The organism is Francisella sp. XLW-1 (genome assembly GCF_008711455.1).
Taxonomy (GTDB): Bacteria; Pseudomonadota; Gammaproteobacteria; order Francisellales; family Francisellaceae; genus Francisella; species Francisella salimarina.
In genome coordinates, this window is the sequence record NZ_VXKP01000004.1 from 1 (window position 1) to 230686 (window position 230686).

The following is a 230686-nucleotide window of genomic DNA, read 5'->3' on the forward strand; positions in this document are numbered from 1 at the left end:
AAACATACAGTTTCTGTAGACCAACCAAAAGTTTTTTATAATGAAATTGTAAATTTTATTTATGGTACTAAATAACTATCTAAATACATGCATGACCCTTTTTTGACAGAATCCCGGCCGGAGGTCATATTGGTCTTGTAGTTATATGTAATTCCCTGACTGATCTCACACTTTATTAAAGTATCAGTATTTACTTCTACTTGTGGTGGTTCCGTAAAGTCGTTTAATCTATAAAAATGTGGAACTTGAGAAATGGATAAACCTATCCTATTACACCCCCAATATACACTATCATTCACTACTATTGGTGTTAATATCAACATACTTTTGTCTTCTATATTGCTAGTATCAATTACTATATTATGTCGACTATTAATCTTTCCTGTTTTTTTAATCTCTTCTATTACTCTAATTTTTTCAGATCCTATACCGCTCAATAAACTTGATATCCTTGCTCTTGAAATATAGTCGTTATAAATCTTCGCTGGCATTGCTAATAATATTCCAATTATAGCTATTATCACGATCAATTTGAGAAGAGTATATCCTTTAATAATTTACTCCATATTCACGAGTATATCATTAATTGTAACAATACATATGTTTATTTTTGATAATTTTTGTATTAATTTTACTTAATGTTAAACCACAAAATATCTTTTGCTTCAGTTAAAACCTAGGCTTTAGAACTATCTATTCTACCTCTAATATCTTGAAATGCTTTTAAACCAAATAAGTGCATACTTGCATAAATATAATCAAAGATTCCAGCTTGTATAGCTTCATAATTAGCCCAAACTGTATCTGTTGTATACATATACAGTTGGATTGGTAAACCTTTCTCTGTAGGTTGTAATTCTCTTACAATAAATAACCAACCGGGCTCTGTATGAATTTTTGGATGATCTTTTAAATAGTGTTCTAAGTATTTTCTAAACAATGTTGTATTAATCAATTCATCCTTATTACAAGAGTTTATAATATCATCCATATAATTTAGTTTTCTTAAATTATCAATAGTTCCGACATCACAAAACTTAATACTATCAACATCAATATTGAAAGATCTTTTAATCTGTCTGCCACCCATTTCAAACATACCACGCCAGTTTTTAACGCTATTTGTGATTAATGAGTAAGTAGGAATGTTATAGATTGTTTTATCAAAACCTCTAATTTTTACAGTATTAATTGATATTTCTTGGACAGTTCCTTCTACACCTAATGACTGTATACTTATCCAATCACCAACTCTAACCATATCTAAAGCTGCTACTTGAATATTAGTAGCAAAGCCTAAAATTGTATCTTTAAAAACTAGCATCAACACTGCTGATAGTGCGCCTAAGCCAGTTAAGAATGCAATAGGTGATTTATTTAGTAACAAAGATATTACTAATATTACTCCAACTAAATATAATAAAATCTTTACTACTTGTGCATAGCTTTTTAGAGAGTAATATTTAAATTCATGCAGGGACTGAAAATAGCTAAAAATAGCATCAATCAAAGATATAAAAAAAGAAATTATTGATATTGTAATGTATACCTCAGCTATTAACTGGATAAAGGAAACTAATTGTGTAACCCACGGATACTCATTACTACTTATAAATCCAATTACAATATATATAAAAACAGCAGGAGCAATATGAGCCAACTTATCAAATATTTTGTTTCTTATAAGTGATTTGCCTAATGATGAGTTAGCCTTAAAAAAAATCTTTTCAGCAAGGGTTGATATATATTTGCTAATTATCTTATTTATAAGCCATGAGAAGAATAGAACAGCTAACAATATTACTATAAAACTCAATACTACCGTTAACGTAGAATCATTTGTCAATTCTATATAATATTCCTTTATAATATCCATTATGTCAAACTTCCTTAGTTTTCTATTTTGTCTCTTTACTAGGTAATAATTCTGCTATCTGAATGACTATTCTTGTCATAAGGTCTGATTGTAAATAACTCCAGATCCTCTCTAATTCATTATTCTGAGCTAATTGGGTACTTGCGTTTGATTGCCAGAACATTTGTGCATTAACGGTACTATCAGGAACAACTGGTGTTTTGACCTTAGGTTTAACAACATTATATGTTATCGTATATATCGCAAGGAAAGTATTATTTGATGCTCCACCGACAACACTGGTCATTTGGGTATTTTTGGTAGCACTTTGAATATTTATTATATAATCTGCATCTTTTTCTTGTTTTTTACTTTTTATAACAGTGGCTCCATAGCCAATAAGCCTACGTCTTAACTCAGTAATTAAACTTGGAGGTGCTCCACCTGCATTATAAATATAGAACTTAGTATCAATAAGGCTACTAAAATTCCCAGCATTACCATCAGCAAGGTCACCACGAAGGTGGAATCCACAACCTGATAATAATGTAGCAATTATTAATAAATATAAGGTCTTAGTATAGTTTTTTATCATTGTATATACCTATTTGACTACAATATTGATTAATTTCTGAGGCACATATATAACTTTTATTATTTGCTTATTTTCGATAAAAGTTTTGATATGCTCATCATCTAATACCTCTTGTTCAACTTGATCTTTTGTTAATGAGGCATCTAACTCAAGTTTTGCTTTAACCTTACCATTAATCTGTACAATTAAAAGAAACTCATCTTTTTCAAGAGCTTTCTCATCAACTATTGGGAATTTAGTGTGTAGAATATCATCTCCTAGACCGATCTCTTGCCATAAATAATGACAAATATGTGGTGTGAAGGGTGATAGTATTCTTAATAAAATACTAAAGCCTTCTGACTTAACACTATCTGATAAATTATCATAATTGTTAAGCGTATTTAAGATTTTCATACATGCTGAAACAACTGTGTTAAATTGACTCTTTTCAAAATCAAAAATAGCTTGTTTCAAATTAGCATAGATCTCATAACGAGCTTTTTTATCATTTTTTGATAATGCTCCAGTATCTATAGTGACATTTTTTGCTAATATCTCTTTATTTGTATAAGCATAATTATATACTTTACGTAGGAACTTATTAGCTCCATCAACACCAGTTTCTGACCATTCAAGTGATTGCTCAGGAGGCGCTGCAAACATACTAAACAACCTAACAGTATCAGCACCATATTTATTGATAAGCTCTTGAGGATCAACAGTATTGCCTTTAGATTTAGACATTTTAGCGCCATCTTTTAGCACCATACCTTGTGTTAGTAGGTTTTTAAATGGCTCATTAGAAGTTATTAAACCTTCATCACGCATTAATTTATGGAAAAATCTTGCATAAAGCAGGTGCATAATAGCATGTTCAATACCGCCAATATATTTATCAACTGGTAACCAATAATTAGCTTCTTCATTTAGCATTTCATTAGCAGTAGGGCATGTATATCGTGCATAATACCAAGATGATTCAAAGAACGTATCAAACGTATCAGTCTCTCTTTTAGCAGGTTTTCCACATTTTGGACAAGCAACATCTAGAAACTCAGGCATATCTTTTAGTGGAGACCCAGCTTCTGTAAGAGTTACATTGGTTGGTAATTTAACGGGTAAGTTTTCTTCTTTTTCAGGAACAACACCACAGTCATTACAATGTATCATAGGAATAGGACATCCCCAGAATCTTTGACGTGAGATACCCCAATCATGAATTCTAAAGTTAGTAGTTTCATAGCCCTTATTGTTATCAAAAAGGTATTTTTTCATTGCTTGATATGCTTTTTTGAAATTCAAACCATCAAACTCTCCAGAGTTAGTCAAAATACCTTTTTCTGTAAAGGCTTCTTTATCTAAGTCTAATTTTGACTTATTATCATTAGGCTTAATAACTTGTTTTAAAGCAATATTATATTTCTGTGCAAATTCCCAATCTCTTTGATCATGTGCTGGGACTGACATTACAGCTCCAGAACCGTATCCCATAAGAACAAAGTTTGCTACCCATACATCTACAGTTTCACCAGAAATAGGGTGGATTACTTTTATAGAAGTTTTGAAACCTTTCTTTTCTTGAGTAGCCAAATCAGCTTCCATAGTTGATAATTTCTTACATTCTTCTATAAAAGAGGCTAACTCAACATTAGTTTCTGCTTGTTCAAGAGCAAGAGGGTGCTCAGGTGCTATACCCAGATAGCTAACTCCCATAAGAGTATCTGGACGAGTTGTAAATACCTCAATTTCTTGATCAGAATTTTGAACTTTAAACTTAACAGTCAGACCTTTTGATTTGCCAATCCAGTTAGTCTGCATAGTCTTCACAGCTTCTGGCCAACCATCTAACTGGTCAATATCTTTTAGAAGTTCATCTGCATAATCTGTGATTTTCAAGAACCATTGCGGAATTTCTTTCTTCTCTACCAAAGCTCCAGATCTCCAACCTCTGCCATCAACCACTTGCTCATTTGCAAGTACTGTTTGATCAACAGGATCCCAATTAACTACTGAATTTTTACGGTATGCTAAGCCTTTTTTGTATAGTTGAATAAAGAACCATTGTTCCCATTTATAATAATCTTCATCACAAGTCGCTATTTCTCTAGACCAATCAAAGCTAAACCCAAGAGAATCTAGCTGTGATCTCATATATGCAATATTGCTTTTTGTCCACTCATAAGGAGATTTTTTGTGTTTTATTGCAGCATTTTCTGCAGGCAATCCAAAAGCATCCCAGCCCATAGGGTGAAGAACATTTTTACCTTGCATTTTTTGATATCTTGCAATTACATCTCCAATAGTATAATTACGTACATGTCCCATATGAAGAGTTCCACTTGGATATGGTAGCATTGACAAACAATAGAATTTTTCTTTATTCTTATCTTCTGTAGCTTTAAATGAATCATTTTTACGCCAATATTCTTGCGCTTGTTGCTCAATCTGAGTAAAGTTATATTCGTTCATTTAGATATTAATTCCAGTTAATAATTTATTGAAAATATAATTGCTTAATTTTATTTGAAAATGAGTAAAATATCTAGGAAGTTTATTATGATATAGTATTTACTTAGCCCAAAAGAAATATTTAACAGTATTTATCTAAAATAAGCTTAATTCTCTGCCATCCAAGTTTCTAAGATTACACAAGCTGCCAAGGCATCTACTTTTATATGTGATACTTTTTTACTTTTTACTTCTTCTAAACGCCATCTTGCTTCACGAGTTGAATATGCTTCATTGATAAGATGAATATTTCTTTTATAGCGTTCTTTAACTTCTTTAGCAAAATCTTTAGCTGCCTTTGTTATATCTGTTTCAAAATCTTGAGTATCTAATGGTAATCCTATAATAATATCAGAAGGATTCCAGCGTTTAACAATCTTATCAAGCTCAATCCAGTTAGGCACTCCATCATAGGCTTCAACTGTACCTATAGGAGTAGCTGTTTTGGTAATCATTTGCCCACTAGCTAATCCAATTCTAGCTTTACCATAATCTATTGCTATTAAAGATTGAAACATTAGCAATTCCCTATGTTTTTGAATAAACTATCTAGACTTTGTAAAGTATAGCCAGCATGTTCAATATGGTTTTGCCATTTTACTTTATTCTCATGATTAAATAATATTTTTTTGCTTAATTTACTTGTTACAATCCAATCATTGGATTTTATTTCATCCGTAAGTTGGTCAGCTGTCCAGCAACTATAGCCAACTACTGGCAAAAAATACTCAGGTAAAATATTATTTGCTAAATCTTCCAGAATATCCATAGAAGCAGTTATAGCAAGACCTTCATCTAGTTTAATTGTAGAGCTATAGTTTCTGCCATTTGTAGTATGCAAAATCATAATTTTATGGGGGCTAATAGGACCACCCATATAAAGAGGGTAGTCTAAAATCTCATTAAATGTATTGCTATGAGGAATCTCTAATTCTTCAAAGACATCTTTTAGTGTATCACTTAAAGGTTTATTGATAATCAAACCCATAGCACCATGACGATCATTTTGGCATAGATAAATTACAGATTTAGTAAATATAGCATCATCTTTGATAAGTGGAGTTGCTAATAAAATTTCACTTTTGTGGTTTTGGAACATATTATATTTCTTAAGTATAAAAATTTTTTGTAAAAAATGGCAAAAATAAATGCCGCAGTGGCGATAATTTTAGATGAACAAAGTGCTAAAGTCTATATAAGTCTAAGACAAAAGTTTCAAAGCTATAGTGACTACTGGGAATTTCCTGGTGGTAAGGTAGAAAAAAATGAAACTTTTGAACAATGTATAAGAAGAGAGGTTTATGAAGAAGTTGGCGTAATAGCCAAATCAGTAAGTTTTTATTTTCGCAAAAAACATATAAATAAATATAATGATGAAGTTAATCTAGAGTTTTTTATAATTAAGGATTATGAAGGTAAACCTTATGCTAAGGAAAACCAGCAATTAAAATGTATAAGCATCCTTGAGCTTAATAATTATAAGTTTCTGCCAGCAAGTTTAGAAGTAATAGCAATGTTACAACAAGATTACTCATACGATAGTTAGTATCAGTTAATAATTAAGCATTTTGTAAAAAGGTTAGAATATAAATTAATGATCTATAAGATAAGTATGTAATTTAACATAATATATATTATGCGAATTTATATATTTTATTATTCCGCAGTAATAATCTTAGTTGATTTAGTTATATTTGCCCAAATTATTATAAATATAGCAATTGTTGCTATGCCAACTATTATATTGATTACAGGAACTACATTTAATAAAGTCAAGCCCACATACCAATATACAAGTGAAGCTTTAAATTTTAATTTTTTTTCGTGCGTTTGATTATATAATTTAGTTTGCTCATCTAACTTTACAGCTGTTACCACTAATGCTATATATGACCATATTGGTATTAGTTGAGTCTATAACCATGCTGGGTGTATTTGCTGACCACTATTTATAGTAACTAAAGCTTTTGCTAATTTTTGTTGCGATAAAATAAATAAAACTGAAACAATCAAAGATGTAATTATTAAAGCTACTGCACATATTTGTATAATGAGCATCATTGTTTCTGGAGATATAGAGTTTATCATTTTGGACTAAATGTATAATTAAGCATGTTGATTATTTTATATAATAATTAAGTATCAGTAAATCATACAATTAGCTATAGATGATAAAATGTCATAATGATTCCAACAACCAAGAAAACGGTCATTTTTCTTGCTTAAATAATTTCAGTAGTATAGAATAATTTCAAATTCATATACACAAAGTTGTCAATTATCATGAACAAAATTTCTTAGGTCTGCCCAATTTGGGCAATTCGTAGACAAATAATAAATATATTTGTTATTTAGCAAGCCCTTAAAGATTTTAAGAAATATGATGATACACAAACCTATTTTCCTAAGAAACCTTAGTCTTAATTTTAAAAATAAAACCTGTTTTGAAGATTTTACAACAACTATATATCCTGGTGACAGGATAGCTATTATTGGTAGAAATGGTAGTGGCAAATCAAGCTTACTAAATATTCTACGTGGAAAAATATCGCCATCAAGTGGTGAATTAACTATTCCCGATGATATTTGCACTGGTTATGTTGAGCAAACGATTAATGATTTTACTCATTTAAGTGGTGGACAGAGATTCAATAAAAAATTATCTCAAGTATTAACTAAATATCCAAATTTACTTTTATTAGATGAGCCGACAAATCATTTGGATAAAGATAATCGTAAAAGCTTAAATAATATGCTTATTAGATACCCAGGATCTTTGATTATTGTTAGCCATGACATAGAATTACTACGTAGCTGTATTGATACTGTATGGCACATTGATAATAATAAAATTTATGAGTTCACAGGTTCATATGATGATTATATAAGGCAGATTAAACATAATAGAATGTCCGTAGAAAAAGAACTAATATCTCTTAAACGTGAGAAAAAAGATGCTCATAATAATTTGATGAAAGAACAAAAACGTGCAGCCAAAAGCAAATCTAAAGGACAAAAAAGTATAAGTCAAAGAAAATGGCCAACAGTTGTAAGTAATGCTAAAGCAAATAAGGCCGCTCAAACATCAGGCAAGAAAAAAAGTGCTATTGATAAAAAGAAACAACAACTAGTCAATCAACTATCCGAGATAACTTTACCAGATATTATTTTACCAAAATTCTCTTTAACAACTGAAAATATAAGTTCTAAAAATATATTATCAATAAATAATGCAGATGTTGGTTATGTACAAGGTAAGCCTCTTCTAAAAAATCTTAGTCTATCATTAGGTGGGAGAGAACGTATAGCAATTTATGGTAAAAACGGTTCTGGTAAGTCTACTTTATTAAAAGCAATTTTAGAGTATGATGAGGTTATAACAACTGGTAATTGGAGTTTACCTGAATGTAAATATATTGGTTATATAGATCAGCACTATTCTAATCTTAATCCAGAGATTTCAATCTTTGATCATGTCAGAAAGACAAGACCTGATTGGAATGAAAGTGAAACACGTAGTTATTTAAATGGTTTCTTATTTAGGAAAAATGAAGAAGTATTTAAATTAGTGCGATATTTATCTGGTGGTGAAAAAGCTAGGCTTTCTCTTTGTTTAATTTCTGCTAATCTACCAAAAATACTTGTATTAGATGAAATTACAAACAATATAGATATTGAAACTAAAGAACACTTAATTCAAATTTTAAAACATTATCCTGGTAGTGCTTTGAGAGGGATAGTTAAGAAAAATCAGTGCTATGTGCAATAAAGCGTCATATTTGTAGCTATACTATCTTGTCTTTGTTTGATTACAAAATTTGTTGGTGCTGAGAAAATATTTATACTCGTAGTTTCATCTTCAGGTATGGTTGGATGTATGATTTGGATAATTATTAGTTTATGTCATATCTACTTTAGAAAAATGAATAAATTCTGCTTTGAAAGTCCCCTACTTTCGTGAGATATCTTTTTGATTTTTCACATTTTGAAACATACAAAATATCATTAATTACATAATAGATCGCATCCTGCGAAAATTCCGCACCTAAATTACAAGCTTCATCAAGCGATTTAGCATCAAACATAAAACCATTTTCTTTGTGCTTAGGTGACTTATCGAAACCATTAATTTCATAGAGCCAACTATATGACTTTTCTAATTGATTTCTTAATATTTGATTTCTAGCTAAATTTTCTTGATCTTCAAGAAGCTGATTAAATGGATTGTATGCTGTAATAATCGCAAATTGGTTAGGATACCTGCTAGGCAATATAGGAACTTCAAATTTAGTTGTAAAATACCATTCACAAAGATCTAAATTAGAACTATTATTCATAAGCCTTTAGCTTTTGCTCTAATTGGCTACCTGTATGGACACCAGTAAGCGTTTCTACAGGCTGACCTGCTTTGAAAATTATCATAGTTGGTATACTTCTTATGCCAAATTTAGCTGCTAGACTTTGATTATCATCGACATTGACTTTGACAATCATAGCTCCTGTATAATCTTTTGATAACTGATCAAGTATCGGCGATAAAGTCTTACAAGGACCGCACCAATCTGCATAAAAGTCTACTAATATAGGTTTTGCAGAACTACTTATTAATTTATCAAAGTTAGCTTCATCAGTCTTTATTACTTTGCTTAATGCCATACTATCTCTCCATAAATGTTACATTTGCTCTTATATTAATATCCTGAGATACAGCTACTGGATTATAGCTATTTGCATCATTTTCATTATAAGCTGCTGTTTTCATTAACATAACTGTATTTCTAGGCTTATATCCGTCTGTATCAATATACTGTACTGATTGAATAATATAGTTACTATTAGTCTGTTTATTAAAATTAGTAAGATAATCCTTTGTATCCTTAAAAAGTTGTATCATAAGTTTTTGTTTTGCAGCCTCGACTTCTTTAGCAGGAGGATTATAATCTAATACTTTTACAGCTAATCTTTTTCCAGAAGATCTGTCTTGATTTTCAATTGCTTGTTGTAATTTATTCAAATCACTTTGAGAAATTCTAGATTGAAGTTGTATCGTAATATTAATAGCACCGCTATTGTTAGTATTTTGTTCAATGTTTTTAACTTTCCAGTCAGACTTTACAATGTTGTTGATACTATCTGTAATTTGATTTTCTATACTATTTTGTTTATCTAATGAAGTTGTTGCATAACAAGTCACTTCGACAAGTATGCTATCACTCTTTATCGTGGTTTCACCTTGAGTTGTATACTTAATGGTGTTGTACTCGGCACAGTTATCTGATGCTGCTACGGCAAGAGAGATAGAGCTAACAAACCCAATCAAACAAAATGGAACTAACTTTTTCATATATACGTCCTTTAAGAAAACACTTATATAAATTTAGTCTAGCAGATAATGAGATATTAATCAGGTTCAAATGTAGCAATTGTTACTAAGAATTATATTATATCGTGAAGAATATCATCTAATGCCTCTAAGATTTGCTCTTTCATTTCATTTTCAAATGGGAAATCATCTGATGTTAATTGAGATTTAACAAAGCTCTCTAAAAGTAAATGCTGAGCACTTTCTAAGGACAATCCTCTAGACTGTAAATAAAAAAGAGCATCTTTATCAAGCTCCCCTATTGTTGCACCATGTGTACACACTACATCATCAGAGAAAATCTCTAATTCTGGTTTTGTATTAATCTCAGCTTTATTACTTAATTGAATATTTTTATTGTTCTGAAAAGCTTGAATTTGCTCTATACCTTTATTTACGACTGCTTTTGCATTAAACCATGCTTTAGAGCTACCATTAGCTACACCTCGGAAGTTTACATTACTATATGTGTGAGATGCATTATGATTAACTAAAAAACATGCATTAGCAATAGCATTATCATTTACTAAATATAATCCTCTGATATCAAATCTAGAGTATGGCTTATTTAGATTTACTACAAAATCATTTCTAAGAAGTGCATCCTTATTCAATAAGTTAAATCCATTAAATTCAGCAGCGCGATCTAAATTGATTAGATAATTAGCTGTAGTAATTAACTGAGTATTATTTGGATTATCAGCATTGTTTGTGAAGTTTACTTTTGCTGATTCTGCAATATTTATGTCTAAAAACAGGTTTATGGCTGAATTTTCTGTAAGACTTACAAAGTCGATATCTAAATCTAGATTTGCAAACATATCAACGTCTAATTTTAGAGATATATTTGTTAGCTTATCTTTAGCCATATCAGTATTTATAAAGATTAGACTTAAAGAATCTTTAGTATCTTTAGGTATACTTATAGCCAAGTGTTTAGAATTTTCTATTGCTAACTTAGACATAGTTCTTTGATCTCTATGTAGCTCTAAAGCACTAATATGATTCAGTTTTTTGTTGTAATCAATAGCTAAAACACCATCTAGTATTATTACAACATTTTCTTCCGTATCAAATTTAAAGCCTTCTAAATAATCCTTAGACTTAGGAGAATCTTTAAGCATTTCAGATATGCCACTTTTGCTATATATAGTAGCTAAGTTAGTATATTTCCAGCTTTCTTGTCTAGTAGTTGGTAGAGATTTATTATCTATTAACATTATTATCAACCTTTAGCTATTTAACCAAGAATATCCTTTTTCTTCTAGCTCAAGAGCTAGCTCTTTACCACCTGTTTTGACAATTTTACCATCAGCTAAAACATGAACAAAATCAGGTTGTATATGATCTAAGAGTCTTTGATAGTGAGTAATTACTAAAAAGCTTCTATCATCAGATCTCATATTATTTGCACCTTGAGATACCACCTGAAGAGCATCAATATCTAGTCCTGAATCAGTTTCATCTAAGATAGCAAGCTTAGGTTCAAGCATCATTAGTTGTAGCATTTCATTACGTTTTTTCTCTCCGCCTGAGAAGCCTTCATTAACTCCACGCGACATGTATTTCTGATCTATTTTTAGAACTTGCATATTTGCTTTTAGCTTTTTCATAAAATCTATAGCATTGATTTCTTCTTCGCCATTTTGCTTTCTAATGCTATTTACAGCTGTCTTTAAAAATTGAACATTACTAACACCAGGAATCTCAATAGGATACTGTAAGCTTAAAAAGATACCTGCTGCGGCTCTTTCGGATATAGATAGATCATCTAAATCTTTACCGTTAAATGTTATCGACCCTTGAGTAATCTCATAGCCATCTTTACCAGCCAAAACATTACTTAGTGTACTTTTACCAGCCCCATTAGGTCCCATAATTGCATGGACTTCACCTTTGTTAACTTTTAGATTTAAGCCTTTTAGAATCTGTTTCTTTTGTTCGCCAACACTTACATGTAAATCTTTAATTTCTAATAACATTTTATTAACCTTTTAACTTATATAATTCTAAAGTTTAACCAACAGCACCTTCTAAACTAACTTCCATTAGTTTTTGAGCTTCAACTGCAAACTCAAGTGGTAACTTTTTAAATACTTCTTTACAAAAACCATTAACAATCATAGCAATTGCATCTTCTTCCGAAAGACCTCTTTGCTTACAGTAGAAAAGCTGATCATCAGAGATCTTTGAAGTTGTAGCTTCATGTTCAATTTGAGATGAGTTGCTCTTATTTTCTATATACGGGTATGTATGTGCACCACAATTATGCCCTATGAGTAATGAGTCGCATTGAGAAAAGTTTCTAGCATTAGAGGCATTAGGCGATATTCTCACGAGCCCTCTATAAGCTTGAGAAGCTTTACCTGCAGAAATACCTTTTGAGATAATCGTACTCTTAGTATTTTTGCCAAGATGAATCATTTTCGTACCAGTATCAGCTTGTTGAGCGTGACGAGTTAAGGCTACAGAATAGAATTCACCAATTGAGTTATCTCCACGTAATACTACTGAAGGGTATTTCCATGTAATAGCAGAGCCGGTTTCAACTTGTGTCCAAGAGATTTTTGCGTTCTTATGACAAACACCTCTCTTAGTAACAAAGTTGTATATACCACCTTTACCTTCTTTATCTCCTGGATACCAGTTTTGTACTGTAGAGTACTTAATCTCAGCTCCATCTAAGGCTACTAACTCCACCACTGCTGCATGAAGCTGATTTTCATCACGCATTGGTGCAGTACATCCTTCCAAATAGCTAACATAACTGCCTTCATCTGCAACAATTAATGTTCTTTCAAACTGTCCTGTATTCATTGCATTTATTCTGAAGTATGTTGACAGTTCCATAGGGCAAGTCACACCTTTAGGGATATATACAAATGAACCATCACTAAAAACCGCAGAATTTAGAGCTGCAAAAAAGTTATCACCTTGCGGTACTACAGAACCTAGGTATTTTTGCACCAATTCAGGGTGTTTTTGTACAGCTTCTGAAATAGGACAAAATATTACCCCTGCTTCAGCTAATTTTTCTTTGAATGTTGTTACAACTGAAACTGAATCAAATACAGCGTCAACAGCTATGTTTTTAACTCCAGCTAACATCTCTTGCTCATGCAAAGGAATACCAAGCTTGTTATACGTATCAATAATCTCTGGATCAACTTCATCTAAACTTTTAGGATGATCTTTTAATGATTTTGGCGATGAATAATAGCTTATGGCTTGAAAATCAATCGGAGGATAGCTTAAATCCGCCCATTTCGGTGATCTCATTTCTAACCATTTTTGATACGCTTTGAGGCGCCACTCTAGTAGAAATTCAGGTTCATTTTTTCGCGCAGATATCAGACGGATTACATCTTCATTAAGACCTGCATCGATAGTCTCAGCTTCTACTTCAGTTACAAAACCATGCTCATAATCTTGTTCAATGATTTTATCTAAATTTTCGCTCATATCTTAACTTTTGCCCTTCTTGTTGACAATATCATAGATTGATGTTTTTGAAAGTAAATCTAACAGTTGGTTATTCAACACTTTCCAATAACTACTTACAGTACAGTTTCCTATACTACACTTTTTTTGTAAATCACAACACTCTGTAAGATTTACATCCTTTTCTACAGATCTAACCACATCTAATACAGTAATATTTTGAGGATCATCAACAAGTGTGTATCCACCTTCTATACCGCGCTTTGAGACTACAATATTTGATATTGAAAGCTGATTTAACAACTTTCTTACTGTAGGAATATTCAGTCCCGTGGTTTCTGCAATTTTTGCAGCACTATAAGGATTTGAGTTATTTTCAGCAATTGTTACAACTACTAGCAAACCGTAGTCGAGTAATTTACTTATTTTTAGCATAATCAACTCTAATCTATACTAATTTAGTATCATATTGTGAATATAATAATATTTATAATGCTTAAAGTAAATTAAAAAATTGATTATTTTTAAACCTTAGACTAGTATTTGTAAATAGTTAAATACTACATTTGTTATTATAACAACTAATTATGAGAATAGCTATTTTAGGCGCAGGACAACTTGGAATATATTTAACACAGAGATTAAGTCTGGATCATCAGGTTTCTATAATTGATTTAGATGAAGAAAAACTTGGGTTTATATCTTCTGCTTTTGATGTCCAAACGATTATTGGAGATGTTACAAAACCTAACATAATGATGGAAGCTAATTTTAAAGATACAGATATGATCATAGCGGTAACATCTAATGATACAACCAATATAGCTGTGTGTGATATGGCTTATAAGCTATATAAAACACCATATAAAATAGCGCGAATCCGTGATACAGAATATAATAGATTCCCAAAACTGCTTAATAATATCGACTTAGTTATAAAATCATTTTTTGAAACGACTAAGAGACTAGAACAGCTAATTTTTTTATCAGGGGCGTATTTTATTTCATCATTTTTTGATAAGCGTATCCAACTGGTTGGAGTTGAGGTTTCACAAGACTCACCGCTAATAGGCTTGTCTGTTAAAGATATATACTTAGGTTTAGGTGATATTAAAGTTGACATAATTTCAGTACATAGAAATGGTAAAAAGTTAGATATAGACGACACTGATATTCTAGTTGAACCAGGTGATAGAGTTATGTATTTGTCAGAAAAAGCATACTCTTCTCAAATTCTATCAATTTTTCAGCCCAAAAAAGCAAATATTAGAAAGATTTTCATTGCTGGGATTAACTATGCAAGTATCACCCTTGCAAAATCATTGGAAAATAAAGGCTATATAATAAAAATGATTGATCCTAATGCTGAAAAGTGTGAATTTGCTCTGAATGAGTTATCAAAGTCTACAATTTTACATTACAACCCTGTAAATAATAATTTATTAGTTGCTGAGGGTATTGATGAAGCAGATATGTTTTTTGCCTTAACTAACTCCGATGAGATAAATATCATGTCGTCAATTTTGGCAAAAAAACTTGGTGCTCAAAAAACAGTTGCTACTGTAAATAGCTCTGAATACTATGATATAACTAGAGATTTGAAACTTATAGACATCTCAATTTCTCCTCATAATTTCTCATACACAACAATCAAAGCGTTTCTAACCCAGGTAGATATGCTTAAAATGTATGAAGTTGAAGATAGTGAGGAGATGTTTGTGGAGCTAAAAGTACATGGTCAAGAAAACATGTCTACAGTTATTGGCAAAAAAATAACAGATCTAAAACTGCCAAGTGGCTTAAAAATATTAGCAATTATGAAAGATGATAATACTCCTAAATTTTTTACTGATAATTCTCTCATTAATGATGGAGATAGACTAGTTATAAAAGTTGACAATAAAAGTGCATTGCAGACCCTTGAAAAACTTTTTCAAGTAATGCCTTTATACATCGCATAAAATATTGATAATATATATGTGGTTAGGTTAATATAAATCTATCGTATAATTTGTTCATATTTAACCCATGGTATCAAACTCAACTGGAAAAGAAAAAATTGGTTTAATTCTGCTTATATTATTAATGACAGGAGCAATTGATAATATAAGAAACCTTCCTTCTACTGCTACTTCAGGAACTTATATATTTTTCTTTTTTATTGTCGCAGTATTTTTGTTTCTAGCTCCTGTAGCTTTAGTATCAGCGGAAATGACAGCAACATATACTGCCAAGGGTGAGGAAGGTGTGTATGGTTGGGTAAAAAAAGCCTTTGGCCCGAATATAGCAATGTTAGCAATATGGTTCCAATGGATCAATACTTTAATATGGTTCCCAAGTATACTAACATTTATTGCAGGAACTATTGCATATATATTCAATCCCGATCTAGCACAGAATATTAAATTTACCATTATTTTTATTACAGTAGTTTTTTGGTCATTGACTATCCTAAATCTCAAAGGTTTACGTGTTTCTGCGATTTTTGCAAGCGCCTGTACATTTTTTGGTATGGTAGTACCTATGCTGCTTATGGTTATTTTCGCATTAATATGGTTATTAAATAGCTATACTATAAACATTCATTTTGAATTAGGTAATTTAATACCTAGCTTTACATCTACCGAGTCTTGGATGGGTTTGACAGCAATAATTGCTTCTTTTTTAGGACTTGAATTAGCAACAGTTCACATAAGAAATGTTGCAAACCCTAAAAAAACATTTCCACTAGCTCTATTAATTTCAGTGGTTTTCATTGTATTTACGATGGTATTAGGTGCTTTGGCTGTAGCAATGATATTCCCTCAATCTGAAATAGATGTTGTACATGGAACAATTAAGACTTTTAAAGTTTATCTAGAAAGCTTAGGCATACCTATGTTTTTCTATTATGTTCTAGGATTAATGATCTTCATAGGTTCTATAGGATCGATGATCAATTGGATGATTTCACCCGCTCGAGGTTTATTACAAGCTGCAGACGATCATTTTTTGCCTGATGCTTTAGACAGAACTAATAAGCATGATGTACCAAGTGGTATCCTTATATTACAAGCAATTATTATGACAATAATATGTCTTTTATTAGAGCTTGTACCATCAGTTCAGGCCTACTATTGGCTTCTTACTGCTTTAAGTACACAAATTTACTCTTTGATGTACCTGATGATGTTCTTTGCAGCACTGAAGCTAAAGTTATCGAGTAAAGAATCTATGAAGAATACAGAGGATTTTAATATCCCTGGCGGTAAATTTGGTATGACTTTTGTATGTGTTTTAGGTATTGTAGGAACAATCTCTTGTGTAATAGTTGGTTTTATTCCGCCTGATAATTTATATCAAAATCCTTTTGAATTTATTCAAATGTTATCAATATGTTTTGTACTATCAATTCTTCCTGTAGTATTATTCATGGTTTATAGAAAGATCAAACTTAAAAATATCTAATGCTTGAATCATTAATTCTCTTTATATTTCTAATTATTGGCTATTATATTTTTAATTTCTCACAATCATTAAAAGTTATAAGACTTATAAACTTATCATTAGACATTATTGTAATTTCTATAATTTTTTTACTAGGTTATAATTTTAGTATATTTACTAATACAAATACTATAGTTCTAGAAGTTATAGGTATAAGTTTGATATACATTACAATTATTACAGTTGCTAATATATTAGGGATTTTTGTTTTTTGTAAGAAAGATCCTAGTATAAAAGCTCACTTTGTATCTGATAACATAACTCAAGCTAAAGAAAATCTATTTATTACAATCCTCAAAGCAAGCAAATATCTAATATATTTAGTTATAGGTTATGTACTGGGTGAAATTATTAACATAAATATTACTTCACTTATAAACGACATTGTATTTGTAATGTTATTACTTCTTATGCTGATTATTGGTGGTTTATTAAGATTTGAAAATATATCACTTATAAGTCTCTTTAAAAATAAATTAGCTATGTCCGCGGTTGTTATAGTAATTGCAACATCGATAATTTCAGCTATTTTGATCAGTTATATGATTAATATACCAGTCAAACAAAGTATCATGATCAGCTCAGGCTTAGGCTGGTACTCTTTATCAGTTGTCTTAAATACTGACTTCATTGGTGAATATTATGGAATGATAACATTTATGGTTGATTTCTTACGAGAAATACTAGTAATCGCGATGGTACCATTACTCAAACGATATTTTTCTGTAGAGATGGTCGGATATGCCGCAAATACAGCTATGGATTTCTGCTTACCAATCCTTAGAAATAATTATGGTAATAAAATAGTTCCATTAGCTATAACTATTGGCCTAACGATGACTATCATAACCCCTATTCTCCTAGTATTAGAGAATATGGTCTTATAATTTCTATAAAGCTTATGAGTGACTAGATTAAATAAAGAGGATTATTTACTACGGAACTTAATACGACCTTTAGTTAAGTCATAAGGAGTTATTTCAACTACTACCTTATCTCCAGTTAATATACGAATATAGTTTTTTCTCATTTTACCCGAGATATGAGCTGTTACAACATGCCCATTCTCAAGTTCTACCCTAAACATTGTGTTTGGAAGAGCTTCTAAAACAACTCCTTCCATTTCTATACAATCTTCTTTTGCCATATTGGCCTCATCTCCGGTTAAATTAGTTTTTAATAATTACACAAAACAGCATCTATTTTAAAAGGAATTATTTAAAAACTCAAATCTTTTGAAAAAATAGTTATTAAAAGGTTATAATTTATTATCAAAATTCCAATATTTAAGCATTCCATAGTGGAAAAATTCTTTTTCTTTGAACTAGTAATATTTGTAGTAGCCGTCTTAGGAGGCGGCATAGGTGCTATCATCGGTATTGGAGGAGCTTTGGTAATAACTCCTCTACTATCTACTATATTAGATGTACCTCTTCATTACGCTATAGGAGCATCTTTAGTAGCTATAATCTGTACATCAACTGCAACATCCCTTGTTTCTTTAAAATCTCATGGATTAACTAAAGAAAAATTAGGATTATTCTTGGCATTAGCTACTGCTATAGGGGCTATATTTGGAGCTAAACTAGCTTTATCGCTAAAATCACAAGCATTATTTCTTATATTTGGTGGAATATTGTTTATAGTTGCAGTTTTAAGCTTTATAAAAAAGAAACAAAATAATAATATTCAAGAATCTAGCGAAGTATCAACTATAGCTGAAAAACTTCAACTTAATGATTCAATCATTGTAGATAAAGTAAAACAACAATATAGTATCAAACACCCTATTCTTGGTTTTATATTTATGTCTGGAGCTGGATTTATTGGGGGGTTGCTGGGCATTGGTGCTGGTATTTTTAAAGTAATTGCTATGGATAAAGTTATGAAAATACCTTTTAAAGTTAGTGCATCTACTAGTAATTTCATTATGGGTATTACAGCATTTGCAGCGACTTCAACGTATTATTTTGCAGGATATATTGATAGTTCTATAACGGCTCCTGTTGCTTTAGGGACTTTGTTAGGTGCTACCATAGGCTCTAAAATTATGCCGTATATTTCAACAAGAATTTTGAGGCTTACATTTTTTATAGTTTTATTTATTTCAGCATTACAAATGATAATTAAAGGATTGATATGATCAAAGATAATGTCATATATCGTGCTATAAAATTAAATCTTTCATTAGCTGTTTTTATAATCTGTCTAGGTGCTATAGATGCTATTTTTGGAAGTCGCGAAATTGCAAAAAATATCGTTAATTTTGGAATCTTTTTGATAATAGTAACGCCAGTTTTAAGGATTCTTTTAGAACTTATCTTTTTTATCAAAGCAAAAAATTACACTTACATACTTATATGTTTAATATTATTCCTAATAATAGCTGTTAGTATAGTCTGTTAGATAGTATATTTATTCTAAAAATGTTAATATTTTCTCTATTGTGATAATTGTGCTCATAAGAGCTGAAAACTTATTGAAATATGTTTACTAGTTTATCAGATAAATTACAGTCTTCATTTAAGAAGATAAAAGGACAAACGTCTTTAACAGAAGAAAATATACAGTCAGCCTTGCGTGACATCAGGGTTTCTCTTTTGGAGGCAGATGTTGCGTTACCAGTGGTCAAAAAATTTATAGAAAATATAAAAGAAAGAGCCATAGGTGAAGAAGTTAAAAAAAGCCTTACACCAGACCAAACATTCATTTCATTTGTAAAGAAAGAAATAGAGAAGGCATTAGGTGAAGAAGCTGTACCCATTAACTTAAAAACACAGCCTCCTGCTGTGATACTAATGGCTGGTTTACAAGGTGCTGGTAAAACAACATCTACAGCTAAGCTTGCTAAATATCTAAAAGAGCAACACAAGAAAAAAGTAATGGTAGTCAGTGCCGATATTTACCGCCCTGCTGCTATTGATCAATTAAGAACTCTTGCAAATAGTTTAAACATAGATTTTTTTGAATCTGATGTATCTCAGAAACCTGACTATATTGTTACAGAAGCTATTAAAACTGCTAAAACAAAATTGATAGATGTTCTGATAATAGATACTGCTGGTAGATTGCATATTGATAGTAATATGATGGATGAAATAAAACAAATCCATAAAATTGCAAATCCAATAGAGACATTCTTCACTGTAGATAGTATGACAGGTCAAGATGCTGCTGTTACTGCCAAAGCATTCAATGATGCTTTAGAGTTAACAGGTGTTATTCTTACAAAGACTGATGGTGATGCTAGAGGTGGTGCTGCTCTTTCGATTAGAGAAATTACAGGTAAGCCAATTAAGTTTTTAGGTACTGGAGAAAAAACAGACGCATTAGAACCATTCCACCCTGATAGAGTAGCTTCTAAAATACTAGGAATGGGTGATGTTCTTAGTTTGATTGAAAGTATTGAGCAAAAAACGGAAAAAAAATCTGCTGAAAAATTAACTAAGAAGCTTAAAAGTGGTAAAAACTTTGACTTAGAAGACTTTAAAGGCCAAATCCAACAGATGAAAAGTATGGGTGGTGTTGGCTCAATCATGTCTAAATTACCAAATATGCCAGCAAATATGCCAGGTAATGTTGGTGATGAAATGTTCAAAAAAATTGAAGCTATGATAGACTCAATGACTCCACTTGAGCGTAAGAAACCTGAATTAATTAAACACAGTAGAAAACAAAGAATCATTAAAGGATCTGGAACAACAATACAAGACCTTAACAAACTTCTACAACAACATACACAAATGAAAAAAATGATGAAAAGTGTAGTTGGTAAAAAAGGAGGTATGGCTAATATGATGAAACGTATGTCTGCTATGCAAGGTATGGGAAATATGCCAGGTCTTTTTGGTAAAAGAAAATAAGAATAAAAATTATAAGGAAATCTCTAAATGATAGGTGATAAAAACTTTGATAAAGTCTCAAATATAAATATTAAAAAGGAAAAAGTATTGATTCCAGCGGAAGTTCTAATCCAAGATATACCTCTTTTAAAGACTTCTTATGAAACTGTCAAAAAGTCTCGTAAAGAAATGGCAGAAATTATTCATGGTAAGGATGATAGAGTTGCTGTTATAGTCGGACCTTGCTCTATTCATGACACAGAAGCTGCCGTAGAATATGCTAAAAAGCTAAAAGAACAAGTCAAAAAATTTCAAAAAGAAATCCTTATCATTATGCGAGTATACTTTGAAAAACCTCGTACAACTATAGGTTGGAAAGGACTAGTTAATGATCCAGATCTTGATAACTCTTATAATATCAATAAAGGTCTTCGCATGGCACGTACTTTGCTGTCCGAAATTACAAATATGGGCTTACCTTGTGGAACGGAGTTCTTAGATGTAATTACTCCTCAATATTTTGCAGAACTTATCACTTGGGGAGCTATTGGGGCTAGAACTGTTGAGAGCCAAGTTCATAGAGAACTTGCTTCAGGTCTTTCTGCTTCTATTGGTTTCAAGAATGCTACAAACGGAGATATTCAGGTAGCTGTAGATGCAATTAAATCAGCTACTTACCCTCATCATTTCTTGAGTACCACAAAATCTGGCTCTACAGCTATCTTTGCTACTAAAGGCAATCAAAACGGTCATATAATTCTTCGTGGTGGAGCATCAGGACCTAACTTCAGCAAAGAGCATGTTGATGACTGTATCGAAAAGTTGAAAAAGTCTGAAGTTGATACTAAAGTTATGATTGACTGTAGTCATGGTAACAGTAAAAAAGATCATACTAAGCAAATCGCAGTATTAGAGGATATTTGCGAGCAAATTAAGACTAGTAATGATGTGTTTGGAATAATGATTGAAAGTAATCTTGTTGCAGGTAATCAGGATATTAATAATAAGCCTCTAACTTACGGACAAAGTATAACAGATAAGTGTGTTGATTTTGATGAAACAATCAAAATGCTTGAAATGTTAGCCGATGCAGTTAAAGCTAGACGTAACTCACAAGAGAAAAAAGAAACTAAGGAAGAGTCTCAATTTTCCTTATTATAAATACTTTTATTGATACAAATGAGACACTGCATTCTACAATATTTTCGGATATTTCTGATAGGATTCAGTATTTTATTACTTTCTAATTGTGCCGATCAGAGCGTTACTTTCAAAAATCTTCCTCCAGATAAGCAACCAATTATTGGTAAAGTTCCTAATATCTATATACTAGGTGGATTGGGACAAACATCAGAGGTAACTCCTACTGATATATGTGGTGGACATCAAGAGAAAGTTGCAAAAGTCACTTTTACAAAACCTTTTCTGTGGGATGGACTAATATCATTGATAACCTTAGGTATAATAACTCCTCGACATACTTATGTTTACTGTGGGTAGCCCTTATGAAGAAGATTATAACTTTTACCATATATATAATACTAGCTGGCTGTGCAACACAAACTGTAAATTTTGAAAAGCCTAAACAAGTATTAGAAAAGCCTACTTATTATAAAAAAGATACCTTCTTGTTAGGTATGGGACCATCAACTAATATAAATGCTAGTAAAATATGTAAAGGTAGCAACAATATTTATAAAGTTGATGCTGAACAGACAACCTCAGATTTGATCATAGCATGGGCCACTTTTGGTATATATACTCCTCGTAGCATAGCAATTTATTGCAAAAAATAAGATATAAGTAAAACTTATAACCACTATAAAATCTATATATTTAACATTAAAACAATTCTTTGTCATAATACTCTCAGAAAATAAATCAAAATATTAAAAGGTATAAAAATGAAAAAGTTAATTCTATCAGTAGTAGTTATGTTTAGTCTAGCAAGCTTAGGTTTTGGTGGTAGTTTACACCCAATAAGTGGTTTTTCTCATAATGTTTCATATGCTGCCCCTGTAATGATTCTTGCAGAGTAGTTAGATAAATAGGAAAATTATTAGTTATTAATTAATGTCTGTTTTATCTGTTTACCAAAATCTGTAGCTGATTGAGGATTTTGCGCAGTAATAATTTTACTATCAGTTTTTACACAAGGTTGCCACTCCAAAGCACTACTATATTTAGCACCAGCTTTGACTAAGCTATCCTCTAGAGAAAAAGGCATAACATCCGTTAAACCGACAATTTTTTCTTCATTATTACTAAAGCCGGTTACTTCTTTATCTCTAATAATATTTTGCCCGTCATCATCTTTAACATTTATCAGAGCTGCTACACCATGACATATTGCACCAATTACTCCATTTCTAGAATAAACATCTAAAATCTTATTCTGTACATTAGAATCATTTGGGAAATCCCACATTGTCCCATGTCCACCAGCAAATACTATTGCATCATATTCTTTGATATTTACATCTCTAAGACTAGTGCTATTTTTCATAATATTTTTCAAATTATCATCGGCTAAAAATCTATCATTTAGAAGATCTTTTTCAGCAACACTATTAGGATCAATAGGGATTTCTCCACCAGTAATTGACACAATATCAATTATGATATTTTCATCAAGAATACTGTAATATGGGTGAATAAGCTCTGATAGCCATAATCCAGTTTTTTCATTCAAATCACCCATTTTGCTATGACTAGTTGTAACCATTAATACTTTTTTCATGACGTTTTCCTATTTGTTAAAAACCTTATCTAAATGGTTTTTATAATTCTCAGTATACTCCTCAATTTTAGGATCTTTAATAACATCGTTTGAAATAAATGTTGGTAATCCTTTCATACCTATGAATTCATGAGCTTTATGAAAGTGTAGATATACCCCATCAACCCCAACACCTTCAAAAAGCTGATCTTTCTCCACAAAAGCCTCTAATGGAGCATTCCATGTTAATGAGAGCATATATGTTTTACCCTGAAGTAAACCACCAGAACCATATTTTTTGCTAGCATCATGTCTAGATCGACCATCACTAGCATACATAACACCATGACCTGTGGTGAATACTTCATCAATATATTTTTTGACAATCCAAGGTGGACCCATCCACCAACCTGGCATTTGATAAATCACTGTATCAGCCCAAAGCCACTTTTGGATTTCCTCATCTATATCATAACCATTATCAATATCTGTAACTTTGACATCATGACCAAAGCTTTTAAGATGCTTTTCAGCGATATCATTTAGATATTGATTCAAAGCACCTTTCGAGTGCCCAAATTCCTTTTTACCATTAATTAATAATATTTTTTTCATATATTTTGCCAGTAATAATTAGATAATAGCCAAGTTAATCAATTGGCTTCCTTGACAGACTGCACCAGTATTATGAATACTAATTACAACACCACCATAAGGTAGAATTAAGTCTTTCTTTTGCATGGTAGATGTCTGAATATATTGACCAATTACATCTCCAGCTTTGAAAATATCACCTGGCTTTATAAACCATTCATATAATCCACCTTCAATTGCTTTTAGGTGTTTGTAGTTAGGCCCATAGACATGATGTCTAATATCAGTATTCAATAAATCAGTATCAAACGGTGAATCAATAATATCTTTATGTTTCAGGTAATTAAGGATGCCTTGAGTTTGCATTTTAGCATTAGCAAAATTTATATATTCCTCAGAACCTAATTCAAGTGTATAGCCCTCTTTTAGTATTTTTTCATCTCTACCTTGTTTTCTGAACTCTTGAGATAAGTGCCACCATGGACAAAATATAGCTTCATCAAGAGCACCACCAGCTTTATCATTATCTATAATCAACATATCCTTATAGCCAAATTTTTCTGCTGTATATTTTGCAAAATCTGCAGTATATAAATAAGTAGTAGCATCTGTATCAGTATGTAAATCAAGGACATAATCTGCCTTTTGGGCTTCTCTTTGGACTAGAAGATTTAATCTTTTTGCTCTAGATAGCTCCCACTCATTTGCTAGTTCTTTATCTAATTCTTGCTGTAAAAGATTTTCAAAAGCTTGCTTATACTCCGCTGTAGTAGAGTTGATATGTTCTTTGACAAATCCAGAATAATCGATAGATGGGTAGAAATAGTATCTATTAAAGTTATCTCCTGTTGCTGAGTCAAATCTACCTTGGTGCCCTGCTCCTATAAATACATCTTTACCGATAGGATTACATTGAGGGATTAGATAGACATCACCTTTGGGCTGATGCTTTTTAAAATACTCAAGAAGCTCAACCATTACAGCATTTCCCTGTAATTCTGAAGCGTGCATACTTGCTTGCATATATACACTTGGTGCTAATGAATCAGAACCTTTGATAGTTATTTTCCCTACATGAATATCTTCACCTGTCGATGATTGACTTACTTTGATTTTTTGTTTGGAAATATAGTTAGACATAATGCTAATTCAATTTTTTATGATTACATAATTATAACAATATAAAACTTGTACTATAAGAATATTTACTATCAAAAACATTTATTGATTCAATAAGTATTTACTATTACACCACTAGTTCTAAAATGCTAAAATGTCTCAATAAATCTTAAAACTTAATAATAATCTGATGATAAAAGTAATGACATTCAATGCTAATGGTATACGCGCAGCTGCTCGTAAAGGATTTTGGGAGTGGTTTAAAACTCAAGATATTGATTTTTTGTGTATACAAGAAACAAAAGCCCAATTTCATCAGATAGAAAAAGATGAACAGCATTTCCCAGATGGTTATTACTATGATTTTAAAGATGCAGTTAAAAAAGGCTACAGTGGTACAGCTATTTACGCTAAGAAAAAGCCTCTAAAGGTAATCAAAGAGCTTGGATTAGATTGGGCTGATGATGAAGGAAGATATATTCAATTTGACTATGAAAAATTTAGTATTGCCAGTCTATATCTACCTAGTGGTTCTAGTGGAGATATTCGCCAAGAGTACAAAATGCAGTTTCTTGAAAAATATAAAGAAATATTAAAAGAACAAGCAGAATCTGGTAGAGATTTTATAGTTTGTGGTGATTTTAATATTGTGCATAAAGAGATAGATATCAAAAACTGGAAGTCAAATTATGGTAAGACATCTGGGGTATTACCAGAAGAGCAAGCTTGGTTAGATCATATTTTTGATGATTTGGGTTGGGTTGATACTTTCCGAGTGATTAATCATGAGCCGTTACAATATACTTGGTGGTCAAACCGTGGTCAGGCTAGAGCAAATAATGTCGGCTGGAGAATTGACTATCATATTTCAACGTCTGCTCTAAAAGATAAAGTTGTACCAGAGTCTGATTATGTTTATAAAGAAAATTGGTTCTCAGATCATGCGCCACTAACTATTAGTTATGATTATGAGGTTTAATTGATCAAGGAGCTCTCAAAATGCTTAATAGAACTGTTTTAATTACAGGTGCCACAAAAGGAATTGGATTAGCTACAAGCTTATATTTAAATAATCAAGGGTGGCAAGTTATTGGAATAGCGAGATCATATATTGATAATTTTCCCGGAGAGTTGTTTTTATGTGACTTGGCTAATGAAGAACAAACTGCCTCTACACTCATTCAAATAAATGAGATTCACGGATGTCCGGATGCAATTATTAATAATGTTGGAATAGCTATTCCAGAACCATTTGGAAAAATTTCTATTTCAGCACTTAATGACGTCTATAATTTAAATGTTAGAAGTGCTGTACAAGTATCGCAGTTTTTTATTGAAAAAATGAAATTAAAAGAACAATGCAAAATTGTTAATATTGCAAGTAGAGCTATCTTTGGAGTTAAAAATCGTACAAGTTATTCCGCTGCAAAATCTGCTTTAGTTGGATGTACTAAAACCTGGGCTCTAGAGCTTGCTAAGTATGGGATATGTGTAAATGCTATAGCTCCGGGTCCAGTAGATACTGAATTATTTAGAAAAACTAGACCTATTGGTAGTAGTGAAGAAAAAGAAGTTTTAGATTCTATTCCTATGATACGCATAGGGAAGCCTGAAGAAATAGCTGCAACAATAGCTTTCTTATTATCAAATGAAGCATCTTTTATCACAGGACAAGTTATCTGTGTTGACGGTGGTGGAAGTTTATAACAATGTACTATATTTATATATTCTCAGGTTTGCCAGGAGTAGGCAAAACAACTTTAGCTAAGCAACTAGCTCAGGCTCTGACTAATGTAGCCTACTTCAGAGTAGATACTGTTGAGTACTATCTCAAGAAAGCATATTCGCAAGAGCTAAATAAACAAGGCTATGAAATAGTTTATTATCAAGCTAAGGAAAATCTTGAGCTTGGTAAAAATATAATTATAGACTGTTGCAACCCAATTTTAGAATCTCGAGAATTATGGAACTCATTATCACAGATAAATAATACAAAAGCTATAAATATAGAAATTATCTGTAGCGATATACAAGCTCATCAAAATAGAATAGAAACTAGATATAAATCAAACCCAAACAAGTACCCTACTTGGCAAGATGTTGTAAGTAGAGCTTATCAATCATGGAAAGAAGACATTATTAGAATTGATACCGGAGAAACTGATATTATAGAATCGTTTAATATACTTATAAATCAACTCGAGGAATATTAATGAAAGATAAATTATTTTATAAGTTATTTATTTTATTTGCATTTCTGTTTATCACACTAGATAGCTTTGCAGAGAGTTTCAAACAGTATAATGTTTATCTAATCCCAGATACTACAGCTGATAAATATGTTAAAGAATTTGATGATTCTTTAGCTAAAACAAATGTACTAGAAAAATACAAGACTACTCCATTTATCAAAAATCATCCAGTACATTTGACATTGTATTTAACAAGTTTTCAAAGCAAATATCTTAATGATATTGAGATTCAATTAGCTGACCTTGCTAAGAACACAAAACCATTTTATATAAAAACTACTGGTTTTAGTGCTGGTAAAAGTGGCTTTGTAATGCTTGATATCAAAAATTCTCAATCATTACAACAATTATCCAACACTGTAATAAGTAACTTAGCAAAATATAGAGATAAGGACTATCCTGCTCCAAGTTGGGTTAAGTTTTATCCGATTAAATTAGCATCTTTTGAAAAATATGGTTCACCAAATGCTTTTGCGGAATTTAATCCTCATATAAGTATATTAGCTGCTAATTTACAAACAGATCAAGAAAGAGATAGCTTTGACAAAGATTTTAATGCGATTATCAAAGATACGAAACTAGAACCAATTAGCTTTAAGATTAAAGCAATTGGTTTTGGTGAAGTAGATGAAAATGGACAAGTAACTAAAACTCTACATATTTACAAACTAAATAAGTAAAATTGTATTCATAAAATAAATAGTAAGGAAATAGAATGAGTAATAATCATTTTGATGTAATAAGTTTAGGTGGTGGCTCTGGTGGTATAGCATCTGCTGTACAGGCTGCTAAGTTTGGTAAAAAAGTTGCAATTATCGAAAAACGTGAACTCGGGGGTACATGTGTAAATAGAGGTTGTGTACCTAAAAAAGCTATGTGGTATGGTGCTAATCTAGCAGAAGCTTTAAAACACGATGTTGCAGGATATGGTTTTGACGTTGAAGTTAAAGGATTTAACTGGGCTAAGCTTAAAGAAAAAAGAGCTACATATATTGGTAATATTCATGGTTTCTATGACAGACTATTAGACAAATGGAACATTACTCATTTTAATAATTGGGGTAAGTTTAAAGATAATAAAACTATTATTCTAGATGATGGTACAGAACTGACAGCAGATCATATCTTTATTTCTCCAGGTGCTTACCCTATTGTGCCAAAAAATATCGAAGGTTCTGAACTTGGTATCACATCTGATGAGTTTTTCGAATTAGAAGAAACTCCAAAAAAAGCTGTGATCGTTGGTGGTGGCTACATAGGTGTTGAGATTGCTGGAGTACTAAATGCTCACGGTACAGATACAACTGTTATGGTGCGTAGAGATAAACCATTGATGGAGTTTGATAATTGTATTAGTGATGCTCTGGTTGAATGTATGCAAATGACAAACCTAAATATCATGAATCATACAAATATCATTAAAGTTGAAAAAGCTGGTAGTACTTTAAAAATTACTACTGATACAGGTAAGGTTTTAGAAAATGTTAATATTCTAATATGGGCAACTGGTCGCGCGCCAAATACTCATAATTTAGGTATAGAAAACACTGATATAGAAATTACTGATAAAGGTATAATTCCTGCTAATGAATGGTCTGAAACAAATGTTAAAGGGGTGTACTCTTTAGGTGATGCTTCAGGCGTGCCACAACTTACACCTGTAGCTATCAAAACAGGTAGATATCTAGCTCGTAGACTATTTAATGGTGAAACTAATCTAAAAGCTAATCTAGAATATATCCCAACAGTAATCTTCTCGCACCCTGCTATTGGTACTGTAGGATTAACCGAAAAAGAAGCTAGAGATAAATATGGTGATGATAATGTGAAAGTATACAAATCTCGCTTTACAGCTCTATATTGTGCTATCTCTGGTCATAGAATACCAACTGTTATGAAGCTTGTTGTAACAGGTGATAATGAAAGAGTTGTTGGATGTCATATGATTGGTATAAATGTTGATGAGATGCTACAAGGATTTGCAGTAGCTATCAATATGGGCGCTACAAAGCGTGACTTTGATGATACTATAGCTATCCACCCTACTAGCTCAGAAGAGCTTGTAACTATGTAAGAAAATCTTATGATATTGACTACAGCTGATACTCTTGGTAAAAGAGAAATTATAGAACACAAAGGTCTAGTTACAGGCATAATTGTGCGAACTCCAACTATAACTCAGGGAATACTAGGTGGACTAAAAAATATAATAGGTGGCAAAAATACCTCTTATACTAATGTCTGTAAAGACGCTAGATTACATGCTGAGCAAGAGATGATAAATCAAGCTCAAGAGTTAGGTGCTAATGCTATAGTAGCTATAAGATATGATTCAAGCAGTTTAGGTGGAACTACTAGTGGTACAGAAGTTTTTTGTTATGGGACTGCTGTAATTGTTAGATAGTTGATATTAAACCTATATTAATACATATTGAATAAAAATATAATCCTCCCCGTTATTTATCATTGTTTTTACAGCTTAAATACTCTATGATGAATTTTTGGCCTTTTTTAAAAGGTTATTTTGTATTGTTCAAAATAGGAGAATAATTGTGACTATTAGTGATGTAAATCATTCAAAAAAAAGTAATCTTACCCCTTTTTGGGTATTGTGGACATTAGAATTATGGGAGAGATTTGGTTATTATGGTCTGCAAGCTATATTAGCCATATACTTTGCTAAAAAATTAGGCTTCAGTGAATCTGAGGCAATGTTGATTTTTGGTTCATTTTCGGCACTATTATATGGTGGTCCATTAATTGGTGGTTGGATTGGTGATAACTATTTAGGTGCTAAGCGTACGATATTTATCGGAGCAGGAATTTTATTTTTATCTTACCTATCTCTTAGTTTTAGTGCGGTTATAGCAGATTCATTCGGTAGTACAGAAAAAACTATCGTAATGTACTCATTAGCTGGTGTTGCTATTGGGGGCGGGTTATTTAAAACTAATCCTACTTCTTTAATTTCAAAATTATTTGAAAAAGGTGACCCAGCTCTAGATGGTGCTATGACTTTATACTATATGGCTGTTAATATTGGTTCATTTGTATCTATGCTTATAACTCCTATATTGGCTGCAAAGTATGGCTATTTACATGCTTTTTTATGCTCGGCATTTGGTATGTTTCTTGGTTTGATTAGTTATACTATTTTCTATCCAAAAATCCAGAGAATTGCTACAGAAGCTGGTAAGCAAAAGATGTCTTGGATGAAAGTCTTAGTAGTGATTATAGGAGCTTGTATAGCTATATTTATTACAGGTAATATTTTAGAAGATACTACTTTATGTACTAGTATAGTGGTAGTAATTGCACTATTAGCACTAATATACTTCTTTATGCAAATGTTCAAACAATCTGACCATGAAAGAAAAAGAATGTTAGTAGCTCTAATATTGATTGTTCAGGGAATTATCTTCTTTGTACTATATCAACAAATGCCTACTTCACTTAATTTCTTTGCAGTTAATAATGTTGATCCTCACTTCTTAGGTATGACTGTTCATGGTGAGCAATGGCAGGTACTTAATCCATTAGTAATTGTACTAATGTCACCTTTATTATCTGTAATATATAAGAAGATACCTGGTACGCATGTAACAAAATTCTGCTTTGGTATGACACTATGTGCTATGGCATTTTTAGTACTATACTTCCCACAGTTTACAGCTACTGATGGTATTGTATCTGGATGGTGGTTAGTTGCTAGCTATTTCTTCCAATCTACTGGCGAGCTTTTAATCTCAGCATTAGGCTTATCTATGGTTGCTGAGCTATTCCCACGCAAAATGAGTGGTTTTGCTCTAGGAATGTGGGCTCTAACAACAATGGTTGCTGGTCCAATTGGTGGTTATGTAGGTGCCTTGACTGCTCCAGAAGCAGGTACTGTATTTACAAAAGTAGAAGGTTTAGCCGTTTATGGACACGTATTCTTAACTATAGGAATATTTGTAGCAGTAATCGCTGCTATTATGTGGATTGCTCGCGGATGCTTAAATTCTATCATTGAAAGTACGAGAGTACATTTCGTATCTGAGAACACTCATGGAATGCATGAAGAGACTGCGGTATTACCTACAAAATAATTAATCTTGAGCCTTTGACTTTCTGACACTTTTATTCTGATGAATTTTTTGTTTTATCTTTTTTGCAAAATCTTTATTATGATTTGAGCTTTTCTTTTGATTAGTGTTTTTATTATTTTTATTAGCTCTTTTGGCTGCTATTATTTTGACTTCATCAATTTTTTTAGCCTTAGTTTTACGTGACATACTTGTAATAGGTACATTATGAGTAGCCTCAAAACCTTCTAACTCTTCTCGTGGTAACAGATGTCCAATTAAATGTTCTATATTTGATAGTGATTCAACTTCATCTGCGCTTACTAAAGAAATAGCTAGACCATCTTGCCCTGCTCTACCAGTTCTACCTATTCTATGTACATAATCTTCAGCTACATTTGGTAGATCAAGATTGATTACACATGGTAGTTGGGCAATATCAATTCCTCGTGCTGCAATATCGGTTGCAACTAAGACGTTTATATCTTTGGATTTAAAATCTGCTAATGCTTTTGTTCTAGCTGTTTGGCTTTTATTACCATGTATTGCACTACTTGTTATACCAGCTTTATTTAGTTTCTCTGATATCTTATTAGCGCCATGCTTTGTACGCGAAAAAACTAAAACCTGATGTAGATCTTGATCTTTTATTAGTGAAATCAAAGCATTAATCTTAGTTGATTTATCTAGTGTATAAATTTTCTGCGTAATCTTTTTGACTGTTGTATTTACAACATCAGCCGATACTGATTGAGGATTATCAAGAAACTCACTTGCAAGATTTTTTATCTCTGGTGAAAATGTAGCTGAGAACATTAATGTTTGTAATTTTTTTGGTAAAAGCTTATGAATTCTTTTTAAATCATTAATAAAACCCATATCTAACATTCTATCTGCTTCGTCTAAAACAAATGTATTTAAACTATCAAATTTGAGAGCATTTTGACTATATAAATCAAGCAACCTACCTGGAGTAGCTATCAAAATCTCAACTCCTTTGCGTAACTTCATCATTTGAGGATTGATACTAACACCACCAAAAACCACTGCTGAACGAATATGAGTATTCGCTGCATATATTTGAATTTGTTCTTGTATTTGTGCTGCCAACTCTCTTGTGGGAGTTAGGATTAGAGTTTTGATTCGATTTGCTTGAGCTTTTGGTTGATCAAGAAGTCTTTGGATAATCGGTAATGTGAAGCCTGCTGTCTTGCCTGTTCCTGTTTGGGCAGATGCCATGACATCATTACCTTTTAGAGCTAATGGAATCGCTTTGGCTTGAATTGGGGTTGGTTTTGTATAGCCTTTTTTTTCTAAAGCGCTACATATCAAAGGATTTAAACCTAAATCTGAGAATTGCATGAATTTTTTATTTCCGGTATTTTTTAGCATAGCTATATTAACACTAATAGCCTCTATTTACTCTATAAAGATGAGTTATTAAATAATATAATACCTAAAGCCCATTTAATTAAATTGAAAGCTAATAAAACATGAATGATAAATACTGTTCTAAGCTAGGTAGAGATGTGCAACAACATCTAATAAAATTAGGTCTAGAACAAGCCCGAGATTCTGAACTTGATAACGATGCTAAAATTGCTAAGATTTCAAAAGCATATCGTGAAATATTAGATGCTCTAGGCTTAAAGACACATGAATTTGAAAAAACACCTTTTAGAATAGCTAGGATGTTTACTCAAGAAATATTCAATGGCTTAGATTATGCTAATTTTCCAGCTTGTGCATTATATGAGAATGAATTCAAATATGAAGGAATACTTACACAAAAAAATATAACTATAATGTCATTTTGTGAGCATCATTTTGTGCCATTTGAAGGTATTGCTGAAGTTTCATTTATTCCTAAAAATAATAATATTATAGGTTTATGTCGTATCAATAGTATTTGCAACTTCTTTGCAAGACGTCCACAAATACAAGAAAGAATGACTGCTCAAATATTTGAAGCTCTAAAATTCATCCTATCAACAGATGATGTAAGTGTAAAGATAAAAGCAAAACATACCTGTGTATCATTTAGAGGTACAAATAATCAAAACTCTGAAACATATACCGAAATGCTTGGTGGTGTCTTTGCTAAAAAAGAATGATTCTAAAATGAGTAGTTTATTAGATATTGGATTTTTATTTTTTATTATCCTAATACTTATTTGTATATTTGCAACAGGCTATCTTAGATATTTTGTTATCATTGTAACAATTATCTACTATCTTGTGGGTAATGGTGTTATTGGTAATATCTTGGCTAAACCTATTAGATTAGAATCCACAGATATTGAACAATGTACGAATACCAAAGCAATTATTCTATTAGGAGCTGGTATCAATCAAGCATTTGATAAATTAGAACCTAGCATTAGTGCTTATGATCGTATCCTTAAGACTGCTGAAGTCTATAACGAATATCCTCAAGATATTATAATAAGTGGTGGCTCTCCATCTGGTTATAAGTTATCAGAAGCTGAAGTTTATGCTGATATTCTCTATAAGTTAGGAATTCCTAAATCAAAAATAAGATTAGAAAAACAATCTAAAAACACTTACGAGAATGCTCAATTTACCAAAAAGATTTTAAGCGATCACAATAATACATATTGCTTAATTACAGGAGGTATTCACTATCAAAGAGCTAAGTTAATCTTTGATAGCTTTAATATAAATACAATAAACATAGCTTCATCTAAAGTAACTCCTGAAATAGGTCTTCTACCTAGTGCGTATAATTTTTATATAACGCAGGCTATAGTCCATGAGTATTTAGGAATAGCTAAATTTTACTTAAAAAGATATTTTTAGTTTATTAAAAGATTGAGCCGAGATTGAAGAAAGATTTTAAAACTATATAATGGTATAAATGTTATAATTTTATATTGTGGAATAATATGTTCAAAGAAATGTTATTGAAAGTCGCAATTATATTCGGTCTCACGATTGGTATGCTTTTTTTGCTTTTAGATACATCTGATGCTCATGCAGTTAGCAATCCACCTATTTTAGAGATAGTCTCTTTTAAAACATCAGAAGATACATCTACTAAACAAGTACTCGATTTGTCTAGTAAAGTGACACAAGAGCTAAAAGGATATCAGGGTTTTATAAAAAGGACTCTAACGCAAAATACTGTTAATCCAAATCAATGGGTTGATATCATTGAGTGGAAATCAATAGATGATGCTCATGCTGCTATGAATCAAGCTCTTAAAAATAAAGATGTAGAAGCATTTCTTAAACTAATGAAGAATGGCTCTAAAGTTTATCAAACTAAATCAGAATATCTAAGTATACAGTCTCAGGCATCTTAAGATCTAGAAAGTAAATTACTTTCCTAGGTAGGAGAATAACTAGAATGGTTAAACACCTAAAATATTTAATAATTATCATCATATTTATTAGCAGTTATGGATATAGCCAAACAATTAATATTGCTGCTGCGCAGATGCTAATCAAACAACAGTCTTTTGATGAGTTTGCCAAAGATATGAATAGACTAACTAAGCAAGCTAAAGACCAAGGAGCTGAAATTGTAGTTTTTCCTGAAGATAACACGGTAAACTTAATTGATGGTTTACCATGGAATAAGCAAAGCATAATCAAACTTAGCGAGTATTATAGTCAAACTAGAAACTTAATAGCTAATCTAGCTAAAAAGTACCAGATGATTGTTATAGGTGGAACTATTGCCAAAAATAATGATGCTAAAATATCCAATACTGTTTTGGTAGGTTTGCCCAACGGGGAAGTAATAGAAAATGATAAAATTTATCTAACTCCAGAAGAAAGAAATGTTGGCTATAATAAGTTTGGTAAAAATATATTAGTACTAGATTATAAAGGCACTAAAATTGCTGTTGTAATATGTTATACAAGCGAATTTCCGAATGTCTCTGAGCAACTATCAAAAGTTAAGCCAGATATTATAATCGCACCTTCTTACACCAATGATTTGTATGGTTTAAATAGAGTTCATACTGCAATGAAAATGCTATCTATCCAAAATTTTGCATACGGTATGGTAGTTGGTATGGCTTCAGGCTTAGATAAACAAAATACCCAAGGAGTTGATGGTGTAAGTCAAATAATTTTTACATCTCCTCAGAATAAAGCTTTTAAACTCAATCATTTAAATATGGGTAATTTCAATAAAGAAGATGTAGTTGTCGAAAAACTAGATATTACAAAATTACACCAAGCTCGTAAAAATTATGATGCATTCCCTAATGCAGATATTAAATATAATCCAACAATATCGACTAAATTAGTATCTATAACCCAATAAAAATATTTAAATAGAATAACTTCAATTTTAAGCTATAATTTCTACACAGATTTGAATTTAAAAGTTAACTATGAAATATACTAAACTTGGTAAAACTGATATTGATGTTAGTAGAATATGTCTTGGTACTATGACTTGGGGACGTCAAAATACTCAAGATGAAGGCTTTGAGCAGATGGATTATGCTCTTGCACAAGGTATTAATTTTTGGGATACAGCAGAAATGTATGCAATCCCTCCTACTGCTAAGACTTATGGCAAAACTGAAGAAATAATCGGTAACTGGTTTAAAACAAGGCAGAAACGAAATGATGTAGTATTAGCGACTAAGTTTTCGCCTATGACATGGGCTAGAAATGAGCAAAATCCTATTACTGATAAGACAAACATCATTGATGCTGTAAATAATAGTCTAAAGCGCTTACAAACTGATTACATAGATTTATATCAATTCCATTGGCCGACAAGTAGACCTCACTATCATTTTGGTAATTGGTGGGATTTTGAACCTTTAGCAGGTCAACAAAATAAACAACGTATAGTTGATAATATCTATGAAATTCTAATTACTTGTGATGAGTTAGTTAAAGCTGGAAAAATTAGACATATAGGGCTGTCAAATGATTCAGCTTGGGGGATAAATCAATTTATTAACTTAGCAGAAAAACATAATCTACCACGTCTTGCAAGTATTCAGCATGAATATAATCTGAATCGCCGTAGAGATGAAACGGATATCATGGAGACATGTGCTCTTGAAGAGATATCATATCTTGCATGGTCACCACTTGAACAAGGAGTTTTAACCGGTAAATATCGCAATGGTGCTCGCCCTGCTGGTACTAGAATGTCTGCTGAAGTTCTAGACGGACAAGAAGACCGTTATGCTTTTAGATTTGCTACTAATGATGATGCTGTCACTGAATATATCAAAGTCGCTGAAAAACATAATCTTGATATATGTCAAATGGCTATAGCTTTTACAATTAGAAAAGCCTATATGAGTTGTAGCATAATTGGAGCTACATCTATGGAACAGCTAAAAACAAATATTGAAGCGATAAATCTAAACCTATCTGATGAAGTTTTAGCTGATATTGAAAAAGTTAGAAGAAAATATCCTGTCCCATTTTAGAAAAACTAAATACAAATCAAATTTTGGCTATTATTTGTTATAATTTTCACAGTTTTAAATAATTAAAGATAAATATGAAATATACAAAACTAGGTAAAACTAATATTGATATAAGTAGAATCTGCCTTGGAACTATGACTTGGGGGGCACAAAATACTCAGGATCAAGGTTTTGAACAAATGGATTATGCTCTCTCTCAAGGAGTTAATTTTTGGGATACTGCTGAGCTATATGCTGTTCCACCAACACCTGATACTTATGGTAAGACAGAAGAGATAATTGGTAACTGGTTTGCTTCTAGACAGAAAAGACAGGATGTTATATTAGCTACGAAATTCTCGCCTATTCCTTGGGCTAGAAATGAGAAAAATCCTCAGATAAATCGTGAAAATATTATTTCAGCTGTTGATAATAGTCTTAGAAGATTAAAGACAGACTATATCGATTTATATCAATTTCACTGGACTGTAAATCGACCGAACTATCATTTTGCAGATTGGTGGTCATTTGAACCAGCTCAGGGTGCTAATGCTAAACAACAAATACAAGATAATATTCTTGAAACACTTAAAGCATGTGATGAGTTAATCAAAGCTGGAAAGATTAGACATATTGGATTATCAAATGATTCAGCTTGGGGTCTAAATCAGTTTATTAACTTAGCAGAAGAACATAATCTACCAAGAATAGTTAGTTTACAAAATGAGTATAACTTACTTAGAAGAAGAGATGAAACTGATGTAATGGAGACTTGTGCTATTGAAGATATATCTTATCTAGCATGGTCACCACTACAAATGGGAATTTTAAGTGGTAAATACTTAGATGGTAATATCCCCGCTGGAAGTAGAATGTCTGATGAGGTTATGGGATCACCTGAGCAGAAAGCTCGATTTGCAACTAGACAAAATGCTACAGTTGACTTGTCTGTTGAAGAATATTTAGAAATCGCTAAGAAACATAATCTAGATGTTTGCCAAATGGCGATAGCTTTCACAATTAGAAAAGAATATATGAGCTCTAGTATAATTGGGGCAACTACTATGCAACAACTAAAGACTAATATTGATGCTATAAATCTTGATTTGTCAGCTGAAGTATTAGCAGATATCGAAAAAGTTAGAAGAAAATATCCAATACCGTTCTAATAAATAAATGAATAATAAATTAAGCAATAAAATACAAATATATTTTTTATTACTAATAATATTTTTTAGTGTTGTTGGTACGTCAATGCCTTATGCTATTTTTGCTCCTTTATTTATTAATGATGATAGTTTATTTTCTTTCTCTTCTAGAGATATTCTAAATATAGGTTTAGGATTTACCTTAGCTGCATACCCTCTTGGTCAGTTTATAGGTGCTCCGATAATTGGAAAATTCTCTGATAGATATGGTCGTAAAAAAGTATTAACAAATACGCTTATCTTTGCAGCTATAGGATATTTCCTATCTTTTATTGCTATACTCAAAGGTAGCATATTACTATTAGTAATAACGAGATTCTTAACTGGAATTTTTGAAGCTAATTATGCTGTGGCTCAAGCATATATTGTAGATATCACAACTAATAAACAAAAAGACTTAGGGATATTATCTGCTACAGTCTCCTTAGGGTATGTGCTTGGACCTATTTTAGGTGCTATATTTTGCAATTCAAATATAGTATCTTGGTTTGATTATGAGACTCCTTTTATCTTTGCATCTTTCATATCAGTTGCATTGGTAGTATTAGTTAAATATAAACTTACAGAAACGGTTTCTGAAATATCTCATGAAAAATTTAATTTATTAAGTGAATTTAGAATTTTCAAGAATTTATCAAAAGTAGCAAATAATCTCACAATAAGACACCTACTATTGAGTAGCACTTTTTTATCATTATCAATTATGACATACTACGAGTTTTATCCAATAATATTAGCTAGTAATTGGAATATGGATGCTCTTCCTATTGCGATATTAACAGCTGTTTATAGTATAAGTCTCTGTCTTGGAGTTATATATGTCCCTTCTTTTTTAAATAAAAGATTTGCAACTAAGAAAAGCCTATATGTTGTATTTTTTATTATGATTCTTGGCTATATGTTACTAATTTCAAGTAACTTATATTTGGTTATTCTACAATTTGTTATTTTAGGGGTTGCTTATGGTACTGCTAATAATCTACAACTTGTTATGCTTTCTGATGCTACTCCAAATAATAAACAAGGTGAAATATTAGGTTTTCGCACATCTCTTGCAATGCTTGGTAATGCTTTAATATGTATATTTGGAGGATTTATAATCATATTTTCTGTTAATCTTACGGCTGTAATAAGTATTATTTTTATATTATTAAGTATTCTAGGAATATTTTTTTTAAGAAAAAAAGTGTAAATAAATGTCCAAAAAAATCTTCCTAATCTTAATATGGTTAAGTGCAGTAGCATTTTATATGTATACTCGCATGATAAATACTTCACTTTCAGCATTTTCTATACCATTGATAAATCAATATGGATTTTCTAGTATTGACATTGCTTTTGCTATATCAATATACAGCATCGCAATGCTAATTATGAAAATACCTGTTGGAGTTATTGTTGATAGATATGGTATTGATATCCCTGTAATGATTGCGATGACAATAGTTCTAGTTGGAACTATAATTTTTGCGTTTCCTACTAACTCAACGACTCTACTGACTTCACGATTTATTATAGGTGTCGGAACAGCTTTTGCTATGATGAGTGCTTATAGACTAACAAGTATTATTCTTAGTAAGCGTCTATTTGCAATTGCGACAGGTTTTATTTATTTCTTTGGCTCGTTAGCAGTTTCTATTTCAGGAGCGCCACTAAATTATGCTGTTAAGCAATATAATTATACTTACATAGTTGTGACATTAGCAGGTATTATGCTTGTTATATTGATGCTCTACTCTATTAGCAGATTTAAATATGGTAGGATTCCTAGAAGCGATGATATCAAATCATTTAGTGATTATTTTGCTGGTATTAAAGATATTTTCAAAGATAGACAAATAATCTTTACGATACTTTATGCTAGTCTTTTTACTTGTGTCTTTTTCAACACTATTGGCTATTGGGGAAATACTATCTTATTAAATACTAAGCTAGCTAGCCAACAAGCTGGTTTAATAGGTAATAGTATTGCATCACTTGCTTCTGGTATTGCTTCAATCGTTGTTGGTCTAATTATTGCTACTCAATTTCTCAAAAGAAGTCATATTTTTATTTTTACATCACTAACTAGTATTTCAGTTATTATGATCTTTTATACCAACATCAGTAATATTTATATACTTAGTTTGGCTGCATTGTTTTTTGGTATTGGTTTTGGTTTTACAGGTATAGTTTTTGATACTGCAAATAAACGTAAGCAAAGTTATCTTGTCAGTATATTATATCACTATTATTTTTGGTTGAATATATCTTAAATAGCATTATTAATCCACTAGCTGCGTATATCCAAAAAGCTACCGTAGATTATGGTTTTGCTACTTTTTTGAGTTATAAAATAGCTTATGGTTTATTCTTGGGATTATTGATTATTGCTAATATTTTAAGCTTTTATATAAAACCTCAAAAAATATAATCAAAGAGCTAAAAAACTCTTTAAAGTTAATAAACCGTATTCGGTCAAATATGCTTCTGGATGATATTGAACACCAAAAATATTTGCATTTCGATGAGCAAAAGACATAATTTCATCATTCTCGGTTGAGGCTAAAGTAATCAAAGGCTCTTTAATATCATTAACAGTTAAAGAATGATAACGTGTTACAGCAAATTTCAGTGGATGATCTTTATATAATGCTGATGATTGAAGTTGTTTAATCTCAGAGAGTTTACCATGGTATATTTGTTTAGCTTTTATGATTTTTGCTCCATAATATTGAGCAATAAGCTGATGACCTAAACATATTCCTAACAAAGGCAAATTATTTTGCTGACAATACTCAATGATTGGATAGATATTTTTAAGCTCATCTGGATGACCTGGTCCTGGACCAATAATAATATGAGAATATTGCTCAATATTATCAATTTGCTCATCAGTTTTTACCATTGATACTTGATAGCCAAGATAAGTTATATAATCAACAATCGTACTACTAAATGAATCATAATGATCGATATATAAAACCATTTCAAATCTCCAGATACGCTGGTATTAAGCCTCTGACACTATTGATAAGATATACTTTATCAGCAGTTTTTAGATCATCAAAACTTAGGCTTTTGGATTGCAGTTTGCCTTGAGAAATTAAAGATTTTCTTGCAACACCAGCCAAGACACCATCTTCTAATTTTGGCGTGTAAAGTTTATCATTTTTCTCAATAACTATATTATGAAACCTAGTTTCAGTAATATTATCTTTTTCATTTAAATAGATAAGCTCACAATTATCTTCATGAATGTATTTGTGATGCATTTGAGTATAAAAGCCTCGTGTCGAACTATGTGTAGTTTTGTGCTGAAATAATTTATTCGCTGAATTTATTTTCTCAGGGCAGATTTTTAGTTTAATAGCTTGTTGATCTGTAGTATTAATTTCAGTATGCTCGATATTTATAGACTTATCATAATGATATTCTAGTCGGATTTTATATTCTTTATCATCAGTTAATTGCTCTACATAGTCATATAGTTGATCTCTAATCTTGCAAATATCGATATCAAAAAATAACTGTCTAGCAGAGTCCCCAAGCCTATCAAAATGTAACTCTAAATTTCTAAATTTATTATGGTAATAAATACTCTCAATTAAGCAAAAATCTGGTTGGTAAATTTGTCGTATAAAGTTTATCTTAGTATTCATTTCTTGCCATTCTGACAGTGCATCTGAATAAACAGTAATACCACCACCCACGCCAATTTGTAAGTTATCATGATATTGTTGAATCGTGCGAATAGCAACATTAAAGCACATATCATTATTTGGCATAATATATCCAATACTTCCAGTATAGACTCCCCTTTTACCTTTTTCTATTTGTTTGATTAGTTCCATAGTTCGTTTTTTAGGAGCTCCTGTAATCGAACCACAAGGAAATAAGCCATCTAAAAGCTTTCGAAAGGATATCTGCTCATCTACTTTTGCTGAGATTTGTGAAGTCATTTGTAATAGATTTTTGTATTTCTCTATTGAGAAAAGTTTATCTACATTAACTGTATGAGTTTTTGCAATAGCGGATAAATCATTACGCAAAAGATCAACAATTATTAAGTTCTCTGCCCTATTCTTATCACATGATGATAATTCTTGATATATCTTTTGACCTTCTAAGTCATTATCAGTCAGCTTTGCTGTACCTTTCATTGGTTTGACAAGTAAATTATCAGCTTCTTTTTTAAAGAAAAGCTCAGGTGAAATTGATATTATATCTGGGTTTAAAAATGGTAAATATGCAGCATATTTAACTGATTGTTGTTGTTTGAGCTTATTGTACAACTCATAGCTAGTAAGCTTTGTAGTAGCTAAGATATTTTTAGTTAAATTAATCTGATAGCTTTCACCATTAATAAGTGCTTGTTGAACTTCATCAAAGCTTCTTTGATAATCTGCAAAATGAAGACTATCTATCATTAGACCTATATTTTTATCTGAAACTATATTCTTGGGGATTTCATTTGAATAATTACTAAAAGCGACAAAATGAAGTAATTTACCATCATCAAAATCGCATAAATCATAAAGATTATTATTAAGATAATAACTAGCTTCATAACTTAAATACCCAACTAGATATGAGCCTTGTTGCTGCAGTTCTTCCAATTGCCCAAAAGCTAACTCAAGTGATTCTTTATCGTTAGCTATAACTTCTGCAACTGGATTGTAAAAATAGTAGCTTTGCTTATTCATTAAAGTATCTTCAAGAATTGCAAATTGTGGTAATTGGATATTACTCATGATTAATCATTTCTTTTAGTTTTTTTCTATCAGTTTTACCAGTTGTAGTAGTTGGAATTTCATCAATATAAATAATTCCATCTAATTTTTTGTATTCAGCTACATAATTACTCAACTGGTTATTTATAAACTCTAAAGAGTACTGCTCAGATGCCACCAAATATGCCCAAACAGTTTCCCCCCATATTTTATCTTTTTTAGATGTAACTATGCAATCATCAATATTTAGTATTTTCAAAACCGCTGCTTCTAACTCAATTGGAGATATATTTGAGCCGCATTTTATAATTATATCTTTATAGCGTCCATAAAAACTAAGCTCATGGCTTTGAGAATCGAAACTACCTATATCTCCTGTTTCTAACCACTCAGTTTTAATATTTAGAGGTAGCATATTATTTTTGATGAAGATTTTACCATAGTCACTATTTTCAAATTTAACTATTTTTACTTGAGTATCTGCAAAAACTTTAACTTTATTAACTGTATTGGCAGATATATTTTGACCATATCCAAAAACCTCTGTCATACCTAAACCATTTAGCAATGGTATACCAAGTTTATTTTCAACTTGATTTGCTAAACTTTCGCTAACTATATCACCAGCAACACTTAGATAGCATAAATTATTGTTACTATGAATATTTTGCTCTAACAAAAAATGATACATTGTTGGTAACAGTGCTAAAGCAGTTACATTATTTTGGTTAATAATCTCTGCTATTAATTTTGCATCAAATTCACGGATAATCGTTATATTTAAACCCATAGCTAATGCTGGTAAGATTTGATAAGAAAAAGCAAAAGCATGATTTATTGACAATGCTACTAATAAGTGGTCATTTTGTTTAAGACCTAAATCATTAATTCTATCATTAGCATAATTGATTATTTGATTAATATCATGAAAATGCTTTTGATAAAATCCTGTTGTCCCAGAACTTACATGCACTGTTAGAGATCTAGCATAAATCGAATAATCTTGCGTATATTCAAGACTTTCAAAAAATGATGTCGGATTTTCTATATATAATTTATTTACTTCAAGACTAGATATTTTATCTGTGATAAATAAACTATCACCTTCAATTATCGCTGCTAGCTCATTATCAACCAATCTTGGATTGATTGGCACAAAAATATCTATATCTGCTATCCAACTAGCTATATATAAGCTTACAGATAATGGCGAGTTTTTGAGATTTGAGTATATTTTTTTAGAACCGAATGACTCTAAAAACCTAGCTAAACTATATGATTTTTGCAAAATTTCATAATAGCTATATTTAGTATTATCAAAATATATATAAGTATCTTTACCATATTTTTCTATATTTGCTAAAAAATCTCTAAGTTGATACATATTTGCGGGCAATAAGTTATATAAGCATTTGCCAATATGATATATTAAATAACAAAATTTACTCTAATTTATCTAACAAAATGAAACAATCTCTGTTTTTATCTAATATGGAAATATATGTAAGTCTTGGCTGCTCTGAAGAGGAAAGATCTCACAAGCAAATGATAACTCTAGACTTAGAACTTGAGTTTAGCCAAAACTATAGCGCAAGTAATTCTGATAATCTTGAAGAAACTATTTGCTATTATACTCTTAGAAATAACATTCAACACTTTTGTGATAACATTAGCTGTAATCTTATAGAGTACTTAGCTAAGCAAATTTATCTGTTTATTGGAGAAAAACATAGAGATATAACAATCAAATACTTGAAACTTAACAAAAAGCCCCCAGTTTCACAGATAGGCTCTGCTTCTTTTATTATTAGGAATTAATGTGCAATATATTATAGGGATTGGAACAAATATTGGTTTCACTATCGAGAATGTTCATCTTGCGTTAGATGCTCTAGCATCACACCAAAACATAAGAATTATTAGAAAAGCTAGCTTATATAGTAGTAAAGCATTACTCAAAGAAAATGCCCCAAAAGAATGGGATATTACATTTTTAAATACCGCTGTAAAAATTAGCACCTCTCTCAAACCTCAAGATTTGTTGATAGTTTTAAAAGATATAGAAGAAAAAATTGGTAGAGATTTAGATGCTCCAATTTGGTCTCCTAGGCTTATTGATTTAGATATACTATCAGCTGAGGATTTAGTAGTAGATACAGCTAAACTTACAATCCCTCACAAAGAATTAATAAACCGTAGCTTTGCTCTAGCTCCATTACTAGAACTATCCAAAGGTTGGCACCATCCAAAATATGTTGAATGGAATCTAAGCCTAAGACTAAAAGAGCTAGAACCAATTGAAAAACTTAATCAAACACTATCAAATACAATGCGCATGGGTATAGTTAACTTATCAGATCAGTCTTTTTCAGACGGAGATTTTGATGATACTCAGCGTAAATCAAATTTTATTGAGCTAATAAATAATGGTGCTGAAATTATTGATATTGGTGCTGAATCAACCAAGCCTAATGCTACTACTACTAGTGTAGATGAAGAGTTTAATAAATTAGATGATTTCTTAGAATATCTTAAAGAACAACTTAATGATTTGAATTATAAACCTCTTGTAAGTATTGATACACGTAGATTTGAAGTCATGAGTAAAATCTTAGAAAAACATCATGATATCATCTGGATGATAAATGATGTTGAATGTAATGATATTGAGAAAAAAGTTCAACTTATAGCTAAATATAAAAAGAAATATGTAATAACTCATAATTTAGGCATCACAGATAGAAACCAGTATTTAGATAAAGAAAATGCTATAGCTAACGTATGTGAATTTATTGAAAACAAAAAACAAATTCTCCTAAACCATGGTGTAGAGCAACAAAATATATATTTTGATGTAGGCTTTGGTTTTGGTAAAAAAACAGATACTGCAAAATACTTATTAGAAAATATTGTTAATATAAAACAAAAACTAAATCTAAAAGCACTAGTTGGACATTCACGTAAACCATCTGTATTAGGTATTCCTAAAGATAGTAACATCAGTACTTTAGATAGTGCCACAAGAGAACTTTCAAGAAAATTAGAAAAACTCAATATTGATATTATAAGAGTACATAAAATTTAGTAAGGAAAAATTATGCCATACCATCCAGCATTAGAGTCGCTATTAGATACTCCGGAAATAAGAAGAATAAAAAAATTAGATTTAAGAGATCAGCGTAAGATATTTGCAGATCTTTCAATAGCACAAATCAAGCGCCTACCTCACCCTGATATTATCGAAGAAGATATTAAGTTAGAAAATGATACTATATTAAGGCACTATAAACCTAAAAAAGCATCTGATAAAGCTGTACTTTTTATTCATGGTGGTGGTTGGTGTTTGAGCTCTATAGATACTTATGATCACGTATGTAGATACTTATGTGATCAAGGTAATTTAAATATTTTCTCATTAGAGTATGGCTTAGGTCCTGAAGATAAGTATCCTGCTGCTGTTAATCATGCGCTATATGCTTATGACTGGCTTTATGAAAATATTACTAAGTTTAATTTATCTACTGAAAATATCTTTGTAATGGGCGATAGTGCTGGTGGAAATCTTGTAACTATAATATGCCATGAACGTCAAGAAAATATGCCAAAAGCACAAATTTTGGTTTATCCTGCTGTTGATATGTATACTAAATATGACAGCAATACTAAATTTGATGAGTATAAATATCACCTAACTACCGAATGGTGCGAGCTATTTCTAAAAGGATATATAGGTGAAGACATAATGTCAGAGCCTAAAAAACTTAGACAACCTACAATATCTCCATTATTTTATAAAGATACGAAACAACCTGATACACTAATTGTAGCGGCTACTCATGATATCCTTATAGATGGGATTTATGCTTATGAAGAGAAGCTAAAACAACAAGGTACTTATGTTGAAACTCACTATGATGATGAAATGTATCATGGTTTTATTGGAGGACTTGGTGTAGTTCCATTTGAAAATCCTAAGATAGCTTTAGATAAAGTAATTGAGTTTATAAATAAACGATAGATATTGGTTAGATATATGATTCCAATTTTTAAAACTGATAAAAAATCTGGTGAGAAATCAGAAGAACTTATTAGAAAATTTAATGACTTACCTGCTTTTGTTGCAACTGGTGGTGAGATAGTTTTTGTTTCAAATGACTTTTTGGAAGTACATCTAAGATTTAATTTAACAGATAATACCAAAAACTATCATGGTACTGGTTTTGGTGGAGCTATATACTCATCATTAGATCCAATTTATCCATTACAGTTATGTAATATTCTTGGTGATGATTATGTGGTTTGGGATTTATCAGCTAATATAGATTATCTTAGACCTATTACGCATCATGTTTATGCAAGATTTCTACTATCACAAGAGATTATCAATAAAATAAAGCAAGATGTTATAACTAAGAATAAATCTGTAATTAGCTTACCTGTCTGCTATGAAGATACTGATAATAATATTTATGCTGAAGCAACCAAAACTATATATATTGCCGATCGAGAGTATTTCAATAATCGTAAAAAGTAGTTTAACTAAATGTATTTAATATAGATTGTCTTGTTGCGTTCTTTAACAACTCAATTTCTTGTTGTGTACTATTTAGTGGTGGTAGCCAGTAGATAGTATTTCCTAGTGGTCTTAATAATGCTCCTAATTTTATAGCTTCTCGATAGACATCTAAGCCAGCTCTTTTTTTATCAATATTTAAATCTGCTGCAATAATTGCTCCAATACCTCTGATATTTTTTATAATCGGTAATTGCTCTTGTAGTTCTAAAAATGATTCACAAAATTGTTTTTCAAGATCTTTAACATTGTTAAGTATATATTCTTCTTCAAATATATCCAATACTGCATTTGCTACTACAGCTCCTAAAACATTACCACTATGAGTATGTGAATGTAAAAAGGCTTTAGTTAACTGATCATCATAAAACATCTCATAATATTGATTTTTTGTCAAAACAATACTAAAAGGTATAATCCCAGAGGTTAATCCTTTTGATACACACAAAAAATCAGGCTTAATATCAAGATATTCATAAGCAAAAAATTTACCCAGTCGCCCTACTCCGGTCATTATCTCATCAAAAATAATATAAACATCATTTTCCTTACACCACCTACAAAGTCTATTTAAGTAATCTTTGCTATAAATCAACATACCTCCTGCACCTTGACAGATCGGCTCTACTATTAACGCATTAATAAATTCTTTGTGTTGCTCAAGATATTCCTGCGATTTATTCCAATACCCTTCAGCATCTGACCAGAGTGGATCACTTTTGCCACTAACATACGGAATATTTTTCAGTTTAAAACTATCAAATAATAATGGCTTATACGGATCAGAATATAAACCACAATCACTAACACTCATAGTTGCCAATGTCTCACCATGATATGAGTTTTCAAGACAAACAAACTTAGTTTTTTTAGTCTGATTTTGAAAGCTTCTAAGGTGTGTCGTCATTTTTAGGGCTATTTCTATAGCACAAGACCCATCACTTGCGTATAAAGTTTTATCCATAGCTGTCAAATTACAAATTCTTTGACTAAACCTATCTATTTCATCATTTGTAGTATTTGCAAATATCGTATGCTCATATTTATCTAGTTGTTTTTTAAGCTTATCTATTATGTATGGATGTCTATGTCCAAGAGATTTACACCACCAACTTGATGTAACATCAAAAAGCTTTCTATTATCTTTTGTGTAGATATACCTACCGTCTGTTTTAGAAACATTCATAGGAGGTGATTTTTCAAAGTCTTTCATTTGCGTGCATGGATGCCATATGTTTGAGCTATACATATTGTAAACCTTTTGTGAAATATTAAGTTGACATAAATTGTACACAAGATATAAAATACTTTACAACTTTAAAACAATTTTTTATAAAAAATGACATTAGAACAAATCAAAGAAATTTACTCAAGACCATTAACAGAATTAATTTTACAAGCCTTAGAAATTCACAACAAAAACTTTGGTAATGATATTGAGTTATGCTCTCTAAAAAGTATCAAAACTGGTACTTGCCCAGAAGACTGTAAATATTGTCCTCAAAGTGGCCATTACAATACTAGTATCGAAAAGCATAAACTATTAGATAAAGATAGTATATTGGCAGAAGCAAAAAATGCGAAAGATGCTGGATCCAAAAGATTCTGTATGGGTGCTGCTTGGAAGCACATTCCCAAAAAAGACTTTGATCAAGTAGCTGAGATCATCACTGAAGTCAAAAATCTTGGCTTAGAAACATGTGTAACTCTAGGAAGTATTAATTCTGATGAAGCAACTAAGCTAAAGCAAGCAGGACTGGATTACTACAATCATAATCTTGATACTTCAAGAGAATTTTATCCTGAAATAATTACCACACGCAAATTTGAAGAAAGAATTGAAACTATTCGAAATGTTGCTAACGCCGATATAAATGTCTGTTGTGGTGGTATATTGGGTATGGGCGAATCTCTAGATGATAGATTTAATTTATTACTTGAGCTATTACAATTACCCACTGCTCCAAAAAGTATCCCTATCAATACATTAATACCTGTCAAAGGAACTCCTCTAGGAGATAAGTATACAGATGCTCAAATTGATAGTTTTGAATTAGTAAGATTTATAGCAACTACAAGAATACTATTTCCACAAGCACGCTTGAGATTATCAGCAGGTAGAGAGAATATGTCTTTAGAGACTCAGACTCTATGTTTTCTTGCTGGCATCAACTCAATATTTTATGGTAATAAGCTATTAACAGAGAATAATGCTACTGTTAATTCTGATAATTTTTTATTAGCTAAGCTTGGTTTGGAATCAAATGTCGAATTATGTTAAACCTACAAGACAAATATACTCAATATCAAAAGGATAATTTATTAAGAGAGTTAACTCCTTTTGCAAAGGATGATTCTACTATTGATTTTACAACTAGCGATTATTTAGATCTATCATCAGCACACAATCTCAAAGATGCCATAGTAACTGGTTTTGATAAGTATGGTTTTGGAAGTAAGGGATCTAATATAGTCTGTGGTTACACCGATGAGACACAACAATTTGAATATGAGTTTGCAAAATTTGTTAACTATCCTAGAGCTATATTTTTTAGTTCAGGATTTATGGCAAATTTAGCAATTTATTCAACGCTATTTAGTAAACATGATAGTATCTTTGCAGATAAGTATATACATGCGTCTATTATTGATGGAATCAAACTTTCACAAGCTAAACTAAAAAGATATAAACATCAACAATTAGGTCACCTTCAAGATATATATGATGGCAAGAGCTTCACTACAACAGAAGGAATCTTTAGTACTTCAGGATCAATTACTCAACTTGATAAGCTTGCTAAAATCACACCAGAAAAGCTTATAGTTGATGAGGCTCATAGTTTTGGGATTTTAGGTAAAAATGGTCGTGGTGCGATCAACAGCTTTCAAATAAGTTATAAAAATTGTCCTATCTGTATTTTTCCTCTTGGTAAAGCATTTGGTGGAGTCGGTGCTGTAGTTTGTACTACAGAAGCAATTGCAGAATACCTAATACAATTTGCACGTAACTATATCTATACAACAGCATTACCACCAATGATATTAAAAGCTGCTTTGATACAACTAAAAAACCTTGAAAAGGCTAATGATAATCGAACAAAACTTCAACAAAATATCATTTTTTTTAATGGACTATGTGATGATAAAGATCTTAAACTAGTATCTAAAGATTTATCACCTATTAGAAGTATCCAACTAAATGATGCTAATCTTGCACTTAGATTAAAAGATAAACTCTTTGAAAATAAAATAATAGTGTCTTGTTTTAGATATCCTACAGTACCTAAAGATCAAGCTATATTGAGATTTTCACTACATAGTAATAATACCTTTGACCAAATTCATCAGGCTTTAGAAATTATCTCAAAAGAGGTCAAATATGAACATATATGATCAAGTTAAAAGTAACTTTGCAAAAGCTACAGATTACTCTAAAAACTCAACTATCCAAAATCAAGTACGCCAATCACTTTTAGAGCAGACACTAAACTATTCAAGACTAGTCAGCTACAATCATACTAATAATATTCTAAATCTAGGAGTACGCGACTTATCAGAGCCATTAGAACTTAATAGGATATTTTCAGCAAAGCAAATAGATGCTTGCGATATTGCTTTAACAAAAAACTCAAAATATACAAATATAAACACACTAAAACTTAATTTTGATACAGATCTACGTCTGCTTAAAAATAGCTATGATTTAATATTTTCAAATATGTCATTTCAATGGAGTCAAGACATAGAAATATTAATCAAGAATCTGGCAAAAAAATTAAATAATCGTGCAATTTTAGCTTTTAGCACTGTTTTAGATAACAATTTTCATCAGATAAAAGACATACTAAGAATAAATAAAATGCACAGTAGTTCTAGCATTTTAGAATTTATCAGAAAATCTGACTTAAACTGTCTACATCATGAAGATTTATATTTAGATATTAAATTCAATAACTTTAAAGAACTAACAAATCACCTAAAATCTACAGGAGTTAATACTTATACAGGAAACAATAATAAACCTAGCTTTTCAAATATCAAAAAGTTTCTTACAAATACTGACTGTATAAACCTTAGTTATCATATTGGTTTATTTATATGTTTTAAGGAGTAGTTTATGAAAAAGTTTTTTATAATTGGTACGGATACCGAAGTAGGCAAAACATATATATCAACTAAACTTATCGAAGCTTGTGAGTATGAAAATATTAAATCACTTTGTTTGAAACCTGTAGCGTCTGGTAAAAACCAATTTTCAGGACTATGTGAAGATGTAGAGAGTATTCTAAATGCTTATAAGAACAAATTTACAGCAGATGAAATAAACCTAATTTCATTTAGTGAAGCTGTAGCTCCACACATAGTAGCAGCAAAATCAAAAGTAGATATTTCAATTGAAAATCTCAAACAATTTATTGAAGATAAGTATACTCGTCGAGATTTAGATATTCTCTTTATCGAAGGAGCTGGTGGATTATTAACTCCATACTCAAATCATGCTACCCAGTTTGATCTAATAAAGGCTCTGCAAATACCAGTACTACTAGTATCCGCTATAAAAGTTGGTTGCATAAACCATACCTTACTAACTATAAATGAGTTAAATCGTCATAATATTAAATTAACTGGTTGGATTGCTAATTGTAATGACTCAAATATCCAATACATTGATGAACAAATAAATACTATAGAAGAGCTATCAGGATATAAGTGTAGTGCAAAAATTTCTCAAAATGCTGATTATTTAGATTTTATAGATTTATCCAAGATACTAATATCGCCAGAAGAAAATGAATAATTCCCTTCACTATTCTTAATAAGAATTTCGCCATTATTTGCTAGGCCAACATAGTTACAGTTATTATAAGTTTTATCAACTAAAGCTAATGAAAACTCTTTATCTTTTAGATAGTTAAGTGATTCAAATTCATTTTTAAAATATGTAAAACCTTCATTAATGAAAACTGCTAAATCTTCCTTAATAGCTTTGATAATTTGTATAGTTAAGTTAGTTCGATTAGCATGGCGTTGAGATTGTAACTTTATTGATGTCCAATCTTTAGATATTTCTTCATTATATTGCATATTAACATTTATACCAAAACCTATAAATAGCTTCGCTCTACCATTAATTTCGGCACTAACATTTATAATAATACCAGCTATCTTTTTATCATCTACATAGATATCATTAGGCCATTTTAATTTAGCATCTAAGTTAATATTTTTTAGAACTCTTGCGATACTAATTCCAACAACTAGTGATAATCCATTAAGTTTCGATATGTCTAACTCAACTATTTCAAGCATAGTACAGTAGATATTTTTGCCAAATGGTGAAATCCATTTACGTTTAAATCGTCCAAATCCATCTGTTTGGAATTCTGAGATGAAAATTGCATTCTCACTATACTTAGCCTGATTTTCTATTGCATATTTTGATGTTGAGTCTATAGAATAAAAATAGTTTATATTGTTGAAAACTTTGATTAATTCATCAACTTTGATTAGATCTAATTTTTCTTGGAGTCGATATCCAACCCTGGAGTTAGAAGATACTATTATTTGATAGTTATCCTTAAGTGCTTTGATATTTTTTGAAATCGCTGCTCTTGATATACCTAACTTTTGGGCAATATCTTCACCACTTACATATTTTTTATCATTTAAAAAGGTTAATATTTGCTGTTGAGTTTTGTTCATTTAACCTTGCTCTTTTAACAAAATCATAAATTGCTACTTCTATCCAAATAAACAGCTGCAGCACCAAAAACTTGGAAGTCACCTTCCGTTTCTGACCATTCTATTTTAATTTTTTTAGCTGACTGAGTAAAGGCAAATGTTTTAATCTCATCCCACATTGCTTTTTCAAAATACTCTCTAGCTGACATTATTGATCCTGCAATTATTATCACCTCTGGATCTAAAGTATACATTATAGACTTTATTGCTACTCCAAGATGTTTACCAAATTGCTTATAGATGTCTATAGCATCGCTATCATTATTTCTTGCTCGTTTAAGGATCTCAACACCTTCAATACCTATCTTTTTTATAAAGAATTGGCCACTACAATAATCCTCCAAGATTCCATCTAAATATGGCAACATGCCAAACTCTCCTGCTCCGCAATTAGAGTCTTTTAGTAAAGAGCCTTTATTGATAATACCACCACCAATACCCGTGCCTATTGTAATACCAACAAAATTTTCATGCTCTTTGCCCTTGCCATATAGTCTTTGACCTATAGCAAAGCAATTAGCATCATTATCTATAAAAACTGGTACTTTAAACTTTGCCTCTAGTATTTCTTTTAGATGAATCTCTTGCCATGATTTAATATTTTGTACATCATATACAATTCCCTTCTCTCGATCTGCAACACTAGGAATACCAACGCCTATGCCCTCTACTTCAGAAGTGAAAACTTTTGCTATAGTATCTATGACAACATCAATAACAGATTGAGCATTATGTTCTGCATCTGGCGGAATTTTGCTCAAGTAAGAGTCTAATAAATTTTCTCCACATACCCTACCAGCATTGACTTTAGTGCCACCGATATCAACACCAACCACAGTTCTATTCTTAATTTGAATTTCTTTACTCATATCACTTCAACTTATTTTTTAAATAATTCTGTTAGCTTTATAGTTTTATTGTCAATTAATGACTTAGCTGTTATAGCTACATATAAAATATATATTATAGTTAGATATACAAAACACATTCCTATTCTTAAGCCTAAGATATCTCCAATATTACCAACCACTAATGGCACTATAGCACCACCAATTATCCCCGTACAGAATATTCCTGATACTGTTCCATGATGTGATTTTAGAGAATTCATTCCTAATGAAAAAACTCCTCCATACATTATCGATGTCAAAAAGCCACAAACAGGGAAAAATATCAAAGCCATAGTAGCCGGTCCAAACAATGCTAGAGACAATGATATTAGTTGTAAAATTAGAAATACTTTCAAAATATTTTTGACATTATATAACTTCAATAAAACTATACCTAAAATACCGCCAACACATTGCATGATCCAGAATAATGCTACAGTAGTATTGCCTACAGTTTCGGTATTAAAGCCATGATAGTCACTCAAGAATTTAGAAATCCAGACACTAATTCCTTGTTCTTGACCAACATAAGCAAAGATCGCTAAAAAATATATTATTACGACTTTATTTTTTAGAAGATGTAATACAGTAGCAAAACCTTCTAATTTCTCATCTTCCTTCAACTCAACTTTTGGAAATTTAATTAAAGCAATAAATATTACTAGCAAAAACATTACAATTGCATTAAACCAATAAATAGCAACCCAACTAAAGTTTGTCCCTGTTAGCTTATTAAAAAATAGTAAAAAATAATTACTATCTCCAGAATATGGAAGATTCATAACTAAATAAGAAAGTACAAATGGACTAACAAATGATGCCCCACCAAAAAATACTTGCTGTAATACAGAGAAAAATGAGTAATTCTCCTCTCCACCAGCAACTCTTAATAAAGGCCAAAATGCTACCTGTAAAATAGCAGCCGCTGTCCCAACAGTAAATAAACTTACGATATAAGTAAGATAGCTAACTTTTAGACAGAATAAAATTGAACCCAGAGAGCCCAATAAAAAAGCAAATAAGATCATCTTTTTAGATCCATATTTCTCTAGCGCATAACCTGCAGGAATAGAAATAATATATGCTATAAAAAATGCAAAAGGTAATACCCCAGCTTGCGAAAGTGTCAAATGCAGATCGTTAGTTGCATCTGGGATTATAGGTCCTAAAATATTAGTCACAAATGATACAGCAAAAAAGCCAATCATCACGACCGATACTATTAAATAGTTTTTTTTCATAAAATTTGCCTCAAAAAATTTCTAAGTATGAACCCGTTGCCTTAAATTACCACTTAATAAAATTATAAGATAATCAAAAGCTTACTTTTAACAAATATAATACATAATTCAAGTTTATACTATTAAATAGATATTTTTATAGAGTATTTTTAATTCAAAAAATGGTAAATATACTTTTTAATCAAACATCTTTGAGTTATTACTATTACTAAAAAAAATATTAAAGCTTATAATGTTAACTGGAACAAAAACAATTCTGGAGATCTAAATGAAAATAGAAGATGTTAAAAAAAATGTTTTTTCGATGCCGCTAGTATCACCTACAGCAAATAGAATAGCTTATAAATTCACTAATAGAGAATATTTCATAATCGACTATATGGCTGATATAGAAATCCTAAAAAAATATGTACCAGAGCCTCTTAAGCCAACTGGTCTTGTAAAATTTGAATTCATGAAAATGCATGATGCAAATGGTTTTGGTAGTTTTAATGAGGCTGGACAACTTATCGAAGTTGAATTTGAGGGTAAGAAAGGCTTATATTCTCACATCATGCTATTAGATAATCTACCATCAATTGCAGCTGGTCGTGAAATATGGGGCTTTCCAAAAAAATATGCTCACCCTACTCTTACAGTAGATTCTGATACATTATTAGGGACAGTAAAATATAATAGTGTTGATGTAGCTTTTGGAACAATGGGATATAAATATCAAGAGCTTGATAAAGATGCTATCAAAAAATCGCTAGAAGAAACCCCTAACTTCTTACTTAAAACCATACCTCATGTTAATGGTAGAGATGTAAGTATTTGTGAACTTGTTAAATACCATGTTAAAGATGTAACTGTAAAAGGTGCATGGACTGGGCCTGTAGATTTACAAGTATTTAACCATGTTCAAGCCGCTCTTCATCATTTACCAGTTTTAGAAATTGTCAAAGGCTCTCACTTTATCGCTGATGTCACATTAGGCTTTGGTGAAGTGGTCTTTGATTACCTTAAATAAAATATTTCAAGGAGATTTTAAATGTCAGTTAAAAATAAAGTGACTTTAATTACCGGAGCTGCATCGGGTCTTGGACTAGGTATGGCGACAGAATTTGCAAAACAAGGAGCTAAAGTTGTAATTGCAGATTTGGATTTAGAAAAGTCGCAAGAAGTAGCTATAAATTTATCATCAAAATATGATGTAGAAACTATGGCTGTACAAATGGATGTAACAAATGAAGACCAAGTAAAATCAGGTGTAGATCAAACTGTTAAAAAATTTGGTCGTATTGATACTGTGATTAATAACGCAGGTATTCAAATAATATCACCTATAGTAGATTTTAGTGTATCAGCTTGGAAAAAATTATTTGATATTCATATGACTGGTACATTACTTGTAACTCAAGCAGCTATGAGACATATGATTGAACTAAAAACTGGTGGTAGAATTATAGTTGTAGGTTCTGTTCACTCAGTTCTTGCATCAAAAAATAAAGCTGCGTATGTAGCAGCAAAGCATGCTCAAGTTGGCTTTGTCAGAGCTCTTGCTAAAGAAGGTGCTGAGCATAATATATCTTCAAACCTAATTGGCCCAGGGTTTGTGCTAACTCCATTAGTAGAAAAACAAATACCAGAACAGGCAAAAGAGCTAAACATCAGTGAAGAAGAAGTGGTCAAAAATGTTATGCTTGGTGGTACTGCTGATGGTGAATTTACAACTGTTCAAGATATTGCTGATACAGCTATATTCTTAGCTGGATTCAAAACGAATGCTCTAACAGGTCAGAAGATTTTGGTAAGTCATGGTTGGGGAATGTAAACAAAGCTAATACTTCTGTGATATATTTATTATCATATTAATTTTATTCTAAAACTGTAGATGCCTACAAATTCAAATATAAGACAAAAACTAGGTCAACTAATTATGTTGGATTTTCGCTATTGGGGTGAAGATTCAAATAATCAACGTATACCTTTTACAAAAACCAATGATATCGTCAATAAGATCTTCCAAGATTATAACTTAGGTGGTTTTATCCTTTTTAGAGAGAATATTCAAAATAATGAGCAAGTCATCTCTCTATTAAGAGATCTTCAAGCTAACACTAATACACCAATATTTTTCGCTACAGATCAAGAAGGTGGTAGAGTTAATCGCTTACAACAAGGTACTAGTGGCTGCGGTAATATGGCACTAGCTGCGACAGATAATACTAGTAATGCTTATACTATGGCTAAAATAATTGGTGATGAATTATATTCTTTAGGTATCAATATTAATTTTGCTCCAGCTGTAGATGTCAACTCTAACAAAAATAATCCTATTATTGGTGTAAGGTCTTACTCAGATAATCCCAATGTAGTTACTGACTATGCCAAAAATGCTATAAATGGTTATCATGATGCTAAAATCATAGACTGCATTAAGCACTTCCCTGGTCATGGTGATACTGCAACAGATAGTCATTTAGGTAATGTAATCTTAGATAAAACTTTGAAAGAATTACAGACAACAGAACTACTACCCTTTAGTAAACTTGCTAGAGATTGTAGTATGATAATGACAGCTCATATTAGTGTACCAGCCCTAGATGATACCCAGTACCAATCAGTTTCAACAAGTGAAAATATTTATGTGCCAACTACTCTTTCTTATAAGATAATAACTAAATTACTAAAACAACAAATGAAATTTGATGGTCTAGTAGTATCTGATGCTATGGATATGCACGCTATTGCTAAACACTTTGGAACTATTGAAGCTTCTAAATTAGCTATCTTAGCTGGTATAGATATTTTATTAATGCCTATTCGAGTATGGTCAGAAAATGATATTTATAAGTTAGAAGAGCTTTTTTGTGAACTAGAACAAGAATATAATCAAAATCCTAATTTTGCTAATGCAGTTGATAATGCATACACGAATATTACTGATTTCAAAGCAAAACATAAACTCGATGAAAGTTTAATATTCAAACTCTCATACGATGAGCAATTAAAATATGCTAATCAAATAGTTAATTGTAGTGAACATCAACAGATATCTTTAGATATAGCTAAGCAAAGTACAACTATAGTTAAAAATTCAGGTATTATTCCATGCAATCTCAATATGCTAAAAAATATCTTGGTTGTAGATAGTGATAGCCAACGTATGGCAGATTTTCATAATGAGTTACAAAAAATAGTATCAAAAAATAACTCTGCTACTATCATAAACATTGAAAATATTAATAATCAAGATATTGAAACTAGTATTGAAAATGCTGATATAATTTTGCTAATTTCGGCAAATCTTCGTGAATATAATAATGCTTATAGTTATGTAACTTCTATAAAGCCAGAGCAAACTATAAATATCGCAGCACTTACTCCTTATGATATTAACTATATCGATAATATTATTAATTATGTTTGTATTTATGGTGCGACTTCTATGGATCAAACAAATTATACAAAGACTTCTTTGAAAATTAATATTCAAGCAGCATTAGAAAATATTTTTAGTGATAATATCCCAACAGGAAAATTACCTGTTCAGATTTAATATCTTAAACTGTTTTTGAACCAAAGAATTCATAATGAATATTTTTTTCTCTAACGCCATTTTTTAATAACTTTTCATGTATAGAAAGCATAAATTCTTTAGGTCCACAAAAGAAGTATTGAGCATCATTCTTACCTTCACTAATGTGTTGTTGGACAGTATCTATACACACTAGTCCTTGCTTTGCATCAGATCCAGAATTATCTTCATAGAAAAAAATAGTTTTAAGTCTTGGGTTCTCACTTGATAGTTTTTCCAACAGCTTAGCAAAAGGATGTTCATTTTTGTTTTTCTTACCACAAACAAAAAGTACTTGTCTTCGATTTTGTGTTTTTAGCTCCGATAAAAGCATACTCATTAAAGGTGTAATACCGATTCCTGCTGAAATTAAAACTATCGGTTTATCAAGATTTTTATTTGCTTCCAAGAAAAATTCGCCGCAAGGAGGTGCTATTTCTATTTTATCACCAACTTTTATCTCATGCGATAGGTATTGAGATACATAACCTTGATCCTCTTGTTTAACTGTTATTCTTAGATAATCCTCACCAGTAGCTGAAGAAATACTATAATTTCTCATAGTAGTCATTCCATTATATGGAACTCTAACAGTAATATATTGTCCTGGTTTGAAATCATATCTTCTGAAAAGATCATTTTTAAAATAGAAAGAATATGTATTTATACTCTCATTTTCTTTTTTGATTACCTCAAACTCTTTAAAATTATTCCAACCATACTGCTCTAAATTCTCTTCGTATATACTCTTTTCACGATTAATCAAAATTTCAGCTAATAAATTGTAGGCTGCTGTCCAAGCTATAACTATGTCATCATTATCATTTAAGTTTAGAACCTCTTTGATTGATTCGATTAAGTTAGAACCTACTACTGGATAATGCTCCGCTTTGATTTGTAATGATGCATGTTTTTGGGCTATTAGCTCTACTGCATTGCCTAAAACTTCAAGATTCTCAATATTTTTTGCATAAGCCAAAATTGCTGCAGCTAAAGCTTCTGGTTGAGATGAGTTTTTTTGTCTTGAGGTATTAAAAAACTTTTTAACTTCGGGATTATGCTTAAACATTCTATCATAGAAATGTTTTGTTAAAGCAACTCCATTTTCTTCTAAAACAGGAATTGTTGCTTTTATAGTATCTATATTCTTTTGGCTTAACATAATATATCTCCATATACTCAAATTATAATATGCATTATATATGCATATTATAATTTATGCAAATTTATCCTATAATTTGGAAACATCTTTTCTAAAATATTTTGTATGAATTTAACTTCTTTTACTGATTACTCTCTTAGAATATTAATAATTTTAGGATCAAATCCCAAACAAAAATATAAAACTAAGGATCTTATAGAGTTATTAGATATTAAACTTAATCATGCTACTAAAATCATTAATAAACTATCCAATCTCAACTATATAGAATCATATAAAGGTAGATTTGGTGGTGTATCAATTTCTAATGCTACATACAATATCAAATTATCAACTATTGTCAAAGAATTAGAACCAATGAACATTGTAGAATGTTTTGATAAGGATAAAGCAACCTGTCCATTAATACCAAACTGTAAACTCAAATTTATACTAAATCAAGCAAGCAATGATTTTATAGCACGATTAAATGACTATAGATTTATTGATATATGCAATATCGTGCCTTCAAATCAAAATAATGATTAAATCTTTAGACTATATTTTTATATCTTCACTAGCAACTATCGTCGCATTATCTTGACTAGAGATTACATAAAATTTACTTGGATTAAGTTGTTTTTTATAGTCAACAAAAGCTAGAGGACTATGCTCTTTAGGTTTATTTTTTACAACAAGAATATTTAATTGGTTTGAGTTGTTCCAATATTTAATAAATTTATCAAATTTCATTAAATATTTATCTACATTCGATTTAGGGAACTGTCTAACATCATCTAACTCTCCCTCATCATTTATAATAATTACATTACGTTTAGTGTAGAAGATAATATCATAAAAGCGATCACTCTCAAAAACTTGAGCATTTGGATATTTCTGATATATTTTAGATATTTCTTGAGCTGTCTTATATTTAGAGCTTGTATCAAAATAATCTCCCAATAAATAACCTAAATTTGCAACAACCATCATCATAATACAAATATAAGCAACTAATTTATTTACTGAAAAAATATTTAATTCTTTGATTAATTTAATCGTGATTGTAATAGCTATTATTGCAATTGCTAATAAAATTAAGATATATCTAGAGCCAAAACTCCAATACTGAGGAAGGCATAAAAGAACTAAGGCCACAGCAGGTAGCAAAGCAAAAACAAGGATAATAAATTTAAAGCTTATACTATCCCACTTATCAAACTTTTGTAAGTCTATACTCTTAAAGTGCATAGCTACAAGTATTGATAATGGTAATATTAATGGTGCTAGATAACCAAATAAGAAAGATTTAGAAATCCCAAAAAATATAAATATAAATGTTGCCCAAATAAATAAAAACCACTTATCTGAATTTTGCTTACGATTTTTAAAAGCTTGTTTTGAGAAGAAACTCTTAAGAATTTTAGGTAAAAACAGAGTCCAAGGAAAAAAAGCTCCCATAATTGCTAACAAATAAATAATTTTAGAAACTTCTCTATTTTGCTCATCTGTTGAAAATCTGAGTATTTGTTGAACTACTATGTAGTAATAAGCAAAATTAGGATGATACTGTTCAACTGCAAATATCCATGGTAACGAAATGACTGCTACAATTACCAAACCTAAGTAAAGCCTAATATCAAGTAGCCTTTTATACTGTCCCATAATAAGAGAATATAGACCTACTATAGCCATAGGAAAAACTATTCCCATCAATCCCTTGGTCATAACCGCTAACCCAGCAAATACAAAGGCTAAAGTAAGCCAATATGTACTTTTCTTGTAATCATCATATTTAAGGCTTACCCAATAGCTAAGCATAGTCATATTTGAAAATACAGCTATAGCCAAGTCCATGTTCAGATATCTACCAACAAATAGAAATAAAACTGTACTTAAACTTACTCCTACTGATAATAGTGCTGTTTGACGGCAACCTAATACTTTGCGTACTGTTATATATGTAAAAATTAAACATATACCTAGTAATACAGGATTTACAAGTCTTGCTCCCCATGTATTCTCGCCAAAAATGCTCATAAATATACAAGTAATCCAATATACTAGTGGAGGCTTGTGAAAAAATATCATTCCATCAATATATGGAACTATAAAGTTATGGTTAGCGAGCATCTCTCTTGCTACTTCAGAATACCTAGTTTCATCAGGAGCATAAAAATTAGCTACACCATACATACAAAAAGCTACAATAATCGTAGCTAAAATTAGCAAAATATCTTTAAATTTATTATTCATTGGAATTGATTAACTTTGATTTTCCTGGAAGAATTTTTTAGTAAGACAAATAGTTTTTTCGATATCTTCATCACTATGAGCAATTGATATGAAGCCTGCTTCATAAGCAGATGGTGCTAGATATACGCCATTATCAAGCATATATGCAAAATATTGATTAAACATTTTAAGATTAGTTTTACCTAAATCTGTAAATGTATTAACAGCGACCTTTTCATTACAGAAAAATAGTCCAAACATTCCACCTAAATATTTCGCATGGAAATTAAAGCCATAGGCTCCAGCAGCTTCATTCAACCCATCAACTAACTGTTTAGCTTTGGCTTCCAATCTAACAAAGAAGCCCTCTTGTGAAACTTTTTCTAATGTTTTGATACCAGCTGCCATAGCAATTGGATTCCCTGATAAAGTACCTGCTTGATATACTGGTCCAGCGGGAGATACTTTTTGCATAATTTCTTTACGACCTCCAAAAGCGCCTACTGGCATACCACCGCCAATCACTTTACCTAATGTTGTTAAATCAGGCTTCACATTATAAATACTTTGAGCACCACCCAAAGCAACTCTAAAACCAGTCATCACTTCATCAAAGATAAGTAGACTATTATTTTCATCACATACTGCTCTAAGCTTAGCTAGGAAATCATCTTGTGGGAAAATCATATTCATATTGCCAGCTATTGGCTCAACTATGATACAAGCAATTTCATCTTTGTATTTTTCAAAGAGGGCTTGTATAGATTCGATATCATTGAAGCTAGCAACTAAAGTATCCTTAACTACATCTTCTGGTACACCTGGTGAATTTGGCTGACCTAATGATAGTGCTCCAGATCCAGCAGCTACAAGAAACTCATCAGCATGTCCATGATAGCAGCCTTCAAATTTTATAATTTTATTTCTACCTGTATATGCTCTTGCTAATCTAATAGCACTCATTGTCGCTTCAGTACCGGAATTTACGAATCTAACTTGTTCAATATTTGGCATAAGCTCTACTATTTTTTTAGCAAGCTCAATCTCTTGTTTACAAGGAGCACCATAACTTAGACCATTTTTTAGCTGACATTGTATAGCTTCAAGGACATCATCATCACCATGACCTAAAATCATTGGCCCCCACGATCCGATATAATCTATATATTTGTTCCAATCAACATCATATAAATAAGCACCTTTCGCTGATTTTATGAATCTTGGGAATTCTTGTCCAACACTTTTAAATGCTCTAACTGGAGAGTTGACTCCGCCAGGAATATATTGCTGTGCTTCTTGGAATAAACTTTGAGAGTTAATTTTATTCTCCATGTTCTTGTTCCTGCCTCATTTTATTTATTTTTTTCTCAACTGCTTGCATTAATAAGCTTGCAGCATTAACTTTGGTAGCTTTATAAATTTCTTGAATACCTGTTGGGCTAGTAATATTTACTTCTGTTAGTTTATCTCCTATCACATCTAAACCAGCAAAGATTACACCCTCTTTCTTTAATTTCTTGGCAACTTTTTTAGCTATTTTATAGTCTTGTTCCTGAAGTTCTCTTACTTCAGCTCTAGCTCCAACTGCTAAGTTACCGCGATTATCACTATCACTAGGAACTCTAGCCAAGAGATATTTAATAGGTTCTCCATTGACTATCAAAATTCTCTTATCACCATCTTTGATTGCTTCTTGATAATCTTGTACCATTATATATCTAGTTTCATGATGCGTTAGCGTTTCAAGTATGACGTTTTTATTCTTATCTCCATCTTTGATCCTAAAGATAGAGCTGCCACCCATTCCATCAAGAGGTTTAACAATAATATCTTTATGCTCTGCGTAAAATTGATTAATCTGCTTATAGTTTCTAGTTATAAGAGTATTCGGTGCAAATTTAGGATAATTTGAAATAGCTACTTTCTCATTAAAATCTCTAAGTGCTTGTGGATTATTTACGATTAACACCCCATGTTTTTTTGCCAAATCAAGCATATATGTCACATATATATACTCCATATTAAATGGTGGATCTTTACGCATAAAAATACAGTCAAGATCTAACAGTGATAAATCATGATGCTGAGATAATACTTCATACCAAGATTCTTTTGCTTTATGGATTTTTATCTTAAGCGCATAGCCTTTTGGTTTACCATTGATTATAGATAAATCATTTAAATAAAAAGTATAAATTTCCCAGCCTTTATCTTGAGCTGCTTGTAGCATCATATACGTGCTATCTTTTGAAATATTAAAAGAGTTTAAGTTATCTATTATAAATCCTACTTTCATTATTTATCCTATTTTATACCCAATATATTTATCTAAATCTTTACCATTTAAAATATCTGCAATATTTAACATTTTCTTGTTGGGAAATTGTAATTGCTTAAATCTAATTATCCTGTCATTTGTAGCGATATCAAAACCATTTTTAGTTATATCTATAATTGCTGTAACTTCATCATCTGCTGATTTTTCAAGTATCTCAAAATCACCTACTTTGACTTGCTCACCTTCTAGCATAAAAAATGCTGATGGCCATGGGGTAAATGCTCTAATATGACAACTAATTTCTTTGGCAGATTTTGTGAAATCTATAAGACCTTCTTGCTTAGTAATCTTATGTGCATAAGTAGGCTCACCTTGCTGAGGTTGCGACTTAATCGTATCAATATTTTCTAGAGTTTCTAATAATGGTTTTATTGATAGTTTAGCAAATTTATCATATAGTGATTGTGATGTATCTGTATCTTGTATCTTAATCTCTAGAGTATTCAATATATCTCCAGTATCAAGTCCAGCATCCATTTGCATTATACAGATCCCAGTTTTAGAGTCTCCTGCTTGAATTGCTCTCTGGATAGGTGCTGCACCACGCCATTTAGGAAGTAATGAAACATGAATATTTAAACAACCATATTTAGGAATATCCAAAAACTCCTGAGGCACTATAATTCCGTAGGCTATCACAACTATAACATCTGGTTTTAGTTCTCTAATTTGCTCAAGTACTTGAGGATCTTTCTTAAAAGACAATGGTTGAAGCACTGGTGTGTTGTTGGCTATAGCGACTTCTTTAACAGGTGAGAATTGTATTTTCTTACCACGCCCTTTTGCTCTATCAGGCTGAGTAAGCACCGCTTGAATATTATGCTGTGATTGGTATAGGTCTTTTAAAACTTGTGCTGAAATATCAGGAGTTCCAGCAAAAACTATATTTAACTTTTTCACACTTATCCTCTAAATCCGAAGGCTCTTAGCTGAACATTATTATGCTTGTCGATTGATGAGCATACATATTTTAATTTAAATATACCATTGTCAGCAGCAATCGCCACAGCAACTTTTAAATCTTCAGCGCAAAGCATTTCTTTTGTTTGAGCTAGTGACTTAATATGTCCTACGACATTTATAACACCAACACTATTATTCAAATTATCTTCACGTCCTAACTTCGTAGTAATCACTTCACTCTGATCTATTTTCTGTAACTTAGCAAAATTATGACCAGGCAAAAATATACCTTTTGGCTCATTTTGGAAATCACCACCAAAAGCTTTTATACAAATAAATAATAAAATTACACTAGTAAAAGTGTATAAGATATTTTGATACATTTTTGTCATATCTAATCTCTAAAAGCGTATGCTCTCAGCTGAACACTACTTAATTCAGTAATTTGCCCCTCTGGGAACAGACAAACATATCTTATCTCATGTGCTCCATTTTGAGCAGCTAATTTTGCAGCTTCTCTTATATTTTCATTGCATAGTTTTTGGAAATCTCTCTCTTTATCCACACCTATTACTACTCTTATTTCACCTATGCTATCTTGTGTATCTGTCTGATAGCGTAAATTGAAAATCTTGACTTGGCTTGGGTCTGTCGCAGGTAGCTTTGCACTATATTTTGATAAATAGATACCTTTTGGTTCAGGGGTATTCTTAGAAACAAAAAAATATATACAAGATATAAAAACTATAACCAATATACCAACATACATCAAATTTTGACTGAATCGACTCATTAAAATTAAATATTACTCTAAACTAGCTAGATTTTAACACATCTAGTCTATATTGGCTAAATATTAAGTTATTCAGATAAGTATTAGAAACAAATTGAAAATCATAACTAAAACAATTATTATATTTATAAATTTAAATATATATTTATTTCAATATGTCATCCATCACAAGTTTTTTAAAAGTAATTTCTGATAAAAATAGATTAATTATTTTATATGTATTAAACAAAAATACTCTTTGCGTATGTGATATCCAAAGACTTATCTCATTAACTCAAGGAGCGCTATCAATACAGCTAAAAAATCTTATAACTGCTGGATTGCTAGAGTCTTTTAAACAAGGCAAATGGGTATTTTATAAACTAGATAAAAATATTCCAGGATATCAGTTAAATATTTTAAATGAGCTTTTCAAACAAATAGATAAAGACGAAGAAGTTCAACAAATAATATCTAAACTAGAAATTTCTGAAATTTGTAAAATTTAAGGAGTAATAAATGAAATTAAAGTTTCTCGATAGGTTTCTGACCTTATGGATTTTTTTAGCTATGATTGCGGGTATCACCATTGGATATACTCTGCCAGAAGCTAAAAACTTTATATCAAAATTTGATATTGGATCAGGTAATTGGTTGATTGGACTGGGTCTGATTGTGATGATGTATCCACCACTAGCAAAAGTTAAATACTCAACAATGCCTAAAATATTTAAAGATACTAAAATTTTGCTTTTATCCTTAATTCAAAACTGGTTGATTGGTCCTATCCTGATGTTTATTTTAGCAGTTGTTTTTTTCCATGATCAACCTAGCTTTATGATAGGACTAATTTTAATAGGGCTAGCAAGATGTATTGCCATGGTAATTGTGTGGAATGATCTGGCTAAAGGATCTAGAGAATATTGTGCTGGACTAGTTGCATTTAATTCTATTTTTCAAATAATATTTTATGCTGCTTACGCATATATATTTATTACAGTTATTCCAAAACTACTGGGATTTGATACGAACATCAATATAAACATATCAATGTTAGATATAGCAAAAAGTGTCGGAATATATCTAGGAATACCTTTTGTAGCTGGAATATTAACTAGAGCTATCTTAATCTCTAAAAAAGGTGAACAATGGTATATAGATAAATTCACTCCAGCGATATCACCTCTGACATTGATCGCTCTACTATTTACTATAGTGCTGATGTTTACTACAAAAGGAAATGAAATAATTAGCCTACCATTTCAAGTAATCAAGGTTGCTATTCCGCTTTTGATATATTTTTTGATAATGTTTAGCATATCATTTTTTATGTCATATAAAGCTAAAGCAACTTATGAGCAAGCCGTATCTTTGAGTTTTACAGCAGCTTCAAATAATTTTGAGTTAGCTATAGCAGTTGCAATCTCAGTATTTGGCATAAACTCTACTGAAGCTTTTGTCGGTGTAATTGGTCCTCTGGTTGAGGTGCCAGTTTTGATTGGTTTAGTAAACGTGGCTTTGTGGTTGAATAAAAGATATTTTAATTAAGCCAATTCTACAATATTATTAATAACATAATACCTAAATTATACATCTTCTATGCCATACGTATATCTAGTTATAGCTATAATCACTGAAGTCCTTGGGACAGTTTCGTTACCATTATGCAATGGTTTTACAAGGATTGTTCCTTCACTATTTGTTTTGATATTTTATGGACTTTCATTTTACTTTTTATCATTAACATTAAAATATATGAATATTGCTTTTGCGTATTCTGTATGGTCAGCATTTGGAATTATTCTAATAGGAATTATAGGATATCTATTTTTTAGGCAAAAGTTGGATTTACCATTTATCTTAGGAACACTATTTATACTTATTGGAACTATTATTATTTGTGCATACTCAAAGACTATTATGCATTAAGTTTATAATTTTTATTTCTTGTATTTAATTTCCCAACAATTATGGATATTTTTGTTAGATAAAAAATCTCTTGATAAACATTTTTTATCAATATTTTCACAGTCAAATTTAGCAATTATCTCTGATGACATTTTGAAGCGACGATAATTATTAGAGAAATATAAGACTCCATCTTTTTTGAGAGAGTCCATAGCTAAATTTATAAGTAACTCATGATCTCTTTGAATATCAAGAATATCATCCATACGTTTAGAGTTTGAAAATGTTGGCGGATCTAAAAATATCACATCAAACTTCTCGCTGTTTGATTTTAACCAGCTAATACAATCTGCCTGAATAAAATTATGCTTTTTAATATCTAAATTATTTAATTCAAAATTATTCTTACCCCACTCAAGATAAGTATTAGACATATCTACACTTGTAGTTTTTACTCCCTTTAAAGCAGCATGAACACTAGCTGTACATGTATAACTAAATAAATTCAATAAAGTCTTATTTTTTGAAGCTTTTGCTACAAGTTGTCTGATCTTACGATGGTCTAAGAAAACACCAGTATCTAAATAATCATCAAAATTCACATAAAATTTAGCATCAAATTCATTAATAACATGAAAGTTATTTTTGTCATTATTTTTTTGATACTGCTCTTTGCCTTTTTGACGTTGACGAACTCTTGTATGTATATTCTCGTATTGAATATCTAGAGTTTTATGTATCTGATATATAGCTTGATAGAATCTTTGTTTAGCCATATTTTGATCAATAGTAGCATCGGCACGATACTCTTGTAAAAACACATGCTCGCCATATATATCAACAGCTACAGCAAAAGTTGGAATATCAGCATCATACAAACGATAACATTCTACTCCTGACTGCTTTAACCATGGTTTTAGGTTTTTAAGATTCTTCTTTAACTTGTTAGAAAAATCTACATGCTCATCTGACTTTTGTGCACATGCTTCAGCTATACGAATATTTTTCTCAAGCTGGCTTTCATGTTTAAATCTTGCATGCTCATTTATATCAAACTGATACAATACTGTTTCAATAGCGCCATTATAGAATTTATTCTTCTTAGTAGTACGTAGCTGCATTTCTTTAATTGACTCACCGAAACTTGTCAAAATCGCAACTTTCCAACCATAAAAGTCTTGAGATAATCTATCACCGAAACCATTAAATATGTCTAAAAGTTCTTCAAGCTGATCACCATATAAACGCTCACCGTAAGGAGGATTTGTAACTATCAAGCCCTCACTATCAAACTCATTTTCAAGATCACGGATATCTTGTCGCTTAATATTAACAACATCTTCAACACCAGCTTGATAAATGTTTCTATCAGCCTTATCTAAAACATTGTTATCAATATCATAGCCTTGAATAATTGCATTTGTTGGCCTTTGAGCTTTTTTTGCTATTTCTAATAAGTTACTCCATAAGTCTTGATCATGAAGCTTTGAATTGAATAGTTTAAATTCTTTATTTAACAACACAGGAGCTATATTTTTTGCCATAAGAGCAGCTTCAATAAGAATAGTCCCAGAGCCGCACATTGGATCAATCAATATAGGCTGTTCTTTTTTAAGCTCATCTAACCACCCTGCTTTGATAAGTATCGCTGCTGCTAAAGACTCTTTTAGAGGTGCTTGACCCTGAAACTGTCTATAACTACGCTTATGTAAACTCTCTATATTTAAGCATAAAAACACATTCACATACTGCTTATGTAAGTGAAGTTTAATGATATTATCTGGATTATCAGTATCAATATTTGGTCGTTCATTAGTTTCTCTACGAAACTGATCGACTATAGCATCTTTTGTTTTTTGCGAAACAAACATAGTATTATTGAAATCATAATGCTTACCTGAGATTATGATTTTAAAAGCTGTGTTAACATCAAAGTAATCTAACCAATTTATTGATGATATAAAATCATATAAAGCTTGCTGATCTGTAACTTTTTGAGTAGCTATTTTTAGCATAACTTGGCTTGCTAGATGAGAGTAAATACAAACTTTGTAGGCATCTTCAAAAGATCCCTCAAACTCAACTCCAGCAAGTTTTTCAGATGATGATATGCCTAACGCATCTAGCTCATCTTTTAATAAAAGCTCGATACCCTTTGCACAGCTAGCGAAAAATGTAAAATTTTGCATAAGAAATTATAAAATATAAAATATGTGTTAAATGATATATTAATTCCAATAAATAACAATTAATAAGCGAAAATCTATTGATTTTATAAGATATAAAATTATAATATCTATTCTAAATACTCGCATAGCTCAGTTGGTTAGAGTACTACCTTGACATGGTAGGGGTCACTGGTTCGAATCCAGTTGCGAGTACCAGTAGTTTATCTCAACTATCGAATACACATAATCGATATCAAATTTGAAAAATCAAAACCTAATAAATTTTTAACTTCATCACTTTTTAGCAATGCTACTAAGCCTGCTTTGGTATTATCATGTTTGAATATTTTTTCTATCGTAGCGTCATTTTCAGTCAGCTGAATTTTCAAAAAATCTTTTTCTAGAAAAATTTTGCACCCTTCTTTTAAACTTGGGTGATGTGCTAGACCATATTCGTATGCTTTTAATTGATTATCATTTAATGTCATACTTACAAACTCTCACCTTCTTTGATCCAACTTTGCATAGCTGTAATAAGCTCAGCAAAAATATCTGCCATTAGTAATAAATCAACTTCATGACCAACATTATCTTCTTTATTTAGATCTTTTATACCATCTAAGAATTTAATACTTTTAAACTGTAACTTAGTATTTGCTGTCATAGCAAGCTGCTCTTTCCATGTTATAGCTAGTTCCGTTATGTACCCTCCACTATCAATAAATGATTTGATATTATCATTTAACATCGAGCTACCTTGACATGAGATATTTGCAATACTATCTCCTATAGCGCTTGTGAGCTTACATTTTTCTGCTATTTCAATATCTACTGGATAAGTATCTTCGACAAGCCATTCTGTTAGAATATCTGTTTCTTCTTTGATGACAGGCTCAAACCTTGCTTCACATCTATGCAATAGATCTAAAACTTCTGTAATCTGCTTTTCTGAAACACTATCAATTATTAGATAGTTATTAGTCAGATCCAAATAGCCATGAATCTTTCTAAACTTACTAAATGCTAGAGGTAGTAGCTTTTGCTCCATATCCTCTTTTATTTGTGTTTTTTCTTTTTTACTCACATATCTAGTGAGCTCTAACTCTTGAATATATTCTTGTGCTTGTTGGTTGATAACTTGAGCAGGAAGGATTTTTTCTTCAGTAAGCAAACAAAATGCAGCTAAATGATTAAACTTAAAAAGGCATTGTTCATCTTTTATAAATGGGTTTGCAAAACCTCTCGAAGATTTCTGAGAATTACTACAAGGAATAAATGCGAGTTTATTCATCGAATCTTCAAAAATATCTATATTAATATCAATAATTTTGAATGCTGTAAGGTTTTTAAAAAACATAAAACACGATTAAGTATAATAAAACTGTCTCAAAATAATAAAACATCTAATCATAAAGTAAAACTATTAAACTACAAATTTAATAGTTTATATGATTTAACTATCTCAAAACTCATGACTGTTGTTGCTGTATCTGCTGGGAAATATTTGATTATAGCTATTTTGTCAAAGATGATTTTTTTAGAAAATTGATATTTCAAAAGCTTGTCATGATTAGTCGCACCATACACTAAGCTAACATGAGGATCTAAATTATATTCACTTTCTATATCTAATTTTCTTGCACTAGCAAAAAGATTATCTAGCTGTACAGTTTTTGATAACTTGAGATAATAGTTCATAAAATAAGAGTTTCTATCTATAGCTATACTATCAATATCTAATGAGAAATTCTGATAATCAAGCTGACACGCCCAACACCCAAAATCTTCAACAATATTTTTAGCAGAGCTAAATAATGTCAAATGAGGTATAAATGATGGCTGTCTAGCAATATAAGAATTATAGTTGATACATCTAGCTAGAGCTAAGAGATATTTCTGTGCTGGTATTAGCCAAACACTATATTTATGAGATGACACAATTATTAACTCATTCTAACAAAAATTGTAATATTTGTTATAATAGCAAATCTTTAATTATATTAATTATAAATTTCTAGGAATAAATATGTCACAAATAGTTGTTTGCGCAATGTACAAATTTGTAACGCTTGAAGATTATGAAGCTATGCGCCAGCCTCTGCTTGATACCATGATAAAAAATAATGTCAAAGGTACACTACTTCTTGCTAATGAAGGTATTAATGGGACAGTAGCAGGAGCTCGTGAAGGTGTAAATGCGTTATTAGCATATCTAAAATCTGATTCTAGATTAGCTGATATTGACTACAAAGAGTCTTATCATCAAGAAATGCCTTTCTATCGTTCAAAAGTAAAACTTAAAAAAGAGATTGTAACTCTTGGTATCGAAGAAATTGATCCAAATAAAGTCTGCGGAAAGTATGTAGAGCCTAAAGATTGGAATGCTCTTATATCTGATCCAGAGACTATACTTGTAGATACTCGTAATGATTATGAGATTGAAATAGGTACATTCAAAAATGCTATCAATCCAAATACAGAGACTTTTAGAGAGTTTCCGGAATATGTCGATAAAAATCTAGACCCTAAAAAGCACAAAAAAGTAGCTATGTTTTGTACTGGCGGTATTAGATGTGAGAAATCTACAGCTTTAATGAAAGCTAAAGGTTTTGATGAGGTTTATCACTTACAAGGTGGCATCTTAAAATATCTAGAGGAAGTACCTAAAGAAGAATCCATGTGGGAAGGTGAATGTTTTGTATTTGACTCAAGAGTGGCTGTAAATCATGATCTTGAGAAAGGTAACTATGATCAATGTTTTGCTTGTCGTATGCCTATAACCGAAGAAGACAAAAAACGCCCAGAATATGTTAAGGGTATAAGTTGTCATCACTGCTACGATAAAGTTACAGAAGAGCAAAAAGCACGCTTTACAGAACGTGAAAAACAATCTCAACTAGCTGCTGAAAGAGGATTTTCACATGTTGGTGATGATGCCAAAAAATTAGCAAAATTGAACAAACAACAAAAACAACAAGCAAAAGAAATGGCTCGTAAAAAAGCAAAAAGTAAAATTTAACTTCTACTTATAGACAATCAAAATTCAAATCATTTTTTTACAAGCAATTTTATATTCCTACTGTTAAAATATAATATATTTAAATATTTCTTTTAAGATATAATTCTCAACATAAAAGGCTATAACTCTTATGCAAGAAAAAATCACACAATTTGAGAACTTTTTAACTCAACTACAACAAAAAATCACATTTACTCTTGAGCAATCTGAAACTAGCTCAGCTAAATTCATTAGTGATAAATGGCAAAAGCCAAACACTCCTGAACAAAAACTCAAAGGCTATGGTAACTCTATGATTATAGAAGGGGGCGAAATTTTTGAAAAAGGCGTCGTTGCATTCTCTAGAGTACACGGAGATGCTTTACCACCATCTGCTACCGCAAAAAGACAAGAACTTGCTGGTAAATCATTTATTGCCACAGGTGTTTCGTTAGTTATTCATCCTCGTAATCCTTTTGTGCCAACATCTCATGCTAACTTTAGAATCTTCGTTGCTGGTGCTAATACAGATAATCCTATATGGTGGTTTGGTGGTGGTTTTGATCTAACCCCTTACTACCCTTTTGAAGAAGATGCTATTCATTGGCACCAAACTGCAAAAAATGTTTGCGATAAACATGACGCTAGCTATTATTCTAGTTTTAAAAAATGGTGTGATGAATACTTTTATCTCAAACATCGTGATGAATGTAGAGGCGTTGGAGGTTTGTTTTTTGATGATTTAAATGACAAATCTTTTGATGAATGTTTTAAATTTGTGACTGATTGTGCAAATTCATACTTAGATGCTTATATACCAATAGTAGAAAAAAGAAAAAATATCGAATATTCACAAAAACATAAAGATTTTCAACTTTACCGTCGTGGTAGATATGTCGAATTTAATCTAGTCTTCGATAGAGGTACAATATTTGGTCTTCAAAGTGGTGGACGCACAGAATCAATACTATCATCAATGCCACCTATGGCTACTTGGAAGTATAACTGGCAACCTGAGCCTGGTTCTGAAGAAGAAAAAGTATATGAATATATAAAGCCAAGAGATTGGATTAAATAGTGTTTACAAGTAAAAAACATATCATTTATGTAAAAATAATTATGTTACAATAAGCTCAAATTATTAGAGGTTTCTTTAGATTATGAAAATTAATTTTTGTGCAGGTCCAGCTGTTGTGCCTACATCTATAATAGAACAGTTACAACAAATGATGGTTGATTATAAAAATACAGGTGTATCTTTATTGTCTATTTCACATCGTGATAAAGTTTTTGATGAAGTACATGCCTCTATTCAAAAAAATCTCAGAAGTTTACTTAATATTCCGGATAACTACTCTGTGCTTCTGATGCAAGCTGGAGCTACAGCACAATTTGCTGCTATACCTATGAATTTATCAGATAAGTATAATAGAGCATTATATGTATGTAGTGGGCAATGGTCAGAAAAAGCTGCCAAGGAAGCTACTAAATTCACCTCAGTAGATGCTGCGAAGTATGATAATAATATTGCTCAAAGTTTCCAAGCAGATACATACGATTATATATATTATACAGACAATGAGACTGTAGATGGTTTTCAGATTAACAAACTTGCCAAGTCTTGCAATACAGAAATAGTTTGTGATATGTCATCAAGCTTTCTATCAAAGCCTATCAATATTAGTGATTACGGTTTGATATATGCTGGTGCGCAGAAAAATGCTGGTATACCAGGCTTAACTATAGTTATCGTCAAAGATTCTTTAATCAAAGCAAAAGATAATATTCCAGTAGTATTTGACTATCAAGTTACCAAGAAATCAAATTCAGTTTACAATACTCCTTCTGTTATCTCATGGGTTACTTTTGAGTTGACACTAGAATATTTAATTAACAAATTTGATAATTTGAAGAATGTAGAGTCTTTCAATAACCAAAAAGCAAATCTACTCTACTCAGCTATTGATAATTCAAAGATTTTCAAAAATGAAATTAAGCCAGAATATCGCTCTAACATGAATATTATATTTCATCTATCAAATGAAGAACTAACTGATAAATTTCTAAATGAGGCTAGTAAAGCTGGCTTTTATGGCTTAAAAGGACATCGAAGTGTCGGTGGCTGTAGAGCTAGTCTTTATAATGCTGTTAGTCTAGAAGATGTTGAAAAATTAGTACAATTTATGCAAGGTTTTGAAAATGAACAATTCTAAAATAATAACTGTAGATGGACCAAGTGGTGTCGGAAAAGGAACATTATCAAAAAAATTAGCCAAGTACTTTGACTATAAGCTTTTGGATAGTGGTGCAATATATAGAATAGCAGCATTACACTGCTACAATGCTGGTGCTAATTTAGATAATCAAGATGATGTTTGTAGTAAGCTTGAATCACTAAACATATCGTTTAAAGTTCAAAATGATTCTATAATAGTCCTTCTAAATAATGCTGATGTGACTAAAGCTATCCGTACTGAACAAACTGGGATGCTAGCATCAAAAACTTCTGCATATCCAAAAGTACGCCAAATGTTACATGATAAAATGCTCTCTTTTGCAACTGCTGCTGGACTTGTAGCAGATGGTAGAGATATGGGTACAGTTGTTTTCCCTGATGCTAAATACAAATTCTTCTTAGATGCTAGCTCAGAAGTTAGAGCTCAAAGAAGATATGATGAGCTACAGACAAAAGGTGAAAATCCTGATTTTGATAAAATTAAAAATGATATTGAACAAAGAGATTTTCAAGACAGAAATAGAAAAGTAGCTCCTTTGAAGCCTGCTGATGATGCTATTTTAGTTGATACTAGCAACCTATCTATCGAAGAAGTTTTCCAAAAAGTTTTAAATCATATTAACAATCTTTAATTTCTCCACACCAACAACATAAAATATCACAACCATTAGCTCCTGAAACAACAGAATGTTGTGAGTTAATAGGATTGATAAAAAAATCACCCTTGCTAAACTCTCCTCTTTCATCACTCATAGAACCATCTATAACATATACCCATTCAACATCTGGATGACTATGTTGGCTTAATTTTGCATTTGGCTCTAATCTAATAAAATCTATTTGAAAGTTTCTTGAGTCATCTCTAGCTAATAACTTTTTAGAAATTCCTGGTTTAAATGCTTCAAGGCTGATATCTTTTAAATTTATTTTCATTGGGCTAACTCCACTTAAACTAAACACTGCTAATAATTCTACTTTATCATAGATAAAAATAACTTTATAATTACACGATTAAAAAAGTTTTTAACCAATTAATCAATGTCTGAAATTAATTCTCTAAATAAAAAGTTAAATAAAATAATTATTGAAACAAATGGTTTATCAATATTTAACACTCTTGAACTACTAAGTTATGAGAATCTAGATGAACATGAATCGCAATGCCTTCAAGATTTCATAAAAAAACTCAAATTATTTAATAATGATGAGCTAGATATAGAAGACTTACTAAATCACCCTATTGGTATAGTATTTTATGACTTTTTAAAGAGCTTCCCTCTTAAATATCATGAAGAGCATACTCACCTAACAGGCTCTCTCTCAGCAGAGTTTATTTACCCACGCCTCAAGAAACTTTTAGATGGTAAAAATGGTAATATCTATAGCCAAAAAATAGTAAATATCTATGGCGAAAATGCACTACCAATAAATTCTGTAGAAGATGTTGAAAAACTTATAGTTTTAAAAGACGGTGAAAAATTCTCTAGATATTTAGATCTTTTATATCTTGCAAAAATTATTCTCAATACAAAACAAGATCATATAGATGCCGCTTATCACATGGCTAGTGAACTATATCATAAACATAATGTAGGAAGTATTAGGCTCAAATTCACACTATCACGCTCTACAAGTGATGAAAAAGAAGCAATTTTAAATGAGGACTTAGCAACAGAAGAGGATGTAGTTCTTGGACTTTATGAAGGTTTTGAAAAATTCAAAGAAGAATATCCAGATTTTGGCTATGTACTTTCTCCATCATTTAGAAAAGAAGCTAATTTTTTTGATGCTACAAAGTTTAAAACAAAAAAAGAAAGTTTTGAATACCAAGTAAACTGTCTAATCGATATATTAGAAAAATATCCATTTCTACAGAATGTAATGAAAGATATAGATACTGTCGGTGATGAAAAAAATATCTATAAAAAAGCCCATTTTGAAACATTAAAACAAGGAATTAGAAAACTGCAATATTATGGTTTTAAAATTCGTTCGCACCACGGAGAAACTTTCCACACACTAAAGAAAGGTGTTCAAGCAGTTGATAATGCTTTAAATATTTGGAATATTGATACACTAGAGCATGGACTATCAATAGGTATCAATCCAAACTACTACTTTCAAAGATTGCTACAAAAGGTTCTAAAACTTAATCAGAACTCTCAGCCTCTTGATGACAAATCTATGGAATATCGTGAAATACAAGAAATTCATTGGAATGAAAATAACTCTTCAATTAGAGATAAAATCACAAATGGAATAAAACTAAATTCTGATGAAATTTTAGAATTTACAAAAATAAAATTCCATACAGCTATAGAGATAGAAAGATATCAACATGATGTTCTAAATAGAATTATCAGTAAAAATATTGGTGTTGTTGGTCTTCCTTCTTCTAATCTCAAATTAACTACAGCCATTCCAGACTACAAAGACCACCCTTTCAGCTGGTGGGAGAAAAAAGGTATCAAACTAGGTATTGGTACGGATAATTACATTACTTTAGATACTAACTATATTAGAGAAATGCTGATTATTTTATTTTCTGATGCGCATAATCTAAAAATTACTAAATTGCTAATGGTCGCTTGTAAAGAAAATAGACGAGCTTACATTAGTAGCCTACTCTGGAAAATGAATAAGAAATAAATATTATTTAGATATTTTGAAGAGCTTCTTCAACCTTTTTTCTGTAGTTTTTGTCAGCTTGAGCAAACTGGTCAAGCATTATTTCTTGGATATCTTGACTAGCATGTATCAATCCTTCTGCAATATTATTAGCTAACTGTTGCTGTTGAGATTCGCTCATTAATCTAAAAAGATCTCCAGCTTGTGAATAGTTATCTTCACCTTGTGCATCATAATAATCAATATAACCCTCTATTTCTATAGGTGGCTCTATATATTGTTTGGCATCTGAAGGAGAATCAGAATGCGCATTTGGATAAAAATTAGGCATTTCATTCTGTGATACATTAAGAGCTGTACCAGCCATTGCTCCATCACGCTGATAATTATGCATTGGACATTTTGAAGCATTTACAGGTATATGACTTGCATTTACACCGACTCGATATCTATGAGCATCTTGATAAGCTAGTAGTCTAGCTTGTAACATCTTATCTGGAGATACTCCAACACCAGGCACCAAGTTATTAGGAGCGAAAGTAGCTTGTTCTACTTCAGCAAAATAATTATTAACATTACGGTTTAACTCTAAAACACCTATTTTTTGAAGTGGGAAATCTTTATGTGACCAAACCTTGGTTAAATCGAAAGGATTTATACTAAATTGTTTCGCTTGCTCTTCAGTCATAATTTGCAACTTAACATCCCATTTTGGATAGTTTCCACTTGCTATAGCATCAAACAAATCTTTTTGAGCTCCATAGCTTGGCTGCCTAGATGCTTCTTCATTTGTGAGATTTTTAATTCCTTGTTGTGTTTTAAAATGCCACTTAACCCAAAAACGGCTACCTTCTTGATTATAAAAGCTAAGTGTATGAGAGCTAAATAAATGCATATGCCTATAGTTCTTTGGGATACCTCTATCAGACATCAATATTGTCATTTGATGCAAAGATTGTGGGTTTCTTGACCAAAATTCAAACTGGGCCGCAGGATCTGGTAGGTTAGTTTGAGGATTCTTTTTTTGTGAGTGTACAAAATCTGGGAATTTATTAGGATCTCTTATGAAAAATACTGGTGTGTTATTTCCTACAATATCAAAATTACCTTGCTTGGTATAAAATTTGATAGCTGCACCACGCACATCTCTAACATAATCACTAGAATCTTGACCTCCACCAACAGTAGAAAATCGTACAAAAATATCAGTCTGTTTATTCTGATCTCTCAAGAAATCAGCTACTGTCAAATCTGATAAGTCTTTTTCAAGAGTGAATGTACCATACGCTCCTGTTCCACGTGCATGTACTACACGTTCAGGGATTCTCTCACGATTAAAATGAGCTAGTTTTTCAAATAATCTAAAATTATCAAATGTTAGCGAACCATTTTTACCTGCACTAATACTTGTATTATCATTAGGTACTGGAGCACCATTTGCTGTAGTTAGTATCTTATTCATGTTCTCTCCTCATTGAAATAAATATCAATCATTATTAAGCGCAGCAATACATATCGAACGCATTATTAAAATAGGCACTTAATGAAATAGTATATATATGAATAGAATTGGTCAATATTGTTAAGAACTTTAAGTCTAGAATAGTTTTTTGATAAAAAAATTAATAACCAGCTTTTATAACACTGCCATTAGCAATACCTGCTACTGACTTAAGATATGCGTTAGCTACTTTTTCTGCTTCTACAGGTTCATAACCCACAAAGAATGGTCCATATTTTGCTAATGCTTCTTTGACTACAGTTGGACTAACAGTATTTATACGGAAGTCCTTATACTCAAGAGTTGCTGCTTTTACAAACCCTTCTACTGCAGCATTTACTGTAGCTGCCACAGCACCTAAAGCAATTGGTTCAACATTCAATATCCCAGTAGTCAATGTAAATGAACCACCCTTATTGATATAGTTTGCACCAATTTGCACTAGGTTGATTTGTCCAAGTAGCTTATTTTTAAAACTGAAGTTCCAGTCTTCTTGAGTTAAATCATCAACAGCTTTAAAAGCTACTTTACCAGTAGTAGATACTAAAGCATCAAAAGAACCTACTTTTTCAAAGAAATTTTTGATAGATTCTATATCTTCTATATCAATACGGTGTGAACCATTACTTCCACTGAATGTTGCAGGAATAACTTCATAACCAGTGCTAATGAACTTATCATAAGTCGCTGATCCTATTACTCCGCTTGCACCTATTAGAACTATTTTTTTGCTCATTTGAGACTCCACTTATTACTATTTAGCTTCTAAGTATTTTAGAAGATTTTCAGGAGAAGACTCACCATAAGGGTCATCTTCAGCGTTATCACGCTTACCAGGCTCTACAAACATCTTTTCGATTTCGTGATTATTAACAATCATCGCATATCTCCAAGATCTCTTACCAAAGCCAAGATTTGATTTATCTACAAGCATATCCAAACCTTCCGTAAATTCACCATTACCATCAGGAATTGGTTTAATATTTTTAACATCTAGTGCTTGTATCCACTTATTCATTACAAAGCTATCATTTACAGATAAAACATAAATTTCATCTATTCCCAGCTCTTTAAATCTAGCCGCATTATTCTCAAATCCAGGTAGTTGATATGTAGAACAAGTCGGAGTAAACGCTCCAGGTAATGAAAAAACAATTACTCTTTTGTTATCAAAAATATCAGCAGATGTTACATCTTGCCATCTAAATGGGTTTGATCCACCGATACTTTCATCTCTTACTCTAGTCTTAAAAGTTACATTAGGAACTCTTTTAGTCATGTCTAACTCCTTGTGTTTTGTTAAGTTACACTGTTATTGTATTGCTTTAATAAATAATTTAAAATATATTATATTTATACTAGCTATAAGATTTACTTATATGAATACTCGTACTCTTGAATATATCATTTCTGTATATGAAACTAAAAGCTTTATTACAGCATCAGAAAAGTGCTATGTTAGTCAACCAGCCCTAAGTATGCAGATAAAAAAATTTGAAGAGCTTATAGGTATACAAATCTTTGAAAGAGGTACAAAACAAGTACTTATAACAAAAGCTGGTATGAAAATAGTTAACCAAGCCTATAAGATTCTAGACGAAGTAAAAAACTTAAAAAAATATCAGAACTGCACTTAAATAATGGGAAAATAAGTATCTCGATAGGAGCATTTCCAACATTATGTCCGTATTTAATGCCAAAAATACTACCTGCTATCAAGAAAGATTTCCCTAATCTGAGTATATCCATAATCGAAGAAAAAACTGATACTCTTGTAAGTATGCTTGATCAAGGTAAGATTGACTTTGCTCTTTTGGCGACTCCTACCGATAACTATCAGTTTAAAAGAAAAAAAGTCTTTAATGATAAATTCTACGTAGCTGTAGCAAAGACTAATCCCATAGCAAAAAGCAAAAAAATTTGCATAACTGAAATAGTTAAGCAAAATCTTATGCTATTAGATGAAGGACATTGTCTGAGAGATCAAACTTTAAAACTCTGCTCATTAAAAGATTTTAATAATAATGATTTCAAAGGTAGTAGCTTAGAAACATTAAGACAAATGGTATCCATTGATGAGGGCATTACACTAATTCCCGAAACAGCACGCATAAAAACTGAAAATGTTAAATATATTGATATTGATAATAGAGATTTTTACAGAGAGATTGATTTAGTTATGCGTAAAAGCTCTATCTATGAGGACTTATTTACCAAGATTAGTGAGATAATTTCAAAAAACTATAAATAGATTATTTAGCATTAGTACTTTCAAATATCTTATCTGCTGATTTGGCTACAAAACCTTGATATAACTTACCACTTTGATCAGGATAGCGTTTTGCAAACTCATAGTAACAACAAGGAATTTCTTTCCACCCCTCTATAAATTTAACTTCAGAGTTGCCTGAGATTGTACTTGATTGTTCTAAATAATCTGCTGGTGTTCCCTTAATTTCTCCACCTGAGCTATTCAATACAAAGCCATTCAATTTTAGAAAATCATTAACTTCAGAAACTTCGCTAAATTTTTTCAAATCGTTGATAAAGACAGTAAAATGATTCGCTCTAAAACCAAAAGCATAAAACCAAGCGGCATATTCAGACTCTTCGAGAAGCTTTTGATAAGTCTTGTAACTTATAAAGCTCCAACTTGCACCTGATGTTAACAAAGCCTCAGGATTCTTCAGTAAACTATTAGGTATACCTTCTACACAAGCTTCCATCGTTTTTTGTAAGAATGGGCTAAATTCACTAACTAGAAGCTTACTAATAAACACTTTAGGCTGATTATGATCACTATGTTCAAGATGAATAGCCTTTAATCGCTTGACGTCAAAGTCATAATGTCCACATACCTTATAGCCAATATCTATAAAGGGCTTTGATAGCACATTTATATCTATTTTTGGATTATCTAACGTTCTTAATGCTATATGATCATTGACAGGCTTTTCACCCTCAGCCACAAAAGAATCATAAACTTGCTTAACATGTGAATTAGTTTCAATATACTGATCCCAAAGTTTATCTAAAATCTTAAAACTCATAAACTAATCCTCCAGATTAAATTTGATTCCTTGAGCTAATGGTAAATCTTTACCATAATTGATTGTGCTAGTCTGACGTCGCATATATGCTTTCCACGCATCTGAACCAGCTTCACGACCGCCACCAGTATGCTTTTCACCTCCAAACGCGCCACCAATTTCAGCACCTGATGTACCAATATTCACATTCGCAATACCACAATCACTGCCTGAACTAGATAAAAACTTCTCTGCATTTTGGATATTATCAGTAAATATAGAGCTTGATAAACCATATCTAACACTATTGTTGAATTTGATTGCTTCATCAATATCTTTGAATGACATTATGTATAAAATAGGACAGAAATTCTCTTCTGCCACTATTGGCATATTAGCATTTGCTTCAATTATTGTTGGCTCAACAAAGAAGCCAGCTTTTGCAATTTTTTTACCACCAGTTAAAATTTTACCGCCTTCTATTATAGCTTGATCTACAGTTTTTAAGAAATTATCAACTGATGCTTGATCTATAAGAGGTCCCATAAGATTTTTTTGATCTAACGGATCTCCAACTGTAACTTGTTTGTAAGCATTGACCATTTTATCTTTGACCAAATCATAGATTGATTCATGTACAAATAGTCTTCTTAGAGAAGTACATCTCTGCCCTGCTGTACCAACTGCTCCAAAAACAGCTGCTGGTATTGCTAATTTTAGATTAGCTGATTCATCAATAATTGTAGCATTATTACCACCTAACTCTAGAATTGACTTACCAAATCTTTTTGCTACTTGTTGTCCTACATCTTGACCAACTTTTGTAGAACCTGTGAAAGATACTAAATTTACCCTTTCATCATTAACTAATGCCTTTGAAACCTCAATCTCTTTAGAAATTATTGTATAAAAAATTTCAGGATAACCATGCTCTTGAATTACTTTTTGACATATATTGTGTACAGCAATTGAGCATAGAGGTGTCTTTTCGGACGGTTTCCACACTACAGTATTACCACAAATGACAGCTATAAAAGCATTCCAAGACCACACAGCTACTGGAAAGTTAAATGCAGAAATAACTCCAACTACTCCTAATGGATGCCATTGCTCATACATTCTATGATCCTGACGCTCAGAATTCATCATCACACCATATAACATACGGGATTGTCCTACAGCAAAATCTGCCATATCAATCATCTCTTGAACTTCACCATCACCCTCTTGCTTCGACTTACCCATCTCAAGAGATACCAAGCTTCCTAGATGATCTTTATTTTTACGGAGCTCTTCGCCAATCAGTCTAACTAACTCACCTCTTTTAGGTGCTGGAACTTGACGCCATTGTTTAGCAACCTCCGCAGCCTTTGTAATAGCATATTGCATATCATCTAGACTTTGATTTTTGACTGTAGCCAAAAGCTCACCATTTGCTGGACTTAAAGTTTCTATAACATTTTTGTTATCATCAATTATATATGCTTCTAAACCTAAATTTAATTCTTGTAAAATACTCATTACTACCCCCAAATTAATCTGCTTGTATCAAAAGTCCTGAATTTCTATAGTACTTACCGAATCTATTATCATAAAACTCTTGTAAACATATAGACTCTTGGTTTATAAATCCTGTAGGATTATCTTTAGAGTTCAGCAGTAGATCTATACTTACACACAAGCTTGTAGCAGTAGTTAATTGTAATGCTGAGAAATATTTACCAAACATACGTTTTGAAGGATATTTTTGCGCAAAATGACGCTCTGCTTTTAGACCTTTTCGGATACCATCTACTGATACATAAATAAGAACTACATCTTGATTTATTCTTGGAATCGCTCTCTCCATGATTTTAACCATAGTATCCAAATCTTCGCCTAGCTTCATATCTTGCATTAAGAATTTCATCTTATCACAATGCCCTGGATGACGGATACTTTTGTAGTTTATATTTTTAACCTTGCCTGCATAAGTCTCGATCATCGAGCCAATACCACCAGAGGTATTAAAAGCCTCATAGGTAAGCCCATCTATCTTTATCTCTTCAACATCAGCTAGTGGAGCTAGAGTTCTTTTTTCACCATCAACAACTCCTTCACAAGGCTTAGCATATTCATTTATAAGACCTTCTGTAGACCAAGTCAAACCATATTGAAGTGTATTTGAAACATTTAAAGGTAGAGCTCCTACTCTCATACGTACTGTATCGATTGAGTCGAACTCTTGCATAAGATTATTAGATACAATACTAATAAATCCTGGAGCTAAACCACATTGCGGTGCAAAGAAACTATTTTCTGCTTTATCCGCTATACTTTTGATATAGTTAGTAGCCTCTACATCTTCTGTCAAGTCAAAGTAGTTAAGCTCTAACTCGCCTGCTATCTTAGCTATATCTTTATTAAGAAAAAACGGTAAACATGAAACTATAGTTTTTATATCATTCTGCTGCACATAGCTTTTTAAGTCTGAAGAGTTAGTAGCATCAAGTTCCACATATATCAAATTATCTACATTTTTTTCCAAAACTGGTTTGTCATGAGGAATGTATCTATCAATTAAATGAACAGTATAGTCACCACTTTCAACCAGTAAGCAGCTAACCAAAGACCCGACTCTGCCGGCACCAAGTATTACGATATTTTTCATAAATACCTCAAAATTGCGCTTCTTGTACTTTAATTTATATCACTTGGACTGCTATGAGTAAATATAATTCGTGCTGGATTAATTAGATTACTTTGAAATTGTTTAATAGAAAATAATAAAAATACAAATGATTAGTTAATTTAAAATATAATAAGAGCAACTTTATACTACTAAAAAATAAAATAATATACTTTTTTGAATTTGCCAATATCTACAATCCACAATAAAGTAGTCTTGCCTTGTTTTACATCTATTTTTTGACGAATATTATTAACCTGAATTGTATAATTGCCACTATCAATCTGTTGTTCGAATAGGTCAATGCTATTGGGTAATAATAACCATGATCTCATATCTGCTCTTTTAGGATCTGTATTTGACAAATCAAACTTAAGATGACTTCCTAAAATACCTCCTAGAGGAAAATTTTTATCATAATCATATTTAAATGCCTCAATAACAACACTTTGTGTAACAACTCTAGAGTAACTCTCTATGAGCGATTTCATAGCATATAATGTCGTGTCAAGTAATGTCTCTGTATAAGTATCTACTAATGTACTACCTCCCGATGAAATTACTACTCTTTTCGGCTCAAAAAAACTATATTTTGTTTTGTATACAGGAAACTCCAGTTTCTTGATTCCTATATTGCCTAAATCAAGATTAACTTGTGCAGATTTACGTATATTGACAAGGCCTTGTTCATAAAAAACCACAACTCTACCCATTCCCATAGAAAAAGGAGATATTTCACCAGCTACTGCAGATCTATACTCATTAGCTGTTTGATCAAGATATTTGTTACCAATTGTATATTTTTGAGCATTTTCAAGGTCGTTCAAAGATTCCTGATAATTTTTTGAAATAGCTGAGTCCAATAAACTTTTTAGATAGTAAGCCATTGGATTACCATAAGCATTAGGAATTATTGATGAAAATTCAAGCATGGCTTTTAATGACTTAAAGTTATCTAAGCCTAATTCATCACTAGTGATATCATTTCTATCAAGATCCTCTTTAGCAAGCTCCTTCATACCACCTGCTATTATATTTTGTTCATTTCTCCATATTTTGGCAGTCTCTAAACTATCCAGTGATTTAAGTGCTTGATTAACATCATTCGTTTTTAAATAATTTAGTGCTTGATATGTATACAAAAAGCTTATTGCATAGTCTGGAATATTATATGATGTTTTGATGTCATAATAGTTGTATGTATTTTTATTTAATAAGAACTTTTTTGCTTGCTCTAATGACTGACCTTTATCTTTAGGGATAGATTTAATCGCTAGATTATAAAATTTTATAGAATCTAAGTAATTATCGTTAAGCTGCAGTAATCTTCCAGACTCCAAATTATTAAGGTTTTTTAACTGCTTTATATTAGCGATACTATTATTTTCATTTATTGCTTCAGATATATTATCTTCTACGAGATTTTTTCGCACTGGAGCAAATATCCATGGATAATTATAAGATGCAAATTTTATTTTTGTAACATCTTTTTTTGTGGTTGTACACGAGCTCAAAAGAACTACTGACAACGCTAATATTAATAGCTTATTGGATTTTTTCTTTTTCATCTTTGATAACACCAATGCCAAGGCTCATAAATATACCCATAATCATTATCACGCGGAAAACTCATCTTAAAACCAAACCTGTGAGCATTTTTACTTAACCACTCAAAAGCTAATGTATTTTCAAAAGATTCTGTTAAAACTTCTTTTTCATCTCCAGTAGTCAAATCTATAGCTCTACCTGTATGATGCTCACTCTCTCCAGGCAGAGCATTTACTCGCATAATTTGTTCAAGTGTTTGACCACTAGCTAGTTTTCTATCTATAATTTTTTGCTGATAATCATAACTTCTAAAACCAGAAACTATATACAAAAGAATACCCTCTTTTTCTGCTGCTTCTTTTAGTTCTAACCAAACTTGATGAGTATTTTTTTCTAAGAACAAATCTCGAGCAAAAAAATCCTTGCCAGCATAGATTAAGTCTTCCTTTTTAGCTTCGGGAAATATTATTTTTCTTACCATTTAGCCGACTCTTCCAACCTTAATAACTCACAAAGATATTTATCATGTTCAGAGGTATTAATAACTGTTTCATTAGCTGAGCGTAAATTTAATTTACCAAAATCAATATCTATATTATCTTTACTAGCATTTTTTGCAGTGTGTAAAGTAAGATTAGTTTGTCCTCCTGTCATTGCAAGATATACATCAGCCAATAACTCACTATCTAATAATGCTCCATGGAAAGTACGATGATCATTTCTAATGTAGTACCTTTTACAAAGAGCATCTAGATTATTTTTCTGAAGAGGATGTTTCTTCCTAGCAAGCTCCAAGCTGTCAACGATTTTCGCAACATGTTGTTCTAGAGTGCCATACTTATTATTTTTCAGAAGCCCAAGCTCCCAGTTTATAAATGGCACATCAAATGCAGCATTATGGATAATAACTTCCGCACCTTTAAGAAAATCAATCATCTTTTCAACATTTTCTTCAAAGAGTGGCTTATCTGCCAAAAACTCATTAGTTAGACCATGAACAGCTAAAGCTCCAGCCTCAACTTCATAATTTGGATTACAATAAAAATGTAGATTATTACCTGTAACTTTCCTATCAATGACTTCAACAGCCCCGAATTCAATAATCCTGTTACCAATTTTATAATCAAAACCTGTCGTCTCAGTATCTATAAAAACTTGCCTAGACATCAAAATTTCTCTATTTTATTACTGAACTTTATTATAGCAACAGATTACTATAAATATAACGTATAGTTGAGAGAAATATAATTCTGCCTATCTTTAAAGTGCTCACTCCTAGAAAGAATATTAGTATAATCTAACCCTAACCAAGATCCATAGAACGCATTATATCTAAAGCCTGCTCCGAATTGATAAGCATAGTTTTTTGAGTTTTGCATAACTTGTGAGTAATCAACATAAGGAATAAATCTTTTATCATAGATCGTTGCTGTATAGCTTGATTGCAAAGACCATGACCCTACTGCATTCCCTGAGCCCAAGAAACCATCATAAATAAGCTTAGCACTTGGACCAACCGAGCCAAAAAAGGGCACTCCAGCAATATTATTTGGACTTACTGAAGATGAGTCATTAACTCCAGTAACTCCTTTGTCTGTTATTAGTCCTTCTATTTCAAAGTTTATGTCTGATATAGCTAGACCATAGTTAAGGTTAAATGCTCCTACACTACCGCCATGATCTGATGTAAAACCAGATACATTTGAATATGCTGCTCCAAAATATTGATAATCACCTACAGTATCCATCTCGTAGACATATTTACTATTTAAAGAAAACCCCACACCACTTTTACTAGCAGCATTAGTTACACCAAAGTAGCTATTGGGATTAGCATCTAAGATCACTGCATTAAGGTGGACATCATGAGTATGATACGAGAAGTTAATATTACCACCAGATTGCATAAAGTATGTTCTAGTCAACGTCGAGACATAGTTTGAAACAATATCAAAATTACCGTACATCACAGTAGAGTTTGCCACATAACCAAAAAATGGACTTTCTGAAAGGTTACCTACGATTAGATATATTGTATTTGGACGTACATTAAAACCCTCATCACTATGATCTTGATATAACGTAAATCCAACTAGTGACGTAAACCATTTAGAAATAGTTGATGCCGCATAAAAATCTACTGCATAAGAAAAAAGTCTATTTTCACCTCCTTGGGGAACTCTATTGAGTCTTTGCCAATCAATCAATGCTACTTTTGTTCCAAAGTAGATATAATTATCATCTAAGATACCTTGCTGTCTTGCTTGGAGCATAAATAAAGGGTCACCAGTATCTGACTGTACGTTAAGCATGGCATGAGTTAGTGTCTCACTGACCCTAAAGCCATTAAACCATGAGGTTTTTATAGCATCAATATTCAATGCTTGGTTAACTTTAGTATCAAAGGTTTTCTTAGCTAGTGCTCGTTTTTCACTATCTGTAAGAGCCTCACCCTCTTTAACTGATAAGTCTTGAATAGCTTGCTGTGCAACTTTCGCTTGCTGCGCTGTACTTAGTGGAGCTTTATTAAAAATATAATCTTGGTTAGGAAAGACTCTTCTATAAGCATTAGATTCAAGCCGACGAATATTATCAGGATCATAGCCACTTTCTACAGAACTAGCATCAGCTGAATCAGAACTTGTATCAGCACTGACAGCTACACTAAATGGAAATAATACTAAAATACTTGCTAAAGCTACTATCTTTCTAAACATGAAACTACAATTCTTTGCTATCTAAGTCCTTGTCATTTTCTTCTATTATGTCAACTATTTGTTGTTGGCTTAGTGCTTCACCTTCTTTTATTTCTATATCATCTATAGTATCAGCCACTCTTTTACTCACAGGAATTTTTTTGCCATTCTCTTCTATGTAATATGCATAACAAAAACTACATACAAATCCAAAGATAAGAAAAAAAGATAACCTTATATACTTCATTTTATATTTTTTTAACAAATTGAGATTTTAATTTCATAGCCCCAAAACCATCAACCTTACAATCTATATCATGGTCTCCAGTAACTAAACGGATATTTTTAACCTTAGTTCCAACTTTAATAACTTTTGATGAACCTTTTAATTTTAAATCTTTGATAACACTTACAGTATCACCATCAGCAAGAAGATTACCATTTGAATCTTTGATAACCAACTGTTCATCAATAGATTCATTAATTTGCCATTCATAACCGCATTCTGGACATATTAGTAACTCACCATCTTGATAAACATATTCGGATTGACATTTAGGACATGAAGGATACTCAGACATAATAATCCCCTTTAAATTCTTTAGTGTGCATTAATATAACATTATAGTCTGCTAATTACTATCAATTATATTTAATCGCACCATATACTCAAACAATCTAATTTTATATAAATATTCTCAAATACATAGTCATAATATTATCTTGCTCTGAGAAGGTTTTTGCCCTTCCTTTAACATACGTATAGCTAAAACCAAGCCACCCATCAGCAAAAACATTATATCTAAAACCAGTTGCCAAAGATGCCGCATAATTATCAGATGCTTGTTGGATTTGAGAGTAACTCACGAATGGTACAAAATCCTTATTCATAACATTCGCTGTATAGTCAAGCTGTGAAGACCAGCCAAAGACATTACCTCCACTAGTCAAAAAATCATTCGACTTTAAATCTGGAAAAATTGATGATGCAAAAGATTCTCTTAAATTAAAACCTCCCGAAACATCTGTCATTGAGGTTACACCCTTATCTGTAAACACAAATTCATTAACAAGCTCAAGTTTGCTAATATTCATCCCCACATTAAAGTCCACGACTCCGACGTTGTCATTATAGTCATTTGTAAAGCCCGAAACATTTGAGTACGCTGCTCCAACATACCAATAGTCTCCAACACTTTGTAAGTCTTGGGTATATTTCATATTTACAGAAAAACTTAACTTAGAGTTACCTTCATATGCATTAGCTACTTTCAAAAAATCATCCTTAGATGAAGCTAAGAATACAAAATTTGTCTGCAAGCCATCTTTATTATACGAAAGATTCACATTACCCCCAGATTGCATAAAATACAAACGTGTTAAGGTGGGTATAATATTAGTAGACTCATCAAAATTCCCAAAATTCACAGTTGATAGTGCAGCATATGAATAAACAGGTAATTTGTTCAAATTACCTAATATAAAATATACTCCACCAGGAGTTGCTGACCACTTACCATCAATAGTATAGGTATTTAAAGAAGCAAAAACAGATGTCCAATCACCTAAAGTACTTGCTACATAATACTCTAGTGAATAGTTATTAATTGAACGTGATGATACACCATTTTGAGTATCTCGCCCCCAGGTTGGAATAAAAGAAGCCATTCCCCCCACATATAGATAGTCATCTTTTAGCAAACCGTTTTGGCGTGATAAAATGATAAACTCAGGATCTCCGGTTTCTTGCTGGGTATTAAGCATTGCTTGAGAAAGTATTACATTATTTTTTATCCCTTGGTAGAATGGAGGCTTAACTTTATCAGCATGAGACAATTTTAGAAGAGTTTTTCCAACATCAAACGTTGTGCCGGGAGCTATTGATTCTCCTTCATACTGTTCGACCGTATCTAAAGCAGAATTATCTTGAGAAGTATTAGCTTTTGATTTATCAGTATTAACTAACTTTTTTTGAGTATCTATATCTGCAACATCATTTGCCGCATAGACATCATAAGTCAGCACTAGCAAACTTATTAATATTAAAAAAATATTTTTCATCTATGAGCAAAAATCGTGATTAAATTAGAAAGTATAAGAATAAATGATAAATTATAGATCTACAACGTGATCAGATAGGTATTCAGCTACACCTTCAGGAGATGCTTTCATACCTTCATCACCTTTGTTCCAACCAGCAGGACAAACTTCACCATGTTCTTCATGGAACTGTAACGCTTCTACCATTCTAGTTATTTCATCCATATTTCTACCAAGAGGAAGATCATTAACAACCTGATGACGAACAATACCTGATTTGTCGATCAAGAAAGTACCTCTAAATGCCATACCACCTTCAGACTGAACATCATAAGCTTTAACAATTTCTTGATTAATATCTGCAACCATAGTGTACTGAACTGGTCCAATACCTCCGTCATTAATTGGAGTATTTCTCCATGCATTATGTGTGAAATGAGAATCTATTGATACACTTACAACCTCAACACCTAGCTCTTTTAGCTTAGCTGTTCTTTTGTCTAAAGCAATTAATTCAGATGGGCAAACAAATGTAAAATCTAGTGGATAGAATACCACAACAGCATATTTACCTTGGATAGCTTTAGCAAAGTCATAGCTATCAACAATTTCACCAGTTCCTAAAACAGCTGGTGTATTAAATACAGGTGCTTTTTTACCTACTAATACCATAATTCATTCCTCCATTTATACAAAGTTTTATGGTCAATATTAAAATTTAACGCTCTTAATTTTGCTTTCTAATTATACTTATGTCAACTCTATTTATCGTATATAATATTGATAACAATACTTATTAACAAAATTTAATATGCTTTTACCTGTTCACAAAAACACAAAACTTCTAATTTTTGACTGTGATGGCACAATCGCAAACAATATGAAAATACACGTTAATGCTTGGCTTAGTGTATTGAAAAATACCAAGCCAGAGATTGAATCTATCGACTTTGATAAATATAACGGACTACCTAGTGAGTATATACTCAAAGAAGTATTCAAATTTGATGAAAGTGAAACACCCATAATCGCTGAAAAAATTAAAGAAGCTTCTTATGAACTATTAAGCCAAACTAGACCTATCCAACCTATAGTTGACTTAGTTATACACTATCATAATAAGATACCCATGATAGTAATATCTGGTGGCAAACAAGCCAATGTAATTAAGTCTTTAGACGTTTTGGGACTTACTGATTATTTTGACAGCATAATTACAGCAGATGACTCACACCCAAATAAAAGCTCACCTGATGCATTTACATTATTAGCGAATAAATACAATGTTAAACCTCGTGACTGTCATGTGTTTGAAGATGGTGTACCAGGTCTTATTAGTGCTCTAAAGGCTGGGATGACAGTAACTGATGTTAGAAATATTAACTTAGATATATAATTAATTAGAGTAAAATCACATGATAAAAAAAAGCACACTACTAGGACTACTACTGTTATCTTCTTTGGGGTACACAGAAGTAGTAAATACGGCAACATGGACAACTAAAGATATCGAAAACGATTTCAAAACAAAATATTTCTGTAATAAGAATCTATCAAAAGAGGATTGTGATAAAAATTTTAAGAACATAAAAGATTATGGCATAGATGTCGGCTCTCTTGGTAATAAAAATATAAAAGACATCCAACTTGATAAAATATCATATACTACAACCAATTCTTTCCCAGCTACAGGAAAAATAACATCTCATGTATCTGGACTTGTAATGCTTCCTAACACCAATCATCCAAAGGGAGTAGTATTATACTACCACCCTACCGTATTTGATAATGCTGGAGTTCCTTCTAATCTAGATAAAAAAAATAAAACTAGCTTGTATCTAAACACTGTTTACGCTGGAGTATATGCCGCTAATGGATATATTGTTGTTGCTCCTGACTATATTGGTCAAGGAGATGACTATAAAAACTATCACCCCTATGTTTTATATCCGAAACAAACCATAAATACAGCTGTTGATTTATTGAATAATGTTAGTAGTGATATCCGCAAAAAATATGGTCTGAAAGATAACTCAACACTAAATCTATTTTCAGTTGGTTATTCTGAAGGCGGAGCATATTCTATATGGACAGCCAAATGCTTAGGATGGCGTGGTGACTGTGAAGGAGTAGATAAGTTAGATACACTATATAGGTATAGAGCTGCTGCTGGATTAAGTGGAGCTTATGATGTAAGTAATACCACTCTAGACTTTATGACTGATAACAATGACTCTAGTAAGTATTTTCTACACAGTAAACTTATAACATCAATGCTAAAACCTGGTTTAATGGCAAACACTTTTATGAGTTATCTAAATTATAGCAATGTATCTAAAACTATAAGCACAAATGATATTGATAAAGGTTTCTTTGAAATGAATTGTTCAACATTCTCACAAGAAAAGTGTAATCTTGAAAACAAACACTATAACTTCGATTCTTTATTTTTGCAGCAGCATTTACCGAATACACAATTTGCTGGAGCAATATTTAATAGCGCATTATACAAGAAGTTTCCTAATCAAGAATCCGCTTCTCATTACGCTATACCTACCGGTAACAACTCAATGTATGACTTATTTAATGAAAAAATATTTACCAATAAAGAACTTATTGAGACAATGAAAGCTGCAGATATTGTTGATTTTGGTAAAAAAACCAGAACTCCTTTGTATCTATTTGCACTCAAAGAGGACTCTGTAGTAACTCGACTTAATTATGATAAATTTATGCAAAATGCCAATGCTATAGTTGATGGTTTTATTTTGGATAATAATAAAATTGTTACAAGCACTACTGATTGGTTACCGGTACAGCTTGATATTAATGAAATTGACCATGTAACTGGTGAAACCTATGCTAATCTATTTGCATATAAATACATTGATGATATAAATAAGGTATACATATAAAACTATGATTAATGCTATTACACAGAGGACCGGTATTTTAGTCGATGAAACTGGTATTAATAAACTTGAGAATACTAATATCTTTGTAGCTGGATGTGGCGGAGTGGGCTCATATGTGATAGAGGCTCTTGCCAGAGCAGGTATTGGCAAGCTTACTATAGTTGATATGGACGTAGTAGATCCATCAAACATTAACCGACAGCTAATTGCTCTTCATAGTACTATTGGAAAATCAAAAGTTGATATTATGAAAGAGCGCATCGCAGATATAAACCCAGAATGTAAGGTTAATGCTTTAAAGACTTTTATAAACCCAGAAAATACTCTTGAGCTACTTAGCAATGAAAAATATGACTATGTAATTGATGCTATTGATACACTTAATGCTAAAGTAAACCTCATTAAGGTAGCTCATCAAGACTTAGGTATAAAAACAATATCAAGTATGGGTGCCGGTGGAAAAACAGACCCAACGCAGATAAAAGTAGCAGATATATACAAAACTGATGTATGTGCTCTAGCAAGGGCGATGAGAACAAGATTAAAAAAATTACATGTTGCAAAGGGAGTCAAAGCTATCTTTTCAACACAAAAAGGTATAGACCCTCTCCCACCTAATGCTCCCGAGCCAAATCAACATGGCAGATCTAGAGCTACAAATGGAACTCTTAGCTATATGCCTTCGCTATTTGGTCTTACGATAGCAGGTATTGTTATCAAAGAAATTGTTGGAAATCATTTTAATCAATAAAATATTTTAAACCCTAGAAATATACTCTCATATCATTTACCCTTAATGATTAATATAACTAAAAAGTCATTTAGAAAATGCCAAAAAAGTTTAGACTTAGATATGTATTACTTGTTGTAATTATTGTAGCAGCTGCCGTTTTTTTCTCTAGTAACTCCTCAGATGTACAAGTTGATGCAAATATGGGAGCTTGTGAAATATTAGATCAAAACCCTAACTGGAAATTATCACTAAAAAAAGCTCAAGATAAATATAATCTATCCCCAGCTTTTGCAATGGGTCTGATATATCAAGAATCTCGTTTCGATGCCGAAGCTAAAAGCAGTTACTCAACTGCTTATGGATATGCTCAAGCTATAAACAGTACATGGCAACACTTCCAAGAAGAAGTTAAGCAAAATGCTAAAAGAAATAATTTTGATGATAGTGTACAGTTTATAGGCTGGTATATGGCACAACTTTCAAAATCTCTAAAACTTAAAATGAGTGATAGCGAAAATCTATATATGGCATATATGCTTGGAGCAACTGGATATAAGCGCTACAAAGCTGGCACATTCAAAAATAAGGCTAAAATTGAAGAAGATAAAAATATAGCAAATAAAGTTAAAGCTTATACTAATTTATATAAGTCACAGTTGAAAGACTGTAAAATTTAGAATCTATACGCCAGTGTAGTCATTAATTTTGACTGAAGCTTCATTATAGCTTTTACAGGTTTAGGTAACTTTTTGCCTCCAGCTTTCTCTGCTTCAATTGCATGCTCAGATTCATCAAGGTACATTTGTTTAAGTATCTCACGTGAGCGATTATCATTAACTGGTAAGTTTTTTAAATGTGAATCCAGGTGTTTCATAACTTGTTTTTCTGTCTCCACAACAAAACCATAACTTAGACTATCACTAATAGAGCCAGCGGTAGCTCCTATACCAAAAGATGCCCAGTACCAAAATGGATTTAGTAAACTAGGCTTTGCCTCTAACTCATCTAGTCGCTCCGCACACCAAGCTAAATGGTCATACTCTTCGTCAGCTGCGTGATATAAGTGCTCTTTTGTTTCAACTGATTTTGCTACAGATGCTTGCCCTCTATAAAGTCCTTGAGCACAAATTTCTCCAGTATAATCAACTCGCATCAGTCCAGCTGCGTGTTTTTTATCCTCATCAGATAACTTACCATCTCTTATATCACCAGCTGGAGACTTTCTATTGGGATTAAGAGGATGCTTTGTAAATCTTGCATAACTATCAACTTCTTCAACAATTCGATCTAAAAAAGATAATTTTCTCATAACTGAAGTCCTTTCTTAAATAAAACCAAATATCGCATTAGCTGCGACAATTGCAAACAACAGATTGAGTATCAAGAACACCCAACCCACCGTATAACCTTCTCTAATTGAAAATACAGCATAAATAGCCAGAACTATACCACATACAATCATAGGTTCATTTCTACTCAATAGTATACCAAAACATAACGCTACAAGCCCTATAAAAGCACAAACTCTAGCTATATTTATTTTATACTTACTGAAATAAATAATTGAGAATATAATTGCCAATACTATGAATACTAGTAAATTATATATCTGAGAAAAACTAAAAAAAACCATAGTGGCACTAACAAATGCAATACCTTGCAAACCACTAAAAAACGGCTCTTTTTGGATTACAGCTGATAAGAATAAGAAAAAAGTTGCAAAAAAAACTATAAGATTTTTCTGAGCAACATCTGTTTCAACTAAACCAAACATAAATATTATTAGACCTACAATTCCCACTAGTAAGCCTGCATTACTCATAATTTTTTTTAACATACAAAAAGACAAATAAGTTTAATTGAAAATTATTATAATTATAAACTATAATCGTTACAAAAGTTTTCATTGAATAACAGCTAAACTATTAGTTATAATTATGAAATATCTATTTTGATTCATTTTTTAGCATAATTAAGGAGATTTTAATGGCTAGAAAGAAAATAGCGCTTATTGGTGCTGGTAATATTGGTGGAACACTTGCTCATTTATCACTAATCAAGCAGCTAGGTGATGTGGTTCTTTTTGATATAGCTCCAGGCATGCCTCAGGGTAAAGCTCTAGACTTATTACAAACTTGCCCTATCGAAGGAGTTGATTTCAAAGTTAGAGGTACAAATGATTATAAAGATCTAGAACACTCTGATGTAGTAATAGTCACAGCTGGTGTGCCAAGAAAGCCTGGTATGTCTCGTGATGATTTACTTGGCATCAACATTAAAGTAATGCAATCTGTAGGCGAAGGTATCAAACACAACTGCCCAGATGCATTTGTTATATGTATCACGAATCCTCTTGATATCATGGTAAATATGCTACAAAAGTTCTCTGGTGTACCTGATAATAAGATTGTTGGTATGGCTGGTGTACTTGATTCTGCAAGATTTAGAACTTTCTTAGCAGATGAGCTTAATGTCTCTGTACAGCAAGTTCAGGCTTATGTAATGGGTGGACATGGTGATACTATGGTACCTCTTACAAAAATGTCTAATGTTGCGGGCGTATCTCTAGAGCAACTAGTCAAAGAAGGCAAAATTAGCCAAGAAAGATTAGATTCTATAGTAGCTAGAACTAGAAGTGGCGGTGGTGAAATTGTAGCTTTACTTAAAACAGGTTCTGCTTACTATGCTCCAGCTGCTGCAGGTATACAAATGGCAGAAAGTTATCTAAGAGATAAGAAGATGGTTCTTCCATGTGCTGCAAAAGTAAAAGCTGGTATGTATGGTGTTGACGAAGATCTATTCGTAGGTGTACCAACAGAGATCTCTGCTAATGGCGTAAGACCTATTGAAGTTGAAATTTCTGATAAAGAAAGAGAGCAACTTCAAGTATCAATTAATGCAGTTAAAGAGCTTAATATTGCCGCTGCTGAAATTTTATCAAAATAATTTTCTAGCATGTCTAGACAGTAACCATTGTACTGTCTACATCTCAAAAGTGATTCATCAAAGTCAAGTGTAATATTTGACTTTTTGGTATTCTAAAATCAAAAAAAATTGATAAAATTTCTTTAGTTAAAAAATCAATTATACTAAATTAGTATAGGTTTATTACTAATACAATATTTTTGAAATTACTTTAAATTTAAATAGGGTTTTTGTTTATTATGTCTAATGAAAAATACCTTGGCATCCATATAGATATATCTAAGGATCATGAGCTATCAGAACAAGCACAACAATTGCTTACTAATTATTATTGTCTAGAGAATGAACCCTCTCCGCAATATGCTTTTGCAAGAGCTTCTGTTGCATACTCTTTTGGCGATATGAACCTTGCGCAACGCATATATGATGCTGCATCTAAAGGTTGGTTTATGTTTGCATCTCCGGTGCTTTCAAATGCCCCTCTTCCAGGTGCAAAAGTTAAATCATTGCCGATAAGTTGCTTTTTATCTTATGTTCCAGATTCATTAGAAGGTCTTATAGAACACTCATCGGAGCTTAGATGGCTGTCAGTAAAAGGTGGTGGTGTCGGTGGACACTGGTCAAATGTAAGAGCTGTTTCAAATAAAGCTCCGGGACCGATACCGTTTATGCACACAGTTGATGCAGATATGGTTGCTTATAGACAAGGTAAAACTCGCAAAGGCTCTTATGCTGCTTATATGGATGTTTCTCATCCAGATATAGTTGAATTCTTGGGTATACGTGTACCAACAGGTGATGTGAACAGAAAGTGCTTAAATCTACACCATGCAGTTAATTTAACTGATGACTTTATGCAAGCAGTTGCTGACGATGCAGATTGGAAACTTGTAGACCCTGATGACAAAACTGTTAGAGATATAGTCAAAGCTCGTAAAATATGGGAAACAATTCTAGAGACTCGCTATCGTACTGGTGAACCTTATTTAAACTTTATCGATACTGCGAATAGAGCGTTACCAAAATCACAAAAAGAGCTTGGTTTAACAATTAAAGGCTCTAACCTATGTAATGAGATTCATTTAGTAACTGATGAAAAGCGTACAGCAGTTTGTTGTCTTTCTTCAGTAAATTTAGAAAAGTATGATGAATGGAAAGATACATCTCTAATTAAAGATTTAATTAGATTTTTAGACAATGTTTTACAGTTTTTCATAGATCATGCTGGAGATGAAATTTCTAAAGCTAGATATAGTGCTTCTCGTGAAAGAAGTCTTGGCTTGGGTGCTATGGGCTTTCACTCATATTTACAGAAGCATAATGTTCCATTTGAATCTCAAAAAGCCAAAGAAATTAATGAAGAGATATTTAAGCGTATAAAAGAGCAAGCTGTAGAAGAGACTCTAATATTAGGATCTGAAAAAGGTGAAGCTCCTGATATGGCTGGTACTGGTCGTAGAAATGCTCACTTATTAGCAATAGCACCTAATGCCAATAGTTCTCTTATATTAAACACTTCGCCAAGTATCGAGCCTTGGAAAGCAAATGCTTTTACCTCAAGAACTAGGGTTGGTTCACATTTAACTAAGAATAAATACTTAGAAAGAGAGTTAGAAAAGGTTGGTAAAAATACTGAGGAAGTTTGGTCAGATATTATTACTAATGGCGGCTCTGTTCAACAGCTAGAATTCTTGAGTGATGATATTAAAGCTGTATTTAAAACAGCAATAGAAATGGATCAAGATTGGGTTGTATATTTAGGTGGACAACGTCAAAACCATCTATGCCAAGGGCAATCTCTTAATATATTTTTTCCAGCTGGAGCTTCTCGTGGTTATCTCCATAAAGTTCACTTCAATGCTTGGAAATATGGTTGTAAAGGATTATATTACTTAAGAACAGAGACTTCTAATAGAGCCGAAAATATTTCTAAGAAGGTTGAAAAAAATAGGCTTGTAGAATTCTCAGAGTTAAAACAATCTGAGAATGAATGTATCGCTTGTGAGGGCTAAAATATGAAAGTAAAAATATATACTAGAAATGGCTGTCCATTTTGCGTATGGGCGAAACAATGGTTTGATGAGAATGAAATATTCTTTGAAGAAACCATAATGGATGATCACTCTCAACGTCTTAGATTTTACGAAGAAATGAATCAAAGTGGTAAAGTTGCTTTCCCGATTTCAACTGTACCACAAATATTCATTGATGATGAGCATGTTGGTGGCTTTACAGATCTTAAAGCCAATGAGAAAGAAATCTTAGCTAAGAAATAGGTAATAATAGTGGAAGTAAAAATATATACAAAAACGAACTGTCCTTTTTGTGACCTCGCTAAAAGTTGGTTTGGTGCAAATGATATTCCTTTTACACAAATTACTCTTGACGATGATGAAAAAAGACTAAATTTCTATGCAGAAGTAAATAAGAATATCCTACTCGTTGAGGAACATGTTAAATCAGTACCACAGATATTTGTTAACGATGTACATATTGGTGGCTACGACAATTTAATGGCTAGAGCTGGTGAAGTTATTGCTCGTGTCAAAGGTTCTTCTCTAACAACTTTTTCTAAGACATACAAGCCATTTAGCTATCCTTGGGCTGTTGACCTAACTGTCAAACATGAAAAAGCTCACTGGATAGAAGACGAAATAGATTTATCAGAAGATGTAACTGACTGGAAAAATGGTAAAATTACTAAAGTTGAAAAAGAATATATTACTAATATTCTAAGGTTATTTACTCAATCGGATGTGGCTGTTGGTCAAAACTATTATGATCAATTTATTCCGGCTTTTAAGAATAATGAGGTCAGAAATATGCTTGGCTCATTTGCTGCACGTGAAGGTATTCATCAAAGAGCATACGCCCTTTTGAATGACACTCTTGGCCTTCCAGATTCTGAATATCATGCTTTCTTAGAATATAAAGCAATGACCGATAAAATCGATTTTATGATGGATGCGGATCCTAGTACTCGTCGTGGTTTAGGACTTTGTCTTGCTAAGACAGTATTTAATGAAGGTGTAGCCTTATTTGCATCATTTGCAATGTTACTTAACTTCCAACGCTTCGGTAAAATGAAAGGTATGGGTAAAGTTGTTGAGTGGTCAATCCGTGACGAATCAATGCATGTCGAAGGTAACGCCGCATTATTTAGAATGTACTGCCAAGAAAATCCTTATATAGTTGATAATCAATTCAAAAAAGAAATATATCTAATGGCTAGCAAAGCCGTTGAACTTGAAGATAAATTTATTGATTTAGCTTATGAGATTGGTACTATCGAAGGTCTAAAAGCTGATGAAGTAAAAGAGTATATTCGTCACATTACAGATAGACGTTTAAATCAACTTGGTTTAAATGAAATATATAATATTGATAAAAATCCTCTTACTTGGTTAGAGTGGATCTTAAATGGTGCTGATCATACAAACTTCTTTGAGAACCGAGTAACAGAATATGAGGTTGCAGGTCTAACAGGTAACTGGGATGAAGCTTATCAGCACTAATTCTACTTTTTATTATTTTTTTCTCATAATTAGTTTCTTTTATATCCCTTACAAAAATTTTAAATATCTATTTCATATAAAGCTATGTTTTAATATTCATAGGTAGTATAGATAAATATTAAAAATGGATTTTCAAAATTTAGAAAATATTATTAAACATGATATTTCACATGGCTTCTCAGGAGTAGCTGTGAATGTGGTTTTTCATAACAAACCTATTTATAAAAATAATTTTGGTTACGCATATAGATATAATCAAGAAGGAAATCTTGTCAGCAACCCACAATCTTTAAGAGATAATATGCTTTTTGATATAGCTTCTCTGACAAAAATTTTTGCAACCACTTATGCAGTCATGTACTTATATGAGCGAAAAAAAATCAAACTAGATGATAAGATAACAAAATATATTCCAGAGTTTAAATTTGAGAATACCTCTTATATCCCAACTATTCGAGATTTATTAAATCATGCTACTGGTGTAGCTCCGTTTTTTGATTTTTATAATAATCATATTGCAGATTCTCTATATAGCCAAGACAGAGAAACTACTATCAGATTCTTAAAAACAAAGATGTCTGTCATTGAACCAGCACAAAAATATTGTATCTACTCAGATATAGGTATGAAAATATTAGGATGTTTAATTGAGACTATAACTAATCAAAGAATGGATGATTTCCTAGAAAAAAATATCTATTCGAAAGCTGGTGCTCAAAATACCTGTTTTAATCCTTTGGAAAAAGGCTATTTACCAAATCAAATAGTAGCAACTCAAATTGACGGCCATGCTAATTGTGGTACAACTAATTTTAATAATATAAAAACTGATACTCTTCGAGGCTTAGTTCACGATGAAAAAGCACTCTACTCAATGAGCGGTATTGCTGGTCATGCAGGATTATTTTCTACTATTGACGACATTACCAAACTAGCAGGCTTGTTATATCAAGAAAATACATTTTTTACTCAAGGCACCATAAAAGAATTTAGTCAACCATCTAACATTAACCCTTCTTTTGGATTAGGGTTTTGGACAGCAAATGGACGCAAGAACAGACCTTTTTTTGGTGAAAAATGTAGTGATCAAACTATAGGACATACTGGATTTACAGGTCAATGCTTTATTTCTGATTCTCAAAATAAGATTACCATTATAATTATGTCGAACAGTGTGCATAGTCCTATTATCTATCCTAGAATTTTTGAAGGCAAAACTTATAGAACAGGCATGTATGGACAATTAATAGACTCGATATATACGGAGTTAGGTTTATGAATTTAAATTTTAGATACAGTTTTAAGTTTATTCTTCCTGTATATATCATCTCAGCTATCATTGGTGGCTATGCCTTAGCAATTGTTGGAGGCATTGGTAAAGATATTCAATATAACTTCGACCTGGATAATCACCAGTTATCTATTTTATTAGGCTTAGTATTCCTAGGAGGTATTTTAGCAAAAGTTGTTTGGCTAGCTACAGATCGAATTGGTCGAAGAGCAATGATAATTTCTTTTGCAATAATGTATATCATAGGAACTTATCTTTTTGTAATATCTAATAGCTATAATACTCTAATAGTAGCCAGATTTATTCAAGGGGCTGCTATTTTACTTTGTACTTATGCATTTCCTATATATATTACAGAAATATCTCCAGCTAATAGAAGAGGTATGTAACTTTATTTCAACTATTCTGGACAGCTGGAATGTGTTTATCAGGAGTTATAATATTTTTCTTTTATAATGCTCTTAGCTGGTATCAATATTTATATATTACAATATTTCTTGTAATAGTTTTGCTCAGCTTGATTTGCATATTACCCCCGAGCCCTACTTGGCTTGTACTAAGAAAAAGGTATGATGATGCATATATAGTCATAAGTAAAACTCAACCCACTTTGACAAAGCAGGAAATACAAAAGCATATCGAAGAAGTTAGAGTTAGCCTCAGAGAACACAAGCCTAAGACTTTTTTACAAAAAATTTTAATTGGAAAAGATATTTGGCCTGTTTTACTAGTAACAACAATCTTAATATTAAATCAATTGACTGGTATTAATTTTATTATTTTTTCTTCAGAGCTAATTCTTTCACCATTAACAAATAGCATTTATATAACTCATATAGCAAACTCTCTAATTTTAGTTGTTAACTTTGGAGTCACCATATTAACCATCTTTTATATAGATAAGTGGGGAAGAAAAAAAGTTATCTTTACAGGACTAACAATTGCATTAATAAGCATGATACTGCTAGTAGTATTATATAGCCTACCTACTTTTGACTATAATTACATACTAGTAATTTTGTTCTTAATAACATGTATTGCCGGATTAGCATTTGGTCCTTCTGGAGTCATCGTAACCCTTATAAATGAACTATTACCGAATAGAGTAAGAATTATTGGTATCTTCATAGCGGGTGTAGTTTCAATGTTATTTGCATTCTTCTTTATTGGATATTTTTTACAAATAGGCGAGAGATACGGCTTTAATATTATGTTTGGAATTATTTTTATAAGTTCATTTGTATATTTATTGATTGTTAAAAAACTTATTCCAGAAACTGCTGGCAAAACATTAGAAGAAATAGAAAATGATTTTCAATAAATCCTAAGCTAATTGTTAATTTTATATTTACATTTAATTATTTTTTGATAATATAATATAAATTTTAATTTATGAAATAATTATACAATGCCAAAAAGAAAAGTTATAAGTTTTTTTACTTTATTTATTTTTTGTTTATCTTATATATATGCTAACGTTGATCAATATCAGCAAAAAATGGTATATTTCGGCTATGGATCTCTGATTAAAAACTCTGATGGACTACATATAGGACCTTGGCAGGCTAATGGTCCTGATATGGCCGTAGATTTTTTGAGAGTTAGTGGATTATATTTTGCTCCTCCTACATCTAGTTCTGCATGTATTAAGCAAGAAGATGGGACATGTAAAAAAATGACCGTTCCTCTTCCGGCTGCAATGTGCTTAAGTGTGAATGATGAGGATGGTAAAAGTACAGGTTATCTTTTAGCAAATCAAGTTAGACTAGCGGTTACATTTATCCCACAAGATTTAATAACTCTCGATGCAAAAAGGACTGCTATGCATTATGCAGTTGTTGACAACGATATTAACTTCGACCAAGCAAGAGAAGAATTAGCAAAGAGAGAAGGGACTTCAACAATTGAAAATATAGCTTACATAAAGAGAGAAAATCAAGACTATAATAAATTTGAACTCTCGACAAAAGCAAAATCCTTGAATGAACAAGATATTAACGAAATAAAAAATTGGATGGATAATCAAGGAGTAGATGTTGTATTCTTTGCCTACTTTGATGCAAATTTCACAGAGCAGATGCAAGCATTATCAAATGCTTTAATTGATAAAATAGATGTATCTGAATGGAACTCAGAAAATGTTCATGGGTTTTATGACATGCTTAGATACTACAACTGGGGAGCTTTAGGAACTGCAAATAACTATATTGTTACTACTCCTGAAAATACCCAACACGCTAGTAAATTCTGGATTAACTCTCAGAATAACTTACTAACATATACAAAAGACTTGCTTAACAGTGGCATAAATCCCAAGGAATTTAGTCATTGGCATATCGACTGTAGTCAGTTTATCGCCAATGATCTTTAAAGTTCTTTGATCAATTAAATTCTAATGAATAAGTAGCTATTGTATTTAAAGCTTCATTATTAATTTTTCATTTCTTTTAAACTTTCTAACTCTTGTAAGGCTTCAAACCATTCTAATTCAGTTTGTTCTATTTTTTCTTTTAACTGAGAATGCTCAAGTAAAGTTTGCTGAAGTTTTTGCTTATCATCATATAAATCCTGATTTTGGAGAGCATCTTGCATTTGTTGATCTTGCTGTTGTAATTTTTCTAATGCCCTTTCAAGTTTTTTGACTTTATCCTGAAGTGGTTTAAGTTGCTTTCTTTTATCTGCAGATAATTTTCTATCTTGCTTTTTAGCATCATTATTAGATTGAACTACTATATTTGATGTATTGTTCTCAGATTTTTTGACTTCAAGAATGTACTTATAGTAGTCCTTCATATCACCATCAAAAGGCTTAACCTGCCCTTCACCAACTAGCATATACTCATCAACTGTTGATTCTAATAAAAATCTATCATGCGAAACTAATATTATAGCTCCTTGGAAGCTCTGTAATGCTACAGTTAAAGCTTCTCGGATGCCAATATCTAAGTGGTTTGTTGGTTCATCTAGTAATAAAAAGTTAGGCTCTTGATATACAATCATTGCTAGAGCTAATCTAGCTTTCTCACCACCAGAAAAAGTTCCTGCCTTTGCTAAAGCCTTGTCTCCTACAAAGTTAAAACTACCCAAAAAAGTTCTAAGCTTTTCTTGAGTCGCTTGTGAGTCTAAGCGTTGCATATGTAATAATGGCGAAGCTTCAGAATCAAGCATATCTAATGAATGTTGCGAGAAATACCCAACTCTAAGATTTGGATGTTTTTCTATCTTACCTGATAAAATCTCAATATCTCCAATAAGAGATTTAATAAGTGTTGATTTACCAGCTCCATTTAAACCCAATAGACCTATACGCATTTCATTATAGATATTTAATTTTACATTATTTAAGATCTTCTTATCACCATAACCAAGATCAGTATTTTGTAAACTGACCAAAGTACCTCCAAGATGCTCTTTAACTTGCTTAAATTCAAAGCCAAATTCAGAATCTGACTTAACAGCTTCTATTCGCTGTATTTTTTCTAACATTTTGACACGACTTTGTGCTTGTTTTGCTTTTGATGCTTTAGCTTTAAACCTATCAACAAAACTTTGTAAGTGAGCTATATGCTTTTGTTGTTTCTCAAATTGCTTTTGTTGTAGTACTTTTTGCTCATAAGACTGCTTTTCATAAGATGAATAGTTACCAGTATAAGTATCTATATTCTTATTATCGATATGAAATATTTGCTTGACAACATTATCTAGAAAGATTCTATCATGTGAAATAAGTAGTAAAGAACCTTTATATTCTTGTAGATACTCTTCTAACCATAGTACAGCATCTAAATCTAAATGGTTAGTAGGTTCATCAAGTAGTAAAATATCTGACTCTTGTAGTAGTGCTTGAGCGAGATTTAAGCGTATCTGCCAACCACCTGAGAGCTCTTTTACCTTTTGTTGCAAGTGACTAATACTAAAACCTAAACCTGAGAGCAATTTACCAGCTTGAGACTCTATTGCATAACCTCCTAAAGATTCATACTCTTCATGATATTTTGAGTAATCTACAAAGTTCTCAGACTCTAAAGATTTTTGCATTTGGATCTTCAATTGTTTTAAAGATTCTATACCATTGACTACATAATCTATCACTTTAGCTTCGAAATCATCAACCTCTTGCTTAACAGTAACTATACGGGTATTTTTAGCAATCTCAATATCGCCCTTATCTGGTGTTAAATTGCCTTGTATAAGGTTAAAAAGTGTCGTTTTACCCGTACCATTTTTGCCCACAAGACCTATTTTTTGATTAGGAAAAATTGAAAAGTTAATACTATCAAAAAGTTCTTTTATCTCTACTTGATAAGATACATTTTTAAAGAAAATCATTTGTTTTAATATAAATATTTCATTAGCTAAATTATATACGTTGAGTATTTATATAAAAGTGATTTTCAAATATAAGCTACTGATTTAGTTTATTTAGTAATGATAGATACACAAAGCAAACAATATAAGCGGCTACAGTACCCAAATTAATACCCATAATTGGATATAACCAATATATCAATAAGTCATAGATTAATAATATAGAAACTCCATAAGAGAAATGTTTTAACACACCTGGAAATAGCTGATCCTTGTATGTAAATATCAAAACTGTAGTCACGGATGTTAACATAACTGGAAATGATGAAAAAATACCAGCCCACTCATGACCCACTATACGAGACACTCCAGTAATCAACAAAACTAATGAAGCAACTAAAATAATCCTAAATGTAATAACAATTAGTTTATTAGCCGGTTTAAGCTTAACAGCTACCTTTGTATGCTTATTATCAGCAACTCTTCTGAAAAAAAGAATCGTGATAAACATAGCGACCAAAAATATCATGAAACCAGAGAATATATTAATACTAAATTTTGTAAGAATATAACCACTGATAAAATAAATAATAAAACCGACAAAAAGAGCACTTAAAGTATTAAAATAACGATTATTAAGAAATAATTTGCCACCTAAATAAAACCCTATTGTAAATAACAAAGTACAACAGAATCCTGCAAAAGCATAAGGCATTGAATCTATCAAAAACTGTAACCCATTCTCACGCGCATAAAAATAAGTAAAAAGACCAACACTAAGTGGTAAACCTGAAAATAAACCTCCTAATCTAGGACTTTTCTCAGATATATATATTAATCCTAGTACCATTAAAGCTGATAATATTATTTTTATAGTAATCAACAACATATAAAAAATACCTTTATAAAATATAGACTAAAAGTTTACACTATTTGGTATTTTTATAAATCATTTTACAGATCTAATAATGCTATACTATTCAAAGCATTTATTTATATTGGTATCTATGATGCAAAATGTAATTATTGTCTTATTTAATGAGTTTGAAACCTTAGATGTTTTTGGACCAGTTGAAATTTTTGGGAGTTTCAAAGAACACTTCAAACTTGAGTATTATTCTCTAGAAGGTGGTAATGTATATAGTAGTCAGAATGTCTGTATAAATACCAAAAAACTTTCAGATGCTAATTTTAAAAACTCGATATTATTTGTGCCTGGGGGTATTGGTACAAGAGAGTTAATATACAATACAAAATTAATAACTGAATTAACTAGACTAGCGAATAATACTAAATATATACTTACAGTCTGTACCGGCTCTTCCTTATTTTCACAAACAAATCTGCTTAATAGCAAAAAAGCCACCTCTAATAAAAAAGCTCTAAAATGGACAAAATCTATAGCTCCAGATGTAATCTGGATCGACAAAGCTAGATGGGTAAAAGATGGTAATATTTATACAAGCTCTGGCATAAGTGCAGGCATAGATATGTCTCTAGGTTTTATCGCGGATATCTTAGGCTATGATGTAGCTAAACAAAAAAGTATTGAGTTAGAATACTCATGGCAAGAAGATGCAAATGTTGATGAATTTGCAGATATTTATAAATAGTTAGTCATTTGCAAAGAGTTTTAAAACGCTATCAAGCTGAGGCTGTTGAATATTCCAAAATATAATATTAGCTCCAATATAATTCTTATCAAAATCATATAATTCTGCTGGTGTAAATTTCTTCAATGTTTTTGGATTTGTGTATGTATAATCAGGCTCTTGAACTGCAATAGCTATAGTATTTATATCTGCCTTATATTTATATAAAAATTGATAACTATTTTTCATCTGACTTTTTCGATATGGTACTGTGTCAGGATTACCTATGCCGATATTATTTTTGATTGCTATATCAAATATCTCTTGCATAAAGCCATGATCATTATTCCATTCACACGGTAAGAAATTGATATATTGGACTACTTTGCTTTGCTTAAACTGTTTTTTAAGATAAAGCATATTGCTAACTACTGAATCTACATAAGTCTGACAAAACTTATCCGTTAAAAACTTATCATCTATATCAATAGATGTTTCAGGTAAGTTTATACCCGCTATTTTACCATCATACTTTTTAGCTAGCTGATCTATCAACTTATGAAATCTCTTGTTTACTTTAGGATTCCATTGTTTAGTAACCCAACCAGCACCTAAAGGCTGCCCCTCTCCTGCGAAATCAGTTTGTCTGAGCACTCCATCATCATAGGTTTTAGACTGTAAGTATTTTGGGACTGGAATACGTTTAATTTCAAATGATTTATCTTGTAGCTGTATAAATAGCTTTTTATTATATTTTTTGAGTAATTGATAGTCCTCCTCGATAGCTGAAAAATCATAGTTATCTTCTTCTGGCTCCAATCTTTTCCAAGAATAAACTATCTGAGCACCTTTTACCTGAGAATTATCAATTTCTTTGAGATGATCTTTTACAGAATCTCCTCCTAAAAATAAATATAGCTCTGGATTACTCGCAAAACATAAATTAAAAGCTATAAAGCTTGTTATAAATAAAATTATCTTTTTCATACATATCCTAAATTAAAAACTACAATCCATTAGAGTGTATAATAGCGAGTAGTTGTCAACCAAAAACTTATACAGCAAATATCCTTATGAGTAAAACAAGAAAAATCATACATATTGATATGGATTATTTCTTTGCTCAGGTAGAGGAAAAAACAAATCCGAGCCTCAAAGATAAACCATTTGCTGTAGGTGGTACAAATCCCAAACGCGGTGTAATATCAACATGTAATTATATAGCTAGAGAATATGGTGTACATTCTGCTATGCCTACTGCAATTGCTATGCAAAAGTGCCCTAATCTAATACTTTTAAATACTGACTTTGCAAAATATAAAGCTGCATCATCGATTATAAGAAAGATATTCAACACTTTCACAAACAAGGTTGAACCTTTATCTCTTGATGAGGCGTATCTAGATGTTACAGATGTTACAGTATATAAAAATAGTGCAACACTAATTGCCCTAGCGATTAAGCAAGAAATTCTTAACAAAACGGGACTCACAGGATCAGCTGGAGTAGCTCCAAACAAACTACTTGCAAAAATAGCTAGTGATATAAATAAGCCTAATGGATTATATGTAATCACTCCTGAGCAAGTTAATGATTTTGTTAAAAATTTACCAGTTAAGAAACTTTTTGGTGTTGGTAAGGTCTCCCAAGAAAAACTAAAAAGTATGAATATCGAGACTTGTTCAGATTTGCAGCAACTAAGCTTAGCTACTCTAGTAGATAAGTTTGGTAAATTTGGAAGTAGTTTATATAACTATGCTAGAGGTATAGATAATCGTGAAGTTAATCCAGTTCGTATTCGTAAATCTATAAGTGTTGAAAATACATACCTTGAAGATCTAAAGACTCTCGAGGCCTGCCTAGAGAAACTACCAAGCTTATATGATAAATTGACTAGTCGTATAACTGACGAGCATTATAAGTCTATTATTGGTATTGTTGTCAAATTTACAGATACAAAATTTAATAAAACCAGTCTGACTAGAGTAGCAAAAATACTAGATAAAGAAGTGATAAAAAATCTAACAATTGAGTTATATCAAAAACAAAACCACCCTATTCGATTGATTGGTGTAGGTGTAAGACTTGGAGAAGTTGATGATAGGCAGATGAACTTATTCTAAAATCTTTTTATATTCTTCTAGAACTCTGAAAATCTCTTGTTCATGCTCTAACTGATTTAACTTCTGCCTAAACTCTTTTGAACCTGGTAAATCAGCAAGATAAAAACTTGCATGAGTACGGATTTCTTTAACAGCTACTTTTGCAGTTTTAAGTTTGATGAGCCTTTTCAAATGCTCTCCTAAAACTTCAACTCGTTCAAAAGCTGTTGGTGGCGGTATTAGCTCACCTGTATTGAGATACTCGGCAATTTGCCTAAAAATCCAAGGATTACCACGAGATGCGCGCCCCACCATCACAGCATCTACTCCTGTATGGTTAATCATTGCTTTTGCACTCTTTGGACAAAACACATCGCCATTACCAATAACCACAGTATCAACCGCTTTTCTGACATCGCGGATAATATCCCAATTTGCTTTACCAGTATACATTTGTTCACGCGTACGTCCATGGATAGCAATAGCACTTACACCAGCATCCTCACATGCTTTAGCAACCTCTATAGCATTGATGTTTTCATCATCCCAACCAATACGCATCTTTACAGTTACTGGTTTATGTACTGCCTTTACTACAGCTGTTAGTATTTCATGAATTCTATCGACATCTTTAAGAAGTGCTGCTCCAGCTTGTAGTTTTTTAGCAATTTTTGGCATAGGACAGCCCATATTTATATCTAAAAAATCACATTCGGTATTCTCTGCGATATATTTTGTCGCACCAACAAAACTCTCCAAATCTGTACCAAATATTTGTATCCCAAGAGGCTTCTCACTGTTTTCCATATAGAGCATTTCCATAGTTTCCCAGTTACGCTCTACTACAGCCTTATTACTAACCATCTCGGTATATATCAGTCCTGCTCCATGCTCTTTGCATATAGTACGAAATGCACTATCGCAAAAACCTGCCATTGGTGCAAGTACGACATTATTTTCTATTTCAATATCAGCTATTTTAAAGCCCATCTTTTACACCATCTAATAGAAACCATTGCCCCATTTGTTTGGGTTGGCCAAAGCTTATACCATATTTTTTAAACTCTTGTTGAACTTCATCAACTTGATTTTCTATTATACCTGATAAAGCTAATTTACCACCATGCTTTAGACTACATGTAATACTCTCAACTAGACTTATAAGTACATTTGAAAAAATATTTGCCACAACTAAATCAAACTGTTGTGTAGGTAGGTTATCACTAAAGTGGGTTTTATCTGCTACGCTATTCTCTTGAGCATTTTTGATAGATGATTCTATTGAGTTTGGATCAATATCTATACCTTCGGCATAATTTGCCCCTAGTTTAACAGCTCCAATAGCTAAGACTCCAGTACCACAACCATAATCTAGTACTTTCGAATCTTTGCTAATATGCTGTTCTAACCATTCAAGACACATTTTAGTTGTTTCATGATTACCACAGCCAAAAGCAATACTAGGATCAACTATTATATAAGTATGCTCATTATCTTGAGGTGGCTGCTTCCAATTTGGATAAACAACTATATTCTTACCTATTTCTATAGGTTCGTAATCATATAACCAAGCAGCTTCCCACTGCTGATCTTTGATTATTTTATAATTTATTTCACTTTCAATTATATTTTCAAACTTTTGTTGAATATTAGCAATGATAACATCTATATTATGATGGTTCTCATATAAGACTGTAATACTGACTATATCATCGGATTTATCTATTCTTGTTACAGAACCTGCATTGTTATCAAAGAGATAATCCTCGACTATATCAAAATATTTAGATTTTAGCGTAAATTCTAACTGGTGCCATTGTTGCATTTTATAAAAAATTAATTCAAAAACTTCATATATCGTAAAATAATACTAAATATACTAATTAACGGCTAGATTAAATTTATTATTTAGTGTCTGATAATTAACCTTATTTCAACAATCTTCATTTTAATTTTCTTATTTTGACCTAGTTCTTCTTAACCAAATAATGATTAACAATCCTCAGTACATGCACTGCCATATATCCAGCACTAGCCACCAACAAGCCCGCGACAAAACTACCTAAAAACAATGGTTTCCAAAATTCATGTAAATGATTGAGCATATAAGAACCAAATGTTTCCCAGTCTGAGATATAAACCTGCTCTCCAAGCAAAAAGCATCCAAATATATAGTTTCCCAAATACATCGGTACCCAAGTCAAAGGATTACTAATCCATACTGTTGAAATAGCCATTGGCATATTAGCTCTCAAAATTATAGCTGAAATAACTACGGGAGTCGTTTGCAGGGGCAAAGGAATCATCATCCAAAAAAAGCCGACAAAAACACCTCTTGCTACAGTGTCATAATTAGCAATCCATAGACTTTTATCTGTAATTCTATGCGCAACAAAACCGAGTAATTTAGAATTTTCTAATCTTTTTCTCTTTCTAATTAGTTTTCGAGCTCTTCTAGTATTCATACTCGTCCTTCTACAAAATGTTTATATCAAGAATAATCCAACCTATGGCTGACTATATGACCAAAATAGTCTATTTGCGTCATCACCTGGACTAAATTCTACTTGCTTATTGTCTATATATTCACCATATCTTGAATTAATGAATTGTCTATCTGGTGGCACATAAGCAGCACCTTGAGCTCTCTCTTGCTCAACTTCAGGACCATAATACATTGTATATGGATTTGCTGGACGCATATAAGAGTAGCTGATTGCTACACTCATCAAACCAAGTGTCATTAAAATTATCTTTTTCATTTTATATCTCCTTTAAAAGGCTTTTAGGCCAAAATTAATTATAACCTTTTTTAGTTAGTTATATGAAAAAAATTTAACTTTAGACTATCGATATTTTGTTACAATTATTCTTAGTAAAAATATATACATAAGTAACTATGCAACAATATAGTAACAAATATAATAAAAAAGCTATTTTGTTAGTTAATCTAGGTACACCAGATAACTATGATGCAAAATCCATCAAAAAATATCTTAGAGAATTTTTATCTGATCGAAGAGTAATAGAAGCTAATTCTTTATTATGGAAGCTAACTCTAAATTTAATTATTCTACCAATTCGTTCAAAAAAGAATGTTCATACTTATGAAGCTGTATGGAATAAAGCACATAATAAATCACCTCTGCTCCTATACACCGAGAATCTAGCGAAAAAACTAGACCAAAGAAGCGATAATTATATAGTAGATTGTGCGATGCGTTATGGTAATCCAAGCATTGAAAGTAAGATTAAAAGCTTACAAGATCAAGGAGTAACTGAGATAATAGTATTTCCACTATATCCTCAATATTCTGCGACTACTACCGCAACTGTGTATGATGAGGTTTATAGAGTCCTATCAAAGCTAAGATGGCAACCTACTATCAAAGCAATAAATCCTTACTATAATAATAAGTTTCATATTCAAACCATTAGTCAACAAATTAGAAATTATCTGCAAGCTACAGACTCATATCCGGATATAATTTTATTTTCTTTCCACGGCTTACCAAAGGAATATTTTGATAAAGGTGATCCCTACTATTGCCATTGTCACAAAACTTATCGCTTGGTTAAAGAGAGCCTACAGAATGAATATCCTAATATAGATTTTGAATTATCATTTCAATCTCGTTTTGGTCCTAAAAAATGGTTAGAACCTTATACAACTGTCAAACTAGGAGAATTTGCAAAGCAAAATAAAAAAGTTGTAGTTATAGCCCCAGGATTTAGTGCTGATTGCCTAGAAACATTAGAAGAGCTAGCAATAACCGAAAAAGAAAACTTTGTCGAAAAAGGTGGTAAAGAGTTTAATCTGATTCCATGTTTAAATGACTCTGATGAGCATGTCGATATGTTATACAAAATCATAGATGGTGAAATATGTCTAAAAAAATAGCTATACATTGGTTTCGTCAAGACTTACGCCTTGCGGATAACCCTGCTTTACATCAGGCTAGTCAAGCAGATGAAACAATTACAATATTTATACTAGACGAGAATCAAGAGATTGGTGGAGCTAGCAAACTTTGGCTTCATCACTCTTTGGGCAGTTTAAGTAAATCTCTAAATAATAAGCTCAACTTTTTTAGTGGTAATCCCCTAGAAATCATAAAAAAACTTGTCAAAGAAAATAATATCACAGATTTTTATTGGAATAGATGTTATGACAAGTACAGTATAGATAGAGATACTCAGATTAAGCAATTTCTACAAAAGCAAAATATAAATGTAAGTAGTTTTAATGGAAGTCTACTTATCGAACCATGGCAATGTAAAAAAGATGATGGCACACATTATAAAGTATATACTCCGTTCTACAAGGAGCTTATCAAAATTAGAAAATATCGCTCAAATATTGTCAAACCAAGTTTTAATTCCCTAAAAAAACTAGAAACTGCTGATGAATTAGATTCTTTAAAACTACTAGAACCAAAACTTTCTTGGCAAAATATAATAGATCAATGGCAAATTGGCGAAGATGCCTCGCATCAAATCCTTGAGGAGTTTCTAGATGGTAAAGTAAAAGAATACAAAATAGCTAGAGACTTCATGAGTACAGACTCAACTTCTAAATTATCTCCATATTTACACTTTGGTGAGATATCACCTAACCAAATTTTTAATGCCGTGCAAAGTCTAGACTATATTGGTAACAATGAAGAGCACTTTATCAAAGAGTTAGTTTGGCGTGATTTCTCTTATTATCAGATATATTATTATCCTAAACTACATAACAAGAACATCAACCAAAAATTTGATAGTTTTGAATGGGATAATGATCCTGCTCTTCTCAAAAAATGGCAAACAGGACATACTGGCATCCCGATAGTAGATGCGGGCATGAGAGAGCTTTGGCAGACTGGCTATATGCATAATCGCGTACGTATGATAGTTGCTAGCTTTCTTATCAAAAACTGTCTTATCCACTGGAAATATGGAGAAAAATGGTTTTTTGATACTTTATTTGATGCTGATTTTGCTAGTAATAATGCTAACTGGCAATGGGTTGCTGGTTGTGGTCTAGATGCTGCTCCTTACTTTAGAATTTTTAATCCTGTACTTCAAGCTGAAAAATTTGAAGCTTTTGAATATATCCGTAAGTATGTACCTGAACTCGAACTTTTACCCAATAAACTACTTGCAAAGCCATGGGAAGCAAGCGAGTTAGTATTACAAGAAGCAGGAGTTAAATTGGGCGATAATTATCCAAAACCTGTAGTAGACCTCAAAAAATCTCGAGACAAGGCATTAGAGTTGCATAAGAAATTAAACTAAAACTCAAGTTTAATGAACTATTCATATTGCTGTCATTTCTTGAATTCGATATCCAAATTATGATAATTTCTGCTAACTATTGTAAATGTGTTCCTAAGTAAGTTTTAAAAAGTATATACTGCTAGATATACCTTGAATCTACATATTTTCGATCTAGACTATTACACATTCAATTTCTCTAATATTCATAAGGAGTATTATAAAATGCTCATAATTGACATTATAACTTTAATAGCAGCAGGTATTGCAAGTGGTTTTTTCACTAGCTTATTCGGCTGGGGAGGAGGATTAACTATTGTACCTGCACTATTAATTTATTTTCCTCTGACTGGAGTAAGTCTGGCAATGTCAGTGCACTTAGCTTTTGGAACCTGTTTTTTAGTTATGCTAGTAACTAACATTGCCAGTACATATAGAAGTCATAGGTCTGGGCAAATGCTTTGGAATATCTTCCTGATATTACTTCCGTTAACAATATTTGGAATGATTGCTGGTGGTTTTATTGAGAAAATTATACCTGCAGAAATGAATATTATTATTCTAATACTAATTACCCTCTATGCTTTTATAAGATTCATTCAAAAACTAATATCTCACAAAAGCTCTAATAAAACATCGGAAGAGATCAAAATAGACAAAAGAAAATATACTATTTTTGGTTTCTTTGTAGGATTGCTGTCATCTTGTACGGGAGGTGGGTCAAGTCTAATGCTATCTCCTGTCTTAAAAAGCTCTAACCTTACTATGAAACAGACAATAGGCGTAATAACAGCGATGAATATGCTAATCGCTATGATGGGAATAATAGTCTTTATAATTATTGGAGCTAACATATCAAACTTACCGGCTTATAGTATTGGTTATGTTAATTTTTCTGTAGCACTTATACTAATTTTATGTTCTTTTGTTGGAGTACCTATAGGTCATAAAGTAGCAAAATATTTAGATGAATTTCAATATATAGCTCTTTACATTATTTCTCTACTAGTCATTTTAATTATTTTAATTTTAAAATTGACATAATACTTATTGTGACAATATCATAAAACATAGTTCAATTCCTTACTATATAAAACTACAATTCCTAATAGCAACAAAATCTAACACTTATAACATACTAAAAACGTAAAAAAATTGCTGAATTTGTTAAATCGTATTTATAATTTAAACAAATTCTAGCCAGTGCAAAACTCAAGTTTAATGAACTGTTTATATTGCTTCCCTTTCTTGAGTTTGATATCTGAATTATCATAGTTTTCACCAATTACTGGTACAAACTGTGGCTCAAAACATATTGCATGAAATTTCTGTGAATTTAAACCATTTGATAACTTCAAACCATCAGGAAAATTAGTAGTATATATCTGCGTAGCTGGATAAGAACTTGTTACTACAAGCTTTCGTCCACTGATCTCATCTGTCAATTTAATAGCCCCATCAACAATATAACAATGATCTATCCCACCACCACTAAAATATTCAAAATTAGTTTCTAATTTATCTGCAATAACTGATTCTTGACTAAAATCCATTTCATAAGGAATTTTTATAATTTCCTTAGGTATACTGTTTGTATCAGTTATTACTACTCTCTTTGCAGATACTTGTAGTTTATGATTTTCTATAGTAGCTTTAAAATCTCCAGATAAATTATAGTAATTGTGATTTGTGAGATTTAGTAATGTATCTTCATTAGCTATAGCTTCAAAATAGATTATTAGTGAATTTTCTTGTAATTCATAAGTTATACCAATCTGTACATCTGCTGGAAAACCATCATCTGATGATTTTTGAATACGACTAAATTTAACTTTATTTTGATTAATTGTATAATTAAATCGCTGATGAGAGATATTATTAAAACTTCCATGAAGAGTATTAATAGATTTCTCATTTTTACTAACACTATACTTTTTATTATTTAAGATAAACTCACCATCTTTGATCCTCCCAGCTACCCTACCGATACTAGCACCATAATATGATGGATTATTAAAATAATTTTCTATATCTGCATACTGTAAGATTATATTTTCAAACTTACCATTGTTATCTCTAGTTCTAAGAGAATATACAGTAGCTCCAATATCTAATAGTTCTAATTGGATATTATCATTTTCTAATGAAATTACATTTAGGAAGTTTTGTGCGATTTTAATTCTTTTAGTAGATACTTTTAGCATAGTCTAATATCAATTTTGCAACTTGTGATTTTGATATATTATTATACTCTTTTAAATTATTTTCAGATAAGATTGTTACACTTGAATTATCATTACCAAATACTTCGGTTGAATTAGCAACTATCATATTTAGATTTTTTTTGACAAGCTTAGATCGAGCATATTCAACTATATTTTCAGACTCAGCCGCAAATCCTATAGCAAAAATATTTGGATATGACTTTTTACAATTTGCTAAAACATCAGGATTTTTAATAAATTCTAAAGTTAAAGTTTCATCAGTTTTTTTAATCTTATTAGTAAATTTATTTTTGATCTTATAGTCAGCTACTGCAGCACAACCAATGAAAATATCACTATCTTTAGCTTTCTCGAGCATTGCCTGATTCATCTCATCAGCACTTTTGGTATCAATGATTTCTAAGTTAGAATGTTTAATATCAAAACTTATTGTCGTTTTTGCTTTTAATATTACTACATTTGCTCCTCTTGCAAGTAACTCTCTTACCAATGCAAAACCCATCTTACCAGAGCTGTAATTTGATAGGTATCTAACACCATCGATATCTTCTACAGTTGCTCCTACGGTTATCACTACTCTTTTAGCTTTGAAATCTTGAGCAACATTCAATAACTCAAATAAAACTTCAGGCTCATGTAATCTGCCACTACCTATATCTCCACAAGCTTGAACACCCTGATCTGGAGCAATCAAATTAAATCCTATATTCTGAAGCTTTGTAATATTCATCTGAGTTAGTTGATTTTGCCACATATTTACATTCATGGCAGGAGCTATATATACTTTACAATTATCACCATTAGCTAATATTGTTTGACTTAATAAATCATCAGCTAAACCATGAGCTAATTTTGCAATAGTATTTGCTGAGGCCGGGACTATAAATATCTTATCAGCCCAACGTGATAAATTGATATGAGCCATACTTTGACTATATTCACACATGTTCAAAGATTCATCAGTGTAGACATTACAGCCTAAAGCAACTAAAAGTTCAGGCTTTATAAACTGCTGTGCTCCTTTAGTGACTATAGCTCTACACTCAACACCACTTTTAATAAAAAGTCTTATCAAATTTATAGTCTTAAAAGCTGATACACTACCAGTAATCCCAAATAAAATCTTGTTACTCATAAATATTAATCTCTATTTATTTAATATCTTCTCTCTTTTATAAAACATAATTATTAGTAAAACCATAATAGCTACTAATACAGCTAAGATATTTATATTCATCCTAAATGTACTTTCATTAGTAATCCAATAAGCAAAAATAATCCCAAAGAAAATACTACTAGTCCTACCTAATGCAAATATCATATTAGTAGCTAATGAACGAACTTCTGTCGGAAACTCAGTTGCTGCATATTGTGCCCACATAATGTTATAACCACCACCAATAAGCCCAATAAGTATTCCATAGAAAAATATAAAATCACTAGATACATATTTATACGCAAAGATACTCACCAGAAATATAACTATATTTATTACAAAAAATAAACTCGGTGATTTAAAATATTGGTTATATATTCCGCTAAGAATACTACTAATAATATTTCCTGCAAAAAATCCAAATAGAAACAGCTTAACTAAACTTGCAAAATCTATATCATTAGCGATGAATTTCACCAATGCAAACATTACAGTTATCACAAAGAAGTAAGGTAGCGTAATTAGAAAATTAAGAATCAGCGGTTTATTATAATTTCTGATAAGAAAACTAATACTTCCCGCATTTTTAAATTTATCAGATTTATACAACTCTATAAAGTGTGGGGACTCTTCTAACACTCTTCGAAATGCGTATATACCCAAACCAGCAAATCCACCGAAAACGAACATCGCTTTGTAAGAAAAAACACCAAAAAGTGTAGCAACGACTCCACCCATTACACCTAAAATATACAAAAGACTCATTCCCCAAGCGGCTAATCGGGGCGGAAAGAATTCTACTATCAAGACACTAGATACAGCAAACTCACTCGCTAGAGCCAAGTATGCTAAAAATCTTAGCAGCATAAAAATGTAAATATTATTCACAAATATACACAATAAAGTAGTCAAAGAATAAAGCAAAATACTATATTTTATAACAGTAATACGCCCAAACTTATCAGCCAAGATACCAAAGAGGATTGCACCGACTAAGATACCAACCATTTGAATATTATTTATCAAGTAATAAGTTTGTTGAATTTTAGTAGAATCAAAAATTCCAAATTGTTTTTTTAGAAGATCAACATAAGAAACACTAAACACCGTTAAATCATAAAAGTCTATAAAATAACCTAAACAAAGGATTATTAAAATCCATTTTGCATTTTTCATTACTCAAAATAAATTGATAATATTAGAGATGTATTATAGATAGATAAAAGTTTAAAGACTATAGCTAAAAAGCATTAATCGACAATAATATTCTTCTCATTTGCTGTAGATCTACAAAATGCTACATAACGCTTATCAGTAACAAACCAATAGAAGACAATACCAACGACTGCATCAGCAAAATAGTTTGTGATAGGTGTAGTCAAACAAACAAAAATTATAAATGGTAATATAAGCATCAGAAGGTTCTTAACTCCAATTCTTCTAAACTCAAGACTTGCATATATAGTTATTAGAACCACGAGTATAGCACTCATATTAATTTGTGTTTGAATCTCTACAGTATTAAGTAGTAATGTCAAAACTACAAATACAACTAAACCAAATAATCTAGTACGTGGTGCTAAAGCTCCCATACTCACAGGTGCTGCCATATACCCAATAATATGAAAGCCTGTCACAACCAACATTAAACCTGTCCAGTTGTCTGAGAAAAACAGAAATATAACTGATAATATAAAGTTTGCAAGAAGAGATCTACGCGAAATATTTACAACTGGAGTAATCTTAGCAAAGTATCTAGGCATCTGCCCTTCTGAGGACATTGCATATAGCATTCTCGAAGATGCACCTAAATATGTATAACCTGTAGCAGATGGACTAACAACACTATCAACTATAAGCAAAAATGATATATATCCAAGTCCTAATAATGTCGCTAGCTGTAATAATGGTGAATCAAAATCTAAACCAGCCCAACCACCTTTTTCTAAAAGATATTGATGTGGTACCGCTTGCATGAATGCATATTGTAAGCCTAGATATAAAGTCAGAACTATTAGTAGCGCTAGAATAATAGCTAATGGGATATTTCTACCAGGATTCTTAACTTCACTAGCATAAGCAACTACAGTTTGAAAGCCATTGAAAGTATATATTAAGCCACCTGCAACAATAGCTGTTAATGCTGAGCTAAATCCAAACTGGGAATTATTAGGGATATCATCTGAGAACATACTTACATGATCAGAACTATGCATAAGTGCATAAGCTATAAATATAATGACAATTATAAATGGAACCGCCATTTTAAAAACTGTTATAGCATTATTAACTCTAGCTAGTAGTTTTACACCATAAAAATTAATTACTAGATATATAAATAATACAGCTAATGCGAAAGTCATACCAGCTGTAGTCAAAACGCCATCACTCATTAACCATTGCATAGACTTAACACCAGATAGATACTGAGTAGTTGCTAATGCTTCAGATGAAATAACTACAACAATACCAAACCAGTTTGCAAAAGCAAATGGCATTGCAAAAATACTATTATGAGATATCGCGCTCGATCTAGTAGTAGCTCCTCTTACTGGATACAGAGATACAACTTTACCAAGACATAGCGCAATCATCACAACAATTAATGCTGCTAAGATCCATGCTAAGAACGCCCAGTTACCAGCATTTTTAGCTGTAAGCTGTGCACTAAATAGCCAACCTGAGCCGACCATACAAGTAGTACCGATTAAAACGGCACTAAACAACGACATCTTTTTTACAGATACATTATCACTCATATTCATTCCTTATAATTAATTTAAAACTAGACAAAAAAATATTTTTCATATTTTTAAGCTATGATTATTTGATAGTTTTCGATCATTAACTGACAAAAAAATTTAACAACGTAACTTTTAAATTATCATCAAGAATATGAGTTTACAATATTTTTTATTCTTCTAGACTCATTAAAGAGGCATTACCACCAGATGCTGTAGTGTCAACACTAACTGTTTTTTCTACAACAAACCTGCGCAAATATAGAGGTGATGCTGTTTCTATTGCCAAGCTAGTACACTTACCATCTTTAGCAACACTCTCAGCAACAAACGGGATAATTGCTCCTCTACGTAACGCTAAAGCCTGATGAATCTGTTTAACAGAAGAAATACTTCCAGAAAAAGCTACTAAAGCTACCTTACTATTAAAGAGTAATGCTGAAATAATCTCCTCATCATCAGATAAGATTAGATGGATAACTTTAGGGTTAACTCCTGCTTTAAGCATTAACTTAACAATATTATAAGCTGTAAGGTTGCCTGTATATGCCGGCTTTGTAACTACAGTATTACCAGCTAATAGTGCTGCTGTAGATTGACCAACAAATCTTATTAACATGTCACAGCTTGAACACATACTAATTACTACACCGCGACCTTTCAAGCTTAGCTCATCAATTTCACCTGTTGGTCCAGGCAGTAGTTCAGGATGAGCAAATTCTTTTTTAGCCTGTAAACAGTAGTATGCTACCTGCTGTATAGTTTTATCAATCTGAATATGAGCATCTTCTACAGATATATTTGACTCTGCGACCAAGCATGATGCTACTAGATAACGTTCTTTTTCTAATAAATCTAAGAATTTCTCAATAATTACAGCTCTGTCTTCAGCATTTATATGATTCCAAATATCTGCTTCTGCATTGGCGATTTCTATAGCTTTATCTACAGTACTTACAGAAGCAATATGTTTTTTACCAATATTCTTGCCATCAGCCGATTTTAAATCGATATATTTATCCTTTTTGGCTCTCTCACCAGCCACAATACTACTAATACTGTACTTATCTTTTATTAGTTTATTTGTGGCTTTTTCATCGTTAGAAATTTTTTCAGGATTATAAATCTCTTCTACTGCTCCAACACCTGATAGCTTCTCATTTGCCAAACGATGCATATAATAAGGACCACCTGCTTTTGGACCAGTACCAGACTTACCTTGTCCACCGAAAGGCTGAACACCTACAACAGCACCAACAATATTCCTATTGACATAGACATTACCAGCTTTAATATTATTTTTGACATAGTTCATAACTTCATTAATCCTACTATGGACACCAGCAGTCAGACCATATCCAGTAGAATTAATATCTTTTACAAGTTTATTAAGCTCATTAGCTTTAAACCTAAGGATATGAAGAATCGGACCAAACTGTTCCCTACCAAGGTCAGATAGTTTCTCTATTTCAAATGCAGTAGGCATTACAAATGTGCCTTTTTGAGTATCCTCATTTGATTGAGCTTGGTACACAAGTTTAAATTGTTTTTTCTTCTCTTCTATATACGCATTTAGATTATCAGCTGCTTCTTTGTCTATTACAGGTCCAACATCTGTATCGATATATTTTGAATCACCTATTTTAAGTTCTTTCATAGCACCAACAATCATTTTGATATAATTATCTGCTATATCTTCCTGTAAGCATAATATACGTAATGCTGAACATCGTTGGCCGGCACTATCAAAAGCAGAACGTATAACATCAGCAGTAACCTGCTCAGGAAGTGAAGATGAATCAACAATTAAAGCATTTTGTCCACCTGTTTCTGCTATAAACGGTACTATCTCACTAGATTTTGATGCTAACGTTTGGTTTATAATTCCAGCGACCTCAGTTGAACCTGTAAATATTACACCTTTACACACAGGACTTTGAACCAAAGCACTACCAACAGTTGCTCCATCTCCAGGAGTAAACTGCAACACCCCTTTAGGAAGACCTGCCTTGAATAGTAATTTAACAGCTTTATAGGCAATGATTGGAGTCTGCTCAGCTGGCTTAGCAACTACTGTATTACCAGCAGCTAATACAGCGGTTATCTGACCTAAAAAAATTGCTAATGGGAAATTCCAAGGACTAATACATACCATAGCTCCTCTACCTGTAAACTCAATCTGTTTCAAATGATCAGATAACGCTGGTAAATTAATAGGTCCATTAAATTCTTTACGAGCTTGAGCTGCATAATAGCGACAAAAATCTACAGCTTCTCTAACTTCATCAATTGCATTTGATAAAGTTTTACCCGCTTCAATCATAGCTATAGCGATAAATTCATTAGTATTTTTCTCTAATAGATCTGCGAATTTCTCTAAGATTTCTGCTCTTTGGGATGCAGGAGTACTGTTCCAATCTTCAAAGGCACTCTGAGCATTTTTCAATGCTCTTTTAGCCATTTTGGCATCAGCATTGATAACAGACCCTATTGTATTTCCAGTATTAGGGTTTATAACCTCTTCAGCAGTTGTTTTGTCAATATCAACATTAGAGACTATTGGTTTTGCTTTGTATGTATTTTTATGAGTATATTTCTCAATATTTTTATACATACTAGCAAGTTCAGCAAAGTCATTTGTATTGTAACCTTGAGAATTTAACCTAGGAGCTACTATATCTTTAGGATAAGGTATATTAGGATGCTGACCACAGCCATAATCTATAGCTTTTTTAACTGGATCCTCTATTAGCTCTTCAATAGGTAAATTTTCATCAACGATTCTATTTACAAATGAACTATTAGCACCATTTTCTAATAATCTTCTAACTAAATATGCAAGTAAATGCTTATGGCCTCCAACAGGCGCGTATATTCTACAAGGAATCTCCTCATATCCCTCTTTACCTACGATATTATCATATAGAGGATCTCCCATACCGTGTAGACATTGAAATTCAAAATCTTTATTACCATTAGCTAACTCCATAACTACAGCTACAGTTTGCGCATTGTGCGTAGCAAATTGAGGGTAAATATATTGATGGTTTTCAAAAAGTTGTTCTACACATGCCTGATAAGAAACATCTGTATGATATTTACGTGTAAATACCGGATAGCCATCTAAACCTTGCTCTTGAGCATGTTTGATTTCAGCATCCCAATATGCACCTTTTACAAGACGAATCATAAATCTTCTATTTGTTTTCTTAGCAAGATTAGCTAAGTAGTCTAGTACGTAAGGAGCTCTTTTTTGATAAGCCTGAACAACTATACCAATTCCATCAAATCCATCTAGAGATGGCTCATGAGCTAATCTCTCTACTAGCTCCAAAGATATTTGTAACCTCTCAGTTTCTTCTGCATCAATATTCATGCCAACATTATACTGTTTAGCTAATTGAGTAAGCTTTAGAAGTTTTGGATATAACTCCTGATGAACTCTTTGGTGTTTAGCAACCTCATAGCGTGGATGCAAAGCAGATAGTTTTATGGATATACCTGGATTCTTTTTAATTTCTTTATTTGTAGCATATTTAGCTAATTCATTAATAGCATGTATATATTGTTCATAGTAGTAGTCAGCATCAGCCATTGTCATCGCTGCTTCACCTAACATATCATAGGAGTAGCTATAGCCTCTAGCGACTTTCACCTCTGATACTTTTAATGCTTCTTCAATAGTTTCACCAAGTACGTATTGCTTACCAACTATTTTCATCGCTTGCTTCATAGCCTGACGAATTACGGGTTCACTCGATTTTTTTAGTAAATTTTGAAATACTTTTCGATATGCTCCATGAGGATTTTTTAGTATTTTACCCGTTAGCATCAAGCTCCAAGTAGCAGCATTGACAAACAAATGCTTTTCTCTACCAACATGATTTTTCCAAGCAGCGCTTGTGAGCTTATCTTTTATTAACAAATCAATAGTATATTTATCTGGAACTCTTAATAATGCCTCAGCTAAACACATTAGAACTATGCCCTCTTCAGACGATAAATCGTACTCAATCATAAAAGCATCGATACCAGATTTTTTTAATCTATTTTTTCTAACTTTTTCTACTAGGCTATATGCTCTTTCTCTTACTTGAGCTTTCTGGACACTTGTCATGTGAGCTTTTTCAACAAGTTTAGTTACAGCTTCTTTTTCTTCTACTAACCAATATTTAGAGATGTTCATTATTTCACTTGAAATAGGATGCTCACTTGAATGATTTAATAAGTTATTCATATAGTTTCCTCTTATATTTACTTTAGTATATTTTTATTAAACTTCTTTTTCTCTTGAATAATTTTATCAACAAGCTCTTTATATTTATTAGGTGGAGTTACCCCTTTAAATAACCAATCAAACATATCATTATCTTCACTAGCCAAAAACTCAACAAAAAGTTTCTTACCAGTAAGATCTTCTTGCATATAACAATTATTTAAATATGGCGCTAAGATTATATCAAGTTCAAGCATCCCTCTACGTGCAGAGTATTTTATTTTTTCAACTGAATTGAATATAAGATCATTTTTTATTTTCATGATAGACGAGCTTATTAAATATAAGGATTACACTAGTTTATACTATACACTTAACACAACCAATATCGTTAAAGGAATTATTTCAAAAAATACTCTTTTATTTAGCTAAACATTCCGGTATTATTTGCTCTATAATTTTAGGTTTATTCATAGCATTTATTACCTATCTAAAATAAGTTTATTCAAACAAAAAAATACTAAAAGGATTTAAATTTAATGGCTATCAGTCAAAATGTTACAAAAATACTTCAAGATATTGACGAACTGGATTTATTTAGCAATATTTCAGATGAGTGGTCAACACTACTTAATGAACCTGATGAAGAAATCAAAATCAAAAAACTATATTCTGCATTAGTAAAGGAAAGTATCCGTCGTGAGACTGCAGAAAGATTAGCTAAGGATGCTAGGTCATATTGCGATCTTGTTCAAGAACAATCTAAACAACGCATATCTGACTTGAAAGAAAGTCTAGAAAGTCAAATTACTTTTTTGACTCAACAAATTAAAGATTTGAAAGATGAGTCTTCAAAAAATCTAGACTACTATAGAAAAGAACTAAAAAAAGCTACTAAAAATCTAATAGAAAATAAAAATTAAATCATCAGTATAGCTAGTTTCAAATAACTACTTTGCTTCGATTAAAATTAAGAAAATCAATACTACCTATCGATATATCTAAAATTTCCAGTATAGGAAAACACTTCTTTGTTGTTACACCTTGAAAAAACAGCTCTTGAAAACCTATCTTGATTATCTTTTTCTATTTCTAAATCAGCACAATTAGTTATAACCTTACCTTGATCATCTAAAACACCATAGCTTGCATAAGAAACGCCTAAAAGTGATAAAAACATCAATCCTGTTACTAAAATTTTACCTTTCATATTACATAACATATTAAAAGTGACTTATAAAAATATATTACCAAAGTAACTACTTATTTTCTATTAGAGTTTATTAAGAATAATTCTAAGTCTCTTTTAGACTGTTTTTGCAAAGCTAAATTGCCAATGTCTTTTATAAGAATAAATTTTAACTCTTTATTACTATTTTTCTTATCCAAAAGCATTGCATCTAAAAACTCTTTTTGACAAATATCTCTAGGGAAATCAATAGAAATATCAAAGCTAACTATAAATTTTTTAAAGTCTTTTGCTTGTTGTTCTGATATCATCCCTAGATAGCAAGAAAAGTCTATAGCTTGTGCCATCCCAACACCGACAGCTTCGCCATGCTTTAGCCCCAAATACTTTTGACACTTCTCAATAGCATGACCAAAAGTATGGCCAAAATTAAGTATAGCTCTAGCTCCTGTAGTTTCTTTTTCATCTTCAGCTACGACTTCCGATTTAATATGGCAGCTTCTTTTTACCATCTCAATCAAAGTAGAAGTATCTTTAGCTAAGATTTTTTCTTTATTTGAGTCAAGCCAAATATAAAAATCTCTAGATATAAAAGCATACTTAACAACTTCAGCCATACCAGATATATATTCTCTTTGGGGTAAAGTTTGATAAAACTGTACAGATGTATATACAAGCTTTGGTTGATAAAAAGCTCCTATCATATTTTTGCCTAGAGAATGATTTATCGCTGTCTTACCACCAACAGAAGAATCCACTTGTGATAATAATGTAGTCGGTATTTGAATAAAATCTACTCCTCGCTGATATATCGCAGCTGCAAATCCCGTGATATCACCAACAACACCTCCTCCTAATGCTACTAAAACGGTAGAGTTACGTGTATACTGATTCTGCAACAAACATGACAAAATCTTATCCAAGCTCTGTTGCGACTTATATTGTTCCCCATCTTCAAGTATACATGTTTTGATGTTTAACTCATTAGGTACTGAGTCTAAAAACATACTGAGATACAAATCAGCTACGGTAGTGTTCGTAACGACCAAAATCTGTTTGTTTTCTATCCATGGGAAAATATGGGAAAAATCTAGCGAGGAATCTACTAAAATATCATAAGCTGCACTAGATGTGGGACTAACTAATAATTTACTAATCACAGAATTGTTTCTTCAACTAGGAATGTAGATATTTTATTAACTATATTTTTAACCGTTGCACCATTTGTCTCAACCACAACATCAGCAATACTTCTATACAAAGGCTCTCTCTCAGCCATTAACTGTTCTAACACAGGTCTTTTATCATCGACTCTCAGAAGAGGCCTCTTTGTATCTTTAGCGGTTCTCTCAAGTTGTTGCTCAATAGTCGCCTCAAGATAGACAACTTTGCCACGTGATGATAGTAATGATCTAGTATCAGAATCTAGGATAGCACCACCACCTGTAGCCAATACTATATTTTGTTTTTCCGCTAAAATTTCAGCGATAACATCTCTTTCGCGCTGCCTAAAACCTTCTTCACCCTCCAGGTCAAAGATCCAATTAATATCAACGCCACATTTTTTTTCTATTGTATCATCAGAATCTATAAACTCTAATTTTAACTGTTTTGCTAATTGCTTACCAATAGTAGATTTTCCAGCACCAACTGGACCAATTAAGAAAATATTTTTTGTTCTTATCATTTTTGACTCAAAATTATAAGTTGATTACACACTGTGATAGTTTGTTACTAATCACCCCTTGTACATAAAAAATTATAGGCTATAAGATACCTAAATATTAATACTATTGCAACTATTATCTACTATCATTTTTGGACTCGTGACTCAATAATCTTAGGAGTGATGAAAATTAAAAGTTCAGCATCTTTATCATCTATCTTAGTATAGCTAAATAAATAACCTAGATATGGGATATCACCTAAAAATGGTATCTTATTGCGAGTCTCTGTTTGAGTTTTGGTATAGATACCGCCAATTACAACTGTATCACTATCTTTAACCATAACTTTTGTAGTTACTTCTCGTTTTTTAATAAGCGGTGGCAAATCTTCACCAGTCGAAGTTTTACCTGAAGATGCTCCAACACTGTTTTTCGTTACAAGCACTTCCATTACAATATTACCGTCTGGTGCAATCTGAGGTGTAACTTGTAGCTCTAACACAGCCTCTTGGAATGCTACTGATGCAGCACCTGATGCAGTAGCCTGCTGATACGGTACATCTGTACCATCTTTAATAAATGCAGTTTCATTATTTGCGACAACCAAATGTGGAGATGATACCTCATTAGCCAAAGATTCATTCTCCAAAGCCCTAATTTCCATTTCTAGTTGAAGACCTCCTGCTAAGGTATACATTAGTTTTGCAGTACTAGCTACAACATTTTGTTCATCAGAATTCGTATTAGAGCCAAAAGTATTAAGCCCTAGGTTAACATATGGCTCATGCTTAACACTATAGTTAAAACCAAGCTCTAATCCACTTGTTCTAGTAACCTCGACAATTCTTGCCTCTATTAGCACCTGATCATTAGGTATATCAATTTCATTCACAACTTCTTTAATACGCGGAATTTTTTCTTCTGTATCTGTTACTATAAGAGTATTTGTACGAGCATCTGAAGTTATACTACCTCGTGGTGACATAATTCCACCATTCTGTTTTGCCATAGACGTGATAACAGTTTGAGCTGCTTGTGCTGTGGTATAGTTTAGAGGAATAAACTCTGTTACCAATGTGGCATTATTCTCTAGTGACCTTTTTGTTTGTAGCTCTAATTGCTCCTGAGCAGCAATTTCAGCAGCAGTCGCAACATACAAAATACTACTCATTTTCTTAGTAGCAAGACCTTTGCTAACAAGGACAATATTCATAACCTCGTTCCACGGAACATTCTTAAGGTCTATGGACATGTTTCCACGCACACTACTACTTACAACCAAGTTTAACCCAGCAAACTCTGATAAAACCTGTAAAACAGTCTGCACAGGAGTATCTTTGAAGGATATAGATATAGGCTCATTAACATTAAAGCCTTCAACCCGACTGTTACGTCTATCTATCTTAAATTTAAAAGTATTACCCTCTTTAAAATCGCTTAAAGCTATTCTATCTAATGAGTGTATTATAAAAATAACATTACCATTATCTTTAAGAATCTTAATAGAGTCTACTATCGTGTTAAATACTTTAGTATCAATATTACTGACCCATTTATCAGAAATAGTTGTATCATCAAAAGTTATCGTAAGAGTATATCCATCCTGTGATAATTTAGTTTTATATCCAGCAAAATTACTAATATTTTCTTCAAAAGCCACATCAAAAACAGCACTACCATTCAAGCTTCGATGAAATTCTAAATCTTTTATATGTTTATTATAGTTAGTAGTTTTATTTTCATCTCTTCCAACTATTTTTGTTTCTGGTTGCTTAGTTTCTTGAAGCTGGTTTACAGCTGTTTGGTTAGCCTCTTTTGGGTCAGCAAATGATACTTCACAACCCAAGAACCCTCCAATCACGGTCAAAATAGCTAATAATTTATTTTTTCTAAAAAACATTAATTCATCCTAATGTATAACAACTGGAGTTTTTTGCCAAACTCTTTTTTCATTATTCTTTTTCCATTCGTCAACTACAATACCCTCTTTGGTAATATCTTTGACTTTTCCATAGTTTTGTCCAATTAATTCGCCTTGCTTAACATATATTGGCTTAGTTTCCATTGAACTCTCTATTACACCCCATTTTTGCTTATTTTGAAGAACAACTCCTTTAAATTTAAAAGAGTTTAAAGGACATTGTTGTAAACCTGTAGGTTTAGTATTCATAATCTCTTTAAGCTCTTCCGGAACAATTATAGGCTTCAACTTAACAACCTGTTGTTTTTGTTCAATACCTTTAATTGGAACTTTCTTCTCAAAAGGGAGTGCATGATCAACATTAAAAACATTACGTATCTTTGATAATCTTTCAAAGGTTAATGTATCCCCTTTATATTCAGGGATGTCAAGCTTTTCGGTACTCTTCATAGTTTTAGTCCTATTTTGAATAAGCTCATTAACTTGGTTTATTCTAGTTTCATAATTAGCATAGCAACTGCCATAGCTACTCAGTAATAATACAAAACTTAGAAATTTTAATCTTTGATGTCTAATCATTTAATTTACGCTCCTACTCCTTGACGTGAATAGGTCTGTAAATTTAGTTCGGTAACTATTTTAGTATCAGACTCTTTTTTAATGTTTATATTTGTAATAACCGCTATATCTTTCATATCAATTAGAGCAACAAAGAGCTTAATTAACTGGGGAAAATCACCAACTAATTTAGCTTTAAAATCAAGAGCGTATAAATCTAAATATTTATTTTTTTCGACTCCTGCAGGTGAAAGATCAATAATTGTAATACCAGAACTACGAATAGCTTCATTTAATGCAGATAAAAAAATAGGTACAGAATGACGCTCGGGAATACTAAATCTTTCTTCAATATTATGTTTTTCTAACACCTTAACTTGCTCTTTAAGTGCGTTTAAGTCTTTCTCTTTCTTAATTAATCTAGGTATTTGAGATTCCATAGATTTTATATGGCTTTCTCTTTGATTTGCCTTTGATATAATTGGGCTTACCAATATACCATAAAATATAAAAACAAATAGAACAAAAGTTACTATCAACACAGGTAGTTTAATTTTCAGAGGAGTATCAATAACAATTACAGAGTACTTGTTAGATAAAAGAAATTTTCTAATTTTATCTACCATTTCACACTCTCCCCTTTAAACGCATTACCTTCACCAAACTTAAACTCTAGAGAGAAGCTTCTTTGACCATTTTTTTCTGATCCTAGATTTTTAAGTTCCACTTTTTTAACTCTAAACTCTATTTCTAAGTTTTTCATGAAAATTGAAAGTAATTTCAAATCTCTAACATCGCCTGTAATAACAATGATATCAGTATTTGATACATAATTAATATTGGTAATATATAACTGATCAGTAATCGCTCTAGAAATCTTCTCTATACCGAGTAATATATAATACTGGTTAGCTTTAATATTTGCCAAGTCAGATGATACATCTAACAGTTTATCTCTTTGATTTTTTACGTCTGAGTATTCTGCTACATTTTTATTGAGCTTACTAATTTGAGTCTGGATATATCTCTCTACCTTTATATCTTCATCACTAGACCACGAAAATATTATCGAAAGAATAAACATTGATATAAAAGCTACCAATACCATAAATGCTAGATCAACACCTATGTAAGTAAGCTGCTTTTGGCGCCAACGGCCACGCACAAAATTAAGATCTTTCATTACTACAAAGCCTCCTTCATAGCAATCGCCACTGACATAACATATCTATATGGCTGCTCTATGCTCCCAAAACTCTGGGAATCAATATTTACAAATGGATCAAGTATTTTACAATTTTTTTGAGATAAATCTTTTATTGACTCAAAGATACTTTCAAAATTTTGCTTAATTCCATATATGTATACATTATTATCTTGAACTTCATCAAAACTGTCAAAATTACTTTCACTAAGATCCAAAGACATAAAATCCATAAACCTTAATAGCAGCTGGATAACTTCATCAACATAAGCTATATCACTAATATTTTCATCAAAAATTTTAACAGATTCATAACTTTTTAATTCGCCTTGAGGAGAAAAGCTATAAATAGATAATTTATCTGAATATAAGCCTAAAAATATACTATCATTTGCATACTTAGATATTTCATTAAGATAAAGATTTGAAACAAAATCACTAATCGCAAGTTTATCTAAAACACATGCAGACAAGGCTCTCTTTGCTTTATTAGCAATATTATATAACTTTTTCATCTTTTCATTATCAGATATATAATAGACTATTAACGTACCATTACTTTCCAATTGATCGTAATAGTCATATGCAATATCAGCATAACTCTCTGGAAAACGCTTCTTCAAAAAGTATTCAGCTATATAAAAAAGTACACCTTCTTTTTTGATTATCTCTAGTGCTCTTTTATCACAAGAAATTTCTTCTTTTGTAACATCAATTTCATTATAACTAGCAAAACCTAGTTTAGTAAAACGACCAAGTTTATTCCTTTTTATTATTTCCGCAATAACGCTACCAACGTATTCCGATGTTAACTCACCTTCAAAATATGCTTCAGACGTAAAAATATCACTATCACAGCTAACTAGCGCGTAGCTATCGCCTTTTCTGTCAAGCTTCACACTAGCAAGTGAACACCTATCATATTCAACACCCAAAACTGTTCTTTGAGCTTTTTTGCGTCTTTTCTCAAGTAATAACGATATCATAAAATTTCTTATAAAAAACTGTAGCCAAAAATTAGATACTCTATTTCTAGATATATAAGTTTGTTTATTTTATAATTAAATCCACATTAAGTAAACTATAGTTTTAAAACGTTAAGGCTAAATTAACTATGCGTATAATACTTTTAGGTGCCCCTGGAGCTGGCAAAGGGACTCAAGCAAAAATAATCGAAGACAAATATAGTATCGCTCATATATCTACAGGAGATATGATTAGAGAGACAATTAAATCAGGAAGTAATATTGGTCAAGAACTAAAAAAAGTGCTCGATGCCGGACAGTTAGTTTCAGATGAATTTATCATCCAGATTGTTAAAGACAGAATTTCTAAAGACGACTGTAAAAATGGTTTTTTACTAGATGGAGTACCTAGAACAATAACTCAAGCAGAAGAACTAGACAGATTGGGTGTAAATATAGACTATATAGTTGAAGTTGATGTTGCTGATAGTCTATTAATAGAAAGAATAACAGGTAGAAGAGTTCATCCTGCATCTGGTAGAACATATCACACTAAATTTAATCCCCCTAAAGTTGAAGGCAAAGATGACGTTACAGGAGAAGATCTGATAACCCGTACTGATGATAATGAAGATACAGTTAAAGAAAGACTCTCTGTGTACCATGCTCAAACGTCTAAGCTAATTGATTTTTATAGAAACTTCTCATCTGCAAATACAAAAACGCCAAAATACATAAAAATAGATGGCGATCAAGCTGTTGATAAAGTATCACAGGATATTTTTAACCAACTTAAATAGCTATTTAATCTAAACACTCTAGCAACAATTCTGTAAATGATATGTATTCCAATTCTCCATGATATGAAAGTCCTATCTGACAGCTGCGATTAAAACTAACTCCAACCTCACAGTCTTTAATTTGCGGCTTAAGAGATTCTAAACTTGTAGCATTTAGCTCAGGAGTTGTAAAACCCTTATCTCCTGCAAACCCGCAACAGTATATTTGCTCAGGAACAACTACTGATGTACCACATTTTTTTAGTGCATTTACATAACTATTATCAATATTTTGTTTACGAGTAGAACAATCAATATGCAAAGCTATTTTATTATACTTTTTTGTTAATTTGATGTTATCTAATTTATCTATAATTAGACTGTTAATATTTATAATATCCAAATTTTGATCTTTAGCAAAATTAGCACAGGAACTATTATCAGTAACCACATAGTCATACTGAGTATAATCTATACTCTGCTCCAATAAATCTTGAGATGCATATTGCTGAGTATTATTCGCCTGTGAGTGATACATCTGTCCACAACATTGATTATTCAAATTCTGTGGATAATTAACTTCAAAACCCAGCTTTTCTAATATTAGTTGACTTGGATACTTTGTATATTTTTTACTACTGGCGAAAATTCTATTTGGACAAGCTGGTAACAATAATACTTTTGGCTTTGTATTTTCTCTATTAGAGTCTATAAAGCTTGAGGATTGTACTTTTGGCATAGTTTCCAAATATACAGGTATAGATTTGAAGTTATTATGTAGTAGCTTAGTCATACCTTGAAGATTCTTCTTTCCTATAAAATTAGCAGCCAAGTTCCCCAATTTAACTTTTTGTTTCGCTTTAGTTATTTCTTTGTCATGATTAACTAGCTTGTTTTGCAGCTTTTTCTGACTAAGAATAAAATCACCAGTATCAATATCAACTGGACAACGAGTTTTGCATAAACTTGTAGTAGCACATGTTTGTATACCATAGTAATCATAGTCTTTAAGCCATTGTTGTTTTTGATTACCGTTTAGAGTCTGAATCTTACGAGCAACAGAGTTTCTTTGTCTCGGAGTCAAACTTAAGTTTCTTGATGGACAAACAGGCTCACAAAAGCCGCATTCCATACATTGATCTACTTTCTCATCAACACTATTTAATTCTTTGAGATTCTTAATATGCAGACTCTTATCTTTAGTAAGTTTAACATCAGGGTTAAGAGTATTTTTAGGATCAAAAAGCTTTTTAATGCGCCACATAATATTCAAACATTTATCACCCCATTCCACTATCGCAAATGGTGAGATATTTCGTCCACTTCCATGCTCTGCCTTAAGTGAACCATTATACTTCTCTGCAACTAAAGAAGTAATTTCTTGCATAAATTCATCATATTCAATTAACTGTTTCTCATCATTAAAATCAGGAGTAAGAACGAAATGAATATTCCCAGCCAAAACGTGACCAAATATTGCAGCATTGGAATAATTGTATTTGATAAATAGCTGTTTAACATCTGTTATCAAGCCTGGTAAATCAGCAATATTTACTGCTACATCCTCAATAAGCACAGTACTGCCGTTTGGCCTTTGCCCAGCAATTGTAGGCAAGACACCTTTCCGAGCTTTCCAAATGGTTTGAATCTCTCGCTCATCTTGCCTAAAGCCGACTTGATGAAGAATATTTGCCTGCTCAATACTTTGATTTATTATATCAAGTTTATTATCCAAGCTATCTTGACTATCCTCAGATACTTCAACCATAATCGCAGCAATATCAGAACTTTCAAGGTTTATCAAAAAGGGCTGTAATTCCACTACATCTGCTACTGATTTCAATGATAGGTAGTCAAGTAATTCAACAGATGAAGGGGTATATGGCTCAAGCTCTGTAGTCAGTCGCACTAGCTCATCAAGGCTTCCATATATTAAATTCAAGGCCTTAAATTTATGGTCAGCAACAGTATTTAATGTCACATTACTAACAAAACCAAGAGTACCTTCAGAACCAATGATTAATCTTTCTATAATTTTTATTGGATCATCAAAATCTAAAAAAGCATTCAGACTATATCCACTAGTATTCTTGATTGAAAATTTCTTTTTAAGAAAAGCAATCAAATCTTCATCACTCTTTATCTGACTATGAATAGCTAATATTGAATTTATGAAATTCTCATTATTCTCTTTAAAACTCGTAATACTAGCAGAATCAGATGTATCTAGCACCTGACCATCGGCAAACACAACTCGCATTGAATCTAAAGTGGCATAAGAATTTTTTGCTGTACCACAACACATCCCACTAGCATTATTTGCAATAATACCACCGACCTTAGCACTATTAATTGAGCCAGGATCAGGCCCAATTTTACGATTGTATATCTTGAGATATTTGTTAGCATTCTCCCCTATTATGCTCGGTTCAAGCTTAATCTTATTACCATTATCAAAAACCTGATAATTAAGCCAAGCATCAGAAGATAAAACCACAAGTACTTCATCAGTAACCGCTTGACCAGAAAGACTAGTTCCAGCCGCCCTAAATGTTAGCTTAACATTATATTGATTTGCTAATTTAATTATCTCTACGACTTCTACTTCTGTTTTAACAAATATTACTAGTTTCGGCACCATCCTATATAGGCTAGCATCTGTAGAATATGCATAACGCAATAATTCATTTTCAATAATTTGTTTATCTTTTAAAAATTTGCTTAGCTGTGATCTAAATTCATTTAACATTGGAAAAAATCTCTAGATATATACTTGATAGAAGTATACCTAAGATTATACTGAAGATTAATTATTTTTCAGTGAATAGCATATATTTAGCCAAGTCACGAATATCATTTTTACTTTTAAAATTTGATTTATGCAACCATATTTTAATTTTTTTATTCGAACCTTGCTGGACGGCATAAAGATAAATCCAGCTATTAATGACAATATACTTTCTAACAGTCCAAAAATCAGATTCTTTAGCATTTATAACAAATGTTAAAGAATTATTATCTAAGCTATTGGGTAAAATAATAGTTTCAACTACTTGCTTATTTGATACAGCCTCGAACAATATTGATACTAAAATCAAAAATATACCAAAAAAAGAATAACATTTTGGTTATAATAAACACCAATAACAAAACTTGTCAGAAAGACCATGCAACAGTAGATAAATTTCCTATATTTTCGAGACTTTTTGACTTCTAATCGCTGCATGATCGTAATGTTTTAGATCAAATCATAGCCAAGTGACTTCAATGCTCGATCATCATCAGACCAACCACTTTTTACTTTGACGTGTGTTTTAAGGTTAACTTTCATACCAACCAATCTTTCGATGTCTATGCGGGAATCAGTACCAATTTTTTTAAGCTTAACTCCTTTTGCACCAATAACTATACCTTTTTGGCTATCTCTTTCGACAAGTATACTAGCATAGATATCAGCGATATCTTTTTCTTGATCAACCTTATAGCTATCTATTTCTACAGCTATTTGATAAGGCACCTCACTACCAATAGTTCGCATGATTTTTTCACGAATTATTTCAGCAACCATAAATTTAATACTTCTATCAGTGATTTGATCATCCTCATAGAAAAAATACTCTGTTTCAGGCAAAAGTTTCTCGACTCTTGATTCAAGTTCATTTACATTATGACCTTGCTTAGCAGAAACATATATCACATCATAGAAGCTTAATTTTTCTTTAACGGACTCAATAAACATTGACGCCTCTAATGATTTCTTTTTATCAACCTTATTAACAACTAAAAATATTGGGACTTGCGAATGCTTTAATTTCTCTACAATATTATCCTCTAACTCGGTCCACTTGCCCAACTCAACAACAAATAAAATTACATCAACATCTTTTACCATAGTTGTCGCTGCTTTATTCATAAACTTATTGATTGCTTTAGGTTCTTTTATATGAATGCCAGGAGTATCAACATAAATAAACTGTGTATCTCCAAGCGTTTTGATACCCGTTATTTGATGTCTTGTTGTCTGAGGTTTACGCGAAGTAATACTAACTTTATATTTTAGTATATTGTTGAGTAAAGTAGATTTACCCACATTAGGTCTACCAATAATTGAAATATAGCCACACTTTTTCATAAAAATTTCACAATAAAAATAATATATTGATTTTAACAGGTATAGAAATATATTTAAGCAATATTTACTCATAACTATGTTTAAAGTACGATGTCTCTTGTGATTATAGCAACCCCTTGTTAAAATTTTGGAGCTTGGTACATAAAGCAATAAATATAAAACTTAAGTAAATATGAAACAAATAGGTCGTAAGTTAATTTTAAAAAGAATGATGTTATTGGTATTTGCCATTAGTACTGTTTTTAGCATCTTTCCTGCTAGTAATGTAACACCTATATCTAATCACATAACTATCAGTAATCCTTGCAGTAGTGCTAGTAGCGCATCCACTTCAACAACTATAGGTTGTAACAGTAGTAGTCTTGCAGCATTTTTAGCAAGATTCAAGCAAATTTCAAATATCTATCGGCCTATTGGTATTCTATTTATCAAGATGGTTTCAGGACTAAGTTTTTTATTGATAGAGCGTATTTATCGTCCACCAAAATTTGTTTTTTGTTAATGATTTAATAATATCTCTAGCCATTTAACACTCAGTAAAAATGGTTATTAGTTTTATACCAAAAATAGCAAAAAAGGTATTTATATGTTACAGAAAACAAAGTTATTTTATGTTTTAATATTAGTTGGAATAGGTTTTTTATTGTCTAGCTTTGCTAATGCTTCAGCTACGCAACAAAACCTAGTAGCTAATGCAATCGATAGCATTGCTCCAGGCTCAATGAGTCTAGCTGATAAAAGTATGTTAAAACAATACAGTGTTGATAGGAATTTTCAATTACAAGTCAAAATTCTTAATGAAAATACTTTAATAACAACATGGAATATTAAGCCAGGCAATTATCTGTATTTAAAGAATTTTAGTTTTTATAGTCTAACCCCACAACAAGTCAATATTCAAAAGGTTATTTTTCCTAAAACATACCATATTAAAGATGATCCTTTTTATGGGCGAGTAAAGATTTATAAAGATAGTGTAGCTATTAAGCTAAAAATTAGTAGAAGCAATAAAACTATTAATAAATTACCACTAGCTATTGCTTATCAAGGTTGTTCTGAAAGTGGTATTTGTTTTGCTCCTATTCAGCAAAAATTTAACCTTGATTTATCATCAACTAACAAAATTTACGAGGGTGAAGAATATTTTGGCCAGTTACCTAAAGAGTTTCAGAAAAAATTAGATGTTACACATTCAAATATTGGAGATAGCGATTATACAAGTTTTTTAAATCATACAAATATTGTTTGGGCATTTTTGATATTTTTTGGCTTAGGTTTGTTATTGACATTTACACCTTGTGTTTTACCGCTATTACCAATCATCTCAAGTATTGTTACTGGACAAAAGCAATTAACGACAACAAAAGCATTTAGCATTTCATTATCTTATGTTTTAGGGATGGCGATTAGTTATGCAGTAGTTGGGGTATTAGCAGGAATTTTTGGAGGTGGTATCCAAAATATACTTCAAACACCATGGGCAATTGGGGCTATGGCATTATTGTTTGTGGTTATGGCTGTGGCAATGTTTGGAGTTTTTGAATTAAAAATACCATCATTCATACTTAGTTCTGTAAATAATCTAAGTAGTAAACAAAAAAGCGGCACCTATATTGGCGTATTTATAATGGGTATATTGTCAACGTTGATTGTTTCAACTTGTGTAACAGCTCCTTTGGTAGCAGTACTAGCTTATATTAGCTATTCGGGTAACGCCTTTTATGGAGGACTTATCTTATTTGCGATGGGGCTTGGTATGGGTGTGCCAATCTTGATTGTGGGAACAACTAGTGGCTCAATCTTACCAAAAGCTGGTAATTGGATGCATACGGTCAAGCATATATCCGGATTTATGCTACTTGGATTAGCAATTTATATGTTATCAAAAATTATCCCTGCACGATTTACTCTATTGCTAACTGGGATTTTGATTTTAAGCTTAGCAGTTTACTCAGGTGCATTTAGTTTTTATATCAAAACAGCATCCGCAAAAGTAAGGCAACTTTTTGCTTATATATTTTTGATTTACGGAAGCACATTATTAATTGGATTTCTAATGGGTAATACAAGTATTATTGAACCTTTAGGAGCTACGGCAGCTCAAATAAACCAACCACAACTAGAGTTTGAGCAAGTTACTAATTCAAAACAATTGCATAGAGCTTTAGAAAAAGTTAAAAAACAAGGTAAGCCTGTTATTGTTGACTATTATGCAAACTGGTGTTTGGACTGTCAGTATATGAAGCATACAACTTTTGCAAATCCAAAAGTGATTAATAAGCTTAAAAATTACAAATTAATTCAAGCTAATGTTACCGATGTTGGACAGGATAGTAGCAAGTTATTGAAAGAATTTAATCTTTTTGGACCACCTAGCGTGATTATTTTTGACCAAAAGGGGCATAAAGAGAAAAGTATTGTTGGTAAAGTCGATGCTAAAGAGCTACTAAACTCAATCTAAATTATGCGCTGAGCTTGTAAGCAATAAGTTTAATCACAATTAAAAGTGGCTTAATTAAAGTTACTTCAGTGATACAAATATTTATTTCATAATCTTAGGAATAAATATTTTCTAAAGAGATTTATTAAGAAATAGATCTAATAAATAGTAATCAAGACGTATGACGTTTTACAAAGCTTGAAAGTCTATTCATTGCTTCTTCAAGTTCTGGCATTTCATTTGCACAGCTTATTCTAGCAAATCCAGACAAACCAAATGCTGTGCCTGGCATCATAGCAACATACTCTTCTTCAAGCAACGCATTGCATAACTCTATATCACTACTAAATTTTGTGTGTTTGATTAAATCACGAATATCTGGGAAAAGATAGAAAGTACCACCGGCATTCTTGACATCAATATATGGCATATCTTTCAGAGACTTTGTAACAAATTGCTCTTTTTGCTTATATGAGTCAACAAAATATTGCAAATCCTTAGCAGGCATTTCCATAGCAGTAATAGCTGCATACTGGGATATAGAACAAGCACAAGTAGCTGATTGTGATTGAAATTTTTTCATTGCATCATTAAGCAACTTCGGAGCAATAGTAAAACCAACCCTCCAACCTGTCATAGCAAAGTTTTTTGAAACTCCACTAGCAATTACATATCTATCAGCCAGATCAGGAGCTACTTCTGTTACTAGAGTGATTCTATTATTAAAATAAAGCTGATCGTATATATCATCACCTATTATCCAAATATTAGGATATTTTCTAAGCAAATTAGCTAAATCCTCGATACACTTTCTTGAATAAATCAACCCTGTTGGATTGTTGGGTGAATTAATAATAATAGCCTTTGTTTTTTCTGTAATACGCTTTTCCAAATCTGTAACATCTATTTCAAAGTCATTTTCAAACTTAGTTTCAATTGCTACTGGCTTAGCTCCAGTAAGAGCAATCATATCTGGATATGACACCCAATAAGGAGCAAAGAAAATAACTTCATCTCCTTCTTCTAAAATACAGTTAAATATATTGTGTAGACTATGCTTAGCGCCCGATGTTATACAAATTTGATCTGCAGCAAAATCAACATCATATTCTCTTTTGTATCTTGCTGAAACCGCTTCTCGCAGTTCCTTAATACCGTCAACATTAGTGTATTTTGTGATATTATTGTTAATAGCATCTATACCAGCTTGCTTTATAACTTCTGGTGTGCTGAAGCCAGGCTCTCCAATAGCAAGCGAAATAACATCATGCCCCTGGTCTTTAATTTGTTTTGCTAATGCTGCCATCGCATTAGTTGGTGAAGTTGAAACATTCTGAATCTTTGTGTTTAGTGATGCCATTTTAGTTCCTTATAACTTTTCTACTTTAAACTCATTATGTTTAATCTCAATACAAGAATAATTGTCTATATATGTGTACAAGTCAGAATCAACCAAGGGCTCTGATAGTACTAAATAACCATTTTTTAACTTATGCTTTTTTGATAGTTTTAGAGTTTCTATAATATCTTTATAACTTATATAGTATAGCGATGGTTCATTACCAATGGTAGACATTTTTAGCGAATATGATGTATGTCCATTCGAGTAGGCAATACTTGCTTTAACTTTTTCTTTCAGACCATTTCTAGATTGGATTTTTGTTATTTGCTCAATAGATTTGGCTATAGCTGTCGTTGGATTCTTATCTATATCATTTGATAAAGCTAATAAAAATATAGCTTCTGAGTCTGTAGATCCTAACCTTGATTTGAAATACTGAGGTTTGATATGTTGCTCAATCTCTTGACGAATCTCATCAAAATCACCGATAGAACCATTATGCATAAATAGATGCTTATCAAATACAAATGGATGAGAATTAACTCTAGATGTTGGCGCAATAGTACTAGCTCTTATGTGTGCCATAAAATTTCTACTTTTTATGTGCTTAGCTATAGATATCAAGTTTTGATTATTCCAAGCTGGTAATGAGTCCTTAAAAACTCCTGGTTCTTTGTGCAAACTTGTATACCAACCAATACCAAAACCATCTCCATTAACAGAAACAGCGCCTTGAGATGAATGTATACTTTGATGTATGAGTGAGTTCTCTGGATCTACCAATAAATCACTCATTTTAATTTTATCGCCATGATACATTAGCCATCTACACATAAGATTATTCTCCTTTTGTTTTCCAATGACTAGTCCCTCTCAAATAAACTGGGAAAGTCTCTTGAGTTAAATTTTGATTTAGTTTCTGCTGCTGATACATATCAAATACATAGTCTACAATCTTATCTACGTCAATTTTAAAATCATTATTAACTATTTGTATCTCAGCTATAGATTCTCCTATTAATTCATAACCTGAGTATAACTTTTCTGAATATTCCTCAAGTTTATAAACATTCTCAGAAATTATTTGATTTGTTTGCAAATCGTAAAGTCCTAAATAGAAATCTCCCATCTTGGCATCAAGAATCACGGCTACTTTGTCTGATGTTGTTGGTGTACTTTTAGCTAATGCAAACATACTCGAAAACCCTACAACAGGAATATCCATACCTACAGCAAAGCCCTGACTTACTGCTGCTGCAAGCCTCACTCCAACAAAGCTACCAGGACCAACACCATAAGCTATAAAATCTAATGATTTCATAGCTATACAAGAGTTATCAAAAACACTTTTAACCATCTCTAGTAAGTATTTATTGTGTTGCCTAGGAATCTCCCTAGTATCACCATATACTCTTCCATTGGCAGATAGTACCACGGAACAATACTTACTCGATGTGTCAATTATCAAAAAATTCATTATCCAAACAACTCCTGTTTAATAAAAATATTCCTGAAGAATTATAAACCTTACTATAATAAATTAAAAATCATCATTCATTAAAAAAAGATAACTTTGCATAAATCACATACAATATGTAAAATCATGTTCTATATTAACCGATCCTAGCCTATTTATATATAATGTTACATTGGTTCCCTGGGCATATGCATAAAGCTACTAAAGAGTTTCGCAAAAAAATGCCATCTACTGATATTGCTATTGAGATTGTGGACGCACGTATTCCCGACTCTAGTAGCAACCATGTTTTAGAAGATATTGTTGGAGATAAGCCGATAATAAGAATTTTATCAAAAAGTGATTTAGCCAACCCTCAAGTAACTAAACAATGGTTGGATTTCTATAGTGGTAGCGCTATCGCAGTTAATACATTACAAGACAAAAATATAGCAAAAAGAATAGTTGAGCTAGCTCAAAAAAAATGTCCTAAAAGAGGCACAGTTTTAAAGCCCACTAGAGCTATAGTTTTTGGACTACCGAATGTTGGAAAATCAACAATGATAAATAAGCTTGCAGGTCGTAAAGTTGCTAAAACAGGAAATGAGCCAGCCGTAACCAAGCTACAACAACGCATCGATATTAGTAAAAATTTCATGATTTTTGATACTCCAGGAATCATGTTCCCTAGCCCCAAGAGTGAAGCTAGTGGTTATAGAATTGCAAGTATTGGCTCTATTCGTGATACGGCGATGGACTACGAAGGTACCGCTCACTATCTTATAAACTTTCTCAAAGAGAGAGATACAAAAAACTTCTTATCGCGATACAATTTCATATCTGAGCAAGATTTTTTAGAAAAACACCCTCAAGAAATAATTAAAGATATATCTGCTGTAAAAACCAACTACAATATAAAACAGGCTTCTAAAAATATAGTCCATGATTTCAGAGCAGGACATTTTGGTAAAATTTCCTTAGAAGACCCACTAACGATACAGCAAGAAAAAGAACAACTTCTTCTAAATCTAAAAAACCAAGACAACAATATCTAATTGTCTTAAAATAAATATAAAGTTATTATATAGAATAGTTAGATACATTTATTTGAAACTATAGTTAATGTCTGAATCAAAAAACACTTCAAAAAAGCCAAAAAGAATTGGTCACATAAAGGCAAATAAGAAGAATATACTTGGCGCCATACTAATTGTAACTATTCTCAGTGGAGGTGTCTATGGTGTAAGTAGTTATCTAGATTATAGACATAGCAAGTTTCTCAAAGAATATAATACTGCTATCACAGATATTAAAAGTCACAATAAAAGTGGTTATAAGAATGCGTTCAACATTATTAAAGAGCTTGTAGATGATGATGAAGCATCAGCTCAAGATTTTTTCTATTTAGCATACTCTTACCAGTATGGACTTGGTACAGAAAAAAATTATTTTGATGCATATAAATATTATAAAAAGTCAGCAGCCCTAAACTATCCACAAGCATTCTACCAGATAGGTACTCTCTACAGAGATGGACTAGGAGTCAATAAAGATAATAAAAAAGCCATAAAATATTTTAAAAAGTCCTACGATTTAGGTTACAAAAAGTCAATATCATCTATCGCAAACATGATTAATTCAGATAACAACCTAATTGCAACTATTGATTCAGAAATTTTATATGACATTTATCTAGCTTATCAAAATGGTAAATTAACCAATGAGAATGAAAAAAACATAGATAAATACATTACAACTGCTGCAGCTAATGGTTATGAACCAGCTATTATTGTTCAAGCCCGAGACTTTACAAAAAAAGGTGATAACTATAGAGCTCTAATGTTATGGCAGACACTACTGTACAGCTCTGACCCAAAAGTGGCAGAACTAGCAAAAAAAGAAATCGTAAAAGTCGAAGAACTAGTTAAGCAAGAAAGGTTAGAAACACTAGAAAAAGAAAGACTAAAGCGTATTGAACTACAACAAAACTTGCGAAAAAAACGAATTGAGAAAGCAAGAAGAGCAGAACAAGTAAAACAAAAAATCGAACTTGCTCTATCAACACCAAAACAAGAGATACCAAATCTAAATGGTTTAATCTATTTAAACCTATCAAGAGTTAATAAAGGTCAGTTACAGCAATTTTACTCAGATATACTAAAGTCCTCTATTGATATGAAGATGTTAGATATTAATGATAATTTAGATTATAGCTATATTGATGACTTCTTAATACTATCAAAATACATTGATATTAGATCGTCTTTAAGATTTGACTTTGGAGAAAAAGCTAACAGTAACAAGTATGAGGGAATTGTTTATTTTTTCTATAATAATGAAAATAAATTTATTAAGCAGTATGCTATTAAGGCTTTAAAAAACATACAAGTAAAAGACTCATCACTATCACCAAAATTAAAAGATTTTGAAAAAATAAAGGTTATAAATAATCAAGCTCAAAATACAAAAGAAAATAGAAAGCAGAATAGCAAGCTTAAAAAAGCTCCTGAAGAAAAAATTCAATTAACTCATGAAGAGAAAGTCCAAAGAATGCAAATCTTTGCTCAAAAAGGTGACTTTAGACAGTTATATAAGCTAGAACAGGCAGCAAAAGGTGGTGATGCTTATGCTATGTACTATGCTGGAGAATATTACTACAACGCAAAAGAATACAAAACAGCCCTTGACTACTTTAATAAATCCGCAGATAAAGGGTATGGTCCAGCCTACTATAAATTAGCATCCTTGTACTATAATGAAGAGCAAAACGGTGTGCCTTATGATAAACAAAAAGCCATGTACTACTACAAAAAGGCAGCTCAGCTAGGTGTAAGAAACGCTCAACATATTTTAATGCTTATTGAATAAAAACCTCTTCTGCTTACTGGTATTCCCCCTTTTTCCAGTGTTTACGACAAACTGAAACATATTTTGTATCAATATCTTTTAGAGAATCATCATCGACAACTATTGGATTCCCTTCTTTTACAGCTTTACCATTTTGCACCATCATATTAAAACTAGCTTTTTTACCACAGAAACATATAGTTTTAACCTCCTCTAAAGTATCAGCAATTGCAAGTAATAAAGCCGAGGTTTCAAAGGGTTGGCCCAAATAGTTTGTACGAAGCCCATAACATATAACAGGTATATCCATTAAATCAACAACATCAGAAAGTTGCCAAACTTGCTCTTGAGTAAAAAAATGTATTTCATCTATCAATACACAGTCTATTTTGTGTTTTTTATTATATTCTTTAATAAACTCAAATATATTATCCTGATCTGTCAAAGAATAAGCATCTTGATCTATACCTATGCGTGACTTTACCTTATTTAATCCTGCTCGCTTATCTATCGCAGAAGTTAAAACCAAAGGTTTTCTACCTCTATCCTCATAATTATAAGCCACTTTTAAAAGATCTAATGTTTTACCAGCATCCATTGCTGAATATCTAAAATATAATTTTGCCACTTTTTCAATCCTTAATTACTGCCAACTTCCATACATAGGATTAGGAAAAATATAATACTTTTTGCCAAATACGGAATACTTATCATTATCAACTTTTCTCATATTCTCTTGTGTCATCTTAGGAAAATCTTGAATATTATCACCAAAATAAGCTATCACACTATGTGCTGGTAATTTTCTAGTAAAGATAATATTATCCGAATATTTACCTGTTGTTACAGCTTCAAACCTGGCATTTTTATCATGAGGTTTCTTAACACTATCATTAGAGAACAAAATTTGATCATAATATATACCTTCTTTTGTTAGATTCTCTTCTGTAGCTTTAATTATTTTATCATCTGAACCGTAACGATTTGTTACAAAACTAACATATCCACCTAACTCATGTACTTTATTTGTAAGCATCGCTGCACCTGGTAAACCTTTTGCCCTTTGCTCAACTATACCTTCTCTAAACTTTTGTTCACTATAACTATAATCTTTATAATTATCATACTCCTGCCAAGAGTTATCTAATACAGTCTCATCAACATCTAAGATAATACCCCAAGTACCTTTTTTAAGATGTTGTTTTTCAACTTGATACTCTATTCTATGCCCTGCTAGATTATAGATTTCAAGATATAGTGCTCTTCTTTCATCAGAATCATGATACCACTTAACTCCATCAATATTTGGACTGTCACATGTGGCCGCATACCCACTAGCACAACAAAATTGTAAGGCAACAAAAACAAATAATATAGCTTTCTTCATTTTATCCTCTTTACTTTTTTCTTATAATATTCACACCATGACGAATTGGTAAAACCAGTGTCTCCAAATCATCTCTTTGACTTATATATTTATTAAAACTATCCAGTGCTTTTGCTCGTTTATCTTGGGGGTTTATTACCTCACCACGCCAAAGTATATCATCTACGATGATAACTCCTTTATCAGATAGCTTATCAATCAAGATATCAAAATACTGTTGCGTTTGTTTTTTATCAGCATCAATAAATGCTATATCTATCTGATCTGGTAGGGTTGGTAATATATCAATGGCATTACCCTGACAGTACTCTATGTTAGGATATTGAGCTATAAAATCTTTTGCAACTACTTCGCCTGACTGATTAGTTCTATCAATTGTATAGACTTTTGTATTAACAGATACTTCTGCCATTGCGATAGCCGACATTCCAGTAAATGTGCCAACATCCACACAAATTCTTGCTTGAGTCGTAAATACAAAAAATTGTAGTAATTTAGTCACCATCTTTTCTGATAGCATCTGAGCACCATGAATAGACTCTTTAGTAATATCATTTAAACGATTAAGATTAGTTGATAAATCACTCGTATGCTCAATACAGTATTGCCAAATACTATCTTCAGTAAACTGATTTTGTTTCATGACAAATAAGAATATAAAATAATTGACTCCGAGTATTTTGCATTAATGATAATCATTAGTCTAGACACTTACCGTGCTTTTAATCAAATTTTATGATAGAATTTGCGAGCATTTTATTATAAACAACTCTCTTATACTTAGAGAAAAATTACTAAACAGAATAAATACATAAAGGTTTCAAATCAATGAAAGAACAAAAAAGAGTTTTCATAAAAACTTTGGGTTGCCAAATGAATGAATATGACTCACAAAAAATGCATGAAGTATTAGATGAGCATTTTCATACTGTCAAAACTGATGACTATAAAAATGCAGATATAATTCTAATCAATACATGTTCAATTAGAGAAAAAGCCCAAGAAAAAGTATTTCATGAGTTAGGAAGATGGAAAAATCTTAAAAAGAAAAATGAAGACCTAGTTATTGGTGTTGGTGGATGTGTTGCATCTCAAGAAGGCGAAAATATAATTAAAAGAGCTCCTTTTGTAGATTTAGTGTTTGGTCCTCAAACAATTCATAGACTGCCTGAAATGATCAAGCAAAAAAGAGAAACTCAAAAATCTCAGGTTGATATATCTTTCCCAGAAGTTGAGAAATTTGACTTTTTACCTGAGCCAAAAGCTGAAGGTGCTAAAGCATACGTATCAATTATGGAAGGATGTGATAAATATTGCTCATACTGTGTAGTACCATATACTCGTGGACCTGAAGTTAACAGACCATTTGAAGATGTACTTGGAGAATGCGCAGCTCTAGCAGAGCAAGGTGTAAGAGAAATTACTCTATTAGGACAGAATGTAAATCACTACTTAGGTCCAATGGAAAATGGCGAAACTGCAGATTTAGCATTACTAATTCACTTCATAGCTGAAATAGATGGTATTGAAAGAATTAGATTTACAACTTCTCACCCTGTTGAGTTTTCACAAAATCTGATTGATGCTTATGGCAGTGTACCTGAACTAGCTAACCATTTACATTTACCTGTGCAACATGGTTCAGACAGAGTTCTAATTAATATGAAAAGAAATCATACAATTTTAGAATTCAAACAAAAAATTAGAAAATTAAGAGCAATCAGACCAGATATTACTATTTCATCTGACTTCATCGTTGGCTTCCCAGGTGAAACTGAAGAAGATTTCCAAAAACTTATAGATTTAGTAAAAGATGTGAATTTTGATCAGTCATTTAGCTTCATATACAGTAAGCGACCTGGTACTCCTGCTGCTGACTTACCTGATGATACACCAATGGAAGTAAAAAAAGATAGATTAAAAAGACTACAAGATTTATTAAATAGTAATGCCCAAATTATTTCTAGACAAATGGTTGGAACAGAGCAAAGAATCTTAGTTGAAGGTACATCTAAAAAAGATGATAATGTTCTAGCTGGTAGGACAGAAAATAATAGAATTGTTAATTTCATGGGCGATAAGTCTTTGATTGGTCAGTTTGCTATGGTTAAAATAACGGAAAACTTACCAAATTCTCTTAGAGGAGAGCTTATTTAACTTATGAATAAAACTCAATTTGTTCTAGAGCCTTATAATTACGATGCTATGATGCTACTTTGTGGCAATCTTGATGAAAATATTCGTGCGATTGAAAATTACTTCACTGTTGAAATTAAGCATCGTTCTGATGAATTTGAGATAACAAGTGAATCAAGTGCTAACAATACTCAAGCAAAAAGATTTATCAAGTCATGTTATGCTGAAATTTTAGCTGGAAATACTGAGCTTGATTTAGAACAAATCACAACAATTCTAAACGCTACTGCAAAAGAAAAAATAGCTTCAAGCAATAAATCTCAAAAGAAAGTTGAAGAAGCTGAAGTTCAATTAAGAAGTAAAAAGCTCAAAGCACGTACACAAAACCAAGCAATTTATTTAGATAATATCAAAAATAATTTTGTTACATTTGGGGTTGGTCCTGCAGGTACTGGTAAAACTTATATGGCTATTGCCTGTGCTGTGTCTGCTTATGAAAGAGGTGAAGTTAGAAGAATAGTACTTGTTCGACCTGCTGTTGAAGCAGGTGAAAAGCTAGGCTTTCTACCTGGTGATTTAACACAAAAAATTGACCCTTATTTACGTCCAATGTACGATGCCTTGTTTGATTTTATGGGTGTCGAAAAAGTAACTAAACTAATAGAAAAACAAGCCATTGAGATAGCACCTTTAGCATATATGCGTGGTAGAACTATTAATGATTCTTTTATAGTCCTTGATGAAAGTCAAAATACTACTAAAGAACAAATGAAAATGTTTTTGACAAGAATTGGTTTTAATACTACTGCTGTCATAACAGGAGATATAACTCAGGTTGACTTACCTAAGAATGTAACTTCTGGCCTAAGACACGCCCTATCAATTCTTGATAATATTGATGGAGTAGCTATTACATATCTTAAATCAGTAGATATTGTACGCCACCAAATAGTTCAAAAAATTGTAAATGCTTATGACAAGCATGAAGAGAATACTAAAAATGGATAGTCTAAATTTAAATGTCATCAACGATGACGAACACCCCATACCTAATCAAGATTTACTAGAAAAATGTTTTGCTCTCGTAGCTGACAAGCATAATATTTCGCAAGCTGAAGTGAACGTGAACATTGTATCAAATCATGAGATACAGCAAATTAACAAACAATTTCGTAATAAAGACAAGCCGACAAATATTATCTCTTTTGAATTTGAAAAACCTGAAGGATTACCTGAAGATATAGCTAATGACTTTTGGGGAGATATTGTTATAGCTCCGGAAGTACTTCAGAAAGAGGCTCTAGACCAAAATAAAAAGCTAGATCATCACTGGCAGCATATTTTTATCCATGGATTATTACACTTACTAGGTTATGATCATATTACTGATCATGAAGCCGAAGAAATGGAAGGCTTAGAAATTGAGCTATTAGCTAAGCTAGATATAGCAAATCCGTATATTGAACAAGAGAACTCAAATGTCAGAAAATAATCATTTTATAAAAAAACTTACATCGAGTATTTTTAATATTAAAAATGAAGATGCCCTTATTGATGCTATTAATAGAGCAGCAGATAATGAAGTTATTGATAAAACATCACAAAATATGCTAATTGGTGCTATGAAAATATCATCTTTAGATGTGGGTGATATTATGATTTCACATACTAAAATAGTTGCTATAGATATGTCAATGTCTATAAATGAAATTTTAGAAAAGACTATAAACTCCAGTCACACACGTTTACCAGTATACTGTAAAGACAAATCTGAAGTTCTAGGAATTTTGCATTCTAAAGATCTATTAAAACTAATTTTTGAAAAAGAAATTGAATCATCTGATGATGAGGAGTTAAAAGCAGAAGATATCAAAACTATACTTCGCCCTGCTATTTTTATACCAGAAACAAAAAAACTTAATGCTATGCTAAAAGACTTTAAAAATAGTCAAAATCATATTGCTATTGTTGTTGATGAGTATGGTGCAATTTCTGGACTAATAACAATCGAAGATGTCTTAGAAGAAATTGTTGGAGATATAGAAGATGAGTTTGATATTTCTAGTCAAAATATTATCAAAATAGCTGATGATAAGTTTATAATTGATGCTACAACATCAATTGAAGATTTCAACGAATATTTTGCAACCTCGATAGATGATGATGGTGATTATGACACTATTGCTGGGATGATAATTCAGACTTTAGAAAGATTACCTGAAAAAGGCGATAGTATTGTTGTTGATGGCTTGAAATTTATAGTACAAGAAGCAGATAATAGAAAAATCATTAAAATTTTAGTCGAAAAGTTTAAAAAGTAATGAAAAAAATTATTCTAAAAATCACTCCACCAGTATTAAGTGGTGCCTTACTAACGTTAGCTTTTGCTCCATTTCGCATTGATGTATTAGCTGTTGTAGCTTTAGTAACTTTTTTTTATTTACTGAATAGATCGGTTAGAATTCGTGATGCTTTTTTCACATCTGCATTATTTGGAATAGGATTCTTTGGTACTAGTATATCTTGGGTATATATAAGTATTCATCTATTTACCGAATCAGTAGCTGCTGGACTATCTGCTGCTATTGCATTAGTAATTTTACTTAGCTTCCTACATATAATACCTTTTGGTGTTTTTAGCTACATTCTCACACGTAAAGCTAGTAAATTTACTAAGCTATTAATTTATCCTGCATTGTGGACACTATTTGAGATTGTCAAAGCAAACCTTCTATGGGGAGGGTTTCCTTGGGTTTCTCTCGGTTACTCACAGACAGAATCACCTCTAATTTGGTATGCAAATATTGGAGGTGTTTATTTAGTAAGCTATATAGTTGCTTTGATTGCTTGTCTAATAGTCTTTTTCATCTGTGACAATACTTCTACTAAGAAGATAATTAGTGTTGTAGCTATTATAGTAGCGTTATGTTTAGGTGGTTATCTTATTAAACACAATCAACCTGAAATCCAAACGAATCAACCTCAAAAAGTAGTTTTAATTCAGGGCGATTTTGTCCAAGGGTTTAAATGGGATCGTGATAACTTTGCAAAAATGCAAAAGTACTATCAACAAGCTGCATCTAAATACAAAGATTCCTTAATAATACTATCCGAAAATGCTATCCCTAATTATCGACAATTCATGAGTGAATATTTTAAAAATCTTACAAAATTAGCAAATAAAAATAATAATGCTATGCTCATAGGATCTTTAAGTGCTGATCAATCAACTGCTGGAACTAAAATTTATAATAGCTCAATCATTATTGGCAAAGGTGAAGGCGTTTATAATAAGCACCACTTAGTCCCATTTGGTGAATATTTTCCAATTAAGTTTTTTGGATATGTAGATAGTGTTGGTCTTAGTAGTTTTAATGCTGGTGATAATATACAACCTATTATGACAGCCTTTGGCTCCCCTATTGCTAATTTTATTTGCTATGAAGTTGCATATCCTGAACAGGTTCGAGATCAACTACAAGGTGCTAAGCTTATTTCTATAATAAGCGATGATTCGTGGTTTGGTGACTCGATAGCACGTGAGCAACAGCTACAAATATCTCAAGTAAGAGCTATAGAGAATAACAAATATGTTCTTACAACTACAAGCAATGGTATTACAGCTGTTATTAATTCAGATGGAATAATTGTCAAAGAACTACCCAAAGATACTCGCACCTCTCTTGAGCAAACGGTTTACCTCAATGATTATCATTCTATTTGGATGAAAGTTGGTATGTCATTAATATGGTTACTAATAATATTCAGTGTAATAGTTGGTATAATTCTCAAAGAGAAATCACAAAAAAAATAAGGGACTGTCCTAGATAAGTTTAATTTAAAGTCTCTCTAACTCAATATCTGATCAGCTTTAGCCACTCTTTAGAATCACTGTGGTTAAATTTCCTCTCACATTCCTTCAAAAACAAATAAAATTTTCTAGATATACCATTAAATTTCCTAAAGTATCCCTTAACTGATTCCAGAGGTTCTCTATGCCATTTATGAGATTATGCTTCTAAGCGAAGAACTTACAGTAGTTAATTCTATAGTGTTTAAAGTCTTAGTAATTTAATGCTATTATTGAGTTGTTTTATAATGCTAAAAAGCTAAATTATGAGTGTTACTCTAAAGAAAATGTTACTAAAATATCTTGTAGAAAAAGGTTAGATGAAATTATCAATAACATAAAAAAGGAAAAAAACTTCAGATATAAACCAGCTAAAAATCACCCTTGGAGACAGTATCAAAAAAACAATCAAAATCAAGTAACAGAAAACCGAACATTTCAGTTTTAAGTCAAAATAGTTTTTCTAAAAGCTTCAAAAAATAAGTTTACACTGCTACTATTATATTTGAGTTTGTAAGTATCTATACATTACAAATTTGGACAAAGTTAAAATATTTTATGGAGAAAAAATGCTAAAAAACTTTAAGAAAATAACTGGCATATTTTTAAGCTGTTTGATTCTAGCCGGTTGTGCGAATCAGACACTTTCATTGAAAAGTATACCAGAAGATCAAGATCCGACAGTAAATCAACATCAATGGTTTTTCTTAGGAGGAATCGACCAGGAAGATTCTGTAAAACCTTCAGAGATCTGTGGTAGCATAGATAATGTTGGTAAAATCACATTTGATGAAAGTTGGTGGAGAGATGGTTTAATTACATTCTTCAGTCTTGGTATTGTCACACCAAGACAGGTAGAAATTTATTGTGTCAGCGAGCCAAAAACCGAGCAAGGAGATAAGCAATGAAAAAAATATTAAGTTTATTTATAGCTTGTTCAGTTTTAGCAAGTTGTGCAAGCCAAGAAGCTATGTTTCAAACTACAGCGCCAGAAAAGCCAACATTTTCAAAGCAAGATGATTTTTTCTTCGGATTTGGTGAATCTACAGACTATGATGCAACATCTATATGTAAGGGTGCAGATCATATTGCAAAAGTTGGTTCCATACAAACGACTAGTGATGTAGTGTGGTCTTACGCAACTTTAGCAATTTATACACCAAGACATGTTGAAGTATACTGTAATAATTAAGTAAAACTTTTTCTAAGTTAATTTCTCAAAAATTTTTTTTACCATATTTATGATAGCGTAACTACGTCTGTAGTATTATATGATATCTTAAAATTAAAAGTGATAAACACCTGACGAATACGCAAATAATTATACTTTTCTCCTGTAAAGGATATGTTATAAACATTTAGATATTCCTTGTCCGACTTTAAAAAAAGATAAATACCTACTATATAAAATTTTTATTTAATACAACTCTTCTATAAACTCTAACTAATGGTTCATGACAATATATTAAACTCAAATGAAACGTCTACTATTTACATCTTTATCCTTAATTCCAATATTTTTACTAGCAAACACTACTATAGATGACTCTTTTAATAATTTGGAAGATAAATATCATGGTAAACTCGGAATATACACCGTCAATACAGATGATAAAACTAATATCAGCTACAATGAAAATTATCACTTCCCAATTTGTAGTGTTTTTAAATTTTTATTAGTTGGTGCAGTTCTAGAGTATGATATGCAAGACAAAGGTTTTTTAGATAAAAAAATTCTAATAACTCAAGACGATATTGGTACTCTAGGTTATGCTCCAGTAACAGGCAAAAATATTGGTAAAACCTTGACAATATCACAGCTCAATTACGCAGCTATTCTAAGTGATAATCCTGCTGCTAATATCCTTGTTAGAGAGATTGGGGGCTTGGAAAACCTTAATAAATTAGTAACAAAGCTTGGAGATAAAGATACTATTATCAAGAATGATGAGCCTAAAATCAACCACACAAAACCAGATAGCAATATCAATAAAACAACACCTAAAGCTATAACTCAAGACATCTATAATCTAGCATTTGGTAATATTTTAGATAAAAAACATCGTGAAATCTTCATAGGATATTTACAAAAAAATAATACTGGTGCAAATAGAATAGCTTACAGTATGCCTAAAAATTGGATAATTGGTGATAAGACAGGAACTTGTGGAGAGTATGCAGCTACTAATGATGTAGCGATAATTTGGCCACAGGATAAACAACCTTTTGCTCTAAGTGTTTTATATACAAATCCTAGTGATGTAAAAGCGCCAAGTAATGAAAAAATTATTCAGCAAGCATCTAAGCTAGTTGCAGATAGTCTATTAAATAATAGCTATAAATAAGATGTACGCCACATAGAAGAGACATTATTTACAACGGAATCCCTATCTTGAATATTAGTCAAGAAGTATAATCCAGTTCGTTGTTCAATATCCTTAATTGATACTCTATAATTTGCAATCTTTGTCTTCTCAACTCTTGCATTAGGCATTACAAAAGCTATGGCTTGATTTTTAGAAGGTACATATATTATCTTAAAGAAGTAATCCGGCACCGCTATCTTATTATCACCTATTGTTTTATGTATCTTCTGTTTTTTATATATAGGACCTGTATATACATAGATTGAATCATACATATTTGCCCAAATTCGCTCATCTGTTTCCAATCTCTCCCAACCTTGCCTGTTTAATCCGGCCTTTTGAGGAGACATATTTGATAATAAAAACGATTCATCAGCAGATTTTTTACTAAAGTCCATTGAAGCATAAGATGCCAAATGTCCTCTATCATAACCAGAACGATAATAATCATCTAATGTAGCTCGATAAACAAAAGGTATATCTCCATCCTCTTTAAATTTATCATCTCTTTTTAGTTTATTAGCGACTTTTGACTTTGTAAGCTTAAATGCTACCCAGCTTGCCTCTTTAGTTTGATAATTATAGCCAACAACATAACCATCACGACATAGGTAGAGATTTGATTGTCCTAACCCTTCTTTAATATCATAACTAGGATTACCATAAGCCAAAAATCCATGGCAATAATCAGTCACTGCAGGCAGTATTCTAACAGGTGGATACTGTTTTAGATTCTCGAATTGATTTATTTGCTGTTGCTGATCTTTTGCACTATCACTTTCAGAAAAGAATTTTGCAATTATATTCTGGTTATCTTTGGCAGTATAATGCTTTAGTGGCTCACTAGTAAAATAGTTATATATTTTATAACGTAAATCTATAAATTTTTCTTTAATATCAAACTTATCAAATAGAAGTCCTGAAAAACCTCCACTAATAGTTAGTGTCAAAAATAATACTATCTTTAAATAGCTAATTGACTTCTTATTGTCTTTGTTAGAGTTTTTCTTTTTTGCTGCCATGTTTACCTATTTTTTATCACAAAAATATCACTAGAAATTTTCATCTATATTAATTGAAAAATATTAGAAATAAAAAATTATTCAGCTATTTAATATGTCTTGTCTTGAATAATAAGAAATCTTTGACTTCTTGATCTTCGATTAATGGTAATACTTCTTTTCTAATTCTACTATAGTAATTGTTTATAGTTTTTTTCTCGGTATAAGTTAGCATCCATGTTTCAATCAACTTATATTCATAAGGTACTAATGTCAAATCTTCAAAACAATAAAAAGGTCCATGTCCTGTAGGAGAATCTTGATTGCGTTGCTTTACATAACATAAGTTTTCAATTCTAATACCAAACTGACCTGGAAAATATGCTCCTGGTTCATTGCTTAGAATCATACCAGGCATTAGCTCAACTTTTGATGCTGAGTTTATGCGTTGAGGACCTTCATGCACACCTAAGAAACTACCAACTCCATGACCTGTACCATGAGCATAATCTGAACAGAAATGCCATAAATGCTCACGAGCTAATACATCTAAGTGAGATCCTGTAGTTCCTTTTGGAAAGACTGCCCTGCCTAAACCAAGATGACCTTTTAAAACTAATGTATAGTATCTTCTATGTTCATTAGATGGCCTACCAAAGTGAAGTACACGAGTAATATCAGTTGTTCCTTCTTTGTACTGACCCCCAGAATCACATAGTAGAGGTGCTTGATCATCAATTTTCTTTAGATTTGCATCTCTCTTAGCTGAATAATGAATAATCGCACCATTAGCAGCATGACCAACAATATATGAGAAACTATCTTCAACATAACCCTTTTGCTTAGCACGAAACTCTCTAAGTTTTGCCATCGCATCAAGTTCATCTATCCCTTGATAGTTGTTCTCCATCCAATGCCACCACGAAATAAATGCTGCAGCATCCTTTTTATGAGCATCTTTTGATCCATTTATTTCCACAGAATTTTTAAGAGCTTTGCTTATAGTTATTGGGCTGGTATCTTCGATAAGTTTACTATGCTCATTTTCTTTGATTGCTAATTTAACAGCATAGCTTGCAATATTACTATCAATAACAAACTTTGCAGCAAACTTTTTCAAATCTGTAAAAAACTCTTTATAATCCAGAACAATAATATTGTTTTGCTCAAAATCACTCAGAACATCTTCCGTGACTTTATCTTTATCAATATACAAGAAAGTACTTTCAACTGTAACCACCATATAACAAATTGCTAATGGCGTATTTTTGATATCTCTACCTCTTATGTTTAAAGTCCACATAATTGAGTCTAAGCTTGTTTCTATCAAACACTCAGCTTTGATAGATTTTAAATATGTTCTAAGATTTCTCAACTTTGAATCAACAGATTGACCAGAATATTGAATCTCATGAGCAAATATTTTCTCTTTAGGCAATGCTATTTCTTGATTAAGCTCTTTTTGAGCCTGAGCAACTAAATTATTGTTATCAAAGATAATTTTGCCATTTACTTTTTTTGCTATTGATAATAAATTTTCTGCTCTAGTAATACCTATTTTTTTTGGATCTATCGCAAGTGTTTTACCAGCTAAATTTTCTTCAAGCCACTCTTCTATTTTTGAAGAAAAAGTTGTTTGTTTCAATAGATCAAATTCATTTTTATCAAGTTGAAAATCTGCTTGAGTGAAGTACCTACCATCTGTAGAAAGATAAGACCTATCTAAGCCTACAAGCACATCTCCTGCTGAGCCATCAAACCCACTAATCCAACTACGGTACTGCCAGCATTCTGGAACATATTCATTATTATGATCATCTATAGATGGAACTAGATAAAAATCATAGCCTTTCTCTTTCATCAACCTTTTTAAAACTTGTAATTTTTCAGACATTTTATCCCCATTAGATATATTTAAATTCATTCAAACCATACAAATGTAGCTTGTCTACCTGTAGTACCTTCTTTACGATAAGAATAAAATCTTTTGTTACTGTAAGTACATAAGCCAGAGTCGACTATATCAAAACAGTGATTATCATTTAATATTTGTCGAGCTACCATTTTCATATCAAAAAGATATTTATCTTCACTTTTTGAGCGAAATGCTTGCCCATAAGCTTCATGCTGCTCTACAAATTTATCATGAACATCACAGCCAACTTCATAGAAGTTTCCAGAGATACAAGGACCAAACCAAGCTACTAGATCTAAGCCAACAAACTCCTTGAGAGTCTGCTCTAATATTCCTTGCAACAAACCTCTCCAACCAGCGTGAATAGCAGCTACTTTTGTCATCTTTTTATCAAAAAGTATTATAGGCAGGCAATCTGCTGTCAAAACTACACAAGCCTGCTTAGGCTTATCTGTAACTATAGCATCACAAAAATCACCACTATATTCTTCAAAATATGTGACAATATTTGTGTGATTTTGTCTTAACCATTTAATATCAGCGTTGATGTACGATCTAAATGAATTACGATTTTTTTCTACAGCTAAATGCTTATCACCAACATTATTTGCTAGATTAAATTTAGCATATTTATCTTTACTAAAGCCTTGAGTATTATTTGTATAACCTAGTTTAAGTCTAGCAAAAGGCGTATTTACAAAAACTACTGACATCCTCTTAAACTTACCTATTTTTTAGCGTAACGATTTTTAACATAATTCTCGACAATCTCTATAAACTCTTTTGAGATATTATCACCTCTAAGAGTATGAGCTTTTTTGCCATCTATAAATACTGGTGCTACAGGGGACTCTCCACTGCCTGGCAAACTAATACCAATATCAGCATTTTTTGACTCACCTGGACCATTTACTACACAACCCATCACAGCTACTTTCATAGCTTCAACACCATGATATTGGTCTTTCCATGTATGCATTTTTTCATCTAAATGATCTTTAACTGTACTAGTTAGCTCTCTAAAAAATGAGCTAGTAGTTCTTCCACAGCCTGGACAAGATGTCACACTTGGAGTGAATGTTCGCATACCAAGATTTTGTAAAATCTCTCGACAAACTCTAACCTCTTCTGTACGTGGAGCATTTGGTGCAGGAGTTAGTGAGACACGTATAGTGTTACCTATACCCTGTTGTAATAATATCCCCAAGCTAACAGCACTAGCAACAATACCTTTTGTACCCATACCTGCTTCAGTCAGCCCTAAGTGTAGAGCATAGTCACACTCTTTAGCAAGCTTTTGATACACCGCTACTAAGTCTTGAACTTCACTAACTTTACATGAAATAATGATTTTATCTTTTGCTAGACCAAGCTCTTGTGCATACTTTGCACTCTCTAATGCCGAAGTAATAAGTGCCCTATGCATTATTTGCTGTAATGTTAATGGACTTTCTTGAGCATTATTTTCATCAATTAATCTAGCTAATAATGCCTGATCTAAACTTCCCCAGTTAACTCCAATACGAACAGGCTTATCATTTGCAATAGCAATTTTGATAATCTCTGCAAACTGAGTATCTTTCTTTTTACCAAAACCCACATTACCTGGATTTATACGATATTTTGCTAATGCCTTTGCACACTCTGGATATTTGCTAAGTAGAGTATGACCATTATAGTGAAAATCACCAACTAAAGGTACATGGCAATCATGCTTTGCCAACTCTTTAACAATCTCTGGCACAGCGGCAGCAGCTGGCTCATCATTAACGGTAATTCTAACTATCTCACTACCTGCTTTATGAAGAGCTAAAATTTGTTTAACTGTCTTTTCAATATCTGCAGTATATGTATCTGTCATTGATTGGACAACAACCGGATTATTTCCGCCAATTAAGACATCTCCAACTCTTACAACATTTGTTTTACTCATATAAGAACCCAAAAAATTATATTTATATTTTTAAATAATTTCACGAAAAGTATACAATGTAAGATTATATCATCATAAAGATTAATTTTCATAAGCTATGAACTTTAAAGAATTAGAAAATTACTTAAATAACTACTTTGATATTGCTCAATTTAAAGACTATTGCCCAAATGGTCTACAGATTCAAGGAGATAGAGATATCAAAAAGATTGTCACTGGTGTCACAGCATGTCAGGCACTTATAGACCAAGCTGTAAAAGAGAATGCTGATGCCATTATTGTACATCATGGTTATTTTTGGAAAGGTGAAAGTTACCCTATCGTTGGTATGAAGTATGAGCGTATCTCAAAACTTATAAAAAATGGTATACACCTATTTGGTTATCACTTACCTCTAGATGGACATTCTAAAATTGGTAATAATATCTTATTAGCAAAAAAACTAGATCTTACAAATTTAGAGTTCTTTGAAACAGGTTCCAAGCCTGATATTTCAGTGATAGGCAACTATGATTTAGATTTAGATACTTTTAGCAATTTAATAGAAAATAAACTTGATAAAAAGCCAACCGTAATTTCTACAAAACAGCAAAATAAAAAAGTAGCTATTTGTACTGGTGGGGCACAAGACTATATTGAATATGCATATCAAGCAGGAGCTGACACTTTCATATCAGGAGAAATCTCTGAAAGAACAACTCATGCTGCTCGAGAACTAGGTATAAACTATATCGCAGCAGGACATCACGCTACAGAAAAAGAAGGTGTAAAGGCTATTGCTAATTTGCTTAAACAAGAGTTTACTTTAGATACAAAATTTATAGATATAGATAATCCAGCCTAGTCATACTCATTATTTCCGAGGTAATTCTTGAGAGACTCCTTCAGGATATCCCCTGTAAGAGATAATCTTTTTATCATTACTTGGGTTAATAATTCTATCTGTGTATCCCAAAAATTTAGTGTTATCAGTTCCTAGCCTATATACTAAACTATTCCAGTTTATTTTTTTATCTTTGACAGTAATATTTGGATCTGCCCATGATGCCTCAGCCAAACCAGTCATTTTCGGAAATGCCATATACCATAAATGATTAGCATTATTAATATTCTCTGACCACAGAGCTCCCTCTAGACCCTTTATATTTTTAGCGTCTTTTGTTGATAAACTTGTAATTGTAGTTTTTGAATCTAAAGCACTATGTAAAGCGGCATGTGTATCTGCATATTCAGTAGCCCAGTAAAAACCAGGCTCCCAAAAATCTGGATTATATGATAAATCAAAATATGTATCATCAGCATATGCTAATACTGTAGAGTAACCAGCCTTTGCTAGTTGCTGTGCTTCATTGTATCCAGAGCTATTAAATGCACTCCAAACCCAAATATATCCGGTTTTCTCAGAAGGTATTGAGTCTTTATCAATACCTCCAGCTAAATTTCCATTAGGATCATTTTGGACAGTTTGTTGCCATCCAGATATTCTTAGATTAGTATTTTGTTGCAACTCTTTGAAAAACTTATGCGACTTTTCTAATGCATTTAAATCTTTTTGATTTTCACATGTTGAGTCATTAGTCCAAGCATCAGCGGAAACTTCATCACCACCTACACTAATTTGTGGCTCAAAATATACTGTATTTTGGTTATCAAAAAGCTTATATATCTCAGTTACAATCTGATCAATCTTAGCTGTAAACTTTTCTCCTTGAGTATTTGACTTGTTATATAAACACACTGGTATAACATCATCATAATACCCTTGTACACTTATATAGTCACTTTTATCAAATTTATTAAAAAATATATCAGGTGCTGAATCAATTAGTGCTTTAGCATGACCTGGTAGATCTATTTCAGGAATAATAGTTATTTGTCTAGCATTTGCATAACTAATAATCTCTTGAATATCTTTTTTTGAATAATATCCCTCATAAATCGTTGCAGCTGTTGGGTAATTAGGCGATATAATATCGCTATCTTTTATTTTCTGATTAAAGTAATTTGATTTATCTAAATTTGCTTGTTGATACATTTGTGCCGGAATAATTGAGTTGTCATTATATCCTCTTGTACTGGCTCTTTTAACATCTACACTATCTAGAGCTAGCCTAAAACCTTCATCATCAGAAAAATGAATATGTAAAGTATTTAACTTTTGGCTTGCCATAGCATTAATTAGTGTTTTTATTGTCTGAACACTAAAGTAATGTCTAGCGACATCTAACAATATACCTCTATACTCAAATCTTGGTTGATCTTTGATTGTTACTTGAGGAAGTATCAACATAGGATTGCTACTTCTCTCAATACCAACATTATCTTTTTGATAAAGGTTTCTCAGTGTTTGGATAGCATAAAATAAACCAGCATTTGTCTGATATCTAATATAGATCTTATTATCAGCTATTTTTAAGATGTAGCCTTCTTTATTTTTAATGGATAAGTCTTTTTTAAGAATAATACTCGCATGACTTTTATCAGTAACTACTTTTAAGTCATTAGTTGTAATCTTATCTATTTTAAAATATTGATTTAACAATTTGATATTCTGCTTACTATTAGAATCATCCACATATACTCCATTGTCTAAATTTATATTTTGCTTTGAGCCAATATCACTAATACTTAGGGGAGTTGGTATCAGATGATATTGATTAGCAAACTCTGAAGAATCACTGGCAATTGAGTTATCAATATATGATTGTAAATTTTGTTGGATTTCTATATCAATCTTAGCTGAATCATAGCCTTGAATGCTTGAGATTTCCTTAATATTTTTAGATATATAAGCATTTGGATTAGCATTGGAAGTTATTACATTACCGTTAGAGTCAATCAAAAAGAAGCTTTGAGGAAGAGATGATATATTACCAGGAACCCACAGGTTATTATTCTTGAAATTAAATCTATATGTATGCCCTGCCTCTAGTTCAAAATCAGTAGTAGCTCTAAACAAATTACTATAACCATCAGCATAGATCGGCATAGTATCCAGATTGTCTGCTTTTTTAACATAACTTAGATTTGCTGATTTTTTAGTGCTTAAATCAGTTACCTTAAGAGTAAGATCAGGATTTACATCCTTAGATGAGTTATAAGTTCTTGGCATGTAAAAACCAAAAAGCCAATTTCCTGTTTGATTTTGATTAACTTTGATATCAATATTCATATCAAAATTACGATTATTTTGACCGATATTTTTTATTTGAATTTTTTGCACATCAAAATCAGTTGCAAATCCACTACCAATTAAACACTGAGAGCTAAGTAATACAGCTATTAAATTCTTTTTCATATATGCCTTATATCAAATTGAATTAATTTAAAATGATAATAATTATTAAAGATATTATCTAAACAATTTGATTATTGAAAATAAAAGATGAAAAAAAATATAGAATTAATAAAATTTATTTAATGAAATCTTGTTCGATTTCTTCTAGGGTACGTCCATTTGTTTTTGGTACAAATTTAAATGCTATAAAGCTATACACCAAAGTACATACTCCGCATATACCCAAAATCACACCATAATTTCCATTAAAATGTTGTGTTACAGGCATCACTGAAGAAGCTAATATTGCAGAAGCCATACTATTTAAGAATAGAGCTACTGCTAAACCTTTACTTCTGATATTGGTTGGTAAAAGTTCAGACATAATAACCCATATATACGCTCCTGGACCAATTGCAAAAAAGAATATATATAAAATAAATCCTATAAGCAAAACTATACCTTTTGCTGAAGTATCAGGCATCGTATACATAAGCACAGCCAGAGTCAGTAAAACAATAGAAACCATTAAAGTCCCAAAAGTAATTACAAATTTTCTTTCAATTTTATCTGCTATAGCTACTGCTATAATTGTTGTAACAAAATTAAGACCTGTGATTGCAACACCGCCAACCACAGCAGCATATACAGAACCTAAACCGGTTTCTTTTAGCATTGTTGGAGCATATTGCAAAATACTATTAATTCCTGTCATTTGAGCTAAAATAGCAACAGAGAATACTATAAGCATTGGCATCAAATAATGTCTTTTAGTAAGGCTTGATAATAAACTACCTTCATTCTTAGTTTTTTCAATCAAAGCCTTAACTTCTTGCATTTGCTGTTTTGCTGCTTCTACACCTATTGTTTCTGTCAAAATCTTCTCTGCTTCTTGTTCTCTATTTTTCATAATCAACCACCTAGGAGACTTGATTAAAAGAAAACCGCCTATGAATACGATTAAGCCAGGGATTAAAGCTGTAAGAAACATATTTCTCCAATCACCAGTTTCTAAACCAGTTGTAGGATCAGTTGATATAAATAGTAGACTTACAGCAACAGATATTAATATACCTGCTGTGAGAAATAGCTGAAAACATGTAACGGCTAATCCTCGAATCATGCTAGGCACAGATTCTGTTAAATACAATGGAACTGTTATAGATATAAAACCAACAGCCACACCCTGTACTAACCTCGAAAAAAGTAAGAAATTATAACTTTCAGCAAAGTAAATCATAAATACTGATACTACGAATATTAATCCAGATGCCGTGATAATATTTTTTCTACCAAAAATATCTGCTAATACTCCACCTATAAGAATTGCAAAAGCTCCTCCAAATAACACAGAACCACCTAAAAATGATTCTTGAGCAGCAGTCATACCTAACTCAGATTTAATAAAAGGCAAAGCTCCTCCGATTATACCGATGTCATAACCATATAACATTCCACCCATCGCTGAGAAAAATATAATCATAAACACCTTTAGCTTATTAGCTTCTTTCATTGTTTTCTCCTTCAAAGATAAAACTATAGTAAATACCTAAATTAAACTGTTTCGGTAACTTTTTTTAGATTACTAGGGCTATCCGGATTATAACCTAACGACAATGCTAGATCATTAACCATCAAATAGAATTTTTGCAATATAACTACAGTTTCAAGAATTGGATGTGTTGCTGCATTAACATGTAGATGAACTTTTGCATCAGATTGATTATCTGTTGTAGCGAAAACAGTTCTAACTCCTAAATCAGTCATTCTCTTGACTATATCACGTGTACCTTGAGCGCTCTCATCATGTTGCAGTATGGTAAATGTTGTAAAAGTCTGATTCATCAAAGCAAATGGACCATGTAATACTTCGGCTGAACTAAATGCTTCTGCATGTATCCCACATGTTTCTTTGAATTTCAAAGCCATCTCTTGGACTATCGGGAATCCAAAACCTCTTCCGATGACAAACATGTTTTTACTTTTCTTAAGCTCTTCTATAGCTGGAGTCCAATCAGAACTTAAACTTGTTTCCAGTGTTTCAGGGAGACTATTCAAACTTTCCAAAAGAGCTTGATCTTGATTATATTCAGCTACAATACTTACTAGTGCAACTAATGAAGTTATTACACTCTTGGTTGCTGCAACAGCATTTTCTGCATCAGCTCTCACAGGTAAGACCAAATCTGCGCTGTCTGCTAAAGGTGACTTTTCCACGTTGACTATAGCTAGTGTAGTACATCCTGCTTTCTTGCAACCTTCAAGAGCTAGACGCAAGTCAGGGCTACCACCGGACTGTGATATACCTATAGCTAATGTATGCACATCGCCTATATTTTTATTATAAATAGTCGTTACAGAAGGTGGTAGCGAAGAAACACTAAACCCTAACTGAGTCTCAAATAAATATTTTGCATAATTTGCCACACAATCAGAACTTCCTCTTGCTACAGTAATAACTCTTTTAATATTCTTTTCTTTAAGAGTTTTAACTATAGATTTAATGATATCTTTGTTAAGTTTAAGTTGATTGGCAACTTTTTCGAAACTACTACTAGCTTCTTGGTGCATAAGCGTTTTTGTCATATTAATTGATAAAGTAAAAATTATAGGTAATCAATTATAGGCTTCTTTTTTTTATTTTTACAATAAAAACATCTATCAAATATAGATAATTGTTATTAATTTTTGATAAGAAAAATTCATGCCAGGTATGTAGTATACCAATCTAGTAAACTATGTTAAAATCCATCTCTACAATTTTATATAATAAGGTTAAAAATATGGTGGTTTTACTTATAATATCAATCTCTCTCCTAATATATCTACATGTTAAGCAAGTTAGCTTCAACCTTAGAACGATATTAGCACTAGTTACAGGAATTATTATTGGCATTGTTTACAATTGGACAAATAGTTATAGTAATAGTTTCATACAAATTAGTAATATTTTAGGTGATGGCTATATCTCTTTACTTAAAATGTTAATTATCCCTATTGTATTGACATCAATTATTCACTCAATAATAAACCTAAGAAACCATAAAAGCTCATATATAATAAAGCTTGCTACAAAAACAATCATAATTTTACTTGTTCTTACTGGCATAAGTGCTGCGATTGGCTCAACAGTCGCTATTTTGATGAAGCTTGGTCAAGGTATAGATCTTAGCTCAATGACTGCAGTAACCAAAGAAGCGAAATCAGCCACTCTATCTGAGAATATACTAAGCTTCTTACCGGATAATATTTTTCAACAAATGGATAAAAATAATGTTATTGCTGTTGTTATATTTGCTATATTAATTGGTTTCTCAATGCTTATAGCTCATCGTGAAGATAGTAAGCTAGCTGATCCATTTATAAATTTTATTGATTCTGCTTTTTTTGTAATCAAAAAACTAGCAAAGTTAGTTATTGCAACTACACCTTATGGAGTGCTAGGACTAATGATACAAATGAGTATTGAATTAGATAAAGGAAGTATATCTGCAGTTATTTCTTTTGTTTTAGCTTGTTATATAGCTATGTTTATAGTTTTACTTATGCATATAGCATTGCTTCTGATATTCGGTACAAATTTAGTAAAATTCTATAAAAGTATATGGAGAGCTTTACTTGTAGCTGCTACATCTAGATCAAGTATGGGTACCCTACCACTATCTATAAATGGTCTTAACAGATATGGATTATCAGAGACTATTTCTACATTTGCACCTACTATGGGCACCACTATGGGTATGAATGGTTGTGCAGGAGTATTTCCTGCAATATTAGCAATTATGGCTATGTCTGCAACAGGTATGGATATAAATTTTGCAACAATACTTACTATATCCCTAATCTGCATGTTTGCTTCACTAGGTGTTTCTGGTATTCCTGGCACTGCGTATGTAGCCGCTGGCGTCGTATTTACATATTTTAATTTACCATGGGAAATTATTGGTTTAATACTAGGTGTAGACGCTCTTATTGATAGTTTTAGAACACCTCTAAATATACATGGAAGCATGACTACAGCAGTAATAGTAGATAAAACTACCAAAGCTTCTTAACACGCTAATATTTAATAAACTATTTAAGTACCACAAAAAGTAAATCTAACTTTCTCTTGCTCTAAAGGCTCTGACATATATTTCTTAGTGAACGCGTTGAGTTTATATGGTGCTTCAAGTGCTGTCACAAGACTTTGAAGAATACTAAAATTACCATTTTCTGCAAACTCAAGTGCTTTTTCAACTTGATGATTACGCGGAATTATTACTGGATTAGATTTCATCATACTTTCAAAATTGATATCGTAATTGACATATTTATCTAACCAATCTTTTAAGCCTTTATTCCGCAAGTAATCAAAATTATTATAGCTTAGATTATAGAACGTATTTGTATAATCTAACTTATGTTTAAACATATCAGTGAGCAAACCGGAAATAAGTTCATCATCATATTCACTATTGATACTAAAACCTATTTTACTAAGAAACATTTGTCTCCATTTTTGCTTATAAATTTCCGAATAACTTTGCAGTTTATCTTGAGCTAATTCAATAGCTTTTTCCTCATTCTCTGAGATAAGTTTCAACAAACTTTCTGCTAATCTTGCAATATTCCAGCCAGCGATTGATGCTTGATTAGCAAACGCATATCTTCCATCTTGATCTATTGAACTAAAAACAGTATCAGGATCATAAGTATCCATGAATGCACAAGGTCCATAGTCAATAGTTTCGCCTGAAATAGTCATATTATCAGTATTCATAACTCCATGAATAAAACCTACTCTTTCCCATTGTGTTATTAAAGTTGTCTGTTTATCAATGACATAGTCAAGTAAGCTCAAAGCTTTATTGTCACTGTATGGAATATTATGTCTAACAATCGTATAGTCTAATAACTCTTGGCTATAACTCTCACCAAGCATAGCTGCATACTGAAAAGTACCTACTCTAATGTGACTACTTGCAACTCTAAGAGCTATTGCTCCTTGTTGTAATTTATTTCTTTGAATATTCTCACCTGTTGATATCACAGCTAAAATTCGGCTAGTAGGTATGCCTAGATTATGCATAGCTTCACTAACTATATATTCTCTAAGCATTGGCGCTAAAGCTGCTTTACCATCACCACCTCGAGAGAACTTAGTTAAGCCAGCTCCTTTTAGATGAAAATCAACCAGCTCCTCATTTGGTTTTTCATATTCACCAATTAAGATAGCTCGACCATCTCCTAGCATTGTAAAATTACCAAACTGATGACCAGCATAAGCTTGTGAAATTGGCTTTTTACTACTATACCCTAACAATTTTTTTAATAACTCTTGTGCTGATTTACCTTCTAAATCCAAACCTAAATCCTTGGCTAAACAGTCATTTACAATCAGTAACTTTGCATCAGGATATCTGTATACTTTTTGTTGTGAATAAAACTCATTAGATAAGTCTGTATAACTATATTGTAAATCAATCATAAAATCTATACTTTACTATTTTAGTATAATTTTAGCAGAGTATAGATAATATCATAGCTTTTGAGGTAAAATAGATACCATAAGCACTAGGGTAAGGAGTCAAATAGTTATGGAATATCTCAAACTAGCAATAGTTGATTCTGAAAACTATAACAATTTCTCTCATATTTCTGAGGGTAATTTTGACAGAGTAATTGTCTTTACAAATCCACAAGAATTAGAAGCAAACTTCAATAAAACCCAAATCTATCATAACTTTGAGCTTGTACCAATAATTTATGGTGAAGGCAACAAAGATAATATGGATGGTTATATCTGTGCTAAAGTTGGTGAGTATGTCGAAAGATATCGTGATTTCCGTACTTACCTTAGCATCACAATTTTTAGTAATGATCGAATTTTTAGAGGTATTGCATCATACTATACACGTAAGGGATTCAATATAGCTACTGCTGCTCCTAACCAATGCGACACTGGTAATAGTAATACTGATCCTAAAATACGTATCAAAAAATTCCTGTCATGCCATGAAAGCGTTATTAATAAAACATTCAAAAAACACTTTAATGAAACAAATCAAGATGCCTTCTATAGACTCATTAGAAGACACTTAGACAAAGATATACCTAGACAAATTACAGATCTTTTCGTTGAAAATAATATTGTATTCTTTTCAAATAAATCACGTAAGGTTGGTATTGATGAATCTAAGTATAACCTTTTGTAATGTTTTAATAAGGTACTGGATATACGATTTTTATAATGCTAAAATATTGCAACTTTTTATTCACTAATCATTTTTTTAGAGTTAATTATGGAATATAGAAAATACATTTGTATCGTTTGTGGTTTAATTTATGATGAAGCTGAAGGTTGGCCAGAAGATGGTATAGAACCTGGTACTAAATGGGAAGATGTCCCTGAAGATTGGGAATGTCCTGACTGTGGTGTTGGTAAGGATGAGTTTGAACTATTAGAAGAATAATTTCTTAAATGGTCTCCTTGTTTCAAGAAATATCTTTTGAAAATAAAGATTTCATTGTAATGAGAGATGATCTAAATCACCCTATCTTCTCTGGTAATAAGGCTAGAAAACTAGCTTATCTTCTAAAAAATCCAGATAAATACCCTCACATCAAGACTATTGTATCTTTTGGCGGTAATCAATCTAATTTCATGCTGGCATTATCACAGCTAGCTAATATCAAAGGCTGGGATTTCCATTATTGGATAAAACCATTACCAAAATTTCTTAAAAACGCTAAAAATGGCAACCTAAAACTAGCTCTAGAAAATGGCATGCAGTTATTTGAGACTACAAGCTCTCTAAAGCTAAAAAATATAAAGACGAATTACAATATAGACAATAGCCTTTATTTCTTTGATCAAGGTGGTAGGAATACTCTCGCTGAAGAAGGCATAGCTGATTGTGCTAATGAAATCAAAAAGTACTGTCTAGAAAATAATATTGACAATTATAGTATCGTTGTGGCATCTGGTACTGGCACAACTGCATTATACCTTGAAAAGTATCTACCAAACAAAGTCTACACTGTTGCGTGTGTTGGTGATAATCAATACTTAAAAAAACAATTTAATGATATTGATAGTAGTTTAAATCATCCTAGAATTCTCAATTTAAACTTTAAAACTCATTTTGGGCAGCTAGATACCCAAAATTACGCAATATACCAAAAGCTTCTAGAGCAGACAGAAATTGAGTTTGAGCTACTATATGACCCTATAGCTTGGCGCGCATTATTAAATGAACATCATAAACTTACAAAGCCTATTATCTACATTCACTGTGGTGGAACTAGTGGCAACGAAACAATGATTGCTAGATATACAAGACTCACAAAATAACTTGTTAAATATACTGTGCTACTAATATTTTGTTTAATTGCTTTCTTAATTCAACAATGTTTGTTTTCACAGATCTACATAGATTATATGTAGTATTAAGCTTCTCTGTTGTTGAATTACTAAACCTTATGCTACTAAGATTTGCCCTTGGAGAACTTTCAATAGCTGTTAAGACTGTAGATTCTTGTAAATCTAGAGGCTCCTGTAATATTTTTACTATCTGTCGAGCATAGGCTTTAATTTGCTCAGTTTTCGAAGAAAAGTCATGCTCATGGTTGATATATTCAAACATTTTATAAGCTATAGACATTCTCATTTGCTCTTCGAGAAATATATAAGCTAATTGATGTTCTATATTTTTACTCAACTTCTCATCACTACCAAACTCTAAAGACTTCCATTGGTTCAATAGAATATTCATCCTTTTAAGCTGAGTTTTTATGATGCGCATTCTTTGATGAAACCTATTTTTATTTTGCTGTATTAGCTTTTTGATTTCTTTAGGCTGATTTTTTGTAGATAGCTGTTTTATTGATTGCTCTAATTGATTTAGATTGTTTGTTATATCTGGAGCAGTATCAACAACTTCTATCAAATCCAGATTAGGAGCAACTTCAGATACAGTTAAATAACATTGTTTATAAATACCTAGAATATGATTATATTTTTCAAGAACTCCTGTTCTTAACTTCTCTATAGAATTAAATAAATAATCTTTTTTAGTATCTTCAAACTTAGAAACTGCTTTCAAATAATAAATTTTTCTACCAGATAATAATTCTATAAAAAGAGTTATAACATTACTTGCATCTTCTAAATCATACAAGTTATACATCCCTGCACTGCTATAAATCTTAGACAAAAAGCCAATTTTCCTATCAAGGCCTTTATTCAAATCTGAATATTTACCAACTAAAGCATTTTGAAACTTGATCCTTAAATCATCAGGAATACTCTGGTTACTATTTATTTGCTTATAGAAGCTTCTTAATTTACGCTTATTACTCGGAGTGTCTATAGGAAAACCATTATCTCTATACAAGTATATAATCTCAGCAAACTCTGCCATTTCTTTATCAAAATGTAGCTCAAAAGCATAAAAGATTTCTTTACTTGTCGGATGAGACTTAGCAAGAATCTCATAAGCAATTTTATTATCTCTTACCTGATCGGTTAGATTACTAAGAGTAAGCTTTTTAGACATATATAAACTTTGATATGATTCCTCAATTATAGATAGAAACTTATCTTGCATCAACTCTTTTTCACGGTGCTTGATAGAGTCAAAAATTATTTTACTAATAAAACCTACTAAACCTACAAAAAACACATAAAAAGAAAAATATGCAACTGTAACTAGCGGAACTCCTTGACCATGACTTAAATAATACCCCAAAGTTATAGCTATAATCGTGACTGGTCCAGCTGCCCAAAGTATAGATAGTATCGCCGCTTTGACATCAGCACGATGAATCGATGATATTAGTTCACTAACATAGGTATTATTATAAGAGTTTCTACTTTTAAAGATTGCTTTTATTCTATTGAGCTGTAACAAAATACCCCAACTATAATTTGCTAATAAGTTTAGTTCATATTTTAACAAAACCATTCAGCAACCCCAAATTCATAAAAGATTATTTTGATATTGAAATTAGAAAACCAATTATCAAATCAAAGTATTTAATTTTTAGGTACTTTTAAATCTTATTAGTCTATAATTGTTGGTGATTTTATAAAAATAGGTAAAATTTAATGATTGAGAATTTAAGAAATATTGCGATTATCGCACACGTTGACCATGGTAAAACTACACTGGTTGATAAACTATTACAACAATCTGGTACACTAAACACTCGTGGTCCAGAAGTTGAAAGAGTCATGGACTCAAATGACATTGAGAAAGAAAGAGGGATTACAATCCTTGCAAAAAACACTGCTCTAAAATGGAATAACTACCGAATTAATATCGTAGATACTCCAGGCCATGCTGACTTTGGTGGTGAGGTTGAACGTGTATTATCTATGGTTGACTCAGTATTACTACTAGTTGATGCTGTTGATGGTCCTATGCCTCAAACAAGATTTGTAACAGAAAAAGCTTTTGCTCAAGGTTTAAAACCAATTGTGGTTATCAACAAAATCGATAGAGATGGTGCTCGCCCTGACTGGGTAGTCGATCAAGTATTTGATCTATTTGATAGATTGGGTGCTACTGATGAACAATTAGATTTTCCTATTATCTATGCTTCAGCTATCAATGGTTGGGCAACTAATGAGCTTGGCGAACAAAAAGAAGATATGACTGATCTTTTCAAGGCTATTGTTGAAAATGTTGAGCATCCAGCTGTTGATGAAAATGGTCCATTCCAAATGCAAATATCTTCCTTAGACTATTCCAACTTCACAGGTACTATTGGTATTGGTCGTATCCAAAGAGGTAAAGTCAAAACAAATACTCCTGTAACTATTGTTGGTAAAGATGGTAAAACTCGTAATGGTAGAGTATTACAAATATTAGGCTATATGGGTCTAGACAGAGTTGAAGTGCCTGAAGCTCAAGCTGGTGATATTGTATGTGTAACAGGTATGGAAGGTTTGAATATATCAGATACATTATGTAGCCCTGATAAAGTAGAAGCATTACCTGAGCTTTCTGTAGATGAGCCAACTATTAGTATGACTTTCCAAGTTAACAACTCTCCATTTGCTGGTAAAGAAGGTAAATATGTAACTTCTCGTCAAATTAAAGACCGTCTTGACAAAGAACTACTTACAAACGTAGCTCTAAGAGTTGAGCAACTTGATGATCCTGATAAATTTAAAGTATCTGGTCGTGGCGAGCTTCACCTTTCGATCTTACTTGAAAATATGCGCCGTGAAGGTTATGAGATTGCAGTATCTCGCCCACATGTAATCTTTAAAGATGTTGATGGCGAAAAACACGAACCTTATGAGCAAGCAATTATAGATATCGAAGAAGAGCATCAAGGTACTGTAATGGAAAGAATGGGCTTACGTCAAGGTGAGCTTAAAAATATGGAACCAGATGGTAAAGGCCGTGTAAAACTTGAATTTATAATACCATCTCGTGGGTTAATTGGTTTTTATACAGAATTTTTAACTATCACGTCTGGCTCAGGTATTTTAAACAAAGTATTTGATCATTACGGACCTATGAAAAAGCAAACTCTTGAAACTCGTCAAAACGGTACTCTAGTTTCTATGCTATCAGGTAAAGCAGTAGCGTTTGCTCTTTGGAACCTTCAGGAGAGAGGTAAAATGTTTATCTCTCACGGTACAGATGTTTATGAGGGTATGATTATTGGTATTCATAGTAGAGATAACGACTTAGCGGTTAACCCTTGTAAAGGTAAACAGTTAACTAACGTTCGTGCCTCTGGTAAAGATGATGCTCTTACACTAGTTACTCCAATTAAACTAACTCTTGAGTATGCTCTTGAGTTTATCGAAGATGATGAGCTTGTTGAAATCACACCTGAATCAATCAGACTAAGAAAGAAACATCTAACAGAATCTGATCGTAAAAAAGCAGCTCGTGGAACTCTTTAATTTTATAAAATAATTATATATTTCTATATAAATCATATAATACACTCTAAAGTTAACTCCTAAATCACTTTTATAAAATTTAAATAATTTATAGGACTTTCTTATGAAGCGATTAGATAATAAAATAGTATTAATAACAGGTGCTGCTAGAGGAATAGGTAAGACAACTGCTGAACTCTTTTCAAATGAGGGAGCAACTGTGATTATTTCAGATATAAACGGCAGTTTAGGTAATCAAACGGTTAAAGATATTAACTCATCAAATTGTGAATATAAACACTTAGACGTTAGTCTTGAAGATGATTGGATAATTATTAGTAAATATATTAGATCTAAATTTGGTAAACTTGATATTTTAGTTAATAATGCTGGCATTACAGGTTTTATAGAGAGTTCTGGCCCTCATAACCCTGAGGATTTAGATATGGATTCTTGGCAAAAGGTTCATTCTATAAATTCTAATGGTGTAGCCTTAGGGTGTAAATATGCTATTAAACTTATGAAAGAAAATGGCGGCAGTATAGTCAATATCTCTTCCCGCTCTGGACTTGTAGGTATACCTCAGGCTGTTGCATATGCTTCGAGTAAAGCATCTGTAAGAAATCATACTAAATCTGTTGCTTTATACTGTGCTGATATGAATTATGGGATTAGGTGTAACTCAATTCATCCAGGAGCTATATTAACGCCAATGTGGGATGAGATGCTGCCAAAAGATGAAGATCAAAAACAAGCAGCTATTAAAACTATTACTCAAGACATACCTTTAAAGAGAATGGGTAATGCAAAAGATGTAGCTTATGCTGCTTTATATCTAGCATCTGATGAATCAAAATATGTCACAGGGATTGAACTAAATGTAGATGGTGGAATACTTGCAGGAAGCTCTGCTGCACCAAGAGATAGAAAGGAATAAGAAAATTTAAATAACTTGATATAAATCAATAGCCTATAGCTAAAGCATTACCTCTACGTGGATCTGCTGCACCATAGACATATTGTCCATCAGACATTACAGACTCTGCAGCACCCATAGCAGCATAAGGAGTAACAGTGTTACCCATTTTTTTAAGTAGATTGATAGTATCCACAGATACACCCTGCTCTACACCAATTTCTTCTGGCCATAGTTGACTATGTATACGAGGATTGTTAACCGCTGATTGTAGATTCATATTATAGTCTATAATGTTTAAAATCACCTGTAATGTTGTTGTAATAATACGACTTCCACCTGGTGAACCTGTAGCTGAAAACGGCTTGCCATCTTTATCAAGAACAATTGTCGGGGTCATTGAGCTTAATGGTCGCTTATTTGGAGCAACTGTATTAGCTTCACCTTGAACTAAACCAAACACATTTGCCACGCCTACTTTTGCTGCAAAATCATCCATTTCATTATTTAGCAAGATACCAGTTCCCGGTACTACGATACCATTCCCATAAGAATAATTAAGCGTATAAGTATTAGATACCATATTGCCATCTTTATCAACTACACTAAATTGAGTAGTCTGAAGCTTTTCGCGATCTTCTGGATCAACTGTGCTTATATCTTTACTCGGAATATGCTTATCTGTAGTGATTTTTTGAGCAATCTGTTTCGCATATTTTTTAGACAAGAATTTAGCCAAATCCATCTTAACAAAATCAGGATCTCCTAAATCAGAGTTTCTATCATTATAAGCATAGCTCATTGCATTACTCATAAGATTAATGGTTTTAGCGCTATTGTTACCATAGTCAGCTAATGGGAAGTTCTCTAGAATATTTAATAACTCTATCAGAATTACACCACCGGAGCTTGGTGGCGGCATAGAATATAATGTATAACCTCTATATGTACCTTTAAGTGGCTTCATTTCTTCGACATTGTAGTTTTTCAAATCTTGTAATGTGATTAAACCACCATTTTTAGCCATACTATCTGCTATCTTATGAGCAATATCTCCTTCATAGAAAGCTTTTTTACCTTGTTTTGCTATTAGTTTCAGACTATTTGCAAGTTCAGGTTGCTTTAAAATTTCTCCAACCTTATAAGCAGAACCATCTTTATGATAAAAAATCTTCATAGCTTCTGGTGATTTTTCAAGCCATGGTTTTGCAGTTATAAGCGACTGATTTAGGTCATAGCTTACTGGGATACCATCTTCAGCAAGCTTGATAGCTGGAGCAATAACCTACGATAATTTCAATTTACCATATTTTTGTTGCGCATCTACTAAACCAGCTACAGTACCTGGAACACCAGAAGCACTGTATGAGCCAGAAACCTTAGCATAATCAACATCTCCCTTGTCATTTAAAAACATATCTTTAGATGCTTTTGCAGGAGCTTTTTCACGGTAGTTTACAGCTATATTCTTATTGCCATCTTGTAAGTGGATAATCATAAAGCCACCACCACCAAGATTACCAGCTCTAGGTAATGTAACAGCCAAAGCAAAGCCAACCGCAACAGCTGCATCTACAGCATTGCCACCTTGTTTTAATATATCTAAACCAACCTGACTTGCTAAAGACTCTTGAGAAGAAACCATACCATGTGTTGCAACTACTGGTTGAGCAATTTGCATCTCTTCTTGAATAGGAATAAAATCATAACCTGTTGGTACTGGTGCAGCAATCAAAGCTAAATTTGGTAAAAAAATTACCATACACATCAAACTTACAAATAGTTTTTTCACTAATAAACCTCAGTAACTATTTTTCAAACATAGTATATAAGATATCAAAAAACGATACCTTAAAAAAACTTTTTAAGCTAAACAAAAGATATTTTTTAAGACTTGTTTATAACTTAGACTAAACTTCAGTAACCTTATTTACACTAGCAAGACTACTTTTTAGAACTGGTGGAGTATTTTGATATGCCTGGACAAAACTTTCATCACTATAGGCAACTTCTGATTTAGTATTTTTGTTTTTAATACCTAAAACACTTAATATTGCTTGATCACTTTGAGGACTATCAAGTGATGGATCTTTTTGTTTAAGGACTTTTGCCATACCATAGTCATAGTTCTGGAGGTAGGCATTTCTCATAGCTGCATATGGATCTACCGATACTTCTTCTAAGTTTGAATATGCCGGTAAATAAGAGACTCCTTCATTGGTATAATATAATCCATATACACTATAGTTTACAGCATAGGCTGTAAATGTACCTACTCCTGGAGCCAAAAACAAATACGACAGAGGATTGAACATAGCATCTACGCCATCACTAACTCCCTCTATAGTACCAGGTCCAAAAACTGGCCAAACAATATATGGTGAAGCATATCCTTTCTTATACACTCCCCATTTATGAAGAGTAACTGCAAAATCCTGATGATAACGCATTGGCAATCCAAACCTACTACCAGCTACATCAAAAATACCTACTACCCCAAGAGTTGTATTTTCTAAAAATCTCATACTATCATCACCAGCATATCCCCATTCACCTTGAAAAAGATCATTCGCTACTCGACTAGGTTCAAAAAGATTTTGGAAAATATTGAATATACCCGTCTGTACAGCATCAGGCATAACATAATTATAAGCTTTTGCTACAGGTGTCAGATCCTCATATAACTCATTATTCCAATGAAACATCTCGCGATTATAGTTTTCATAAGGATCTCTATCATTAAGAGGTGTCTCCCATTTAACTGAACAACCTGATAGTACTATGATAGTAGCGAGTAACAAAATACTCTTTTTTATTTTTAATTTCATGAACTTATTAAATTGATTCCTAAAAATCTCACAATTATAGCTAATAATTGCTATATATACATACTGAAGTAGTATTTTATGAAAATTTTTGACCTTTCTTGAAGCTTCTAACCCAAAAACGCTCTACAGCAAGTGCTTCAAGTAACTTATCTGAACATTGCTGACTTTGATTTGTTATATATGATGTAATAATCTTAGCTGCTAATAATGATGAACATAAACCTTTTGAGCCAAATCCTGAAGATACATATAGACCTTGTTGATACTCAATATTTGGCATTTTTGATTTTGGATAGCCTTTAGACAGAGGCTTATAAAAAACTTGTTCAAAACTATTATAATCAGCAAGCCTACCAATAAGTGGTAAATGATCAGAAGTTACACATCTCGTAGCTACTCTTGAATTAATAATTTCAACATTATAATTTTTATTATCAAATATTTGCTTAATTTGATTAATATTAAAATTATTATCTTCTTGCCTTATATCTCCACTAGTATCATTATTATCTCGAAATGTTGCTCCAATAACTTGTAGATTATCTTTATAATTAGGGATTATATATCCTTTATCCATAATATTATTTGAGATATCAAAACATCTTTTGATAACTGTTAGCTGTCCTTGTGATGGGTATACCGGAATATTTTGCAGCAGAGAAATATTTTTAAATAATGGATACCCTCCAGCAAATATCACAATATCAAAATCTTCAGTAAAATTATTAAATTCTAATTGCCAAGTATTATTCTCTAATTTCTTAATATCCAAGAGCTCATTATTTAATTTTAATTTAGCAGTTGATAATTTAAGCCATAGCTGACAAATACTTTTAGGTACCACAGATAAAGCATTAGGATAATATACAGCCATGTTATGAGTATCTTTGCCAAGTAATTGCGAAAGCTCTTGATGAGATATTAATCTAGCTAAATCATCAGCTATCTCTCTTTTTGTAAAAATCTTTTGATATCTATTTAGTTCTTTTTCATCACTTAATATTTGCAAGACACCCTGATTACAAATTTCGATATCATTACGATACTGATTAATAAACTCTAATAATATACTATATCCTAGTGTATGAAACTGATCTGAAAAATTGTTATCTGAAGTCAGATATGGTTCTAAAATTCCCGCAAAGTTCCCAGAAGCTTCTGTTGCAATATCAGAGTTTTTATCAAATAAAGTTATATCAAAGTTAAGGGTTCTACTTAATTCATAAGCTAATGAACATCCTGCTAGTCCAGCTCCTATAATAGCTATTTTTTGATTACGCACCAAAACCTCTGATGCCTTCTCTTTTACGTTTTTGTTCTGCTCTTAGCATACGGGCTTGTTTTGGATCAATAGTTAGATTTCTGTATATCTCAATTCTATCTCTATCTTCAGGAACATGATCTAAATTGACTATTTGTCCATAGATACCAACTTTAAGATTTTCGATACTGTCTAATTCAGAATAAGCGTCTAAGATTTTTGATTCAATAATAGCTTCTCTAACAGTCAGAGAATCATCAGACTCAACATAAAAAGACTTCTGCTCATTAGGTAAAGCATAAATGACTTCTACTTTCACTATTTATAAACCTCTTCTGCACGTTTACAAAATGCTCCCAACATCTTATCTGCAAGCCCACGAAATACTGGACCAAGAGCCATTTCCACAAATTTATTTTCAAAGGTAAACTCCATGTCCAATGATACTTTACATGAATTTTCATCTTGAGGTTCAAATTTCCAATCACCTGTTAAACTTTTGAATGGTCCATTCATAAGATTTAAATGAATATGCTCATCTTTTACCATTGTATTATGTGTAGCAAAATCCAATTTCACAAATCCTGATTTGATTTTTAGAGATGCTTTTGCTTCTGTTTCAGTGTGTTCAAAAATCTCAATATCGTAGCACATCGGCAAAAATTCAGGATAGCTTTTAATATCATTTACAAGATCATACATTTGTGAAGCAGTATAATTAACAATTGCAGATTTATTAACTTTATTCATTTATTTAATCTTTTGTGTTTTGCTGATAATATATAGCGTTACATTGTATATCTTTTACAAAAAATAATAAAGTTATGAGTAAACATAAGGTTTCTCCAGCAACTATTGCTAGGAATAAAAAAGCCTTCCATGATTATACTATTCTCGAGAAATTTGAAGCTGGAGTAGTACTACAAGGATGGGAAGTAAAAAGTATCAGAGCTGGTAAAGTACAGATGATAGATAGTCATGTGCATATCAAGCGTGGTGAAGCTTGGCTTTTTAATTGTCTAATAACTCCTCTATTATCAGCATCTACTCATGTTGTAGCTGATGCTTCAGCAAATCGTAAACTATTACTTAATCGCCGTGAGATAGATAAAATCATGGGACGAATTGAGCAAAAGGGATTTACGTGTGTGCCTTTAGCTATGTATTGGAAAGGTCCTCGTGTGAAAGTTGAGATAGCTCTTGCTCAAGGTAAAAAAGTTCACGACAAGCGTCAAGCTCAAAAAGATAAAGATTGGGCTCGTGAAAAAGATAGGATCTTTAAGAAGGCGCATAGATAAAATGACTGAAATAAAAATAAGCAAAACTGAAAAAAAATTACGCCACTATATTACTAAGGCTATAGCTGATTATAAGCTTATCGAAAAAGGTGATAAGGTTATGCTATGTCTATCAGGAGGTAAGGATTCTTTTGGATTATTAAAAGTTTTGCATGGATTAATCAAAGATAAAACTTATGATATTGATCTTCATGTGTATACATTAGATCAGTCTCAACCTGGTTGGGATGATAGTCAACTTAGAAAATATCTTGACGATTTAGATATATCTTATGAGATTGAAACAAAAAACACTTATGGTGTTGTTATAGATAAGGTTCCAGAGGGTAAGACTTATTGTTCGTTATGCTCGAGACTTCGCCGTGGTAATATCTACAGATATGCAAAAGAGCATAAAATGGATAAAATCATTCTAGGACATCATCGCGATGATTTGATCGAATCATTGCTAATGTCAATTCTATATCAGGGCCAAATTAAATCTATGCCACCTAAGTTTATCACTCAAGATGGTGAAAATACTGTAATCCGCCCAATGGTACTAGTACAAGAACGTAATCTTATCGAATTTGCTAAAGAAGAAAATTTCCCAATAATTCCATGCAATCTATGTGGATCTCAAGAGAATCTTAAAAGAAAAAAGGTTAAAAAACTTATCCAAGATCTAGCACATGAAAATCCGAAAGTACCTAGCAACATCTTAAATTCGCTTTCAAATGTATTACCTAGTCATTTGATGGATAGAGATTTACTTAATATCATACAAAACTAAATTTGCAAGTTCCTCTATATATTCTATCATTCTGAACTAGTTTCAATCTCAATAAAATAAATACTTATCATAATATCGAGTTTTGAATTAATTAACATATATAATCACAGTACATTAGCAGTTAGTAGTCCATAAAACAAATTATTAGAAAATAAAATCAATACTATTCATCATACTACGGCTCCGACCGTAGTATCCATTAACAGAGTAGAGATGTTATCAATATCCTTTAGATCCTATGGTCAAGCCATAGGATGACATCATTTTTTCATTATGTCATTCCAAAATATTACAAAATAGAGTGATATTTTATATCTATAGAACTAACCCACATTATGAGAAAAATTAGAAATTTTAAATGTATTTGGACATGTACTTTGGTTAGCATTTGGTGCATTAGCTAGCAAAGCAGACAAATCTTTCTGGTTTGGCTCATCAGCATTTTTAGGTAATGATATATACACATCAACTAGCATACCATCTTTACAATTCAAATATACTTTATTACTAGTACCTGCCCCAAAGCTTTGATTAAAAGCATTATCAAACTGTTCAATAGTTATATCTTTACCAATATTTTGGCTAAATAACTGCTCTAATTTTGAATCATTTATTTGGTTTACAAAAGTAACTGCTTGAGTATAATATTGGTTTTGATCATGTAATTGACAAGTTCCATGCTTGTACCATTCATGGCGTTGTAAACATGAAGAGTCATTATATCCTGGCATCACACTATGCAGCAACTCCATAGTTTTATCATCTAAATTTAATGGCGCATAATTACAAAAATCAGATTGTTTCTGAGCATCACAAAAACCATAATTAGTACCACAAGTATCTTGATTTGGCCAAAATCCATGTAGCGAAAAACTCTTAGCCGCTGCACTATCTACAGGTAGATTTTTACACTCTTGCTTTCCAGCACTGAAGCCATAAGTCTCACAAAATGCGGGCTGCCAACTAAGAGCTAGTACATAGCTATCAGCAAGTCCAGGCTCCTGGACACATTGTATAGCAGGAGTATCACCTCCTTCTTCGATATCTGCGATACCGCAACTACTACTTACCCAGCGCAACTGGCTTTCACTAGCATTTGAAATAAATACTCTAAACCAATCAGGATTAGTATCTTTATTTTTTTCCTGAATAGAGTAAGTTTGCCCTGCAATTACATAAGTATTATCAGGGTTAGTCATTTTGTTTTTTGATATATACGCTTGACACGCCGACTCTGCTGTAAATGTACCTTTAGCAGGTACCGCATATACCGATGCAGTAATTAATACCAAGAAGACAATCGCTAAGGTACGAATTGTTATTTTCATATAAGTAAATTTTTGGTTAACTTCAAATAGTAATTATAACTTAATTAGAAGTATTTCGAGAAACTAACTTTTGATAAATTTGTTCTAATGAAATACCTTTCTCTCTCAGTAAAACTAATAAATGAAATAATAAATCTGCTGTCTCAGAAATTAACTCATCTTCTGAATCTTGTTTCATTGCGGCAATTACAACTTCTACACCTTCTTCGCCAACTTTTTGAGCGATTCTAGGTAATCCTTTTTTAAATAAACTAGTCAAATAGCTATTCTCAGGTAAGTAATCTTTTCTTTCAGCTATTAATTTTTCTAACTTATCAATTATATACAGAGAGCTATTTTCTTCATCTTGAGTAAAACATGATTTACTACCAGTGTGACAAGTTGGACCGTATGGTATAGCTTTGATAAGTATAGAATCATTATCACAATCGACAGCTATATCTTTTAGCTCAAGAAAGTTTCCACTTTCTTCACCCTTAGTCCATAAGCGTTTTTTACTACGACTATAGAAAGTTACTTTGTCAACTTCTAAAGTCTTTGTTAAAGATTCCTTACTCATATAGCCTAGCATTAAGACACTATTATCAATTGTTGATTGAATAATAGCTGGAACTAAATTATCCATTTTTTGCCAAGCTATAGACTCTATAATTTTGTTATCCATTTTCTATCCTATTTTACTATTCTTGTCGGTATATTATTTTTAAAAAGTTCTTGTTTTAACTCAGGTATCGCAATAATGTCATCGTGAAATACACTAGCTGCCAAAGCACCATCTATATCTGTATACTTAAATACATCAATAAAATGCTGAATCTGACCAGCTCCACCAGAAGCAATAACAGGGATTGAGACATTTGATTGGACTTCTCTAAGATGCTCTAGATCATAGCCACCTTTGACACCATCTTGATTCATACAGTTAAGAACTATCTCACCAGCACCACGAGACTCAACTTCTTTTGCCCAGCTAACTGGATCTAATAATGTCTGTACAGTTTTATCAGCACTACCTGTATATTGGCAAACTTTAAATTCACCATCAATAAATTTGCTATCAATACCAACGACCACACACTGACTACCAAATTCATAAACTAGCTCATCTATCAAATCAGGTCTAGCTAATGCTGCTGAGTTTACAGATATTTTATCTGCCCCTTCATTAAGTATAGCTCGAGCATTTTCTACAGATTTTATTCCGCCAGCTACACAAAATGGGATATTTATCTTTTTGGCTATCTCTTGTATCCATTTGATAGAAAGTAACTTATTATCAGGACTAGCACCAATATCATAAAATACTAGCTCATCAGCTCCTGCATCTGAGTATTTCTGAGCCAGCTCAATAATATCGCCAATGATTCTATGATTTCTAAATTTTACACCTTTGACAACTACGCCATCTTTCACATCAAGACATGGAATTATTCTTTTTGTTAACATTCTAAAGCCTCTTGTAGCGTAAATTTATTCTCATATAGAGCTTTACCAATGATGACACCATAAGTATTTTGCTCTTCTAGAATTTCTAAATCTTCTAAGCTACCAACCCCACCAGAAGCCATAAACTGAACATCTGGATATATAGATGAGTAAATTCTATATAGCTCAAAATTTGGACCTTGTAGCATACCATCTCGTGAAATATCAGTACATAAAACATACTCAAGACCATCTCCAAGATAAGTCTGTAATATTTCATCTAAAGTTGTTGTACTAGATTCTTGCCAGCCATGCGTTGCGATATAAGGTATTCCTTCTTTAATAAATACATCTAAAGCTAAAACTATCTTCTCAGCACCATATTTCTCAAAAAACTTCTTCGTTAATGCTATGTCCTTAACAGCCAAGCTACCAATAACCACTCTATCAACTCCAATTTCTAGAAGTTTTTCGATAGTCTCAAAATCTTTGACACCACCACCAACTTGTAGAGTCATATTACAGTTTTCTCTAATCTTCTGAATAGTCTCAAATTGACAAGTTTGGCCTTTTTTAGCGCCATCTAAATCTACAACATGGATAAACTCAGCACCAGCTTGTTGATATGCTTTTGCAACATCTTTTGGCTCAAGCTCATAAGTAGTAGTTTTATTAAAATCACCCTTTTCTAAACGAACACATTTGCCATTTATGAGATCTATCGCTGGAAATATATTCATTTACAAAGCCCCTTGTATAAAATTCTCTAAAATCTTCATTCCAACCCTACCCGACTTCTCAGGATGAAATTGAATGCCATAAAAATTATCTTTATTTACCATCGCTGTAAAATCATTTATATAGTCATTCGTAGCTATACTAAATTGATTAAGCTCAGCATAAAAACTGTGCACAAAATATACATAATCATCTCCTGCAATATCTTTAAATAAAAAATGATCCTTATTTATATTTTGTAAACTATTCCAACCCATGTGAGGGATACTAAAACCTCGCGTTTTTTTAAAAGCTTTTACTTTTTCTGGAAAGATACCCAAACAATCTGTATTTCCCTCTTCAGAAAAACTATACATAATCTGCATTCCTAAGCAGATTCCTAATACTGGTTGAGTCAGCTCTGGAATAAGCTTACCCAAATCATATTTTTTTAGATTTGCCATTGCTGATTTAGCATGTCCTACACCAGGTAAAATTACACAATCAGATTTTTTGATAACTTCAGCATCATGTGTTAGGACTATTTGTTGTCCTAATTTCTCAAAAGCATATTTTATCGAAGCAAAATTACTCCCACAACAATCTATTATCGCTATCATAACACTCCCTTTGAACTAGGAATCTCATCTATACCATTCTTAGCAATCGCTTGTTTAAGCACTTTTCCTAAGCCTTTAAAACACGCTTCTATCATATGATGAGTATTCTCACCTGTTACTTTGATATGTAATGTAGCTTTTAGACCTTCAGCAAAAGATACAAAGAAATGCTTCACCAACTCTACTGATAAATCCCCAACCATTTCTCGATCAAAATTCGCCTCAAATGAGCAGTAATTTCTACCACTTAAATCTAGAGCAATCTCAACTAAAGCTTCATCCATAGGTAATAAAAAACCATAACGATTAATACCGTATTTATCACCAAGAGCTTGAGCAACTGCTTGTGAAAGAGTAATTGCAACATCTTCAACACAATGATGATCATCTATATGAAGATCACCTTTTGCCTTAATTACGGCACTTATCCCAGCATGTTTTACAATCTGATCAAGCATATGATCAAAAAAACCAAGACCTGTCTCTATTTCTCTAGTCCCAGGAACATCTAGATTAACTTTTACAATAATATCAGTCTCATCAGTGACACGCTTGATTTCAGCTACTCTAGACTTATTTAATATAGCTGTAGTAATATCATCCCAAGATTGATAATTTCCAACACCAAATTGAATAGGATTGACTTTAATATTATGAGCCAACTGTACATCCGTTTCTCTATCTCCAATCACATAACTATCTTTTAGAGAGATTTTTTGCTCAACTAAATAATTCGTCAATAAACCAACTTTAGGTTTACGACAGTTACAATTCTCATGAGCGAAATGTGGACAAATCAATACATTCTCAAACTCGATACTTTGTGATTTAAATATCTTCATCATCAAGTTATGCGGCGCATCGAAATCTTCTTGATGAAAGGACTCAGTACCTAAACCATCTTGGTTTGATACCATAACAAGTTTAAAACCTGCTTTTTGTAATTTTTTAAGAGCTTCAAAAACACCATCAAAAAATTCAAGCTTCTCAATACTATCAACCTGCTTATCTATAGGTGGCTCAACTATTAAAGTACCATCTCTATCAATGAATAAATATTTATTTTGTTTCATATTCGCTACTTAATTTTTGTAATACTTCGATTAATCTTTTATTTTCAGATACTGTTCCTATGCTAATTCTTAGAACTTTTTCATCATTAAAAAAATGTGCCATAGAACGAACTACTATTTTATTATCTATCAGTTTATTAAAGATACTTTCTCTAAATCTGACTAATATAAAGTTAGCATCTGATGACCACAATTTATCAACAATCTTCATTTGCGATAATGCTTGATATAAATGTTCCCTTTGTTCTTTTACTTCAATAGTTTGACTAGCTATATTTACTAAATTCTTATCATCAAGCATTGCTAATATAGTATTTTCTGTAGTTTTTGGGATTGGATATGGTGCTAATATTTTTCTCAACCAAACTATTCTATCTGAATTAGTAATTACTGTCCCTAGCCTAAGACCTGCCATACCAAAAGATTTTGACAAGGTTCTTAGTACAACTAAATTTTCATATTTATTGATAATGTTAGAAACAGATTTTTCATTACTAAATTCAATATACGCCTCATCAACTACAACTACACACTTTCCAGCTAATTTACTTAAAATTTGTTCAATATCAGCTAATGATATAGATTTACCAGTAGGATTATTAGGAGTACATAAAAATAATAACTTACAGTTATCAGAGATACTTGCTAAAAGCTCTGTAACATTAATCTCAAAGTTATTTTCTTCTTTTAGCTTGTGAGTCTTATAATCAACACCCTGTAATTGAGCAGCTATTTTATACATCCCAAAAGTAGGCTCAACTGCAAAAGCTGAATCTTTTTGATACTCACAATACAATCTAAATAATAGATCAATCCCCTCATCACTACCTCGAGTAACTAATAGATTGCTTGTATCAACATTATATATCTTTGCTAGTTTCTCAACCAATCTCTTTGGTTGTGGCTCAGGATAGCGATTATACAAATACTCATCATTATATGGTGATTCATTAGCATTTAACCAAATATCTCCATCTACTTTTAAAGAGCGTGCAGATGAGTATGCACTAAATTTTTGTAAATCTTTACGAATAAGACTTTCTGTAGTTTGATTTTGCACAATCTTTTGCATAATGTTATAAACTCTCCAAACGAATAGCTATTGCATTTTCATGAGCTTTGAGACCTTCTATATCAGCTAATCTCATTGCTATTTGACCTATATTTTTTATACCTTGTTTTGATACATTTTGAATACTTATAGCTTTCATAAAATCTATAGTTGCTAAACCACTATAGGCTTTTGCATATCCATAAGTAGGTAGCACGTGATTAGATCCTGTAATGTAATCGCCTAATGCTTCAGCCGCCCAAGGACCTACAAATACAGCACCTGCATTTTCGATACTATCAATATAATTATCTGCAGTTTCAATATTTAAAATAAGATGCTCAGAAGCATATTCATTAACTATATTAATTGCTTGGCTAAGTGTATCTACAACGATAATTGCACTATTTTCTAGAGCTTTTTCAATAATAGCTTTTCTTTGGGCTATACTAGTTTGCTTAGAAACTTCATATCTAACCTTATCTGCTAAAATTTGACTAGTTGTAATTAATAAGGCTTGAGAATCTGTGCCATGCTCAGCTTGAGCTAGCAAATCTGCAGCAACAAATCTAGGATCGGCCACTTCATCAGCAACTATTAAAACCTCTGAAGGTCCCGCTGGTAGATCAATAGCAGCACCTTGGCTATCATTAGATACTTGTTGTTTTGCCTCTGTAACCCAAGAATTTCCAGGGCCATAAATTTTATTAACTTTTGTTACAGTTTCTGTACCATAAGCTAGAGCAGCTATAGCTTGAGCGCCACCTAATTTATAAATCTTTGAAACCTTACAAATATCAGCCACTATTAAAATTAATGGATGGATATTGCCTTCTTTATCACAAGGAGTACTTACATAAACCTCTTTACAACCTGCAATTTGCGCTGGAGCCGCTAACATTATGAGCGTAGAAACTAAAGGTGCTGAACCACCAGGCACATACAGACCAACCTTTTCGATAGGCTTATAAACTTTTTTACAAACCACACCATCATTAGTATCACAAACAGTTGTTTTTGGTTTCATTACCTCATGATAGTTAGATATACGTGCAATAGAGTTTTTAACTAACTCAATATCATCTTGTGAAACTAATGAATAAGCTTTTTTAATCTCATCTGCTGAGACTTCAATATTATCTAAATCAACACCATCAAACCTAGAAGAAAACTCTAAAAGAGCTTTATCACCATTTTGCTTAACTTCATTTAAAATATTTCTGACACCTGCAACTAAGCTAGTTTTATTAGCTGAAACTGGGCGAGATAGAAGCTCAGTTTGCTTAGCTAGACTAAGTTCTTGCCAATTATATATTTCAATCATTGTCGTTACTTACTCCAACATTTTCTCAATTGGTAAAACTAATATCGAACTAGCACCAGCTGCTTTTAGCTTTTCTAAAGTTCCCCAAAAAACACCTTCTTTGGTAACTAAATGTATCGCAACTTTAGTATCTCCATATATTGGCATTATAGTTTGACCCTCATGCCCTGGTAAAATATGGGTAATTGTATCAACAGCATTTTTATCTATATGGAACATAATATACTTACGCTCTTGAGCATGTTTGACACCCTCAATCCTTCTAAGCAATAATTGGTAATACTCTTCAAGCTCTGCACCAAAACTCTCATTTGAGCGAATTAAAATAGCTTGGCTTTTCATGATAGTATGAATTTCTTTAAGATTATTCTCTTCTAATGTTCGACCTGTAGAAACCAAGTCACATATTGAGCTAGACATTTGTAAGTTTGGAGCTATCTCAACTGATCCTGAAATAGATAATGGATCTAGATTTAAATTATTTTCATCTGAAAACTTCTGCACTAAATGAGGATATGATGTCGCTATACGAGTATTTTTAAGTGTACTAATATCATCACTAGCATCATTAGGTACTGCTATAGATAATCTACAATAACCAAACCCCAACTTCTTAGTTTTGATAATGTCATTTTTCTTAGTGGTATTTTTGATACTTAATAAATACTCTTCTAAAACATTCTCACCGACTATTCCAAAATCACAAACATTACCATTAACTAGAGTTGGAATATCATCATCTCTCACAAAAAGAAAATCAATTGGAGCATTTATTGAATGGCATAACAAGTTACTTTTGCTTGAGAACTCTACTTTAATACCTATTTTGTTGAATAATTCCATAGAATTGTCATATAGTCTGCCTTTTTTTTGTACAGCTACTCTTAATCTTTCTCTCATTTTAGCTCTCTTTATTGATTTTATTATATATGGTATTGTAACCATTAGTTCCATAACTAAGGCATCTTGCAACTCTGCTAATAGTTGTAAGGCTAACTCCTGTTTCAGCATGTATCTGCCTATAAGGCTTATCTTTTTTTAGCTCTTTAACTACTCTCCAACGTGCAGCCATTGCCATTAAGTCTACAGGAGTACATAAATCTTCTAAAAAAAGCTTAGCTTCTTCGACAGAATCAAAGTTTGTAAAGACCTCATAAAGATCATGCAGATTTTCTTCATTATTTTTTATTTCAGACATCTATTATTCAATTAAATAATGTATTAATGTACTATCATAGTAGTACATAAGAACAGCAAATACAAACAAAAATATTGGCTAATATAATATATTTACTTATTAGAGAAAAATATTACAGAAATAAGGGCTTTACTCTTCTAACTCGATGCCTTTAGTCTCAGGCATAGTTGCTATGATAATAACTATAATTATAGAAGCTATTAGAGCATAAAAACTAGGAGCAACATTACCGAAATACATAACTAACGCTGCTGATACCATTGGTACAGTTCCTCCTAACAATGCATTACTTATATTATATCCAGTTGCTACACCACTAAATCTTAGATGTGTTGGAAATAGCTCATTGATTGTGACTACAAATGTCGCTGTAGCTGCTGATATTAATAACATTATCACAGTCATAATTAATGTTATAACAATTTGTGAATCTGTATTAGTCATAATATAAAACGCAGGTATTATCAAAGTCCCAATCCCAATACAAGATATTAATAATACTTTTTTTCTACCAATTTTATCTGATAGTCCACCCCATATTGGAGCTGTTGTAAAATAGAAAAACGCTGCAATCATAGACATCAGCATCGCTGTGTGTACAGAATAACCCAAATCACTTTTTAGAAATGTTGGTATAAAGCCAGAAACCATATAGTATACAATTCCTAAATAGCCTGCTAAAGCAAATACAATAAAGATTTGATAAGGATATTCTTTAACTGCAGAGACTACAGGAGTATCATCTAACATCCCATCTTCTTTTGATTTAAGATACTCAGGGGACTCATCTGATGCAAACTGAAGTATCAAAACAACAATAGCTAGTATCGCTCCAACAATAAAGCAAATTCTCCAACCATAAGCATGCATCTGATCAGAATTTAAAAAACTTGTTAAGATATAGACTATAAATGTACCTAAAAAGACACCTAAGCCTGAGAAAAACGTACCAAAAGCAGTAATCAACCCACGCTTACTATCAGGAGCGCCTTCACTCAGTACTGCAAGTACTCCATTATATTCACCACCTATTGAGAAACCTTGAATCATTCTAGCCAGGAGAATAATTATCACAGATGCAATTCCCAAACTTCCATAACCTGGAGTAAATGCTATCATAGCTGTAGATATAAACATCAATGCCACAGTAAATATTAATACATGCTTACGCCCTTTTTTGTCCCCGAGATTACCAAAGAAAATCCCGCCTATGGGTCTCATCAAATATCCAGCAGCAAACAATCCAAATGTTTTTAATATAGCAACAGAAGAATTATTATCCGGAAAAAATGTTGCAGAGATATAAATAGTTACATACGTAAATAAAGCAAAATCAAAATACTCTACAGTTGTTGCAAAACCTGCAAATATTATATTTTTGGGAGATACCTTTTTTTGCATTTCAATAATTTCAAACTTATTTTTAACTATTATGATGAATAATAATTTAATTTGCAAAAATACTCTTATATCATTGTTTTATAAAAACTTTTTTATTTACTATAAAAATGAGATATATAAATATAAAGCTTGCAACTATTATACTTGCTATAATCGGTATATTGAGTCCAGGCTTTGCTAACAAAAGTACTAGTTCAAGCATTGCAAGCATTAGTCTAAAGCAAAAAGCTATTGAAAATGTTCAATATAGTATCTTTAACCAAAAAGCCGCAGATACATATTTGCATAATGCTATAAATGCTCTTGAATTAGCTATGAAGCAAACTGATCCTGATAGCAAAGAGCTCCTACAATTAGGTTTATCATTGTTTTCTCTTCAGATTGAAACAAAAGAATATAACCAAGCTGGTGAAACTCTGGATATGCTGGTAGAAAATTTCCCTGACAACCCTATTGTACAAATATATGACTCAGCATATTCATATATTTTTGATTTTAGTAATTTTAGAAAAACATTTGCTAAACTAGAAACATCTAAATGGCCTGAAATGCCAGTATATATAAATGCATTTGATATTATCAAAAGAAGCTTTAACTTACATATAAATACTAACGCCAACCAAATACAACTTACACGAAATTCTATACCTGTAATTGTAATTTTAGGATCTCCGTTAAACTCTAATGCAAGTATGAATGAGTATCTAATCAAAAGACTCTATAAAGGATTAGAAGCTTATTTTAGATTCACAAATGCAACTATTATAGTAAGTGGTGGTCGAGTAACAGCTGGCAAAACTGAATCATATCAAATGAGACAATGGTTAGTTAATAGTAGTGTACCTTTGAAAAAAATTATATTAGAAGATCAATCATTTAATATGGTGTGGCAAGGTTTTAATACTTTTATGACTATAAAAAATATGAATCCTAAACCTACTGATATCATTTTAGTTACTTCAACAGCAGATATTAGAAGAGCTAATGCAATATTCAAACAAGAAGCTTTTGATAATAGTATGCTTGATATAAAAATTCATAATTTAGCCTCTGAAACTAAAGGATACAATATAATGTACCCTCTTACAGATTATGAAAAAGTAATGATTATCAAAGATACTCTTAGAGCTGCTGGAATATGGCAAATGCCAGGAATGATTTTTTAAAATTTTATAAAGATATTTAATTTATGGTAATTTTTTTATATTATCTTGTAATATTTTTTAACAAAACCTAAATATGAAAGTCTCAAAAAAAATTATCCTAAGCTTAATAATTATAATTTCACCTATCTTATCATTTGCAGATCGATCAAATAACTTCAATCTTAATATCCTGAATAACCAACAAACTGCAATAGCAAATATCCAGTATGATTTGAGTGTTTCGACTGATGATAAAAATGATGGCTCTATTACTCAAAGAGGCGACCTACAAGGCTCAATTAACTCTTTAAAAAGTGCTCTTAAAGAATCTAAGCCCAATAGTTATATCAATACACAGCTTACCCTTGCATTAGCATCTTTAGAAATATCTAATAATTCAGTAAATGATGCCAGAAAAACATTAAGCTCTCTTGGCACTATAAAATCTTATAATAACCCGATATTACAGATATTCTTAACCGCATATTCTTTAATTTGGAACCCTAATAATTTTGATCAAAATATTACTATTCTTAAAGAATCTAAATGGTCAAAAATGCCTCACTTTATACAAGCAATACAAACTGCTAAAACTAACTTCAAATTAGGCATAAACTCAAAATTAGATCAGTTAAAAGACATTGATCAGAATTCTTTAGCAATAGTTACATTAGGATATTCATTAAATGATGACGGCACCATGAGCAATATATTAGTTGATAGACTAAAAATAACTCTATCAGCATATAAAAAATACCCTAATGCGATAATCATAGTATCAGGTGGAGTTGCTCACGAAGGTGTAACAGAATCATATCAAATGAAACAATGGTTAATTAAGCATGGTGTTTCTGCACAAAGCATAATACAAGAGGATCAATCAACTAGCACTGTCACCAATGCCATTAATACGATAAAAATAATCAAAAAAATAAATAGACCTGTTAAAAATATTATACTAATAAGCTCTGACTCTCACATTCGTAGAGCAAACTCTATTTTTGAGCAAGAAATTTACAATGCTAAATTACCTATCAAAATGTCTAACATAACTGCTAGAACAAATTATGATATTGATAAACCAGCACAGCAACAAGAAAAAATACTAATAATCAAAGATACTCTTAGAACAGCTGGAATATGGCAAATGCCAGGTATGGTTTTCTAGTCATCACCTTCAAATTCATCTATAAACTTCTGAGCTGCAGCAATTCTTTCTTTACATAACTGATAACTTTTTGAGGCTTGTTCTAGCATTGGTGCTAATTCATCTAACAGAGCAGGATTATCTTGTTGCTCTTGAAGTTTCTCATTAATTTCTTCTAATATTTGATAATTTTTTGCAAATTTTTTACTTTGAGTTGCCATTTTCTTTCACCTCTACTTGTATATTTCCATCGGCATAAACTATTTCTAAATCTGAGTATGCTTGTGCTTGTTTTTGAGTTGTTATATATTTACCATCTATTGTCTTTGTCAAGCTAAAGCCTCTTTTAAGAGTTGGCTCTATTGATACAGATAATATCTGCTTATAAAGAGATTCGCTTGTTTGATTATAGTATTTTAAAATATTTCGAGCTGTATTAGTTGATTGATTATATGAATTATAAATGTTATTTCCATAACTTCTTATCAAGCTTTTTGAGCTTGATAATATATTTTCATGCATAGTATTCACGGTTTTATCATATAGCTTAGTAACTCCCCTTGCTATAGAAGTAGATTCTTTATAGTTATGATCAACACTTTGATTCATTTGATAGAGATAATGCTCTATACGTGTTTTAAAATTATGATACAGATTATCTAATTGATGTTTATTTTGTTTAGCTAAATTTTTAGTGATTCTTACTATCGATTCATAATTATATTTAGCGTTTATTGCATTATCAACGATTGTATTAGCTATATAATTTATAACCTTAGATGGCGTATCAAATCTTTTTGTACATATCTCATCTAAAACTGTACTATCTCTCTCATGTCCTATACCAACTAACACTGGATTTTTACTATTACAAATGCTTTCAGCTGGTAGTATATTATTAAACCAGTCAAGGTCAGCCTGTGAGCCCCCTCCTCGGATTAATACTATCGCATCATATTTATCAGCTACTGTTGCTATCTTAGAAAATGCTGTTGAGACACTTTTCGCACATTCTGCACCTTGCATCTTTGCTTCATATATATCAAAGTTACATAAACTTAAATCTTGTAATTTATCAGCCTCTTCGAAGAAGTCTCCTTTACCTGCAGCCGTTATACTTGTGATTACTGCAACATTGGTAAAATCATCTGGCATATTAAGAACTTTATTTCTCTCTAAAATACCTTTTCCGGACAAGCTTTGTAGAATCTCAATTTTACGAGCTTGCCTATCACCAAGTGTAAAGGCAGGATCTATATCTATTATATTTAGACTAAGTCCAAAACTAGTATGATAATTTACACTTACCCTAAATAAGACTTTCATATCTGTTTTTAGAGTTTCTCCAGTAGCTTGACTAAATTTACTATGGATATAATCAACTTTATTTGCCCAACAGTTACATCTAATTTTAGCTATAGGAAATTTACTAACACCATCATGCTCTATAAGCTCACCATAGTAATGTTTACCAGATCTACGCCATTCAGATAGCTCTGCAACTACCCAAAAACCTTCATAGCCGAAACTCATTTCAATAGTACTTTTTATAAGCTCAAGAAACTCGCTTAACTTCAATGATTCTTGCATAATAGTATTAATTGGAAAGTTTAATTGAGATAAATTCTACACTTAAGAAATTATTATACAACTGTTATCAAACTAGCTAACCTCGAGATCTAAAATATTTTTATTGCCTATCAAAAGTTGCCGTAATTTCATAAACATCAACACTCTCTTCATTAGCTACCCCCATAAAATGAGTATCAGGACTGAATATAAGCTGAAGAGGCTTATCTTTTAGATAAAATGCTTGAGATAAGACAAACCCATTAAATACTTGTATAGCCGATTCACTCATTATAGCTGTAACTTTATCGATATGCTCCACATCAATAAGGGAAGCATCAAAACCTCTTTGCAAAATAAGTTTATCTTCTATCGCATTTGTTTTAGCGTTAATCTCTCTAATATCAAAGCTATACTCATATGCTACTAGAAACATCTGTTTTTCATCATATGCATATATTTGATAAGGCTCTAGCTCCAGATTAACACTTGATGTAAGTCTCACTCCCACACCATTAAGTAAATACATTTTTAAGGCTCCTTGACTAAGCCCAGAATCACCATTTTTTAAAGCTACTACCATCCGTAGTGTTTTCTTGTCTTTATCTTTTAGTATTCCAAAATCCTTAATCGTATTACCTGGATAATCCACTAGTTTACTAGAGCGATTAATTGTGCCATCATTCAAAATATCATATTTATATATCTGCTCTTTAGATCTAACATAAACATAATCAAAGCCTGCATCGGCATAAAACTTAAATCCAAGTGGAATATAGCTCAAAGACTTAGAGTCTGTCTTATCTAAACTCCCATCATTCCCTATGTTAAATATAATTAAGGAGCCTTTATTACTATCTTCTTCGTGTGTCAATACATAAATTTTACTGTTAAACTTTTCAACAGCTATAATATTCTGGGTTATATGTTCACTTGATATCTGTGAGTTAACTCTACTTGATATAGGAGACACGCCATATTCAGAGATTATATGCTCTGAAAATAAATACAATCGGGATCCATTTTCAGAGATAATCGCTTTTAAGACTTTGCTACCAATATTAGTTTCACTATCAAAACAACTAGAAGATACAGCACTATTACTTATTGAATAGTTTAGCTTTATAGCACTACTGCAGTACTGTGTTCCTTCACGATATATTGAGTATAGTCTAGAGTTTTTTCCTTCTGACATAGCTAGTGTTTGAACATTAGGCTCATATACTGTACTTATATAACCTGGCTGAGCCTTATGATTATCTTTATTGGCACGAACAAAGCTAGCTTGAGTATTAGTACTAAAAAATGTTAACAATATGCTTATACAAAATATTTTTTTCACCATACTCATAAATTGTAATATCTACATAATTTTATTAAGTAGTATTTGCAAGTATACATGACTATGAAAAATATTTAAGTTTATCTAAGTTATATATCAAGCTAGAAGTTAGATAGCTATTGTAGACAAACTCCTCTTTGACCAAAATAACAAAAAAATGCTATATTAAGCAAAATATTTTATAAAAAATAATGAAGTTAGTAATAACTATGAATAAAACAAAAATAGGCTTTGCAAGTATAAATAATATAACTACAGAGGAAATAAATACTCTTGTCAAAATTATTAATGATGCCTATAGGAGTGCTGAAGGAGATCTATGGATAGATTCTGCAAAAAGAACAACTTTTAATGAATTAAAGACTCTAATTAATAATAATCAGATAATTATCGCAACAAATAATAATCAGATGATCGGCTCTGTAAAAGTCACAAGACTCTCAGATAATATAGCTGAACTTGGAATGCTTGCTACTGCCTTTAACCATAGGAGGCTTGGCGTTGGCACTAAACTTGTGAATGCTGCAGAAAATTGGGCAAAGAATAATGGCTTTAAAATAATGCAACTTGAACTACTTACCCCTAAACACTATATTAATCCAAGCAAAGAGGTTTTGAAAAGATGGTACACCAAATGTGGGTACATACACCACTCTATAGAGCCATTTAAAAGCTTATTCCCTGATACATACCATCTATTAGCTGTAGAGTGCGACTTTAATATCTATCACAAGTCACTCCTTTAGACAAAATTTTATAACGTGCTAGTTACATCAAAAACTTTAACGTTTATCGACAAAGACTCTCCACCTCCTCCTCGGTAAATTGTTCCTGCTGTCGGCGTAGCATCAATATATGTTCTACCACATGCAATCCGTACATGATCACTATTAACTTCACAACCATTTGTAGGGTCATATCCTATCCAGCCAATCCACGGTATATATACTTCTACCCAAGCATGAGTTGCGTCACTCATCTCAGTATTATTATAATGACCACCATTAAATATATATCCTGAACGATATCGAGCAGGTATACCTAAAAGCCTTGCTAAACAAATAAATAGATTTGAGAAGTCTTGACAAACACCTTGCCTAGTAATATAGACATCATAAGCAGTTGTAGCAAAGTTAGTAGAACCTGAGACGTATTTATACTCGTAATAGATTGTTTTATTAATGTCATCTAGTACTGCCATAATATCACTATCATTCCTTTTGACAAAAGATACAGCATAATCCATCAACTCTTCAAGTTGAGTTTGTGGCAGCTCTACAGACAATAGATATGGAGTCATCATCTGCCTCTGCCACGGCATCCATGAAATTGGCATAGTTGTACGAGAATTTATAGATCTTTTACGCACACTATGATCATTACTCACAGCAATTTTTGTCTTCATTTCTATTGTAAATTCTTTATAAGACTCTTTAGTTTTGAGAAACACAACGTCATTACCAAAAACATCAGTATATTCTTCTTTCTCGCAAGCAACTGATATTTTAAGATCATAATTGAGTATACGCTGTTTTGCATCTACAATTGGTTTCATACGAATATCATGTTTACTCAAATTCACTGGAAACTCATAACTGTATTTTGTAGTATGAATAATGTCTAAAACTCTTTCTGAGCTTTCAAAAACTTTATTCTCAACAGGAACATTTAATCGCTCAGGCTGGTATGTATGCCCTCCATAATTACTACTACTTTTATCACTATTCCATACAACACGACCATGCGAAACAGCTACCATTTGACCTGGCAATAATTTTCTCCATGTACCGTCAACGTTTGTATTATTTGAAAATATTGTATAAGTTCTAAGCTCATCTCCATACAAGCCTGTTGCTACATTCACATAACCAATATCTAAATTATTACTATTTGTCGGTGGGTAGAACTTTTTATAATAAATTGGATTAAAATCCTCCTTATCTTGATAAACTACTGTTATATCACCATTAGAAAGAACCAAGTTTACTTGACCAACCTCATTTATCTGCTTCAATAAGTCATAAACATAAAATAGATTATCGTCATTTAGCTCTCTAATATTTTTTTTTCTAAGTTGAGAAAGAATCCAGCATAATATATATTCTGAATCAGTTTTACCGACAGGTTCATAGTCAGAAAAGTTAAGGCATAACGTATTTTGATACATCCTATTTAAATCGCCATTATGAACAATAGTCCACTCTTTACCTGCATGAGGTTTCATAAATGGCTGAAGATTTAAATCAGTTTTGTCAAACAAACTATGACTATAAATATGTCCAATAAAAGTGCTAGAACAAAAGTTTGGATTATTGTCAAACAAAGCACGTAAAGCTTCTACATTTTCAACATGATTATCTTTCATAATCGATACAGCATTATGATTATCATGATACCATCCTATACCCCACATAAATTCTTGTAAGGTTGCGGTATCATCTGCTAAAAAGTTAATTCGTGGAGATATTGGGCAATCTGAAGATATAGCCAAGATATTACTAAACATTAAATATTTTTTCCTTTTTATTTCTACCCTTCTAACATTGCTACGTAGAAATCTACATCAGATATAAAGAATTCTTTTGAAATAATAGTTGTAAGTTGTGCCATTGAGTTTATCAGATATGTAATAAATTCATGATTTTTTTCTAGCAATGACTCAGTAGCATTACTTTCAAAGTATTTTATAATTTCCTCTACTTTTGTTCTAGATTGCATACCTATACCTGTCGAATGATATGACATCCTTTTTAACACAGCAAGGCAATCATTTAAACAAAAAGTAACTGTTCTAGGATAATCATCTGATTTCAACAAGAACTCCGCTACATCTTTTCTGTTAACGTCAAAATCTGCTTTACGCATAAATGCGTCTTTTGACATTGTATTTAACAACATCTCCTGCCAATACTGTGATTCATCTGTAGTTTCATTCTTTGACGCGAGACTTATATGTCTATGATGATGTATGTCGCCTAGCCTCAATGTAAAGTCAACTCTCTCAATAAGCATACCTAACTTCATAAAGTTATAAGTATCATTCCTTAGAATAAAATTATGATAAAAACCTATCCACAAGAAGCAAAACTTAATGATTTTTTTACAGAATTCATCTAGATTTACTACAGAAAATCTATGAGTTTCAGCTGAATTGATCCACAACCATAGCTCATTAATCTCCTCCCACATATCTGCAGCTATCAGATCTCTAATTATCCGAGCATTTTCACGTGCAGAAGATAATGATGAATATATCGAAGATGGATTTTCTTTATCCCAAATCAAAAACTCTTGTATCTTTCTTGCGTTAGATTTTGCACTGTAGCCATATTTTTTAATAAATGCCTCTTTACCACCTAATACCACAACCAAAGGATACCAAATATCTTCAGCATCACCATATATCTCAAGTTCGACGTTATATGCCACTTCAATAGCATTAGTTAACATCTGAACTCTTTCGATATTTCTACTTAACCAAAAACAATTTTCTGCTGTACGAGATATCATCATTTCTTATCTCTCCCTAAAACCCATGTATCTTTCGAACCACCACCTTGACTAGAATTCACAACATATGATCCTTCTTTAAGAGCTACTCTTGCAAGCCCTCCTGGTAGTATCCATGTATCTTTACCAGTAACTAAAAACGCTCTCAAATCCACCCTTCTTGGCAATACCTTACCATCGATAAATGTAGGACTTGTAGATAACTCTACTAATGGTTGAGCTATATATGCTCTCGGCTTTTCTTTTATTTTAGTAGCAAACTCTTGTAACTCCTCTGCACTAGCCTGTGGTCCAATAAGCATCCCGTAGCCTCCAGAACCATTAGCTTCTTTGACAACTAATTTATCAAGATTACTCAAAACGTAATTTCTATCATTTTCTTCACTACAAAAATATGTTTTAACTTGGGCTAATATTGGCTTTTCGTTAAGGTAGTATTCAATCATTTTGTGAACATACGGGTATATTGCTTTGTCATCAGCAATACCATTACCTACAGCATTTGCTAAAACTACATTACCAGCCTTATATGCCTCTATTATGCCAGGTACTCCAAGCATACTTTCAGGATTAAAGAATTCCGGATCTAAAAACTTATCATCTATTCTTCTATAAATTACAGTTACAAGCTTAGGTCCTTTAGTAGTTTTGAGATATACATGATTATTATGTACAAAAAGATCTGAACCTTGTACTAGCTTACATCCCATTTTACGTGCAAGATAGCTATGTTCAAAGTATGCTGAATTATATTGTCCTGGCGTTAAAACTACACTTAAACCTTTTTTACCGTCTACAACCGGAGAAATCCTAGATAGTGCTTTTCTCAATTCAGTTGGATAATCCACTACTTTTTTGATATTAGCATTTGCAAATGCCTCAGGAAGTACTTTCATTAGAGAGTTACGATTTTCTAATACATAAGAAACACCAGATGGAGTTCTTACATTATCTTCTAATACCATAAAACCACTTTCATCTTTTATGAGATCAAGTCCTGCAATATGGCAATATACACCATGTGGAGGCTTCACGCCTCTCATCTCGGGTATATACTCTTCTGATGATTCTACAAGCTCTCTTGGTATCACACCATCTTTTAATATTTTTTGCTCGTCATATATATCATTCAAAAAAGCATTTAGTGCTTTAAGACGTTGTTTTAATCCTTTCTCAAGCTCAGACCACTCTTTTTCAGAGATTATTCTGGGAATTAAATCAAATGGAAAGATCTTTTCTGTACCTTGAATATCACTATAAACCGTAAAAGTAATTCCATTTTTTAGAAAAGAAGCATCTACAAACTTCTGCTTTTCGTATAAAGATTCTACACTTAACTCATCTATAGTTTTAATTGCCTGAGAAACATCACCACGCACATGACCTTCATTAGAAAAAATTTCATCATACACTCCAGGATAAGGAGCGTAACCTGAAAAAATACTATCATTAGACATATATGAGAGACCTCCAAATAAAATAATCTAACAAATTCATAGTATAATAAATACTTATTTTTGTATACAAAAAAATTACTTTTGTATAAACAATAAATTAAAGTTTAACTAATTTTCGCGCACTTGTAGTATAAAGACTACCTAGTTTCTATAAAACAATATCTCCTTATAATTGAAAAATATTAATATTGCTTTGACTACCAACACCTATGAACTTATTTGATAGAAATAAACTACTATCAGAGGTCTTATTTAAAAATAAGTTTGATAATAAGCGGCTCTCTTTTAAGTCATAAACGACTACCGAGCTTGAATATACGACCTCAACAAGATTATTATTTTGTAATAAACCTACAAAATTCCCATTAACCTTATATTCATCACCCAACAACTTTACGCTTTCATCAGTGCCATTAATAAGCTTAGATTTAAAAGCTACTAAAATTTTACTCTGTCCACTGAACTTATCTTTGTATGTGACTATTTTCAAAGGTAAATCTTTATAAACTCTATTGTTTGTTTGTCTCACCATACCACTTGAAAAATTATATGTATTAACAAAACCTATTTCAAAACCTTCGTTACCAGAATGACCAACTAGCAACACTTTGCTTTCAGTAGAGCTTTCAGTTATTACAGAAAAATCAGATATTTCTCCAGAAGGTATAGTTATTATTTTTTCATTTTTAATCACTTTTCCATTTCTTAAAAAACTATAAAAATAAATGCTTTTATTACTTTGTATATATACACTTTCAATACTGTTAAACACTATTTTTTTAGGCTTATACCTCAACACGGTAATATTAAGCTCATCTAATGATCCATCTGTATTAACTCTATAAATTATTAATTTACCTTTTTGACTTTTGTCACTTGCAGTTAACAAATATAAATATTTTCCTTCATCTACTAATTTAGCATCTACAATTTTTTGTATAAATCGCTTTCTAAAAATTTGTCCTTTTATTCGATCTGTAATAGGAGAAATGTTGTAAGCAACTATATTATAATTTGATAATATATAAAAAGTTTTTCCGAAATTATCCAAAATTATTTTATTAACTTTATTGCCAACAACATATTGATTACCAAAACAGCTTGTTGTTGAGCCAGTATTATTAATTGAATATGAAACCTTTGTAACACTGAGACAATAATTATCACTTGGTCTAAATATTGAGAATAGTTTTGTGCTATCACTAGTAATAGCTGTTGCTTGTATATTTGGCTCAGCTAGAGTTGTGATATATCCAGGTTGAACTATATGATTATCTTTAGCAATTTTTACATAATACGCTTCAGAAAATTGTGAAAAAAACAAAATCACAAAAGTAACGAATATATTTTTCATTCTTGGATACCATAATAGAATATTTGATAGTAAAGTAAGTAGAGCATATATAGATACATAGATATGATCATTTAGCTCTATTTGGACAACTATATTTGAGAAATATTAATATTATTCTCATCTCCAAAGCCTATGAAATCTTTGGATATAAACGAACTATTCTCATTAATATCCTTTAAGAACAACTCACTGAGTAAACTATTTTGTCTTAAATCATAAGTTACTACAGACCCAGAAAAGATAGCTTCAACAAGATTATCATGTTGCAACAATTTCAAAAAGCTACCGTCTATTTTATACTCATCAACATCTTCAAAATATGTATTATTAAGGTTAGCCACTATATACTTATGGTCAAAAGCTATTAATACCTTCCCATGACTACTTCCCTTATCTATATATGATGCTATTGCCTGGGGTATATCATCATATTTCTCCTGGTATAGCAATCTTGAAGAACCGTTGGAAACTTTATATACCTCAACTATACCTTGCTCTCCTGACTCATTATCTTGTTTCGCTAATATCACTTTACTTTCAGTACTATTTTCATTTAATACTGAAAAATCGATTATTTCACCAGAGGGTATAGTAATTATCTCTTCTTGCTTTTTGATCTTACCATCCGACATAAGATTATAGCTATAGATACTTTTATCACTTTGAATATATACATCATTGCTATCATCAAATATAATTTTCTTAGGCTTAAAACTCAGTGGCATTATTTTTATTTTCTTTAAAGTCCCTACAGGATTAACTTCATAAACAAAAAGCTTACCACTTTCATTTGTGTAGCTAGCTGTCACAAGATAAAAATACTTTTCTTTATCTACTAATTTGGCATCTATAATCTGTTGCGGATATTTCTGAGTATAAAACTTTGGACCAACAATGTTCTTATTCTTATTTATAGTATATCCAAGGACTGCACTATCAGATAATGTATAAAAAGCTTTTCCATTATCTGTTAGGATTATTTTTTTGACTTTATTACCTACAATATATTGATTATCGAAGCAACTAGTAAATGAATTTGCATTATTTATCGAAGCAGCTAATTTTGTAATATTAAGACAGTAGCTACCGTATGGCCTAAAGACTGAAAATAACTCTGTTCCATCCTTATTTACACTTGCTGTCTGAGTATTTTTTTCTTTAATAGTTGCAATATAACCAGGCTGAGAAACATGATTATCTTTAACAATTTTTACAATATATGCTTGAGAACTTTGTAGTAAAAAGAATCCCAAAAAAGCAAGAACTGCATTTTTCATAATTAAATTTATAAGATACTTAAATTTAATAAATTATAACATAGGTGAATATTATTGCTTTTATCAGTTTTTGACACCTATTATCAAAAATTAAATATCACTAACTTTTCAGATCATATTATTTTTGATGATTTTTTATAAAAACTTATTCCTAACTTCTTATATAAAAAAATTGCAAACAAAGCAAATATCAAACAAATCATACAAATAATAGTAGGACCAAGCCAAATAGTGCCTGTTTTTGTTATTATCGTTGCAGCAACTATAGGACAAACACCTCCAACAAAGGCTGAATTTAAACTATAGCTCAAGGCAACACCTGATAATCTAAACTCTGTTGGAAAAATATCACACAAGAAAAATAATGTTGTCGATGCACCAACTGAATAACAAATAATTAAAAAAATCATGCCTATAAAAATACTAAAAGTATCTGACATCAAATAGAATATTACAGGAGTGGCTATCAATAAAATTAAACAACCTACAATATACATCTTACTAAGTCCAACTTTATCAGATATATAGCCAAATACTATCACAGATATCAAAACTATTATCTGTACTGGAATCATTATTAAACTTGTGTTGCTAGTATTTAATAATTTTGCAATATAAAAATTAGAATACTGAAGCAAAATTATTGCACCTAAAGCAAATAACATTGCGAAACAAAAACCAATAAATATGTTTATATAGTTTTGTTTAAAAAGAGTAATAATACTCTTTTTATCTCTACTTGCAATTTTCCTAAACAATGGTGTTTCTGTTAATCTTAATCTTGCGTAATAGCCGAATATAGCCAAGAAACCACCTAATACAAAACCAATTCTCCAAGCATAATCATCAAATAAATATTCAAGAATCAGACATACTGTTGTTGCAAATAAAAACCCTGATAAAACAAATGCAAATAAAATACTTAGTTTAAATCCTATATTCTTTGTACTTGTTTCATAAACAATCACATACGCTGCAGGCAACTCTCCGCTTAAAGCAAATCCCTGTAATATCCTAAACATTACAAAAGCTATACTTGCAAACACCCCAAAAGTAGCATAAGAAGGCATAATCCCCATTAGTAATGAAGATATTCCCATAAGAATTATTGTAAATGTAAATATTTTCTTCCTACCATATCGATCACCCAAGATTCCTAAAGTAACAGCTCCTAAAGGCCTAACAATATATGTTAGAGAAAATATAGCAATTGTGATGAAACTTTTAACTAATGAATCATCAATCCCAGCAAAAAATGTATTTACAATTTGTGCCGAAAATAATACATATAATAAAAAGTCATAAACCTCTAAAACTGCGCCTATGCCAGCAATTAATACTACTTTATAATCTTCTTTCATCACTAAAACTACTTACAGTTTAACTATCATATCTTTGTTGTTTTTATGATAACCACCTCTTTTAGAGTAAACATACACTCCTAATAATCCAATTACACCACAAACAATGCCAACAATAGATGGACCTAGAAAATTATATGCTGTCATTGTAATTATTGTTGTACTCACTAAAGGAGCGATTCCTCCAACTATAGCAAAAGCAAGGTTATAGCTAAGACCTACTCCAGATAATCTAACATCTGTCGGAAATAAATCACAAAGTAAAAATATAAAGGTAGCCGCAACTAATGCATAGCACAACATAATAACTATAGATGCTAAAATAATTGCCGATACACTCCCTATACAACTCATCAAATAAAATACTGGTAATGCACAAACTACAACGAGCCCAGCACCAGCTATAAACATTTTTGCAATACCAACTTTATCTGATAAAAAACCAAAAATAAAAGTAAAACAAGTAAGTGTTAAAACACTTGGAGTTAGAATCAATGAGATCTGACCAGAATTATATCCAGTTAAAATATCTTCAACAAATTTATGTATATACAGAGTCAACATTACACCGCCAAAAGCTACGATAATAACTATACATATCCCAGCGAACAAATTTGGTCCATAAGTAGAGACTAAAGAACCAAAAGAATGTCTTTTTTGTTTATCTATACTTTCAAATTCTGGAGTTTCATGAAGATTGCGACGCACATAATAACCGACAAATCCTAATAGCCCCCCAATAATGAATCCTGCTCTCCATGCAAAATCACCAAATATATACTCAAGAGCAAAACCTACAAAGTCAGAAAATAAAAATCCACCTGTTACAAATGTAAATAATATGGCGGTGGCAAAACCTATTTTACCTTTAACTGATTCATATACAATAACATAAGCTCCAGGCAACTCCCCACCCAAAGCAATACCTTGCAAAATACGTAATAACACAAACACAAAGCTCGCATATAGTCCCCACTGAGCATATCCAGGCATCAATCCCATACACAATGAACAACTTCCCATTAATAATATTGTAAATAATAGTAGACGTCTTCGCCCTATCAAATCACCAACAATCCCTAATATCGTTCCTGCAAACGGTCTAACAAGGTATGCTATGGAGAATATTAATACTGTCAAGAATGCCTTGATAGTAGGATTTGTAATTTGAGCAAAAAAAGTTGCTGAGATTTCTTTAGAAAAAATCATATATAAAACAAAATCATAAAACTCAAGAATTGCACCAATTCCAGCTAATAAAATAACATTTCTACTGTCTTTATCGTACATTTACAATACTCACTTTAATAATCGAGTTTAGCAAATCATACATTTTTTTAGCTTTATTTAGAAGAATTTAAATCTATAAAAAATACAAATTACTAACATAGGTTACAATCAATGTCTTTGGACAAATCAAATTTATTTAGTTGCATTGATGTTGCGTTATATCTATATAAAGTAGAACTCTGATAGTCTTGTTTTTTTAATAAAAAATTGATTGCTAAGTTCGCCAGAGTCAAGCCTGCCTGACCAGCTACTATGCCAATAACTCCTAAAGTATTCTTGTGCTCTACTTTATCCAGATCAGGATATAAACAATTTAAACATGCCGAACTATGGCTAATATTAAATATTCCTGCTTGAAAGTCCAACCCTAAAACTCCTCCTGATAATAAGGGTATAGAATATTCTAATGAAATTTTATTACTTAGTATTTTAGTTAAATAGTTATCACTTGTATCTATTATTAAATCATACTTCTCCATATCTAGTTTAGTATAGTTATGATTAGTTAACCTTTGTGTAATTGCAGTTATACTTATATACGGATTAAGCTTTTGTAACCTATTTTTAGCTATGATCGCTTTACTTTCCCCTAAGTAATCAATATCAAATAAAACCTGCCTATGTAAATTTGATATTGAAACCGAGTCATCATCAACTATACTCAATTCTCCAAGACCCAAACCAGTTAGGTAAGTGGCTACAGGTGAGCCCACTCCACCCACACCTATAAGCAACACTTTAAACTTTTTTAATTTTTTTTGGGCATCAATACCAAAACCATCAAGAATAATTTGTCGCTTATAATATTCAAGTTCAGATTCTGATATTTTATGATGATAAATCATCTACTTCTCCAATAACTTTATTATATTTTGTATTTCATAATTAGATATCTCATCTATTAGTGTGACTACAGCTATACCATCGACTCCTATATTCGCTATAGACTGAATATGCCTCTTCTTTATACCTCCAATTGTAACCAATCGCGTATTAGTGATATTTAACCACTCATGAATCTTATTGATACCTTGTGGTGCAAATTTCATTTTTTTAGTATTTGTCGTATATATAGGGCCCAAAGCTATATAACTAGGATTAACTCCCAAAGCTATTGCTAACTCATAATAATCATGTGTACTTAGGCCTAATGCTATATCTGTATTTTTAATTTTTAATAAAGTTTGCCTATCTATACTTAATAAATCCTCATGCCCAAGATGTACACCAAAAGCTTTATGTTTAATTGCTAATTCATAGTAGTCATTTATAAATAGTTGCAGACCATATTTGTTTTGATACTCTACAGCTTCTAGAATATGCTTTTGTATATACTCACTATCATTTGATTTAATTCTAAGCTGTATAGTTTTAACCCCTAAGTTAGCTAAACTAGGTATCTTATCAGCACTGTCGACTATCGGGTAAAAGCCAGTTTTATTAATTGATCTAAATTTTATACTTAGATCTTTACCATGCACACTTACTTTAGGAAATAATCCTTGTTTATTTATATATTTAGAATCTACAATGAAGAATCCATGCGATGCTATTTTTTGGCTACTTTTAATAGCGTTAGAAATATATGACTTAGCTAGAATAATAGAATTATTGACATCAAACCCTAAAGTTAAAAAACTAGCAATAGCACTTGCAAAAGTGCAACCTGTTCCTCTTACTTTTTCATCTAACTTATATCTTTTTGATGTTAATGTATAGTTAACTTCAGGAGTATAATAGCAGTCCAAAGATATATTTTTATCAGAATCATGCCCCCCTTTCAAAAGTACACTTTTACAGTTGTATTTTTCTTGTATTGCTTTAGCTATTTCAGCAATTTCGACATTAGGAGAATCATGCTCATCAAGAAGCATCTTAGCTTCATCAAGGTTTGGTACTAAAATATTAGCTAATGGATAAAGCTTTTGCTTAGAATATTCTACAACCCTATAATCAACCAAGCTATAGCCTGTGGTACTCACCATCACTGGGTCACAAATGTAGAACACATCTTTTAAATCATTCAACAAGTCTACAACAATATCAATCTGCTCAGTAGATGATAGTACTGAAGTTTTGATGACTTTAATCTTAAACTCTTTACTTATTGCTTGTATTTGTTCTTTGAAAATACCTTTAGAAACCTTTTCAATATTCAAGATATTGGTTGAGTTTTGTGCAGTAACACAGCTTATAATTGTACAAGCATGAACACCTATGTTATTAGTAGTTTTGATATCCGCTTGAATACCAGCTCCTGATGAACTATCTGAGCCACCTATGGTCAAAAATATATCACGCATAACACTATCTCTTAGTACTGATGCCAAAATGGCGTATCTACTAAATTAGTTGATGGAACAGCAATTTCTCTTTCAATCATCCTTTTCGCTTTAAAAGCTTCTCTTCCTGCATATATTGCTAATTTAAAAGCATTAGCCATACTAGCGGGATTCCCAGCTAATGCTACAGCACTGTTCAGTAATACACCATCATAGCCCATCTGCATAATTTCACATGCTTGTGAAGGCACGCCAATACCTGCATCAACAATTAGTTTAATCTTATCAAATCGTTCTCTTAGAACTTTCAAAGCGTATGGATTTACCAATCCTTTACCACTACCAATTGGCGCTGCCCAAGGCATTAAGACCTCACAACCAACGTCAATTAATTTTTTAGCAATTACTAAGTCATCTATAGTATAAGGTAAAACATTAAATCCTCTTTTTACTAACTTCTCACATGCGTCTATTAGCTCGACAGAATCAGGCTGTAAATTATAGTCATCTCCTATAACTTCAACTTTAATAAAATTAGTGGCAAATATTTCACGTGAAATTTCTGCTATTTCTATTGCCTCTTGAGAGTTTCTACAACCAGCAGTATTCGGTAAAAACTTACACCCTGTATTTTTTAACTCCTCCCAAAATTGATTTTTAACATTCACATTTTTTGCAGACCTTTTTAAGGATACGGTCAGAAGATCTGCTTCTGACTTATCTATAGCTTCAAGCATAATCTCAATACTAGGATACAAGGCTGTTCCTAATATAAATCTTGAGTTAAATTGCTCTCCATACAACTCAAGCATAACTTATCCTCCTTGCATTGGTTGAACAGTAACAACCACATCATTATTTTTAAGAAAAACTTCAGAATAACTTCTTTTTGCTATAAAGCTATTATTAAGCATTACAGCAAAACAAGGGTATTCAAATTTTTGGCTCTTTAATAAATCTGTAACTGTTATACTATTATCAAAATTCAGCTCTTTTTCATTAAACAAAATACGCATATTCAGCCTCCAAAATCATAATTATTCTTTATCACAGTTTGTGCAACTATTGGTGAAAACAAGTATCCATGTCGTGATAAACCATTTAGATATGTTATATTCCCTTTAGTACTTATAATTGGCTTATCATCGATACTCATCGGACGCACATTAGTTAAAGTTTTCAATATCCTTGCTTCTAAAAAACGCTTATCTAGCGTAACTAACATACTTAGCAACTCTAATGCACTCTGTACAGAAATCTTAGAATAATCACTACTATCAATACTTGTTGCACCAAGATAAAAAATACCATTCTCTCTAGGAATCAAATAAATAGCGTGTCTCGGGTGTAAAAGCCTAATAACAGAATCCAACTTAATACTTTTATTTTCTAAAATAATCGACTCCCCTCTTACACCATACAATTTGATATCATCAACACTTGAGATACCTGTACAATCAAATATATGCTCATACTCTTTATCAAAACAGTCTCGATAGAATTGTTCTTTAGTAGTTTCAATAATTTTTATATTTTCGAGGTTAAGAAATAACTCTTGTGTTAATACAAAGAATTTTGGAACATCAATTAATGCTTCATCTGCTATTAGAGCTTTTTCACAAAGAGTACTTGATAAAAACAGTCCTTTATTAAGGGTATGTACCTTTTCTGTAGAACATATATCTATAAGAGGCTTTGTATCTAAGTTTTTTAGTCTTAAATCTATATTTCTAATAGCTAAATCCAACTCATATTTATCTTGATTATGTGCAACAACACAGGTATTAATCTTTTTTACGAAGCTGTCATCCATACCTAGACTTTCATTAACAAACACATTTAATTCATACCAAAGATCGTAGCTATTAAATCCCAGATCATACACATGCTTTTGGCAACTTATTAGCTCAGTTACTGGAGCAAGCATACCTCCAGCACAATAGCCACAGCTAGTCTTATAATTCAGACTATCGGTATAGATATCGATCTTTAAATTAGGATATCGTTTAACTAGATAAAGTGCTAAAACTCTACCCATAAGCCCTGATCCTAGGATTGAGACTTTACTCATGTTTAGATTCTATTTTCTTAAGATCTTGAGAAAGCTTCATAGAACAAAAGCTAGGCCCACACATAGAACAAAAATGAGCAAATTTATGCCCCTCTTTGGGTAATGTTTGATCATGAAAATATCTTGCTTTATCAGGATCCAAACCTAAATTAAACTGATCTTCCCATCTAAATTCAAATCTTGCTTTTGATAGAGCGTTATCTCTTATTTGAGCGCCAGGAAAGCCTTTTGCTAAATCTGCAGCATGCGCTGCTAGCTTATAAGTAACAATTCCCTCTCTTACATCTTCTTTATTAGGAAGGCCAAGATGCTCTTTTGGAGTTACATAACATAACATAGCAGTACCATACCAAGCAATTTGGGCAGCCCCAATTGCTGATGTAATATGATCATATCCAGGAGCAATATCTGTAACTAATGGACCTAGTGTATAGAAAGGTGCTTCAAAACAGTCTTTTAACTCATAATCCATGTTTTCTTTAATTAATTGCATTGGAACATGGCCAGGCCCCTCTATCATAACCTGTACATCATGCTTCCACGCTATTTTAGTTAACTCCCCCAGAGTTCTTAATTCTGACAATTGTGCACTATCATTAGCATCGTTTATAGATCCTGGTCTTAACCCATCACCAAGTGAAAAACTAATATCATAAGCTTTCATAATTTCACAAATTTCCTCAAAGTGAGTATAAAGAAAATTTTCCTGATTATGATGTAAACACCACTTAGCCATTATTGATCCACCGCGCGAAACAATCCCTGTAATTCTATTTGCTGCCAATGTAACAAAGGCTTTTCTAACTCCAGCATGAATTGTAAAATAACTAACGCCTTGTTCAGCTTGTTCAATTAAGGTATCTTTATAGATCTCCCAAGTTAAATCCTCAGCTTTACCATTTACTTTTTCTAAAGCCTGATAAAGAGGAACTGTGCCTATAGGTACGGGACTATTTCTAATAATCCATTCTCTTGTCTGATGAATATGCTTACCTGTAGAAAGATCCATAACAGTATCTGCTCCCCACTTTACTGCTATAACCATTTTTTCAACTTCTTCTAGTGTAGAAGATGTAACTGCCGATGTCCCAATATTAGCATTAACTTTAACCAAGAAATTTCTACCGATTATCATCGGTTCCAATTCTGGATGATTAATATTAGCCGGAATAATAGCTCTACCCGCAGCAACTTCTTCTCTTACAAACTCAGGAGTAATTTCTCTTTGAATATTTGCTCCAAATGATACTCCCTGATGTTGATTTGTATACTCAGCACTTAAATGAAAATTAGCTCTTAGAATATTTTCTCTAATTGCAACATAATACATTTCTGGAGTTATAATACCTTTTCTTGCATAATGCATTTGCGAAACATTTTTACCATATTTTGCTTTGATAGGTACATGCCTATTTCTAAAATTTAATTTATCTTCTTTAAATTGAGCATTGGTATAGTCTGATGAGAAACATCCCAAACCTTGTATATCTTCATTTTTTTTGAGCCAACTTAATCTATGTCTAGACAAGCCCTTTTCTATATCAACCGCGTTACCTGAAGAATACTCTCCAGATGAATCATAGACAAAAACATCTGGATTTGTACTGATATTACCTTCGATATTTGTATTTGTTTGAGCAATTTTTCTAAAAGGAACTTTTAGTGCTGTACTAAGACATTCAACATAACATTTTTCCGAATTTGGATATTTAATCGTTATTGTTGAGTTTTCTGTATTAGTTTGAATATCTTGATTTCTAGAGTTAGTCATTTCATCTCCTATTTTCAATTCAAACTAGTATAGGCAGATGAAATTAAAGGTATAATTGATACAGTAATAGAATCACAACTATAGCAAATACAACCAAACTACACTTCCTACACTAGTGCTAACTAGATCAGGTTCAAAGGGTTGGAAAATCCTCTCAGCATGATTCGAAAAAAAATCATGCACCCCTGTGTTTTCGGTATAAAGTTAATAGTATATCTAAATCAAAGTCAAGTTAGTAACCAGCATTTTATATTAGTAACTATCTAAACTAACTATTTCAAGATGTTGCATCTGTGTTTGTAAAAACATCTCACCAACAGATCTAAACTTCAGAGGAATATCTGTAACATAAAATTTATACTCTGGATTAGAATTGTTTTTATTCAAAAGATTATTTTCAACAAGTAGTTGCTGAAGCATCTTACTAGCTTGTAATGATGGGTCTATAAGCTTTACATCAAGAGCTTTAGCGATACTATCTTTGATAATAGGATAATGTGTACAACCCAAAATTAGAGCTTGAATGTTTTTATCGTTAAAATACTCAAGATATTGTTTAGCTACTAATTCAACAACTTCTCCATCTATAAATCCCTCTTCAATCATGGATACAAAAAGACCACATGAACTACTATAAACTTCTGTGCTAGGATTATTTTTGTGTATTTGTAGTGCGTATGCGTTACTATTGATAGTAGCTGGTGTTGCTATGACACCAACTGTTTTAAGACTATCGACTAAGCTAACTCCAGCACTTATCACATCAATAACAGGAACTGTTTTAGCAATTTCTTGAACGATATCTTTTGCAATAGCTGATATAGTATTACAAGCAATAATTATTGCTTTAACTTCTTGATCAATCAAAAATTTAGCCGTTTGGGCTGCAAACTTTTGAATAGTCGCTCGTGATTTAGTCCCATAAGGTATTCTAGCAATATCTCCAAAATATATAATATCCTCATTTGGCAATATATTCATCAAGTTTTTGACGACAGTTAAACCACCAATTCCTGAATCAAAAACACCTATAGGCCTATCGTCAAGCATTACTTTTTCTCTATTTTACGAATTATTTTTCTACGTGAACGCGTAGGCATCTTCTCTAAATATTCTTCTTTTGCTTTAATAAAAGGTATTAGATTTTCTAATGACAAAACTGCTTGATTAGCATCATCTGCAATGAAATTTTCACTTAACTGTGCATCATCGTTTGCAAAAATAACAACAGTCACAACAGGAATACCTTTTATATATATTTTTTGTTTATAAAGGTATGTTTGTAGTGCTTTTTTCTGTGCAAATGTTTGCCTAATTGGATTTTTTATTGTTTTTGCATAGACTTTGTTGTTCTGAGAAGTCTTTGATACATTCCATCTCTCGGCCATGTTCTCTACTTCGATATAGCCACGATTATTCTTAACCTCAATTATGTATATACCTTTACGAGATACTGCAATAAAATCAATTTCTCTATTGCCAACTGTGGATTTCTCATCTGGTAAAACCACTCGATTAAATAGTACAAAATTATTGTCTAATTTTTTTAACTCATCTAAAACCGTAGTTTCGCCTTCTGCACCTGAAATGATTATATCTACAGGATTATCATCTTTTGTTATTAAAAAGAAAAATACAAATAGTATAAACGCTAATGTAAATCCAACCTCTAGCGATTGAGTAACAAATTCAACATCTCCTAGATATAGATCAACACCAACTATCAAACCACATAGAATAATAGATGCATATAGACTTTTTTTTGCTCTAATCAGGTAGTTCCTTAACCTAGCCCATGTAAAGCGCAAAAAGAGCCTGTCTTTTTTTAATTTACTTTCAATAGCCATAATACCAATATACTTTGTTTAAAAACGTAAAATTATAAATTAATAAACTTCTGCTTTATTTCCGTTATTTTATCTCTAACTGCCGTTGCCTGCTCGAATTCAAGCTCTTTTGCATAAGCTCTCATTCGTTTTTCTAGAGCTTTGATAACCTTCGAAGCTTCAGTCATACCTAGTATAGCCGAAACATCAACATCATCAACCTTTAAGCGCGAATTATTTTTATAAGCACGCTTTTGCATTTCTGGAGAGCTATCTAACATATCATCTATGCTCTTGATGATTGTTTTAGGAGTTATATTATTTTTCTGATTATATTCGTTTTGAAGATTACGACGTCGTAAAGTTTCATCCATAGCTTTTTTCATAGATTTTGTGACAATATCTGCATACAAAATAGCTCTACCATTTTGATTCCTAGCTACACGTCCAATAGTTTGGATAAGAGATTTCTCAGAGCGCAAAAACCCTTCTTTATCAGCATCAAAAATTAATAAAACTCCAACCTCTGGCATATCAAGACCCTCTCTAAGAAGATTAATACCCACAAGCACATCAAATACACCATGACGTAAATCATGAATAATTTGGACTCTCTCAACAGTATCAATATCAGAGTGTAAATATCTGACATTAACACCATGCTCAGATAGATACTCTGTTAAATTTTCTGCCATTTTTTTTGTTAGAGTCGTTATTAAAATCCTTTCTTCTTTAGCTATAGCCTTATTTATCTCTGATAACGCATCTTCTACTTGTATAGCAACAGGTCTTACAGAAACTTCAGGATCTAATAAACCAGTTGGTCTGATCACTTGTTCTACAGTGTTTTGAGACTTTTCAAGTTCATAATTAGCTGGTGTCGCAGATACATAGATTGTCTGAGGCAGCAGACTCTCAAACTCATTAAATTTCAAAGGTCTATTATCCAAAGCAGAAGGCAGTCTAAACCCATAATTAACAAGATTAGACTTACGAGACGAATCCCCTTTGTACATTCCACCAAACTGTGGTAGTGTGACGTGCGACTCATCAACTATGACTAAGGCATTTTCTGGTAGGTAGTCAATCAATGTTGGTGGTGGATCACCAGGAGCTCTACCTGATAACAATCTTGAATAATTTTCGATACCCGTGCAATAGCCTAGCTCTTGAATCATTTCAATATCATACTTGGTACGTTGTTCTATTCTTTGAGCTTCAAGTAATTTACCTTCTTCTTCAAAATATTTAACTCTTTCTTTAAGTTCTGCTTTGATCTCTTCTATAACTATATCTTTGCGCTCTTTTGATGCAACATAATGTGTACTTGGGAATATTGTTGCTCTATGTAATGTTTTAATTTTTTTGGAAGTTAATGAGTCGATCATACTTATCGCTTCAATCTCATCATCAAAAAATTCTACTCGAATAGCATCTTTTTCAGAGTCTGCCGGGAATATATCCAATATTTCTCCTCTAACTCGGAAACTACCTCGACTGAAGTCCATATCATTACGCGAATATTGCATCTCTACTAACTTAGTTTGAGCTTTTTTTAGCCCTAGTTCTTCTCCTACCTTTAGGTGCAAAAGCATCTGCATATACTGCTCAGGGTCGCCTAGACCATAAATAGCTGATACAGTTGCGACTATAATTACATCATTACGCTCAAGTATTGCTTTGGTAGCTGAAAGACGCATTTGTTCAATATGCTCGTTTACAGATGAATCTTTTTCTATATAGGTATCAGAAGCTGCAACATAAGCTTCTGGTTGATAATAATCATAATATGACACAAAATACTCAACTGCATTATCTGGGAAATATTGCTTAAACTCAGAATATAATTGAGCTGCCAAAGTTTTGTTATGTGCAACAATCAAACATGGTTTTTGTGTTTGTTGAATCACATTTGCCATAGTATATGTTTTACCTGAGCCTGTAACTCCTAGCAAAACCTGATGCTGTAACCCACCATTAACACCGTCAACTAACGATTTGATTGCCTTGGGCTGATCGCCACCTGGGCTATATTTTGTTACTAATTTAAACTTATATTCTGACATTCTTCAAACTTAATTTTTTTTATAAAAAAGCTGTGCTAAAGCCTTGAGAATTTATTATAACATAGCTTTATATCTGTATTAAAAACTATAGCTTAGTCCTGTTGTTATAAAGTTTGCTTCTCCCTTATCAAAAGATTTTACATATAGATATGTAATTAAGAAATCCATATTATCAATAAAACCTGTTGGAACTGATAAACTTACTGGAACTGCGAACAAACCCGAGGTTTTACTGGAACTTAGCCCTAAAAGCTTATTTTTTTGAAAGCTACTTCCAATACCAAGGCCCACACCAGCACCTGCTCTTATCCCACTAAACAACTCATAATTATACTTTACAAGCCCTAAGTATGAATTACCATCAAGCTCAGTGTCTTGTTTGCTCGCAAAATAACCAAGATATCTAAATTCGCCCGTAATATTTTTAGTGAAAAAATACCCTGCCGTGGTGGTAAAAACTCCTGTATTATGTGGAGACGAACTAAGATGTCCCCAACCTCCAGATGCTGTCACAAAAAATCTATTAAAGTCAGCACTGCCGGTTACAGTTTTTGGATCACTATAACTCTTAAAAAAAGTAGTGACTAAAACTAAAGTATAAAAAGTCTTTTTAAAAAAGATATTCTTCGAGCTCATATAGCAAAGCTTGTTGTTCTTCTGTTAGATCACGATTCATGCGTAAATCTTGCATTTCTTGATAGATATCTTCCAAAGTTTTGCGAGTTCTACCTTTATGGTCAATCAGAAGCTCATCATTATCTAGGCTAACAATCTTATTTAAATACTCTTGAAACTCCATCTGTGCTTTATCAGGTAGTTTTGAAAAGTCTAATCTACCAACTATCCTAACTGCTCTGTCATAATAAGGTTTTGGTAATTGATTAAGCATTTGCACTTTTTGATAAATTTGTGAAGTATGAAATTTATCACAACCCCTTTCATCAGCAGCACTCATAAAGTCACTTTGATAAATCGCTGCATCTATATCAACATTTTCAATCTCTGGATACTTATATTCCATTACATAATCAACAAAATTAGTAAATATTTCTAGATTGTTTCTTATAAATTCCTTATTTGCCTTTATCAAATCCAGTCTATCTTGAGGTAATCTCCCCACAAAACGAGTTTTAGCAGGTAATATTAGCGGAATATCACCCCATTTCTTATTTACAGTCAGTCGCCAATGTTCTGCTTCTAAACTACCAAATTCTTCTATAAATTCACTAAATAAATAACTATCTAAGCGAAGAAATATCTCTTGATTTTTGTAATGCCTATGCTGACCAATATCTAATATGGCCGACATAAAATTATTTTTAAAGCCAAAAACTCCACTTACAGCAATTGCTTGTCTATACCCAATACCACTAACTTCTATACCGATATCTAGTTGAGCTAGAGTATTTTCATCATTTTGCTTATTAAACTTTGCCAATAAAAACTGCCACATTTTAGGATTAGCTATTCTTAACTTTTTAGCTAGCTCTACTGTCACAATTACATCTGTAATAGCATCATGAGCTCTACCACCACTATATAGATTATTTTCAGTATTTAAATTTTCTAACTTCAAAGATATTTTCTGCTGTCCTTCTTCATCAACAACTTTAGGCCACTTAAGAGCATCATTACAAAATAAATAATAGCAAGTAACTATTGGAAACAAATCAGCCCTTGAACAACCATTTTTAAATTGATGACTATATGGAGGTAGCATATTTTTATAAAAAGCAAATCTCAAAAACTCATCATCAAATCCAAGTGTATTGTAACCTATACTAATAGTCCCTGGTGTATTTATGATTTTATGAATTTTTCTAATTGCCTGATATTCTGACACACCAGTATTTGCTTGAGCAATAGAAATATGATGCGTTATCGTTGCAATTGGAGATGGAGTTGTATCAGGATTTAGCTTCACAAAAAAATTAAACCTTTCAATTTCATTAAAGTCTAAATCTGTGCGAATCGCAGCAAATTGTAATACTTGGTCAAAAGAATTGTTAATACCAGTAGTTTCTAAGTCATAAAATAAAAAAGTTTGATTTTGAAACATTAAAGAATAAGCTCATATTTAATTAAATTATTAGCTTAGAATTTTAACATACCTTTATAATGATTAATAATTTTGAATATTAGAAATAAGCTTGATTTAAAGACTCAACAGAAACTCTAAAGAATAATTTTTGTGTTTATAAAGTAAGATTATGCAGGCTGTCTAGTTGCAGCAATTACAACTTCTCGTATATTTATATTTTGTGGTTGGCTAAACATAAACATAGCTGTACGAGCAATATCATCTGCTACTAAAACTCCACCCATAGACTCTTTCCAGTTTTCATAATCTGATTTAATTTGATCAGATGTAGTATGACTTAAAAGCTCAGTTTCTACAGCACCTGGACAAATTGTCATTATTCTAACATTATCATCAGCAACTTCTTCACGTATATTCTCACTCATTGAAGATACTGCAAATTTTGTACCAACATATGCAGCGTGATTAGGGAAAGACTTCTTGCCTGCAATAGAACTGATATTTATAATCGTTCCACTTTTTCTTGCCTTCATATCACCCAATACAGATTGAATACCATTTAATAATGCCAATACATTCACTTCGTACATCTTTTGCCATTCAATAGGATCTTGTGTATCAATTTGACCAAGCAACATTAGACCTGCATTATTAACCAATAATTCAACTGGACCGTATTCAGCTTCAGCTTCTTTTATAGCATTTTTTAGAGCTTGAGCATCTGTTACATCTACCTTACGAATCATTGTGTTAGGTAAATTTAATTCCTCTATTTTTTCTATTCTTCTACCTATTAGCAAAAGTGAATGGCCTGCTTCAGAAAATCTTTTTGCAATTGCTGCTCCGATTCCAGAACTTGCCCCAGTGATTACAACTAATGATTTAGACATACTATTTCTCCTTTATTTTTTGTTTTAGTATTTACACCGTTTCATTGGTTGTAAATTTTATACAAACTTATTAAACTGATAAATACCAATAATCATAAAACATTGTTATTAAATAATGAACAATATTTATTGGCGAGGTATCCAATGTTTCATCCACGTCGCAGAACAGCAAAGCTTTACAAAGGCAGCAGATATATTAGGTATGGCCAAATCAAACCTAAGCCAAAATATTAAAGACCTAGAAAGCCACCTTAAAGTTCAACTACTATATAGAAGCACTAGACATGTTCGTCTTACCGAAATAGGACAAGATTATTATAAGAAATGTAAGCAAGCTCTCCAAGACCTTGATATAGCAACGCAACTAACTAGCCAAGAACACAACGAAATAAGTGGTAATATAAAAATCAACTGTGTTGGAGGAATAATTGGTGAAGATGTTATCGCCACTGTAATTTTGAAGTTCCAGCGACTACATCCAAAAGTCAATCTTCATCTTGATTTCTCTAGCAATAGAATCAATCTCATAGATAGCGATTATGATCTAGTTATCCGTATGGGTAACTTACCTGACTCAAACTTGATAGTTTCACCGCTTAGAACTGTTACTACCAAGTATGTAACGAGTAAAGACTTTTTTGAGAGATATAGTGAGATATCCGACCCAAGACAGCTTGAAGATGTTCCTCTAATCTACGGTAGTATCAAACAATGGAATTTTAACTCTACAAATGATAAATACACCCTCCATATTCATAACAATGGTTTTCATGCAACTAATGGCAGAGTTATGAAGCAAGCAGCTCTTCTAGGATTAGGAGTCACCAGATTGGTAGATATTTATGTTGATGCGGATATCAAAAATGGTAGATTAGTCGAAATACTACCTCAATATAGAGAAGAAACAAAGCTTTCTATCATTTCACTACCCGTAAAATATCAACTCAAAAGAATAAGCTCTTTAATAAATTATCTCAAAACTAACTTCAATACAGAATACGAAAACAAAAGTGAGAGAAACTAAACTACTTTTGAGCTAATAATCTATCATACCTAATTGTTATTTTCTTAAAATTACTTTGTATTTGCTCTTTAGTAAAATACACAAATTCTTTATATAGACCATCATCATGTTTTTTTTGTTGCATAAATAAAGTTCTATATGTCCTCAGATTAATCAACAATTCATCTATAAGTATCAATATTTTCTTATATTCATAATATTTTTTTGTATCAGAAAACTCATATTTAGCATTTACTAAAGTTTCATTAAGCTTAATACTTTTTTCTATCAATGAAATAATCTTCCTATTCTCAACACTACAGTCAACTTTATTAACAAGATCCTTAAACTCAGAATATATCCTATACATATCTCTGTTAAAAAGCACTCTATTCTTTCGCCCTCTAGTAAGGAAAGTTATCAAAACTATACTTAATGTTCCTATTGCTACACATGTAACCCTAACAAAAAATAATTCTTTGTCCCAACCAATAAATAATCCAAAGTACATTACTAAATATACATGTATAAAAAAAACACTAGTTGCATAGTTTAAAAACATCGTATATACATACAATGCTAAAGCAAAACAACACAGTGCAGCAACCAATGTAAAATTATGAGGTATATTTTTTTGGATTAGTAACAATACTATAGACCCTATTGAAGTACCCAGCAATGAGAAAATAACAATCGCTTTAGCTCTAGTGTAAACAACACTGGTACTGGTACTAGCTGCAACACTAACTACTGCTATAACCACCCAATATATCCTATCTCTAAAGTCATCATCACCACTTAAACTAAATATCAAATAACAAATTATTAATCCAACTATCGATGCTATAAAAACCCTTATGGCTAATAATGTAGTATCAGAAAGCTTATCTACATATCTATCCTTAAATAAGATCATAATACGCCTCTCTGATATTTTCTAAACCAATAAACATATCATCCAAAAATAATAAACTACTAAATAAAAGTTTTCTTTTTTGTTTATCTCTTTGATATTTATGGATATAGTTCATTTCAAACTTATATTTCAAATGAGATATATCCTCAGATTTTTTTTCAAAAACTTCAGCAGATTTTTGTATATATAACATCAAAAACATTGTGTTTTTATAAATTTTTTCTAAATCTTGTGATAATTTTTTTGCTTCACTTTCTTCAAAACCTAAACGAACATAATCAATAGTAAGTTTTTTATAAACCAGTAGAAATTTTGATGTTAAGCGATTAAAAACCACTAAGTTATGACTTAAATATCGCCATTGCTCTTGATGGCTTTTACGTAAGAACATTAAGCCATGATTTTTAAACGAGTTTATATTTTGGTACTTTAAATTACTTACTTCAACAACATTTGATTGTGTAAACCTTCTATATTTTGCCTTTTCAAATGTATCAATATAGTTACGCACAAAATTTTTTAAAAACTCATTAAATACTTTACTAACATCATTAGCCTTCATTAGTTTGTAGTTTCTAATAATCACCAGATAAACAATCAAACCAATCAAAATAGCTGTAAGAGTAAAATGTAAATGATTGTCCTTCTCCAATGGGTAGCGCACAAAACAAATACAAGTAATGACTACAATCATCATCGGAAATATAGTAAAAGCCTCTCCAAACCTTCTAAACCAAAATGCTATAAAAGCGACAAACACTATTAGCATAAAATTAGTTTCAAACAAAGGGTGAACATATGGAGATATATTAACGATAATTATGGCTATAATCATATATAATGCAAAAGCCAAACGTTTAGCCTGTATACTCCCCAGCAGAATACTTCCAGCCAAATTAGCCATAAATAATATAATTATAATAGTAAGATTTTTATCAATATTTAAAAATGCTGCGAGACCTAAAAATGAAAAAAGTATAATTGCAGATTTGATAGCTCCATCTTGAAATACTTTCATAGGGTCTTGATCAACATATTTATGATATATCTCACTAATACTAAGCATTTACAAATCTACTTTTAGTAGTAAAAACATTTTAGAAATTATATTGCAAAAGTTACTTAATTAATATCACTAGAATAGTTATTTTTGTTTTAAAATATAGTAAAATTTAATAGCATTAAAATAAAATACACATTTATCTTTATGATTTATAACAATACTTATGATGTTATTGTTGTTGGGGGCGGTCATGCAGGCGTTGAAGCTGCTGCTGCTTCAGCACGTATAGGCGCAAAAACTCTACTACTTACTCACAATATTGACACAATTGGACAAATGTCCTGTAACCCAGCCATTGGTGGAATTGGCAAGGGTCACTTGGTCAAAGAAATAGATGCCATGGGCGGCATTATGGCAAAAGCCATTGATATGGCAGGTATTCAATTTAGAATCCTTAATTCTCGAAAAGGCCCAGCTGTTAGAGCAACAAGAGCTCAAGCAGATAGAGTTTTATATAAAAAGGCTATTAATTCTTTACTTAATGGTCAAGAAAATTTAGATATTTTCCAAGATTCTGTAGATGATTTAGTAGTCGAAAATGGAATTGTATATGGAGCTATCACAAAAACAGGAATAACTTTCAAGTCAAAAAAAGTTGTTCTTACAGTTGGGACATTTTTAGGAGGTAAAATACATATAGGCAAAGTTTCTAAAGCTGGAGGTCGAGCGGGAGATCAGCCATCAAACGCATTAGCTGCTCGCTTAAGAGCATTACCATTTAGAGTGGATAGACTCAAAACAGGCACTCCTCCACGTATAGATTGTCGAAGTGTCGATTTTAGTGTTATGGATGTACAACACGGTGACACCCCAACACCACACTTTTCATTTTTCTCAAAAGGAAAAATTGAACATCCAAGACAAATACCTTGCCATATAACTTACACTAACACAAAAACTCATGAGATTATCACAAACAATCTTGACAAATCAGCAATGTACAGTGGACTTATAGAAGGTATAGGACCACGTTACTGCCCTTCTATTGAAGATAAGATTGTAAGATTTGCAGAGAAAGACAGACATCAAATCTTTGTTGAACCTGAGGGTTTAAACAGTATTGAGCTGTACCCTAATGGTCTATCAACTAGCTTACCATTTGAAGTACAGTGTGAGTATATACGCTCAATTAAGGGTTTTGAAAATGCTTTTATCATGCGTCCAGGTTATGCAATTGAATACGATTTCTTTGATCCTAGAGACCTTAAACCAACCCTTGAAACTAAGCATATTAAAAATTTATTCTTTGCTGGACAAATTAATGGAACCACAGGGTATGAAGAAGCTGGAGCTCAAGGTTTAGTTGCTGGTATAAATGCTGCCATTAGTCTAGACAGTGATAAATCATGGTATCCAACTCGTTCTAATAGCTATATGGGCGTATTGATAGATGACTTGATAACCAAAGGTACTAAAGAACCTTACCGCATGTTTACATCCCGTGCAGAGTATAGACTAATTTTACGTGAAGATAATGCAGATTTAAGACTATCCGATAAAGCCTGTGAATTAGGATTGCTAAACAAACAAGATCAAGAGTTTTTTATCAATAAAAAAACTGCTATAGATGAAAATATAGCTATGATGAAAAATACTTGGATTGGTCCTCAAACCCAAAAAGCTCGTGACTTAGAAAAGTATTTAGATAAAAAAATGACTCGTGAAAGCACTCTTTTTGACTTACTAAAACGTCCAGAGTTAGACTATAAAAAATTACAACAAATTCCAGATGTTAACTTAAAACTGAATGATGAGGCTGTGATTGAACAGATAGAGATCTCTGCTAAATATTCTGGTTACATAGAGCGTCAAAATAAAGATATCGAAAAAATATCGACTCTTGAACTAAAAGCAATACCTGAGAACTTTGACTACTCTCAAGTCAAAGGCCTTTCAAATGAAGTTCTTCAGAAACTAACTGAACAAAAGCCCACAACATTAGGAGAAGCATCTCGTATACCTGGCATAACCCCTGCTGCAGTATCATTACTTACTATATACATGAAAAAAACTGGCTTTATAAAATAGGAAGAAAATATATGAAAAAAAACTCTTTTAGAATAATAGCTTTAATAGTACTAGCATTAGCACTTTTTTCATGTGCTACTAAACAAAAGTATATAGAACAACAAAAAGCATGGATTGGCAAAAACATCTATTCTTATACTAAAGAGTTCGGTATGCCCAACGATGTTATACAAGTATCTCCAGATCCTAATATTGAAACTTATGTATATGTCAGAAAAGCAGTAAATCCAAATACACCTGCTTTTGCTGGTAATCCAATGAATAGCTTAATTATGGCAAATAGAAATCCTCACTTTGTACAGTTTGGTGCTTTAATGTGCACAACTTGGGTTTCATACAACAAGAGTACTAAGCTAATTGTAAACATAACATTCCGCGGTAATTACTGCGCTATTAATTAGTACATGACAGGGAAATTTAATGAATATTAAACAAACTTCGACACCTTTGATTACAGGGCTAGTGTCTGCATCTATATGCTTTAGCTTCGGATTCTTTTCAAATGTTTTCAAATATAACGGACTAGAATTTTTCTACGCTTATATCGCTTTTCTGGTTTTATTATGCTATCCAATGAACCTCATAGCAATATATTTCCAAAAAGCTTTCCCTGACTTAAATTCTCATAATAAATTAGTCTATAAAATCACAGGCAGCAATAAGTTTAAACCTGTTAGTATATTATTAACTGGAATAATGATTATCTTTGTTGCTCTTATTATGTTTAACATGTCAACTTATGTTTTAGATTTTTTTGATAATATTCCAGCTATTGATAGACTGAGTAATCAAAGCTTAAAATTTAGTAACAACTTCCCAATATACACATCTCTATTGGCAATATTCATTACAATCCTTTTAATGTTTATACTTGCGGATAAGAAAAAAATAAACCTAAATGAGACGCTTAAGACTACAGCTCACATATCTCTATATTTAGTGACTGTATTAATGTTAATAGTCATATATACCCCACAAGGGATAATTGGAATAAAAGATTTCCTTTTTGGCATAAACTATCAAAAGGCTGAACAACTTCGTTGTATGTTTGGATTGGCTTTAGTTTACGCAATATTAAGCAATTTTATATCAATAGCATTTTATAAAAACATTATAAATATTGGTGATAATAACTTTAATAAGCTTAAGACGAGTGCATTTAAAAGTATATTTTATAATATAATTTTTTCGTTTATGATTTGTATAACTATATATGCCATATTAGGTGACTACAGAAGCTACCTACAACCAACAGAAAGTATACAAATTACAACTATTTTTAAAATAGTAAAAACAAATTATCCGATGTATTACTTATTACTTGAGGTGATATTCACAACACTTAACCTAGTAGTTTTTGTTACATCATTGAAGTATATTTTTCAAATTGGAACGAAATTATATACTAAACTGCTAGCTCTATTAATTCCCTTTATTATAACTATATTTTTTATCAAATCTGGTATCGCTTACGTTGATTTCTCTAATATGAGTGCTCTTCATATAGTCATCATATTTATCTTCTTATTTGACGTATTCATTATAGGTTGGATTTATGATGCTCAAAAGCTTAGTTATGAAATACTTAAAAGCACAAATACTAAACTATCACCAATATTCAATATAGCCCTAAGAATAATTATACCGTTTATATGCATTATTATTACTATTGGCTATATATTCATACATATGTCTATTATGTGGCAATTTATAGCAACAATAGTATTGATTACCATATATATAATCAAAGGAAGTATTTTCAGTAAAATATTTAACAAGAGAAAGTTTTAAAATGTTTTTTAATAAAAAAAGTAAACAAGATGAGCTAAAAAAATTAGCAGCTAGTGAGGCTGCTAAACATATCACATCAGAAATAACCTTAGGTGTTGGAACTGGTAGCACAGTAGCCTTTTTAATCGAAGAGCTAGCTAACTATAGAGATAAAATAAAAGCTGTAGTGTCAAGCTCAGAAGACTCTACAAAAAAACTTAAAGCACTAGGGTTTGAAGTAGTAGATTTAAATTATGCTGGAAATATAGACTTATACATTGATGGTGCTGATGAGTGTAATAGCCATAAAGAACTTATCAAAGGTGGTGGTGCAGCACTTACACGCGAGAAAATATGTGTCGCAGCAGCAAAAAAATTTATTTGTATTATTGATGAATCTAAAAAAGTGAATACTCTAGGAGAGTTTCCTCTTCCTGTAGAAGTTATCCCAATGGCAAGAAGTTATGTAGCTAGAGAAATAATTAAATTAGGCGGTCAACCTGTATATAGAGAGCAGACTACAACTGATAATGGCAATGTCATTCTAGATATCTACAACCTAAAAATAGATAATCCACTAAAGCTTGAAACAGAGCTAAACCAAATCACTGGAGTTGTAACAAATGGAATTTTTGCATTAAAACCTGCTGATCAAGTAATTATGGCAAAGAATGATGGGAGTATTGTAACTTTATAATAATTTTTGACAATTTCATCTTTTACAAAATAAGGACTCGCTCCTAATGATCTTTCTAGAAAAACAAAATGATAATTCTGAAACTCTATCATATATAGGCCATGTTGATAATGTCATCCAAGGCATAGTTCCTGAAGAGTTAAAATATAAACGTTTCCTTGCAAGTAATTTTGATTATGGTTTTGAATTAGGCTCACCTCAAAGTATTTATAACCTTGGTGAATGCATTTTGCTTAATGATATGATTTATTCTTCAAGAACAGATGTTAGCAGAACAGAAAGAGATCCCCTGATGTGGGGACCAGAATTCGTAACAACTGGGATATTTCTTATTCCTAAAAACACTCCTGTAAACTATATAGCTAAATATTTTTCTTTTGATAAAGAAAGTACATTAGCTGATATATATCGACAGATTTACAATCAAATCAAATCTCCTTTTGCCATTGTTGGATGTGTACAGTTTTCAGCAGTAAATGCTGAAGCTATAACTAAAGCCCCCATAAATAGAGAAAATATTTTCACAAATAGTCAAAACTACTATGATGAAAAAAAATATGAAGATACTGATGTAAACTTTGCTATTATGGGTGTTGTAAGTAATCCAAACGATAAAAAGTTAGAGAAAATCAATCAAGAACTATCATCCGTGTTGTATCACAATCCTTTTGCAAATAAAAATAAACTTTTAACCCATACACACGGACTAATGCTCAATAAGTCAATTATTGATATCGAAAAGGTTCATCCACGTAATGCTAAAGAGGTTCTGCATATACAGGACCGATCACTTGTTCGCTATATTAAGCTTAAAGTCTATAAAATAAAAGGCCTAAAGAAACATGCTTAAATCTATAGAAATATAATCTTATCTAAGCACTCTTCTTCCATCGCAAAATAAATTTGAAAATAAAAGGAAGTAGTGTCAACAATAGCAGAATTACAACAGCTAATACAAACTTATAATCGAACAATTTAGTATAATCTAATTGAGAGTTTTTAAAATGAACACCAAACCATACATATATAAATGTTATAGGAATAATGCCAATCAAAGTAGTCAAAAAGAAGATACTGTTTTTAACTTTTAAAATTCCTGCCAAAATATTTGGAACAAAAAAAGGAATTGGTAAAATTCTAGAAATCAACAATATAGACACAGGATAATTTTCTACCAACAATTTAAATCTTGAAACGATCTTAAATCTTGGATTTGCTTGCACCTCTCCCCAATTATATTTAATAATCAAAAAAGCTAACATCGCTCCCAACGTGGCTGAGAATAAACAAATAAAAAAACCCAACATGAGCCCAAATAAAAGTCCGGCAAGTATTTTTAAGAATGGTTTGATTGGAACAGAAAAGAATACTGTCAAAATGTATATGCAAGCATAACTAAG

The 230686-nt window shown here is 31.7% G+C and carries 224 protein-coding genes, 1 tRNA gene, 8 pseudogenes and 1 riboswitch (1 of these 234 cut by a window edge); of the genes and pseudogenes, 98 read left to right on the top strand and 135 right to left on the bottom strand.

The annotated features are described in order from the left end of the window. Positions 1 to 59: 59 nt before the first annotated feature. The 6 genes from F3D59_RS06440 to F3D59_RS06465 all read right to left on the bottom strand — a co-directional run bounded on the left by F3D59_RS06440 (position 60) and on the right by F3D59_RS06465 (position 6039). A complete protein-coding gene (locus tag F3D59_RS06440) occupies positions 60 to 524 on the bottom strand; it encodes a hypothetical protein (RefSeq protein ID WP_191092449.1) in 465 nt (154 codons plus the stop codon). A 152-nt stretch (positions 525 to 676) separates the two neighbouring features. Further along, positions 677 to 1876: a mechanosensitive ion channel family protein gene (locus F3D59_RS06445; RefSeq protein ID WP_150464234.1), complete on the bottom strand. Its 1200-nt coding sequence runs from the start codon at positions 1874 to 1876 to the stop codon at positions 677 to 679. A 22-nt stretch (positions 1877 to 1898) separates the two neighbouring features. Then, on the bottom strand, positions 1899 to 2450 hold the full coding sequence (gene lptE, locus F3D59_RS06450; RefSeq protein ID WP_150464235.1) for an LPS assembly lipoprotein LptE: 552 nt from the start codon (positions 2448 to 2450) through the stop codon (positions 1899 to 1901). 9 nt (positions 2451 to 2459) lie between these two features. Further along, positions 2460 to 4901, bottom strand: a complete 2442-nt coding sequence (gene leuS / locus F3D59_RS06455; protein ID WP_150464236.1) for a leucine--tRNA ligase — start codon at positions 4899 to 4901, stop codon at positions 2460 to 2462. Positions 4902 to 5047: 146 nt separating this feature from the next. After that, positions 5048 to 5458, bottom strand: coding sequence for a Holliday junction resolvase RuvX (gene ruvX, locus F3D59_RS06460; RefSeq protein WP_150464237.1), 411 nt, complete (start codon positions 5456 to 5458; stop codon positions 5048 to 5050). After that, the gene (locus F3D59_RS06465) at positions 5458 to 6039 is read right to left on the bottom strand and encodes a YqgE/AlgH family protein (RefSeq protein ID WP_150464238.1); all 582 of its coding nucleotides are present in this window, start codon (positions 6037 to 6039) and stop codon (positions 5458 to 5460) included. Before F3D59_RS06465 ends, ruvX begins: the two co-directional genes overlap by 1 nt. Before the next feature lie 36 nt (positions 6040 to 6075). On the opposite strand from F3D59_RS06465, the gene F3D59_RS06470 reads away from it, so the two are divergent. Then, positions 6076 to 6486: a (deoxy)nucleoside triphosphate pyrophosphohydrolase gene (locus F3D59_RS06470; protein ID WP_150464239.1), complete on the top strand. Its 411-nt coding sequence runs from the start codon at positions 6076 to 6078 to the stop codon at positions 6484 to 6486. Positions 6487 to 6854: 368 nt separating this feature from the next. Here the strand turns inward: F3D59_RS06470 and F3D59_RS09970 are convergent, their stop codons facing one another. After that, on the bottom strand, positions 6855 to 7028 hold the full coding sequence (locus tag F3D59_RS09970) for a hypothetical protein (protein WP_191092450.1): 174 nt from the start codon (positions 7026 to 7028) through the stop codon (positions 6855 to 6857). Positions 7029 to 7320: 292 nt separating this feature from the next. Here F3D59_RS09970 and F3D59_RS06480 point away from each other — a divergent pair, with 292 nt between their 5' ends. Then, positions 7321 to 8709 carry an ABC-F family ATP-binding cassette domain-containing protein gene (locus F3D59_RS06480; protein ID WP_150464240.1) on the top strand — a complete coding sequence of 463 codons (1389 nt, stop codon included), beginning with the start codon at positions 7321 to 7323 and terminating at the stop codon, positions 8707 to 8709. Positions 8710 to 8712: 3 nt separating this feature from the next. Then, a pseudogene (locus F3D59_RS06485) lies at positions 8713 to 8862 on the top strand (amino acid permease); the annotation flags it as partial. Here the strand turns inward: F3D59_RS06485 and F3D59_RS06490 are convergent. The 7 genes from F3D59_RS06490 to F3D59_RS06520 form a co-directional block, all read right to left on the bottom strand. Continuing rightward, complete coding sequence (locus tag F3D59_RS06490) at positions 8855 to 9277, bottom strand: DUF3293 domain-containing protein (RefSeq protein WP_150464241.1); 423 nt, start codon at positions 9275 to 9277, stop codon at positions 8855 to 8857. The pseudogene F3D59_RS06485 and the gene F3D59_RS06490 sit on opposite strands and share 8 nt — an antisense overlap. Further along, the gene (gene trxA, locus F3D59_RS06495) at positions 9270 to 9596 is read right to left on the bottom strand and encodes a thioredoxin (RefSeq protein ID WP_149368254.1); all 327 of its coding nucleotides are present in this window, start codon (positions 9594 to 9596) and stop codon (positions 9270 to 9272) included. Before trxA ends, F3D59_RS06490 begins: the two co-directional genes overlap by 8 nt. 1 nt (position 9597) lies before the next feature. Further along, complete coding sequence (locus F3D59_RS06500; RefSeq protein WP_150464242.1) at positions 9598 to 10284, bottom strand: hypothetical protein; 687 nt, start codon at positions 10282 to 10284, stop codon at positions 9598 to 9600. Positions 10285 to 10376: 92 nt separating this feature from the next. Next, on the bottom strand, positions 10377 to 11522 hold the full coding sequence (sufD, locus tag F3D59_RS06505) for a Fe-S cluster assembly protein SufD (protein ID WP_146421385.1): 1146 nt from the start codon (positions 11520 to 11522) through the stop codon (positions 10377 to 10379). Between the two features lie 12 nt (positions 11523 to 11534). Next, positions 11535 to 12284 carry a Fe-S cluster assembly ATPase SufC gene (sufC, locus tag F3D59_RS06510; protein ID WP_013923116.1) on the bottom strand — a complete coding sequence of 250 codons (750 nt, stop codon included), beginning with the start codon at positions 12282 to 12284 and terminating at the stop codon, positions 11535 to 11537. A 34-nt stretch (positions 12285 to 12318) separates the two neighbouring features. Then, complete coding sequence (sufB, locus tag F3D59_RS06515; protein WP_150464243.1) at positions 12319 to 13764, bottom strand: Fe-S cluster assembly protein SufB; 1446 nt, start codon at positions 13762 to 13764, stop codon at positions 12319 to 12321. Between the two features lie 3 nt (positions 13765 to 13767). Beyond that, entirely contained in the window at positions 13768 to 14178 is a 411-nt protein-coding gene (locus F3D59_RS06520; protein WP_013923114.1) for an SUF system Fe-S cluster assembly regulator, read from the bottom strand. A 152-nt stretch (positions 14179 to 14330) separates the two neighbouring features. Here F3D59_RS06520 and trkA point away from each other — a divergent pair, with 152 nt between their 5' ends. The 3 genes from trkA to F3D59_RS06535 all read left to right on the top strand — a co-directional run bounded on the left by trkA (position 14331) and on the right by F3D59_RS06535 (position 18116). Then, positions 14331 to 15704: a Trk system potassium transporter TrkA gene (trkA, locus tag F3D59_RS06525; protein WP_150464244.1), complete on the top strand. Its 1374-nt coding sequence runs from the start codon at positions 14331 to 14333 to the stop codon at positions 15702 to 15704. 67 nt (positions 15705 to 15771) lie between these two features. Next, complete coding sequence (locus F3D59_RS06530) at positions 15772 to 17190, top strand: APC family permease (protein WP_150464245.1); 1419 nt, start codon at positions 15772 to 15774, stop codon at positions 17188 to 17190. A 197-nt stretch (positions 17191 to 17387) separates the two neighbouring features. Continuing rightward, positions 17388 to 18116 carry a lysine exporter LysO family protein gene (locus F3D59_RS06535; protein WP_224721166.1) on the top strand — a complete coding sequence of 243 codons (729 nt, stop codon included), beginning with the start codon at positions 17388 to 17390 and terminating at the stop codon, positions 18114 to 18116. Between the two features lie 41 nt (positions 18117 to 18157). Here F3D59_RS06535 and infA read toward each other — a convergent pair whose 3' ends face one another. Continuing rightward, the gene (infA, locus tag F3D59_RS06540; RefSeq protein WP_004287780.1) at positions 18158 to 18376 is read right to left on the bottom strand and encodes a translation initiation factor IF-1; all 219 of its coding nucleotides are present in this window, start codon (positions 18374 to 18376) and stop codon (positions 18158 to 18160) included. Positions 18377 to 18529: 153 nt separating this feature from the next. On the opposite strand from infA, the gene F3D59_RS06545 reads away from it, so the two are divergent. From F3D59_RS06545 to F3D59_RS10185, 7 genes are all read left to right on the top strand, one after another. Beyond that, complete coding sequence (locus tag F3D59_RS06545; RefSeq protein WP_150464247.1) at positions 18530 to 19372, top strand: sulfite exporter TauE/SafE family protein; 843 nt, start codon at positions 18530 to 18532, stop codon at positions 19370 to 19372. Next, complete coding sequence (locus F3D59_RS06550) at positions 19369 to 19635, top strand: DUF1634 domain-containing protein (RefSeq protein WP_150464248.1); 267 nt, start codon at positions 19369 to 19371, stop codon at positions 19633 to 19635. The genes F3D59_RS06545 and F3D59_RS06550 overlap by 4 nt, the downstream gene beginning before the upstream one ends. 80 nt (positions 19636 to 19715) lie before the next feature. Further along, the gene (gene ffh, locus F3D59_RS06555; protein ID WP_041263745.1) at positions 19716 to 21092 is read left to right on the top strand and encodes a signal recognition particle protein; all 1377 of its coding nucleotides are present in this window, start codon (positions 19716 to 19718) and stop codon (positions 21090 to 21092) included. 27 nt (positions 21093 to 21119) lie between these two features. Beyond that, the gene (locus F3D59_RS06560; protein WP_150464249.1) at positions 21120 to 22232 is read left to right on the top strand and encodes a 3-deoxy-7-phosphoheptulonate synthase; all 1113 of its coding nucleotides are present in this window, start codon (positions 21120 to 21122) and stop codon (positions 22230 to 22232) included. A gap of 18 nt (positions 22233 to 22250) precedes the next feature. Continuing rightward, positions 22251 to 22571, top strand: coding sequence for a Bor/Iss family lipoprotein (locus F3D59_RS06565; protein WP_150464250.1), 321 nt, complete (start codon positions 22251 to 22253; stop codon positions 22569 to 22571). A 5-nt stretch (positions 22572 to 22576) separates the two neighbouring features. Beyond that, positions 22577 to 22867, top strand: coding sequence for a Bor/Iss family lipoprotein (locus F3D59_RS06570; RefSeq protein ID WP_150464251.1), 291 nt, complete (start codon positions 22577 to 22579; stop codon positions 22865 to 22867). A 108-nt stretch (positions 22868 to 22975) separates the two neighbouring features. Beyond that, positions 22976 to 23110, top strand: a complete 135-nt coding sequence (locus tag F3D59_RS10185; RefSeq protein ID WP_263477960.1) for a hypothetical protein — start codon at positions 22976 to 22978, stop codon at positions 23108 to 23110. Positions 23111 to 23130: 20 nt separating this feature from the next. Here F3D59_RS10185 and F3D59_RS06575 read toward each other — a convergent pair whose 3' ends face one another. Genes F3D59_RS06575 through F3D59_RS06585 form a run of 3 tightly spaced genes read right to left on the bottom strand, consistent with a single transcriptional unit; the run spans position 23131 to position 25524 of the window. Next, positions 23131 to 23796, bottom strand: a complete 666-nt coding sequence (locus tag F3D59_RS06575) for a type 1 glutamine amidotransferase domain-containing protein (protein WP_150464489.1) — start codon at positions 23794 to 23796, stop codon at positions 23131 to 23133. A 24-nt stretch (positions 23797 to 23820) separates the two neighbouring features. Then, entirely contained in the window at positions 23821 to 24405 is a 585-nt protein-coding gene (locus F3D59_RS06580) for an NAD(P)H-dependent oxidoreductase (RefSeq protein ID WP_150464252.1), read from the bottom strand. Between the two features lie 18 nt (positions 24406 to 24423). Then, positions 24424 to 25524: a succinylglutamate desuccinylase/aspartoacylase family protein gene (locus F3D59_RS06585; protein WP_150464253.1), complete on the bottom strand. Its 1101-nt coding sequence runs from the start codon at positions 25522 to 25524 to the stop codon at positions 24424 to 24426. Between the two features lie 169 nt (positions 25525 to 25693). Here F3D59_RS06585 and F3D59_RS06590 point away from each other — a divergent pair, with 169 nt between their 5' ends. The 7 genes from F3D59_RS06590 (at position 25694) to F3D59_RS06620 (ending at position 31843) form a co-directional block, all read left to right on the top strand. Next, positions 25694 to 26482: an exodeoxyribonuclease III gene (locus F3D59_RS06590; RefSeq protein WP_150464254.1), complete on the top strand. Its 789-nt coding sequence runs from the start codon at positions 25694 to 25696 to the stop codon at positions 26480 to 26482. Between the two features lie 20 nt (positions 26483 to 26502). Next, complete coding sequence (locus tag F3D59_RS06595; protein ID WP_150464255.1) at positions 26503 to 27210, top strand: SDR family oxidoreductase; 708 nt, start codon at positions 26503 to 26505, stop codon at positions 27208 to 27210. A gap of 2 nt (positions 27211 to 27212) precedes the next feature. Beyond that, entirely contained in the window at positions 27213 to 27716 is a 504-nt protein-coding gene (locus F3D59_RS06600; RefSeq protein ID WP_150464256.1) for an AAA family ATPase, read from the top strand. After that, positions 27716 to 28435, top strand: a complete 720-nt coding sequence (locus tag F3D59_RS06605) for a 2'-5' RNA ligase family protein (protein ID WP_150464257.1) — start codon at positions 27716 to 27718, stop codon at positions 28433 to 28435. The genes F3D59_RS06600 and F3D59_RS06605 overlap by 1 nt, the downstream gene beginning before the upstream one ends. A 35-nt stretch (positions 28436 to 28470) precedes the next feature. Then, positions 28471 to 29829, top strand: coding sequence for a glutathione-disulfide reductase (gene gorA, locus F3D59_RS06610; RefSeq protein ID WP_150464258.1), 1359 nt, complete (start codon positions 28471 to 28473; stop codon positions 29827 to 29829). 9 nt (positions 29830 to 29838) lie between these two features. Next, positions 29839 to 30159: a YbjQ family protein gene (locus tag F3D59_RS06615; RefSeq protein ID WP_150464259.1), complete on the top strand. Its 321-nt coding sequence runs from the start codon at positions 29839 to 29841 to the stop codon at positions 30157 to 30159. Between the two features lie 148 nt (positions 30160 to 30307). Beyond that, positions 30308 to 31843: an oligopeptide:H+ symporter gene (locus tag F3D59_RS06620; RefSeq protein ID WP_150464260.1), complete on the top strand. Its 1536-nt coding sequence runs from the start codon at positions 30308 to 30310 to the stop codon at positions 31841 to 31843. On the opposite strand, the gene F3D59_RS06625 is transcribed toward F3D59_RS06620, so the two are convergent. Further along, on the bottom strand, positions 31844 to 33181 hold the full coding sequence (locus F3D59_RS06625) for a DEAD/DEAH box helicase (protein ID WP_150464490.1): 1338 nt from the start codon (positions 33179 to 33181) through the stop codon (positions 31844 to 31846). Between the two features lie 131 nt (positions 33182 to 33312). On the opposite strand from F3D59_RS06625, the gene folE reads away from it, so the two are divergent. The 8 genes and pseudogenes from folE to F3D59_RS06665 all read left to right on the top strand — a co-directional run bounded on the left by folE (position 33313) and on the right by F3D59_RS06665 (position 40854). Continuing rightward, positions 33313 to 33933 (top strand): GTP cyclohydrolase I FolE, encoded by a 621-nt coding sequence (gene folE / locus F3D59_RS06630; protein ID WP_150464261.1) that lies wholly within the window; start codon positions 33313 to 33315, stop codon positions 33931 to 33933. Positions 33934 to 33940: 7 nt separating this feature from the next. Further along, positions 33941 to 34639 carry a YdcF family protein gene (locus tag F3D59_RS06635; protein WP_150464262.1) on the top strand — a complete coding sequence of 233 codons (699 nt, stop codon included), beginning with the start codon at positions 33941 to 33943 and terminating at the stop codon, positions 34637 to 34639. 86 nt (positions 34640 to 34725) lie between these two features. After that, positions 34726 to 35145, top strand: a complete 420-nt coding sequence (locus F3D59_RS06640; RefSeq protein WP_013923090.1) for an antibiotic biosynthesis monooxygenase family protein — start codon at positions 34726 to 34728, stop codon at positions 35143 to 35145. A 44-nt stretch (positions 35146 to 35189) separates the two neighbouring features. Further along, the gene (locus F3D59_RS06645) at positions 35190 to 36119 is read left to right on the top strand and encodes a nitrilase-related carbon-nitrogen hydrolase (protein WP_150464263.1); all 930 of its coding nucleotides are present in this window, start codon (positions 35190 to 35192) and stop codon (positions 36117 to 36119) included. 70 nt (positions 36120 to 36189) lie between these two features. Then, a complete protein-coding gene (locus tag F3D59_RS06650) occupies positions 36190 to 37254 on the top strand; it encodes an aldo/keto reductase (RefSeq protein ID WP_150464264.1) in 1065 nt (354 codons plus the stop codon). Between the two features lie 74 nt (positions 37255 to 37328). Continuing rightward, positions 37329 to 38402 (top strand): aldo/keto reductase, encoded by a 1074-nt coding sequence (locus F3D59_RS06655; protein WP_150464265.1) that lies wholly within the window; start codon positions 37329 to 37331, stop codon positions 38400 to 38402. Positions 38403 to 38409: 7 nt separating this feature from the next. Beyond that, entirely contained in the window at positions 38410 to 39633 is a 1224-nt protein-coding gene (locus F3D59_RS06660) for an MFS transporter (RefSeq protein ID WP_150464266.1), read from the top strand. A 4-nt stretch (positions 39634 to 39637) separates the two neighbouring features. After that, a pseudogene (locus F3D59_RS06665) lies at positions 39638 to 40854 on the top strand (MFS transporter). Here the strand turns inward: F3D59_RS06665 and F3D59_RS06670 are convergent. Genes F3D59_RS06670 through F3D59_RS06680 form a run of 3 tightly spaced genes read right to left on the bottom strand, consistent with a single transcriptional unit; the run spans position 40855 to position 44537 of the window. Then, complete coding sequence (locus tag F3D59_RS06670; RefSeq protein WP_150464267.1) at positions 40855 to 41409, bottom strand: anthranilate synthase component II; 555 nt, start codon at positions 41407 to 41409, stop codon at positions 40855 to 40857. Between the two features lies 1 nt (position 41410). Then, the gene (locus F3D59_RS06675; protein WP_150464268.1) at positions 41411 to 43174 is read right to left on the bottom strand and encodes a bifunctional chorismate-binding protein/class IV aminotransferase; all 1764 of its coding nucleotides are present in this window, start codon (positions 43172 to 43174) and stop codon (positions 41411 to 41413) included. Next, positions 43167 to 44537: a class I adenylate-forming enzyme family protein gene (locus tag F3D59_RS06680; protein ID WP_150464269.1), complete on the bottom strand. Its 1371-nt coding sequence runs from the start codon at positions 44535 to 44537 to the stop codon at positions 43167 to 43169. Before F3D59_RS06680 ends, F3D59_RS06675 begins: the two co-directional genes overlap by 8 nt. 80 nt (positions 44538 to 44617) lie before the next feature. Between F3D59_RS06680 and F3D59_RS06685 the strand changes: the two genes are divergently transcribed. From F3D59_RS06685 to F3D59_RS06700, 4 genes are read left to right on the top strand one after another with little or no spacing between them, the layout of a single operon-like run. After that, positions 44618 to 44971, top strand: coding sequence for a dihydroneopterin aldolase (locus tag F3D59_RS06685; protein WP_150464270.1), 354 nt, complete (start codon positions 44618 to 44620; stop codon positions 44969 to 44971). Position 44972: 1 nt separating this feature from the next. Further along, the gene (gene folP, locus F3D59_RS06690; RefSeq protein WP_150464271.1) at positions 44973 to 46238 is read left to right on the top strand and encodes a dihydropteroate synthase; all 1266 of its coding nucleotides are present in this window, start codon (positions 44973 to 44975) and stop codon (positions 46236 to 46238) included. Positions 46239 to 46250: 12 nt separating this feature from the next. Then, positions 46251 to 47171, top strand: a complete 921-nt coding sequence (gene bioJ, locus F3D59_RS06695; protein WP_150464272.1) for a pimeloyl-ACP methyl ester esterase BioJ — start codon at positions 46251 to 46253, stop codon at positions 47169 to 47171. 15 nt (positions 47172 to 47186) lie between these two features. Further along, a complete protein-coding gene (locus F3D59_RS06700; protein ID WP_146421418.1) occupies positions 47187 to 47687 on the top strand; it encodes a PaaI family thioesterase in 501 nt (166 codons plus the stop codon). Position 47688: 1 nt separating this feature from the next. On the opposite strand, the gene bioA is transcribed toward F3D59_RS06700, so the two are convergent. Then, on the bottom strand, positions 47689 to 48975 hold the full coding sequence (gene bioA, locus F3D59_RS06705) for an adenosylmethionine--8-amino-7-oxononanoate transaminase (protein ID WP_191092451.1): 1287 nt from the start codon (positions 48973 to 48975) through the stop codon (positions 47689 to 47691). A gap of 90 nt (positions 48976 to 49065) precedes the next feature. On the opposite strand from bioA, the gene bioB reads away from it, so the two are divergent. The 4 genes from bioB to bioD are packed head-to-tail and all read left to right on the top strand — an operon-like array spanning position 49066 to position 52524. Continuing rightward, the gene (gene bioB / locus F3D59_RS06710; protein ID WP_150464274.1) at positions 49066 to 50007 is read left to right on the top strand and encodes a biotin synthase BioB; all 942 of its coding nucleotides are present in this window, start codon (positions 49066 to 49068) and stop codon (positions 50005 to 50007) included. Further along, entirely contained in the window at positions 50001 to 51119 is a 1119-nt protein-coding gene (locus F3D59_RS06715; protein WP_150464275.1) for an aminotransferase class I/II-fold pyridoxal phosphate-dependent enzyme, read from the top strand. Before bioB ends, F3D59_RS06715 begins: the two co-directional genes overlap by 7 nt. After that, on the top strand, positions 51106 to 51840 hold the full coding sequence (locus F3D59_RS06720) for a biotin synthase (RefSeq protein WP_150464276.1): 735 nt from the start codon (positions 51106 to 51108) through the stop codon (positions 51838 to 51840). Before F3D59_RS06715 ends, F3D59_RS06720 begins: the two co-directional genes overlap by 14 nt. Positions 51841 to 51843: 3 nt before the next feature. Then, positions 51844 to 52524, top strand: coding sequence for a dethiobiotin synthase (gene bioD, locus F3D59_RS06725; protein WP_150464277.1), 681 nt, complete (start codon positions 51844 to 51846; stop codon positions 52522 to 52524). Here bioD and F3D59_RS06730 read toward each other — a convergent pair. From F3D59_RS06730 to F3D59_RS06740, 3 genes are read right to left on the bottom strand one after another with little or no spacing between them, the layout of a single operon-like run. After that, positions 52467 to 53429 (bottom strand): biotin--[acetyl-CoA-carboxylase] ligase, encoded by a 963-nt coding sequence (locus F3D59_RS06730; protein WP_150464278.1) that lies wholly within the window; start codon positions 53427 to 53429, stop codon positions 52467 to 52469. The two genes, bioD and F3D59_RS06730, sit on opposite strands and share 58 nt — an antisense overlap. 23 nt (positions 53430 to 53452) lie before the next feature. After that, positions 53453 to 54337, bottom strand: coding sequence for an ROK family protein (locus F3D59_RS06735; protein ID WP_088821188.1), 885 nt, complete (start codon positions 54335 to 54337; stop codon positions 53453 to 53455). 11 nt (positions 54338 to 54348) lie between these two features. Then, positions 54349 to 55599, bottom strand: coding sequence for a sugar MFS transporter (locus F3D59_RS06740; RefSeq protein ID WP_150464279.1), 1251 nt, complete (start codon positions 55597 to 55599; stop codon positions 54349 to 54351). A 268-nt stretch (positions 55600 to 55867) separates the two neighbouring features. Here F3D59_RS06740 and F3D59_RS06745 point away from each other — a divergent pair, with 268 nt between their 5' ends. Genes F3D59_RS06745 through F3D59_RS06755 form a run of 3 tightly spaced genes read left to right on the top strand, consistent with a single transcriptional unit; the run spans position 55868 to position 59140 of the window. Continuing rightward, the gene (locus F3D59_RS06745) at positions 55868 to 56608 is read left to right on the top strand and encodes an acetoacetate decarboxylase (protein WP_150464280.1); all 741 of its coding nucleotides are present in this window, start codon (positions 55868 to 55870) and stop codon (positions 56606 to 56608) included. A 21-nt stretch (positions 56609 to 56629) separates the two neighbouring features. Further along, positions 56630 to 57412: a 3-hydroxybutyrate dehydrogenase gene (locus tag F3D59_RS06750; RefSeq protein ID WP_150464281.1), complete on the top strand. Its 783-nt coding sequence runs from the start codon at positions 56630 to 56632 to the stop codon at positions 57410 to 57412. Between the two features lie 60 nt (positions 57413 to 57472). After that, positions 57473 to 59140 (top strand): glycoside hydrolase family 3 protein, encoded by a 1668-nt coding sequence (locus F3D59_RS06755; protein ID WP_150464282.1) that lies wholly within the window; start codon positions 57473 to 57475, stop codon positions 59138 to 59140. A 4-nt stretch (positions 59141 to 59144) separates the two neighbouring features. Here the strand turns inward: F3D59_RS06755 and hmpA are convergent, their stop codons facing one another. After that, complete coding sequence (gene hmpA, locus F3D59_RS06760; RefSeq protein ID WP_150464283.1) at positions 59145 to 60320, bottom strand: NO-inducible flavohemoprotein; 1176 nt, start codon at positions 60318 to 60320, stop codon at positions 59145 to 59147. Between the two features lie 105 nt (positions 60321 to 60425). On the opposite strand from hmpA, the gene F3D59_RS06765 reads away from it, so the two are divergent. Further along, a complete protein-coding gene (locus F3D59_RS06765; protein WP_146421431.1) occupies positions 60426 to 60848 on the top strand; it encodes an Rrf2 family transcriptional regulator in 423 nt (140 codons plus the stop codon). Positions 60849 to 60857: 9 nt separating this feature from the next. On the opposite strand, the gene F3D59_RS06770 is transcribed toward F3D59_RS06765, so the two are convergent. From F3D59_RS06770 to F3D59_RS06795, 6 genes are read right to left on the bottom strand one after another with little or no spacing between them, the layout of a single operon-like run. Next, positions 60858 to 62555 (bottom strand): ArnT family glycosyltransferase, encoded by a 1698-nt coding sequence (locus F3D59_RS06770; RefSeq protein ID WP_150464284.1) that lies wholly within the window; start codon positions 62553 to 62555, stop codon positions 60858 to 60860. Positions 62556 to 62564: 9 nt separating this feature from the next. After that, on the bottom strand, positions 62565 to 63866 hold the full coding sequence (gene hemL / locus F3D59_RS06775) for a glutamate-1-semialdehyde 2,1-aminomutase (RefSeq protein ID WP_150464285.1): 1302 nt from the start codon (positions 63864 to 63866) through the stop codon (positions 62565 to 62567). Continuing rightward, the gene (gshB, locus tag F3D59_RS06780) at positions 63856 to 64830 is read right to left on the bottom strand and encodes a glutathione synthase (protein WP_150464286.1); all 975 of its coding nucleotides are present in this window, start codon (positions 64828 to 64830) and stop codon (positions 63856 to 63858) included. The genes hemL and gshB overlap by 11 nt, the downstream gene beginning before the upstream one ends. Positions 64831 to 64833: 3 nt before the next feature. Beyond that, a complete protein-coding gene (gene fmt / locus F3D59_RS06785) occupies positions 64834 to 65772 on the bottom strand; it encodes a methionyl-tRNA formyltransferase (protein WP_150464287.1) in 939 nt (312 codons plus the stop codon). Positions 65773 to 65774: 2 nt separating this feature from the next. Next, positions 65775 to 66167 (bottom strand): hypothetical protein, encoded by a 393-nt coding sequence (locus tag F3D59_RS06790; protein ID WP_150464288.1) that lies wholly within the window; start codon positions 66165 to 66167, stop codon positions 65775 to 65777. Between the two features lie 2 nt (positions 66168 to 66169). Next, complete coding sequence (locus F3D59_RS06795) at positions 66170 to 66568, bottom strand: hypothetical protein (RefSeq protein ID WP_150464289.1); 399 nt, start codon at positions 66566 to 66568, stop codon at positions 66170 to 66172. A gap of 155 nt (positions 66569 to 66723) precedes the next feature. On the opposite strand from F3D59_RS06795, the gene F3D59_RS06800 reads away from it, so the two are divergent. From F3D59_RS06800 to F3D59_RS06810, 3 genes are read left to right on the top strand one after another with little or no spacing between them, the layout of a single operon-like run. After that, entirely contained in the window at positions 66724 to 67056 is a 333-nt protein-coding gene (locus tag F3D59_RS06800; RefSeq protein ID WP_150464290.1) for an ArsR/SmtB family transcription factor, read from the top strand. A 10-nt stretch (positions 67057 to 67066) separates the two neighbouring features. Beyond that, positions 67067 to 68095, top strand: coding sequence for an ACR3 family arsenite efflux transporter (gene arsB, locus F3D59_RS06805; protein WP_150464291.1), 1029 nt, complete (start codon positions 67067 to 67069; stop codon positions 68093 to 68095). Positions 68096 to 68146: 51 nt separating this feature from the next. Continuing rightward, positions 68147 to 68476: a DMT family transporter gene (locus F3D59_RS06810; RefSeq protein ID WP_013923057.1), complete on the top strand. Its 330-nt coding sequence runs from the start codon at positions 68147 to 68149 to the stop codon at positions 68474 to 68476. 11 nt (positions 68477 to 68487) lie between these two features. Here F3D59_RS06810 and rlmKL read toward each other — a convergent pair whose 3' ends face one another. Continuing rightward, entirely contained in the window at positions 68488 to 70644 is a 2157-nt protein-coding gene (rlmKL, locus tag F3D59_RS06815) for a bifunctional 23S rRNA (guanine(2069)-N(7))-methyltransferase RlmK/23S rRNA (guanine(2445)-N(2))-methyltransferase RlmL (protein WP_150464292.1), read from the bottom strand. A 118-nt stretch (positions 70645 to 70762) separates the two neighbouring features. On the opposite strand from rlmKL, the gene F3D59_RS06820 reads away from it, so the two are divergent. Beyond that, a tRNA-Val gene (locus tag F3D59_RS06820) sits at positions 70763 to 70839 on the top strand. Positions 70840 to 70853: 14 nt separating this feature from the next. Here the strand turns inward: F3D59_RS06820 and F3D59_RS06825 are convergent. The 3 genes from F3D59_RS06825 to F3D59_RS06835 form a co-directional block, all read right to left on the bottom strand. Continuing rightward, a complete protein-coding gene (locus F3D59_RS06825) occupies positions 70854 to 71111 on the bottom strand; it encodes a hypothetical protein (protein WP_004287836.1) in 258 nt (85 codons plus the stop codon). 2 nt (positions 71112 to 71113) lie between these two features. Beyond that, positions 71114 to 71980 carry a recombination-associated protein RdgC gene (locus F3D59_RS06830; RefSeq protein WP_150464293.1) on the bottom strand — a complete coding sequence of 289 codons (867 nt, stop codon included), beginning with the start codon at positions 71978 to 71980 and terminating at the stop codon, positions 71114 to 71116. 71 nt (positions 71981 to 72051) lie between these two features. Then, a complete protein-coding gene (locus tag F3D59_RS06835) occupies positions 72052 to 72561 on the bottom strand; it encodes a hypothetical protein (protein WP_150464294.1) in 510 nt (169 codons plus the stop codon). A gap of 88 nt (positions 72562 to 72649) precedes the next feature. On the opposite strand from F3D59_RS06835, the gene F3D59_RS06840 reads away from it, so the two are divergent. From F3D59_RS06840 to cmk, 4 genes are all read left to right on the top strand, one after another. After that, positions 72650 to 73642, top strand: a complete 993-nt coding sequence (locus tag F3D59_RS06840; protein ID WP_150464295.1) for a rhodanese-related sulfurtransferase — start codon at positions 72650 to 72652, stop codon at positions 73640 to 73642. Between the two features lie 130 nt (positions 73643 to 73772). Next, on the top strand, positions 73773 to 74699 hold the full coding sequence (hemF, locus tag F3D59_RS06845; RefSeq protein ID WP_150464296.1) for an oxygen-dependent coproporphyrinogen oxidase: 927 nt from the start codon (positions 73773 to 73775) through the stop codon (positions 74697 to 74699). 82 nt (positions 74700 to 74781) lie between these two features. Continuing rightward, on the top strand, positions 74782 to 75834 hold the full coding sequence (gene serC / locus F3D59_RS06850) for a 3-phosphoserine/phosphohydroxythreonine transaminase (RefSeq protein WP_150464297.1): 1053 nt from the start codon (positions 74782 to 74784) through the stop codon (positions 75832 to 75834). Then, entirely contained in the window at positions 75821 to 76489 is a 669-nt protein-coding gene (cmk, locus tag F3D59_RS06855; RefSeq protein WP_150464298.1) for a (d)CMP kinase, read from the top strand. The genes serC and cmk overlap by 14 nt, the downstream gene beginning before the upstream one ends. Here cmk and F3D59_RS06860 read toward each other — a convergent pair. Beyond that, a complete protein-coding gene (locus F3D59_RS06860; protein WP_150464299.1) occupies positions 76476 to 76790 on the bottom strand; it encodes a cupin domain-containing protein in 315 nt (104 codons plus the stop codon). The two genes, cmk and F3D59_RS06860, sit on opposite strands and share 14 nt — an antisense overlap. A gap of 105 nt (positions 76791 to 76895) precedes the next feature. Here F3D59_RS06860 and F3D59_RS06865 point away from each other — a divergent pair, with 105 nt between their 5' ends. Then, positions 76896 to 78506 (top strand): hypothetical protein, encoded by a 1611-nt coding sequence (locus F3D59_RS06865; RefSeq protein WP_150464300.1) that lies wholly within the window; start codon positions 76896 to 76898, stop codon positions 78504 to 78506. A 7-nt stretch (positions 78507 to 78513) separates the two neighbouring features. On the opposite strand, the gene F3D59_RS06870 is transcribed toward F3D59_RS06865, so the two are convergent. The 3 genes from F3D59_RS06870 to F3D59_RS06880 form a co-directional block, all read right to left on the bottom strand. Next, positions 78514 to 79947, bottom strand: a complete 1434-nt coding sequence (locus tag F3D59_RS06870) for a catalase (RefSeq protein ID WP_150464301.1) — start codon at positions 79945 to 79947, stop codon at positions 78514 to 78516. Positions 79948 to 80107: 160 nt separating this feature from the next. Next, positions 80108 to 80722 carry a short chain dehydrogenase gene (locus F3D59_RS06875; RefSeq protein WP_150464302.1) on the bottom strand — a complete coding sequence of 205 codons (615 nt, stop codon included), beginning with the start codon at positions 80720 to 80722 and terminating at the stop codon, positions 80108 to 80110. Between the two features lie 18 nt (positions 80723 to 80740). Next, positions 80741 to 81265: a peroxiredoxin gene (locus tag F3D59_RS06880; protein WP_146422105.1), complete on the bottom strand. Its 525-nt coding sequence runs from the start codon at positions 81263 to 81265 to the stop codon at positions 80741 to 80743. A 100-nt stretch (positions 81266 to 81365) separates the two neighbouring features. On the opposite strand from F3D59_RS06880, the pseudogene F3D59_RS06885 reads away from it, so the two are divergent. Further along, positions 81366 to 82237 (top strand): annotated as a pseudogene (locus F3D59_RS06885) (LysR substrate-binding domain-containing protein). A gap of 1 nt (position 82238) precedes the next feature. On the opposite strand, the gene F3D59_RS06890 reads toward F3D59_RS06885, so the two are convergent. The 11 genes from F3D59_RS06890 to F3D59_RS06945 all read right to left on the bottom strand — a co-directional run bounded on the left by F3D59_RS06890 (position 82239) and on the right by F3D59_RS06945 (position 92642). Continuing rightward, entirely contained in the window at positions 82239 to 83036 is a 798-nt protein-coding gene (locus tag F3D59_RS06890) for a DUF1338 domain-containing protein (RefSeq protein ID WP_150464303.1), read from the bottom strand. Positions 83037 to 83039: 3 nt separating this feature from the next. After that, the gene (locus tag F3D59_RS06895; RefSeq protein ID WP_150464304.1) at positions 83040 to 84536 is read right to left on the bottom strand and encodes an aldehyde dehydrogenase family protein; all 1497 of its coding nucleotides are present in this window, start codon (positions 84534 to 84536) and stop codon (positions 83040 to 83042) included. A gap of 13 nt (positions 84537 to 84549) precedes the next feature. After that, entirely contained in the window at positions 84550 to 85665 is a 1116-nt protein-coding gene (locus F3D59_RS06900; protein WP_150464305.1) for a saccharopine dehydrogenase family protein, read from the bottom strand. A gap of 170 nt (positions 85666 to 85835) precedes the next feature. Further along, on the bottom strand, positions 85836 to 87251 hold the full coding sequence (locus tag F3D59_RS06905) for a hypothetical protein (protein WP_150464306.1): 1416 nt from the start codon (positions 87249 to 87251) through the stop codon (positions 85836 to 85838). Beyond that, positions 87248 to 87712, bottom strand: coding sequence for a M15 family metallopeptidase (locus tag F3D59_RS06910; protein WP_013923038.1), 465 nt, complete (start codon positions 87710 to 87712; stop codon positions 87248 to 87250). Before F3D59_RS06910 ends, F3D59_RS06905 begins: the two co-directional genes overlap by 4 nt. Further along, positions 87706 to 88398, bottom strand: a complete 693-nt coding sequence (gene dnaQ, locus F3D59_RS06915) for a DNA polymerase III subunit epsilon (RefSeq protein WP_013923037.1) — start codon at positions 88396 to 88398, stop codon at positions 87706 to 87708. The genes F3D59_RS06910 and dnaQ overlap by 7 nt, the downstream gene beginning before the upstream one ends. A 47-nt stretch (positions 88399 to 88445) precedes the next feature. After that, a complete protein-coding gene (locus F3D59_RS09975; RefSeq protein ID WP_191092452.1) occupies positions 88446 to 89948 on the bottom strand; it encodes a hypothetical protein in 1503 nt (500 codons plus the stop codon). Between the two features lie 4 nt (positions 89949 to 89952). Continuing rightward, positions 89953 to 90174, bottom strand: coding sequence for a hypothetical protein (locus F3D59_RS06930; RefSeq protein WP_146422099.1), 222 nt, complete (start codon positions 90172 to 90174; stop codon positions 89953 to 89955). Position 90175: 1 nt separating this feature from the next. Further along, complete coding sequence (locus F3D59_RS06935; RefSeq protein ID WP_013923034.1) at positions 90176 to 90508, bottom strand: zinc ribbon domain-containing protein YjdM; 333 nt, start codon at positions 90506 to 90508, stop codon at positions 90176 to 90178. A gap of 103 nt (positions 90509 to 90611) precedes the next feature. Further along, a complete protein-coding gene (locus F3D59_RS06940; RefSeq protein WP_150464307.1) occupies positions 90612 to 91988 on the bottom strand; it encodes a hypothetical protein in 1377 nt (458 codons plus the stop codon). 51 nt (positions 91989 to 92039) lie between these two features. Continuing rightward, complete coding sequence (locus F3D59_RS06945; RefSeq protein WP_306669293.1) at positions 92040 to 92642, bottom strand: peroxiredoxin; 603 nt, start codon at positions 92640 to 92642, stop codon at positions 92040 to 92042. A 136-nt stretch (positions 92643 to 92778) separates the two neighbouring features. Between F3D59_RS06945 and F3D59_RS06950 the strand changes: the two genes are divergently transcribed. The 4 genes from F3D59_RS06950 (at position 92779) to F3D59_RS06965 (ending at position 96292) form a co-directional block, all read left to right on the top strand. After that, complete coding sequence (locus F3D59_RS06950; RefSeq protein ID WP_150464308.1) at positions 92779 to 93363, top strand: HAD family hydrolase; 585 nt, start codon at positions 92779 to 92781, stop codon at positions 93361 to 93363. A 22-nt stretch (positions 93364 to 93385) separates the two neighbouring features. Beyond that, a complete protein-coding gene (locus F3D59_RS06955; protein WP_150464492.1) occupies positions 93386 to 94882 on the top strand; it encodes a lysophospholipase in 1497 nt (498 codons plus the stop codon). A gap of 4 nt (positions 94883 to 94886) precedes the next feature. Beyond that, on the top strand, positions 94887 to 95633 hold the full coding sequence (locus F3D59_RS06960) for a ThiF family adenylyltransferase (RefSeq protein ID WP_150464309.1): 747 nt from the start codon (positions 94887 to 94889) through the stop codon (positions 95631 to 95633). Positions 95634 to 95710: 77 nt separating this feature from the next. Beyond that, on the top strand, positions 95711 to 96292 hold the full coding sequence (locus tag F3D59_RS06965) for a transglycosylase SLT domain-containing protein (protein WP_150464310.1): 582 nt from the start codon (positions 95711 to 95713) through the stop codon (positions 96290 to 96292). Here F3D59_RS06965 and coq7 read toward each other — a convergent pair. Then, a complete protein-coding gene (gene coq7, locus F3D59_RS06970) occupies positions 96289 to 96924 on the bottom strand; it encodes a 2-polyprenyl-3-methyl-6-methoxy-1,4-benzoquinone monooxygenase (protein ID WP_150464311.1) in 636 nt (211 codons plus the stop codon). The two genes, F3D59_RS06965 and coq7, sit on opposite strands and share 4 nt — an antisense overlap. 15 nt (positions 96925 to 96939) lie before the next feature. Beyond that, entirely contained in the window at positions 96940 to 97452 is a 513-nt protein-coding gene (locus F3D59_RS06975; RefSeq protein ID WP_150464312.1) for an MFS transporter, read from the bottom strand. A gap of 149 nt (positions 97453 to 97601) precedes the next feature. On the opposite strand from F3D59_RS06975, the gene mdh reads away from it, so the two are divergent. The 7 genes and pseudogenes from mdh (at position 97602) to F3D59_RS07010 (ending at position 105717) form a co-directional block, all read left to right on the top strand. Beyond that, on the top strand, positions 97602 to 98561 hold the full coding sequence (mdh, locus tag F3D59_RS06980; protein WP_150464313.1) for a malate dehydrogenase: 960 nt from the start codon (positions 97602 to 97604) through the stop codon (positions 98559 to 98561). A 218-nt stretch (positions 98562 to 98779) separates the two neighbouring features. Beyond that, positions 98780 to 100552 carry a ribonucleoside-diphosphate reductase subunit alpha gene (locus F3D59_RS06985; RefSeq protein WP_146422091.1) on the top strand — a complete coding sequence of 591 codons (1773 nt, stop codon included), beginning with the start codon at positions 98780 to 98782 and terminating at the stop codon, positions 100550 to 100552. Positions 100553 to 100555: 3 nt separating this feature from the next. Beyond that, positions 100556 to 100816: a glutaredoxin gene (locus F3D59_RS06990; RefSeq protein WP_041263737.1), complete on the top strand. Its 261-nt coding sequence runs from the start codon at positions 100556 to 100558 to the stop codon at positions 100814 to 100816. A 6-nt stretch (positions 100817 to 100822) separates the two neighbouring features. Continuing rightward, a complete protein-coding gene (locus F3D59_RS06995; RefSeq protein WP_150464314.1) occupies positions 100823 to 102055 on the top strand; it encodes a ribonucleotide-diphosphate reductase subunit beta in 1233 nt (410 codons plus the stop codon). A gap of 124 nt (positions 102056 to 102179) precedes the next feature. After that, the gene (locus tag F3D59_RS07000) at positions 102180 to 103334 is read left to right on the top strand and encodes a serine hydrolase (RefSeq protein ID WP_150464315.1); all 1155 of its coding nucleotides are present in this window, start codon (positions 102180 to 102182) and stop codon (positions 103332 to 103334) included. Beyond that, a pseudogene (locus F3D59_RS07005) lies at positions 103331 to 104667 on the top strand (MFS transporter). Before F3D59_RS07000 ends, F3D59_RS07005 begins: the two are co-directional and overlap by 4 nt. Positions 104668 to 104754: 87 nt before the next feature. After that, complete coding sequence (locus tag F3D59_RS07010; protein WP_150464316.1) at positions 104755 to 105717, top strand: hypothetical protein; 963 nt, start codon at positions 104755 to 104757, stop codon at positions 105715 to 105717. 59 nt (positions 105718 to 105776) lie between these two features. Here F3D59_RS07010 and F3D59_RS07015 read toward each other — a convergent pair whose 3' ends face one another. Together F3D59_RS07015 and F3D59_RS07020 are read right to left on the bottom strand one after the other, a co-directional pair. Next, positions 105777 to 107675 (bottom strand): ABC-F family ATP-binding cassette domain-containing protein, encoded by a 1899-nt coding sequence (locus F3D59_RS07015; protein ID WP_150464317.1) that lies wholly within the window; start codon positions 107673 to 107675, stop codon positions 105777 to 105779. Positions 107676 to 107751: 76 nt separating this feature from the next. Beyond that, positions 107752 to 108543 (bottom strand): MFS transporter, encoded by a 792-nt coding sequence (locus F3D59_RS07020; protein ID WP_150464318.1) that lies wholly within the window; start codon positions 108541 to 108543, stop codon positions 107752 to 107754. Between the two features lie 121 nt (positions 108544 to 108664). Here F3D59_RS07020 and F3D59_RS07025 point away from each other — a divergent pair, with 121 nt between their 5' ends. Further along, complete coding sequence (locus F3D59_RS07025) at positions 108665 to 109267, top strand: DJ-1/PfpI family protein (protein ID WP_150464319.1); 603 nt, start codon at positions 108665 to 108667, stop codon at positions 109265 to 109267. Here the strand turns inward: F3D59_RS07025 and F3D59_RS07030 are convergent, their stop codons facing one another. Continuing rightward, positions 109268 to 110233: a hypothetical protein gene (locus F3D59_RS07030; RefSeq protein WP_150464320.1), complete on the bottom strand. Its 966-nt coding sequence runs from the start codon at positions 110231 to 110233 to the stop codon at positions 109268 to 109270. It lies immediately after the preceding gene. Between the two features lie 86 nt (positions 110234 to 110319). Here F3D59_RS07030 and dinB point away from each other — a divergent pair, with 86 nt between their 5' ends. Then, positions 110320 to 111369: a DNA polymerase IV gene (dinB, locus tag F3D59_RS07035; RefSeq protein ID WP_150464321.1), complete on the top strand. Its 1050-nt coding sequence runs from the start codon at positions 110320 to 110322 to the stop codon at positions 111367 to 111369. Here dinB and dusB read toward each other — a convergent pair. From dusB to F3D59_RS07055, 4 genes are all read right to left on the bottom strand, one after another. After that, positions 111361 to 112338 (bottom strand): tRNA dihydrouridine synthase DusB, encoded by a 978-nt coding sequence (dusB, locus tag F3D59_RS07040; protein ID WP_150464322.1) that lies wholly within the window; start codon positions 112336 to 112338, stop codon positions 111361 to 111363. The two genes, dinB and dusB, sit on opposite strands and share 9 nt — an antisense overlap. Further along, positions 112328 to 113173 (bottom strand): 50S ribosomal protein L11 methyltransferase, encoded by an 846-nt coding sequence (gene prmA, locus F3D59_RS07045; protein WP_150464323.1) that lies wholly within the window; start codon positions 113171 to 113173, stop codon positions 112328 to 112330. The genes dusB and prmA overlap by 11 nt, the downstream gene beginning before the upstream one ends. A gap of 142 nt (positions 113174 to 113315) precedes the next feature. Then, positions 113316 to 113813 (bottom strand): DUF2062 domain-containing protein, encoded by a 498-nt coding sequence (locus tag F3D59_RS07050; protein WP_150464324.1) that lies wholly within the window; start codon positions 113811 to 113813, stop codon positions 113316 to 113318. 42 nt (positions 113814 to 113855) lie between these two features. Beyond that, positions 113856 to 114110 carry a hypothetical protein gene (locus F3D59_RS07055; protein WP_013923010.1) on the bottom strand — a complete coding sequence of 85 codons (255 nt, stop codon included), beginning with the start codon at positions 114108 to 114110 and terminating at the stop codon, positions 113856 to 113858. A gap of 137 nt (positions 114111 to 114247) precedes the next feature. On the opposite strand from F3D59_RS07055, the gene hemH reads away from it, so the two are divergent. From hemH to F3D59_RS07070, 3 genes are all read left to right on the top strand, one after another. Next, positions 114248 to 115249, top strand: a complete 1002-nt coding sequence (gene hemH, locus F3D59_RS07060) for a ferrochelatase (RefSeq protein WP_150464325.1) — start codon at positions 114248 to 114250, stop codon at positions 115247 to 115249. Further along, the gene (locus F3D59_RS07065; protein ID WP_150464326.1) at positions 115234 to 116628 is read left to right on the top strand and encodes a cryptochrome/photolyase family protein; all 1395 of its coding nucleotides are present in this window, start codon (positions 115234 to 115236) and stop codon (positions 116626 to 116628) included. Before hemH ends, F3D59_RS07065 begins: the two co-directional genes overlap by 16 nt. A 204-nt stretch (positions 116629 to 116832) precedes the next feature. Next, entirely contained in the window at positions 116833 to 117651 is an 819-nt protein-coding gene (locus F3D59_RS07070; protein WP_150464327.1) for a sulfite exporter TauE/SafE family protein, read from the top strand. A 152-nt stretch (positions 117652 to 117803) separates the two neighbouring features. Here F3D59_RS07070 and F3D59_RS07075 read toward each other — a convergent pair whose 3' ends face one another. The 6 genes from F3D59_RS07075 to F3D59_RS07100 all read right to left on the bottom strand — a co-directional run bounded on the left by F3D59_RS07075 (position 117804) and on the right by F3D59_RS07100 (position 127268). Then, positions 117804 to 118811 (bottom strand): aldose epimerase family protein, encoded by a 1008-nt coding sequence (locus F3D59_RS07075; RefSeq protein WP_150464328.1) that lies wholly within the window; start codon positions 118809 to 118811, stop codon positions 117804 to 117806. Continuing rightward, complete coding sequence (gene coaBC, locus F3D59_RS07080) at positions 118792 to 119967, bottom strand: bifunctional phosphopantothenoylcysteine decarboxylase/phosphopantothenate--cysteine ligase CoaBC (protein ID WP_150464329.1); 1176 nt, start codon at positions 119965 to 119967, stop codon at positions 118792 to 118794. The genes F3D59_RS07075 and coaBC overlap by 20 nt, the downstream gene beginning before the upstream one ends. A 12-nt stretch (positions 119968 to 119979) precedes the next feature. Continuing rightward, positions 119980 to 121164: an MFS transporter gene (locus F3D59_RS07085; protein WP_150464330.1), complete on the bottom strand. Its 1185-nt coding sequence runs from the start codon at positions 121162 to 121164 to the stop codon at positions 119980 to 119982. 74 nt (positions 121165 to 121238) lie between these two features. Continuing rightward, complete coding sequence (locus tag F3D59_RS07090; protein ID WP_150464331.1) at positions 121239 to 122747, bottom strand: APC family permease; 1509 nt, start codon at positions 122745 to 122747, stop codon at positions 121239 to 121241. A gap of 154 nt (positions 122748 to 122901) precedes the next feature. Then, positions 122902 to 126966: a bifunctional proline dehydrogenase/L-glutamate gamma-semialdehyde dehydrogenase PutA gene (gene putA, locus F3D59_RS07095; RefSeq protein WP_150464332.1), complete on the bottom strand. Its 4065-nt coding sequence runs from the start codon at positions 126964 to 126966 to the stop codon at positions 122902 to 122904. A gap of 17 nt (positions 126967 to 126983) precedes the next feature. After that, entirely contained in the window at positions 126984 to 127268 is a 285-nt protein-coding gene (locus F3D59_RS07100) for a succinate dehydrogenase assembly factor 2 (protein WP_013923001.1), read from the bottom strand. A gap of 216 nt (positions 127269 to 127484) precedes the next feature. Here F3D59_RS07100 and F3D59_RS07105 point away from each other — a divergent pair, with 216 nt between their 5' ends. Further along, positions 127485 to 127868 (top strand): hypothetical protein, encoded by a 384-nt coding sequence (locus F3D59_RS07105; RefSeq protein WP_013923000.1) that lies wholly within the window; start codon positions 127485 to 127487, stop codon positions 127866 to 127868. A 62-nt stretch (positions 127869 to 127930) separates the two neighbouring features. On the opposite strand, the gene F3D59_RS07110 is transcribed toward F3D59_RS07105, so the two are convergent. From F3D59_RS07110 to F3D59_RS07145, 8 genes are all read right to left on the bottom strand, one after another. Beyond that, positions 127931 to 128155: a hypothetical protein gene (locus tag F3D59_RS07110; RefSeq protein ID WP_041263936.1), complete on the bottom strand. Its 225-nt coding sequence runs from the start codon at positions 128153 to 128155 to the stop codon at positions 127931 to 127933. 53 nt (positions 128156 to 128208) lie between these two features. Then, positions 128209 to 129294, bottom strand: coding sequence for a 3-dehydroquinate synthase (aroB, locus tag F3D59_RS07115; protein WP_150464333.1), 1086 nt, complete (start codon positions 129292 to 129294; stop codon positions 128209 to 128211). After that, complete coding sequence (aroK, locus tag F3D59_RS07120) at positions 129291 to 129821, bottom strand: shikimate kinase AroK (RefSeq protein WP_013922997.1); 531 nt, start codon at positions 129819 to 129821, stop codon at positions 129291 to 129293. The genes aroB and aroK overlap by 4 nt, the downstream gene beginning before the upstream one ends. A gap of 125 nt (positions 129822 to 129946) precedes the next feature. After that, complete coding sequence (locus F3D59_RS07125; RefSeq protein ID WP_146422068.1) at positions 129947 to 131701, bottom strand: type IV pilus secretin PilQ; 1755 nt, start codon at positions 131699 to 131701, stop codon at positions 129947 to 129949. Between the two features lie 9 nt (positions 131702 to 131710). Further along, positions 131711 to 132301, bottom strand: coding sequence for a pilus assembly protein PilP (locus F3D59_RS07130; RefSeq protein WP_150464334.1), 591 nt, complete (start codon positions 132299 to 132301; stop codon positions 131711 to 131713). Positions 132302 to 132306: 5 nt separating this feature from the next. Beyond that, positions 132307 to 132906 (bottom strand): type 4a pilus biogenesis protein PilO, encoded by a 600-nt coding sequence (locus tag F3D59_RS07135; RefSeq protein ID WP_150464335.1) that lies wholly within the window; start codon positions 132904 to 132906, stop codon positions 132307 to 132309. Further along, positions 132900 to 133463 carry a PilN domain-containing protein gene (locus F3D59_RS07140; protein ID WP_150464336.1) on the bottom strand — a complete coding sequence of 188 codons (564 nt, stop codon included), beginning with the start codon at positions 133461 to 133463 and terminating at the stop codon, positions 132900 to 132902. Before F3D59_RS07140 ends, F3D59_RS07135 begins: the two co-directional genes overlap by 7 nt. Positions 133464 to 133465: 2 nt before the next feature. Next, positions 133466 to 134470: a type IV pili gene (locus tag F3D59_RS07145; protein WP_150464337.1), complete on the bottom strand. Its 1005-nt coding sequence runs from the start codon at positions 134468 to 134470 to the stop codon at positions 133466 to 133468. Between the two features lie 128 nt (positions 134471 to 134598). On the opposite strand from F3D59_RS07145, the gene adk reads away from it, so the two are divergent. After that, the gene (gene adk, locus F3D59_RS07150; RefSeq protein WP_146422063.1) at positions 134599 to 135249 is read left to right on the top strand and encodes an adenylate kinase; all 651 of its coding nucleotides are present in this window, start codon (positions 134599 to 134601) and stop codon (positions 135247 to 135249) included. A gap of 4 nt (positions 135250 to 135253) precedes the next feature. On the opposite strand, the gene F3D59_RS07155 is transcribed toward adk, so the two are convergent. From F3D59_RS07155 to era, 3 genes and pseudogenes are all read right to left on the bottom strand, one after another. Beyond that, positions 135254 to 137977, bottom strand: coding sequence for an FAD-binding and (Fe-S)-binding domain-containing protein (locus F3D59_RS07155; RefSeq protein ID WP_150464338.1), 2724 nt, complete (start codon positions 137975 to 137977; stop codon positions 135254 to 135256). Positions 137978 to 138038: 61 nt separating this feature from the next. Next, positions 138039 to 138454 (bottom strand): annotated as a pseudogene (locus tag F3D59_RS07160) (hypothetical protein). A gap of 12 nt (positions 138455 to 138466) precedes the next feature. Next, positions 138467 to 139360: a GTPase Era gene (gene era, locus F3D59_RS07165; RefSeq protein ID WP_150464339.1), complete on the bottom strand. Its 894-nt coding sequence runs from the start codon at positions 139358 to 139360 to the stop codon at positions 138467 to 138469. Positions 139361 to 139532: 172 nt separating this feature from the next. Between era and F3D59_RS07170 the strand changes: the two genes are divergently transcribed. Beyond that, entirely contained in the window at positions 139533 to 139862 is a 330-nt protein-coding gene (locus F3D59_RS07170; RefSeq protein WP_150464340.1) for a hypothetical protein, read from the top strand. A gap of 84 nt (positions 139863 to 139946) precedes the next feature. Then, complete coding sequence (gene dsbD / locus F3D59_RS07175) at positions 139947 to 141821, top strand: protein-disulfide reductase DsbD (RefSeq protein WP_150464341.1); 1875 nt, start codon at positions 139947 to 139949, stop codon at positions 141819 to 141821. 151 nt (positions 141822 to 141972) lie between these two features. On the opposite strand, the gene F3D59_RS07180 is transcribed toward dsbD, so the two are convergent. The 3 genes from F3D59_RS07180 to tsaB are packed head-to-tail and all read right to left on the bottom strand — an operon-like array spanning position 141973 to position 144619. Further along, positions 141973 to 143160, bottom strand: coding sequence for a pyridoxal phosphate-dependent aminotransferase (locus F3D59_RS07180; protein ID WP_150464342.1), 1188 nt, complete (start codon positions 143158 to 143160; stop codon positions 141973 to 141975). 9 nt (positions 143161 to 143169) lie between these two features. Beyond that, positions 143170 to 143976, bottom strand: a complete 807-nt coding sequence (locus F3D59_RS07185) for a class II glutamine amidotransferase (RefSeq protein WP_150464343.1) — start codon at positions 143974 to 143976, stop codon at positions 143170 to 143172. Positions 143977 to 143980: 4 nt separating this feature from the next. Continuing rightward, positions 143981 to 144619, bottom strand: coding sequence for a tRNA (adenosine(37)-N6)-threonylcarbamoyltransferase complex dimerization subunit type 1 TsaB (gene tsaB, locus F3D59_RS07190; protein WP_150464344.1), 639 nt, complete (start codon positions 144617 to 144619; stop codon positions 143981 to 143983). Positions 144620 to 144783: 164 nt separating this feature from the next. Between tsaB and ylqF the strand changes: the two genes are divergently transcribed. Then, positions 144784 to 145653, top strand: coding sequence for a ribosome biogenesis GTPase YlqF (gene ylqF, locus F3D59_RS07195; RefSeq protein WP_150464345.1), 870 nt, complete (start codon positions 144784 to 144786; stop codon positions 145651 to 145653). Positions 145654 to 145720: 67 nt separating this feature from the next. Further along, positions 145721 to 147466 (top strand): sel1 repeat family protein, encoded by a 1746-nt coding sequence (locus F3D59_RS07200; protein ID WP_150464346.1) that lies wholly within the window; start codon positions 145721 to 145723, stop codon positions 147464 to 147466. 13 nt (positions 147467 to 147479) lie between these two features. Here the strand turns inward: F3D59_RS07200 and F3D59_RS07205 are convergent, their stop codons facing one another. Genes F3D59_RS07205 through F3D59_RS07215 form a run of 3 tightly spaced genes read right to left on the bottom strand, consistent with a single transcriptional unit; the run spans position 147480 to position 149475 of the window. Further along, positions 147480 to 148073: a thymidine kinase gene (locus F3D59_RS07205; RefSeq protein ID WP_013922981.1), complete on the bottom strand. Its 594-nt coding sequence runs from the start codon at positions 148071 to 148073 to the stop codon at positions 147480 to 147482. A gap of 15 nt (positions 148074 to 148088) precedes the next feature. Then, entirely contained in the window at positions 148089 to 148832 is a 744-nt protein-coding gene (locus F3D59_RS07210; protein WP_150464347.1) for an HAD family acid phosphatase, read from the bottom strand. A 10-nt stretch (positions 148833 to 148842) separates the two neighbouring features. Beyond that, positions 148843 to 149475: an O-methyltransferase gene (locus F3D59_RS07215; RefSeq protein ID WP_150464348.1), complete on the bottom strand. Its 633-nt coding sequence runs from the start codon at positions 149473 to 149475 to the stop codon at positions 148843 to 148845. 185 nt (positions 149476 to 149660) lie between these two features. On the opposite strand from F3D59_RS07215, the gene miaB reads away from it, so the two are divergent. From miaB to lnt, 5 genes are read left to right on the top strand one after another with little or no spacing between them, the layout of a single operon-like run. Next, on the top strand, positions 149661 to 150989 hold the full coding sequence (gene miaB, locus F3D59_RS07220) for a tRNA (N6-isopentenyl adenosine(37)-C2)-methylthiotransferase MiaB (protein ID WP_150464349.1): 1329 nt from the start codon (positions 149661 to 149663) through the stop codon (positions 150987 to 150989). 3 nt (positions 150990 to 150992) lie between these two features. After that, positions 150993 to 151976 (top strand): PhoH family protein, encoded by a 984-nt coding sequence (locus F3D59_RS07225; protein WP_013922977.1) that lies wholly within the window; start codon positions 150993 to 150995, stop codon positions 151974 to 151976. After that, on the top strand, positions 151969 to 152460 hold the full coding sequence (gene ybeY, locus F3D59_RS07230; protein WP_187986010.1) for an rRNA maturation RNase YbeY: 492 nt from the start codon (positions 151969 to 151971) through the stop codon (positions 152458 to 152460). Before F3D59_RS07225 ends, ybeY begins: the two co-directional genes overlap by 8 nt. Beyond that, entirely contained in the window at positions 152447 to 153289 is an 843-nt protein-coding gene (locus F3D59_RS07235; protein WP_013922975.1) for an HlyC/CorC family transporter, read from the top strand. Before ybeY ends, F3D59_RS07235 begins: the two co-directional genes overlap by 14 nt. After that, positions 153289 to 154782 (top strand): apolipoprotein N-acyltransferase, encoded by a 1494-nt coding sequence (gene lnt, locus F3D59_RS07240; protein ID WP_150464350.1) that lies wholly within the window; start codon positions 153289 to 153291, stop codon positions 154780 to 154782. The genes F3D59_RS07235 and lnt overlap by 1 nt, the downstream gene beginning before the upstream one ends. Positions 154783 to 154822: 40 nt before the next feature. On the opposite strand, the pseudogene F3D59_RS10120 reads toward lnt, so the two are convergent. Continuing rightward, positions 154823 to 155031: pseudogene (locus F3D59_RS10120) on the bottom strand (IS1595 family transposase); the annotation flags it as partial. 356 nt (positions 155032 to 155387) lie between these two features. On the opposite strand from F3D59_RS10120, the gene F3D59_RS07250 reads away from it, so the two are divergent. The 3 genes from F3D59_RS07250 to bla all read left to right on the top strand — a co-directional run bounded on the left by F3D59_RS07250 (position 155388) and on the right by bla (position 157163). Beyond that, positions 155388 to 155726: a Bor/Iss family lipoprotein gene (locus F3D59_RS07250; protein WP_150464351.1), complete on the top strand. Its 339-nt coding sequence runs from the start codon at positions 155388 to 155390 to the stop codon at positions 155724 to 155726. Beyond that, positions 155723 to 156010 carry a Bor/Iss family lipoprotein gene (locus F3D59_RS07255; RefSeq protein ID WP_150464352.1) on the top strand — a complete coding sequence of 96 codons (288 nt, stop codon included), beginning with the start codon at positions 155723 to 155725 and terminating at the stop codon, positions 156008 to 156010. The genes F3D59_RS07250 and F3D59_RS07255 overlap by 4 nt, the downstream gene beginning before the upstream one ends. Positions 156011 to 156293: 283 nt before the next feature. Next, positions 156294 to 157163, top strand: coding sequence for a class A beta-lactamase (gene bla / locus F3D59_RS07260; RefSeq protein ID WP_150464353.1), 870 nt, complete (start codon positions 156294 to 156296; stop codon positions 157161 to 157163). Here the strand turns inward: bla and F3D59_RS07265 are convergent. The 4 genes from F3D59_RS07265 to ispG all read right to left on the bottom strand — a co-directional run bounded on the left by F3D59_RS07265 (position 157154) and on the right by ispG (position 162033). Further along, positions 157154 to 158206, bottom strand: coding sequence for a DNA/RNA non-specific endonuclease (locus tag F3D59_RS07265; protein ID WP_150464354.1), 1053 nt, complete (start codon positions 158204 to 158206; stop codon positions 157154 to 157156). The genes bla and F3D59_RS07265 overlap by 10 nt on opposite strands. 85 nt (positions 158207 to 158291) lie before the next feature. After that, a complete protein-coding gene (locus tag F3D59_RS07270) occupies positions 158292 to 160079 on the bottom strand; it encodes an aminopeptidase P family protein (protein WP_191092453.1) in 1788 nt (595 codons plus the stop codon). Between the two features lie 26 nt (positions 160080 to 160105). Beyond that, positions 160106 to 160813, bottom strand: coding sequence for a peptidoglycan editing factor PgeF (gene pgeF, locus F3D59_RS07275; RefSeq protein ID WP_013922967.1), 708 nt, complete (start codon positions 160811 to 160813; stop codon positions 160106 to 160108). 14 nt (positions 160814 to 160827) lie between these two features. After that, positions 160828 to 162033: a flavodoxin-dependent (E)-4-hydroxy-3-methylbut-2-enyl-diphosphate synthase gene (gene ispG, locus F3D59_RS07280; protein ID WP_150464356.1), complete on the bottom strand. Its 1206-nt coding sequence runs from the start codon at positions 162031 to 162033 to the stop codon at positions 160828 to 160830. Positions 162034 to 162130: 97 nt separating this feature from the next. Here ispG and F3D59_RS07285 point away from each other — a divergent pair, with 97 nt between their 5' ends. Beyond that, on the top strand, positions 162131 to 162877 hold the full coding sequence (locus F3D59_RS07285; RefSeq protein ID WP_150464357.1) for a Nif3-like dinuclear metal center hexameric protein: 747 nt from the start codon (positions 162131 to 162133) through the stop codon (positions 162875 to 162877). A 252-nt stretch (positions 162878 to 163129) separates the two neighbouring features. Here F3D59_RS07285 and F3D59_RS10215 read toward each other — a convergent pair. The 3 genes and pseudogenes from F3D59_RS10215 to F3D59_RS07300 all read right to left on the bottom strand — a co-directional run. Continuing rightward, positions 163130 to 165331 (bottom strand): annotated as a pseudogene (locus F3D59_RS10215) (family 20 glycosylhydrolase); the annotation flags it as partial. Positions 165332 to 165446: 115 nt separating this feature from the next. Further along, entirely contained in the window at positions 165447 to 166823 is a 1377-nt protein-coding gene (locus tag F3D59_RS07295; RefSeq protein WP_150464359.1) for a sugar porter family MFS transporter, read from the bottom strand. 41 nt (positions 166824 to 166864) lie between these two features. Then, the gene (locus F3D59_RS07300) at positions 166865 to 167896 is read right to left on the bottom strand and encodes an SIS domain-containing protein (protein ID WP_150464360.1); all 1032 of its coding nucleotides are present in this window, start codon (positions 167894 to 167896) and stop codon (positions 166865 to 166867) included. Between the two features lie 197 nt (positions 167897 to 168093). Between F3D59_RS07300 and F3D59_RS07305 the strand changes: the two genes are divergently transcribed. Continuing rightward, on the top strand, positions 168094 to 169365 hold the full coding sequence (locus F3D59_RS07305) for a dicarboxylate/amino acid:cation symporter (protein WP_149368409.1): 1272 nt from the start codon (positions 168094 to 168096) through the stop codon (positions 169363 to 169365). Between the two features lie 23 nt (positions 169366 to 169388). On the opposite strand, the gene F3D59_RS07310 is transcribed toward F3D59_RS07305, so the two are convergent. After that, positions 169389 to 170780, bottom strand: a complete 1392-nt coding sequence (locus F3D59_RS07310) for a protein adenylyltransferase SelO (protein ID WP_150464361.1) — start codon at positions 170778 to 170780, stop codon at positions 169389 to 169391. Between the two features lie 109 nt (positions 170781 to 170889). Between F3D59_RS07310 and F3D59_RS07315 the strand changes: the two genes are divergently transcribed. The 3 genes from F3D59_RS07315 (at position 170890) to F3D59_RS07325 (ending at position 172646) form a co-directional block, all read left to right on the top strand. Next, positions 170890 to 171507 (top strand): hypothetical protein, encoded by a 618-nt coding sequence (locus tag F3D59_RS07315; RefSeq protein WP_150464362.1) that lies wholly within the window; start codon positions 170890 to 170892, stop codon positions 171505 to 171507. 87 nt (positions 171508 to 171594) lie between these two features. Continuing rightward, the gene (locus F3D59_RS07320) at positions 171595 to 171765 is read left to right on the top strand and encodes a rubredoxin (RefSeq protein WP_013922958.1); all 171 of its coding nucleotides are present in this window, start codon (positions 171595 to 171597) and stop codon (positions 171763 to 171765) included. A gap of 8 nt (positions 171766 to 171773) precedes the next feature. Then, on the top strand, positions 171774 to 172646 hold the full coding sequence (locus F3D59_RS07325) for a 1-aminocyclopropane-1-carboxylate deaminase (RefSeq protein ID WP_150464363.1): 873 nt from the start codon (positions 171774 to 171776) through the stop codon (positions 172644 to 172646). Between the two features lie 4 nt (positions 172647 to 172650). Here the strand turns inward: F3D59_RS07325 and F3D59_RS07330 are convergent, their stop codons facing one another. Continuing rightward, positions 172651 to 174207, bottom strand: coding sequence for a hypothetical protein (locus tag F3D59_RS07330; RefSeq protein WP_150464493.1), 1557 nt, complete (start codon positions 174205 to 174207; stop codon positions 172651 to 172653). 194 nt (positions 174208 to 174401) lie between these two features. On the opposite strand from F3D59_RS07330, the gene typA reads away from it, so the two are divergent. Further along, complete coding sequence (gene typA / locus F3D59_RS07335; protein ID WP_146422035.1) at positions 174402 to 176219, top strand: translational GTPase TypA; 1818 nt, start codon at positions 174402 to 174404, stop codon at positions 176217 to 176219. 103 nt (positions 176220 to 176322) lie between these two features. After that, entirely contained in the window at positions 176323 to 177135 is an 813-nt protein-coding gene (locus F3D59_RS07340; protein ID WP_150464364.1) for an SDR family oxidoreductase, read from the top strand. 25 nt (positions 177136 to 177160) lie between these two features. Here F3D59_RS07340 and ggt read toward each other — a convergent pair. From ggt to F3D59_RS07365, 5 genes and pseudogenes are all read right to left on the bottom strand, one after another. Then, positions 177161 to 178882: pseudogene (ggt, locus tag F3D59_RS07345) on the bottom strand (gamma-glutamyltransferase). A 142-nt stretch (positions 178883 to 179024) separates the two neighbouring features. Then, positions 179025 to 179942, bottom strand: a complete 918-nt coding sequence (locus tag F3D59_RS07350) for a VacJ family lipoprotein (protein WP_149368415.1) — start codon at positions 179940 to 179942, stop codon at positions 179025 to 179027. 76 nt (positions 179943 to 180018) lie between these two features. After that, a complete protein-coding gene (gene mnmC, locus F3D59_RS07355) occupies positions 180019 to 181227 on the bottom strand; it encodes an FAD-dependent 5-carboxymethylaminomethyl-2-thiouridine(34) oxidoreductase MnmC (protein ID WP_150464365.1) in 1209 nt (402 codons plus the stop codon). After that, positions 181217 to 181522, bottom strand: a complete 306-nt coding sequence (locus tag F3D59_RS07360; protein WP_150464366.1) for an RnfH family protein — start codon at positions 181520 to 181522, stop codon at positions 181217 to 181219. The genes mnmC and F3D59_RS07360 overlap by 11 nt, the downstream gene beginning before the upstream one ends. After that, on the bottom strand, positions 181522 to 181953 hold the full coding sequence (locus F3D59_RS07365; protein ID WP_013922948.1) for a type II toxin-antitoxin system RatA family toxin: 432 nt from the start codon (positions 181951 to 181953) through the stop codon (positions 181522 to 181524). The genes F3D59_RS07360 and F3D59_RS07365 overlap by 1 nt, the downstream gene beginning before the upstream one ends. Before the next feature lie 74 nt (positions 181954 to 182027). On the opposite strand from F3D59_RS07365, the gene smpB reads away from it, so the two are divergent. Continuing rightward, positions 182028 to 182501, top strand: coding sequence for an SsrA-binding protein SmpB (smpB, locus tag F3D59_RS07370; protein ID WP_013922947.1), 474 nt, complete (start codon positions 182028 to 182030; stop codon positions 182499 to 182501). A 1-nt stretch (position 182502) separates the two neighbouring features. Beyond that, entirely contained in the window at positions 182503 to 183273 is a 771-nt protein-coding gene (gene ttcA, locus F3D59_RS07375; protein WP_150464367.1) for a tRNA 2-thiocytidine(32) synthetase TtcA, read from the top strand. 323 nt (positions 183274 to 183596) lie between these two features. Here ttcA and F3D59_RS07380 read toward each other — a convergent pair whose 3' ends face one another. The 11 genes from F3D59_RS07380 to F3D59_RS07430 form a co-directional block, all read right to left on the bottom strand. Next, complete coding sequence (locus F3D59_RS07380; protein WP_150464368.1) at positions 183597 to 184601, bottom strand: ribonuclease T2 family protein; 1005 nt, start codon at positions 184599 to 184601, stop codon at positions 183597 to 183599. A gap of 40 nt (positions 184602 to 184641) precedes the next feature. Then, the gene (gene hisIE / locus F3D59_RS07385) at positions 184642 to 185265 is read right to left on the bottom strand and encodes a bifunctional phosphoribosyl-AMP cyclohydrolase/phosphoribosyl-ATP diphosphatase HisIE (protein WP_150464369.1); all 624 of its coding nucleotides are present in this window, start codon (positions 185263 to 185265) and stop codon (positions 184642 to 184644) included. A gap of 8 nt (positions 185266 to 185273) precedes the next feature. After that, positions 185274 to 186047: an imidazole glycerol phosphate synthase subunit HisF gene (gene hisF / locus F3D59_RS07390; protein ID WP_150464370.1), complete on the bottom strand. Its 774-nt coding sequence runs from the start codon at positions 186045 to 186047 to the stop codon at positions 185274 to 185276. Then, complete coding sequence (hisA, locus tag F3D59_RS07395) at positions 186041 to 186766, bottom strand: 1-(5-phosphoribosyl)-5-[(5-phosphoribosylamino)methylideneamino]imidazole-4-carboxamide isomerase (RefSeq protein WP_150464371.1); 726 nt, start codon at positions 186764 to 186766, stop codon at positions 186041 to 186043. The genes hisF and hisA overlap by 7 nt, the downstream gene beginning before the upstream one ends. Continuing rightward, positions 186767 to 187363, bottom strand: a complete 597-nt coding sequence (hisH, locus tag F3D59_RS07400; RefSeq protein WP_150464372.1) for an imidazole glycerol phosphate synthase subunit HisH — start codon at positions 187361 to 187363, stop codon at positions 186767 to 186769. After that, the gene (hisB, locus tag F3D59_RS07405; protein WP_150464373.1) at positions 187360 to 188436 is read right to left on the bottom strand and encodes a bifunctional histidinol-phosphatase/imidazoleglycerol-phosphate dehydratase HisB; all 1077 of its coding nucleotides are present in this window, start codon (positions 188434 to 188436) and stop codon (positions 187360 to 187362) included. Before hisB ends, hisH begins: the two co-directional genes overlap by 4 nt. Then, positions 188423 to 189508, bottom strand: coding sequence for a histidinol-phosphate transaminase (gene hisC / locus F3D59_RS07410; protein ID WP_150464374.1), 1086 nt, complete (start codon positions 189506 to 189508; stop codon positions 188423 to 188425). The genes hisB and hisC overlap by 14 nt, the downstream gene beginning before the upstream one ends. Positions 189509 to 189512: 4 nt before the next feature. Further along, entirely contained in the window at positions 189513 to 190811 is a 1299-nt protein-coding gene (gene hisD, locus F3D59_RS07415; protein WP_150464375.1) for a histidinol dehydrogenase, read from the bottom strand. Between the two features lie 9 nt (positions 190812 to 190820). After that, positions 190821 to 191711 carry an ATP phosphoribosyltransferase gene (hisG, locus tag F3D59_RS07420; RefSeq protein WP_041268127.1) on the bottom strand — a complete coding sequence of 297 codons (891 nt, stop codon included), beginning with the start codon at positions 191709 to 191711 and terminating at the stop codon, positions 190821 to 190823. A gap of 1 nt (position 191712) precedes the next feature. Then, the gene (locus tag F3D59_RS07425) at positions 191713 to 192009 is read right to left on the bottom strand and encodes a YerC/YecD family TrpR-related protein (RefSeq protein WP_150464376.1); all 297 of its coding nucleotides are present in this window, start codon (positions 192007 to 192009) and stop codon (positions 191713 to 191715) included. A 129-nt stretch (positions 192010 to 192138) separates the two neighbouring features. Further along, positions 192139 to 193410 carry an MFS transporter gene (locus F3D59_RS07430; protein WP_041263927.1) on the bottom strand — a complete coding sequence of 424 codons (1272 nt, stop codon included), beginning with the start codon at positions 193408 to 193410 and terminating at the stop codon, positions 192139 to 192141. Positions 193411 to 193517: 107 nt separating this feature from the next. Between F3D59_RS07430 and F3D59_RS07435 the strand changes: the two genes are divergently transcribed. Continuing rightward, on the top strand, positions 193518 to 194576 hold the full coding sequence (locus F3D59_RS07435) for an ElyC/SanA/YdcF family protein (RefSeq protein WP_224721171.1): 1059 nt from the start codon (positions 193518 to 193520) through the stop codon (positions 194574 to 194576). A 73-nt stretch (positions 194577 to 194649) separates the two neighbouring features. Further along, positions 194650 to 195723 (top strand): YdcF family protein, encoded by a 1074-nt coding sequence (locus F3D59_RS07440; RefSeq protein WP_150464377.1) that lies wholly within the window; start codon positions 194650 to 194652, stop codon positions 195721 to 195723. Here F3D59_RS07440 and xseB read toward each other — a convergent pair. From xseB to F3D59_RS07455, 3 genes are all read right to left on the bottom strand, one after another. Then, complete coding sequence (gene xseB, locus F3D59_RS07445) at positions 195720 to 195923, bottom strand: exodeoxyribonuclease VII small subunit (protein WP_042518073.1); 204 nt, start codon at positions 195921 to 195923, stop codon at positions 195720 to 195722. The genes F3D59_RS07440 and xseB overlap by 4 nt on opposite strands. After that, on the bottom strand, positions 195907 to 197292 hold the full coding sequence (gene xseA / locus F3D59_RS07450) for an exodeoxyribonuclease VII large subunit (protein WP_150464378.1): 1386 nt from the start codon (positions 197290 to 197292) through the stop codon (positions 195907 to 195909). The genes xseB and xseA overlap by 17 nt, the downstream gene beginning before the upstream one ends. Before the next feature lie 100 nt (positions 197293 to 197392). Beyond that, complete coding sequence (locus F3D59_RS07455) at positions 197393 to 198616, bottom strand: hypothetical protein (RefSeq protein WP_224721172.1); 1224 nt, start codon at positions 198614 to 198616, stop codon at positions 197393 to 197395. A 188-nt stretch (positions 198617 to 198804) separates the two neighbouring features. Here F3D59_RS07455 and F3D59_RS07460 point away from each other — a divergent pair, with 188 nt between their 5' ends. Beyond that, positions 198805 to 199359, top strand: a complete 555-nt coding sequence (locus F3D59_RS07460) for a GNAT family N-acetyltransferase (protein ID WP_224721173.1) — start codon at positions 198805 to 198807, stop codon at positions 199357 to 199359. 8 nt (positions 199360 to 199367) lie between these two features. On the opposite strand, the gene F3D59_RS07465 is transcribed toward F3D59_RS07460, so the two are convergent. The 19 genes from F3D59_RS07465 to F3D59_RS07555 form a co-directional block, all read right to left on the bottom strand. Next, positions 199368 to 201119: a class II glutamine amidotransferase gene (locus F3D59_RS07465; RefSeq protein WP_013922928.1), complete on the bottom strand. Its 1752-nt coding sequence runs from the start codon at positions 201117 to 201119 to the stop codon at positions 199368 to 199370. Between the two features lie 23 nt (positions 201120 to 201142). Next, positions 201143 to 202123, bottom strand: a complete 981-nt coding sequence (locus F3D59_RS07470; protein ID WP_146422123.1) for an alpha-E domain-containing protein — start codon at positions 202121 to 202123, stop codon at positions 201143 to 201145. Beyond that, on the bottom strand, positions 202123 to 203580 hold the full coding sequence (locus F3D59_RS07475; RefSeq protein WP_150464380.1) for a circularly permuted type 2 ATP-grasp protein: 1458 nt from the start codon (positions 203578 to 203580) through the stop codon (positions 202123 to 202125). Before F3D59_RS07475 ends, F3D59_RS07470 begins: the two co-directional genes overlap by 1 nt. A 166-nt stretch (positions 203581 to 203746) precedes the next feature. Beyond that, positions 203747 to 204934 carry a hypothetical protein gene (locus F3D59_RS07480; RefSeq protein WP_150464381.1) on the bottom strand — a complete coding sequence of 396 codons (1188 nt, stop codon included), beginning with the start codon at positions 204932 to 204934 and terminating at the stop codon, positions 203747 to 203749. Between the two features lie 89 nt (positions 204935 to 205023). Next, complete coding sequence (locus tag F3D59_RS07485; RefSeq protein ID WP_150464382.1) at positions 205024 to 206211, bottom strand: hypothetical protein; 1188 nt, start codon at positions 206209 to 206211, stop codon at positions 205024 to 205026. A 113-nt stretch (positions 206212 to 206324) separates the two neighbouring features. Next, the gene (locus F3D59_RS07490) at positions 206325 to 207572 is read right to left on the bottom strand and encodes an MFS transporter (RefSeq protein WP_150464383.1); all 1248 of its coding nucleotides are present in this window, start codon (positions 207570 to 207572) and stop codon (positions 206325 to 206327) included. A gap of 12 nt (positions 207573 to 207584) precedes the next feature. Further along, complete coding sequence (locus F3D59_RS07495) at positions 207585 to 208862, bottom strand: MFS transporter (protein ID WP_150464384.1); 1278 nt, start codon at positions 208860 to 208862, stop codon at positions 207585 to 207587. A gap of 92 nt (positions 208863 to 208954) precedes the next feature. Further along, complete coding sequence (locus F3D59_RS07500; RefSeq protein ID WP_150464385.1) at positions 208955 to 209707, bottom strand: HesA/MoeB/ThiF family protein; 753 nt, start codon at positions 209705 to 209707, stop codon at positions 208955 to 208957. Further along, positions 209708 to 211165, bottom strand: a complete 1458-nt coding sequence (thiD, locus tag F3D59_RS07505) for a bifunctional hydroxymethylpyrimidine kinase/phosphomethylpyrimidine kinase (protein WP_150464386.1) — start codon at positions 211163 to 211165, stop codon at positions 209708 to 209710. 11 nt (positions 211166 to 211176) lie between these two features. Then, complete coding sequence (locus F3D59_RS07510; protein ID WP_042518051.1) at positions 211177 to 211956, bottom strand: thiazole synthase; 780 nt, start codon at positions 211954 to 211956, stop codon at positions 211177 to 211179. A gap of 3 nt (positions 211957 to 211959) precedes the next feature. After that, positions 211960 to 212160, bottom strand: a complete 201-nt coding sequence (gene thiS, locus F3D59_RS07515) for a sulfur carrier protein ThiS (protein ID WP_013922918.1) — start codon at positions 212158 to 212160, stop codon at positions 211960 to 211962. A gap of 2 nt (positions 212161 to 212162) precedes the next feature. Further along, on the bottom strand, positions 212163 to 213215 hold the full coding sequence (locus tag F3D59_RS07520; protein WP_150464387.1) for an FAD-dependent oxidoreductase: 1053 nt from the start codon (positions 213213 to 213215) through the stop codon (positions 212163 to 212165). Continuing rightward, the gene (gene thiC / locus F3D59_RS07525) at positions 213208 to 214986 is read right to left on the bottom strand and encodes a phosphomethylpyrimidine synthase ThiC (protein ID WP_150464388.1); all 1779 of its coding nucleotides are present in this window, start codon (positions 214984 to 214986) and stop codon (positions 213208 to 213210) included. Before thiC ends, F3D59_RS07520 begins: the two co-directional genes overlap by 8 nt. 87 nt (positions 214987 to 215073) lie before the next feature. After that, positions 215074 to 215183, bottom strand: a riboswitch (TPP riboswitch). Between the two features lie 55 nt (positions 215184 to 215238). After that, positions 215239 to 216036: a glutamate racemase gene (gene murI / locus F3D59_RS07530; protein ID WP_150464389.1), complete on the bottom strand. Its 798-nt coding sequence runs from the start codon at positions 216034 to 216036 to the stop codon at positions 215239 to 215241. Beyond that, complete coding sequence (locus tag F3D59_RS07535; protein ID WP_150464390.1) at positions 216036 to 216833, bottom strand: nuclease-related domain-containing protein; 798 nt, start codon at positions 216831 to 216833, stop codon at positions 216036 to 216038. The genes murI and F3D59_RS07535 overlap by 1 nt, the downstream gene beginning before the upstream one ends. 32 nt (positions 216834 to 216865) lie before the next feature. Then, positions 216866 to 218878, bottom strand: a complete 2013-nt coding sequence (gene uvrB, locus F3D59_RS07540; RefSeq protein ID WP_150464391.1) for an excinuclease ABC subunit UvrB — start codon at positions 218876 to 218878, stop codon at positions 216866 to 216868. A gap of 78 nt (positions 218879 to 218956) precedes the next feature. Beyond that, positions 218957 to 219514, bottom strand: a complete 558-nt coding sequence (locus tag F3D59_RS07545) for a hypothetical protein (RefSeq protein ID WP_150464392.1) — start codon at positions 219512 to 219514, stop codon at positions 218957 to 218959. Further along, positions 219489 to 220937, bottom strand: coding sequence for an exodeoxyribonuclease I (locus tag F3D59_RS07550; protein WP_150464393.1), 1449 nt, complete (start codon positions 220935 to 220937; stop codon positions 219489 to 219491). The genes F3D59_RS07545 and F3D59_RS07550 overlap by 26 nt, the downstream gene beginning before the upstream one ends. 149 nt (positions 220938 to 221086) lie before the next feature. Continuing rightward, positions 221087 to 221809 (bottom strand): SDR family oxidoreductase, encoded by a 723-nt coding sequence (locus tag F3D59_RS07555; RefSeq protein WP_146421999.1) that lies wholly within the window; start codon positions 221807 to 221809, stop codon positions 221087 to 221089. Between the two features lie 115 nt (positions 221810 to 221924). Here F3D59_RS07555 and F3D59_RS07560 point away from each other — a divergent pair, with 115 nt between their 5' ends. Continuing rightward, a complete protein-coding gene (locus F3D59_RS07560; protein ID WP_150464394.1) occupies positions 221925 to 222833 on the top strand; it encodes a LysR family transcriptional regulator in 909 nt (302 codons plus the stop codon). A gap of 1 nt (position 222834) precedes the next feature. Here the strand turns inward: F3D59_RS07560 and F3D59_RS07565 are convergent, their stop codons facing one another. Together F3D59_RS07565 and F3D59_RS07570 are read right to left on the bottom strand one after the other, a co-directional pair. Continuing rightward, entirely contained in the window at positions 222835 to 223728 is an 894-nt protein-coding gene (locus F3D59_RS07565; RefSeq protein WP_150464395.1) for an FUSC family protein, read from the bottom strand. Further along, positions 223715 to 224794 (bottom strand): hypothetical protein, encoded by a 1080-nt coding sequence (locus F3D59_RS07570; RefSeq protein WP_013922907.1) that lies wholly within the window; start codon positions 224792 to 224794, stop codon positions 223715 to 223717. Before F3D59_RS07570 ends, F3D59_RS07565 begins: the two co-directional genes overlap by 14 nt. A 141-nt stretch (positions 224795 to 224935) precedes the next feature. On the opposite strand from F3D59_RS07570, the gene mnmG reads away from it, so the two are divergent. The 5 genes from mnmG to F3D59_RS07595 are packed head-to-tail and all read left to right on the top strand — an operon-like array spanning position 224936 to position 230136. Next, on the top strand, positions 224936 to 226819 hold the full coding sequence (gene mnmG / locus F3D59_RS07575) for a tRNA uridine-5-carboxymethylaminomethyl(34) synthesis enzyme MnmG (protein ID WP_150464396.1): 1884 nt from the start codon (positions 224936 to 224938) through the stop codon (positions 226817 to 226819). Between the two features lie 11 nt (positions 226820 to 226830). Beyond that, positions 226831 to 227220 (top strand): hypothetical protein, encoded by a 390-nt coding sequence (locus F3D59_RS07580; RefSeq protein WP_146421994.1) that lies wholly within the window; start codon positions 226831 to 226833, stop codon positions 227218 to 227220. Between the two features lie 19 nt (positions 227221 to 227239). Next, positions 227240 to 228610, top strand: a complete 1371-nt coding sequence (locus tag F3D59_RS07585) for a hypothetical protein (RefSeq protein ID WP_150464397.1) — start codon at positions 227240 to 227242, stop codon at positions 228608 to 228610. Position 228611: 1 nt separating this feature from the next. Further along, on the top strand, positions 228612 to 229286 hold the full coding sequence (rpiA, locus tag F3D59_RS07590) for a ribose-5-phosphate isomerase RpiA (protein WP_149368453.1): 675 nt from the start codon (positions 228612 to 228614) through the stop codon (positions 229284 to 229286). 46 nt (positions 229287 to 229332) lie between these two features. Next, entirely contained in the window at positions 229333 to 230136 is an 804-nt protein-coding gene (locus F3D59_RS07595) for a hypothetical protein (RefSeq protein ID WP_013922901.1), read from the top strand. Between the two features lie 22 nt (positions 230137 to 230158). Here the strand turns inward: F3D59_RS07595 and F3D59_RS07600 are convergent, their stop codons facing one another. Continuing rightward, positions 230159 to 230686, bottom strand: the 3' portion of a protein-coding gene (locus tag F3D59_RS07600) for a TVP38/TMEM64 family protein (RefSeq protein WP_191092454.1). The gene runs 174 nt beyond the window's last position; only the last 528 of its 702 coding nucleotides appear in the window; its start codon lies beyond the right edge, outside the window; it ends in the stop codon at positions 230159 to 230161.

Bases quoted from the DNA above. Each gene is read 5' to 3' on its own strand.
- F3D59_RS07200 (WP_150464346.1), top strand. From the start codon at position 145,721: ATGTCTGAATCAAAAAACACTTCAAAAAAGCCAAAAAGAATTGGTCAC.
- F3D59_RS06700 (WP_146421418.1), top strand. From the start codon at position 47,187: ATGATTCCAATTTTTAAAACTGATAAAAAATCTGGTGAGAAATCAGAA.
- F3D59_RS06795 (WP_150464289.1), bottom strand. From the start codon at position 66,568: ATGAGTCGATTCAGTCAAAATTTGATGTATGTTGGTATATTGGTTATA.
- F3D59_RS06840 (WP_150464295.1), top strand. From the start codon at position 72,650: ATGTCACAAATAGTTGTTTGCGCAATGTACAAATTTGTAACGCTTGAA.
- F3D59_RS06480 (WP_150464240.1), top strand. From the start codon at position 7,321: ATGATGATACACAAACCTATTTTCCTAAGAAACCTTAGTCTTAATTTT.
- trxA (WP_149368254.1), bottom strand. From the start codon at position 9,596: ATGGCATTAAGCAAAGTAATAAAGACTGATGAAGCTAACTTTGATAAA.
- F3D59_RS06560 (WP_150464249.1), top strand. From the start codon at position 21,120: ATGATAGGTGATAAAAACTTTGATAAAGTCTCAAATATAAATATTAAA.
- F3D59_RS06990 (WP_041263737.1), top strand. From the start codon at position 100,556: ATGAAAGTAAAAATATATACTAGAAATGGCTGTCCATTTTGCGTATGG.
- F3D59_RS06895 (WP_150464304.1), bottom strand. From the start codon at position 84,536: ATGAGTATTTTACAAGAATTAAATTTAGGTTTAGAAGCATATATAATT.
- F3D59_RS07320 (WP_013922958.1), top strand. From the start codon at position 171,595: ATGGAATATAGAAAATACATTTGTATCGTTTGTGGTTTAATTTATGAT.
- F3D59_RS09970 (WP_191092450.1), bottom strand. From the start codon at position 7,028: ATGATAAACTCTATATCTCCAGAAACAATGATGCTCATTATACAAATA.
- F3D59_RS06790 (WP_150464288.1), bottom strand. From the start codon at position 66,167: ATGACAAAAATGTATCAAAATATCTTATACACTTTTACTAGTGTAATT.
- sufC (WP_013923116.1), bottom strand. From the start codon at position 12,284: ATGTTATTAGAAATTAAAGATTTACATGTAAGTGTTGGCGAACAAAAG.
- F3D59_RS06875 (WP_150464302.1), bottom strand. From the start codon at position 80,722: ATGAGCAAAAAAATAGTTCTAATAGGTGCAAGCGGAGTAATAGGATCA.
- F3D59_RS06985 (WP_146422091.1), top strand. From the start codon at position 98,780: ATGTCTAATGAAAAATACCTTGGCATCCATATAGATATATCTAAGGAT.
- folE (WP_150464261.1), top strand. From the start codon at position 33,313: ATGAATGATAAATACTGTTCTAAGCTAGGTAGAGATGTGCAACAACAT.
- F3D59_RS07510 (WP_042518051.1), bottom strand. From the start codon at position 211,956: ATGCTTGAGTTGTATGGAGAGCAATTTAACTCAAGATTTATATTAGGA.
- F3D59_RS06755 (WP_150464282.1), top strand. From the start codon at position 57,473: ATGCCTACAAATTCAAATATAAGACAAAAACTAGGTCAACTAATTATG.
- F3D59_RS06825 (WP_004287836.1), bottom strand. From the start codon at position 71,111: ATGACATTAAATGATAATCAATTAAAAGCATACGAATATGGTCTAGCA.
- F3D59_RS07295 (WP_150464359.1), bottom strand. From the start codon at position 166,823: ATGAAAGAAGCTAATAAGCTAAAGGTGTTTATGATTATATTTTTCTCA.
- F3D59_RS07550 (WP_150464393.1), bottom strand. From the start codon at position 220,937: ATGTTTCAAAATCAAACTTTTTTATTTTATGACTTAGAAACTACTGGT.
- bla (WP_150464353.1), top strand. From the start codon at position 156,294: ATGAAACGTCTACTATTTACATCTTTATCCTTAATTCCAATATTTTTA.
- F3D59_RS07155 (WP_150464338.1), bottom strand. From the start codon at position 137,977: ATGTTAAATGAATTTAGATCACAGCTAAGCAAATTTTTAAAAGATAAA.
- F3D59_RS06645 (WP_150464263.1), top strand. From the start codon at position 35,190: ATGGTTAAACACCTAAAATATTTAATAATTATCATCATATTTATTAGC.
- dnaQ (WP_013923037.1), bottom strand. From the start codon at position 88,398: ATGTCTAGGCAAGTTTTTATAGATACTGAGACGACAGGTTTTGATTAT.
- F3D59_RS06720 (WP_150464276.1), top strand. From the start codon at position 51,106: ATGAACATATATGATCAAGTTAAAAGTAACTTTGCAAAAGCTACAGAT.
- F3D59_RS07055 (WP_013923010.1), bottom strand. From the start codon at position 114,110: ATGAAAAAGATAATTTTAATGACACTTGGTTTGATGAGTGTAGCAATC.
- F3D59_RS07595 (WP_013922901.1), top strand. From the start codon at position 229,333: ATGATCTTTCTAGAAAAACAAAATGATAATTCTGAAACTCTATCATAT.
- F3D59_RS07440 (WP_150464377.1), top strand. From the start codon at position 194,650: ATGAAAGTCTCAAAAAAAATTATCCTAAGCTTAATAATTATAATTTCA.
- smpB (WP_013922947.1), top strand. From the start codon at position 182,028: ATGAGTAAACATAAGGTTTCTCCAGCAACTATTGCTAGGAATAAAAAA.
- F3D59_RS07170 (WP_150464340.1), top strand. From the start codon at position 139,533: ATGAAACAAATAGGTCGTAAGTTAATTTTAAAAAGAATGATGTTATTG.
- coq7 (WP_150464311.1), bottom strand. From the start codon at position 96,924: ATGAGAAAATTATCTTTTTTAGATCGAATTGTTGAAGAAGTTGATAGT.
- F3D59_RS07560 (WP_150464394.1), top strand. From the start codon at position 221,925: ATGAACAATATTTATTGGCGAGGTATCCAATGTTTCATCCACGTCGCA.
- F3D59_RS06520 (WP_013923114.1), bottom strand. From the start codon at position 14,178: ATGCTAAAAATAAGTAAATTACTCGACTACGGTTTGCTAGTAGTTGTA.
- ylqF (WP_150464345.1), top strand. From the start codon at position 144,784: ATGTTACATTGGTTCCCTGGGCATATGCATAAAGCTACTAAAGAGTTT.
- F3D59_RS07435 (WP_224721171.1), top strand. From the start codon at position 193,518: ATGAGATATATAAATATAAAGCTTGCAACTATTATACTTGCTATAATC.
- hmpA (WP_150464283.1), bottom strand. From the start codon at position 60,320: ATGTTAAGCCAAAAGAATATAGATACTATAAAAGCAACAATTCCTGTT.
- uvrB (WP_150464391.1), bottom strand. From the start codon at position 218,878: ATGTCAGAATATAAGTTTAAATTAGTAACAAAATATAGCCCAGGTGGC.
- F3D59_RS07580 (WP_146421994.1), top strand. From the start codon at position 226,831: ATGAAAAAAAACTCTTTTAGAATAATAGCTTTAATAGTACTAGCATTA.
- F3D59_RS07085 (WP_150464330.1), bottom strand. From the start codon at position 121,164: ATGAAAAATGCAAAATGGATTTTAATAATCCTTTGTTTAGGTTATTTT.
- hisB (WP_150464373.1), bottom strand. From the start codon at position 188,436: ATGAAACAAAATAAATATTTATTCATTGATAGAGATGGTACTTTAATA.
- F3D59_RS06635 (WP_150464262.1), top strand. From the start codon at position 33,941: ATGAGTAGTTTATTAGATATTGGATTTTTATTTTTTATTATCCTAATA.
- F3D59_RS07250 (WP_150464351.1), top strand. From the start codon at position 155,388: ATGCTAAAAAACTTTAAGAAAATAACTGGCATATTTTTAAGCTGTTTG.
- F3D59_RS06935 (WP_013923034.1), bottom strand. From the start codon at position 90,508: ATGTCTGAGTATCCTTCATGTCCTAAATGTCAATCCGAATATGTTTAT.
- F3D59_RS07100 (WP_013923001.1), bottom strand. From the start codon at position 127,268: ATGAAAATAAAAAATGATCTTATATTCAATTCAGTTGAAAAAATAAAA.
- F3D59_RS07030 (WP_150464320.1), bottom strand. From the start codon at position 110,233: ATGAAAAAGATAATTTTATTTATAACAAGCTTTATAGCTTTTAATTTA.
- ffh (WP_041263745.1), top strand. From the start codon at position 19,716: ATGTTTACTAGTTTATCAGATAAATTACAGTCTTCATTTAAGAAGATA.
- F3D59_RS06565 (WP_150464250.1), top strand. From the start codon at position 22,251: ATGAGACACTGCATTCTACAATATTTTCGGATATTTCTGATAGGATTC.
- F3D59_RS07010 (WP_150464316.1), top strand. From the start codon at position 104,755: ATGCCAAAAAGAAAAGTTATAAGTTTTTTTACTTTATTTATTTTTTGT.
- F3D59_RS06490 (WP_150464241.1), bottom strand. From the start codon at position 9,277: ATGAATAATAGTTCTAATTTAGATCTTTGTGAATGGTATTTTACAACT.
- ruvX (WP_150464237.1), bottom strand. From the start codon at position 5,458: ATGTTTCAATCTTTAATAGCAATAGATTATGGTAAAGCTAGAATTGGA.
- murI (WP_150464389.1), bottom strand. From the start codon at position 216,036: ATGCTTGACGATAGGCCTATAGGTGTTTTTGATTCAGGAATTGGTGGT.
- F3D59_RS06860 (WP_150464299.1), bottom strand. From the start codon at position 76,790: ATGAAAATAAATTTAAAAGATATCAGCCTTGAAGCATTTAAACCAGGA.
- F3D59_RS06890 (WP_150464303.1), bottom strand. From the start codon at position 83,036: ATGAGTTTTAAGATTTTAGATAAACTTTGGGATCAGTATATTGAAACT.
- tsaB (WP_150464344.1), bottom strand. From the start codon at position 144,619: ATGAATTTTTTGATAATTGACACATCGAGTAAGTATTGTTCCGTGGTA.
- lptE (WP_150464235.1), bottom strand. From the start codon at position 2,450: ATGATAAAAAACTATACTAAGACCTTATATTTATTAATAATTGCTACA.
- adk (WP_146422063.1), top strand. From the start codon at position 134,599: ATGCGTATAATACTTTTAGGTGCCCCTGGAGCTGGCAAAGGGACTCAA.
- F3D59_RS07020 (WP_150464318.1), bottom strand. From the start codon at position 108,543: ATGTTGTTGATTACTATAAAAATAATATTATCAGCTTTAATGGTACTA.
- F3D59_RS06680 (WP_150464269.1), bottom strand. From the start codon at position 44,537: ATGTATCAACTTAGAGATTTTTTAGCAAATATAGAAAAATATGGTAAA.
- F3D59_RS06605 (WP_150464257.1), top strand. From the start codon at position 27,716: ATGAAAGATAAATTATTTTATAAGTTATTTATTTTATTTGCATTTCTG.
- dusB (WP_150464322.1), bottom strand. From the start codon at position 112,338: ATGGGCTTTAAAATAGCTGATATTGAAATAGAAAATAATGTCGTACTT.
- F3D59_RS07015 (WP_150464317.1), bottom strand. From the start codon at position 107,675: ATGATTTTCTTTAAAAATGTATCTTATCAAGTAGAGATAAAAGAACTT.
- gshB (WP_150464286.1), bottom strand. From the start codon at position 64,830: ATGAAAGTAGGATTTATAATAGATAACTTAAACTCTTTTAATATTTCA.
- F3D59_RS07075 (WP_150464328.1), bottom strand. From the start codon at position 118,811: ATGCTAAAAGTATCTACTAAAAGAATTAAAATCGCACAAAACTTCCTA.
- F3D59_RS06740 (WP_150464279.1), bottom strand. From the start codon at position 55,599: ATGAAAAAAAACTATTTAATAGTATCGGTCGTGATGATTGGCTTTTTT.
- F3D59_RS07565 (WP_150464395.1), bottom strand. From the start codon at position 223,728: ATGATCTTATTTAAGGATAGATATGTAGATAAGCTTTCTGATACTACA.
- F3D59_RS06530 (WP_150464245.1), top strand. From the start codon at position 15,772: ATGGTATCAAACTCAACTGGAAAAGAAAAAATTGGTTTAATTCTGCTT.
- lnt (WP_150464350.1), top strand. From the start codon at position 153,289: ATGAAAAAAATTATTCTAAAAATCACTCCACCAGTATTAAGTGGTGCC.
- bioB (WP_150464274.1), top strand. From the start codon at position 49,066: ATGACATTAGAACAAATCAAAGAAATTTACTCAAGACCATTAACAGAA.
- F3D59_RS07000 (WP_150464315.1), top strand. From the start codon at position 102,180: ATGGATTTTCAAAATTTAGAAAATATTATTAAACATGATATTTCACAT.
- hemH (WP_150464325.1), top strand. From the start codon at position 114,248: ATGCAACAATATAGTAACAAATATAATAAAAAAGCTATTTTGTTAGTT.
- era (WP_150464339.1), bottom strand. From the start codon at position 139,360: ATGAAAAAGTGTGGCTATATTTCAATTATTGGTAGACCTAATGTGGGT.
- hisG (WP_041268127.1), bottom strand. From the start codon at position 191,711: ATGAGAGAAAGATTAAGAGTAGCTGTACAAAAAAAAGGCAGACTATAT.
- F3D59_RS06905 (WP_150464306.1), bottom strand. From the start codon at position 87,251: ATGAAAAAGAAAAAATCCAATAAGCTATTAATATTAGCGTTGTCAGTA.
- F3D59_RS07365 (WP_013922948.1), bottom strand. From the start codon at position 181,953: ATGAATAAAGTTAATAAATCTGCAATTGTTAATTATACTGCTTCACAA.
- infA (WP_004287780.1), bottom strand. From the start codon at position 18,376: ATGGCAAAAGAAGATTGTATAGAAATGGAAGGAGTTGTTTTAGAAGCT.
- F3D59_RS06660 (WP_150464266.1), top strand. From the start codon at position 38,410: ATGAATAATAAATTAAGCAATAAAATACAAATATATTTTTTATTACTA.
- F3D59_RS07495 (WP_150464384.1), bottom strand. From the start codon at position 208,862: ATGTACGATAAAGACAGTAGAAATGTTATTTTATTAGCTGGAATTGGT.
- F3D59_RS06655 (WP_150464265.1), top strand. From the start codon at position 37,329: ATGAAATATACAAAACTAGGTAAAACTAATATTGATATAAGTAGAATC.
- ispG (WP_150464356.1), bottom strand. From the start codon at position 162,033: ATGAGTAAAACAAATGTTGTAAGAGTTGGAGATGTCTTAATTGGCGGA.
- ybeY (WP_187986010.1), top strand. From the start codon at position 151,969: ATGGATAGTCTAAATTTAAATGTCATCAACGATGACGAACACCCCATA.
- coaBC (WP_150464329.1), bottom strand. From the start codon at position 119,967: ATGAGTAACAAGATTTTATTTGGGATTACTGGTAGTGTATCAGCTTTT.
- F3D59_RS06550 (WP_150464248.1), top strand. From the start codon at position 19,369: ATGATCAAAGATAATGTCATATATCGTGCTATAAAATTAAATCTTTCA.
- F3D59_RS06940 (WP_150464307.1), bottom strand. From the start codon at position 91,988: ATGAAAAATATTTTTTTAATATTAATAAGTTTGCTAGTGCTGACTTAT.
- F3D59_RS07210 (WP_150464347.1), bottom strand. From the start codon at position 148,832: ATGAAGAAAGCTATATTATTTGTTTTTGTTGCCTTACAATTTTGTTGT.
- F3D59_RS07500 (WP_150464385.1), bottom strand. From the start codon at position 209,707: ATGATTTATCATCATAAAATATCAGAATCTGAACTTGAATATTATAAG.
- F3D59_RS06625 (WP_150464490.1), bottom strand. From the start codon at position 33,181: ATGCAATTCTCAGATTTAGGTTTAAATCCTTTGATATGTAGCGCTTTA.
- F3D59_RS06715 (WP_150464275.1), top strand. From the start codon at position 50,001: ATGTTAAACCTACAAGACAAATATACTCAATATCAAAAGGATAATTTA.
- F3D59_RS06585 (WP_150464253.1), bottom strand. From the start codon at position 25,524: ATGTCTAACTATATTTCCAAACAAAAAATCAAAGTAAGTCAATCATCG.
- putA (WP_150464332.1), bottom strand. From the start codon at position 126,966: ATGAATAACTTATTAAATCATTCAAGTGAGCATCCTATTTCAAGTGAA.
- leuS (WP_150464236.1), bottom strand. From the start codon at position 4,901: ATGAACGAATATAACTTTACTCAGATTGAGCAACAAGCGCAAGAATAT.
- F3D59_RS06880 (WP_146422105.1), bottom strand. From the start codon at position 81,265: ATGACTAAAAGAGTTCCTAATGTAACTTTTAAGACTAGAGTAAGAGAT.
- F3D59_RS06965 (WP_150464310.1), top strand. From the start codon at position 95,711: ATGCCAAAAAAGTTTAGACTTAGATATGTATTACTTGTTGTAATTATT.
- F3D59_RS06900 (WP_150464305.1), bottom strand. From the start codon at position 85,665: ATGAAAAATATCGTAATACTTGGTGCCGGCAGAGTCGGGTCTTTGGTT.
- F3D59_RS10185 (WP_263477960.1), top strand. From the start codon at position 22,976: ATGAAAAAGTTAATTCTATCAGTAGTAGTTATGTTTAGTCTAGCAAGC.
- hisIE (WP_150464369.1), bottom strand. From the start codon at position 185,265: ATGGATAACAAAATTATAGAGTCTATAGCTTGGCAAAAAATGGATAAT.
- F3D59_RS06975 (WP_150464312.1), bottom strand. From the start codon at position 97,452: ATGTTAAAAAAAATTATGAGTAATGCAGGCTTACTAGTGGGAATTGTA.
- F3D59_RS07050 (WP_150464324.1), bottom strand. From the start codon at position 113,813: ATGAATACTAGAAGAGCTCGAAAACTAATTAGAAAGAGAAAAAGATTA.
- sufD (WP_146421385.1), bottom strand. From the start codon at position 11,522: ATGTTAATAGATAATAAATCTCTACCAACTACTAGACAAGAAAGCTGG.
- F3D59_RS06575 (WP_150464489.1), bottom strand. From the start codon at position 23,796: ATGGTTACAACTAGTCATAGCAAAATGGGTGATTTGAATGAAAAAACT.
- F3D59_RS06745 (WP_150464280.1), top strand. From the start codon at position 55,868: ATGAAAATAGAAGATGTTAAAAAAAATGTTTTTTCGATGCCGCTAGTA.
- trkA (WP_150464244.1), top strand. From the start codon at position 14,331: ATGAGAATAGCTATTTTAGGCGCAGGACAACTTGGAATATATTTAACA.
- hemF (WP_150464296.1), top strand. From the start codon at position 73,773: ATGCAAGAAAAAATCACACAATTTGAGAACTTTTTAACTCAACTACAA.
- F3D59_RS06600 (WP_150464256.1), top strand. From the start codon at position 27,213: ATGTACTATATTTATATATTCTCAGGTTTGCCAGGAGTAGGCAAAACA.
- F3D59_RS06930 (WP_146422099.1), bottom strand. From the start codon at position 90,174: ATGAAGTATATAAGGTTATCTTTTTTTCTTATCTTTGGATTTGTATGT.
- F3D59_RS07185 (WP_150464343.1), bottom strand. From the start codon at position 143,976: ATGTGTAGATGGCTAATGTATCATGGCGATAAAATTAAAATGAGTGAT.
- thiC (WP_150464388.1), bottom strand. From the start codon at position 214,986: ATGACTAACTCTAGAAATCAAGATATTCAAACTAATACAGAAAACTCA.
- F3D59_RS07070 (WP_150464327.1), top strand. From the start codon at position 116,833: ATGCTCATAATTGACATTATAACTTTAATAGCAGCAGGTATTGCAAGT.
- bioJ (WP_150464272.1), top strand. From the start codon at position 46,251: ATGCCATACCATCCAGCATTAGAGTCGCTATTAGATACTCCGGAAATA.
- F3D59_RS07520 (WP_150464387.1), bottom strand. From the start codon at position 213,215: ATGAGTAAAGTCTCAATCCTAGGATCAGGGCTTATGGGTAGAGTTTTA.
- hemL (WP_150464285.1), bottom strand. From the start codon at position 63,866: ATGGAGAATAAAATTAACTCTCAAAGTTTATTCCAAGAAGCACAGCAA.
- F3D59_RS07255 (WP_150464352.1), top strand. From the start codon at position 155,723: ATGAAAAAAATATTAAGTTTATTTATAGCTTGTTCAGTTTTAGCAAGT.
- xseA (WP_150464378.1), bottom strand. From the start codon at position 197,292: ATGCAAGAATCATTGAAGTTAAGCGAGTTTCTTGAGCTTATAAAAAGT.
- F3D59_RS07125 (WP_146422068.1), bottom strand. From the start codon at position 131,701: ATGTTTTTTAGAAAAAATAAATTATTAGCTATTTTGACCGTGATTGGA.
- prmA (WP_150464323.1), bottom strand. From the start codon at position 113,173: ATGCAACAATGGCACCAGTTAGAATTTACGCTAAAATCTAAATATTTT.
- dinB (WP_150464321.1), top strand. From the start codon at position 110,320: ATGAGTAAAACAAGAAAAATCATACATATTGATATGGATTATTTCTTT.
- F3D59_RS07145 (WP_150464337.1), bottom strand. From the start codon at position 134,470: ATGATATCGTTATTACTTGAGAAAAGACGCAAAAAAGCTCAAAGAACA.
- F3D59_RS07130 (WP_150464334.1), bottom strand. From the start codon at position 132,301: ATGATTAGACATCAAAGATTAAAATTTCTAAGTTTTGTATTATTACTG.
- F3D59_RS06910 (WP_013923038.1), bottom strand. From the start codon at position 87,712: ATGGTAAGAAAAATAATATTTCCCGAAGCTAAAAAGGAAGACTTAATC.
- F3D59_RS09975 (WP_191092452.1), bottom strand. From the start codon at position 89,948: ATGTTTAGAAAGATAGTAGCTTTAGCAAGTATTTTAGTATTATTTCCA.
- F3D59_RS06865 (WP_150464300.1), top strand. From the start codon at position 76,896: ATGTCTGAAATTAATTCTCTAAATAAAAAGTTAAATAAAATAATTATT.
- F3D59_RS06445 (WP_150464234.1), bottom strand. From the start codon at position 1,876: ATGGATATTATAAAGGAATATTATATAGAATTGACAAATGATTCTACG.
- F3D59_RS06465 (WP_150464238.1), bottom strand. From the start codon at position 6,039: ATGTTCCAAAACCACAAAAGTGAAATTTTATTAGCAACTCCACTTATC.
- F3D59_RS07545 (WP_150464392.1), bottom strand. From the start codon at position 219,514: ATGAGCTCGAAGAATATCTTTTTTAAAAAGACTTTTTATACTTTAGTT.
- F3D59_RS06640 (WP_013923090.1), top strand. From the start codon at position 34,726: ATGTTCAAAGAAATGTTATTGAAAGTCGCAATTATATTCGGTCTCACG.
- hisD (WP_150464375.1), bottom strand. From the start codon at position 190,811: ATGATTGAAATATATAATTGGCAAGAACTTAGTCTAGCTAAGCAAACT.
- rlmKL (WP_150464292.1), bottom strand. From the start codon at position 70,644: ATGCAAAATTTTACATTTTTCGCTAGCTGTGCAAAGGGTATCGAGCTT.
- F3D59_RS07485 (WP_150464382.1), bottom strand. From the start codon at position 206,211: ATGAAAAATGCAGTTCTTGCTTTTTTGGGATTCTTTTTACTACAAAGT.
- F3D59_RS06685 (WP_150464270.1), top strand. From the start codon at position 44,618: ATGAAACAATCTCTGTTTTTATCTAATATGGAAATATATGTAAGTCTT.
- gorA (WP_150464258.1), top strand. From the start codon at position 28,471: ATGAGTAATAATCATTTTGATGTAATAAGTTTAGGTGGTGGCTCTGGT.
- serC (WP_150464297.1), top strand. From the start codon at position 74,782: ATGAAAATTAATTTTTGTGCAGGTCCAGCTGTTGTGCCTACATCTATA.
- miaB (WP_150464349.1), top strand. From the start codon at position 149,661: ATGAAAGAACAAAAAAGAGTTTTCATAAAAACTTTGGGTTGCCAAATG.
- F3D59_RS06595 (WP_150464255.1), top strand. From the start codon at position 26,503: ATGCTTAATAGAACTGTTTTAATTACAGGTGCCACAAAAGGAATTGGA.
- xseB (WP_042518073.1), bottom strand. From the start codon at position 195,923: ATGGCAACTCAAAGTAAAAAATTTGCAAAAAATTATCAAATATTAGAA.
- F3D59_RS07180 (WP_150464342.1), bottom strand. From the start codon at position 143,160: ATGGCATCACTAAACACAAAGATTCAGAATGTTTCAACTTCACCAACT.
- F3D59_RS07315 (WP_150464362.1), top strand. From the start codon at position 170,890: ATGGAATATCTCAAACTAGCAATAGTTGATTCTGAAAACTATAACAAT.
- aroK (WP_013922997.1), bottom strand. From the start codon at position 129,821: ATGATAAGAACAAAAAATATTTTCTTAATTGGTCCAGTTGGTGCTGGA.
- hisA (WP_150464371.1), bottom strand. From the start codon at position 186,766: ATGAATATATTTCCAGCGATAGATCTCATAAATGGCAAATGTGTTCGT.
- F3D59_RS07025 (WP_150464319.1), top strand. From the start codon at position 108,665: ATGCAAAATGTAATTATTGTCTTATTTAATGAGTTTGAAACCTTAGAT.
- F3D59_RS06675 (WP_150464268.1), bottom strand. From the start codon at position 43,174: ATGAGTAATATCCAATTACCACAATTTGCAATTCTTGAAGATACTTTA.
- typA (WP_146422035.1), top strand. From the start codon at position 174,402: ATGATTGAGAATTTAAGAAATATTGCGATTATCGCACACGTTGACCAT.
- dsbD (WP_150464341.1), top strand. From the start codon at position 139,947: ATGTTACAGAAAACAAAGTTATTTTATGTTTTAATATTAGTTGGAATA.
- F3D59_RS06810 (WP_013923057.1), top strand. From the start codon at position 68,147: ATGCCATACGTATATCTAGTTATAGCTATAATCACTGAAGTCCTTGGG.
- thiD (WP_150464386.1), bottom strand. From the start codon at position 211,165: ATGCGTGATATATTTTTGACCATAGGTGGCTCAGATAGTTCATCAGGA.
- rpiA (WP_149368453.1), top strand. From the start codon at position 228,612: ATGTTTTTTAATAAAAAAAGTAAACAAGATGAGCTAAAAAAATTAGCA.
- F3D59_RS06770 (WP_150464284.1), bottom strand. From the start codon at position 62,555: ATGAATAATAAATTTAAAGATATTTTGCTAATTTTAGCTACGATTATT.
- F3D59_RS07135 (WP_150464335.1), bottom strand. From the start codon at position 132,906: ATGGTAGATAAAATTAGAAAATTTCTTTTATCTAACAAGTACTCTGTA.
- ttcA (WP_150464367.1), top strand. From the start codon at position 182,503: ATGACTGAAATAAAAATAAGCAAAACTGAAAAAAAATTACGCCACTAT.
- F3D59_RS06650 (WP_150464264.1), top strand. From the start codon at position 36,190: ATGAAATATACTAAACTTGGTAAAACTGATATTGATGTTAGTAGAATA.
- F3D59_RS06750 (WP_150464281.1), top strand. From the start codon at position 56,630: ATGTCAGTTAAAAATAAAGTGACTTTAATTACCGGAGCTGCATCGGGT.
- F3D59_RS07110 (WP_041263936.1), bottom strand. From the start codon at position 128,155: ATGAAAGGTAAAATTTTAGTAACAGGATTGATGTTTTTATCACTTTTA.
- cmk (WP_150464298.1), top strand. From the start codon at position 75,821: ATGAACAATTCTAAAATAATAACTGTAGATGGACCAAGTGGTGTCGGA.
- F3D59_RS06735 (WP_088821188.1), bottom strand. From the start codon at position 54,337: ATGAGTAAAGAAATTCAAATTAAGAATAGAACTGTGGTTGGTGTTGAT.
- bioA (WP_191092451.1), bottom strand. From the start codon at position 48,975: ATGTATAGCTCAAACATATGGCATCCATGCACGCAAATGAAAGACTTT.
- F3D59_RS07380 (WP_150464368.1), bottom strand. From the start codon at position 184,601: ATGAAAATAACAATTCGTACCTTAGCGATTGTCTTCTTGGTATTAATT.
- F3D59_RS07475 (WP_150464380.1), bottom strand. From the start codon at position 203,580: ATGTCTAATGATAGTATTTTTTCAGGTTACGCTCCTTATCCTGGAGTG.
- F3D59_RS06960 (WP_150464309.1), top strand. From the start codon at position 94,887: ATGATTAATGCTATTACACAGAGGACCGGTATTTTAGTCGATGAAACT.
- F3D59_RS06580 (WP_150464252.1), bottom strand. From the start codon at position 24,405: ATGAAAAAAATATTATTAATTAATGGTAAAAAGGAATTTGGGCACTCG.
- F3D59_RS07480 (WP_150464381.1), bottom strand. From the start codon at position 204,934: ATGAAAAATATATTCGTTACTTTTGTGATTTTGTTTTTTTCACAATTT.
- hisF (WP_150464370.1), bottom strand. From the start codon at position 186,047: ATGTTAACAAAAAGAATAATTCCATGTCTTGATGTGAAAGATGGCGTA.
- pgeF (WP_013922967.1), bottom strand. From the start codon at position 160,813: ATGTCAGTAGTTTTTGTAAATACGCCTTTTGCTAGACTTAAACTAGGT.
- F3D59_RS07555 (WP_146421999.1), bottom strand. From the start codon at position 221,809: ATGTCTAAATCATTAGTTGTAATCACTGGGGCAAGTTCTGGAATCGGA.
- F3D59_RS07305 (WP_149368409.1), top strand. From the start codon at position 168,094: ATGGTGGTTTTACTTATAATATCAATCTCTCTCCTAATATATCTACAT.
- F3D59_RS07105 (WP_013923000.1), top strand. From the start codon at position 127,485: ATGGCTATCAGTCAAAATGTTACAAAAATACTTCAAGATATTGACGAA.
- F3D59_RS07425 (WP_150464376.1), bottom strand. From the start codon at position 192,009: ATGTCTGAAATAAAAAATAATGAAGAAAATCTGCATGATCTTTATGAG.
- F3D59_RS07430 (WP_041263927.1), bottom strand. From the start codon at position 193,410: ATGCAAAAAAAGGTATCTCCCAAAAATATAATATTTGCAGGTTTTGCA.
- F3D59_RS06500 (WP_150464242.1), bottom strand. From the start codon at position 10,284: ATGAAAAAGTTAGTTCCATTTTGTTTGATTGGGTTTGTTAGCTCTATC.
- sufB (WP_150464243.1), bottom strand. From the start codon at position 13,764: ATGAGCGAAAATTTAGATAAAATCATTGAACAAGATTATGAGCATGGT.
- F3D59_RS07465 (WP_013922928.1), bottom strand. From the start codon at position 201,119: ATGTTTAGTAATATCTTGGCTATATCTTCAGATTGCCCAATATCTCCA.
- F3D59_RS07535 (WP_150464390.1), bottom strand. From the start codon at position 216,833: ATGGCTATTGAAAGTAAATTAAAAAAAGACAGGCTCTTTTTGCGCTTT.
- F3D59_RS07215 (WP_150464348.1), bottom strand. From the start codon at position 149,475: ATGAAACAAAATCAGTTTACTGAAGATAGTATTTGGCAATACTGTATT.
- F3D59_RS07090 (WP_150464331.1), bottom strand. From the start codon at position 122,747: ATGAGTGATAATGTATCTGTAAAAAAGATGTCGTTGTTTAGTGCCGTT.
- F3D59_RS07140 (WP_150464336.1), bottom strand. From the start codon at position 133,463: ATGAAAGATCTTAATTTTGTGCGTGGCCGTTGGCGCCAAAAGCAGCTT.
- F3D59_RS06615 (WP_150464259.1), top strand. From the start codon at position 29,839: ATGATATTGACTACAGCTGATACTCTTGGTAAAAGAGAAATTATAGAA.
- F3D59_RS06830 (WP_150464293.1), bottom strand. From the start codon at position 71,980: ATGTTTTTTAAAAACCTTACAGCATTCAAAATTATTGATATTAATATA.
- hisC (WP_150464374.1), bottom strand. From the start codon at position 189,508: ATGCAAAAGATTGTGCAAAATCAAACTACAGAAAGTCTTATTCGTAAA.
- F3D59_RS06950 (WP_150464308.1), top strand. From the start codon at position 92,779: ATGCTTTTACCTGTTCACAAAAACACAAAACTTCTAATTTTTGACTGT.
- hisH (WP_150464372.1), bottom strand. From the start codon at position 187,363: ATGATAGCGATAATAGATTGTTGTGGGAGTAATTTTGCTTCGATAAAA.
- mdh (WP_150464313.1), top strand. From the start codon at position 97,602: ATGGCTAGAAAGAAAATAGCGCTTATTGGTGCTGGTAATATTGGTGGA.
- mnmG (WP_150464396.1), top strand. From the start codon at position 224,936: ATGATTTATAACAATACTTATGATGTTATTGTTGTTGGGGGCGGTCAT.
- F3D59_RS07455 (WP_224721172.1), bottom strand. From the start codon at position 198,616: ATGGTGAAAAAAATATTTTGTATAAGCATATTGTTAACATTTTTTAGT.
- arsB (WP_150464291.1), top strand. From the start codon at position 67,067: ATGAAATTAAAGTTTCTCGATAGGTTTCTGACCTTATGGATTTTTTTA.
- F3D59_RS07470 (WP_146422123.1), bottom strand. From the start codon at position 202,123: ATGATATCTCGTACAGCAGAAAATTGTTTTTGGTTAAGTAGAAATATC.
- F3D59_RS06730 (WP_150464278.1), bottom strand. From the start codon at position 53,429: ATGAACAAAACTCAACAGCAAATATTAACCTTTTTAAATGATAAAAAA.
- F3D59_RS06765 (WP_146421431.1), top strand. From the start codon at position 60,426: ATGAATTTAACTTCTTTTACTGATTACTCTCTTAGAATATTAATAATT.
- thiS (WP_013922918.1), bottom strand. From the start codon at position 212,160: ATGCGTATTTTGTTTAATGAAAAAGAGCTGAATTTTGATAATAGTATA.
- F3D59_RS07300 (WP_150464360.1), bottom strand. From the start codon at position 167,896: ATGACAAAAACGCTTATGCACCAAGAAGCTAGTAGTAGTTTCGAAAAA.
- F3D59_RS06870 (WP_150464301.1), bottom strand. From the start codon at position 79,947: ATGAATAAGATACTAACTACAGCAAATGGTGCTCCAGTACCTAATGAT.
- F3D59_RS07265 (WP_150464354.1), bottom strand. From the start codon at position 158,206: ATGGCAGCAAAAAAGAAAAACTCTAACAAAGACAATAAGAAGTCAATT.
- F3D59_RS07310 (WP_150464361.1), bottom strand. From the start codon at position 170,780: ATGATTGATTTACAATATAGTTATACAGACTTATCTAATGAGTTTTAT.
- F3D59_RS06800 (WP_150464290.1), top strand. From the start codon at position 66,724: ATGTCATCCATCACAAGTTTTTTAAAAGTAATTTCTGATAAAAATAGA.
- F3D59_RS06470 (WP_150464239.1), top strand. From the start codon at position 6,076: ATGGCAAAAATAAATGCCGCAGTGGCGATAATTTTAGATGAACAAAGT.
- F3D59_RS07270 (WP_191092453.1), bottom strand. From the start codon at position 160,079: ATGTCTGAAAAATTACAAGTTTTAAAAAGGTTGATGAAAGAGAAAGGC.
- F3D59_RS07225 (WP_013922977.1), top strand. From the start codon at position 150,993: ATGAATAAAACTCAATTTGTTCTAGAGCCTTATAATTACGATGCTATG.
- F3D59_RS06570 (WP_150464251.1), top strand. From the start codon at position 22,577: ATGAAGAAGATTATAACTTTTACCATATATATAATACTAGCTGGCTGT.
- F3D59_RS07285 (WP_150464357.1), top strand. From the start codon at position 162,131: ATGAACTTTAAAGAATTAGAAAATTACTTAAATAACTACTTTGATATT.
- F3D59_RS07570 (WP_013922907.1), bottom strand. From the start codon at position 224,794: ATGCTTAGTATTAGTGAGATATATCATAAATATGTTGATCAAGACCCT.
- F3D59_RS06590 (WP_150464254.1), top strand. From the start codon at position 25,694: ATGATAAAAGTAATGACATTCAATGCTAATGGTATACGCGCAGCTGCT.
- F3D59_RS07325 (WP_150464363.1), top strand. From the start codon at position 171,774: ATGGTCTCCTTGTTTCAAGAAATATCTTTTGAAAATAAAGATTTCATT.
- F3D59_RS07490 (WP_150464383.1), bottom strand. From the start codon at position 207,572: ATGAAAGAAGATTATAAAGTAGTATTAATTGCTGGCATAGGCGCAGTT.
- bioD (WP_150464277.1), top strand. From the start codon at position 51,844: ATGAAAAAGTTTTTTATAATTGGTACGGATACCGAAGTAGGCAAAACA.
- F3D59_RS07235 (WP_013922975.1), top strand. From the start codon at position 152,447: ATGTCAGAAAATAATCATTTTATAAAAAAACTTACATCGAGTATTTTT.
- F3D59_RS07350 (WP_149368415.1), bottom strand. From the start codon at position 179,942: ATGAAATTAAAAATAAAAAAGAGTATTTTGTTACTCGCTACTATCATA.
- F3D59_RS06670 (WP_150464267.1), bottom strand. From the start codon at position 41,409: ATGGTTTTATATATCGATCATTATGATTCATTTAGTAGTACGATTGTT.
- F3D59_RS07065 (WP_150464326.1), top strand. From the start codon at position 115,234: ATGTCTAAAAAAATAGCTATACATTGGTTTCGTCAAGACTTACGCCTT.
- F3D59_RS07585 (WP_150464397.1), top strand. From the start codon at position 227,240: ATGAATATTAAACAAACTTCGACACCTTTGATTACAGGGCTAGTGTCT.
- F3D59_RS07460 (WP_224721173.1), top strand. From the start codon at position 198,805: ATGAAGTTAGTAATAACTATGAATAAAACAAAAATAGGCTTTGCAAGT.
- F3D59_RS07340 (WP_150464364.1), top strand. From the start codon at position 176,323: ATGAAGCGATTAGATAATAAAATAGTATTAATAACAGGTGCTGCTAGA.